Below are 229,541 nucleotides of genomic sequence, written 5' to 3'. Positions count from 1 at the left end.
CCCGCTGGGTCAGACCCTCAAAGTGGCCGAGCGCATCGCTGCCGGCGACCTGACTCACAACCTGACCTCCAAACGCCAGGACGAATTGGGCCAGTTGCAACGCGCCATGCAGAGCATGACCCAAGGCCTGCGCGAACTGATCGGCGGCATCAGCGATGGCGTGACGCAAATCGCCAGCGCCGCCGAAGAGCTGTCCGCCGTCACCGAGCAGACCAGCGCCGGGGTCAATAGCCAGAAGGTCGAGACCGATCAGGTGGCGACCGCCATGAATGAAATGACCGCCACGGTGCAGGAAGTCGCGCGCAACGCCGAAGAAGCCTCCGAGGCCGCCGTTGCCGCCGACCAGCAGGCCCGTGAAGGCGACAAGGTGGTGGCTGAAGCGATCGCACAGATCGAGCGCCTGGCCCTGGAAGTGGGTCATTCCACCGAGGCCATGGGCGAGCTCAAGCGTGAAAGCGACAAGATCGGCAGTGTGCTCGACGTAATCAAATCCGTAGCCCAGCAAACCAACCTGCTGGCGCTCAACGCGGCGATCGAAGCGGCGCGCGCGGGTGAGGCCGGACGAGGTTTTGCCGTGGTCGCCGACGAAGTCCGCAGCCTGGCGCAGCGCACCCAGAAGTCCACCGAAGAGATCGAAGAGCTGATCGTCGGCCTGCAAAACGGCACCCAACAAGTATCGACCATCATGGACAACAGCCGCAGCCTGACCGACAGCAGCGTCGAACTGACCCGCCGCGCCGGTGGCTCACTGGAAAGCATCACCCGCACCGTGTCGGCGATCCAGGCGATGAACCAGCAGATTGCCGCCGCTGCCGAGCAACAAAGCGCCGTGGCGGAAGAGATCAACCGCAGCGTGCTGAACGTGAGGGATGTGTCGGATCAGACGTCAGCGGCGAGCGAAGAAACGGCGGCGTCCAGCGCTGAGCTGGCGCGGCTGGGGACTCATCTGCAGATGCTGGTGGGGCGGTTCAGGGTTTGAGGTGATTCATTTGCCTCGGCTCGCTTAGAACCGAGGTGATGCAATCGCCAGCAGGCTGGCTCCCACAGTGGATTTTTGGTGTCCACACCAAACCCTGTGGGAGCTAGCCTGCTAGCGATTAGCGGCCCCCCAGGCCGTTGCTTTTAAAGGACCTGCCGCAAAAACGCCTGCGCCCGCGGATCCTTCGGTGCATCGAAGAACTCCGCCGGTGAGGCGTCTTCCAGCAATTTGCCGTGATCGAAGAACAGCACCCGGTCCGCCACTTCCCGGGCGAAACCCATTTCGTGGGTGACGCAAACCATGGTCATGCCTTCCACGGCCAGGTTTTTCATCACGTCCAGCACTTCACCGACCATCTCCGGGTCCAGCGCCGACGTCGGCTCGTCGAACAGCATGACCTTCGGCTCCATCGCCAGCGCCCGGGCAATCGCCACGCGCTGCTGCTGGCCGCCGGACAGGCGCGAGGGGAACTCATTGGCCTTCTGCGCAATACCGACCTTTTCCAGCAATGCCATGGCCTTGGCCTCGCGCTCTTTCTTGCCACGCTTGCGCACGACCTTCTGCGCCAGACAGAGGTTTTCCAGCACGGTCATGTGTGGGAACAGGTTGAAATGCTGAAACACCATGCCGACTTCGCGACGATAGGCATTCACATCGGTTTTCGGGTCGGCCAGTTGCAAACCGTCAATGCTCACCGAACCCGAATCGAATTCTTCCAGGCCATTGAGGCAGCGCAGAAAGGTCGACTTGCCGGAACCGGAGGGGCCGATCACCACTAACACTTCGCCCTTGGCGACGGTTGTGCTGACGTTATCCACCGCGCGCACCACCTGGCCACGGGTGTCGAAGACTTTTACCAGATCGCGGACTTCAATCACTTTGCGCGAGCCTCCGCTCAAGCCGGCTGGCGATTTTCGACAGCGGCAGGTTGATCAACAGGTACAGGCCGGCGACGCAGAACAGGATTTCGAACGGCGAAAACGAGGTGGTGATGACTTCGCGACCGCTTTTCAGCAGCTCGGTAATCGCGATCACCGAGACCAGCGAAGTGTCCTTGACCAGGCTGATGAACTGCCCGGCCAGGGGTGGCAGCACGCGTTTGAACGCTTGCGGCAACACCACGTGACGCATCGACTGGCCGGCACTCAAGCCCAGCGAACGCGCGGCTTCGTTCTGGCCACGGGCGATCGACTGCACGCCGGAACGGATGATTTCCGCCACATAGGCACCCGTGAACAGCGACAGCGCGGCGATCCCGGCGAACTCCCGGGACAGGTTCATCACCGTACCGATGAAGAAGTAGAAAATGAAAATCTGTACCAGCAACGGCGTACCGCGCACCAGTTCGACGTAAAGGGTCGAGAGGTCGCGCAGGGTCGGGTTGTTCGACAGCCGGCACAGACCGGTGGCGAGACCGATCAGCAAACCGAGCACGCCGGACACCACCGACAGCCACAAGGTGGTCCAGAGGCCCCACAGCAACGGTCCTGCGGCCCAATGACGGGTCACGCCGATGACATCGCCTTCGGCCACATCATCGCCCTGGGCGACTTGCAGGCTGCTGTCATCGACGATCAGGCGTTGCTCGTCGCCCGCATCGTTGCGCAGGGTCACTTCAGCCTTGTCGCCCTTGCGCACCAGTTCGCTGACGGTGGAGAGGTCGGCGGCGCGCTGGGACTCTTCGGCGTGGTAGGCAAAGTATTGCGGAACGCGGTTCCAGCGCCATTCGTAGGACATCAGCGAGGTGGCGTAATACAACGCACCAGCCAGGCCGATCAGCACCAGCACGGTCAATGCGTGCCAGGGCCATTGGGCTTTTTTCTGTTTCATCTATTTTGCAAGTTCCGAATTCTGTATCGCATGGCAGGCCGCAATCGCGAGCAAGCTCGCTCCCACAGGGGCTGTGCCGGGCACAAAACCTGGGCTCAACCGGATCAACCGAGGGAGCGAGCTTGCTCGCGATTGCAGCGACGCGGTCTACGTGACCGAGTGTTACTCCATGTCCTTGAGCCACTCGGTGCTCTTGAACCACTTGTCATGGATACGATCGTAGGTGCCGTCTTCGTGGATCTGGTGCAGGAAGTTGTTGATGAAGTTGATGCTGTCGTAGTCACCCTTCTTCAGACCAAACGCCAGGGGCTCGTAGGTGAACGGCTTGTCGAGGAACACCAGTTTGCCGTTGCCGACCTTGTTCACCGCGACCACGTTGTAAGGCGCGTCGTAGATGAAGGCATCCGCCTTGCCGTTGACCACGTCGAGCACGGCTTCCTGCTCGTTGTCGTAGCCATGGTATTTGGCTTTGGCGATCAACTTTTTGGCGACCAACTCGCCCGTCGTGCCGAGTTTGGAAGTGATGCGGTAGTCGGCGGCGTTCAGGTCTTTGTAGGACTTGATGGTGCCCTCCAGCTCCTTGCGGATCAGCAACGTCTGGCCGACCACGATGAAGGGTTCGCTGAAGTTCAGGCGCAGGTTACGTTCCTGGGTCAGGGTCATGCCGCTGCCGATCATGTCGAACTTGTCGGTAAGCAGGGCCGGGATGATGCCGTCGTAACCGGTGGACACCAGCTCCAGCTTGACGCCCATCGCCTTGGACATGGCTTTGAGGAGGTCGACTTCAAAACCGATGATCTCGCCACGCTTGTTGGTCATTTCGAATGGCATGTAGGTCGGGTCCATGCCGACTTTCAAGGTGCCGCGTTTGACCGCGTCATCGATGGCACCGGCCTGTGCCGCGTTGACTGCAACCAATGCCGTGACGCCGACCAGCAGCATCGACAGATACTTCTTCATCTTCAAGCCCCCAAAACCATTGCATTTGCGGCGCCAAATCGACAGTTTTCTAATAAAAACAGACAGATACGGACACAAAACGGTCCGGGCGCACCCATTCGGGGACGGATGCTAACGCACTCACTCGATTGCACAAGGGTTTAGGCAGGATTTGTTGCCTGATGCTGGTGGCCCCATCACTGGCGAACGATCATAAAAAAACCCGCTTTCGCGGGTTTTTTCATCAGGCCAACTGTGGCTGAACGCTCACGGGCTTGAGCGGCAGCAGCGGTGCATGGGGGTCGGCCATGACCGACTTGCGCCACGCGCCCAGCCACTCCTGGTGACCTTCGCTCCAGACCTGCTCATGCAGGCGAGCCAATGCCACCGGGTCGCTCAACAGTTGCACGCGCTCATTGTTGGTCAGCCCTTCAGGCCCGACTTTCATCGCATGCCGTACGCGCTCGACGCGCAGCCACTCGATCGGTTCCGCCTCACGGTGACGGGAGGTCGCCAGCGAGCACGCCAGGGCGTTCTGCTGAGGATCGACCACCGCACGGATGAAGCCGTCGTTCAGTGCATGCCAGCGGTTTTCGTGGGTGTACTGGTCAGTGGCCAGCAACGCCTGCGGCGGATTGTATTCCTCGGGGATCAGGAACAGGCTCTCGTCACGGGACTTGAGGCCCAGGCCGACACGGCTGGAAATCACCGATACCGGGATCGACAGCATCAACGAACCGACAATCGGCACCAGCCACCAGAGGAAGCTCGGGTTCAGCCAGATCACCAGCAAGGCCCAGAAGAAGCCGAGCACGGTTTGCGGACCGTGGCGTTTTACCGCTTCGCTCCATGGCGTGGAGTCGTCGTCACGCTGCGGCGAGTTCCAGGTCGCGGCCCAGCCGAGGAACGCGGCTAGGACGAAACGGGTGTGGAAAATCATCCGCACCGGCGCCAGCAGCATGGAGAACAGCATCTCCAGCAACATGGACAGGGTCACCTTGAACTTGCCACCGAACTCTTTCGCGCCCTTGGCCCAGATCAGGATGATGCTCAACAGTTTCGGCAGGAACAGCAGCACGATGGTGGTCGAGAACAGCGCAATGGCCTTGTCCGGGTGCCATTGTGGCCACAGCGGATAGAGCTGGCGCGGTTCGAGGAAGTACTGCGGCTCCATCAACGTGTTGACCGCCAGCAGCGCGGTCGACAGCACGAGGAAGAAGAACCACAACGGCGCCGACAGGTAAGACATCACACCGGTGAGGAACACCGCGCGGTGTACCGGGTGCATGCCTTTTACCAGGAACAGGCGGAAGTTCATCAGGTTGCCGTGGCACCAGCGACGGTCACGCTTGAGTTCGTCCAGCAGGTTCGGCGGCAATTCTTCGTAGCTGCCCGGCAGGTCGTAGGCAATCCACACGCCCCAGCCGGCACGGCGCATCAGCGCGGCTTCAACGAAGTCGTGGGACAGAATCGCACCGGAAAACGCGCCTTTACCGGGCAACGGCGCCAAGGCGCAGTGGTCGATAAACGGCTTCATGCGAATGATCGCGTTGTGGCCCCAGTAGTGGGATTCGCCCAACTGCCAGAAGTGCAAGCCGGCGGTGAACAGCGGGCCGTACACACGGGTGGCGAACTGCTGCATGCGCGCATACAGGGTGTCCATGCCCGACGCACGCGGCGCGGTCTGGATGATCCCGGCGTCCGGCGTGGCTTCCATCAAGCGCACCAGACTGGTCAGGCACTCACCGCTCATCACCGAGTCGGCGTCGAGTACGACCATGTATTTGTAGTCACCGCCCCAACGACGGCAGAAGTCGTCGAGGTTACCGCTCTTGCGCTTGACGCGACGACGACGGCGGCGATAGAAGATCTTGCCGAAGCCACCGGCCTCACGGCAGACGTCCAGCCAGGCCTGTTGCTCGGCAACGCAGATGTCGGCGTCGTTACTGTCGCTCAGGACGAAGAAGTCGAAGCGATCCAGGTCACCCGTGGCCGCGACCGACTCGAAGGTCGCGCGCAGACCGGCAAATACCCGAGGCACGTCTTCGTTGCAGATCGGCATCACCAGTGCAGTGCGCGCGTCTTTCGGAATCGGCTCATTGCCGGCGCTGGCGCCGGAAATGCGGTACTTGTCGTGACCGGTGAGCAACTCCAGGAAGCCCATCAGTGCCGTCCAGAAACCGGCGGAAACCCAGCAGAACAGAATCCCGAACAGGATCAGGATGCTGGTCTGCAACGCATACGGCAGCACTTGCGTGGCGGTTTGCAGCAGCGGTTGGTGCAGGACTTCTTCGAGGTCGACGAACGACCAGCCCTGGTACGGCATGATGCCTTTCATGTACCAGCCAGCCACGATGGTCTGGCCCAGCATCAGCAGCAACAGAATGTAGCGACGGATCGAACCCACGGTGCGCCAGCGCGCAGCCGGCAGCACACGCTCATCTTTTGGCGGCGCTGGTGGATTGGTGCGGCCGGTCAACCGGCGCCAGCCACGCACCAGGATATTGGTGCGCCATGGCTCCGGCACGACTTTGGTCCGACGGATCGGCGGGGTCGCCTTGAGGCAGACCCGACCGTTGGCGTCGAGCACCAGCATTTCGGCGTCCTGCAACTCTTCGGCGGTACTCAGGGTCAGGCGCTTGCCGACCGAGGCCTGGGCGGCATCGGTCGGGGCGTCGAAAGTCGAGGACGACAGACGTTCGTGCAGTTCGCTGAAGGACTGGCAGCCCGCGAGTTCCGCGCGCTGCTGGTCGGTCATCGGCAGGTGCGCCAGGTACTCGGACAGAGTCTCTGGCTGTACGTGTGAATTACTCATCGGCAGGCAACTGATAGCTCCAGGTCTCGGTCAGGACTTCTTCAGTCGATGCCGATTCCGGTGTGGCTGGGGCCGCATCGGCAGCGACAGGCTGCTTGGCGTCTTTATTGGCCTTGTCCTTGGCTTCTGCAACCGGCTTGGCGTCACCCTGTTTGGCCTCGGTCTGCTTGGCTTCCTTGTCCGCTTTCTCCTGTTGTTTGGCGGCGACCTTGTCGGCCTTGGCCACGGAGGAGCTGGAGGCCGGAATCGAAGTCTTGGCCAGGTCGGCAGGCGTGACGTTCTGAACCAGCGCCGCACGCATCTCGGTGGACTTGCTCGGGTCCTTGATCTTCATGCGCAGGGTCAGGCGCCAGCCCTTGGTTTCAGGGTTGTAGCGCACGCTGTTTTCCACCAGCTCGGCGTTGTCGCCAACGCTCACCTGGCTGCGAACGTCCGTATTCTCTGGCAGTGCCGCCAGGGACGGGCCTTCGAAGTCCACCAGATAGGCGACGCTACCGTCCGGCTGACGAATCAGGTTGGACTGTTTCACGTCACCGGTGGAGCGCAGGGTCTGCTTGACCCAGGCGCTGTCCGGAGCGTGGATGGACGCTTCGTCCATGGTCCAGTGCATACGATAGGCGACATCGAGCGGCTGGCCTGGTTCCGGCAGTTTTTCCGGGCTCCAGAAAGCCACGATATTGTCGTTGGTTTCGTCGGCGGTCGGAATCTCTACCAGATCGACGGAGCCCTTGCCCCAATCGCCTTTCGGTTCGATCCAGGCACTTGGGCGCTTGTCGTAGCGGTCGTCGAGATCTTCATAGTGGCTGAAGTCACGACCACGTTGCAGCAGCCCGAAACCGCGCGGGTTTTCGACCGAGAAGTTGCTCACGGCCAGGTGTTTAGGGTTGTTCAGCGGACGCCAGATCCACTCGCCGTTACCGGCGTGGATCGACAGACCGCTGGAATCATGCAGTTCGCGACGATAGTTCAGCACTTTCGACGGCTGGTTGGCCCCGAACAGGTACATGCTGGTCAGCGGCGCAACGCCAAGCTTGGTGACTTTGTCACGCAGGAACATCTGCGCCTTGACGTCGACGATGGTGTCGCTGCCCGGACGCAGGATCAGGCGATAGGCACCGGTCGCCCGTGGCGAGTCCAGCAACGCGAAGATCACCAGGTGCTTGTCGCCCGGTTTGGGCTGTTGAATCCAGAATTCGCGAAAACGCGGGAATTCTTCACCGGACGGCAGCGCGGTATCGATCGCCATGCCGCGAGCGGACAAGCCATAGACGTGGCCCTTGCCGACAACGCGGAAATAACTCGCGCCGAGCATGGTCATGATTTCGTCTTGCTTGTCAGCCTTGTTGACCGGGTACAGCACACGGAATCCGGCGTAGCCCAGTTGTTCGGTGGCCTTTGGATCGAATTTCACGTCGCCGAAGTCGAAGCGACTTGGGTCGTATTTGATCTCTTCGACGTTGTTCGCCGTGATTTCGTTGATTTTCACCGGCGTATCGAAGTGCATGCCCTGGTGATAGAACGACAGCTTGAACGGGGTTTTCTGGTCCGCCCATTCGGCTTTTTCCGTCAGAAAACGAATTTTCTGATAGTCCGCGAATTTCATCTCGCGGAATTCGTTCGGCAGGTTACTGCGCGGCGCTTCGTATTTTTGCCCGGCCAGTTCTTTTGCCTTGGCCGAGACATCATCCAGATTGAAAGCCCAAAGCTGGCCGGCGCTGAGCAAGGTGAGCAGAGCAGAGCCCGCTACCAGAGCGCTACGAAACCGTTTGGCAGACAATTTTGGTGCGTTACAGGGACTAACAATCACGAGCAACCCTCGCCGAAAACAGATCAAAAAACCAACGGCCAGTTAAAGGGTATGTACGGAATCCGGTACGAAAAAACCGGCCTTACAGACCACTCTTGCCAAGTTGGCGAGCATTGTTCCGACTCCGATGGGGCTAAATGATTCCCCAAACGGTTCAGGACAAGTCTCTACCTAAGTCAAAATGGACCAACGAACGCTGATCCCCGTAGCGCGCGATTATCTAGTAGCCCGCGTTACAACGCATCAGGGGTAACAAAGTATTTATCGGGAAAAACCCCTGTTTTCAGTCGAAAACGGCGCGAAACAGGGTTTCGAGCGGTTTTACGTCTGTAACAGGAAGGTTACCGGGCCATCATTGACCAGGTGCACCTGCATATCCGCGCCGAATCTACCTGATGCCACAGTGCCATGCACCTGTTTCGCTTTGCCTAATAGATAGTCGAAAAGCTCCTCGCCCAGGGCCGGAGGGGCTGCGGTCGAGAAACTCGGGCGCAACCCGCTCTTGGTGTCGGCGGCCAGGGTGAACTGCGAGACCAGCAGCAACCCGCCGCCCACGTCCGCCAGGGACAGATTCATCTTGCCCTCGGCGTCACTGAACACTCGATAGTTAAGCAGCTTATTGAGAAGTTTGTCGGCGCTGGCCCGAGTGTCCTCGGGCTCGACGGCTACCAGCACCAGCAAACCCTGGTCGATTGCTCCGACCACCTCGCCCGTCACCTCGACCCGCGCGCCACGCACGCGCTGCAGCAGCCCCTTCATGCTTCTTCAGGCGCCAGGTCGAGCAGGCGCCGTGCCATCTGATCAGCGGCACGTACCAAGGCGTCGGTAATCCCCGGTTCAGCGGCGGCATGACCGGCGTCACGGATAATTTGCAGCTCGCTGTTCGGCCAGGCCTGGTGCAGTTCCCAGGCGTTATCCAGCGGGCAAATCACGTCATAACGACCGTGGACGATCACGCCGGGCAAATGGGCGATTTTGCCCATGTCGCGAATCAACTGGTTCGGCTCGAGGAAGGCGTTGTTGGTGAAGTAGTGGCACTCGATACGGGCGATCGACAGTGCACGCTGCGGTTCGGAGAAACGATCGACCAACAGCGGATTGGGACGCAGGGTCGCGGTCCGGCCTTCCCAGGTGGACCAGGCCTTGGCCGCATGCATCTGAGCGATTTGATCGTTGCCGGTCAGACGCTTGTGGAAGGCCGTGAGCAAGTCGTGGCGCTCGTCCAGCGGGATCGGCGCAATGTAGTCCTGCCAGTAATCGGGGAACAGACGACTGGCACCGGCCTGGTAGAACCACTCGATTTCCTGCGGCCGGCAGAGAAAAATCCCGCGCACGATCAGACCGTGCACACGTTCCGGGTGGGTTTGCGCGTAGGCCAGCGCCAGGGTCGACCCCCAGGAGCCACCGAACAGCACCCATTTTTCAATGCCCAGGTGTTTGCGAATCCGCTCAAGGTCGGCGACCAGATCCCAGGTGGTGTTGTTTTCCAGGCTGGCGTGGGGCGTGGAACGGCCGCAGCCGCGCTGGTCGAAGGTAACAATGCGATACAGATTTGGATCGAAGTAGCAGCGACTCTGGGCGTCACACCCGGCGCCGGGGCCGCCGTGGATGAACACGACCGGCAACCCTTCCGGTGAACCGCTTTCGTCGACGTAGAGCGTATGGGTTTCATCGACAGCCAGATCATGCCGGGCGTAGGGTTTGATCTGCGGGTACAAAGTCTGCATTGCGCGCTCCGTAAGGGGTCTGGGTCATCCCTGGGGGGACTTCAATTATTCTGCCGTTGGGCATCATAAACCCGAATTACGCCAATGAGCATGCCCTTGCAGAGTCAGAGTCTGGGCGCCAGATAACCGAGCAGGTTTTCATAGAGCCTGTCGACCTCGGCTACCTGCCCCCGCGCCCGGAGACAACCGTGTACCAGGCCCTCGCCGTAATACAACGTCGCAGCTACGCCGGCAGCGTTCAGTCGCTCGGCATACAGCACACCGTCATCGCGCAGCGGATCGAATTGCGCCACCGCGATGAAGGCCGGCGGCAATCGGCGAAGATCCGCGGCGAGCAACGGCATCGCATAGGGCCCAGGCTGCGGGGTGCCTCGCAGGTACAAGGCGTGGTAACAATCCACATCACTGCCGCTCAACAACGGCGCATCAATGCATTCACTGCGCGACGCCAGATGTTGATCGCCACCCAGCCCCGGATAGATCAGCACTTGCGCGGCCGGCACGGGCTCACCCGCGTCACGCAATGCCAGGCACAGTGCAGCGGCCAGATTGCCGCCGGCGCTGTCACCGGCCACCAGCGTGCGTTGGGGGTCGAGACGGAAAGGCCCGCTTCGCAACCCGCGCCAGACCTTCAGACAGTCATCGAACGCCGCCGGAAACGGATGCTCCGGCGCGAGCCGGTAATCGACCGCGATCACCAGCACGCCCAGGGTCGACGCCAGTTCGGCACAGATGAAGTCGTGGGAGTCCAGGCCCCCTACGACCCACCCGCCGCCATGCAGATAAACAATGCACGGCGCACCACCGGTCGGCGGCGAAACCGGCGGTTGATAGGACCGCACCGGGACACCGGACAATTCAAAGTCCACCACGTAGAGGCCAGCGGGACGTGGCGGGGTGAACGCCCTGCACATCTCGCTGTAGGCCTGGCGCAATCCGGCGAGGCTGCTGTCAGTGCTGTTGAAACTGACGGTTTTCTCGACGAAAGCCGTCATCTGTTCGCAAAGCGGATAAGGCGCCATGAGACTGCTGCCCGTTCAGGGAGGAGGAATGTATACCCCTGTAGGAGCGAGCCTGCTCGCGATAATGGCCAACGATAACGCGGTAAGCCTGATACCCCGCGGTGTTCTCGGGTTTATCGCGAGCGAGCTCCTACAGGGTTTGGGTGTCAGTTTTTCAGACTGGCCTGCACCGCTGCCACGCCATCCTTGCCGTCAAAACTGCTGACACCCGCCAGCCAGCGCTGAAGGTCCTCCGGGTGTTCACGCAGCCATTTTCTGGCAACGTCCTGCGCCGTCTGGCGTTCCATGATCGGCACCATCAACTGACTTTCCTGGGCGGCGGTGAAGGTCAGGTTCTCAAGCAGCCGATTGACGTTCGGGCAGCGCTCGGCGTAATCCGGGGCGGTCACGGTGGAAACGGTCGCCGCCCCTTCGTTCGGCCCGTAGACGTCTTCGCTGCCGGTCAGGTAAGCGATTTTCATGTTGATGTTCATCGGGTGCGGGGTCCAGCCGACGAACACCACGAACTCCTTGCGGTTCACCGCCCGTTGCACGGCAGCGAGCATGCCGGCTTCTCCGGACTCGATCAGCTTGAAGTCCTTGAGGCCGAAGTGATTGGTCTCGATCATGGTTTTGATGGTGGTGTTGGCGCCACTGCCCGGTTCGATGCCATAGATCTTGCCCCCGAGCTGATCCTTGAACCTGGCGATATCGGCAAAGGTTTTCAAACCGGCGGCGGCGACATAATCAGGCACGGCGAGCGTCGCCTGGGCGTCGGCCAGGCTGGGTTTGTCCAGGACCTTCACTTGATTGGCGGCCAGGAACGGCGCGATGTTTTTGTCCATCGCCGGCTTCCAGTAACCGAGGAAAATATCGAGGCGCTTGTCGCGGATGCCGGCGAAGATGATTTGCTGCACGGCGCTGGTTTGCTTGCTTTCATAGCCCAGGCCGTTGAGCAATACATCAGCCATGCCGCTGGTGGCGATCACGTCGGTCCAGTTGACCACGCCCATGCGCACGGCTTTGCAGGAAGCGTCATCAGCCGCCAGGGCGCTGGTGCTCAGCAGAGCGGTGCCGCAGAGGATTGAGAGACAGCGGGTGAACAGTCTTTTCATCAGAATGATCTCGTGCGGCAGCGGATTATTGTCGAGGCCGGTGTCTTTGTGCACCGTGGCCAGAACATTACGCAGCAGACGAGAGGCAAAAGCGAACTGAGGCGACCGTGTTTTGCACGGTGGCGACTTGTAGGAGCGAGCTCGCTCCTACAGAGACCGTACCAAGCCTTAATGCCCGTACTGTTTTTCACCCCAGGCGAGCAGGCCTTGCAACAACTACTTCAACACCACCCGCGTCGGCTACCTCGACACAAAAACCTGTTCCGATGCTTGGGATGTTCATGCAGCAAAGGAGCGGAAAAAGCGGACTGTGCTGACCGTGTTTTTTTGCATTGCAATGACGGTCAATCAGCTGCCTGGAATACGTCATTCAACGACCGCAAAAACGCATCCACCCTGCTGCTTGTTTTTGCACACGTAAGTAACTAATCCGGTTGAAGTCGCGGGCTGAAGTTTCCAGTGTTTCAGGTCAAGCAATTTGACCGCGAGATCGGGTCGTACGTCCGGGCGATAGTACAAGTCCAAGTGTTCTCTACTGTCATTCAAGTACATGCAGCGACTCAAAACCCCGCGGCTCGTACCATTTTGCTCTGTCGTATAAAACACCGCACCCTGGAAAGCCGACACCGCTGCTGTTGAATAACGGTCATCTGCCGCTGTGCGAGAAGCGGACGCGGTCCCGATCCATTGCCCCTTGCGGCTCACAGTCGGTGCCGTATAGATACCCAGTGTGTTTTTTATATGCTGGGGCAAAGGGCAATGATCAATGTCCAATGCCTGAGCTTCCAATGCGCACGCGCTTAATATCGCAGCTGTTATTGCTTTAAATTTCATTGATACACCTTCCAAAAATAATGACTTGAGTAACGAGTTCCCTCTCGTTCAAACAGTAATTACTTTCAGACAGGAAAAGCTCGGCATACGGCAACAGGACTTGTAGGCATCTTCTTGAATATCCCGAAGAGGAATCGCCCAACCACCCGACTGTTACGATGAAAGGGCACTTGCTCCCGCCGGACTGCGCAGCTGTCCCCCTATCATTCAACTGCGTTTCGCCAGAAAAACGCGACTTTACGGTTTTACGACGGCTTCGCCGCCGAGGCGCAAGCAAGCTCCCTCACCGCAAGCGTCACACCAGGGCCTCAAGCTCTGTAATGCTTTTCACCCCACGCCAGCAGACCTTGCAACAACTCCTTCAACACCACCTGCGTGGGCTCCGCCAGATCTGCCCGATAGCGGAACGGCTCGAACTCTTCCATGTACGTGCACTGCCCCAACTCCAGTTGCACGGCATGGATGTTCTGCGCCGGGTTGCCGTAATGCCGGGTGATGTGGCCGCCCTTGAAGCGTCCGTTCAGCACATGGCTGTAGTCCGGGTGTGCGGCGCAGATCGCTTCCAATTGAGTCGCAAGCTGTGGATCGCAACTGGCGCCATTGAAGGTGCCGAGGTTGAAGTCCGGCAGTTTGCCGTCGAACAGGTGCGGGATGATCGAGCGAATCGAGTGGGCATCGAACAACAGCGCATAGCCGAATTCGGCTTTGAGGCGCGCCAGCTCCTGCTGCAAGGTGCCGTGGTAGGGCGTCCAGATCTGCTCCAGATAAGTCGCACGCTCTTCTTTCGAAGGCTCCAGCCCTTCGCGGAACAGTGGCACACCGTCAAACAGCGTCGCCGGGTACAGGCCGGTGGTCGCACCCACGTACAACGGTTTGTCGTCGGACGGCCGGTTCAGGTCGATGACGAACCGCGAATACTCGGCGGCCAGGGTACTGGCGCCCAGTTCGGCGGCGAAATCGTAAAGCAGCGGGATGTGCCAGTCGGTGTCCGGCAGGCTTTTCGCGGCCGGGATCAACCCGGCCTCGACCGCCGGGGTCAGGCGCACACCGGCGTGGGGCATGCTGATCAGCAGTGGCACGCGGCCTTGTTTGAAGTTCAGAACCTTATCCACAACTGCTCTCCTACAGACTCGTTTCGACGCCGTGACGTACGACGCGTTTTTCCAGATCACCGCCCAGCCAGTAAGACAGGTCAGCGGGACGATCGATTTGCCAGGCGACGAAATCCGCGACCTTGCCCACCTCCAGCGAGCCGTGGGTGTCGGCCATGCCCAGGGCAGTGGCGGCGTGAATCGTGGCGCCGGCCAGGGCTTCTTCCGGGGTCATACGGAAACAGGTGCACGCCATGTTCAGCATCAGGCGCAACGACAATGCCGGTGAAGTGCCGGGGTTGAGGTCACTGGCGATGGCGATTTTCACCCCGTGCTTGCGCAGGGCGTCCATCGGCGGCAATTGGGTTTCGCGCAGGAAGTAAAAAGCGCCGGGCAGCAGCACCGCGACCGTGCCGGACTTGGCCATGGCGATGGCGTCGTCCTCGGTCATGAATTCCAGATGATCGGCGGACAGTGCGTGGTAACGCGCCGCCAGGGTCGAACCGTGCAACGACGACAACTGCTCGGCGTGCAGTTTCACCGGCAACCCCAGTTCCTGGGCGGTGATGAACACCCGCTCGACCTGCGCCGGGGAAAACGCCAGGTATTCGCAAAACGCATCCACCGCATCCACCAGCCCTTCGGCGGCCAGGGCCGGGAGCATCTCGGCGCAGATGTGATCGATGTAGTCGTCGGCGCGATCCACATACTCCGGCGGCAACGCATGGGCGGCCAGGCAAGTGCTGCGCACGCTGATCGGCAGCTCGGCGCCGAGGCGACGGGCCACCCGCAGCATCTTGCGTTCGTTGGCCAGGTCGAGGCCGTAACCGGATTTGATTTCGATACTGGTGACGCCATCACGCATCAGGCTTTTCAGACGCCTGGCGGCGCTGGCGAACAGCTCATCTTCGCTGGCCGCGCGGGTGGCGCGTACGGTGCTGGCGATGCCACCACCGCTTGCTGCGATTTCCGCGTAGCTGACGCCTTGCAGGCGCTTCTCGAACTCACCGCTGCGGTTCCCGCCGAACACCGTGTGGGTGTGGCAGTCGATCAGGCCCGGCGTCACCCAGGCCCCGTTCAAATCAGTGACCGTCGAGTACTCGCCCGTCGGCAGTTCAGCGCGCGGGCCAACCCATTCAATGTGCGCACCGGACGTCACGATGGCCGCATCCTCGATGATCGAGTAGACGCCTTGCGCCATGGTTGCGACGTGGCAGTGTTGCCAGAGGGTTTTCATCCCAAGTCCTCGTCTTGTTCAAAATCGATTCGCTGGCAAGCCAGCTCCCACAGGAATCGGGGTTGCCTGCAATGCTGCGTTCACAGCAAATCCCTGTGGGAGCGGGCTTGCCCGCGATTGGCCATTACAGGCTCGGCAGCAACTTCGCCGGCACCAGGTCGTTCAGGCAACGCGACGCCAGCAACTCGGTGGCCGCGTTGATGTCCGGCGCGAAGAAACGGTCTTTCTCATAAAACGGCACTTCTTTACGCAGAATCGCCCGGGCCTGTTCCAGTTTCGGCGAGGTCTTCAGACCGTTGCGCAGGTCCAGGCCTTGAACCGCTGCCAGCCATTCAACGGCGAGAATCCCGCGGGTGTTCTCGGCCATTTCCCACAGACGCTTGCCCGCCGCCGGGGCCATGGACACATGGTCTTCCTGGTTGGCGGACGTCGGCAGGCTGTCCACCGAATGCGGATGGGACAGGGCCTTGTTCTCGCTGGCCAGTGCCGCCGCGGTCACCTGGGCGATCATGAAACCGGAGTTCACGCCGCCATTGGCCACCAGGAACGGCGGCAGTTGCGACATGTGCTTGTCCATCATCAACGAGATGCGGCGCTCGCTCAGGGAGCCGATTTCCGCGATGGCCAGCGCCATGTTGTCGGCGGCCATGGCCACCGGTTCGGCGTGGAAGTTACCGCCGGAGATCACATCGCCTTCAGCGGCGAACACCAACGGGTTGTCCGAGACGGCGTTGGCTTCGATGGCCAGCACTTCGGCCGCCTGGCGGAACTGGGTCAGGCAAGCGCCCATGACTTGCGGCTGGCAACGCAGGGAGTACGGGTCCTGGACCTTTTCGCAATTCTCGTGGGAGTCGGAGACTTCGCTGCGCTCGCCCAGCAGATCGCGATAGGCGGCAGCGGCGTCGATCTGGCCTTTCTGGCCACGGGCAGCGTGGATGCGCGCATCGAACGGCGAGCGCGAGCCCAGTACCGCTTCAACGGTCAGGCCACCCAGGGCCAGGGCGCCAGCGAACAGGTCTTCACCTTCGAACAGGCCGCGCAGGGCAAACGCGGTGGACACCTGGGTGCCATTGAGCAGCGCCAGGCCTTCTTTCGCAGCCAGGGTCAGCGGGGTCAGGCCGGCGACTTTCAGCGCTTCGGTCGCTTCCATCCACTCGCCTTTGTAACGTGCCTTGCCTTCGCCCAGCAGCACCAGCGACATGTGCGCCAACGGTGCGAGGTCACCGGAGGCACCGACCGAGCCTTTCAGCGGAATGTGCGGGTAAACCTCGGCGTTGATCAGGGCAATCAGCGCGTCGATCACCACCCGGCGAATGCCGGAGAAACCACGGCTCAGGCTGTTGACCTTGAGCACCATGATCAAGCGCACCAGGTCGTCGCTGATCGGTTGGCCGACACCGGCCGCGTGGGACAGCACCAGCGAGCGCTGAAGGTTTTCCAGGTCTTCGCTGGCAATGCGGGTCGAGGCCAGCAGGCCGAAGCCGGTGTTGATGCCGTACGCGGTACGGTTCTCGGCGAGGATCTGTTCCACGCAAGCGACGCTGGCTTCGATCTGGGCCGAAGCGCTGTGGTCGAGGGTCAGTGTCACCGGCTGCTGATAGACATCACGCAGTTGGGCCAGGCTCAGTTGGCCGGGGATCAGGTTTAGCGCAGTCATTTTGTGCTCCTTTTGAGAGTTTTTTACTAACTAACCAGACGCTCCGGAGATGTCCGTTGTCCGTCGCGTCTCCCTTTTGGGGAGCCGCGCCTTGGCACGCTGGTTTTCAGGGAAATCAGTTCAAATTCGGTAAGGCTTTCTGCAGCAAAGCAGGGTCTTTCAGAACGCTGGCGGCAGCGGCGATATCCGGTGCCAACCAACGGTCCTGATCGTAGGCCGGAACCCGCTCACGCAGCAGGCGCCACGCCGCATCGGTGCCCGCACCGAAGCGCTGCTCTTTCAAAAACTCAAACGCCTGGGCCGCCAGCAAGTACTCGATGGCGAGGATCTGCGTGCAGTTCTCCAGGGCGCGGTGCAGTTTCAGCGCGGCGTTGGTGCCCAGGCTCAGGTGATCTTCCTGCAGGCCCGAGGTGACGTAGTTGTCGAGCACCGCCGGTTGCGCCAATTGGCGGTTTTCCGCGCACAAGGAAGCGGCGACGTATTGCACGATCATCATCCCGGAGTTCACCCCCGGGTTGGCCACCAGGAAGGCCGGCAGGCCGCTGACATGCGGGTTGATCAAACGGTCCAGGCGACGCTCGGCAATGGAGCCGATTTCCGCCATGGCGATGGCCAGCAGGTCCGCCGCCAGTGCCACGGACTGGCCGTGCGGGTTGGCCTGGGACACCACGCGGTAATTGTCTGCGGTGCCCAGCACCAGCGGGTTGTCGGTGGCGCTGTTGAGTTCGGTTTCGATCTGTCGGGTCGCGTGCACCAATTGGTCACGGGCCGCGCCATGCACCTGCGGGATCGAGCGAATGCTCAGCGCGTCCTGGGTGCGAATACCCTTGCTCCGGGCAATCACTTCGCTGCCGTCGAGCAAGGCCCGCAGGTTGATCCCGACCTGCTGCATGCCCGGATGCGGCTTGAGCGCGATGATCTCGGCATCGAAGGCGTCGATCTGGCCGCGCTGGGCTTCGAAACTCATGGCGCCGACCACGTCCGCCCAATGCAGCAGGCGCGTGGCATCGGCAATCGCCAGGCAGCTCAGGCCGGTCATGCAGGGCGTGCCGTTGACCAGGCACAACCCATCCTTGGCACCCAGCTTGACCGGTTGCAGCCCTTCTTCTGCCAGGGCCTGCTGCGCGGAAACGATCTGCCCGCGATAGCTCACATTACCGACGCCCAGCAGGGCGATGCCGATATGAGCCATGTGGGTCAGGTAGCCCACCGAGCCCTGGGATGGCACTTGCGGGGTGATGCCACGGTTGAGCAGCGCCAGCAGCGCTTCAACCACTTGGCGATGCAGCCCGGATTTACCGTGGCTGTAGTTGACGATAGCGGCGCACATGATTGAGCGAGTCTGCTCATCGCTCAGCGGGGCGCCGACGCCGCAGGCGTGGCTCAGCAGGGTGTTACGCGACAACTGACTGAGTTGTTCGTCCTGCAGCGAAACGTTGCACAACGCGCCCAGGCCGGTGTTGATGCCGTAGGCGCGCTCGCCGCTGGTGACGATGCGCTGGACGATGGCCTGCGCGTTTTCAATCCGTGCCCAGACCGGCGCCGACAGCTCCAGCTGTGCGCCATGACGGGCGACGGCGACCACGTCCTGCCAACCTACCTGCGCCTCGGTGATAACGATTTTTTCAGCCTGGGACATCTTCAACCTCATACCTGAATATTGATGCAGCATCGCCGACGCCATCGCTGGCAAGCCAGCTCCCACAGTGTTCAGGGGTGTGCACACCCTCTGTGCAACACAACCTATTGCTGTGGGAGCTGGCCTGCCAGCGAAGTGGCCAGCTCACTCACCGCAAAATCTCTTAAACCACCGCCGCCCGACGCTGCACGAAGCGGTCGACATACTCATCGGCTGGCGAATGCAGGATCTCTTTCGGCGTGCCGACCTGGATCAGGCGGCCGTCCTTGAGGATCGCGATGCGGTTGCCGATGCGCACGGCCTCGTCGAGGTCGTGGGTGATGAAGACGATGGTCTTGTGCAGGGTCTTTTGCAGTTCCAGCAACTGGTCCTGCATTTCGGCGCGAATCAGCGGGTCAAGCGCACTGAAGGCTTCGTCCATCAAAATGATGTTGGTGTCCGCCGCTAATGCACGGGCCAGGCCCACGCGCTGACGCATGCCGCCCGAGAGCTGGTGCGGGTATTTGTTCTCGTAGCCCTTGAGGCCCACGGTGTTGATCCAGTGCAGCGCGCGCTCGGCACACATCTGCTTGCTCTCGCCACGGATCTTCAGGCCGTAGGCGACGTTGTCCAGCACGGTCTTGTGCGGCAACAGGCCGAAGCTCTGGAACACCATGCTGATCTTGCGACGGCGAAATTCGCGCAAGGCTTCCATGTCGTATTGCAGGATGTCCACGCCGTCCACCAGGATCGCGCCGCTGGTCGGGTCGATCAGGCGGTTGAAGTGGCGTACCAGGGTGGATTTTCCGGAACCCGACAGGCCCATGATCACGAAGATCTCGCCGCTGCCGATGCTCAGCGACAGGTCGTTCACACCGACCACACAACCGGTTTCAGCCAGTACCTGATCCTTGGTCTTGCCCTGGCCAACCATGGCCAGCGCGTCCTTGGCACGGTTGCCGAAAATCTTGAAGACGTTTTTGACTTCAATCTTGCTCACGGTTGCCTTGTTCATTTGCTCACCTCATGCCGTGCGCGACCGTACGCTTGTGTAATGCGGTCGATCACCACTGCCAGAATCACGATCGCCAGACCGGCTTCCAGGCCACGTCCGACGTTGAGGGTCTGAATCCCCACCAGCACGTCTTCACCCAGGCCACGGGCGCCGATCATCGAGGCGATCACCACCATCGACAGGGCCATCATGGTGGTCTGGTTGATACCCGCCATGATGCTCGGCAGGGCCAGCGGCAGCTGCACGCCGAACAGTTGCTGCCAGCGGTTGGCGCCGAAGGCGTTGATCGCTTCCATCACTTCGCCGTCGACCTGGCGAATGCCCAGGTCGGTCAGACGGATCAGCGGTGGTGCGGCGTAGATCACCGTGGCGAAAATCGCCGGGACCTTGCCCAGGCCAAACAGCATCAGCACCGGGATCAGGTACACGAAGCTCGGCATGGTCTGCATGATGTCCAGCAACGGCATCAGCACCGAACGCAGGCGATTGCTGCGCGCCGAGAGAATGCCCAGCGGAATGCCGATCAGCACCGAGATGATCGTTGCCACCATCATCAGCGCCAGGGTTTGCATCAGCTTGTCCCAGAGGCCGACCGCACCTACCAGGAACAACAAGCCGACGATCACGGCGGTGGTCACGACCTTACGGGTCGCGTGCCAGGCCACGCCCGCCACGATGGCCAGCATCAGCCACCAGGGCGCCGCGCGCAGCAGGCTTTCGAGATTGACGATGGCCCACAACAGGGTGTCGGAGATGTGCCGGAACACGTCGCCGTAGTTGGTGACCAGTGAATCGACCCAACCGTTGACCCAGTCGGCGATGGAAAAGGTAAAGCTTTCGGGAAACATAAGAAGCTCTCAATCAAGGGCTTTTCAGCACCGCTTGCGGTGCTGAAAAGCTTGCCCTTATAAACAAGCTGTTTGAAAACGTAGCGAGCGAAGGCAAGACAAGGCGAAAGCAGGCGAGAAAGCGGAGTTGACTTTAGTCAATGAGCATTTTGAGCCTGCTTTCAACGCAGTATTGCCTCGCGTAGAGCCGTAGGCTCCCAGCACGAAGTAGTTTTCAAAGCGCAGCGTCGATCTTTTTGGCTGCGTCTTCGCTCACCCATGCATGCCAGACTTCAGGATGTTCCTTCAGGAAGATCTTGGCCAGTTTCGGCGACTCGATCCGCTCCTTGGTCATGCGACCCAGGTTCTGGTTCAGCAGGTCGATCGGCAGGTTGACCTTTTCCAGCACGGCCACCAGTTCCGGCGCTTCGTCATGGAACGTCTTGGACAGGCCGACCTTGATGCTCACGGTCTTGTCGACGCCTGGTTTTTCTTCCAGTTTGACCACGTCGACCTGGCCCATCAGCGGCGTTGGCGACCAGTAGTAGAACAGGATCGGCTCGCCACGCTTGTAGCTCGACAATACGGCAGCATCCAGCGCCGGGCCGGTGCCTGGGCGGAAGTTGGTGTAGCTGCTTTCCAGGCCGTAGCTTTTCAGCATTTCACTGTTGTCGAGTTCGCAGGTCCACCCGGCCGGGCAGTTGTAGAAACGGCCCTTGGACGGTTCTTCGGCGTCCTTGAAAATCGCCGAGTATTTACCCAGGTCGGCAATGGCTTTCAGATCCGGCGCCTTGGCTTCCAGCTTGCGCTTGGCATCGCCTTCGATCACGTAGCGCGGCACGTACCAGCCTTCGACAGCGCCCACGACCGGAGCACCCACACCGATGACTTTGCCGGCCTTATCAGCCTTGTTCCAGACCTCGCTGCGGCCAACCCACTCTTCGGCAAACACTTGGATGTCATTACTGCTCAGGGCGTTTTCCATGGTGATGGAGTTGCCCGGCAGACTGTCGGTCTTACAGTCGTAGCCTTTCTCCAACACGACTTGCAGCACGTCGGTCAGGAGCATGGCGCTTTCCCAGTTCAGGCCGGCAAATTTCACCGGTTTACCCGACTCGCACCAACCCGCCGCCTGAGTGGCGCCGGCGCTGGCCAGCAGGCCCATGGAAAGCAAAGTGGTCAGCAGGGTCTTGTTCGATTTCATTGTTGTGACGCTCCTAATCATGAATTGGCTTACGGCAGTCAAGAGGCATCCAGCCCTGGCAACGTCCAATCAGGCCTGCGCCGCAGCGCGGCCGGCCCCACGTGTTTCAGGTTGTACAAGGCTGTTCTGCTCGACCGGCAGAATCAGGTGGTCGGGTACTGTGCCGTGCCATTTTTTCGCACACACGTAGTACAGGGCTGCCGGCAGCACCAGACCGATGATCCAGGAAATATCCACATCACCCAGGGCGGCGACCAGCGAACCGGTGTAGAACTTGGTGGAAATGAACGGCAACTGCACCAGCACACCGAAAACATAGACGCTGATGCCGAGGACGTTCCAACGACCGTAGCGACCCTTCGGGTCGGCCAGCGCCGGCACGTCGTAACGCTCGCGGGTGATGCAGTAGTAGTCCACCAGGTTGATCGCGCTCCATGGCGTAAAGAACGCCAGCAGGAACAGGATGAAGGACTTGAACGCACCGAGGAACGAGTGCTGACCGAGCAACGCCATCAGGGTCGCGGCACCGACAATGACCAGCACGAAGACCAGACGCTGCAAGCGCGTGACCTTCAGATCACCCCGGAAACCGCTGATGATGGTCGCAATGCACATGAAGCTGCCGTAGGAGTTCAGCGTGGAAATGGTGACCTTGCCGAACGCGATGCTGAAGTACAGCAGCGCAGCGGTGGCACCGGTACCGCCCAGACCCACGATGTAGGCCACTTCATGGCCGGCGAATTGCCCGTTGGCCGACGCGGCGGCGAACACGCCAAGGACCATCGCCACCTGTGCGCCAATGACCGAACCCGCGCCTGCGGCAAAGAAGGTCTTTACCGAGGAAATCTTGCTCGGCAAGTAGCGGGAATAGTCAGCCACGTAAGGGCCGAAAGCGATCTGCCAGGACGCCGCGAGCGACACCGCCAACAGGAAGCTGCTCCAGCTGAAGTGGCGGATTTGCAACAGCGCGCCAACATCAACCTGGCTCATCAAACGGCTGAACAGATAAACAAAGGCAATCACGCCAATGACACTGGCAACACGGCCGATCCAGTGGATCACTCGATAACCAAGTACCGTGACCAGCACGATGACACTGGCGAAAAGAAGGATGCCGACGCTGTCGCTGACGCCAAACAACTGGCCCAGCGCCTGGCCGGAAAGCACGGTTCCCGTTGCCGTGAAACCGAGGTACATCAAACAGACCAGCACGATCGGGATGGCCGCGCCATAAACGCCGAACTGCACACGGCTGGAGATCATCTGCGGCAGGCCAAGCTTGGGCCCTTGCGCGGCATGCAGGGCCATGACGGCGCCGCCGAGCAGTTGACCGATCAACAGCCCGATCAACGACCAGAACACGTCACCGCCCAACACCACGGCCAGGGCCCCGGTGACAATCGCGGTGATTTGCAGGTTGGCACCCATCCACAGGGTGAACTGGCTCAACAGACGACCGTGTCTTTCCGCCTCCGGGATGTAGTCAATCGAACGCTTTTCGATCAACGGTTTGTTACCAGCACGTTCGCTGCTGACAGCCATGGTTCAACCTCTGTGGATTGTTATTGTGGGTGGGTGGGCTCCCCTGTGGGAGCGAGCCCGCTCCTACAGGGGCAAGCATTACTTGCCGGTGATCATCGGCAGGTTCAGGCCCTGTTCCTTGGCGCAATCAATGGCGATCTGGTAACCGGCATCGGCGTGACGCATGACACCGGTGGCCGGGTCGTTATGCAGCACGCGAGCGATACGCTCGGCCGCTTCGTCGGTACCGTCGCAGACAATCACCATGCCCGAGTGCTGGGAGAAGCCCATGCCGACGCCGCCGCCGTGGTGCAGGGACACCCAGGTCGCGCCGCTCGCGGTGTTCAGCAGGGCGTTGAGCAGTGGCCAGTCGGACACGGCATCGGAACCATCCTGCATCGATTCGGTTTCACGGTTCGGGCTGGCAACCGAGCCGGAATCGAGGTGGTCGCGACCGATCACGATCGGCGCCGACAGCTCGCCGCTGCGTACCATTTCGTTGAACGCCAGGCCGAGTTTGGCGCGCAAGCCCAGGCCGACCCAGCAGATACGTGCCGGCAGGCCCTGGAAGCTGATGCGCTCGCGGGCCATGTCCAGCCAGTTGTGCAGGTGCGCGTCGTCCGGGATCAGTTCCTTGACCTTGGCGTCGGTCTTGTAGATGTCTTGCGGATCGCCCGACAGTGCCGCCCAACGGAACGGGCCGATGCCACGGCAGAACAGCGGACGGATGTACGCCGGTACGAAACCCGGGAAGTCGAAGGCGTTTTCAACGCCTTCTTCCTGGGCCATCTGACGGATGTTGTTGCCGTAGTCGAAGGTCGGGATGCCTTGCTTCTGGAAGTCGAGCATCGCTTTGACGTGCACCGCCATCGATTGCTTGGCGGCCTTGATCACAGCGGCAGGTTCGGTCTTGGCGCGAGCGCGGTATTGCTCCCAGGTCCAGCCGGCCGGCAGATAACCGTTGAGCGGGTCGTGGGCGCTGGTCTGGTCGGTGACCATGTCCGGGCGCACACCGCGACGGACCAGTTCCGGGAGGATTTCAGCGGCGTTGCCCAGCAGCGCGATGGAGATGGCCTTGCCTTCGGCGGTGTACTTGGCGATACGGGCCAGTGCGTCGTCGAGGTCTTTGGCTTGCTCGTCGACGTAACGGCTCTTCAGGCGGAAATCGATGCTCACCTGTTGGCATTCGATGTTCAGCGAGCAAGCGCCAGCCAGAGTTGCAGCCAGAGGTTGAGCGCCACCCATGCCACCCAGACCTGCAGTCAGGACCCAACGGCCTTTCAGATCATCGTTGTAGTGCTGGCGACCGGCTTCGACGAAGGTTTCGTAGGTGCCCTGGACGATGCCCTGGCTGCCGATGTAGATCCAGCTGCCGGCGGTCATCTGGCCGTACATGGCCAGGCCTTTGGCGTCCAGTTCGTTGAAGTGTTCCCAGTTCGCCCAGTGCGGCACCAGGTTGGAGTTGGCGATCAATACGCGCGGGGCGTTGGTGTGGGTCTTGAACACGCCGACCGGCTTGCCGGATTGCACCAGCAGGGTCTCGTCGTCGTTCAGGTGGGTCAGGCTCTCGACGATTTTGTCGTAGCACTCCCAGTTACGCGCCGCACGACCGATGCCACCGTAGACCACCAGTTCCTTCGGGTTCTCGGCCACTTCCGGGTCGAGGTTGTTCATCAGCATGCGCAGCGGCGCTTCGGTCAGCCAGCTTTTGGCGGTCAGCTTGTTGCCGCGGGCAGCGCGGATTTCGACGTCACGGTATTTCGTAGGTTTCTGGGTATTGTCAGTCACGAAAAAGACTCCTCAGCGATCAATTCAAACCAACCCTGGCAGGGGGCAAGCCAGCCTGTGCGCATCGTTGCGCGACAAGCGAATCAGTGGACGCTGCGGAGAGTCTCGATCGACTCATACGCATACGTCTTTACTTGTACATACAAGCATATGCAATCAAGCGGCCAACTTTCTGGACAGGCATTCAAGAAAAACGCTGAAACGACTGGAGAGCGCCTGAATCGCGGGTTCTGGCGTGGATAAAATTTTTCGCGGGGATTTTTTGCGGGGGTGACGGCGGTTACTGCAACGTGGTTTTGCGCCACGTTGGGGCGTTCGGTAACACGTGATGCCCAATTAAGCGCATTCCAGAAACACCCTACAACCTCATCAGAAGCGTCCGACTCCACCTCCACTGATCCTCGCCGACTTCACAAGCAAGCCCCCCCCCTGAAGTCACTCCTGCGAGGAACGCGCAATGAAACAATGGAAAGTCAAAACCCATCTCCTGTTGCTGGCCGGCATCCTGCTGAGCAGCATGACCGGCATCGGCGCACTCGGCCTGTACGGCATGCGCGCTACGGTCCAGGGACTGGAAACGGTTTACCTGGACCGGGTCATCCCGCAACAGGACCTGAAGAAAATTTCCGAGCTGTATTCCGTCCAGATCGTCGATGCCATCCACAAGGCCCGCGATGGCATCCACAGTGGCGTCGAGGCGGCGCAACAGATACGCCAGGCAATGCTTGAGATCGATCCGCTCTGGCGCACCTACCTATCGACCCGACTGATCGATGAGGAGGTGCGACTGATCAACGAAATCACGCCACTGATGCAGGCCACCGAAGCGCCACTCCAGCAATTGCAGGCGGTCTTGAACCGCGACGACGGCTCCAGTCAGCCTCTGGAGGATTTCGCCGCACACCAGCTCTACCCCTTGATCGACCCGCTGACCTCACTGTTTTCGCAACTGACGGATGCTCAACTGAAAGAAGCTCGCCAACAGTTCGAACTCAGCGAGGCACGCTACGAGGACAATAAAATTCTGATGGCTGTGGTCCTGGCTTTCGCGCTGTTGTCTGGCGGCCTTTATGCGCTGCTGTTCGGTGCCAGACTGGCGCGATACCTGGGTGCCGAGCCCCACGAACTGGCCAATATCAGCACACGGATTGCCCAGGGCATGCTCGGCGATCCGGCGATCGGCAACGCGAGCCCCACAGGTGTCATGCAATCGGTCGAGGCCATGCGGCGCAGCCTGGCCAGCATGATCGGCAAGGTACGCGAGGCCTCGCGGCACATCGAGTCCTCGACCCTGAACCTGAGCATTTCGGCCGAGCAAGGCCTGAAGCAGGCCGCCGAGCAAAATGGCGCGACCTCTTCCATTGCCGCCGCGGCAGAGCAGATGTCAGCCAACATTACGCACATCGCCGAAAACGCCGCCCAGGCCCACGACACCACACAAAAGGCCGAGCAGATCACCGCCCTGGGCATTGCCAGCATGGACCGCTCTATCATCGAGATGCAGCAGATCGCCCAACTGGTGACCCAGACGTCGAGTGAAATCGACCAATTGACCCAGCACTCCAACGCCATCGGGAACATTGTCGACGTGATCCACAGCATTGCCGAACAGACCAACCTGCTCGCCCTCAATGCCGCCATCGAAGCGGCGCGGGCCGGCGAGCAAGGTCGCGGGTTTGCCGTGGTGGCCGACGAGGTGCGGGAGCTGGCGACCCGCACGACCCGTTCCACCGCCGAGATTGTGGTGCTGGTGAGCACCATTCAAAGCGGCATGCGAAAAGCCAGCAGCAGCATGAACACTGGCCGCGAGCGGGTGCTTCAGGGTCAGCAATTGATCGACAGCGCCGGCGCGTCGATGAATGACGTCAAGGCCGTGCTCGACGCGTCACTCAACGCCGTCAGCCAGATTTCCCATGCCTTGCAGGAACAGCGCGAAGCCAGCGAAGACGTGGCACGCAATGTGGAAACCGTGGCGCAGCGGGTCGAGGAGAATGTCGCGGCGCAACAGGACGTGGTGAAAACCATCCAGGCGCTGAAACGGATGTCGAGTGAACTGGAGGCAACCGTTCGAGGCTTTACCCTCGAACGGGAGTAATCGGGATCAGCCGCGCGAGGTGAGTTCGATCACGCAGCACAAACCCTTGATGGTGACGTCCAGCAACCCGTCATTGGCCTCCAGCTGCAGGCAATCATGGAGCCCCAATGGCTGGACGCGGTGATCGACCGATACGTCGGATTGCTCGCTCACGCTGAACACCAGCAACGTGTTGGCCTCGCTGAAAAACCGCTGCTCGCCGGCCAGCCACTGCAACCGTGCACGGTAGCGCTGCGGCGCATAGATCAGGTTGAAATCGCGGATTGCTCCTCCGAGCAGCGTGCAGGTCACTTTGCTCTCGCCACTGAAGGCAAACGGGTCGAGCGGTAACAGCGGTCGCGTGTTCTGGCCGTCCACCGACAACGTCATGCCGTCGCCCTGCAACACGGTGATGATCCGCTCGTAACCGGCGAAGGTGGAAAAACCGCCCGACTCACCGATGTCGGCAATCGACAGGCGCCAGCCGAAGCCGTCCAGGCCGGTGCCGGCATCGCGGCTGATTTCTTCAGTGCTGCCGCCGCCGTTTTTCCACGGCATGCGCGGGTAATCCTTGGCGCGTAAAACTTTCAACTCGTTCATTTATGAAACCGGCCTTCCAGACGATGACGGGAACCAGGGTGGATCAAACGGGCGGCGGTCACCGGCTGACGGCCGGACCAGGTGCGGCGACGAATCAGCAGGCACGGCTCGCCTTTTTCGATCTGCAGCAATTTGCATTCGGACGGCTCGGCCAGAATGGCCTCGACCACGTGCTCGCCTTCGGTCAGCGGCGCGACCTGGTTGAGGTAGGCGTAAGGCGTTTGCAGGGTGAAGTCCTGCTTGAGGTAATCCGGCGCCACCAGCGCATTGACGAAGCGGTCTTCGATTTGCACCGGAATATCGTTCTCGAAATGCACGATCAACGAATGGAAGACTTTCTGCCCTTCGCGCATGTCGAGGGCCAGGGCGCGTTCCGAGCCGGCGGCCTCTTCTTCCAGGGTGATGACCTTGCACGTGTGGCGATGGCCTCGGGAAGCGATTTCATCGGCAATGTTGTGCACTTCAAACAGCGCGGACTGGCTTTTCGGCTCGGCGACGAACGTGCCGACGCCTTGCATGCGCACCAACAGACCGTCAGCGGTCATCTCGCGCAGGGCGCGGTTGATGGTCATGCGGCTGAAGCCCAACTGATTGACCAGCTCGCTTTCCGACGGAACGCGGTAGTGCGGCGGCCAGTTTCCACTGTCGATTTGCTGGGTAATCATTTGTTTGACGCGGGCGTACAAGGGCGCCGGACTGTCGCCCATGTTCGCGGCCAACGGAGAGACTGGAGGCGGAGTCGGCACGGTTAATCCTTGTTCGTTTGAATAGGGTTGCTAGCTTGCCGGAGTTTACCGGGCAGGCAAACGTCTGTATATGTATATACAAATAACACACGATGGGGTGCTGAACCATGTCCGCCTTCTTTGCCGAACGCGCGCTGCTGCCTAGTGGATGGGCCAACAATGTACGTCTTGAGGTCAGCGCCGATGGCGTCTTGAGCCATATCCAGGCCGATTCCCACGCAGAAGGCGCCGAACGGCTGAGCGGTCCGCTCTTGCCCGGCATGCCGAACCTGCACTCTCACGCCTTCCAGCGGGCCATGGCGGGACTTGCGGAAGTGGCGGGGAATCCGAACGACAGCTTCTGGACCTGGCGCGACTTGATGTATCGCCTCGTCGGAAAAATCAGCCCGGAACAACTCGGCGTCATCGCCCGTCAGCTGTACATCGAAATGCTCAAGGCCGGTTACACCTCGGTGGCGGAATTTCATTACGTCCACCACGACAACAACGGCCAGCCTTACGCCGACCCGGCCGAACTGGCCCTGCGTATCAGCCAGGCCGCCGGTTCCGCCGGTATCGGTTTGACCCTGCTGCCGGTGCTCTACAGCCACTCCGGTTTCGGTGGCCAGACGCCGAACGAGGGCCAGCGCCGCTTCATCAACAGCACCGACAGCTACCTCAAGCTGCAATCGCGCCTGCAGCCGGTTCTGGCGCAGCAACCGGCCCAGTCGCTGGGCCTGTGTTTCCACTCGCTGCGCGCGGTGACACCGCAGCAGATCAGCGAAGTGTTGGGCGCCAGCGACAAGCAGTGCCCGGTGCACATCCACATCGCCGAACAGCAAAAAGAAGTCGACGACTGCCTGACCTGGAGCGGTCGCCGCCCGCTGCAATGGCTGTACGAAAATACCGAAGTCGATCAGCGCTGGTGCCTGGTCCACGCCACCCACGCCAACCCGGAAGAAGTCACGCTGATGGCCAAGAGTCGCGCCATTGCCGGCCTGTGCCTGACCACCGAAGCCAACCTGGGCGACGGGATTTTCCCGGCGGTGGACTTCCTCGCACAAGGCGGACGCCTGGGCATCGGTTCCGACAGCCATGTGTCATTGAGCGTGGTGGAAGAATTGCGTTGGCTGGAATACGGCCAGCGTCTGCGCGATCAACGGCGCAATCGCTTGTATGGCGCGGATCAGCCCATGGTCGGGCGCACCCTGTATGACGCGGCGCTGGATGGCGGTGCCCAGGCGCTGGGACAACCGATCGGTGCGCTGGAAGTGGGCAAGCGTGCGGATTGGCTGGTGCTGGACGGCAACGATCCGTACCTGGCAACGGCCAGTGGCGACGGGATTCTGAACCGATGGTTGTTTGCCGGTGGCGACCGTCAGGTGCGGGACGTGCTGGTGAACGGTCAGTGGGTCGTGCGCGACGGGCGTCATGCCGGGGAAGAGGAAAGCAACCGCGCCTTCATCCAGGTGCTGCGCGAGCTTCTGAACTGACTCAAAAACCTGTGGGAGCTTGCTCGTGATGGTGTGTCAGTCGACATCTTGTGTCTGATATTCCATCGCGAGCAGGCTCGCTCCTACAGGGTCATGTGCTATCAGTTCGAGGTCTTGGCCATCTGCGTGTCCGACGCTCGCCAGATCAGCCGCGTGGTGTCGTATCCCTGCTGACGCGCCTTGCTCAGCAGCTCTTCACGCACCACACCATTGACGGTCGGCGTGCGCGACAGCAGCCACAGGTAACGTCGGCTCGGGTCGCCGACGATCGCGGTCTTGTAGTCATCGCTGACGTACAACACCCAGTACTCGCCCTTCGCCACACCCGGAATCAGCCTCGAAAACCAGGTATCGAACTCGACCCACAATTTGTCGGTCTTGCCCGGCACCTGTGGATAAGCCGTGCCCTTGACCTCTTCCCATTGCCACTGCGCTGTCAGACAGCGGTTCAGCACCGCCACGTTGCCATCCGGCTTGAGCGTGTAGTGGGCTTCGGATTGCGCACAGTCGCGCTGGAAATACATCGGCAGACGTGCCAACTCGTACCAGGTGCCCTGGTAACGCTTGAGGTTGACGCTGTTGGCGGTCTTGGGCGCCAACGGATCCTGGCCAGAAGTGGCACAGCCGGCCAATACCAGGCCGGCAAAAAGCATTATCAACAACCGCTTCATTGTTTTTCTCCCGTGGGCACGTAGCCCCGGTTTACTTCAGGCCTTGGCCGGAAAACATCAGCACTTTGTCACCGGCATACTGCACGCTGATAAAGCTGTTCTTGTCACCCCAGGTGCAACTGGACATGCCCAGCGCGCCAGAGCAGTCGGCCGGCTTGCCCAACAAGGTTTCTACGTCGGCCTTGGACATGCCGGCCGAAAGCTTCGAGTAGTTTTCCTGATTGACCTTGCTGCACGCAGCCAACAGCACGCAGAACGAAAGCAAGGCAATGGATCGCAGCGACATGGTGTAACTCCAGGGGTGAAGGGGATTGGCATGGCAGCCAAGCTGAACCTTAGAAGAGAAAACCTCTGTCTGGTTCCCTGGCCGATCGCCTATTTATCGGGCCGCTCGTCCGCCTATAGCCGAAGATTCAGCCACTTCGCCTGGCTCTTGAGCATTTCGTCGGGTTTCGCAAAAAAGCGTCTAATCTTTGGCGCCACTCTGTCGACATAACAGGCAGCGCAAAGCCCACACCGTGGCGCTTGCCCCCACCTTTGTTGTCCTGTCTTTCCGCGGTAGCTCATTTAATGTCCAGAAACATGAAGTTCAGCCACAAAATTTTGTTGGCTGCTGCCCTCGTGGTGGTCGTTGCATTCGCCTGTTTCATCCTGTTCAACGATTATCGCCAGCGTCAAACGCTGCATAACAGCACCGAAGCCTCGATGCAGGAACTCGGCAGCCTGACCACCCGTAATATTCAGACCTGGCTGGAAAGCCGCATACAGTTGCTGCAATCGATGGCCCAACAGGTCAGCGCCGATGGCAGCGCCCCCGCCAGCCTGAAACGCATCATCGACTTGCCCGCCTACACCGGCAACTTCCAGCTGAGCTACTTCGGCGGTGCCGACGGCGTCATGTTCTCGGTCCCGACCGGTAACCGTGCGGCGGACTACGATCCGCGCGCCCGTGGCTGGTACAAGGCGGCCACCGGCGCGCAGCAGACCATCGTCACCGAACCGTACATCGCCGCCTCGTCGGGCAAACTGGTGATCACCGTCGCGACCCCGGTACAACGCCAGGGCCAGATGATCGGCGTTGCCGGCGCCGACATCGACTTGTCCAGCGTCAGTGCAATCATCAACTCGCTGAACTTCGGCGGTCACGGTCATGCCTTCATTGTCAGCGCCGACGGCAAGATCCTGATCCACCCGGACAGCAAACTGGTGCTCAAAAACCTGGCAGACGCCTACCCCAATGGTGCGCCGAAGGTCAGCCCGGGCCTGAAAGAAGTCGAGATCGACGGTAAAAGCCAGTTCATCTCCTTCACCCACGTCAACGGCGTGCCTTCGGCCGATTGGTATGTAGCATTGGTGCTCGACCAGGACACCGCGTTCTCGATGCTCAGCGAGTTCCGCACCTCGGCGCTCATCGCCATGGTGATTGCCGTGGTGATCATCATCGCGTTGCTGGGCATGCTGATCAGTTTCCTGATGCAGCCGTTGCTGGCCATGGGTCGCGCCATGCATGACATCGCCGAAGGCGAAGGGGATCTGACCAAACGCCTGACCATTCACGGTCACGACGAATTCGGCGCGCTGGGGCTGTCATTCAACCGCTTTGTCGAACGCATTCACACCTCGATCATCGAAGTGTCCTCGGCCACCGGCCAGGTCAACGAAGTGGCGCTGCGTGTGGTGGCCGCCTCGAACTCGTCGATGTTCAACTCCGACCAGCAGGCCTCGCGCACCAGCAGTGTCGCCGCGGCGATCAACCAGCTCGGCGCCGCCGCCCAGGAAATCGCCCAGAACGCTGCCCTCGCCTCCCAGCATTCGAGCGATGCCCGTAGCCTGGCCGAAGACGGCCAGCAGGTGGTGGACAAAACCATCAGCGCGATGCAGCAGCTCTCGGCGAAGATCAGCGATTCGTGCGGCAACATCGAGACGCTCAACAGCAACACCGTCAACATCGGGCAGATTCTGGACGTGATCACCAGCATCTCCCAGCAGACCAACCTGCTGGCGCTGAACGCTGCCATTGAAGCGGCGCGTGCCGGTGAAGCCGGACGCGGGTTTGCGGTGGTGGCCGATGAGGTGCGCAACCTCGCCCACCGCACTCAGGATTCGGCGCAGCAAGTGCAGAAGATGATCGAAGAACTGCAGGTCGGCGCCCGGGAAGCGGTCACCATCATGACCGACAGTCAGCGCCAGAGCGAAAGCAGTGTCGGCATCGCCAACCAGGCCGGAGAACGCCTGGGCAGCGTGACCCAGCGCATCGGCGAAATCGACGGCATGAACCAGTCGGTCGCCACGGCAACCGAAGAACAGACAGCCGTGGTGGAATCGATCAACGTCGACATCACCGAGATCAACACGCTGAACCAGGAAGGTGTGGAGAACCTGCAGGCGACTTTGCGCGCGTGTTCAGACCTGGAGCAGCAGGCGGCACGATTGAAGCATCTTGTAGGTAGTTTCAGAATCTGAGGTGCTGCTACCGGCACAATCGCTAGCAGGCTAGCTCCCACAGGGGATTTGTGAGCGCCACAGATCAAATGTGGGAGCCAGCCTGCTGGCGATGGCAGCAGCCGCCCCAAAAAGCTAGAACCGTGACCCCGGCTTCGACAGAAACGCCAACTCCTCAGCCGTAGACTCGCGACCCAACACCGCATTGCGATGGGGAAACCGTCCAAACTGCGCAATCACTTTCTGATGCTTTTCGGCGTAATCCAGATAGTCGGCAAACAGCGCCCGATCGACGTCCGGCTGTTGCGCCACCAGCTCGATGTAACGCGAGACACCTTCGTTCTGTACCGCCAGATGTTCGCTGTGTTCGAACACCAGATAGATGAACACCCGCTGAATGGGCCGCAACTGGCGATCGAAGTCCGCAGCCATGCCTTGTGCTACCAGCGCCTGAGCCCTGATGTCACCGGAAAAAGCCTTGGGGGAGTCGCGAAAGATCATTCGCGGGAGTTGATCGAGTAGCAGCACCAGAGCCAGCCAACCTTCGGGGCATTGCGCCCAATCGGTCAAACCGCCGGTCAGTGCCTGCTCGACCTGGTCCCCGAAACGCGTGCACGCTTCGAGGTCCTGGCTGTCACGCTTGCCGAACCATAACCTGCCCTTGTCAGCCGCGACTTCCCTGGAAGATTCGGCTTTACCGAACCACCATTCGAGCAGCGGCTGCCAGGGCGCGTTCATGGTTTATTCCTTGTGGTAACCCGTGACGCGTGCAACTTCTTCTTTCGAGCCGAGGAACACCGCAACACGCTGGTGCAGACCGTCAGGCTTGATGTCGAGGATGCGCTGGTGGCCGTCGGTGGACGCGCCGCCCGCCTGTTCCACCAGGAACGACATCGGGTTGGCTTCGTACATCAGGCGCAGTTTGCCCGGCTTCGATGGCTCGCGGCTGTCGCGTGGGTACATGAACAGACCGCCACGGGTCAGGATGCGGTGCACGTCAGCCACCATCGCGGCGACCCAGCGCATGTTGTAGTTCTTTTTCAGCGGGCCTTCTTCGCCCGCCAGCAATTCGCTGACGTAGCGTTGCACAGGGGCTTCCCAGTGGCGCTGGTTGGACATGTTGATGGCGAATTCCTGGGTGGATTCAGGAATGGTGATGTCTTCGTGGGTCAGTACGAAGCTGCCCATTTCGCGGTCCAGGGTGAAGCCTTTGACGCCGTCGCCCAGGGTCAGCACCAGCATGGTCTGCGGACCGTAGATGGCATAACCGGCGGCGACCTGCTGGGTGCCTGGCTGCAGGAAGGCCTTTTCGTTCAGGGCTTCGTTCTGGCTCAGGTATTCGCTCGGGCAACGCAGCACGGAGAAGATCGTACCGACCGGCGCGTTGATGTCGATGTTCGACGAACCGTCCAGCGGGTCGAAAACCAGCAGGTAGGCGCCTTTCGGGTATTTGCCTGGGATCTGGTAGGCGTTGTCCATTTCTTCGGACGCCATGCCAGCCAGGTGACCGCCCCATTCGTTGGCTTCCAGCAGGATCTCGTTGGACAGAACGTCGAGCTTCTTCTGAACTTCGCCCTGGACGTTTTCAGTGCCCATGCTGCCCAGAACGCCGCCCAGGGCGCCTTTGGAAACGGCGTGGCTGATCTCCTTGCAGGCACGCGCCACCACTTCGATCAGAAAGCGCAGATCGGCAGGAGTGTTGTTGCTACGGGTCTGCTCAATCAAATAGCGACTCAAGGTAACGCGGGACATGGAAGGCTCCGGAGGAATGGGGGGCTAAAAACCCGCGCAGTTTAACGCGAGTCGGGGCGCATTTCCTCCTATCAGACGTGATCGACCGAAGAGAGTTCATGCGCGGGGTTCAGCGTAGTTGGAAATGGTCCGGGTGTGAGCCGAAAAGTGGCGGTCATTTCAGCCTTTCCATTGACTGATCGACCGCTATCGCGGGCAAGCCCGCTCCCACGGGTATTGCGCTTTCTTGTGGGAGCGAGCCTGCTCGCGATGGGGGTGCAAAGCACCCGGCTTCAGGATTTGGCGGGCGGTTTGCGCAGCAGACTGAACGCCATCGCCGCCAGGAACAGCACGCTCAGCAACAAAACGGCCCACAGGCCGAATTTCTTCCAGTCAGTGCCTGTGGACGCCTGCACCGGCGAGGCAACCGGCGTAACCACACCCCCACCCTCGACCGAAGCCTTGCCCAGCGTCGCCAGTTTCGCAGCGCTGTAATCCGGAATCAGCGTCGACAACGGCAGGTTAGCGGCCTTCACCGTGGAACTTCCCAGCGCCAGGGTATAAGGCCCCGGCCCGCGAGCCAGGAACACCAATTGCGTGGCGCGCACGGCGTACTTGACCATCGGAGCCTGAGCACCCAGACCGCCGCCGCGCTCGTCCACGGTCAGTTTCAACTGCTGGAGCGTTTGCCCCGGCAGCTGTAGCTCGTTCTGCACCACATCCTGGCCGTTCTGCGTCAGGCGATAGAGCAAAGCGCTGCTCATCGGTTGCCATGGCAGGCTGCTGTCCCGACGCCCGTACAAGGTCACTGGCGCCAGGCTGTTGGGCTGGCTCAACTCGACCTGCACCCGCTCGACGTTCAGCCCCATCGGCAATTGCCAGGTGTATTCACCGGCCTTCACGCTGCTGCCGGCCAACGTTGGCGACCAGACCAACGGCAGCGGCAGGCGGCGGGAGCTGGCGCTTTCCAATTGCGCCGACGTGAGGGTCGGTGCCGAGTACGGGGTGTCCCACAGCAAGCGCAGATAGCGCGCCGACTGTCCTGGCAGACCGACCTCGTGTTGTTCGACCCGCTCATCGGCAAAGGTCAGCCGCGCCACCTGTCCTTCGCCCCAGGACTGCCAATGCTGCAAATCGTCGCTGGCCTCGATACTGAAACGTTGAAAACCATCGCGCTCACTGGTCCAGTCGAGAATCAGCTGCTGCAACGGCGCCTTGATGGCACTGGCGTCGAGCAACCAGCCACGCAACGCTTCTTCGCCGGCCTCCAGCTGACTGGAGGGCTGCACCTCGACCAGGGTGCCATTGGCGCTCGATTGCACCCGCACGCTTGGCGCGTGCTCGGTGGCGTCCATCGAGTTGTACAGCGGGAACCATTTCACGTCGGTCAGCCTGCGGCTGTCAGCGGTTTGCGCGGTTTCCCGGGCCAGGGCGTAGGCCTGTGCATCACCCGCCGCGTCGAACACACGTACATCGCTCAGGTCGGTCTGCCGTGCATTCAGTTGCACGACCAAGGGCAGATCGAGGCGATACCACGGGCCTTCGCCACTGACGGACAACGGCACCTGCGTGGCGAAGTCCGCCGGTTTGTCCTGGGCAACAGCGGCCATGGCCATTCCCATTGCAACTGCGCCCAACCAGCCCAGGTTCAGCTTCTGACTCAAGACGACACTCCTTCGGATTCCGGGGCCGGTTTTTCAGCTTCCGGCACAGGCTCGGCGCGCTTGGGCGGCAACGGGGCGAAATAGCCCACCACCAGCAGCAATACACCAACGCCGATAAACGAAACGATCCGCGCCAGACCGCCGCGGTTACTCAACTCAACAAAGAACAGCTTGGCCACCACCACGCCGATCAGCGCCGCACCGATCAACCAGACTTCGCGCCGGTGGCGCAAATGGCCACCAATCATCAGCCCCAGGGCCATCAAGGTCCAGACGATCGACAGGCCGGCCTGCACCAACATGGATTCGAGCAACGCATCCAGCTCGAACGCTACACCGCCCCAATGGTGCGCGGCACGCATCACCAGCGCAGTGAAGAACGCGAACAGCGAAACGCCGGCGACAATTTGTGAAACGCGGGCCGTGTAGCCCCCGCGGATCGCCAGCTGTGCCACCGCGCTGCGCGACCAGACGTAGACGCCGAACAGCGCAAACAACAACCCCAGCTCCAGTGGATTGATCAACGGCACGTACGGCAGCGGTTCGGCGGTGCCGTCACTGACGATATTGGCCAGCCAGAACCAGCCCAGCATCAGCAACGCCAACGGCGCGGCGGCATACACGCGGTACTCGCGAGGGTAAGCCGATACCGGCCACGGCCAGGCCCGCGGGGACGCCATCAAGACCAGATACAGGCTCGGCAGGATCGCCCAACCCAACCAGCGCCAAGCGTTGTACTGCTCGGACAACAGCAACAGGCCATAACGCAGTTCCAGGGCCAGCACACCGATCAACAGCCAGCAGCCGAGCACGTGGGCGGCACTCAGCGCCCGCCCCGGCAGCATCGGAGCCAAACGTCGCAACGCGATGAAGTGCACGACAAACACGCCCACCCACGCCAGCCATCCGACATTGGCCGCCGGGTGATAACGCCCATGCCAGGCGCCGAGCAACACCAGGCCGGCCGCCGGAATCAGCAACGTGCAGAGTAAACCCAGCGACGGCCATTTCAGGCGCAGCGTCAGCCACCCCCATGGCGCAACGCTTAGCGCGGCAACGGCGAGCAGCAAAGTCGCTTGCAGATTCAGCGGGGCAAAGCGCAGTACTTCACTGATCCACGCCAGCGCCCACCAGCCCGCACCCCATAACAGCAACACATCGGACAAACGCTGCAAGTTCAGCACATCGAACGCCGTGTCATGGTTGCCGAGCTGCAAACGCCAGGCCCCGACCAGTGCAGCCAAGCCCAAGACCAGCGGCGTCCAGAAACCGCCATGGGCCAACGGGCGCAAACCTTCACTGGCCAACGGCCCGAGCAACTCCGGCCCGGCCATCAGGAAGGCCGCGCCGCCAATCACCTGCAACACCAGGCCAAAGGCAAAACTCACTCGCTGCTTCAGGTACAGGCTCAGCCAGATGATCAACAAACCACTGGCCGCCCACACCGCACTCGCCGTTTGCCACGGCAGGACAAACAACACCGCGAGATTGATCAGCATCAGACCGGCCAACAACACCACCGACAATCCGCGCAGCAGTCGCACATCGCTGCGCACTCCCTCATCACGCACCGCCCACAGCATGCCGACGATCAACGCCAAGCCGATCAAGGATGCACTGAGCAATCCGTTCCAACCGGCGCTCAACACCGCGCCAGACTCGTCGCCGGCGCCTTGCAGGCGCAACAGGAACAGCGCGCCGCCCAGCAACTGCACGGCAAACGCAGTGAACAGGAAGGTACGCGATTGCAGGCGCAAGCCGACGAACAGGGTCGCCAGCCCCGCCAGCGCCCAACTGATTGCCGTGCCATGGGTGAAGAAGAACAGCGGCGCCAGCAGATAGAGAAACGTCAGGCCGAGGCAAGCCAGCACCGGCAGGCCTTGGCGCTCCCAATTCGAGACCTGTTCAGGCAAGGCTTTGTGTAGTTGATAAAAACTGAACAGCAGCGCGGCACCGAGCATCAATGCCCCCAGCGGCGCGCCGTCCAGCAAGCTGCTCTCGCCGCCGCGCAACTCGCTCAGAAACGCCAGCGCCGCCCCCAATTGCAGGAACAACGCAAACGCGCGGGCCAGCGGTCGTTGCTGACGCAAGCCAAGCCAGAAAATACCCGCCCCCTCCACCGCCCACGCCGCGGATGTCCACCGCGCATCGAGCCCCAGTGGAATCGCCAGACTGGCGAAGATCACGCCCAGCGCCAGGCAGGTTTCCGCCAGCAGCAGCGCCCGGCCCCCCATCAATGCCCGCGCCAGCCCCATGTAGATCATGCCCAATGCCAAGGCACTGAACGCAGCGGCGAACTCCAGGTGCTGCACCAGGGCGAACTGCAATCCGAAACCCACCAATGGCGGGCCGAACAGCATCGTGCCATCGACGTAATCGCCTTTGCGCGCCGACCAGTGCAGCAGCGCTTCACGGCTGTCATCCTCCGGCGCGTCGCTCACCTCCAGCAGCTTTCGTCGGGCAAACAACAGGCCGATGGCCAGGTACATCAGGAAGAACAGAATCAGAAACGGCTGGGTGCTCCACAGCAACTCTGGCGTATAAGAACGCAGCCCCCAGGCGAAGCCGATACCGAAGGTGCCGACAAAGCCGATCAGGTTCAGCAGGCGCCAGGCCTTGAACCACGCGATGGCGAGGATGCCGGCATTGAGTAGCGCGAAGTAACTGAACAAAGCGACGTGATTGCCGGCACCGGTAGAGGTCAGGATCGGCGCGGCGAACCCACCCAGTGCGGCGGCAGCGGCCAGCCCCAAGGCATCCTGGGTAATGGCCAGAATCGCTGAAAACACCGTCACCGCCACCAGCAACCCCAGCGCCGCCGAGGGATCGAGCAGCGGGTGCAGACGCATCGCCGCAAACACCGTCAAGTACAACACCGCGATACCGGTGCCTTGCAGCATTAACGCGTAGTGGTTGTTGCGTGTTCGCAGCCACCAACCCAGCCCAAGCAGACCGAGTGCCACCGCCGCGACTGCGGCGTAACGCAACTCGATCGGCACCACCATGCCTTCAGTGGCGTAACGCAGCAGGAAGGCCAGACCGAGGAATAACAACACGACGCCGACCCGCAGCACGGTGTTGCCGCCGAACAGCCACGCACGGGCACCGCTGATGGCGCGCTCGATGAAATTGGGGCCGCGAGGAATGGCAGGGGATTGTGCCTCGCGGGCAACCGGCTCCGGTTTCCAGGCATCGACCGGTGACGGACGACTGGCTTCGGTGGCCGCAGCAGCGACGGGTTCGAGTTCGGGCGGCAGCTCCCAGATCAATTCCGGGGTTTCGGCCGGGGCTTGCGCGACAACGAGGTCCGGGACGGGAACGGTTGCACCCATGACCGGTTCGCGGGTTTCAGACGCTGCAACGCCGGTGACTTCCAGCACCGCGAGCCGTTGCTCGATCGCATGCAGCGCGACCTGCGCCTGCTCCAGCAAGCGACGCTGCTCGTTGGCCTGGGAACCCAATCGAGCGATGCGAATGGCCTGGCCGATGCCCAACCCGAGTAACGCGCCGAGCAGCGCATCGCTGAACGACTCATCGAGTATCCAGCCCAGCACCAGGCCAATCAGCATGAACATCCATTGCATGGTCGATATCCTTGAGCACAATCCCTGAAAGACTAGCCTGGCCAGCCCCAAAAGATCGCAGCCTTCGGCAGCGCCTACAGGACGATGCGTTCACCTGTAGGCGCCACCGAAGGCTGCGATCTTTTCCCGGGCGCCAGTATATCGGGCCGGGCGAATAGTTACTCCAGTGCCTTCCAGATATCGGTCGCGTACTCACGAATGGTCCGGTCGGACGAAAACCAGCCCATCCGCGCCGTGTTCAGCACCGCAGAGCGCCACCATTCGTTCGAGTCATGCCAATGGGCTTCGACGCGCATTTGCGCATTCCAGTAGGAGTCGAAATCGGCGCAGACCAGGAAGCGGTCGTAATCCACCAGTGAATCGATCAGCCCGGTGTAACGGGACGGATCATCCGGCGAGAACACCCCGCTACGAATGGCTTGCAACACGTCGCTGAGCCGATGGGATGCGGCGATGTCCGGCACTGCGCTGAACTCCTGGTTCAGCTTGCGCGCTTCGACTTGCTGGGCGCTGAGACCGAAGATGAACATGTGTTCGGCGCCGATGCGTTCGCACATTTCCACGTTGGCGCCGTCCAGTGTGCCAATGGTCAACGCGCCGTTCAGGCCGAATTTCATGTTACTGGTGCCCGAGGCTTCGTAGCCGGCGGTAGAGATCTGCTCGGACAAGTCCGCCGCCGGAATGATGCTTTCCGCCAGGCTGACGTTGTAGTTGGGCAGGAACACCACTTTCAGCAACCCACGCACGGTCGGGTCGTTGTTCACCACCCGGGCGATGTCGTTGGTCAGTTTGATGATCAGCTTGGCCTGGTGATAACTCGCCGCCGCCTTGCCGGCAAAGATTTTCACCCGCGGCACCCAATCGACCTCCGGCTCGGCACGAATCGCCTGATAGAGCGCCACGGTGTGCATCAGGTTGAGCAGTTGCCGTTTGTATTCGTGGATGCGCTTGACCTGCACGTCGAACATGGCCGCCGGGTTGACCGCCACCCCCAGCCGTTCGTGAATGATGTAGGCCAGGGCTCTTTTGCTGTGCAGCCGTTGCTCGGCAAACGCCTTGCGGAATGCGCTCTTGTCGGCGAACGGTTCCAGACCGAGCAAGCGATCTTCAGGGTTGTCCAGCAGCTGCGGGCCAAGGGCATCGACCAGCATCGACGTCAGTTCGGAGTTGGCCTGATAGAGCCAACGGCGGAAGGTGATGCCGTTGGTTTTGTTATTGATCCGGTCCGGATAGAGCTTGTGCAGTTCGGAGAACACGGTTTTGCGCATCAGCTGCGTGTGCAGCCCGGACACGCCGTTGACGCTGTGGGAACCGAGGAATGCCAGGTTGCCCATGCGCACGCGGCGGCCGTTGTCTTCTTCGATCAGTGATACCGCGCGCAACACGTCGAAGTCGTGAATGCCTTTGGCCCGCAACGAGTCGATGTGCTGGGCGTTGATCAGGTAAATGATCTGCATGTGCCGCGGCAGCATGCGTTCCATCAAGCCGACCGGCCAGGTTTCCAGCGCTTCGGGCAGCAGCGTGTGGTTGGTGTAGGACAACGTGTCGACCGTAACCTGCCAGGCGGCGTCCCACGCCACATCGTAGACGTCGACCAATTGACGCATCAGCTCGGCCACGGCAATCGACGGGTGGGTGTCATTGAGCTGGATCGCCGCGTGATCGCCCAGCGTCAGTACCGAGGTGTGCATGTTGCGATGGCGGCGCAGCAAATCCTGCAGGGACGCGGCGACGAAGAAGTATTCCTGGCGCAGGCGCAGTTCCTGGCCGGCTTCGGTACTGTCGGCCGGGTAGAGCACGCGGGAAATACTTTCGGCCCGGGCCACTTCGGCGACCGCTCCCAGGTGGTCACCGGCGTTGAAACGTTCCAGGTGCAGATCTTCCATGGCCCGCGCACGCCACAGTCGAAGCGTATTCACACTCGCCCCGCGCCAGCCGACCACCGGCGTGTCGTAGGCAATGGCCCGCACGGTTTCCGCCGGGTGCCAGACCTGTTTGGATTTGCCGGTTTCATCGGTGACCGTTTCGACGCTGCCGCCGAAGCCAATCGGATACACCACTTCCGGCCGCTCGAACTCCCAGGGGTTGCCGAAATCCAGCCAGTGTTCGGTCTGCTCCTGCTGCCAGCCGTCGACAATAGCCTGACGGAACAAGCCATGCTCGTACCGGATGCCATAGCCATGACCGGCGATGCCCAGGGTCGACATGCTTTCCATGAAGCACGCCGCCAGACGACCGAGGCCGCCATTGCCGAGCGCCGCGTCGGGCTCCAGCAAGCGGATACGTTCAAGGTCGACGCCCAGTTCGGTCAGTGCTTCCCGCGCCACGTCCAGCAAACCGAGGTTGCTCAGGCTGTCGTAGAGCAAGCGGCCGATGAGGAATTCCAGGGACAGGTAGTAAACGCGCTTCTGACCCTTGCGATAGATCTGGCGCGTATGGTCCATCCAGTGCTCGACCATGTGATCACGCGCGGCCAGCGCAATGGCTTCGAACCAGTCATGGTCGAAGGCGTGATCCGGGTCTTTGCCCACCGCGTAGGTGAGTTTGGTCAAGACGGCGTCGCGGAATGCGGCCACCTCTGCTTCGCGAACAAGTGGTTCTTGAGTCATCGATAAGACCTCGAGCGAGCGTTGGGTTGTCTGAGCCTAGACGGTCTGACAGGCGGTAGAGGCTCTGGTTCGGCAGTTTTTCCTGTTAGTGCGACTTAGGTCGTTAATACATTGTCGTGTAGTGGAATCAATGCAGGGGCCGTGCCGAATTTATGGCTAATCGGGTACCCAACGCAAAAAATCTGGCGAAAGGTTGTTCAAAAATCCACCAGTCCCGGTATGATCGCGCGCCCTGATGCATGCTGGTAACAACCGATGATGAAGCCGAACCTGATCGCCGCCGCGGAGATCGACCGACTCGATACCTGGGCCAAGTACTCTGCTCCGATGTGCGGCTCCTGCATATCCAGCTGCTGCACGCTGCCTGTCGAGGTCAAGATCAAGGATCTGATCCGTATCGGCATCGTCGACGAGTTCGAGCGCGGCGATCCGCCGAAGAACATCGCCAAGCGCCTGCAGAAGGAAGGGATCGTCGAGCGCTACAACCAGAAGTCCGAGATCTTCACCCTGCAACGCATGAGCAACAACGATTGCCTGTACCTGGATCGTAAGAGCCGTCTGTGCACTATTTATGAAAAGCGCCCTGACACCTGCCGCAATCACCCGAAAATCGGCCCGCGGCCGGGGTATTGCGCGTACAAGCCCAAGGAAGTGGAGCGCGAGAAAAATTCGCGGCATATCGAGCGGTTCTGATTCCGCCTGACATTGGCGGTGGCTGATCGGCCGCCTTCGCTGGCAAGCCAGCTCCCACAATGATTGTTGTCGTACAAAAATTTCATGTACGACTCAAAACCCTGTGGGAGCTGGCTTGCCAGCGAAGAGGGCAGCACCGACACCTCACGAACTCCAGACAAATCGCAGACAAACAAAAACGCCCCCGGCCTTTCGACCGGGGGCGTTTTCGTTGAGCCAGGCTAAAGGTTACGCCTTGGCTTTCTTGGCAGCGCGGGTACGCTCGCTTTCGTCCAGGATCTTCTTGCGAAGACGGATGGACTTAGGCGTGACTTCACACAGCTCGTCGTCCTGGATGAATTCCAGAGCCTGTTCCAGGGTGAAGCGAACAGGTGGAACCAGAGCGATGGTTTCGTCTTTACCCGAAGCACGCATGTTGTCGAGCTTCTTGCCCTTGGTAGGGTTAACGCCCAGGTCGTTGTCACGGCTGTTCAGACCAACGATCTGACCGTTGTAGATTTCCTGACCGTGTTCAACGAACAGCTTGCCACGCGCCTGCAGGGTTTCCAGGGAGTAGGTCAGCGCTTTGCCGGTTTCAACCGAAACCAGAACGCCGTTCTGACGGCCGGACATGTCGCCGGACTTCATCACGTCGTAACGGTCGAAGATCGAGGTCAGGATGCCAGCACCGTTGGTCAGGGTCAGGAACTGGTTACGGAAACCGATCAGACCACGAGCAGGGATGTTGTATTCCAGACGTACACGGCCCTTGCCATCCGGCACCATGTTGGTCAGGTCGCCCTTACGCAGGCCCATCTCTTCCATCACCTTGCCTTGGGATTCTTCCGGCAGGTCGATGGTCACGTTTTCGTACGGTTCGTGTTTCACGCCGTCAACCAGACGGATGATCACTTCCGGACGGCCTACAGCCATTTCGAAGCCTTCGCGACGCATGGTTTCGATCAGTACCGAGAGGTGCAGCTCACCACGGCCGGAAACCTTGAACTTGTCAGCCGAGTCGCCTTCTTCAACGCGCAGTGCAACGTTGTACAGCAGCTCTTTGTCCAGACGTTCCTTGATGTTACGGGAAGTCACGAACTTGCCTTCTTTACCGCAGAAAGGCGAGTCGTTTACCTGGAAGGTCATGGAAACGGTTGGCTCGTCAACGGTCAGAGGTTTCATCGCTTCCGGGGTGTCGAGCTGGCACAGGGTGTCGGAGATGAACAACTCGTCCATACCGCTGATGCACACGATGTCGCCGGCAGCTGCTTCTTCAACGTCGACACGGTGCAAACCGTGGTGACCCATCAGCTTCAGGATACGACCGTTACGCTTTTTGCCGTCGGCGCTGATCGCCACAACCGGAGTGTTCGGCTTGACGCGACCACGAGCGATACGGCCAACGCCGATAACACCCAGGAAGCTGTTGTAGTCCAGTGCGGAGATTTGCATCTGGAACGGACCGTCACGGTCAACAGCCGGCGCAGGTACGTTGTCGACGATCGACTGGTACAGCGGGGTCATGTCTTCAGCCATTTCGTTGTGGTCCAGACCGGCAATACCGTTCAGGGCCGAGGCGTAGACGACTTTGAAGTCCAGCTGTTCTTCGGTGGCACCCAGGTTGTCGAACAGGTCGAAGATCTGGTCCAGAACCCAGTCCGGACGCGCGCCTGGACGGTCAACCTTGTTGATGCACACGATTGGACGCAGGCCGGCTTCGAAAGCCTTCTTGGTCACGAAACGGGTTTGCGGCATAGGGCCGTCTTGAGCGTCAACCAGCAGCAGAACGGAGTCGACCATCGACATTACGCGTTCAACTTCGCCGCCGAAGTCGGCGTGGCCCGGGGTGTCCACGATGTTGATGTGGTAGCCGTTCCAGTTGATGGCGGTGTTTTTCGCCAGAATGGTAATACCGCGCTCTTTTTCCTGGTCGTTGGAGTCCATCACGCGCTCGTCGTTGAGCTCGTTGCGCTCCAGGGTGCCGGATTGACGCAGGAGTTTGTCTACCAGGGTGGTTTTACCATGGTCAACGTGGGCAATGATGGCGATGTTGCGTAGATTTTCGATCACTTGTGTATCTCGATCAGAGGATTCGGTGTGCTGACAGGTCGTGGCAGCGATTAACAGTAGCGTCCGTGAAAGCCGTTACAGCTTGACGGCGGCGTCGGGGGGCCGGTGACGCAAGCCACAGGCAAACAGCCCCGGGCACTTAGCTCGGTCGATAAACGCGCACATTGGCATGCCCCTCACTGAGCAAATGGTGGGCATGCAGGCGACTCATCACGCCTTTGTCGCAATACAACAGGTACTGGCGAGTAGGGTCCAGTTCCTTGAAACGAGCGTTCAGAGCATAAAACGGCATCGTTTGTACCTCGATACCAGCGAGTTCCAGCGGGTCATCCTCGGCGGCATCCGGGTGGCGGATGTCGATCACGATCTGACCGGCCAGCGCTTCGCTGACTTCTTCAATCTGAACGTCCTGGCCCAATTCATCGATCACGCGATCGATCGGCACCAGTTTGGCGTTCTCGAGCGCACGCTCAAGCACCGCCATGTCGAATTCTTTCTCTTCGTGCTCCACCCGATGGCGCTTGGCCGCCGTCTTGGGATTCACCGAAATGACCCCGCAGTACTCCGGCATGTGCCGGGCGAAGTCGGCGGTGCCGATTTCGTTGGCCAGGTCGATGATGTCCTGCTTGTGGCTGGCGATCAGTGGGCGCAGCACCAGCTTGTCGGTCACGCAGTCGATCACGGACAGGTTCGGCAGTGTCTGGCTCGAAACCTGGGAAATCGCTTCACCGGTAACCAATGCATCAATGTGCAGGCGATCGGCGATTTGGGACGCAGCGCGCAACATCATACGCTTCAATACTACGCCCATATGACTGTTATCGACTTTACCGAGAATTTCTCCCAGCACTTCCTCGAACGGCACACTGACAAATAACACGCGTTGGGAGCTGCCGTACTTCTTCCAGATGAAATGCGCGACTTCCATAACGCCCAATTCATGGGCCCTGCCGCCCAGGTTGAAGAAGCAGAAATGGGCCATCAGGCCACGGCGCATGATCTGGTAGGCAGCGACGGTCGAGTCGAAACCGCCGGACATCAAGACCAGCGTCTGCTCCAGCGCACCCAGCGGATAACCGCCGATGCCGTTGTGCTGGCTGTGGATCACGAACAACCGTTGGTCGCGAACTTCGATGCGGACTTCGACTTCCGGCTTTTTCAGGTCGATCCCGGCGGCACCGCACTGACGGCGCAACTGGCTGCCGACATATTTCTCGATGTCGATCGAGCTGAATGGGTGCTTGCCGGCGCGCTTGCAGCGCACCGAAAAAATCTTCCCGGCCAGTGCATCACCGTAGTGCTGCTTGCACTTTTCGACGATGTCGTCGAAATCGCCCAGCGGGTATTCGTCGATCTGCAGGAAGTGCGCGATGCCCGGCATGCAGCTCAGGCGCTCGCCCATCTCTTTCAGGGCCTTGGGGTCGCTGACACGGGTTTCCAGCTCGAGGTTGTCCCACACACCGTTCACCACCACAGCCGGGTCCAGATCGCGGAGCACGGCACGGATGTTCTTGGCCAATTGGCGGATGAAACGCATCCGTACCGGGCGGCTCTTGATGGTGATCTCGGGAAAGACTTTTACGATTAGTTTCATGAAAACAGCGCGCGCTGGGCCAGCCGAAAAAGGGGGGCGCGGATTATAGCGGAAATTGCTCAAGGTTTAACCAGTTAATGTGCAGAAGGTTTTGCACGCACCAAAACAGGTCACTTTGAGGTCTGAGCGCCACATTAAGGGGCGCAAATTCAAGCATTTATAGGCCTCGCACCTCTATAAGCGTGAAATTGGGGCAAAAAACCCATGCTGGGGCACTGGCATGCAATTTGCTCCCTTGTGAGGCAGGTTGCCTTGGCAGAGTATTCGCGCCGGCATCACAAACATTTAAGGGCATCCACTACCAGCCCTAAGCCACCCGGAGGACACTATGTCGAAGTCGGTTCAACTCATCAAAGATCATGACGTCAAGTGGATTGATCTGCGGTTCACGGACACCAAAGGCACTCAGCACCACGTGACCATGCCGGCTCGCGACGCGCTGGATGAAGACTTCTTCGAAGTCGGCAAGATGTTCGACGGTTCTTCCATCGCTGGCTGGAAAGGCATCGAAGCCTCCGACATGATCCTGATGCCGGACGATTCCACCGCCGTTCTCGACCCGTTCACCGAAGAGCCGACCCTGATCCTGGTCTGCGACATCATCGAACCTTCGAGCATGCAAGGCTACGATCGCGACCCGCGTGCGATCGCCAAGCGCGCCGAAGAGCACCTGAAAGCCACCGGTATCGGTGACACCGTGTTCGCCGGTCCAGAGCCAGAGTTCTTCATCTTCGACCAGGTCAAGTTCAAGTCCGACATTTCCGGTTCCATGTTCAAGATCTACTCCGAACAAGGTTCCTGGATGTCCGACCAGGACATCGAAGGCGGCAACAAGGGCCACCGTCCAGGCGTCAAAGGCGGCTACTTCCCGGTTCCACCGTTCGACCACGACCACGAAATCCGTACCTCCATGTGCAACGCACTGGAAGAAATGGGCCTGACCGTCGAAGTTCACCACCACGAAGTGGCAACTGCCGGCCAGAACGAAATCGGCGTCAAGTTCAACACCCTGGTGAAGAAAGCCGACGAAACCCAAACCCTGAAGTACGTCGTGCACAACGTTGCCGATGCCTACGGCCGTACCGCTACCTTCATGCCTAAGCCTCTGTACGGCGACAACGGTTCGGGTATGCACGTACACATGTCCATCTGGAAAGATGGCAAGAACACCTTCGCAGGCGAAGGCTATGCCGGCCTGTCCGATACCGCCCTGTACTTCATCGGCGGCATCATCAAGCACGGTAAGGCCCTGAACGGCTTCACCAACCCGGCCACCAACTCCTACAAGCGTCTGGTTCCAGGTTTCGAAGCGCCAGTAATGCTGGCCTACTCGGCTCGCAACCGTTCTGCTTCGATCCGTATTCCTTACGTGTCGAGCCCGAAAGCCCGCCGTATCGAAGCGCGCTTCCCGGATCCGGCTGCCAACCCGTACCTGGCGTTCGCCGCACTGCTGATGGCTGGCCTGGACGGCATCCAGAACAAGATCCACCCTGGCGACGCCGCTGACAAAAACCTGTACGACCTGCCGCCTGAAGAGGCGAAAGAGATCCCACAAGTTTGCGGCAGCCTGAAAGAAGCCCTGGAAGAGCTGGACAAAGGTCGTGCGTTCCTGACCAAAGGCGGCGTTTTCAGCGACGACTTCATCGACGCTTACATCGCCCTGAAAAGCGAAGAAGAAATCAAGGTTCGTACCTTCGTACACCCACTGGAATACGAGCTGTACTACAGCTGCTAATCCGGTAGCGCCTGCGCAAGCGGCGTGACAAAAAAGAGGCCTTCTTCGGAAGGCCTTTTTTGTGGGCAGTTTCCGACAACTGCTTGCTCATTCTCCTCGGACATTCACAGCATCGTCCGGCATCAATCCATTCGAGTAGCTCGTAGCCTATATCGACTTGCTTGAATTCAATGGATGGAAGAATGAAGACCTGCCTGCTCACACCCCTGATCGCCACTTTGACCACTGCGTTGCTGGGCTGCAGCCCCGCCTCACCTCCGGCGGGTATCGAACGTAAAATCCTGCTGCAAACCAGCACATCCTGGGACAGCACGCCTTACATTCGCTACCCCGACGCCGCACCCGAACTGTCAATACTCAAACTCAAGATACCTGCCAACACCGAACTCGACTGGCATACCCACCCGATCCCCAACGCGGCATACATTCTTGCGGGCGAATTGACGGTGGAAAGCAGGGACAACGGCAAGATCCAGCACTTCAAACAGGGCGACGCGCTGGCTGAAATGGTCAATATCACGCATCGTGGAAAGACCGGTAACAAGCCGGTAGAACTTATTGTGTTCTATGCTGGCAGCCAAGGTATTCCATTGTCGGAGTAATCCTCGCGGCCCACCTGGAGTCTGAATGCGGCTGTTATCAATGTTTTTGCTGCTGTCTTTGGCTTTTCCCGTGATGGCGCAGATTTACAAATACACCGACGCCGATGGCAACACCGGATACAGCAATCAACCACCAGATGGCGTTAAAGCTCAACCCGTCGAGTTGCCACCGCTCAACAGTGTCGAAAGTCAGCCGCCGAGAAAACCGGAACCGCCAGCCAAAGCCGGCAACCGCGAACAACCTCACGTCACGTATGAGGTACTGGAACTCACTGGCCTGCCCGTCACCGAAGCCCTGCGCGCCAACGACGGCACCTTCACCGTCAACGTACTCATCAAGCCCCGCCTGCAAGGAACGCATCTGCTCAGACTGTGGCTGGACGATCAACCGTATGGCCAGCCCGGCAACGTACCGATCCTGCAACTGGTGAATATCGATCGCGGCCAGCATCGTCTCGCCGTGCAAGTGATCGACGGCGATACGGTCGTACAGCAAAGCCCAACCGTGACGTTTACCCTGCAACGGATGCATAAGCGTTGAACGCCTGGCGCTGATCGCTTGCCGGTACACGCTGCCGGAATCGGGACTTCAGCGGCCAACCCGCCACAAAAAAGTCGAGGCCTGCGCTTCTCCCCATCTCGTTCAGGTTTGCGCACTATATTGGTGCGATTGGTTGCACTCACGTCGAAATCCAACCCATTTTGGTTCGAAAGTACCCGCAAAAGCTGGCAGAGCGCCACGCAATCGAGCGTCAAACGCCTGTTTCAGGGGGGCGACGCTTCTTTTCGGAGCCTTGGTTTGGTTTTTGCAGTTTCCTCGCATCAGCTCTTAATTCATGCGCCAAAAGAGGTCCTGAATGACCATCAGTGACGCACTACACCGTTTGCTACTCGACAACCTGACCACCGCGACCATCCTGCTCGATGCCGAATTGCGCCTTGAGTACATGAACCCGGCTGCGGAAATGCTCTTGGCCATCAGCGGCCAGCGTAGCCATGGGCAGTTCATCAGCGAGTTGTTCACCGAGTCCACCGAGGCCCTGAATTCCTTGCGCCAGGCGGTGCAGCAGGCGCATCCGTTCACCAAGCGCGAAGCGATGCTCACCGCCCTCACCGGCCAGACCCTGACGGTCGATTACGCGGTCACGCCGATCCTGAGCAATGGCGACACCCTGCTGTTGCTCGAAGTCCATCCCCGTGACCGCTTGCTGCGGATCACCAAGGAAGAAGCGCAGCTGTCGAAACAGGAAACCAGCAAGATGCTGGTGCGTGGCCTGGCGCACGAAATCAAGAACCCGCTGGGCGGGATTCGTGGCGCTGCACAATTGCTGGCCCGCGAACTGCCGGAAGAAAGCCTGCGCGATTACACCAACGTGATCATTGAAGAAGCCGATCGCCTGCGTAATCTGGTGGATCGCATGCTCGGCTCCAACAAACTGCCGTCGCTGGCCATGTGCAATATCCATGAAGTGCTGGAGCGCGTCTGTCACTTGGTCGAGGCCGAAAGTCAGGGCTGCATCACATTGGTGCGCGATTACGACCCAAGCATTCCGGACGTCCTGATCGACCGCGAACAAATGATTCAGGCCGTGCTGAACATTGTGCGTAACGCAATGCAAGCGATCAGCAGCCAGAACGAACTGCGCCTGGGCCGCATCACGCTGCGCACCCGTGCCATGCGCCAATTCACCATCGGCCACGTACGCCATCGCCTGGTGACCAAGATCGAAATCATCGACAACGGCCCGGGCATTCCTGCGGAACTACAGGAAACCATTTTCTTTCCCATGGTCAGCGGCCGTCCGGACGGTACCGGGCTGGGCCTGTCCATTACCCAGAACATCATCAGCCAGCACCAGGGCCTGATCGAGTGTGACAGCCACCCGGGCCACACCACTTTCTCGATCTTTCTGCCACTGGAACAAGGAGCCACATCGACATGAGCCGTAGTGAAACCGTGTGGATCGTCGATGACGACCGTTCTATCCGTTGGGTCCTGGAAAAAGCCTTGCAACAAGAAGGCATGACCACGCAAAGCTTCGACAGCGCCGACGGCGTGATGAGCCGCCTGGCTCGCCAGCAGCCGGACGTGATCATCTCCGACATCCGCATGCCAGGCGCCAGCGGCCTGGACCTTCTGGCACGGATTCGCGAACAACACCCACGGCTGCCGGTGATCATCATGACCGCGCACTCCGATCTGGACAGCGCTGTCGCGTCCTACCAGGGCGGTGCGTTCGAATACCTGCCCAAGCCGTTCGATGTCGACGAGGCGGTGTCCCTGGTCAAGCGCGCCAACCAGCACGCCCAGGAACAGCAAGGACTCGAAGTCGCCCCGACCCTGACCCGCACCCCCGAAATCATCGGCGAAGCGCCGGCGATGCAGGAAGTGTTTCGCGCCATCGGGCGCTTGAGCCACTCCAACATCACTGTGCTGATCAATGGCGAATCGGGTACCGGTAAAGAACTGGTGGCCCACGCCCTGCACCGTCACAGTCCGCGCGCGGCGTCGCCGTTCATTGCGCTGAACATGGCGGCGATCCCCAAAGACCTGATGGAATCCGAGCTGTTCGGCCACGAGAAAGGCGCCTTCACCGGCGCGGCCAACCTGCGGCGCGGGCGTTTCGAGCAGGCGGACGGCGGCACGCTGTTCCTCGATGAAATCGGCGACATGCCGGCCGATACCCAGACTCGGCTGCTGCGGGTCTTGGCCGATGGCGAGTTCTATCGCGTCGGTGGTCACGTGCCGGTGAAGGTTGATGTGCGAATCATCGCCGCAACGCACCAGAATCTGGAGACCCTGGTGCACGCCGGGAAATTCCGTGAGGACTTGTTCCACCGCCTCAACGTGATCCGCATCCACATTCCGCGCCTGTCGGATCGTCGCGAAGACATCCCGACCCTGGCCAAGCACTTCCTCAGCCGTGCCGCGCAGGAGCTGGCCGTCGAGCCGAAGCTGCTGAAAAACGAAACCGAGGAATACCTGAAAAACCTGCCATGGCCGGGTAACGTGCGTCAGCTGGAGAACACCTGTCGCTGGATCACCGTGATGGCGTCCGGTCGCGAAGTGCACATCGGCGACTTGCCGCCAGAGCTGCTGAGCCTGCCTCAGGATTCGGCACCAGTGACCAATTGGGAGCAGGCGCTGCGCCAATGGGCTGATCAGGCCCTGGCGCGTGGCCAGTCGAGCCTGCTCGACAGCGCGGTGCCGGCGTTCGAACGGATCATGATCGAAACCGCCCTCAAGCACACCGCAGGCCGTCGTCGCGATGCCGCCGTGTTGCTGGGCTGGGGTCGCAACACCCTGACTCGCAAGATCAAGGAGCTGGGGATGAAGGTCGATGGCGGGGATGACGATGAGGGGGATGAAGGTTAAGCAACCTTCAGTTCTTCACTCACCACCGCATCCAATCGCGAGCAGGCTCGCTCCCACCGTGGGTCCTGAGTGTTTTCGCAATCGCGTGAACACCACCCCCCTGTAGGAGCGAGCCTGCTCGCGATGGGGCCGGCACATTCAACATCATTGCTGCCGGCCAACATTTAGCGCCCTGTGCACCGCCGCAACGCACCGTGACCTGCAATCGGGCACTACTTCTGATCCGACCTCTCGCCTGAATTCGCAATCGAACTCCGATCCAAAAAACACGAAAGCCCCGAATTACGGGGCTTTCAGCGTTATCCGGCTGATATCTGTTTCATATTGTTAAAACCTGGCACGCCCCCTGCAATAGTCCCATCAGTGATTCAGTTCACTACCCAGTTTCGGGGACCTTGGTACAGGCAGGCCGGGGATTCCCCTCTTTACACCGGGCTCACACCGCACTAGCGACGAGCCGCCGTTTTGGGGTCCTTGGTACAGGCAGGCCGGGGATTCCTTCTTTACACCGGGTTCACGATGCAATGCGCGAACCCTCCCGTTTTGGGAACCTTGGTACAGGCAGGCCGGGGATTCCCCCTTTACATCGGGTTCACGACGCAAGGCGCGAACCCTCCCGTTTTGGGAACCTTGGTACAGGCAGGCCGGGGATTCCCTCTTTTATTACTCTCGGAGATGGATCTCCAGCCGCCAGCGGTCATCGACCTCGCTTCCGGTCCAGTCGCCCTGCAGGGGCCGGGCCGCCACCAGCGTCAGCAACAACCCCCCATCACTCAAACGCGTTCGCCAGTTGACGTCCTTGCCGTTGAGCTTGAGCTGACCCTTTTGCACCTTGCCTTCGGCTTCGAACAACAACGCGACACTGCCATCGACAATCTCGCCATGGACCTTGGGTTCATTGTTGAACCAGACCACCAGCCCGTTATCCATCACTTCGACCTGCTGCAGTTCGCTGGGGTCGGGCGTGGTCAGGCGTCCGATCATCATCCCGACCATCACCCCGACAATCGCCAGCGAACCCATCACGCGCGGGAATAGTTTCGAACGAGAGTCGGGTTGCGGCGTAGAATGCCGCTCATCTTTACCTTCGGAGCCGTGCATGTTTCACGTCATCCTCTTCCAACCGGAAATTCCGCCGAATACCGGCAACGTTATCAGGCTGTGCGCCAACAGCGGCTGCCACCTGCATTTGATCGAACCGCTGGGCTTCGAGATGGACGACAAGCGACTGCGCCGGGCCGGCCTCGATTATCACGAGTATGCCACCCTGCAACGCCACGCAGACCTCGCGAGCTGCCTGGAAAGCCTCGGCCATCCACGGGTGTTCGCCTTCACCACCAAGGGTTCACGGCCGTTCCACGATGCCAGCTTCGTCGAAGGCGATGCGTTCCTGTTCGGCCCCGAAAGCCGTGGCCTGCCCGCCGAAGTGCTGGACGCCCTGCCCGGCGAACAACGCCTGCGCCTGCCGATGCGCGAAGGCTGCCGCAGCCTGAACCTGTCCAACACCGTAGCCGTGGCCGTGTACGAGGCTTGGCGGCAGAACGGCTTCAAATAACACCGCAAAAAAATGTGGGAGCGAACTTGCTCGCGATGACGGTGTTTCAGTCAACATCAATGTTGAAGCTGATGACCTCATCGCGAGCAAGCTCGCTCCCACATTTGGACCCGCTTATTGAACGGTTGGAGTCTCGCCAGCCGCCTGCATGCGTTGCAGCTCTTGCGCGTACAGCGCGTCGAAGTTAACCGGAGCCAGCATCAGCGCCGGGAACGAACCACGGGTCACCAGGCTGTCCAGGGTTTCGCGAGCGTACGGGAACAGGATGTTCGGGCAGAACGCGCCGAGGGTGTGGCTCATCGAAGCGTCATCCAGGTTCTTGATCAGGAAGATCCCGGCCTGTTGCACTTCAGCGATGAACGCCACTTCGTCACCGTTCTTCACCGTGACCGACAGGGTCAGCACGACTTCATGGAAATCGTTTTCCAGAGCCTTTTGACGGGTGTTCAGGTCCAGACCGACGCTCGGCTCCCACTGCTGGCGGAAGATCGCCGGGCTTTTCGGGGCTTCGAAGGACAGGTCACGGACATAAATGCGCTGCAAGGAGAATTGCGGTGCAGTTTCTTCTTCGTTCGCAGCAGTGTTCTGTTGGTCAGTCATCGCAGATCCTTCTTGATCCAGGGGTCTTTTAGGTTTGCTTGTTTTGAATACAGCAGTCAGGCCTTGAGCATCGCGTCGAGCTTGCCGGCGCGCTCCAGGGCAAACAAATCATCACAACCGCCAACATGGGTGCTGCCGATCCAGATCTGCGGCACGGACGTACGTCCGGCTTTTTGAGCCATTGCGGCGCGCACCTGCGGCTTGCCATCGACCTTGATCTCTTCGAAGGCCACGCCTTTGTTCTCGAGCAGGTATTTGGCTCGCGAGCAATAAGGGCAGTAATCGCTGGAGTAGACGACGACGTTGCTCATATCACTTCACCAGCGGCAGGTTGTCGGCTTTCCAGCTGGAAACGCCACCGGACAACTTGGCGGCGGTGAAGCCGGATTTCATCAGCTCGCGAGCGTGAGTGCCGGCGGTCTGGCCCAGGGCATCGACCAGAATGATGGTCTTGGCCTTGTGTTTTTCCAGCTCGCCGATGCGGGCGGCCAGTTTGTCCTGGGGAATGTTCACCGCGCCGACGATGTGACCGGCGGCGAAATCCTTGCTCGGACGGATGTCGACCACTACCCCGGCGTCCTTGTTGACCAGTGCGGTCAGTTCGCCGGTGCTCAGGCTACGGCCGCCGCCCTGCATTTGATAGGCAATCAGCAACGCCAGCAGTACGACGAAGATACCGACGAGAATGTAGTGGTTAGTGGCAAATTCAATCAGGTGAGCAACCATCGAAGGAGGTTCCAGGGCGTTAAAATGTCGGCCAGTATACACAGCCACCAAGGTGGGCCAAACCCCGTCCGGCGGTGACGCCGCAGGAACTTCGCTTTAAACTGCCACTCCCTTTTCCATCACCCCTTTTTATCTCAGCCACGAGTGGATTCCATGACTACCACGCCTAAACCTTTGGTCCTGATGATTCTCGACGGCTTCGGTCACAGTGAAAGCCAGGAAGGCAACGCCATCTATGCCGCCAGGAAGCCCGTGCTCGACCGCCTGTGGGCCACCGCGCCGAATGGCCTGATCTCGGGCAGCGGCATGGACGTCGGCCTGCCGGATGGCCAGATGGGTAACTCCGAAGTTGGCCACATGAACCTCGGCGCTGGCCGCGTGGTGTACCAGGACTTCACTCGCGTGACCAAATCGATCCGCGACGGTGAGTTCTTCGAGAACCCGACCATCTGCGCCGTCGTGGACAAAGCTGTTGCCGCCGGTAAAGCCGTGCATTTCATGGGCCTGCTGTCCGATGGCGGGGTGCACAGCCACCAGGATCACCTGGTCGCCATGGCTGAACTGGCCGCCAAGCGCGGTGCGGAAAAAATCTACCTGCACGCCTTCCTCGATGGCCGCGATACCCCACCGAAAAGCGCGCAATCGTCGATCGAACTGCTGGACGCCGCTTTCCAAGCGCTGGGTAAGGGCCGCATCGCCAGCCTCATCGGTCGTTATTTCGCCATGGACCGCGACAACCGCTGGGACCGCGTAGCCCAGGCCTACAACCTGATTGTCGACGGCCAGGGCGAATTCAACGCCGCCACCGCCCAGGAAGGCCTGCAAGCGGCCTATGAACGTGGCGAGAGCGACGAGTTCGTCAAGGCCACCTCCATCGGTGAACCGGTGAAAGTCGAAGACGGCGACGCCGTTGTCTTCATGAACTTCCGCGCCGACCGCGCCCGCGAGCTGACCCGGGTTTTCGTTGAAGACGACTTCAAGGAGTTCGAGCGCGCGCGCCAGCCAAAACTGGCCGGCTTCGTGATGCTGACCCAATACGCCGCCAGCATTCCCGCGCCTGCCGCCTTCGCCGCCGGCAGCCTGGAAAACGTGCTGGGCGATTACCTGGCGAAAAACGGCAAGACTCAGCTGCGCATCGCTGAAACCGAGAAATACGCCCACGTGACCTTCTTCTTTTCCGGTGGTCGCGAAGAACCGTTCCCGGGCGAAGAGCGCATCCTGATCCCGTCGCCGAAAGTCGCCACCTACGACTTGCAGCCAGAGATGAGCGCGCCGGAAGTGACCGACCGCATTGTCGATGCCATCGAACACCAGCGTTATGACGTGATCGTCGTCAATTACGCCAACGGCGACATGGTTGGCCACAGTGGCGTGTTCGAGGCGGCGGTAAAAGCCGTCGAATGCCTGGACCAGTGCGTCGGCCGTATCGTCGAAGCCCTGGAAAAAGTCGGTGGCGAAGCCCTGATCACCGCCGACCACGGCAATGTCGAGCAGATGTCCGATGAATCCACCGGCCAGGCGCACACCGCGCACACCACCGAGCCGGTGCCGTTCATTTATGTTGGCAAGCGCGACCTGAAGGTTCGCGAAGGCGGCGTGCTGGCGGATGTGGCCCCGACCATGCTGAAACTGCTGGGCCTGGAAAAACCGGCGGAAATGACCGGGACTTCCATTTTGGTGTAATCACCGTTAATCCCTGTGGGAGCTGGCTTGCCAGCGATAGCAATCTGCCAGCCAACTTCCATGTTGAATGTCAGGCCGCCATCGCGGGCAAGCCCGCTCCCACAGTGGTTTTTGGCGGTTTGGAAGCCTAATTCCCCCAGCATTCCCCTCCAGTTATCACACAGCCCCAATTGGGCGTTTTTTTTGCAGCGTGGGGCGGGCATACTAGGCCGTCCCTTTCCCTGGTGTCGCCCGCCTCTATGCTTCGCGTCCTGATAGCCCTCGCTCTGACTTGCCTGCTCCAACCGGCCTTTGCTGACGAGCGCGCGCAAACCCAACAGCAGCTGGACGCTACGCGCCAGGACATTGCCGAGCTGAAAAAACTGCTGGGCAAATTGCAGGAAGAAAAATCCGGTATCCAGAAGGATCTGAAAGGCACCGAGACCGAAATGGGCAAGCTCGAGAAGCAGGTCGAAGCCCTGCAAAAAGAGCTGAAGAAGAGCGAATCCGAGCTGCAGCGGCTCGATGCAGAGAAAAAAAAACTCCAGAGCGCACGCACTGAACAGCAACGACTGATCGCCATCCAGGCCCGCGCGGCCTACCAGAATGGCCGTCAGGAGTATCTCAAACTGCTGCTCAATCAGCAGAACCCCGAGAAATTCGCCCGCACCCTCACCTATTACGACTACCTGAGCCAGGCCCGCCTGGAACAGCTGAAGAACTTCAACGAAACCCTGCGCCAGCTGGCTAATGTCGAAAAAGACATCGCCGCCCAGCAAGCGCAATTGCTGGTGCAGCAAAGCAGCCTGGAAACCCAGCGCGGCGAACTCGAGAAAGTTCGCCAGGAGCGCCAGCAAGTCCTGGCCAAGCTCAATGACGACGTCAAGGCGCGCGACCAGAAACTGGCCGCCCGCGAGCAGGATCAGGCAGACCTGTCTAAAGTCCTTAAAACCATCGAAGAAACCCTGGCCCGCCAGGCTCGTGAGGCTGAAGAAGCGCGGCAAAAAGCGCTGATAGCCCAGCAGGAAGCCGAAAAAAAGCGTTTACGTGAGGCCCAGGCACAGGCAGAAGCCACCGACGATGCCCCACGCAAACCCGTTAAATCGACACCTGGCGCACTGGTCTCCAGTTCAGGCGAGACGTTTGGCGGTCCATTTGCGTCAACCCGAGGCAAACTTCCCTGGCCTGTCGACGGTCGACTGTTGGCGCGCTTCGGTGAAAGCCGGGGCGACGATGCCCGGACCAAGTGGGACGGCGTGATGATCGGCGCCTCCGCGGGCAGCGCGGTGCATGCGGTTCACGGCGGTCGCGTCGTGTTCGCCGACTGGTTGCGCGGTGCCGGGTTGCTGGTGATTCTCGACCACGGCAACGGTTTTTTGAGTCTTTACGGTCACAACCAGACGCTGCTCAAGTCTGCGGGTGACGTGGTAAAAGCCGGTGAGTCCATCTCCACTGTCGGTAACAGTGGCGGGCAGGACACACCAGCGCTGTATTTTGCTATTCGTCAGCAGGGTCACCCGAGTGACCCGGCGCAATGGTGCCGCGCGCAAGGATAAGCGTGCCGCCTAATTCAGGAGTTCGTTCGACATGCTGCATTTGTCCCGCCTTACCTCGCTGGCCCTGACGATCGCTCTGGTGATCGGCGCGCCGTTGGCGTTTGCCGCTCAACCGGCCCCGGCCGTCGCGCCTGCTGGCACTGCTGCGACCACCAAGGCGCCATTGCCCCTGGAAGAGTTGCGCACCTTTGCCGAGGTCATGGATCGGATCAAAGCCGCTTATGTCGAGCCGGTAGACGACAAGACCCTGTTGGAAAACGCCATCAAGGGCATGCTCAGCAACCTTGATCCGCACTCCGCCTATCTGGGCCCGGAAGACTTCGCCGAACTGCAGGAAAGCACCAGCGGCGAATTCGGCGGCCTGGGCATCGAAGTCGGCGCCGAAGACGGCTTCATCAAGGTGGTATCGCCCATCGATGACACCCCGGCCTCCAAGGCTGGCATCCAGGCCGGCGACTTCATCGTCAAGATCAATGGCCAGCCGACTCGCGGCCAGAGCATGACCGAAGCCGTGGACAAGATGCGCGGCAAGATCGGCCAGAAAATCACCCTGACCCTGGTGCGCGATGGCGGTACGCCGTTCGACGTGACCCTGGCCCGCGCCATCATCCAAGTGAAGAGCGTGAAGAGCCAGCTGCTGGAGTCCGGCTACGGCTACATCCGCATCACCCAATTCCAGGTCAAGACCGGCGAAGAAGTCTCCAAGGCCCTGGCCAAGCTGCGCAAGGAAAACGGCAAGAAGCTCAACGGCATCATTCTCGACCTGCGCAACAACCCGGGCGGCGTGCTGCAAGCGGCGGTGGAAGTGGTCGACCACTTCATCACCAAAGGCCTGATCGTCTACACCAAGGGACGTATCGCCAACTCCGAACTGCGCTTCTCGGCCACCGGCAAGGACGAAAGCGAAGCCGTGCCAATGGTCGTGCTGATCAACGGCGGCAGCGCCTCGGCGTCGGAAATCGTCGCCGGTGCCCTGCAGGATCAGAAACGCGCCGTGCTGATGGGCACCACCAGTTTCGGCAAAGGCTCGGTCCAAACCGTGCTGCCGCTGAACAACGACCGCGCGCTGAAGATCACCACGGCGCTGTACTACACGCCGAACGGCCGCTCGATCCAGGCGCAGGGCATCGTGCCGGACATCGAGGTGCGCAAGGCCAAGATCACCAACGAGCAGGACGGCGAGTACTTCAAGGAAGCCGACCTGCAAGGCCACCTGGGCAATGGCAACGGCGGCGCCGACAAACCAACCGGTTCCAGCGGCAAGGCCAAGCCAATGCCGCAGGACGATGATTACCAACTGGCCCAGGCCCTGAGCCTGCTCAAAGGGCTGAGCATTACGTCCGGCCGTTGAGGATGACGTTGCGCTTCATCCTCGTGCTGTTGTGCTGTCTGGCGGGTACTGCTCACGCGGAGCCCGCCAGGCAGAAGCCTCACAAAGCCTATCTGAGCCTGATCATCGATGACCTGGGGCAAAATTTGCCCCGGGATCGTCGTGTGCTGGCGCTGCCCGGCCCGGTGACCACGGCGATCATGCCCGACACGCCCCACGCCGGCGAATTCGCTCGCGAGGCCCATCGCGCCGGCAAAATCGTCATCCTGCACATGCCCATGGACCCGGCCACCGGTCCGTTCGCCTGGCACCCTGACCTGCCCATCGAAGAACTTGAGAAACGCCTCGACGCCGCGTTCAAAGCCGTGCCCTTCACCGCCGGAATCAACAACCACATGGGCAGTCGCATGACCGCTCAGCAACCAGCGATGGCGTGGTTGATGGCGAACTTGCAGGGGAGACACAAATTCTTCGTCGATAGCCGCACCAGCGCGCAAACCGTGGCGGCTGCCGAAGCGCAGAAGATCGGCCTGGCGAGTGTTTCTCGGGATGTGTTCCTGGACGATGAGCGCACCGAGGCGGCGATCCTCACGCAGCTTCAGACGGCGATCAGCCTGGCGCAAAAACAGGGTTCGGCGGTGATGATCGGGCATCCGTATCCGCAGACGCTGGCGGTCCTGGAGCGCGAGCTGCCCAAGCTCAAGGCTCAGGGCATCAACTGGATCGATATCAAGCAGATGATCAGTGTACGCAGCAATCGGGCGACAGCTGCTCATGGAAAGGACGGGGTGTATCGCTAGTAAGCGGCAGCACGCCCCCCCCACAGGGGAATGCAAAGAACTCCGCAGAGCAGCTTTAGAGATACCGCGCCATGATCTCTTCGACCTTGCCTTCCTTGCGCAATTGATCCAGCGCCGCCTGAAGCCTGGCCACCATCTCGTCCGGCACGTCCTTGTTCAACGCCAGGTACAACTCGGCACTGTTGAACCGCAATACGGTCTTGAGCCCGTTTACGCCTTCCTGACGCGCCAGGTAGCGCCCGGCCGGATCTCCCGTCGCCCACAGATCGATCTGGCCGTTGACCAGCTTGCTGGCGTTATCCTGATCGCGCAGCACCACGATGGGATTGAGCCCCTGCTTGGCCAGTGTCTCGGCGATCGCGTCGCCTTTGTAGGCGCCAATCTTGTATTGACGGGCGTCGTCCAGGGTTTCGAGGGTGATTTTGCTGTCAGCTTTGGCCAACATGATCCAGTCGTCCGGACCGATAGGGCCAACCCATTTGAAGAGCTTTTCGCGGTCGGGCAGCCGTGCCATGACGAACACGCCGTAGCCGGGCTTTTCCAGGGTGAGTTTGTAGATTCGTTCCCATGGGAAACGCAGCGTCAGGCTGTAGGTAATCTCGGCGCGCTTGAAAATTTCGCGGACGATATCGGTGGCGATGCCATTGATGTTTTCGTCCTGCGCGAAGTTCTTGCCATTCTTCGCCATGTTGTACGGAGGGAAGTTTTCCGTCAGCAACACTATGTCGGTGGCGGGATTGTCTGCCGCCTGCACTCCACTGAGGAACAACAGGCAGGCGCTGGCGAGGACAAGCAGAAGGCGTTTAAACATTGTCTGGCTACCGAAATCCATGGCGTACCCAAGAGTGCCTTGAGCCCGCCATGATGTCCACTGGCCTGCATCGGTTTGTTTAGCGCATCACAATTCCGCGATGAGCCATATAAGCCTTGGCTTCCTGCACGGTGTATTCACCGAAGTGGAAGATACTCGCTGCCAAGACCGCGCTGGCGTGGCCTTCCAGGATACCGTCGGCCAGGTGTTGCAGGTTGCCGACGCCACCGGAGGCGATCACCGGAATGCCCAGTGCATCGCTGATGGCGCGGGTGACGCCCAGGTCGAAACCGTTTTTCATGCCGTCCTGGTCCATGCTGGTCAGCAGGATCTCGCCAGCACCCAGGCCTTCCATTTTCTTTGCCCACTCAACCGCGTCGAGGCCGGTCGGCTTGCGCCCGCCGTGGGTAAAGATTTCCCAGCGCGGGGTTTCGCCCGGGCCGGAAACCTTCTTCGCGTCGATCGCGACCACGATGCATTGCGAACCGAAATGCTGCGCCGCTTCGCCGACGAACTCCGGGTTGAACACTGCTGCAGTGTTGATCGAGACCTTGTCCGCACCGGCATTGAGCAGGTTGCGAATGTCTTGCACGGTGCGCACGCCACCGCCCACGGTCAGCGGGATGAACACCTGGCTGGCCATGCGCTCGACGGTATGCAACGTGGTGTCGCGACCATCGACGCTGGCGGTGATGTCGAGAAAGGTAATCTCGTCCGCGCCCTGCTCGTCGTAGCGACGGGCGATTTCTACCGGGTCACCGGCGTCGCGGATGTTTTCGAATTTCACACCCTTGACCACCCGGCCGTTGTCCACGTCCAGGCAAGGGATGATGCGTTTGGCCAGGGCCATGCTTAATCTCCGATTAAGAGTTGCAAGCTTCAAGCTTCAAGCTGCAAGAAAGAGCGGACCGCAGTCACGCTTCTAACTTGCAGCTTGTAGCTTACAGCTTGGAGCTGGTCGCGTAGCTATCGCAGAAAGCCTGGGCTTCTGCCACATCCAGCGTGCCCTCGTAGATCGCCCGGCCGGTGATGGCACCGATGATGCCTGGCGCCTTGGCGTCGAGCAGCGTCTTGATGTCGCCCAGGTTGTGGATGCCACCGGACGCGATCACCGGGATCCTGGTGGCAGCGGCCAGCGCGGCGGTGAACGGTACGTTGCAGCCCTGCATCATGCCGTCTTTGGCGATGTCGGTATAAACGATGGCAGACACGCCGTCGGCTTCAAACTGCTTGGCCAGGTCGATGACTTGAATGGTGCTGATTTCAGCCCAGCCGTCGGTGGCGACGAAACCATCCTTGGCATCCAGGCCGACGATCACCTTGCCGGGGAACGCGCGGCAGGCTTCGGCAACGAACGCTGGATCCTTCACGGCCTTGGTGCCGATGATCACGTAGCTCACGCCCGCTTTGACGTAGTGCTCGATGGTTTCCAGGGAACGGATACCGCCGCCGATCTGGATCGGCAGGTTCGGGTAGCGCTTGGCAATCGCGGTCACCACTTCACCGTTGACCGGCTGGCCTTCGAAGGCACCGTTCAGGTCGACCAGATGCAGACGACGGCAACCACCCTCGACCCACTTGGCAGCCATGCTCACCGGATCATCGGAGAACACTGTGGAATCTTCCATGCGGCCCTGGCGCAGACGAACACAGGCACCGTCTTTTAGATCGATAGCGGGAATAATGAGCATGCTTTTTCCTTCGTCAAAAGAGCTGCAAGCTGCAAGCTATAAGCTGCGAGCAAGCACGCGTACTAATTCTTGCAGCTTGAAGCTTGAAGCTTTCAACTGCTTTTTTCGAGCGCCCACAGGTCGCTTTCGATGCTTTCGAACCTCTCTTTGAGGTGCGTCTGCACATCGAAAATCGCCCTGTTGTAATAGTGCGGAGCAATTTCACGGGTAAACAGCTCAAGAATCTCAGCCGCCTCGAATGTGCCGAGGTCGAGTTCGAAGCGGTCTTCCATGAAGCGCTTGATCTTGCTGTTGGCCTCGTTCTCCTGCTCGGGGGTGAGCGTGAGGATCGGCGGCCTGGATTTCTTGACGGCCATTTACCAGCGACCGTCCCACGCAGCGAAGTTCTGCAGCAACTGCAGGCCATGGGTATGGCTCTTCTCCGGGTGGAACTGCACGGCGAAACGCGAGCCATCGGCCAGCGCCGCGGCGAAGTCGACACCGTAGTGACCGCCACCGACCACCTGCCGCGCATTGGCGGCGGCGATGTAGTAGCTGTGTACGAAGTAGAAGCGCGCCAGGTCCGGAATGTCGTGCCACAGCGGGTGACTCACCTTCTGCTTCACTTCGTTCCAGCCCATGTGCGGGACTTTCAGGTGCTCGCCGTCTTCGACGAGATCCTTGCCAAAGAACTTCACCTGGCCCGGGAACAGGCCGATGCAATCGACGCCGTCGTTCTCTTCACTGGTGTCGAGCAAGGCTTGCATGCCGACACAGATGCCGAGGAACGGACGGTCCTGGCTGACTTCACGCACCAGCGAGTCAAAGCCCAGGCGACGGATCTCTGCCATGCAATCGCGAATCGCGCCAACGCCGGGGAAAACCACCCGGTCGGCTTCGCGGATCACATTCGCATCGCTGGTGATCAGGACCTTGCCGGCACCGACGTGCTCGAGGGCCTTGGCCACCGAGTGCAGGTTGCCCATGCCGTAATCGATAACCGCAACTGTCTGCATTACAGGACGCCCTTGGTCGATGGCATTTGCCCGGCCATGCGGTCATCGAGCTCGACGGCCATGCGCAGGGCGCGGCCGAAAGCCTTGAACACGGTTTCGATCTGGTGGTGGGTGTTGTGGCCACGCAGGTTGTCGATGTGCAGGGTGACGTTGGCGTGGTTGACGAAGCCCTGGAAGAATTCCTGGAACAGGTCAACGTCGAAGCCGCCGACGGTAGCGCGGGTATAGGGAACATGCATCTGCAGGCCGGGACGGCCAGAGAAGTCGATCACCACGCGCGACAGCGCTTCATCGAGCGGCACGTAGGCGTGACCGTAGCGACGGATGCCTTTCTTGTCGCCGATGGCTTTGGTGAATGCCTGACCCAGGGTGATACCGACATCTTCCACGGTGTGGTGGTCATCGATATGCAGGTCGCCTTTACTGACGATATCCAGGTCGATCAGCCCGTGACGGGCGATCTGGTCGAGCATGTGCTCAAGAAAAGGGACACCGATCTCAAATCGGGCCTTTCCGGTGCCATCCAGGTTGATCGAGGCTTTGATCTGGGTTTCCAGAGTGTCGCGCTCGACAGACGCCTTACGTTCGGCCATCACCAGCTCCGCAAAATCATTGGGCGAAAAAGGCAACCATTATAGGGGCGCGGGCCGGAAACAGAAACACGGGAGGTGATATCGCTGACGGAGTGAATCCGGGGGTGTCGGCGATGTACATGTCCATACAAGCCATTCTAGAGCCACATAAAACCAATGTGGGAACGAGCCTGCTCGCTCCCACAAGGGCAATACGCTGACTTAGTGGAACAACACCGCCGTTTTTTGCAGGGTCACCCAAACACCCCACGCCAACGGAATACCCACTACCAGCCACGCCGCCACCGCCAGCGGCTTGGAGCCCGCATCAGCTTTCCATTCCAGCACGGTGCTGCTGTCAGCGCCCTTGTCGTGGCCCAGCGCCTGTTCGGCGGCCAGTTCGGCGTCGGTCATGAAGTACTTGTCGGCCACCGGGCGCACCAGCAGGTTGCACAGGAAGCCCAGCACCAGCAGGCCGGCGAGGATGTACAAGGTGATGTCGTAGGCAGCCGCGCGCTCAACGCCGATGCTCAGCTGATACTCGCGCAGGTAGTTCACCAACACCGGCCCCAACACACCCGCCGCCGCCCACGCGGTCAGCAGACGACCGTGAATCGCACCGACCATTTGCGTACCGAACAGGTCAGCCAGATAAGCCGGCACCGTTGCAAAGCCACCGCCGTACATCGACAGAATGATGCAGAACGCCGCCACGAACAGCGAGATGTTGCCCAAATGACCGAGGTTCGGGATCAGCGCATACAGGGCAAAGCCCAGGGCGAAGAACACGAAGTAGGTGTTTTTGCGCCCCAGATAGTCCGAGAACGAAGCCCAGAAGAAGCGGCCACCGATGTTGAACAGGCTCAGCAGACCGGTGAAGCCCGCAGCGATCGCGGCAATCGAAGCCAGTTGCGCAGCGTCCAGCTGACCAAACGTCAGCCCATTACCCAGCAACTTGCCGGCGAACACTTCCTGCAACAATGGCGAAGCCATGCCCAGGATGCCGATACCGGCGGACACGTTCAGGCACAGCACCAGCCACACCAGACGGAATTGCGGGGTCTTCCACGCCACATTCACGTGGACGTGGCGATGCGTGATCATCGCGTTCGAAGCTTTCTTCACCGGCGCGGTCCAGCCTTCAGGCTTCCAGCCAGTAGGCGGCACGCGGTAAGACAAGGCGCCACCGATCATGAACACGAAATAGATCGCGGCCATCACCAGGAAGCTCTGCCACACGCCGACGCTGGTGGGCGAGGCGAAATGCCCCATCAACGCCGCAGCCAATGGTGCACCGACCATCGCGCCACCGCCGAAGCCCATGATCGCCATGCCGGTGGCCATGCCACGCTTGTCCGGGAACCACTTGATCAGGGTCGACACCGGCGAGATATAACCCAGGCCCAGGCCGATACCACCAATCACACCGGAGCCGATCCACATCAGCCAGATCTGGTGCGTGTACACACCCAGCGCCGAAATCAGCAGACCACCGCACCAGCACAGTGCCGACACAACGCCAGCCTTGCGTGGCCCGGCATGTTCCAGCCAGCCCCCCCAGATCGCTGCCGAGCAACCCAGGAAGATGAAGAACAGGGTGTAGATCCAGCCGAGCATCGAGATCGGCCAGTCGCATTGCGAAGAAAAGACTTGAGCGATGAAGCTCATGTCCGGCGCGCACGCCACCGGAGCGGTAATGCCCAGCGCCTTGGACAGTGGCAGCCAGAACACCGAGAAACCGTAGGCCATGCCGATGCACAAGTGGATGGCCAGCGCGGCCGGTGGCACCAGCCAACGGTTGAAACCGGGCTTGGCGATGATGCGCTCCTTGGACAGGAACGCGGGCTGATCGGCTTTCAAGCCGTCCGCCGCTATGCTCGTGGTCATTGTGTATCCCCCAATTATTAGTATGGTGCGTCAGTCACTCCTCACCCTCAGCCTTGATTGCACGCAGGCACGACCGTTTTTTCAGGCTAAAGCTGCATTTTGCCGCGACAACTTGCCGCAGAAGGACCGACGAACGGACGAAGGTTACCATTTGCACGTGACAGTAAAACCAAACTGACATCATGTTTTGTACGTTATCCGATCTCTTCTCCTGTGGGCGCTGCCGAACGGCCCGAGCCGCCGGCATCTGCGACAGGGAGCAATCCGTTTACAACTGACAGGAAACGATATGCCGATCATTGTCGAGCCGCTGAACGAAGCCACCTACCAGGATCAGCAAGACCTGCAGAAAATTTACCGCGATGCCCCGGACTGGCTGTTCACACCGTTTGCCACAGATACACAGCTGATTGAAAGCTGCCTGCAGGAAGGTTCGCTGATTGCAGGGCGCTTCAATGACCGGCTCTTGGGCGCTGCCCGCCTGCAACGGCACCCCGGCGTTTGGTATTTGTCTCAATTGTGCGTACGAAAAATCACCCGTCGTCGTGGGGTAGCAGAACGCCTGGTGTGCGAAGCGCAGAAAATGGCTGCGCAATCGGGCGCCTCATTGCGTCTTCTGGCCCCCGCCGGACATCTGGAAGCCCAAGCACTGGCTGCCAAGTTGCACGTACCGCTGGATGCTCTGGCGGAATGATCGCTGACCGGTCGTCCGTTTTGGGGCGCTATACTCCTCGGCTAAATTACGAATTCGACTAATTAAAAGGACTCGCCCATGAAAGCGTTCGGCAAAATCCTGGGTCTGGTGCTTCTCGGGCTGTTGCTGATCATTGTGGCGCTGGGCTTTGCCCTGACCCACCTCTTCGATCCCAACGACTACAAAGACAAGATTCGCCAGATAGCCCGCGACAAGGCCCACATCGAGCTGACGCTCAATGGCGATATCGGCTGGAGCCTGTTCCCATGGCTGGGCCTGGAGTTGCACGATGCCGGTGTTGCGACCCTGGCCAAGCCCACCGAACCGTTTGCCGACTTGCAGATGCTCGGCCTGTCGGTCCGCGTGCTGCCGCTGCTGCGCCGTGAAGTGCAAATGAGCGATGTGCGCGTCGAAGGCCTGAATCTGCGCCTGACCCGCGATAAGGATGGCCACGGCAATTGGCAAGACATCGGCAAGGTCCCGGCGCCGACCACTGCTGGCGCGCCTGCCGCTACCGCCAATGAACCGGCACCCCAAACCACGGCCCAGGTTGAAAAACCGTCCCAGCCGATCCGCCTCGACATCGACAGCCTGACCATCAATAACGCCCGCGTTGAATACAACGACGAGCAGACCGGCAAGCAGTTCAGCGCCGAAAGCATTCAGCTCAGTACCGGCCCGGTGCATGACTCGACCAGCATCCCGGTCAAACTCACCGCTTTCCTGGGTACCAACCAGCCGGTTCTGCGGGTGCGTACCGAACTCAACGGCGAGCTGCGTTTCGAACGCGCATTGCAGCGCTACAAACTCGAAGACATGCGACTGTCCGGCGAAGTGGCCGGCGATCCGCTGCAAGGCAAGACCATGACCTTCGCCGCCCAGGGCCAGTTGTTACTGGACAAGGCGGCCAACGTCGCCGAGTGGACCGGCATCAAAATCTCCGCTAACCAACTGCGTGCGCTGGGTGAACTGAAGGTCAATGACCTCGACAAGACGCCGCAGGTCAGTGGTGGCCTCTCGATCGCCCAGTTTGATCTGGCGAAGTTCGTCGACAGCATCGGTCAGACCCTTCCGGCCATGGCCGAGGGCAGCCTGAGCAAGGTCGAACTGGTCAGTCGCCTGTCGGGCACGCCGAGCAGCCTTGTACTGGACGACATCAACCTCAAAGTCGACGACAGCACCTTCAGTGGCCGCATCGCCGTCGAGGACTTCGCCAAGCAATCGCTGCGGGCGGTGCTCAAGGCCGACACCTTCAATGTCGACCGTTACCTGCGGCCAAAATCGGCGGAGGCCAACAGCGCGACGCAAGTGCGTCAGGCCGAAGTCGCCAGCACCGAAGCGGATGCCCTGGCCGGCGCGGGCAGCACACCACTGCCACAGGCACCGACCAAGGGCGCGTGGAGCAACGAACGCCTGTTGCCGGTGGAGCGCCTGAGCAAACTTGATGTGGATGCCGATCTGACCTTCGGCCAGTTGACCCTGGACAAACTGCCGATCCAGAACGCCGCGCTCAAGGCCAACGGCCAGGGCGGACTGCTGACCCTGACAAACCTGCGTGGCGATCTGTACGGGGGCAATTTCGAAGCCACCGGCAACCTGGATGTACGCCAGCAGGTACCCGCGCTGAACCTGCAGACGAAAATCAACCGGGTCCCGGTGGAGAAAATCCTCGAAAGCCAGGGCAAGAATCCACCGGTCAAAGGTCTGGTCACACTCAACAGCAACCTGACCGGCAACGGCAACAGCCAGAAAGCGCTGATCGAAACCCTCAATGGCAACACCGGTTTCGTCATCAACAATGGCGTGCTGCTCAACGCCAACCTTGAACAACAACTGTGCAAGGGCATCGCCACGCTCAATCGCAAAAGCCTCAGCGGCGAGCCACGGGGCAAGGACACACCGTTCCAGGAGCTCAAGGGCAACCTGACCTTCCACAACGGCGTGGCCAGCAACCCGGACCTGAAAGTGCGCATCCCAGGCATGACCGTCAAAGGTGACGGTGATGTCGACCTGCGGGTGCTGGGCATGGATTACCGCGTGGGCATCATCGTCGAAGGCGATACCAGCGCCATGCCGGACCCCGCCTGCCAGGTAGGCGACAAGTTTGTCGGCATCGAGTGGCCACTGCGTTGCCGTGGTCCGCTGGAACTGGGCGCCAAGGCATGCCGTCTCGACAACGAGCGCATGGGGCAGGTCGCAAGCAAACTGGCAGGCGACAAGATCAGCGAAAAAATCGACGAGAAGCTGGGCGACAAAGTCAGCCCTGAACTCAAAGATGCACTCAAGGGGCTGTTCAAGCGATGAAAGCCGAGCAGTTTTCAACGGCGGTGCTGGACTGGTACGACCGCCACGGCCGTCACGACCTGCCCTGGCAGCAGGACATCAACCCGTATCGGGTGTGGGTTTCGGAAATCATGCTGCAGCAAACCCAGGTCAGCACCGTGCTCAATTACTTCGACCGCTTCATGGCCTCACTGCCGACGGTCGAAGCCCTGGCCGCTGCGCCGGAAGACGAAGTGCTGCACCTGTGGACAGGCCTGGGCTACTACACCCGTGCGCGCAATCTGCAGAAGACTGCGAAGATCGTCGTCGAACAGTACGGCGGCGAATTTCCGCGGGACGTGGAAAAACTCACCGACCTTCCGGGCATCGGCCTGTCGACAGCCGGGGCCATTGCCAGCATCAGCATGGGCCTGCGCGCGCCGATCCTCGACGGCAACGTCAAACGCGTGCTGGCGCGGTTTACGGCGCAAGAGGGTTATCCGGGCGAGCCCAAGGTCGCCAAACAGCTCTGGGCCAATGCTGAACGCTTTACGCCCCATGACCGGGTCAACGCCTACACCCAGGCGATGATGGATCTGGGTGCCACGCTCTGCACCCGCAGCAAGCCGAGTTGCCTGCTCTGCCCGCTGCAAAAGGGCTGTGAAGCACACATGCTCGGCCTGGAGACGCGCTACCCGATCCCCAAACCACGCAAGGCCGTGCCACAGAAGCGCACGCTGATGCCGCTGCTCGCCAATGGCGACGGCGCGATTCTGCTCTACCGTCGCCCTTCCACGGGCCTGTGGGGCGGTTTGTGGAGCCTGCCGGAACTCGATGACCTCGACGACCTGCAGCACCTGGCGTCGCAGCACTCTCTGGCGCTGGGCAACCAACAGGCCCTGCCGAACCTGGTGCACACCTTCAGCCATTTTCAGTTATCCATCGAACCCTGGCTGGTACAGGTCCAGGAGGACGGCCACCACGTGGCCGAGGCCGACTGGCTCTGGTATAACCTCGCCACCCCGCCGCGCCTGGGCCTTGCCGCCCCGGTCAAAACCTTGCTCGAACGCGCGGCCGCCGTATTGAACGCAGGAGAGTCGTCATGACCCGCACCATCATGTGCCGCAAGTACAAAGAAGAATTGCCAGCCCTGGAGCGCGCTCCATTCCCGGGCGCCAAGGGCCAGGACATTTTTGACCACGTTTCGGCCAAGGCCTGGGCCGACTGGCAAAAGCACCAGACCCTGCTGATCAACGAAAAACGCCTGAACATGATGAACGCCGAAGACCGCAAATATTTGCAGGGCGAGATGGACAAGTACTTCTCCGGCGAGGATTACGCCAAGGCTGAAGGCTACGTTCCGCCTGCAGAGTAACCCTGCAAAATCGGGGGGCGGATCGTAAGCGACGGAATTAATTTAAGAAATTTTAAAAAAGTCGTTGACGTAAATCCGAAAAACCCTTTTAATGCGCCCCGTTGCCCAGATAGCTCAGTCGGTAGAGCAGGGGATTGAAAATCCCCGTGTCGGCGGTTCGATTCCGTCTCTGGGCACCAAATACCGAAAACCCTGAATCGCAAGATTCAGGGTTTTTTTATGCCCGTGATTTGTCCAGCCCTGACGCCACCGAAAATTCCTACGCCGGCTACGCCCTTTTCCCTCGAACCGCATCCCCCTCCTCACACATCACCTTGGGATACGTCTCATTGAGCGCACCCCCCTTACAAAGTGAAACTTTTGCAGCAGCAAATCTGCCTGCACTCAACGTTTCAAAGTAAGGAAGCATTTCTTGAATACGCTTTTGAAGTTCCTCGCCCTGTCGACAATCATTGCGACAGCAAGCGGCTGCGTCAGCTACAACAACAGCCAACCTTCTTCGCCGATCGACAGCACCGTCAAAGCAGACCTGAAAGCAGACATCGCCGTCGGTGACGCCATCTCCGGCCAATCTTCGGTCAACGTCCTGTTCGGCGTCCTCAAGTTTGGTGGCGACTCCCAGTTTGCGGATGGCGTCAGCTACGGCGGTGAGAGCGGTGGCCTGAGCGGTCTGGGTCTGGATCCCGTCAGCGCCGTCAAATCGGCTGCGGCCTACAAAGCGGTCAAATCCTCCGGAGCCGACCTGATCGTCGCCCCTCGCTATGAAGTGAACGAAGAAAACTACTTCATCTTCAAAAAAGTTTCCGTCACGGTAAAAGGCAACAAAGGCAACATCCGCAGCATCCGCTAACACATCCCCCCCAGGTGTTTGTTCGGCAATCCATCCATTGCGCTTTGGCAAACCGAAAACCCTAGCGCAATGCATTCCGCAAGCAGCCAGTGAAAAACGGCTGTTTGCGGACTTGAGAACGGCCTGGATGATGGACTCATCAGAATCAATGACGAGCCGCAAATCAAAGAACCGATCTCCCGCGCCATCTCGCGCTTACTCCTCCGCACACTGGTGCCTTACCGGTGCCTCTACTGCGCCTTGGCCATCAAGCTGCTAAGCGTAGAAACCAATCCCTTGCGCATTGCGGTGATCCAATCGCTGGCTTGGTTATGAGTATTTCAATCAACCAGCGCTCCCAACCAATCACCGCCCACAGATACGAAAAACCCTGAATCACAAGATTCAGGGTTTCATTTTCCTCCCCGGTTTTTGGCCATTCGCTAACTTTTACTGTTCCAGTGAAAGACCATGTTGCGGGCCGCTCCGCTGCCGATATCCGCCGTGTCACGCCGTTCCTCGCCGTTACGCGAGGCGACGATGGTGTATTTGCCAGCGGGTAATTGCACATAAACCAGCGGGCCGGCGTCGCTCAAAGTCAGCACGGTTTGTCCGTGGTTTTTCTGTATGACCACGCTCACGTCAGGGATGTACTCGTTCAGGGGGCCAACGGAGAAGGTCATGTGCAGGTTGTAGCCTGTGGTCTGCTGGATGGCGTGCGCTTCATCCTCGCCGATGCCGCCAGACAGATAGGCAATTCCGTTTTCCTCTTGTCGCTGAATCTGCACGCCCGAACCGTCAACGGGCTCCAGGCTGGCGGCAGGCGATATGGCTGAAAACATGAATACGCCGACGGTGGCGATGGGCAACAGCAGTGAATGGAAGGTTTTCATGATGATGACTCCCGGGCTCTTCAGAACCCATTCGTTACCCTTCTTTTGATCTGCGCGCGAAGGCAGGAGTTTTAGATTGATTCAGTCTTGGGGCGAGCACGAAACGACCCCGGACTGCTAAGCGCCGCTGAGTCAGAACCGACGATAACCCCGATGGATTGTTCATCTGCGGCGTGAAGACTATCGTTGGCAACTATCCGCAAAGGACGGGCACCGATGAATTTGCAGGAAACCCCACCCCTCGCCGCCACTCAGATCGAGCTGCCGCTGGCGAGTGACGCACTCGGTGAGCCCTTCAAGGAGCCCGCCGCAGATGGCTTTTTACTCGGAGGTTTCACCTGGCGGCACGCTGCCAGGGACACTCAGCGCCCGGTCGTCATCATCAACGCCGCCACCTCGGTGCGCTGCCGTCACTACTCGCGATTCGCCGACTACCTGTTTGCCAATGACTTCGACGTGATCACCTATGACTACCGCGGCATCGGTGAATCGCGCCCCGCGTCGCTGAAAGGATTGAAGGCGTCATGGTCCGACTGGGGCGCCCTGGATTTCGAGGCGATGCTCAAGCGCGCACAGCGTGAGTTTCCCGATCAGCCGATCGATGTGGTCGGACACAGCTTTGGAGGCTGTGCAGCGGGCCTGGGAGCGTCGGGACGGCTTATCCGCCGCCTGGTGACCGTTGGCGCGCAATTCGCGTACTGGCGCGACTATGCGCCCGCTCATCGCTGGCGGATGCTGGGCAAGTGGCATGTGGTGATGCCGTTGATCACGATGATGTACGGTTACTTTCCCGGCAAGCGCCTCGGCTGGCTGGAAGACACGCCCGCCGGCGTGGTCCGCGACTGGTGTACGCCCACCGCTCGTTACGAAAGGCGCCCCAGCGGCCAGGATCTCCATATCAGAAATTTTGCCGCTGTCACCGCGAAAGCCCTGGCCATCAGCGTCAGCGACGACCCCTATGGCACGATCCCGGCCATCGAACGCCTGCTCGGCTACTTCACCCACGCCAGCAACACCCACCTGCGCATTGCGCCCCAAGACATCGGCGAAAAAGAAGTTGGGCATTTCGCCTTTTTTCGCAGCGCATACCAAGCCACACTATGGCCCATTGCATTGTCCTGGCTGCAAAACGGTGAGCTGGCCCCCGGCACACCCGGGCGGACGGTGCCCCGCAGCTGAATAAGCCGCCCTTTCAACGAATTACGGAACGACGCCCATGGCCTCCGCCAACAAGCAGCAAAAACGCGCCTCCCGCGCCAAGGCCAAGGCCAAGCAGAACCGCACGCAACGGGCCGCCGCGCCGGTTGAGCTGGACCCTAACGACGACCGCATCGACTTCGAGTCGGTGGACCTGACCGAACTGTTCAAGAAAATGATCGACGCGCAAAAGATCAGCCAGCAAGCCATGTGCACGGCCTTCCTCGAAGACCCGCTGCTGGAACTGGTCTACGAGCAGGAAGGCGAAGAAGGCGCGATGGATTTCATCCTCGCCGCGCTGATCGAGTATCGCCAATGGTCCGCCGACACCGATGAAGCCGGCGCCCTGGCGTGGATCGAGTCCCCGGCCTTCCAGGCTGATTACGTGGCGGCGTCCGACGCCATCGCGACCCAAACCCAACAGAAACCGAACTGAGTTCCCATGGCCTCCCTGAACAAGCAACAGAAACGCGCCAAACGTGCAAAAGCCAAAGCCAGGCAAATCAACATCCACGGCAGAAAACCCGCCGCGCTGGATGATGACCTGGGCGAAATCGGTGAGCCGATCCCGGAATACACCCTGGCGATGTTCAGCAAGATGCGTGACGCGGAAGCCATCGGTCGCAATGACATGCTGCTGACCCTGCTGACCGATCTCGCCGGGATCATCAACGACCATCCCGAACTGCTGGACATGGAAAACGCCGACAACGAAGCCATGGCCGCCACCCACCTGGCTGCCGACATGCTGATCGACTATCGCATGTGGGCCGACGGCATGGACCGCGATACCGCCCAGGCCTGGCTGACCGACCCGCAGTTCATCACCGACTTCGGCGATGCACTCGACAGCTATCGCCAGACGCTGGATGCCCAGGAAGCGAAAGGCGAGTAAAGATTTCGAGGCAAAAAAAAACGGCCGCTTGTCATCGCTGACAGCGGCCGTTTTTCATTTCAACAACGTTTGGCGTGAGTCAGGGACTCAGCGCGCAACCGCTCCAATCATCTTCTCGCTACGACGACGGCGAGCAACCAGCAGGCCGGCCGCAACCACCATGACGGCGAGCAGGCCGGTCGCGAGGATTTCCACACGATGGGCCTCCTGGAACAGCATGATGGTCAAGGCGCCGACGATGAACGCGATCACCGCGTAGGTCAGGCCCGGGAACAGCCACATGCTGAAGACGATTTTCTCGCCGCGAGCCATACGCTGTTTGCGCATGCGCAGTTGCGAGATCGCAATCACCAGGTACACCAGCAGTGCGATGGCACCGGAGCTGGCCAGCAGGAATTCGAACACTGCCGCCGGGGCCACGTAGTTGGCGAATGTCGCCAGGAACGCAGCACCTGTGGACAACATCACCGCCCAGTATGGCGTGCCGCTGTTGTTGGTGCGGGTGGACATGGCCGGCGCATCACCGCGCTTGCCCAGGGAGAACAACATGCGCGACGAGGTGTAGAGCGCCGAGTTCAGGCAGCTGGTCACCGCGACCAATACCACGATGTCGACGATCATTTTGGCATTCGGAATGCCCATGCGCTCAAGCACGGTCTGGTAGGAACCCAGGCTGGCCAGTAGCGGATCGTTCCACGGCACCAGGGCCACGACGATGAAGATCGATACGAGGTAGAACAAGCCGATCCGCCAGATCACCGAGTTGGTGGCCTTGGAGATTTGCTTGCCAGGGTTCTTCGATTCGGCGGCCGCGATGGTCACGATCTCGGTCCCCATGAAGGAGAACATGGTGGTCAGGATCGCGCCCAACACCGCGCCCATGCCGTTTGGCAGGAAGCCCTGAGTATCGAACAGGTGCGAAACGCCGCTGACCTGGCTGCCTGGCAGGAAGCCGAAGATCGCCAGCACGCCGAGCACAATGAAACCGATGATCGCCAGGACCTTGACCAGGGCAAACCAGAATTCGAACTCGCCATAGTTCTTCACGCTGAACAGGTTGGTCACTGTCAGCAACATCGTGATCACCAAGGCAAAGGCCCAGATAGCCACGTTAGGGAACCAGGCATGCAGGATGGTCGCGGCGGCGTTGGCCTCCAGCGGGATGACGAGCACCCAGAACCACCAGTACAACCAGCCGATGGTGAAACCGGCCCAATGACCGATCGCGCGATCGGCGTAGGTCGAGAAGGAGCCTGTGTCCGGCGAGGCGACTGCCATTTCGCCGAGCATGCGCATAACCAACACCACCAGCATACCGGCGGCGGCGTAGGCCAACAGGACGGCCGGGCCTGCGGCGGCGATTGCGTGACCCGAGCCGACGAACAGGCCGGCACCGATTACCCCGGCAATCGACAGCATGGTCACATGACGCGGTTTGAGCCCCTGTTCGAGGCCATTAGAGCTATGGGTACTGCTCATTGAAACTACCTTTGTAAGGAGAAGCGAATGCGTTCACCCCCTCGGCGCCTTCTGTGTAAAAAGAAACAAACGGAGGTGTTCCGGAATCTGCACGCAATAATTGCGCCAAAATGTTTCAAAGCCGCCTATTCCGGCGCTTTCCACCTGACCGGACGGTCATCGCAAGCCATTGATATTAATGGCACTTTGCCAGAACGTTACCCTGCGACTCACTTGAAGTGACAATCCCGCGCACCGGAAACACACACAAAAATAGCTCGACGCACGATAAAAGGGCAGATCGGCAACCTTTGGCCTGTTAGCGCTTCCAACCCCCCGCCAAAGCTGGCAACATCGCGCCTTTTTTTAGAACAGCAGCCTGGCTTTCTCTCCAGAAGCAGGGTTCAAACGACTGTTCGGTTGTTGATGGGGCGACAGTCTGCTGTGCCGATGCGACAACCTGCCCCATGCCACCCGTTTACTGCCCGTAGCGCTGTTGGCTGCCTTTGAAACGCTATGCTAGCTTGGCCGCCTCGCCAGGAAGGCCACCAACAGCAGGAGCGCAAAACACAATGAGGAACGCACATGGCTGAGGCCACGCCCGCGCTTGAAATCCGCAACCTGCACAAACGCTACGGCTCGCTGGAGGTGCTCAAAGGCATCTCGCTGACAGCCCGCGATGGCGATGTGATCTCGATCCTGGGTTCTTCCGGTTCCGGCAAGTCCACGTTCCTGCGCTGCATCAACCTGCTGGAAAACCCGCACCAGGGCCAGATCCTGGTAGCCGGCGAAGAACTCAAGCTCAAAGCCGCCAAGAATGGCGAACTGGTCGCTGCCGACGGCAAGCAGATCAACCGTCTGCGCAGTGAAATTGGTTTTGTATTTCAAAACTTTAATCTGTGGCCGCACATGAGCGTGCTCGACAACATCATCGAGGCCCCGCGCCGCGTGCTCGGCCAGAGTAAAGCCGAAGCCATCGAGGTCGCCGAAGCCTTGCTGGCCAAGGTCGGCATCGCCGACAAGCGCCACGCTTACCCGGCGCAACTGTCCGGCGGCCAGCAACAGCGTGCGGCCATCGCCCGCACCCTGGCCATGCAGCCCAAGGTCATCCTGTTCGACGAGCCCACCTCCGCCCTTGACCCGGAAATGGTCCAGGAAGTACTTAATGTCATCCGCGCACTGGCCGAAGAAGGCCGCACCATGCTGCTGGTCACCCATGAAATGGGCTTCGCCCGTCAGGTCTCCAGCGAAGTGGTGTTTCTCCACCAGGGCCTGGTCGAAGAGCAAGGATCGCCACAGCAGGTGTTTGAAAACCCGCTTTCGGCACGCTGCAAACAATTCATGTCCAGCAACCGCTAACGGAGCTACCCGCATGCAGAACTACAAAAAGATCTTCCTGGCTGCCGCCGTCACCCTGGCCTTCAGCGCCGGTGCCATGGCCGAAACCCTGAAGATGGGCATCGAAGCGGCCTACCCGCCGTTCAACAATAAAGATGCCAGTGGCAACGTTGTCGGCTTCGACAAGGAAATCGGCGACGCCCTGTGCGCCAAGATGAAAGTCGAATGCACCGTTGTGACGTCCGACTGGGACGGCATCATCCCGGCCCTGAACGCCAAGAAGTTCGACTTCCTGATCTCGTCGATGTCGATCACCGACGAGCGCAAGCAAGCGGTGGACTTCACCAACCCGTACTACTCCAACAAGCTGCAATTCATCGCGCCGAAAGATAAAGAGTTCAAGACCGACAAGGCTTCCCTGCAAGGCAAAGTGATCGGCGCACAACGTGCGACCCTCGCCGGCACCTGGATGGAAGACAACATGGAAGGCGTTGAAGTCAAACTCTACGACACTCAGGAAAACGCCTACCTCGACCTGACTTCCGGTCGCCTGGACGGCATCCTGGCGGACAAGTACGTCAACTACGAGTGGCTCAAAAGCGACGCCGGCCGCGCCTACGAATTCAAGGGCGACCCGGTGGAAGAAAGCGACAAGATCGGCATCGCCGTTCGCAAGAACGACCCGATCCGCGAAAAGCTGAACGCCGCGCTGAAAGAAATCGTTGCTGACGGTACCTACAAGAAAATCAACGACAAGTACTTCCCGTTCAGCATCTATTGATACTGACCTGCCGGACCGGTGCCGCCTGCTGGCAGCGCCGGTCCCCGGCCTTGCCTGCCGCGATTTGAAAAGAAATCCATGATTATCGACCTCTACGGATTCGGCCCGGCGCTCGCCGCCGGCGCGCTGATGACTGTGAAACTGGCGCTCTCGGCCTTGTGCCTGGGGCTGGTACTCGGTCTGCTCGGCGCCTTGGCCAAGACTTCACCGTACAAGCCGCTGCAATGGCTTGGCGGCACGTATTCGACCCTGGTTCGCGGCATCCCGGAATTGCTCTGGGTCCTGCTGATCTACTTCGGCACCGTCAACCTGATGCGCGCCCTGGGCGAGTTCTTCGGCAACCCCGATCTGGAACTCAACGCCTTCGCCGCCGGCGTCATCGCCCTGGGCCTGTGCTTCGGCGCCTACGCCACGGAAGTGTTTCGCGGTGCGATCCTCGCCATTCCCAAAGGCCATCGTGAAGCCGGTGTAGCCCTGGGTCTGTCGAAATGGCGCATCTTCACCAAATTGATCATGCCGCAGATGTGGCGCATCGCCCTGCCCGGCCTGGGCAACCTGTTCATGATCCTGATGAAGGACACCGCACTGGTGTCAGTGATCGGCCTGGAAGAAATCATGCGTCACGCGCAAATCGGCGTGACCGTGTCCAAGCAACCGTTCACCTTCTATATGGTCGCCGCATTCATGTACCTGAGCCTGACGATCCTGGCCATGACCGGCATGCACTTCCTGGAAAAACGCGCCGCTCGCGGCTTCGCGAGGAGCGCCCAATGAACTGGGAAATCATCATCAAGTGGCTGCCGAAGCTGGCCCAAGGCGCAACCCTGACCCTGGAACTGGTGGCCATCGCCGTGATCGCCGGCCTGCTGCTGGCGATTCCGCTGGGCATCGCTCGTTCATCGCGCCTGTGGTGGGTGCGGGCCTTTCCCTACGGCTACATCTTCTTTTTCCGTGGCACGCCGTTGCTGGTTCAACTGTTCCTCGTCTATTACGGCCTGGCGCAGTTCGATGTGATCCGCAACAGCTCGATGTGGCCCTACCTGCGCGATCCGTTCTGGTGCGCCACGGCTACCATGACCCTGCACACCGCGGCCTACATCGCCGAGATCCTGCGCGGCGCGATCCAGGCGATTCCGCCGGGCGAAATCGAAGCGGCGCGAGCCCTGGGCATGTCCAAGGCCAAGGCGCTGATCTTCATCATCCTGCCCCGTGCCGCGCGCATCGGCTTGCCGGCCTATAGCAACGAAGTGATCCTGATGCTCAAGGCCAGCGCCCTGGCCAGCACCGTGACCCTGCTGGAGCTGACCGGCATGGCCCGCACCATCATTGCCCGGACCTACCTGCCGGTGGAGATCTTCTTCGCCGCCGGCATGTTCTACCTGCTGATGGCTTACGTGCTGGTGCGTGGCTTCAAGCTGCTGGAGCGCTGGTTGCGCGTCGATGCCTGCCAAGGGCGTTGATTCCCGGGTGTTGACGGGCGAAGCCCTGCTCGCCCGCTTCTCCGCGCTGGATGCGTTTCTGACACAGCATCAGGCGCTATGGAAGCCTCGGCCGTTCACCCATCTGCAGCTTCCCTGGGAAACGGCCTACCCCGAATTGGCCACCTGGCTACGCGGCCGATCACTGGAAGACGCAGAAAACGCCCACAACCAACCCGCCCAGTTGAACGCGCCAGAGCCTTTTGCTTCATTGGCGGCGATGTCCCATGAATTGGCTGCAGTGGATGAGTTGCCGGCACATGCACTGGAGGCTGCGGGTCATCGACTGAACGTGGATGTACCGGGACGCAAGTGGCAACAGATCGAAGCCTTCGCCAGTCGATTGCAGTTTGCAAAGGCACCAAGGCACTGGCTGGACTGGTGCTCGGGCAAAGGGCACCTGGGCCGACGGTTGCTGCAAACCGGTCAACAACTGACCTGCCTCGAATACGACCCGGCGCTGGTAACCAGCGGCCAGGCACTGAGCCAACGCCATCAACTGCATGCGCTGCATGTCGAGCAGGATGTGCTCGCGGCGGATACCGCTACGTTACTGAGCGTTGACCACACACCGGTAGCCCTGCATGCCTGTGGTGATCTGCACGTGCAACTGATCCATCTGGCCAGCGCAGCGGGCTGCAAACAAATCGCCATCGCGCCTTGCTGCTATAACCGAATCAATCTTCCCCAGTACTCACCGATATCTTCGGCCGCCAGGCACTCCGATCTACAGCTCTCTATCGACGATCTCGCACTGCCAATGAGCGAAACCGTTACCGCGGGTGCGCGTGTCCGCCGTCAGCGCGACACCTCCATGGCCCGGCGACTGGCCTTCGACCTGCTGCAACGCCAGGTGCGTGGCGTGGATGAGTACCTGCCAACGCCTTCCCTGCCCAGCGCCTGGCTGGACAGCCCCTTCGCCGAGTACTGCCAGCATCTGGCCCGACTCAAAGACTTATCCACAGTCGACCAGCAAAATTGGGGGTTACTGGAAGCCAGCGGTTGGCAGCGCCTGGCGCAAGTGCGCAATCTGGAGCTATTGCGTGGCCTTTTCCGACGCCCACTGGAGCTTTGGCTGGTACTCGATCGAGCACTTTTCCTGCTCGATCAGGGCTACACCGTACGCCTCGGCACCTTCTGCGAAACCCCGCTGACGCCGCGTAATTTCCTGCTGTTGGCAGAACGCCCCTAAGGCTGTGCAGCCTGTGGATAACTCTGTTGATGAAAATATCGTGGATCCAACATTTACAGCTGTTTCAGGGGTGAAACGCTACTGTTCAGATTTCGTACACCCGGATAAAAAACCTGAAAAACAGTGATTTGCGGACCAGATGAGAACGAGTCCACAAATTCACGCACGATTGCGTGCGCCGACAACGACGTTGTGCATAAGCGTTAAATCAAAAGAACATAAACGACGCTGAAAACCTCAACTATCTTTGCCCAGCGTCAGAATTGTCTGGCGATCAGTCAGCAAGGAGCTGAGAAACCATGAGCACACTGAACAATGCGCAGGAAGCCGTCGACGCCGTTGCCAACCAAGCCATTGAAGCTGCATTGCAGCAAACCTTCGCGGTGGGCGGCGCCATCATCAACAACGCAACAGGGCAAGTGATTGCTGCGCTGCACAACAACGTATTAATGCCGTTTCCCGGCGGTGGCACGACTTACTTCCTGCCCCACGACCCTACTGCCCACGGCGAACGGCAACTGGTGGACTGGTATTACGAAAACGCCTCGCCACTGCAACTGCCCCCTCCCGAGCAACTGACCATCGTCACTACGCTGGACCCCTGCGCCATGTGCGCCGGCTCACTCCTGACCGCAGGATTCAATGTTGCCGTCAGTGCAATCGATGACTACGCGGGCATCAACTACAACAGCCAATTCACTTTTCCGTCGCTACCACCGCACATTCGCCAGCAAGCGCAGAACACCTGGGGCTACTACGCGATTGCAGCGCCGGTCAGCCGGGCCTATCAGGGGTCAACCAGCCCCGTGTTCGGTGGCCAGTCCATCGACTCGGCCGCGTACTTCCTCACCAGCTCGATCTTCTCCGCCAGCGTCAACACGGTGCGCGAAGCCAGCAACAACAGCGGTTTGCCGCCAGACCAGCTGAAAAATCCATCCACGCTCCCGGCCAACAGCAAAGTGCGCCAGGCACTCACTGCACTCAGTCCATTTGCGCTGACCGTGCAATCGGCGAACCCGCGCGACCCCGGCGCAGAACTTGCCCCTGCACTGGTCAAAACCGCGCAGCAAAGTCCGGTATTCAATTCGGTGGCACTCATCGACCCGTTCGGCAATTTGCTGGTGTGCCTGGGAGGCCTTGAGAATCAGTCACCGATTCGTACAGCGTTCATGGAAACGACCCGCAACTACGCGGTCATGCGCTGGACCCTGATGAATGACCCCGATCCGGCCGTTCGCGCACAGGCCGAGCAATACCTGACCCATCCGAAGTACGGCACCTTCGTCTTTCTGTATGCCCCCGACCCCACCACCCCGCAGGCAGTGATGACCTTCGGCGCATACGGCTCGACCATGGAAGGCCCCGTGCCGCAGAGCTATCCCTCCAACCTGCAATACGTGCTATTGCCAGGCAACACCACGGCTCAAGCGTTGTCGACACTGGCCCAGAACCTGCCGCCGTTCTACACCCAAAGCGTGCAAGTAGCGCCCGCGCAAGTGCTGAGCCAAGACCTGATCAACGCCGTCAAAAACAGCGTTTGACCCCTCCAGGCAATCCCGCCGCCCGGCTCTGCGGAAGACTCCGCAGGGCCGGACTGACACAAAAGCAAAAATAGTCTGAATTCAGGGGTTTACATAACCAATCCAATCGCTATAATCGTCGCCCTGACACGCCGGTATAGCTCAGATGGTAGAGCAACTGACTTGTAATCAGTAGGTCCCGGGTTCGATTCCTGGTGCCGGCACCATATAGAACAACGACTTAGGCTCACTTCGCGGTGGGCCTTTTTCGTTTTAGGCTTCCGCAAGAAGAAATTTTCCCCGTTCGTTCCCCGTTTCGCGTTCGCACCCTCGCTCACGACATCAAAAACCACAGCTTTGACTCAGCCCAAATACTGTGGAGCCATTACTGCTTTTTTGAAAAAAAGCTGCCAAGCAAAACACCTACTTTTACTGCTCACCGCCACTACTGGATTGTGAACTCGTAACCACAAGAAAGTGGCGATGCCTGGGGGGGTGTATAGCCGGGGCCGGAGACTCTCGGCGCCATCCCTGAACTGCTCCGGAAGTAGCGTCGACTCCAGGCGTTGAACATGGCACTCTGCCGGCCACAGCAGAACAACTGATTACTGGATAGTCCTTCGTTCAAGGATGGAGCTTCATGACTGAACCGCTTGTCGCGCGACGCTATACTATTGATTTCTTCCAGCTAGCTCATGTGGCTACCACGGAAGTACCAACCATTGAGGATGGCTTCAAAATCATCCTCGATGAGGAAATTGAGCCAATTTTGGTCTCAAACGGGTACACGAGGGACTTGTGGACGCTTCAAGTCAGAAGTAGGCCAAAGTCCTATGCTGGTCAATTTCGAAAATTCAGAACCAACGACCTCCCCGAAATTGGTACGGCTGGAGGTTCCGCGGCTCAATTAGCCCTTTCTGACAAAGAAGGGGTGGTCGAGAAGAACTTCTTCGTCTACTACAAAGAACACCAGATCTTGGGCTGGCACAGGAATGGGCACGCCAGCAGCGCAAAGCAGCTGGCCACGTTCCTTTCGAGCCTTTGGGGGACAAAGGTGACGATCGATCCCGTATTACAACCAGATGCCGTCAAGCGGTTGTTGCGCGGTGACATTGATCTAAAGAAAGTGGAGCTCACGATACCTCGTCCAACCAGCCGAGACCTTTATCCCGACGACGACTATGGGAAAGGGATTTTGGAGCTGCTCAATCGGTCGGGAGCAGATAGTTTGCATTTGACGCTTGGCATAGATACGCGCCGCAAAGACACCGAAGGCAAGCTAACCTCGCAATGGAAACGAGCCTTGAGTGAGTTCACGTCGATGGGTGCGACCACAGCGAGAGCTATCGTTTATGATGATGGAGTTGAGCATCCTATCGACCTGATCGCTGATCGTGTGGTCTCTTACCAGGACATTGAAACCAATGCTCTCTTTCCACCTAGCGGCACCATGTACGCGGCTATCGATAAAGCCAGGGAAGAGTGCAAAGGAGCCATAAATGAGTATTTTGGGGCAGTGGAAGCAGCTCTTACCTAGGGTTGTGATTTCTGCAGCAATCGCACTAACTTTTGTCTGTCGTTCGGACAGTCATAAAGTAGAGGATCTCCATAGTATTGCTGGGGTGATTGCTGGAGTCTCCGGCACCTTACTGGGGTTTCTGATCACATCGATGGCATTAATTACAGCAATTATGGATAGAACGCTGATCGCAAACATGCGGAAAACGGGGCACTACCAGCGATTAATTGGAGGCGCCTTCACCACCTGCGCCGTGCTACTCGGCGCAGTGGTGTCCTGCATCACAAGTCTTTTTTTCTCAAACCCAATACACGTTTGGGTTTTTGCGAGCGTGCTGTTCTTCCTGGCGCTAAGCGTGCTTTATGTGATTGAGTCGGGCCGTAGGTTCTCCAACATCATCAGCACCTTGAGCTAGCACCGTCGACGAGAACAGGGCTCCGCCAATCCTAAACTGTTGTTCCACATCGCACTATCCCGAATTGGGGTAGTGCCACGTGTATCTCGAGTTCTCCGGCGCTTTGCTCTGATTCCACCAAAGCATGATCAAAGTAGTACGCGCCTGAGCAGGCTTGCCTCTTACCTTGCGTACTCGATACAACGTGTTGATTCCTACACAGAATGTAGATTTCAACACTCAATGGAGGTAACGGTCAGCCTGGCGCAGCGAGCGGCCATGGTTACCATGGTTAATGGATACCAAGCTGGCCGGCCGGGCACTAGGTCGCGGCATTGAAACCTTAGCGCAGCCTCGATGCAGGTGTCGGCCGAGGCGATGGGAGGACTACACCGGTTTTCTTCGTGGATGACGTTTTGACCACTCAAGGGAAAACTGTCAGCTTGATCCCCCCTCCTGGGCGAAACAGAGGCAACTGGAGATGGATCAAGATCGCGTCCACAGAGATACCCTGTACTCCGAGGTTTGGATCACACCTATGGTCTCCCTCGCTCCAAAGTACGGAGTTTCCGCGGTGTTCCTGAAGCGGGTTTGTGCTCGCCTGAACGTACCTTGTCCACCACGAGGCTATTGGGCAAGGAAGCAATCTGGACAGCGACTAAAGACTCCACCTCTGCCCAAGTCCAGTCCTGGTGATCCTACCGAGTGGAGGAAGGGTGACCTATTGCCATCTAAAACGGGAACTGAACTGGCTGAAGCCGCTCCGAAAAAAACTGGTGCCAGGCGTGCGATGGTGATTGGCTCACTGGATTCATTCACGAGCGGCAGAGTCGCTGGCGACGGCTACCTCAAACCCGCGAAGCGTAACCTCCCCGACTTTGTAGTCACTGAGCCCGCGCTTCAGAGGGCAGCGTCAGTTCTGCTGAAGCTCGCGAACTGTTTCCGTGAAACGAACTTTCGAATCTCAATCGCATGCGCCGAAATCGGTTTCACACGTAAGGCGCTTGGAGATGAGGAAGGACGGCTGAAGCGATCGGTTTTTGAGACCCATATTTGGGCGCCAGCTCGGCCAACAGTCGTATTCATCGGTGAGGTAGCGATAGGGCTGACGGTCTACGAGGCTACGGTTGAAAAGGAGATGGTCTATCTCGATGGCCAGTATTTGCCCGTCAATGAGGCTAAAGCGCTCAAGCCTGGGCTATGGGACCGAAAGACGAAGACATTTTACCGGCGGAGTGCTCAGCGTGTTGCTTCCAAACGACTGTGCCTTAGGGCTTACAGCCCCTACGGACGGGTTGACTGGGCTCATACCTGGACCGAGGAAAAAGTTAGTCTCCTGAAACAACTCGACGACATCGTATTGGCATTGGTGGATAGGGCGAAAATTTTAGGTCCTCAGATTGCTGAGGCTGACCGGCAGGCGGCAGAAGAGCGAAAGAGGTGGGACGCTGAGCGCGCAATAGCAACAGCGCGCTACGAGCGTTCTCTGATTATCCAGGCCCGAGAAGACTCGCTGCGTAACCTCCTGAAGGTCATCGACAAGTGGAGCTCCGATAGGAAACTCCAGGATTTTTTCGACGACATCGCCACCCGCTCAGTTGGTATGGATGGCGATGCTCTAGCAGAGCTTTTAGCAAAGGTTCAGGAGGCAAAGAGTTTGCTCACCAGCTCTGACAGCGTTGAAGCACTGATGTCATGGGCACCGCCTCCACCGAAACCGCCCGAGTAAATAAGGCTACTGCCCGCCTGGGCTCCCATTCCAGTAGGTCAGGTGCTGGAAACTGCTACGCGAATAGCAATTTGATGGGCCTGACTACAGACACATTTCCCGGATGAGCTTCCGTGGGTCTGTGCCCTGCTTGAGTGCTCGTCGGGCGTCCTTGGTCAGTTGGTCGAGCGCCTGCTCCTCGAATGTAGCCGCCATGGCGCTGGCCTTTCTGATGATCAGCAGCGCCAGCTCGGCGGGGATCTTCACCTTTTCGGTTGGCAGGTAATCGCAGTCGATAATGGACATGGGGTAGCCCTCGCGTTCGGGTCATGCTCAACGTTCGTTGAACGGGCGTTCGATTATCTGATAACTACCGTGATCCCGGTAGTTTGGCGCGCACGACATGGCCGAGACTGCCAATATCAGTCGAGACTACCGGAACTGGTAATTTGGGGCCTATGGCCTCCCTAGCAAGACTGTGGCTTTTCCCAAGCCAGCCTGCGGGTTTTCCAAATACTGGCGCCAGCCACCATCGATAAATCATCCCTTGACGAGCACCCGACAATTTTTGACGAGCCTCGATCACTGCTACCCCGATAAATCCTCGCCAGCCCCCACAGATCAAGGTGTCCAGCCAAGCGACGGCGCATGGTCGTCTCGCGATCCGTCAAGCCCTGTCAAAAAATTCGTCAAGGCTGGTCAAGGTTTTAGCCATTCTGGACGGGGTGCGGCACACGGATGCGGGGCGATCCTCCGCGCATCAGTTGTGGTATTTCTTTCCGGGTGGTCGGGCTATTCGGCAGGGGCACAATCCGTCTAGAGCCTGTCTAGAATTTGTCTGGGGTCTGTCGGGGTGTGAGACGACTATGGCGGCTTGTTTGACTGCCCTCGCGTGGAATAAGCCTCAGACGCACACCCTGCGTGGGTTTCGTCTCATGCCTGTCTCACATCCCGTCAAAGTATGGTCAAAGTAGAATGCGCTCGACACCGTGTTGATACCTACACAGAGTGTCGTTTTCTACACGCTGGAACCTGATAAAACCTGACATTGGAGCGGCTGGCGCTGATCATCCATGGGGTGTTTCCGCAATGGGGGCATTCGACCTCGATCAGCCTCATTCATGGGGTTCGGTTTTCGCAGAGCCGGTTTCATTCATGGGGTTGTTTTGCAAATCAGCTTTCGGCCAGTGAAAAGCACTGCGATACCGTGGAAACCACAGTGGAAACCAGTGGCTGGCAACCATAGCTTTTGATAACAGGCAGCCTGCCCAGGTTCGCGCCTTGGTGGTTGCGAACCAGAAGTGCGAACTTATCGTGCGAACTAGGGTGCGAACTTGTTGCAGGTACGCGGTGGCGAGTGCGTACCGATGGTGCGTACCAGCCTGCGTACTAATCCCGGACCGCCTTATTGCTGAGACAGTTTCGCGCACTACAGGTGCGTGACGATCGTGCGTGACGACTGCGCGAAAACACGCCGATAGGCACCTGACGTGGCTCATTCATGGGGTTGATTTCACAAATGGGGTTTTGATGGTTTTATAACCATCGAAAAGTGGTCACTGATGCTGGTCATTCGCCTGGTCACCATCATGGGTATCCACGTCGGATCTGCCCATGCGCAAGGCCGTCAGGTGGGGGCGGCGTGCTTGGTGGTCTAGCTATTCGTGCTTTTCACCGCTGGAAAACGCTTTCTGAACATCGTTGAGCGCTGGCCACGGCTGGATGCCTAGCTTCGCCTTCAAGCAGCCTGGAGCATGGATAAAAACGTGTTCCTGGTCGGTTTCTAACTGCTCGGCAAGGCATGTTTTACAACTGATGGTTGCCTGGGTGATCCTCCAGTTTACGTGCCATTCCGTCAGTTTCTCCATCGGTGTCATGGCTTAGCTCTCCCAGTGATTTAGTGGTTCTGCAGATCCTTTGGGTTCCACGCGGTTGTCGAGGACCGATCTCAATCAGTCACTCGCTATTGTTCGACTGTACGCCCTTTAAAACCCCAAGGCGTACCTACCTTTTCAGCGCCAGCGACTTGTCAAAACTTGACATTTTTTCAGGGCGAAACCTGTCATCGAGCACGCACCAGAACCTAACAAAACCTAACGTTTTGATCGGATGCGTCGACCTGGCTGGATGTTGACAAATGTTGACATCAGATCGGCCCATCACGGCCTGGCGGGGCGTTATTGGCCCATGACAAAGGTGTCAGCCTGTTAACAATTGTTAAGGTTGGAAGGCGCTGGGCGGCGCCATCTGTCGGTAAGCGTGAGCGTGTGAAGGCAGAGTGCTATGCCGGTGCTAGTTTTGAAGCTATTGCAACCGATAGAGAGGCCTAGGAAATGGCGACTCGACTCCAAGAGACTAATCGCTTTGAGGCAGTGGGAAATTCCGGTCAGCGCTACATAATCGTTGAGTCAACGCAGCAGATCTCATTGGATGCAACGAAGGATGGCAGGACGCTTTGGGCGGACGAATCAAGATTTCTCAGAGCGGTGAATTTTGGCCCGGTCGGCCAACTCAGTGATTCAGAGTTCGTAGTTTTTCTCAGTGGCGAAAGGTTGAAACGGGTTTGATGCGAACTGGCAACCACTTAGAACTGGTTACCAGACGTGGTTACCGCCTTGCGACGCCGGTCAGCGAGATAGACGATATGGTCTCAGTTGGATCAGATCGTCTGTCTCCGCTCAGAACGCGGTGGGAGAGAGATCCATGCTCATGCTTGTGTCGATCGAGATTCGGTACTTTTTTGTATTGTCCGCACTCATCACTAACGATCGCTCTTTCAGCCCGCCACCACACATTGCTGTGGAGTTCACGCCAATGATCACCTCACCCACAGGGAGGTAGAATTTAGCGGTTTCCCCTTGGGCTATCTCTGCCGATTTTTTCCCATCGATATACACGATCGTGTTGCACGCAGAACCTACGAAGCCGCTATCACGGGTGACTATCAACGTACCGTATTGGCCGGATGGCTTACTCTGAAATGCTGCAAGCCTACTTTGCGGAACTGGGGTTGCCTGGTCGGATGGAATAGGTGTGGTCGAGCAGCCCACCAAAAGTAACGAAGTGATCGCCAGCAGTCCAAGTAAGCGCATAGTCCCATTATCCATTCACAACTCAAAGGAGCGTGGAAATTACCACGCCCCTGCGTGAGTTTTAAATCCTTGGCTTGCCTAAGGCGCCCTTACCCTCATTACCAGCGTGTTCATGCGGGGATCGCCTCCGACCAGGTGCCAACCGCAATGACGCTGGAGCCGACCAGCATCTCGCCATAAACCACGGGCACGGGGAGGCCCTGCTGCGTCGAGTTGAAGGCGCCGTTGAAGAGATAGCTGGGCTTGTTTTCCGAGGCGGCTTGATCCTGTTGATTGCCTGTTTTTGGCACGGGCGAAAGCATCTGGGCAACGCCGCCTGAGACCATGCCAATACCGATCCCGACCGCCCATGGCTGTTCAAAAATCGCACCAACAACAATTAGCGCGACGCCTGCGATTGTCTGAAACAGGCCGCCTCTCTTACTGCCCGCGATGATTGGAACGATGCGGATCTCGGTCGTTCCGCTCAGAGTTAATTCGTCCTTTCCGACATTCACACGGTTACGGAAGATGGCGAAGCGTATACCCGCTCTCGACATGCGCATGATCTCGTCCGCAAAGCCGTCAACGGTGTTCCTTAGCGCGCTGAACACCTCGTTGGTGGTGCCGCTTTCGAGCAGATAGTCTCTCTTGCGGAAAAACTTCATAGCCAGTGAGCCGGAGAGGCGGACGGATGTTTTGGGAGGGCGGACGATATCGCTCATTTCAGCACCTCCGACGCATCGACTCCAAGCTGGCGAGCAAGCGCGACTCGGGACAAGCTGGCTCGCTCCCTGATTGCCTTTTCGCGGAGTGGATCGGGGTTCCAGGCAGAGCAATGGCCTCCTTCGTAAGCTCTGGCTCCACGAAATGTTCCACGCAATAGATCGGCAGAAATACGAGCCTCGTCCTCTGTAAAGAACGGCCCGTCAATGGTCACCCTGACGCCGTTGCGAAGATGTTGCACATCCCAAACGGTATAGCCGCCAATAGTCGTTTCATCGACGGCAAAGTCTGTGGCCTTGCAGGCCTCGGCGAAGCGTTCCTGATGGGTGGGCGGCTGCTGGGCCGCATTGCTGTGTTGGTTCGTCATGTGTACCTCTGGTGCGCCGCTGGCGCTGGTCATGGGCTGATGCCCGGTGGTGTTGCTCAATGCCACGACACGTTTTTGTTATCTGCAAAACGTGTCGCGTAGGAGTCATTGGTGCGCCTCCATAGGTGTTCCGTCGTAGCTGGCGCGCAGGTCGGCGCCAACCAGGCAGTAACGGGCTGTTGGCGCATAGCAGGAACGGCAAACCATGATGTGGCTGAGGTATTGGTCGCGGGCCTGTCGCCACTCTGGCGTGGCTGTGGCCGCGTTGGTGTAGGTGCTAGCCGGTAACTGGGCGGGGCGCTCGACCAGCACCAAGCGTGGACGATCCGTGGTGCGATTCGCCCTGGTCGGTTTGTCGGCGCCAGCGATGGTCGGCGGGATTTGATCGAGCAGGCCGGAAAGGAGGCTCATTGCGCCACCTCGCCCGGATTACTCGTAATCCAATGTTCCTGTGATTCCAAAAACACCGGCAACAGCGGCAATACTGGCAACAGTCCCGTAAACCGTGGTCTCCAGGCGTGGCTGATGATGCCAAACCGTTGCCACCGGTTTTTTACTGGCAACAGTGATAACCAAATGAAAGGAGTGAGCCGACCTCTTATATTGAAACTGATGTGTGTGTTGCCAGTTGTTGCCACTTTTTTTATAGGGTGGCAACGGCTGCAAGCCACGTCCCACAAGGCTGTTGCCGGTGTTGCCACCGTTGCCAGTGATTCTAGGTTCCTGTGAACTCGGGCAAGCCGGATAAGCAGCGCTTTGATGGTGATCATGCGTTGGTCACCTCAGTGTCTAAGGCCTCTGGATCGAGCACATAAAGTCGAGCCTGCCCGCCACCGGGGAGACGGTAGTTTTTGGTTTTGCGTTCGTTGTTGCGGTCTGCCAGAGCATTCGCCCCCTCCAGCGCTTTGATGATGCGAGTCAGGCCGTACCCGTGGGCCGCCTCGATCAGTGCCGACTTGTTGAACAAGTACAGCCGTTTGCCCGCTGACAGCGCCCAGTAGCCAGCGCGGTTGAATACCTTGGTATCTACGTCTGGCGCATCCACGTCTGAAAAGCGGCTGCTACCGTGCTTGTCGATGAAGTCGAGGATGCCAGCCAGGATCTGGCGGTCTTCGGCATTGCCGCTGCCGACACGGCTCAGCCACTCGCCGTACAACAACTGGCAATCGGCAAGCGCGCTGCCTTGCACCCAGGGCAACAGGCCGAAGGCAATGGCCATTTCCCCAGCCAGGGCAATGACGGCGAAGCGATCCGCTACACGTCCGGCTTGGGCGTTGTCCTCGGTGAACTTGGCGCGGATACCGGCGAAGTCTTCCAGTAGGCCGGGTTGGTCATCACGGGCGAGCAGTTTTTCCACGAAGGCCGGCCCGATATGTCCATGGTTGGCGCCGACAGCAACGGTCAGCAGGCGGTGGAAGTCCGCTCCCGCCAGGCCATGCAATTCATCGAATGCGCGGTGAGTGCGAGTACCGGCGTTCACATCCACCATGCGCAGCTCAGCGCCTGCATGGGCGGCATTGCCGGAAATGGCGGCGTGCTCGGAGAGTGAGCGCTCACCGCTGGAGAGCGTCAGCAGGCGCCAGCTCAATTTGGCGCGGCCTTCGCGTTCGCGGGTCATGGTGCCTTTGCCCTGACCGTTGGCGAGGGAATAGGCCATTTCCTGTACCCGCTTGGGGTCTGCGCGCTTGATCTCGTCCAGCGGGAGAATGGTGTCGTTACGGCTGGACGCCTCAATCTCAAGGCCGCCCTTGGTCATATCCCAGCTAGCGGCAAACACGCCCGGGTCGCCCCATACCGACGAACCGATGAGCTGTGCCAACGACTTGCCGCTCGAGCTGTCACCCACCAGGTGAACCCCGCCTCCCAATACGCCGACCAGACTCAGCAGCGGGCCAGCCAGCGCGCAGCCAATCGCCAATGTCAGTACCGGGTTACCCTCGCACTTGGCCGCGACTTCGGTTTTCCAGCCCTCCAGGTCGCCGCGCAGGCTGAATAGGTTCTGACCTTTGCCGCTGGCCTGATAACGCACTTTGTCGCTGCCGATGGTGCGGCCTGGCAGGACAAAGGCGCCCGACTCATGCCAGCCCGGCCGGCAAGTGGTGGCGAACACCTCGGCGGGGTGCTGCTCCAACAAGTACTCCATGAACGCGCCACGTTTCTTGAGCGCAATGATTACGCCCATACCGAAGAGCTGGCGCCTGGCGTCCTCGCCACTGCCGCCGAACACCTCCATGGGGATAATCCATTCTTTGATGCCGCTCTCTGTCACCAGGCGCAGGAAACGCCCCTCGCTGCCGTCGTCGCTGTTGGTGGTGCGGGCGGCGACGGTCACAGGCGTGGCGATCCACTCATCCGTGATAGGGCGGTCTGCCTTGTCGTCGTCGCTGTCTTCGTCGGCGGCGGTGCGTTTGAAGCCGTGCCAGTACACGCCGGGGCGCAGCCTTCGGCCTTTCTCATTCGTCACCCAGTGATCGTAAACACCCCAGCACGGGCGTTCAGGCTCGACCATGGGCGCTTCTGGGCGCAGGTTGATTACGTTGTTCTCAGGCGTGCGCATGGTGGCGACTCCAGGCTGCTAGATCGTTGTAGTCGCTGAGCGTGTCCGGCGCGTCGACGGGCCACTCGGGAAACGTCACCAGCCCACCTACGGCTGCGGCGGCGGCATTGGCGGCGGCGCGGCCGGGATTGCCCTTGCCCTCGGCTGCGGTGAGGCGATCGTCATCGCCCGCGATGATGATTTCGGTGGTGTGGTATTCAGCCCGAAGCGCCAGCGCTACCGGTTTAAGGTTTCCGGCATTCATTGCGCAGGCGACGGTGTAGCCGCTTTCGTGAAGCGTTGCGCCCGTCGCCCAGCCTTCACAGATACAAAGCGGTTTCCCCGGCGTGATGCGCCCCAGCGGCGAGTAGGCGCCTTTGATCCGCCCCCCAAAAAGGAAACGCTTGCTGCCGTCCGGAGCGATCCGTTGCAGATTGACCAGCACGCCACCCGAGTACAGCGGCACCAACAATTCGTCACGGCGCTGGCGCAGGCTGTGGGAGCGAACACCTTTGGCAATTAGGTATGGGTGATCGGGATCGGCGCGACGCGCATCACGCCACCATCGTTGAGCAAGGTTCGCGGCCTTGAGCTGGCGCCGGTGCTGCTCGGCTTCGCGTTGGCGTCGGGTCTGCTCGACGCGCTGGCGCACTTGCTCGGCTTCGCGGGCGTCCACCGGTTCACGACTACACCAAGTGCTGGCACCACCGGATTTCCAGCTGCCGAACGCACCCGAGGCGATGTTGTCCAGGTACAAGACATACCATCCGGCTAGCGTGCCGGGCTTGTCGCCGGGGACGTGGAAGCGGTGAATGGCGCCATCGGGCACGGGTATCCAGTCGAGCGCCCCATAGACCGACTGGAGCGCGTCACGGAAAAGGATCGCCGGATCAGTCATGCGGCGCCCTCCGGTTCGTACCGCGACAGCACGCGACCGATCTGCTTAACGATCGCATCGGCCTGCTTGCGGCTGTGCTCGTTCGTCGCGCTGTCACGCAGTTTCACCAGATCGCTGAACGCGCCGATCAGCAGCCCGCGCCCGAAGTCGTCCATGTGTGGCGGCACGTCGTCGCGCACAATGCTGGTGAATGGGTCGAACTGGATAACGTCACCCATGGTTCACCCCCAGCCGATCAGCGCCAGCGAAGGCACGACAGACGCGTCCATTGTTCTCTGCATGCGAATGCGTGATGTCATCGATTGAATCGACCAAGGAGGCCGTCACCACGGCATTAGCACTGCGCATCACGATGCGACCAGTTTCGGCATCAGCCTCAGTCAGGAACGGCCCCAGCAGCGCCTTGGGCACCTTTGGATGGGTCACGAACCAGAGTTCTGTGGCTTTCTTCAGGGTGAGCGAACCCACCAGCGCATCGCAGCGCTGTTGAAAATCAGTCATGGTTAAGCCTCCTCGGAGTCTTTAGGTTCGAACCGCTGGGTGCCGTTACGCATTGCTCGCAAGCCAATTACTGCGGCGCGTGCCACACGATCGATAAAGCCGCTTTCAAGACAGGTGGAGCTCCCGCCCATATCCATAATTGCGGCCTGGATGGCCAAAAACGCTTCGGTTTCATCGTGAGCGGCCAGTTCGGCAACTTCGCCATCGAAGCAAGCGATGCCCTTTTGCCAGTCCGCCGGCACCCCTTTGTTGTACCGAGGCCAGTTAATGAGTCGGCCTTCGTCATCGCGCTTTGTGAAGCTCAGGTCGTCACGGCAAAGGATGGGGCGCTTGATTGCTGCGTTCATAGTTCACCCCCTTGCTCAGCGATAACGCCATCCAGCAACTCGGCCCAGGCCATAGCGGTGTGCTGCGCCATTACGGCGGCGACGCGGGCAAGGATGATTGGCGTGGTGGGCGAGGCGATGACGGCAAGCGCTAGGCTCAGTAATACAAGGATGCCTTGCACGTCGCGCAAGTCATCGAGAGTGCAATGGGCCGGTGCTGCGATGGGCTGGATAGGGAAGGTCATACTGCGTCCTCCACAGCATCCAGCGTTTTTTGCATCGACTCGACTTCGCTGTCGATGTAGTTCGCCCAGTCGTAACCGAGGAAGCCGCCGAGGTTGGCCAACTCCTCGATGTCGCTCGACTTGCCGTGCTTCAGATCCTTGATGATGGAGTTGAACAACACCCGCATATGGTTGATGCGTTCGTGTGTGGCGCGGAGGAGTTCGAGAGCATCGTTGGTGATGGTGGTGGCCTGGCTCATTTTTCACCTCCGACCGATTCCAGTGTGCGGACGATGGTCATGTGGTGACTCCAGCGACGCAGGCGAACAGCCAACGACGAGTCGGCATGCAAAGCGGCCAGGGCGCAGGCACGATGAAAAGCAGTGCGGGCTTTGGGCAGATTTAGAGTGAGGATATGTCGCGTGGTCATGATGGTTTGCCTTGGAGTGCGGTCTAAAACTCCGCTCCCATGACGCCAATCATGGTGAGCAGAACCGTGCAGGTTGGCGTGGCAGTCCAAGGGCTGCTGAGCACGAATGCTCCCCACACGGCCCGCCCATAAAGGCATTACCGTGTTGCGGACACAAAAAAACCGCGCAAGAGGCGGGGTATCCGCCTTGGAGTTCAGGACGCCAATCCCGTTCGCTGAATTTGCAGCGACGGGCAAACCATACCGCCGGGATTGCATCTGCGCAAGAAGAACAACTAACTGCTGTTCGCTGGACATGAGCATAGTCGTCATGCGGCATCACTCCGAAGATGCTTGGCGCGCAGGCTCTGGATGTAGCGCAGCAGCGAGGATTTTCGGGCTGCGAAGTCTTTGCCTTGGCCAATCAGCAGCACGTCGCGGATCTCGATCAGTGACACCAACACCAGTTCATGCGCGGTGAGTTGATCGCGGTTGCGGCCGGCGAATTGCCCAGTGATTACCTGGTTGATCAGCTTGGCTTCGTTGATGAAGTGGTGGCGCTGGGGAGTCTTGCCGTTCTCCTCGTAGGCGATTGCTAGGGCATCACACAGACCGCGGTAGCCGACGGCGGATTGTTGGCGAGCTTGCTGCCAAGTGCTTTGATCGCCGCGGAGTAGGGCATCGATCTGATCGTCACACCAGACGGCGAAGTCCACGGAAAGCCACCGGGCAAAGGCTACTGCCAGCTTGGGATGGAGCCAGGTGCCGCCGTTGCGGCCACGCTGGGTGCGGACTAATTGCGGGATTTTCCCGCATTTAACCAGGGCCTCCAGGTAGGCAACTGTTTCTGGAAGGCGCAGCCATTCGTGCGGGAGCTTGCCGAAGCGTGCGGCTGCTTCAGTGGCATTGATCCAGCCTTCAGCGTTGAAGCGCACGGCATGGCCTTCGTATTCGAACGGAATGATCTTAGCTGTCATGCCGCCACCTTCACGCCAGGCTTGGCGATCAGGGTGTACACGGCCACGCCGCGGTGGATACGACCCCATTCATCAGTCAGGGTGATGCGATTGGTAAGGATCTTGTAGCCGGCTGCCCTCAGATCGCAGATACGCGCACTAGGGCGACAGATGTTGAGTTCACGCATGATGGCGAACGTATCAATGGAACCTTGCTCCATACGACCGGCAAGCCGATTGTTCTGTGCGCTGTTGCTGGTATCGCCAATGTCTTTGCCGCGAGATGTTTCGTGGCTGGCGTCGTGGGCTTGGCAAATTTTTTTGTCCATTAATTAGCCCCCCCTTGCCGTGCAGCTTTATGACTTAGGGGTACACGAAGAGATACAGCCGTTTTTTTGAGGCAAGCCAAGCCCGTTCCCACATCAAGGCAGGTTTGATTAGTCATCATGGGTTAAGCCTCCTGGCAGGTCAGGAAGGCCTCAACAGACTCCGGTTCCCAGCGAACGGAGCGACCAAAGCGGATTGGCTTAGGGAAACCGGGAGTATTAGACCAGCGCCACCAGGTGGCGCGACTGACTTGGTACTTGGCGCAGAGCTGGGCGGCGGTAGCGCGCGCGCCAGGGATCGGCAGATTGGGTGCTTCGGTACTGCGGGTGGCCGATTGTGCCATTGCGGTATCTCCGAACATGGATTTACCGAGGTGGTCGAACCATAGGCCACCAGATCCAGCAAAAGGATCAAGGTAGCTGGCCGTCGGATAGGCACCACTGTATGGATAACAGGGGTTGTGCCGTATTCCTTCCGGTACTACAGTTCGCCGCGAAGCCGTTCCAAATGCTTCTCCCCTCGGGGTTGTGTGCTGGCCTAGCTGGTATGCAGAGGACGTTACTAGCGTCCTTCCCGACTGAGCCCCAGTGTTACTAGCGCTGGGGCTTTTCTTTGTCTGCGATTCCAACTGTCAGCGATCCTAACAGCAAAGTCCAACCAAGTGTTTCATTTGGTTCAGGCACGTTGCTGGCTGATGCAGGAGATTCTAATCGGCGCATAAAGAAAAAACCAAGCGGAATTTTTATAACTTCCGTTCGTTATTCCTATCCCCGGACATTTTCTGGGAGAAAGTTACTGTACCACTGCGCCCCACCAGCACTCATGAGAACCCATGAGCGCTCATGAGAAGGCAAACCCGCACCATCATACCGTTCGTCTGATAAACCGAAAGCCCCGTATTACGGTGGCCGCAGAGGAACTGAGCAGGCCCTCAACAGGGCTTAGCACGAATCATGCGCCACTCGCTTCAGAGAATTTTCAGACATAGTTTCGCTAATGTTAAACCGTGTCGCGACACGTTTTGCGAATTGCGAAAACGTGTCGCGGATTTGATTAGCGTGACGCGGGAGCGTGACGGATGGACTTCCACTCAAAGTGTAAATCCATCCACTTAAAGTGTTGTTAAACACCGTTAAGCACTGTTATTCACAGTTATTCTGTTTATTTACGCTTATTCGCTGTTATTTCAACTTATTCGTAGTTTTAGCGTGTTTTCAGCAGGGTTTGTGGAACGAAAAACGCTGCAAGCCGCGCATTCTGGGGATTCAGCGACGGACTGCCGGTGGTGCTCTATGTGCATCCACGCACGGCAGATTGGGACTTCTGGGACATTGAGTCGGTTTCTTTCTTTCTCAGATTCAGATCAGCGGCACGACACTCACGACATCGAATCGGAGTTTTTCTTTTTCCGGCGCGGCAGCGTGATCACCTTCCCAGCCTCCTTACCCTCCCCAAGCGCGTTACCCAGCGCCCGGTCGAATAGCTCGATAGCTCGACGTTTCTCTGGCAGCGCCGCTTCGGGATTATTTCGGTAATGCTTGGAGACAACGCCCGTCTGGCCGTGCGCTTGCAGCAGATCAGATAGACGATCATCAACACCATGTTTCTGCATTAATTGCGTGCATGTGCGGCGCAAGTCTCGCGGCGAAAAGGCCGGCACCTCCTGCCCTTCGAAAATAGCGTGCACGGAATCAAGCCAATCCGCGACGGCATGAGTTGGACTGGTGATAACAAATGGTTGCTTGCCGTGAGTAGTCCAGGGCCACAAATGATCGCCGTTGATCTTCTGTACCCGCCTCATAAGCTCAATGGCGCGCTCGGTCAGCGGGACCAGATGAGGACGGCTCATTGTTTGCCCACCTCTGCCCTTTCGATGGGCCAGCAGAACCGTACCGGCCTCAAGGTCGTAGTCTGCCCAGGTGGTTTCAATGATGTTCTTGATACGCTGGCCACCGGTTGCGATCACGAACTTGAACAGCAGCGCCATGACAGGACCAACGCCCTCAGTGCGTTGGATGGTTTCCCAGAACTGGCGGAGCTCGGCATCCGACAACGCGCGCTCGACCGGGGCGGATACCTTCTCGACTTTCACCATGGCTGCCGGGTTCACCTCCAGGCTATACACCTTCGAGTTAAAGCGACCAACCACACTCTCGACTGTTAGGCCGTGATTGAACGCCGCCACCAGGAAAGAGCGCATGCGATCAGCTTGAACCCTTGAGCCGCGCTCCCAGATCGGGTTAAGGATGGCGAGGATATGATCAGAACGGATGTCACGCGCTTTCATCTGCACGATCAGTGGGTGCGGTTCTTTCATGTTCGTCTTGAATAGCCGTTCTAGCTCCTTCACGACACCGGACGTAGCCTTTCCCTTGCGATCTTCGATGTAGTCAAGGAACAGATCCCCAAGGGTACCGCGTGATGCTTCAATCTCAGCCAGACGCTGGCGCTCGATACGCGCAACTTCTAGTGATTCGGCTGCGGCGATCTTCTCAGCTTCAGCCGTCGCTTTCTTTTCGACTTGGCACTCCAGGTACTTGACCAGTCCGCCAGTAGCAGCGGCGTCATTCGCCACTCGTAGCGCCTCTGCACGCATCTCATCGAGCGAGCGTTCATCAGTGCCGGCCTTCGGTTTTTTGGTAAGCGTCCCCAGCGATAAACGCTTGTCACTTTCCGGCGTCCGCTCCCGGTAGTAGGCCAGAATTGCCCCAGATGCTTTGCGCTCCAGCAGCAAAGTACCCTTGCCGCGAGAACCAACCGGCTCCGATTGCCGGGTCTTCACCGCATAGGCTTCCATCTCGGTCATTCGCACGCGCTTAGCCATTTCTTCCCCGTTTCTCCCGTTCGTTCCCCGTTTCTCATGCAAAGGTACGCTAACGATTGAAACATAGAAAGACAACAAATCGACCAAAGCTCAGCAAACACTGCCTTTAGCAAAAATAGGTGATACGCCATGACATGGGGTAAAACATCAAAGCAAGCCGCTTGTAATCAGTAGTTCCCGGGTTCGATTCCTGGTGCCGCACCATACAAAACAAAGCCCCTGCAGAAATGCAGGGGCTTTGTTGTTTCTGTCCCCCCCTCTCCTCCCAGCTTCCCCCCTCGCTTCTGCCCACAACCTCATTGGCTTTTCTGCATATCAGAGTGCCACCACGTAGCAAAACAGCAGTATCATTGCCACGGTGGTTCCCCTGCACTCCTTCTCGCGAGTACAGCGGCATACGGACATGGATGTGTCGGCCCTCAGGGCTTGCACTTATACGGATATTTTTCCCATGAGCTTCTGCCTCAACCCAGGCATCACGCATTTTCTTGCGGCTGCGCCCCATGCGCGCGGCTTTAGTGCTGTTCGTCTGCAATACCACGCAAGACCCCAGACAAGCGTAAAGCCACACCGACCCTGGATCAGGACGGTGAAGGCATTCCTTCACATCAAAAAATCCAACGGGCATGCCGCCCGGCCTTGACGTTCTGTTTTCGAACATTGCTGCGCAGGTACGAGAGATCGGGCCTTTGGAAAGCGTTTTTTCGAACAATCAAAAGACACCCAGGGGGTCTTGATCCCCTCGGGCCTGGAGCATTCGGTCATTGGCCGAAGGAAATCCGTCAGCTTGACGGACTATGGAATGGGGAGATGGCATTCGGATGTTTTTAAATCATGTTTTGAGACCGACAGCGCTCGCCATCGCGATTGCCGTTGGCCTTAGTGGTTGCGCCCACGTCGATCAGTACATGGGGCAGTCTTCCGGGACAAGCGCCTGCGTTGCCGGTGGCGCGGTGGGTGCGGTCCTGGGGGTTGCAGTCGTCGCGTTAACCAAAGGCGACGCCAATGCCTACAAGAAAGGTGCATTGATCGGCGCAGGCGCCGGGTGTGGCGTCGCGCTGCTGTACCGCGAGCGGGTGCAGAAGCTTCAGGCTGTCGCAAAAGAAGAAGGCCTGGTGATGCAGGTCAGCGAGCTGAATGCCAACGTCGCCCAGCCTGCGGCCACACCGAACGTGCAGTCCGTGGGTGTTGAAGCTCAACTGCAGTCATCCGAAATGTTCGCTGTTGGTTCTGCGGAGCTGACCACTGAAGGCAGGCGGAAACTGACGCGCCTGGCCGCAGCATTGGCCGACAAGCAACCAGCCCCCCAACAAACCCCTCAGACGCTCAAGAAGATTCTGGTCGTTGGCCACACCGATGCGACCGGTGCGGCTGAATTCAACCAGAAACTGTCCGAGCAACGCGCTCGTGCCGTGGGCCAGATCCTGGCGGATGCCGGTATCGCTCGCCAGGACATTTACTATCAGGGCGCCGGGGCGTCTCGACCTCTCGCCAGTAACGACACAGAGCAAGGTCGTACCGAGAACCGTCGCGTCGAATTCGTCGAGATCGACAACGAGAAATTGCTGGTTGAACGCGTCCGTAGCGAGCGCAGTAACGCCAAGTACCTGGCACATGGCACCGCGCCTGCGGCCAAGGCCAAACCGGCCGTGGCTAAATCGACCCCGGCCAAACCTGTCGTGACGGCGAGTCAACAGCCTGCGGTGCAAGTGCCACAACCGGTTGCCCAGGCGCCTGCCTCCACGACGGTTTCCCCTGCCAAATCAGCCATTGTTCCGCTGGGCGGTGACGGAGGTGTCGACTTCGGCGGTAATGCTGTCACCGACACTCGCTCGATCCTGGCCATGGGCATCACACCCAAAAGCTCGCCCTTCTCCTTGATTGGCACCGCCAATGCGACTGCACCCTTGAGTTCATGTGTTGCCGACCTTCCCCGTATCGAAGGCCAAGTCAAGAACCTGGCCGATGACAAGCCGCTGAACGAGTTCGCGACCAACGAATTCTTCCCCGGCCTGACTGGCAAGCCCTGGGCAACTGCGGTCAACGGTCACTCCGTCACCGTTGGCCCGATCGCGGTTTTGCGTGACGACGCCAAGGTCGCTCAAGCGCCGAAAATGCAGTTCATTACCGACTACGCAACCCCGCAAAAGCATCAGAGTCAGCCATACCTCTCCGTCGCTAATACCTATGAAGGGGAGAACAAGATTCTTTATCGGGTGTTTGCCGTCGACCAGTCCAAGTCCCCAGTGACTTGCATGGACATCGTTTTCGACAAGCGTGCTGGCAGCGCCATCGCTGGCGAAATCTATTACCCGAAACAGGGTGACGCTTACGTCGCTCAGTTCACACCGAAGCGCCGATAAGTCTAGAGGGACACGCAATGCTCGAAATTTTCCGTTCGTTTTTCACCGCGTACTGGTACGTGATCATTCCGGTGGTCTTTACCGTCCTGCTTTCAATCCCGGTGATTGTCTACTGGTCGTCATTCAAGTACTGGCTGATGAAAGTCCGTATTCGCCTGCCCGGACTTGGCCGCATCAGCCACTGGGTCAAACATCCCGGCGAAAAGGAAAAGCCAAGCGATACCAACACCAAGCCCATCGGTTTTCTTTCATCCGAGCTGGAGCTGTGCTCGTTCTACGATAAGTACTACCGGGAACATCAGCCCTCGGAAGCCAATTTCCGTCGCAGCCAGGACTACCTTGGCAAGATCCAGGAGGACGGCCGGCGGGAGAAAGGCCTTGGCCTGTGGACGCTGATCATCGTCCTGATGCTGATCGAGGCCACGGCCTTCGGTTTCGCGCTGGCGCCTTTTGCCCTGACACTGGCCACACCCAACACCGCACTGGCCGGCGCTTTCGCCATCGGCCTGGTGATCTCGATCATCGGTTTGTTCCTTTCCGAGTTTGCCGGCCGCGCGCTCTACAAGAACCGCGTCGTCGACAACATCATGTCTTATGAAAACCTGCGCCGCACAGGCGCGGGCGGCGACATGATCAGTACTCACATCATCACCATCGACAACACCAACGACGACGATAGCTGCGCGCCCTATCAACAAATGTTGAACCGCGTAAAAGTGGACAAAGATGGCGACATGCCAGCCAAGCGTTTCACCATGCTGATCGGTTATGGCGTATTCATCATTGGTCTGGCGGTGGCCGCGTTTTGGGTCCGTACCGAGACGCTCAACGCTCAAGAATCCGACTTGATCGCCAATCCGCCTGCAGTGATGCAGTCCGCAGATGACTTCCCGGCGGCAGACAACGTGCCGATTCCGGATGACATGAAAGCCCTGTCCGACAGTGCCACCCACAAATCGGCTCAAGATCAGATCGATTCGTTGCACCGTGCATCGCTGGTCACCTTTGCCGTACTGAGCGGTCTGTTTATCTTTATCCAGGCGAGCTCGACGTACCTGGCCTTCATCTTCGGTTTTGCCGGCACACACTCACGCAAGGCCTGGGAACGGACGCACAAATTCTCCAGCGCCGATGACTTCATGCGTTACCACGCCAACAAAGCCCGTGGGGTTGCCAACGATGCCCAAGCCTCGCTGGGCACGTTGCAAGGTTTGCAAATGAAGGTGTTCCGCGTCGGCGGCAAAGAACTGGAAGCGCTGCGTTCGGACCTGTTGAACCGCACGTTCGAGTCCTATATCGCCCAGGAAGACGAAAAGAACGCAGCCAAGGCGCGCAAGAATGTCACCGACAACCTCGGCAAAGAAAGCCGCAAGGTCATTGAAAACTACTTCAAGAAGGTCGTGGCAGATCTGTCCGCCGCGATTGAAGCCGGTGACAACGCAAGGATCAACGACCTGATCTCGGTGGCCGGCCCTCGTTTCGAGCAAATCGCCGACAATGATCCGACGCTGGCAGATTTCAAAAAGCAGTTTGCCGGACTGAGCATTTTTAACGCCAAACCCAACGCGGCACCAACGACCGCCGCCGTTGTTGCACCGGTCGAGCCCCCCGTGGCCGAAGTCGCCCAAGCCGTTGAAGCAGCCCCGACGCCGACACCGACTGCCGCACCTGCGCAGACAACCTTTGATCACAACGCCTTCGGCGACCTGACCGGCTACGAGGAAGACGACATCGACTACGTGGCCACCAAAAAAGGCGTGGACGCCGCCGTCATCCGCCGCGCCCGCAAACTCCAGCTACTCGACAAGTCGGAGGCTTAATGAAGTTCAAGAGCCTGATCCTGGCTCTGGCATTTGCCCCCGCTGCCCTCGTGGCAGCGGAGCGCAATGATGTCCCGAGCTGCTACGCCCAAGCGAAAATCGAGAACTTTCGCAGCGCACCTTCCGGCCGCCTGCTGACCGTCGTTGTCGATCAGACAACGCCATTGACGCCTGACTTGCAAAAAACCGCCTGGGGCCACATCAAGCGCTTCATCCAGCCCGGTGACAAGCTGCGGCTTTACTCGTTCAGCGCCTACCTGGAAGGTCACTACACCCGTCTGCAATTCGCCGGCGAGCTTGAAAAACCGATCGATCCGGCCGTACTCGGCGATGTACCGATGATGGCCAGCCGAAAGTTCGATGCCTGCCTGAAGGGTCAGTCTGCTGCGTTGTACCAACGTTTCGGAAAGGCTTTTTCCAACGCAATGGGCAAATCCAGCTCGGACATTCCGCGCAGCGAAATCCTGTTCAGCCTGAAGTCCATCGGCGATGACATCAAAAACGCCGAAGGCGTGAACGAGCGGGTCATCCTGCTGATGTCCGACATGCTCGAATACAGTGACTTCGGCAGCTTCTACACCAACAACGGCATCCGCGAGATAAACCCTGCCGTGGAATTGGCGAAGGTCGAAAAACAGCAATTGCTGGCAGATTTTTCCGGGGCCAGGGTCTACGTTCACGGCGCGGCATTCGTGCCTACGCAAATCAAGAACGGCTATCGCAGCGGCAAGATGATCCAGAATCTCGAAGGTTTCTGGCGCCGTTATTTCGAGAAATCGAACGCAGAACTCAAAGGCTTCGGCAACCCGGAATTGACGATCGCAGTCGAGTGACTATAGGGCCACCAGCGCAACTGCCTCAATGACAGGATAGGTTCCACGACAAAGCCCTCGCAGCAATACGAGGGCTTTGTTGTTTCTACCGCTTTAAAACCCGGGTCTTAGTGACCCGCGCTCTGACCACCGTCGACGTGCAGGATTTCGCCAGTGACAAACTTGGCGCCGTCCAGGTACACGACCGCGTTAGCAATGTCATCGATCTCGCCCATGTGCCCGACCGGGTGCAGAGCGCCCAGTGCGGCGTGGGTTTCTTCGCCGTGCATCGGGGTTTTGATGATGCCTGGCGATACCGCATTCACCCGGATACCGCGCTTGGCGTACTCGATGGCCAGGGATTTGGTTGCCGCGTTCAGGCCGCCTTTGGTCAGCGAGGCCAGTACCGATGGCACGCCGTCGATGGCGTGGTCCACCAGGCTGGTGGTGATGTTGACGACGTGGCCGCTGCCGTTTTTCTCCATCTCGGCGATGGCCAGCTGGGTGATGTAGAAGAAGCCGTTGAGGTTCACCGACAGCACGTTGGCGTAGTCTTCAGCGGTGTACGCGGTGAACGGCTTGGCGATGAAGATCCCGGCATTGTTGACCAGCGTATCGATACGGCCAAAACGTGCGATCGCTTCGCGGATAACACGCTGTGCGGTGGCGGGTTCGCCGATGTCGCCGGCCACGGTGAGGATGTCCGGATCGGTCGACGGCTTGATCGAACGCGAAGTGGCGACGATCCGGTAACCGATTTCACGGAAGGCCTTGACCATGCCGTCGCCGAGACCTTGGGATGCGCCAGTGATGACAACGACTTTTTTCGAATTGCTCATGATGAACCTCTACTGATAAATGATGATTTGAAAAAGTAAGTAATCAGGCTTCGGCGGAGGCCGATGCCATTTGTCTCAACATCTGCTCGTAGTACTCGACCGATTGCGAACCGGACACCAGATGACGGTCGTTCAACACCAGGGCCGGGACCGAATTGATGCCGCGCTGCTGGTAAAAAGCCTCAAGTTCACGCACCTCGGCGGCGTACGCGCCAGACGCCAACACCTCGCTCGCCTGTTCCTGGTCCAACCCGGCTTCTGCCGCCAACCGCGCCAGCGTCTGCTGATCACTCGGGTTCTGGCCTTCGCTGAAGTAAGCGCGAAGCAGGATCTTCTTCAGCACCACCTGACGCCCTTGCTCCAACGCCCAAAGCAGCAAGCGGTGAGCGTCGAAGGTGTTGTAGAAGTGGGTGCGCTTCTCCAGGTCGAACTTGAAGCCGATGGCATTGCCGCGTTCGATCTGCATCGCTTTGCCATTGGCGACGTCCTGGGCGGTACGACCGTATTTGCGCATCAGGTGCTCGACGGCTTTTTCGCCTTCGGCCGGCATGTTCGGGTTCAGTTCGAAAGGCTTGTAGGTCAGCTCGACCGAAACCTCACCCGCCACGTTCTCGATGGCCTGCTCCAGCGCCGTCGCCCCCAGAGCGCACCATGGGCACACCACGTCGGAGACGAAATCGATGGTCACCGACGGCGTCATGACTGCCCCTCTTGCGCCAGTTGCTGGCGGTACTGAGTGGTGGTGATCCCGGCGTAACCCCAGTTATCGGTGTCGACTTCTTCGATCACGATGTGGGTCAGGTCTGGACGCTTGTTGAGGACACGTTCCAGTGTTTCAGTGATTTGCGCGATCACCTGAGCTTTCTGCTCAGTGGTCACGCCATCGCGGGTGATGCGCACGCTTACGAAAGGCATTGAGGAATCTCCAGTGACCTTCCCGTCGGGATGATGGGAGAGGCGTTGGAGCTCAATGTATGGCGTTCGCTGGAGGGGATAAAGGTGGGGATGGGAACTTCATTAGTTACGCTGTGTAATTAGTAATTCGGTTCATAGACAGTGCTCTATGTGAAAAGGATTCCCGTCTGTTTTCCCCCGCTTCCAGGTTTCGCTCCGAAATCTCAAGGAAGGCCCCGCAGTAATGTGAGGCGTTCTTTTTCTGGAAGAGCCAAACGAAAAATCCCACTCAACAAAAGCACATTTCCCACACAAAAAACCGAGCTGCCCTGCATTAATCCCGTATTCACTCATCCACAGTCCCGCCCTTACTAAACCAGCACAAGGGATGTGTGATGTTCAGCCCTGCCGACCCAGCCTCTTTTATCCAGGACAAACAGGGATTCAATCAGGATCTGCAAGTCCTTGAGTCCACCGGCAAGGAAGCCACCCGCCGACCTTTGCGCCTTGATCTGAAACGCAGCACCCACTGCACGCAGGTCCAATCATGAAGCGCCTGGGAAGATTGTCCGCCGGCCCTTGCTGCGAGCCCGACAGACTGATCGTCCAGGTGATCGGCACGGACCATTCCAAAGACCAGCGCCTGGTGCTCTTCGACCGGTCCGGCGTTGAACCGCTGCCGGCCCTGACCGATGAGGTGGAGCGCGAAACGGAGCGTTTATTCAGCGTCCACTGCGAGCTGTTCGTGTGGAACTGGTACGCCCGGTACGAGCATCAGTTGTGGCTGGAAATTGCCACGACCCATGGGGCGCCCATTCGCCTGCCGTTGCTGGAGGACGTACGGATTACCCCGCGTCAACTGGACGCGCAGTGGAACCAGATCGTCCCCGTCGTGCCTTTCGTCGCGCTGCCCGGTACGCGCAGCCGTCACGACCTCGGCACGCCGGTCCTGTGCCGCAGCGGCTTTGTCTATGTGTTTTACCGCGGGCGCCTGTGGCGTGAACTGGAAGTGCGGCAGGACGGCGAGCGCACGACTTACCACGACATTGACGTGTCGATGTTTCGCGAAGGCCAGGATCTGTGCGACGACTACCGCCTGGCCAAGGGTGTCGCACTCAGCGACATCTGGCTGCCCGCCACCTGGAACCGGCAACCTGCCGAAACGGTGCAACTGTGCTTCAGCGAGATCCAGCTCAGTGCTGCCCGCGTCAAGCGCCTGGAGGAGGACCCGGAGTTACGCGCCCGGCGTTGCCAGAGCCCCGCGTTGCCGTGCGACAGTCAGACGTTCGAACGGCTTTTCGACCCGCAGCCCGATGGGCAGGCGATGCTCGAGGCCTTCGGGCGCTTCAATGCGTGGGATGCCCAGGCGTCCGACAGCGCGACGAAAGCCAGCGTCACCTGGCACAACCTGGCCGAACGCGCTTTTCCGCTCAGCCTGATCGCCCCGCAACGGGCACGCCAGAGCGGGTTCGAATATGGGCTGGAGCATCCGGGGCGTTACGTATGCGACCTGTCGGGGCAATTTGCCGCACAACGCAAATTCGAAGCCAGGCGCTGCCTGGCTCAGTGGGAGCAGGGCGCCACGCCTGATGTGCCTGCCACGTTCGAAAGCAGCGCCTGGGCCGACTGCCTCGCCACGCTGTTGCAGCGCTTGCAAGGAAAGACCCCGCCAGACGATGAAGCGGATCTGTGGCAACCCCAGCCCAGCGTCGTCGACGTGCTGGAGACCGCCCGCCAACGGCGCGTGTGCGGCGTGCTGCTGGAGGACCCGCGCTACCGTTTGCGGCACCTGCTGTCGCAGATCCGGCAGCAACAGCAATTGCTGGCGCTGTATGCCGAGCGCGCCAGCCTTTATCCCCACCACGCCAGCGCGGTGATGGTCCAGCAACTGATCGTGCCGGCGACCCTCGGCGGCCAGAAGAACCCGCTGCACGCCTGTTTCGACAAAGTGAAGGAGGCCGGGCGCCGCGACATCAACCGTTTCACCGCCAGCGCCGAGCGCGCCCTGATCTGGCAACAACTGAACATGGCGCAGGCGCTGCTTGCCGAGTGCCTGCAGCAACCGGTCACGCAGCAAACCCTGGCCGATCATTTGAGCCAGGACGGCTTTGACTATCTCGCCGCGCTGTTTGCCGTGAGCCAGACGTTCGCGGCCCTGGCCACGGTGCCCGCGCAACTCGATCCGCTGGCCAGCAACGGCGACGTCACCAACGCGCTGACCGGTGTGAGCCTCTACAGTCCACGGGCCAGCGTCGGCCAGACCCTGCTCAACGACATCGCCCACGACCCGGCGCACCCGCTGCACCCGATGCTCTGGCCGGCCGTCGATGAAGCGAAGCTGGCCGCGCCCTATGTGCCACCCGCCCAGACAACCCTCAACGAGGGCGATGGTCATTTACGCGCCGATGACCTCGCCGCATTCGAAAGTCACCCGGGGCCCTATTACCCGCAGGTCGACCACCTCGACGGCCACTTGCTCAAAGACCTGCTGGCCAGCGGCAGCCTGAACAGCACCCTCACCGGGCAATCGAAAGCGGCCGCCGGTAGCCTGATCGGCATCTACGAAAACCTCGCGGGCGCCCTGGAAACCGCCAGCAGCGCGGTGAACAAACGGCCCGGGCCACACACCGGCCAGGCCATGCCCGCCAGCACCTATCTGCACGGCCTCGGCGTGGGGCTGTTGCGCAGCCTGATGCCCAAGACCTTTGGCGACGCGCACTTCATCCAGCGGCGTGACGCCGACCCGCAGCATTACTACGTTTTTGGCCTGACCGATGTGCCGTCCGGCGATCAGCGGCCACACCGGGTGATGGGTCAGTACCTGGATGCCCAGGGCCGACCGCTGAAGGTGCGCGACGACGTACTCGACACCCCGTACGCCCTTCGCGAAACCCATCACACACTGCTGGCGATCCCGCTCAAGCATCCGACGGCGAACAATCTCAGCGTGCTGAATCAGCGGATCAACGCGGTTTACAAAGCCGATGTGGAGGCGCGGGCGACGGGTGATGCGTACGTGAAAAGTCCGTTGCAGCGGGGCGTGGATGAGCATGTCGAGTCGGCTAACAGCCGGGTTCATCGCGTGCTGGGCTCGTTGCCGTTTGCGGCGGGGGTTTTGATGTTGGAGGTTTGGAATGTGAGAGTGGAGTGGAAGGCGGCGGAGCAGGTGACGCGGGAAAAAGGGTCGTTACGTATCAGTTTGGGCTTTTCTGGCGCAGTTTTTGACTTGGCTATTGCGCTGGAAATGCTAGCGGTCAAGCTTTCCGGCACCCAGTCTGTTTTAGCGGCTGGCCGAAAGATTTTATTCAAAATTTCAGATGAGACTGCAAAAGCTTTGGGTTCTCTAGGCGAACGCTTAGTTAAGGAATTCACTGGACGGCTTATCGCACAGATTGCCACCGGCCTGGTGTTCACGGGAGTTAGTCTGATGGACGCCTGGCAGGCTAGGAAATGGGGCGATGATGCCAGTTGGGCATATTTGATGATGGCCATGGGTGGCGCTATCAGCACTCTTAGTAATCTGGTCATTAGTACCGTCACCTTTCTCGGTCTGGGCCCAGGTGGCTGGGCAGCGCTGATATTGATCGTGATCGGTGCCGGTTTGGCCTGGTGGCTGAGCAACAAGCCCATCGAAGAATGGCTGGTCAATGGCCCGTTCGGCACGCAAGTTCATTCAGATAATGCGCACCTGCTGGATCCGCAGCGTGGTTTTTATTACCTGATCAGTTTGTTTGCCGACATTCGCATCAACATAGCCCCCAACCCTCAATTCGTCCCCAATGCCAAACTCGACTTTCGCGCCAGGACACCTTTTCAAGTGATCTCGTCCAATACCTGCATTCGCATTGAAAGTAACTTGCCGGGCTTAATTGCAAACCTCGGCACCCTGAACATCAATGCCCACTGTCGACTTAATACCTTCGAACTCAAAGGTGGTCGCCTCAAAAGTGAAACGGTGCCGTTCACAAAACTGATCGATAGCCGCCTCGTTCCACCCAATGCCCAACGGCTGCTACCGCAGGGGCTGGAACTGTTTTTCAAAACCCCAGCGAGCTACGCGTTCGACGCGGTAACAGGTTCCTCCGGTATCGCCCATCAATGGCAAGTCCGGGCTCAGTGTGTACTGGAACAACACAACCAACGCTGGCATTTTCCTGCGCCACCACCGAAGGACGGGACGCCATTTGATGCCACTCATATAAAACCCAACTTCGGCAGCGAGGGTGAACTGTTCTGGGCTGATGAAGTGACAAATAAAATCACGAGCGCTAAAAAATGAACCAAGAATCGTATTATGCCACGACTGCTTATGGGGCGACCGAGGTGCCCCCGCAAGAACAATCCACTGAGCGACCATGGATCATGCGCTATGCCAAGGTTAGATTACCTTGGGGTAATACGGATGAAATAGTTCCTTCAGGCGATCTCGAAAAAAATTCGCCAAAAAAGCTTCGCTTGCATGAAAAATTCAAAAAGGAACGTGAAGAGAAAATAGCTGCAGGAATCCATATTCCGAGCCCATTCGAATATATCGATTTCCATATTAGGGACGATCATGAACGCCTTAGACACGCACTTCTTCCTGCAAGCTCCCACTTCTGGCTCTATATGGAAGGATTCGGAAAGTATATATTTTTCCTGTTTTTTATTGTCAGCATTCCGAGCCACTTCGTAATGACCTCGGCTACTACTGAACCATTTTGGGATCTAACAAAACGCTCAATATTCGAGTATTACTCCTGGTTTCTCGGCCTCCCGCTTCTCTGCTGGGCCATCGGTTCATTCGTCATCAAGCACTTCCCCAACCTCTGGATAAAACCCTCCCGAGGCCCCATCTGGGAACTCAATCGCCGTACCGGCCTGGTCACGGTATTCGACTACAAAAACAACGGTGAATACAAAAAGAACGGCACCATTGGTGAACTCACTGCGCCGTTCTACGAGTTTGATGCCTACATCGCCACGTCCCCGGACAGTCAAGGCATGCCGTTAAACGTGCTTTACCTCGCCCATCGCTACCGCAACATCATGATCAACTTTGGCGCGCTGCTGTGCCCCGGTCCCGACTTCCAACCGCCTTGCGCCCTGTGGGATTTCATCCAGAACTACATGGACGTCAGCCGCCCGTTGCCGGACCTGCCGCAATACGAGGAATACCGCCACCTGGACCCCACCACCGCCGAGTACGACCGCCTCACCGGCCGCAACCCGCGTTACTGGATCGACATGGATGATGCAACGTTCAAGCAAATCGTGAATGACATGCACCAACGCGTCGAGGATATCGATACGTTCGAGCGGCCGAACTTGATGGCCGGATACGTGACCTATGTCGATTGAGCGACAAAAAATGTGCGTGTGCTGGGGGAGGCCCCCAACCCTCAACTCATCCCCAACGCCAAACATGACTTCCGCGCCAGGACGCCTTTTACGCTGCCATTTTCCCGCGCCACCACCGAAGAACGTTACGCCGTTTGATGCCGCCTATATAAAACCCGATTTCGGCAGCGAGGGTGCACTGTTCTGGGCAGACGACGTAACAAACAGATTGCGGAATACTGATTCATGAGCAATACATCGTATTACGCCAAGACTGCTTATGGAGCGACGGAGGTTCCCCAACAAGAACGTTCTGCTGAGCGTCCATGGATCATGCGGTTTGCCAAGGTCAGACTGCCTTGGGGTAATGCCGATGAAGTAACACCCGTCAGTTTTGTGGAGGATTACTCGCCACGAGACCTTCGAAATCAAGAGCAACTGAAGAGAGAGCGTGAAGAGCAAATAGCCAAGGGCGTCTATGCTCCGAGCCCATTTGAGGATGTTGATTTTCACATGAGGGATAACCACGAAAGGTTTAGGTATGCACTCTTTCCTGCGAGCTCACATTTTTGGATATACATGCTAGGAGTAGGGCGTGTTTTGTTTTTAATATTTTTTACGCTTTCATTTTTTATATTGGCAGCCGAGCTTATAGATACACAAAAAAAATTGATCAATATCATTGCTGATTACAGCGTAACTCTTATTGTTTTACTCGGGCTTCCTTTAATGTGTTGGATGGCTGGGGCTGTGGTAATTAAATTTTTCCACAAGCTCTGGATAAAACCCTCCCGAGGCCCCATCTGGGAAATCAACCGCCGTACCGGCCTGGTCACGGTCTTCGACTACAAAAACAACGGTGAATACAAAAAGAACGGCACCATCGGTGAACTCACCGCGCCGTTCTACGAGTTTGACGCCTACATCGCCACATCCCCGGACAGTCAGGGCATGCCGTTAAACGTGCTTTACCTCGCCCATCGCTACCGCAACATCATGATCAACTTCGGCGCGCTGCTGTGCCCCGGTCCCGACTTCCAACCGCCCTGCGCCCTGTGGGATTTCATCCAGAACTACATGAACGTCAGCCGCCCGTTGCCGGACCTGCCGCAATACGAGGAATACCGCCACCTCGACCCCACCACCGCCGAATACGACCGCCTCACCGGCCGCAATCCGCGTTACTGGATCGACATGGATGATGCGACGTTCAAGCAGATCGTCAGCGAAATGCATCAGCGCGTCGAGGATATCGATACGTTCGAGCGGCCGAACTTGATGGCGGGATACGTGACCTATGTCGACTGAGCGACAAAAAATGTGCGGTGTACTGGAGGGAGCGCACCTCACTCCGGCAACAACTGAACATGGCGCCCCCGCTGCACCTGCACTTTTTTGTGTCTGCGATATCGCGTAATGGTGGCTGTACGAGCCTCCACAAAAAAGCCCCGAACCAGTCGTAATGCTGTTCACTTAAGCATTTGAGTCCAAACCGGGCTTCATCGAAAATCCGATGCCAGACCTCTGGCATCGGATTTTTTATGTCTGTTCAACAGGACCTGCTCGACCTCGGCGACCTTTTCAACTTCTGCGACCTGAGCACTTTTACTCAAAACATTCCCCTTGAATGGGTAGCGTCTGCACTGGATTTGTCGAGTCAGGCGACCATTCGCCGGCGTCGTCTGCCCGCTGATCAAGTGCTTTGGTTGGTCTTGGGGATGGCGCTATTTCGAGATGAGCCCGTTCACGAAGTGGCCAGACGCCTGAATATCTGCGCCCAAGGTCTGGCTTCTGACCACTTGTTGGCCCGCAGCGGTGTGACCGAGGCGCGAAAGCGGCTCGGTGCCGATCCTGTTGAGTGGCTGTTTCGCAAGACCGGTACTCAATGGGGGGCAGAGCGCTACGACGATGATGCCTGGCACGACCTGCAGGTATTCGCGGTGGACGGTGCACTTTTACGCACCCCGGATACGCCCGAGCTTCGGGACCACTTCGGGTCGGGAAATACTCCGAGTGAGCGCCAGACACCATTTCCCATGCTGCGCCTGGTGGCGCTGATGAATGTGCGTTCGCATGTGATCCTGGATGCGCAATTGAGCCCTTACCGACGCAGTGAAATGCGCTTGGCCGACGAGTTTTTGCAGCAGATTCCCGACCACTCGGTGACGCTGTTCGACAAAGGGTTCTGGGGCGCCGAGCTGCTGTCGAGTCTGAGCAGCGCGGGTAGCAACCGTCACTGGTTGATCCCGGCAAAAAAAGGACTGGTCTGCGAAGAAGTGAGCCGCTACAGCCAGCATGATCGTTTGGTGCGCATGAAAGTCTCGCCGCAGGCCAGAAAGCGAAATCCGGCCCTTCCATCGCACTGGGAGGTACGTGAAGTCAGCTATGAAATTCAAGGCAAGGTGAAGACCGTCATGACGTCCTTGCCGGTTGACACCTACAACGCCAAAGCCGTGGCCAAGCTTTATCAGGAACGCTGGGAGATCGAGCTGGGCTTCAGAGACATCAAGAGTTCGATGCAACAGAACGCCATGACCTTGCGCAGCAAAAAAGTCGAGCTGATTTATCAGGAGGTGTGGGGACTTTTGCTGGCTTACAACGTAATTCGTCGGGAAGCCAGTCAGGCAGCGGTGGCGTTTGGCCGAGCGCCCTCGGACATCCGTTTCAAACCGGCTTGTCAGTACATCGCGGTGCAATTGATTGTGATGGCAGCGGCCAACCCGATTTCAGCCACAGGGAGACGCTTGGCAGAGTTAAGGGCAGGTATTGGAGGATTGTTTCTGGATCACCGTCCAAGGCCTTCGAGGCCAAGGACGGTGAAGATCTCAAAAACCCGATTTCCAGTAGACCGTAAGGCTGCTCCACTTAAGTGAACAGCATTACGAACCAGTCGGGGCTTCTCTTTGCGCTCAGCCTTGCATCAGGCTTCGATACCGCAATCGATCATCAGAAAATGTTGATCGGGTAATCCACGAACACGCGCACTTCGTTACCGCTGACGTTGTACTCGCTCGACTTCTGCGAAACGCGCAGGACAGAGCTGCGCAGTTTCACGCTCAGGTCTTTGGCCGGGCCGCTTTGGACGACGTACTTGAACTGGTTGAAGATTTCGCGCTCGGTGCCGTCTGTGCTGGTGGAGGTGGTGATGTTGTCACCACGCACGTAGGCGAAGTTGTAGCTCAGGCCAGGAACACCGAAGGCGCCGAAGTCCAGGCCGTAGCCCAGTTGCCAGCTGCGTTCGTCTTCGGCGTTGAAGTCGGACCAGTAGGAGTTGGACAGGTAGATGGTGTTGCCACCGTCACCGACGCGACCCTGATCCTTCTGGTAGCCGCCGTAGGCGTAGCCCAGGTTGCTGTCGCCGGTGCTGCGCTGGTAGCCAAGGATGAACGAGTGTGGGCCGGTGGCGTATGTCGCCGCCAGGCTCCAGATCTTGTTGTCGTCGCCGGTGAGGTTGTTGTCGCGTACGTAAGAATCGTCCAGCTTGGTGCGGTAGCCGTTGAAGTCCAGGGTCAGGGACTGATCCTTGTCGATCGGGAACAGGTAGTTGGCGTTCACGTATTGTTTCTTCAGTACGTCTTCGACGTCGGAAGCGTACAGCGCTGCCTTGAATTGCTCGGTGAACTGGTAGCTGCCGCCCAACACGTTGATCGACTTCAAGCCACCGCTGTCACGGCCTTCAGCGCTTTTGCGCGATTCGGCGGTGAAGCGACCGGCGTTCAGTTCCAGGCCTTTGATCTCCTTGGAGGTGATCAGGGTGCCGGTGTAGCTTTCCGGCAGCAGACGCACGTTGTCGTAGCTCAATACCGGCAGGGCCGGCATCTGGTCGCCGTAGGTCAGCGTGGTGCTGGAGAGACGGAATTTGACGGCGGCGCCGCCCTTGGACAGGTCGTTAGCCGGTTGGCCGCTGTCACCTTTTTTGAAAAAGTCGATGCCTTGGGCGCCGCTGCGGCTTTCACTGCGCTCCAGGTTGAGTGCGTACAGGCCGAACGCATCCACGCCCACGCCCACGGTGCCCTGGGTGAAGCCGGACGAGAACGTACCGATGGCCGCTTGGCCCCACTCGGATTTATCCGGGTTGCCGTCTTTGTAGTCACGGTTCATGTAGGCGTTGCGCAGCAGTACTTTGAGGCTGCTGTCCTCAACAAAACCCTTGGATTCGGCCTGGTCGTTAGCCATGGCCTGTGAAGTGCTCAAAATCCCCAGAGCGATCAGGCTGATTCGCTTGTTCAACATATTATTTTCCTTATTACGGGTAGGTACGCGCTGTGTCGAACGGCTGAAATGGCACTTTCGCGCTCTTTTTTCATTTCGCAAACAAAAAAGCCCGCCCACGATGAATCGCGGCGGGCCTTTTTATTATTTTGGATTATGGCAGTCAGCCACAGGCGTTGGGCCGAATCGTAGCTGCGGCCTCAAGGGTGTGTCAATTTGATGAATCGTCTGGAATTAGGCAAAAATCGTCTAAGAAATGACTTTACTTGGCAGAAAACATCAAATGGTACAGCCATCGATTCCACGGAAGGCACTTTTGCCGACAGTGCCTGACGCAAGCGAGGTGAATGCCCTGCGGCTCGCTTTCCAAGCGATGGGCCGAGGTCGATGAGGGTGCTTCGGACATAAAAAAACGCTGCCATACCGGCAGCGTTCTTCGTTGATCAATCCGTTGTTTTTCTACTTATCCTTCCATCACATCCCACAACGCATCCAGCTCAGCCTCGCTGAACAAGCCAGCGGGGTAACGCTCGATTATCATCCGGCGCGGATCACTGTCTGCGATCTGACGCGTCCCATTGGACTTGAACCAGTGCGCCAGGATCTGGAGCGATTCGCTGGTTACTGCCAGGGGATGCAACGCCCGCTCGCTCACCACATTCACTTCGGCGTTCATTTCTGCGCTCTCTCCTGGTTTGTGAGCGGCCTGACTTTATCCAAGGTTTATGACAGAACAACTAAGTTCTCCCCCTCCCTGCATTGCACCATCACAGATACAAGAGCTATGCCAATGTGTGCAGACAGCCGACAAGCGGATACAAAAAAGCCCGCAGTCCTGAAGGGCTGCGGGCTTGCCGTGAAGCTGGGCGCGAAAACGTTTGCCAGAACGAATTTGCAATCAACTCAAGCTGTTACAACTGCACTCACTCTTTGTGCGGCGCTGGCTGTTGTTGGGTAAGGCAGTGGATGTTACCGCCACCCAGTAACAGTTCGCGGCCTGGCACCATCACCACTTCGTGTTGCGGGAACAGGCTCTGCAAGATCTCTTTTGCCGGAGCATCCAGCGGGTCGTCGAAGCTCGGAGCGATGATGCCGCCGTTGACGATCAGGAAGTTCACATAGGAACCGGCCAGACGAACAGTCGGGTTACGCTCCTGGGTGCCGTCCACCGGATCGACACCCGCGCATTCTTCCTCGGTCGCATACAGCGGTCCCGGAATCGGCATTTTGTGCACTGTAAAGGGGCGTCCCTTGGCGTCGGTGCTACTTTGCAGCACGTTCATCGCAGCCTGGCAACGCGGGTAGTTCGGATCCTGCGGATCATCGGTCCAGGCCAACAGTACTTCGCCCGGACGCACGTAACAGCAGAAGTTATCCACATGACCGTCGGTTTCGTCGTTGAACAGACCGTCCGGCAGCCAGATGATTTTATCCACAGCCAGATGTGCGCTGAGCACCGCTTCGATCTCTGCACGGTTCAGGTGCGGATTTCGATTGCGGTTGAGCAGGCATTCCTCGGTGGTGATCAGCGTACCTTCGCCATCGACGTGGATCGAACCGCCTTCAAGCACAAAGCCTTCAGTGCGATAGCGCGGGCTGCGCTCGATCTCGAGGATTTTGCCACCCACCTGCGAGTCGCGGTTCCACGGCGAATACAGGCCACCGTCAAAGCCGCCCCACGCATTGAAATCCCAGTTCACGCCACGGACTTCGCCGCTGTTATTGATGACGAAAGTCGGCCCGGTATCCCGGACCCAGGCGTCGTCGCTGGACATCTCCACTACGCGGATATTCGGCGCGTCCAGACGGGCACGGGCGTTTTCATACTGGCCGGCGGAAACGGCCACGGTGACCGGTTCAAAACGGGCGATGGCCTTGGCCACCGCCACGTGCGCGGCTTGCGCCGGTTTGCCGCCCAGGCGCCAGTTGTCCGGGCGCTCGGGCCAGATCATCCAGGTCTGGGTTTGTGGTGCCCACTCGGCCGGCATGTAGAAGCCGTCTGCGCGAGGGGTGCTGTTCATAGTCGTCATGGCAGTCAGGACTCCAGGGATCCGTCGAGGGTTTTGATAGCACCATACAGGTTAGGGCGGCGGTCGCGGAAGGAGCCCCACGCGCTGCGTGTGTGTTCGAGTTTTTCGAGGTCGAAGGTGTGAACCAGAATGCCTTCTTCGGTTTCATTGAGTTCCTGCACCTTCTCGCCGAACTGGTTGGCGATGAACGACGAACCATAAAAGGTAATGTCGTAACCGTCCTGTTCTTCGTTGCCGATGCGGTTACTGGCGATCAGCGGCATCAGGTTTGCGCCGGCGTGCCCCTGTTGTACGCGTTGCCAGTGATCGCGGGACGAAATGGTCTTGTCGTGGGGCTCGCTGCCGATGGCGGTCGGGTAGAACAGAATTTCCGCGCCTTGCAACGCCATGCTGCGCGCAGCCTCGGGGAACCACTGGTCCCAGCAGATGCCCACGCCGATTTTCGCGTAACGGGTATTCCAGACCTTGAAGCCGGTATCGCCCGGGTTGAAGTAGTACTTCTCGTGGTAACCAGGACCGTCCGGGATGTGGCTTTTACGATAAATCCCGAGGTTGCTGCCGTCAGCGTCGATGATCGCGATGCTGTTGAAACGAGCGCGGCCGGCCAATTCGTAGAAGCTGATTGGCAGCACCACTTGCAGTTCCCTGGCGACTTTCTGGAAATGCTTGATGGCGACGTTGTCTTCGACCGTCGTGGCCAGCTGCAGGTAATCCGGGTTCGGCTTCTGGCAGAAGTACGGCGCCTCGAACAGCTCCTGGATCAGGATGATCTGCGCGCCTTTGGCGGCGGCTTCACGGACCAGCCGTTCAGCGACTTCGATATTGCCTTCAAGGTCCCAGGAACAGGCCATCTGAGTGGCGGCGACGGTAACGTTACGGCTCATGAATCATCTCCGGGCAAGTGCGTGACGGTCGGGCATGGTTTATCCACGCCCTGGCATTGGCGACTTTATAGCCGATAAAAATCGGCTTTAAAAGCGACAAATATGCCTTACGTCTAAAAATACACATTTAAACCCGATAACAATCGAACTTATGCCACCATTCCTGTGGAAACGAGCTTGCTCGCGATAGCGGTCTTTCAATCAAAACATCCGTGACTGACACGACCTCATCGCGAGCAGGCTCGCGCCTACAGGGGCGGTGTTTACAGGTCTTCCGAGAGCACCTTCGAGAGCATGTCCACAAAGAAATCCACGCTGCGGCGCGAAGTGACCATCGGCGGTTTGATTTTGAGGACGTTCAGGAAATCGCCCGTCGGTTGCATGAAGATGCCCAATTCGCGTAAGCGATCGCACAGCGCGGTGGTTTCCTCGGTCGCCGGTTCCAGGGTTTCGCGGTTGCGGATCAATTCCACGCCCAGGTAGAACCCGGAACCGTGCACCGCGCCCACCAGCGGATGAATATCGATCAGCGCTTCCAGGCGCTCCTTGAAATAGCCGCCAACGACCTGAGCGTTTTCCCAGAGTTTTTCCTCTTCCATCACATCCAGCACCGCCATGCCGACCTGGCAACTCACCGGGCTGCCGCCGGCGGACGAGAAGAAATACCCCTCGGCTTCCAGTGCTTCGGCGATTTCCCGGCGAGTGATCACCGCCCCCAGAGGCTGGCCGTTACCCATGCCTTTGGCCATGGTGATGATGTCCGGCACCACGCCCTGTTCTTCGAAACCCCAGAAGAAATGGCCCATGCGCCCGTAACCGACTTGCACTTCGTCGGCGATGCAAACGCCACCCCGGGCACGCACCATGGCATAGACCTGCTTCAGGTACCCCGGCGGCAGCGAGATGCCACCGGCATTGCCATAAACCGGCTCGCAGATGAAGCCGGCCAACTGGCGTTTTTGTTCGGCGATTTTCGCCAGATTGTGTTCGACGCTGCGCACATAGTCCGGCGCACTGTCCGGGCCACGGAACTCGCCGCGATACGTGTTCGGTGCCGTCACCGGGTGCACCCAGTCCGGACGACTGCTCAAGGCTTTCGGGTTGTCGGCAATCGAGGTCGAGACCGCATCGGCGCCCACCGTCCAGCCGTGATAGGCCTCCAGCACGCTGAGCATGTCGCGGCCGCCGCTGTAGGCCCACGCCAGGCGGATCGCCAGGTCATTGGCCTCGCTGCCGCTGTTGACCAGGAAAACGCGGTCCATGGAGTCCGGTGCCAGCTTCAACAAGCGCTCGGAAAACTCGGCGACTGCCGCGTAGTTGAACCGCGAGTTGGTGTTGAGCAACGACCACTGGCGACTGGCGACCGCTGCCATGCGCGGATGGCCGTGCCCCAGCACCGCGACGTTGTTGAGCATGTCGAGGTAGGAGCGGCCCTGCATGTCGATCAGGTGGTTGCGCCAGCCGCGTTCAATGCGCGGCGGGTCGACGTAATAGTGTTTTTGCGTGCGGGCGAAACTGGCGTCGCGACGGGCCAACAGGGTGGGTGCGTCGAGTTCGGCTTCAGCATCGCAGGCCAGCCCCAGCAGCGCCGCCGGTGACGGGCACAACGCTTGCCAGGCGGCCGCACGTGAAGGCGTGCAGAACAACGGTGCCGTCAACGAGCCTCCACGAGTCAGTTGCACGATCAGCGGCCCGCTGACCGTACCCAGCACCTGCCCTTTAACCAGCGCCGCCCCGGTATGCAGCGACGGCGTGACGCCCTGGAGCCGCACGCTCAGTTGCGGGCCGTCGAGTTGCAACACGCCGGGCGACGGTTGATGGATCATGCCGGCAAATGGCGATTCGACCGCCGTGCCGTGGGGTACGCGCAGTTCGACATGCAACGGGCAGGTGTCCGGTTCGATGGCGCTGTCCGGTCGGGTGCGGGACAAGCGGTATTGCCCGTAACGACTGGCCGCCAGGCCGTGTGCGGCGGCGGCTTCGTTCAATAGCCGCTGATCCACGCCCTCCTGCTCCCAGTTACCGGCGTCGAAATGCGGGCTGAGTACACCCAGATCGATCAAGGCAAACTCGCGACCGACCAGGCTTGGCAGCAGCGGCGCGAAGCCTTCGCTGCCAATTTCCGGCAGGTTCTGGCCCACCGACGTCAGGATCGCCGCTTCCATCAAGGCCAAGGGCACCGACGTGGCGACTCGGAAAATTTCCCACTCGTGAGTCAGGTTGTCACGACTGTAATCATTGCCCGGATCGATGCTGACTTGCTGCTCACCACTGAGCACCAACACCGCCGCACGAGCGACGATCAGCGGCCACAACGCCAGCAGTTCTTCATGGGTCAGCGGATTGACCGCGTGATAAGCCTGCACCGCCGGCAAAATGCAGAACGGGTCGCCGTCGGCGTGATGCAGCAACGCCGCGCAGGTGACCGACAGGTCGGTGATGCGCCAGGTGCGGATCAAATCACCGAAATCGATCACACCCTGCAGCTGCCAGTGGCGTTGCGAGTCCCGTTGCCACACCACGTTATCGTCGGTGATGTCCATATGGATGGCCTGCACCGGCAGCTTGTCCACCAGTGGCTGCAAATGGCGTTCAGCCTGCTCCGCCGCTTCGGCGATCAACTGGCGCTGAGTGTCGTCCTGGATCACCGGCAACAAATGCGCGATCAACGCCTGAGCATGGCGAGCGTCCCACTGCAGGGTGCGCTCCAGCCCCGGATGATCGAAAGCCGCCAGCGCCAAGTCCATCTCGCCGCACAAGCGACCGAAACCGGCCACCACCGTGCGATTGAAATGGTCCAGATGGGTCAGGGACTGGCCTTCGATGTAGTCCAGCAAACGCACGTGTACCGCTTGGCCACCGACTTCCAGCGTCAGCAGGTCCGCGCCACTCTTCGCGGGAATCACCCGCGGCACGTGCACATCCGGGTGTTCGCCCAGATGTTTGAGTCCGGCGTGCTGGGCTTGCAGTTCCAGCGCCGAATAGTCGCCCCGGCAGATTTTCAGGACGAAACGGCCCTGGTCGCTGTCAACGCGGTAATTCAGATCCTGCTGGCTGCCAAGGGCCTGCAACCTTCCGCCGAGCCCGTAATGCTCCTGCAACAGCTCAAGCGCTTGCTCCGCAGAGACTTGCGGACTGGGCAAACTGGCGCGATGAATCAACGTGGCGAGCGGCATACAACGACCCCTGAAATATTATTAGGCGCCTATATCGCCACTGCTTGGGGCGATACGCAACCCCCTTCACCCGTCTGACGACGGGCCGGCCGGGTAAACGGAAAAAGAAAAATGACGCGCCACTCGTCTTGAACAAGACTCTACGCAAGAATGTCGACCATCTACGCCTAGCACTGGAGAAGCACCATGAATGTAGTCACCACCGACCTGCCCGGTGTTCTGATCATCGAACCCAAGGTGTTTGGTGACGAGCGGGGGTTCTTTTACGAAAGCTTCAACGCAAAGGCTTTCGAAGAAGCGACCGGCCTGAACACCCCGTTCGTTCAGGACAATCACTCGCGCTCGCAAAAAGGCGTGCTTCGTGGCCTGCATTACCAACTGCAAAACACGCAGGGCAAGCTGGTTCGAGTCACGGCCGGTGAAGTGCTCGACGTCGCCGTGGACATCCGCCGCAGCTCGCCGCATTTCGGAAAATGGGTCGCGGTGCGTCTGTCCGCCGCCAATAATCGCCAGCTCTGGATTCCTGAAGGCTTTGCCCATGGCTTCGTGGTGTTGAGCGACAACGCCGAATTCCTCTACAAGACCACCGACTACTACAACCCATCGGCCGAGCGCTGCATTCGTTGGGATGACCCGGACCTGGCCATCGACTGGCAACTGGACGCCGCACCGCAACTGTCGGCCAAGGATAAGGTCGGGGCATTGCTCAAGGACGCCGAAGTATTTGCCTGAAACCCGACCTGAAGCTTCACCGCGCAGGCGCACCGCCCCCCAGGTGCGCAGACTGCGCCCGCAAGCCTAGGCATAATGCGCCTGTACCCACAGGCGCTCGATGCTTATGACCCCGACCCTCCCCCGCAGACCTCGCTGGCGCAGCCTGGCGCTGCTCGCCTTGTGCCTGGCGCCGTTGTTGTGGCCGCTGGAGCATCTGGCCGAGCGCTATTACCGCAGCGAGCTGGCCAGCCAGAACCGGCAGACCCTCGATCTCTATGTCGCCAACCTGCTGGGCACCCTGCATCGCTATGAGGTACTGCCGCAGATCCTCGGCGATCTGCCGGCCCTGCGCGCCGTGCTCGGTGCGCCGGACGACGGCGTCACCCAAGGCAACGCCAACCGCCTGCTGAAGAACATCAGCGCCCAGACCGGGGCCGAAGTCATGTACCTGATGGACACCACAGGCAAGACCCTGGCCGCGTCCAACTGGGACAAGCACGACAGTTTCGTCGGCCGTAACTTTGCCTTCCGTCCGTACTTCAGCGAAGCCATGGCCGGCCGGCTCGGGCGCTTTTTCGGGCTGGGCACCACGTCCGCCAAACGCGGCTACTTCTTCGCCGCAGCAGTGCGTGAGGGCGAGAAAATCATTGGCGTACTGGTGGTCAAGGTTGATCTCGACCACACCGAAAGCCTGTGGGGCAAAACCCCGGAACAACTGCTGCTGACCGACCATAACGGCGTCGTCATCATCACCTCGCGACCGGAATGGCGCTTTCGCGCGACCCGGCCGCTGAACGATGAAGAGAGCAAGGCGATCACCGCAATCCAGCCTTACCCGACGCGCGAGCCAAAGCCCTTGAATCTCAACCCCAACGCCTGGCTGACCCAGACCCAGTCGATCGCGGAAACCGGCTGGGACGTCAGCATTCTCGCGCCGCGCACCCTGATAGACCGCCCGGTGCGAACGGTCGTCGCCATCGGTGGCGCGACGCTGTTGGTGCTGATGCTGTTGCTCGGCCTGATGATGCAGCGCCGCCGTCATTACCTCGACCGAATCGCATTCGAGGCCAAGGCCCGACGCGAACTGGAAGCCCGGGTCGCCGAGCGCACCAGCGATCTGGAAGGCCTCAACCGTCGACTCAAACAGGAAGTGCTGGAGCGCGAACAGGCCCAGCAGGAGCTGGTGCGCGCCCAGGACGATCTGGTGCAGGCCGGCAAACTGTCGGCGCTGGGCACGATGTCGGCGAGCATCAGCCACGAACTCAACCAACCGCTGGCCGCGATTCGCAGCTACGCGGAAAACGCTGAAGTACTGCTCGATCACCAGCGCACCGACGACGCCCGGAGCAATCTCAAATTGATCAGCGAATTGACCGGGCGCATGGCCTCGATCATCGCCCATCTGCGCGCCTTTGCCCGCCGTGATCGCCACGCCCCGGAAAGCGTCGCCCTGCAACCGGCGCTGGACGACGCCCTGGCGTTGCTGGCCAAGCGCCGGCGCAGCATGGAGGTCGAACTGATCCGCGATTTGCCCGCCGCCACCCTGTGGGTCGAGGCCGGGGAAACCCGTCTGCGCCAGGTGCTCGGCAATCTGCTGGCCAACGCCCTGGACGCCCTGACGGAAAAAGGCCCGCCGCGCAAACTCTGGCTAAGTGCCCAATCCACCGCTGACGGCGTCCACCTGTACATTCGCGACAACGGCCCCGGCTTTTGCATGGAAGCCCTTGGCCGCGCCAGCGAACCCTTCTACACCACCAAGACCCGCACCCAGGGCCTGGGGTTGGGGCTGGCGATCTGCGAAACCCTGATGCGCGCCTTCGGTGGTGAACTGTCGTTCGCCAACCACAAGGAAGGTGGCGCATTGATTACCCTGAAGCTGCGCGCAGGCGCACCGGGTGTGAGCCTGCAACCGTCCGAGGACCGAAGTGCATGACCATCGACAACCGCATCCAGGTCGTGTTGATCGACGACGATCCCCACCTGCGCCAGGCCTTGAGCCAGACGCTGGATCTGGCCGGCCTGAAAATCCTGCCGCTGGCCGAAGCCAAGGGCCTGGCTGCACAGCTGGAACGCGACTGGCCAGGCGTTGTGGTCAGCGATATCCGCATGCCGGGCATGGACGGCCTGGAACTGCTGACTGAACTCCACGCCCAGGACCCGGAGTTGCCGGTGCTGCTGATTACCGGTCACGGTGACGTGCCACTGGCGGTGCAAGCCATGCGCGCCGGCGCCTACGACTTCCTGGAAAAACCTTTCGCCAGCGACGCCCTGCTCGACAGTGTGCGCCGCGCCCTGGCCTTGCGCCGACTGGTGCTGGACAACCGCAGCCTGCGTCTGGCCCTGAGCGATCGCAATGAATTGACCACCCGTCTGGTGGGGCAATCGCCCTCGATGCTGCGCCTGCGCGAACAGATCGGCGCCTTGGCGGCCACCAAGGCCGACGTGCTGATCCTTGGCGAAACCGGGGCCGGTAAAGAAGTGGTCGCGCGGGCGCTGCATGACCTGTCGAATCGGCGCAACGGCCCGTTCGTGGCGATCAACGCCGGCGCACTGGCCGAATCGGTGGTCGAAAGCGAGCTGTTCGGTCACGAGCCGGGCGCCTTCACGGGGGCGCAGAAGCGTCGCATCGGCAAGTTCGAATTCGCCAACGGCGGCACGCTGTTCCTCGATGAAATCGAAAGCATGAGCCTGGATGTACAGGTGAAGTTGCTGCGTTTGCTGCAAGAACGGGTGGTCGAACGCCTGGGTGGCAATCAACTGATCCCGCTGGACATCCGTATCATCGCCGCCACCAAGGAAGACCTGCGCCAGTCCGCCGATCAAGGACGTTTTCGCGCCGACTTGTATTACCGACTGAACGTCGCACCGCTGCGTATTCCGCCCCTGCGCGAGCGCGGCGAAGATGCCTTGATGCTGTTCCAGCATTTTGCCGATGAAGCCAGTGCCCGCCATGGCTTGCCGACCCACGAGCTGCAACCCGGGCAACGCGCGCAGCTGTTGCGTCACACCTGGCCCGGCAACGTGCGCGAACTGCAAAACGCCGCCGAACGCTTCGCCCTCGGCCTGGAGCTGGCCCTGGACAACTCAGAGCCGCAAGAGACGGCCGGGGCGCCGCTGGCGGTGGTCAGCGGTGGCCTGAGCGAACAAGTGGAAAACTTCGAAAAGACCCTGATCGCCGCCGAACTGGCGCGCTCGCACAGTTCGCTGCGCAGCGTCGCCGAAGCCTTGGGCATTCCACGCAAGACCTTGCACGACAAGCTGCGCAAGCACGGCCTGAGCTTCGCCGACAGCGGCGTCTCCAGCCACACCGACGAACTCGATTGACCCACTGTCTAATCATCCACTTCAAACATGAGGCCCCGAATGAACCGCGACAGTCGTTACCTGGAAACCGTCCTCCATCACGACATCCCCCTCACGCGGGACATGGGCCTCAAAGTGCTCGACTGGCACGATCAGCAGCTGCGCTTGTATTTGCCGCTGGACGCCAACGTCAACCACAAGAGCACCATGTTCGGCGGCAGCCTGTATTGCGGCGCGGTACTGGCCGGCTGGGGCTGGCTGCATTTGCGACTGAAGGAAGAAGGGATTGAAGACGGGCACATCGTGATTCAGGAAGGGCAGATCAGCTACCCGCTCCCTGTGACCGGCGATGCGAACGCCATTTGCCAGGCGCCGAGTGCAGCGGTGTGGAAGAAATTCCTGACCATGTACCAGCGTTACGGCCGGGCGCGTTTGACACTGCATACCCGGGTCGTGAATGCGGGAAGCGAGGAAGATGCCGTGACGTTCACCGGGCAGTACGTGCTGCACCGCTGAACGTGAGGACGATGCAAAACCCTGTGGCGAGCGAGCTTGCTCCCTCGCCTCAGATCTAAGAAAACGTCAGGAACGGGCCAGCTCGAGCAATTTCTCCCGCCACGCCGCCTTCGCCGGCAGCGCCAAAAAGAACTCATTCAACAACGATTCCCGGGCCGGATAGCTGAAAGGCGCACCGCTCAGCTCCAGCACCTCGCCACCCGCCCCTTCCAGCACGCCTTGCGCTGCGGCCGTGTCCCACTGGGAAGTGGGGGCCAGGCGCGGATAACAATCCGCCGCCCCTTCGGCCAACAGGCAAAATTTCAATGAACTGCCGATATTGGCCAGTTCCAACTCACCCAGACTGGCGCTCAACCCGGCCAGCAAACGTTCTTGCTCAGGGCTGGAATGGCGGCGGCTGGCGACCACTGTGAACGGGGCACCCGCCGGCGGCACTTCGCGAACCTGAATCGGCAGCGGCGCTTCGCCCCTGTCACCACGCCAAGCACCCCATCCGGCACCGCCCACGTAAAAGCGCCCATTGGTCGGCATCGACACCACGCCAAACACCACACGGCCCTGCTCGATCAGGGCGATGTTGACCGTGAACTCTTCACTGCCGGAAATAAACTCTTTGGTTCCATCCAATGGGTCTACCAACCACCAGCGCTGCCACCCGGCGCGCACGCTCCGGGGGATGTTGGCGTCCTCTTCGGACAGCACCGGGATGCTCGGATCGAGTGCCGTCAGGCCGGCCAGGATCAAGTGATGGGCAGCCAGGTCGGCGGCGGTCACCGGAGAGTCGTCGGCCTTGGTCGTCACCGCCGTGCCTGTGCGCCAGAACGGCAGGATCGCTTCGCCCGCCTGCAACGCCAGTTCGACCACCGGCGCCATCAATGGATGAGGGAAATTCATGGCAGGAACACTCCGCGTTGAGTCAGCAAGTCACGGGCCAGGTACAGCGCCGCCAAGGCTCGCCCCTCAGTGAACTGTGGGTTTTGCACCAGAGTGGACAGCTCGCGCAGATTGACCTTGCTCTGGCCCATCGGCTCCGGCTCGTCACCCTCCAGACGCTCCTCATAGAGATCGGTGGCCAGCACCACCTGGATTTTCTGGCTCATGTAGCCGGGCGACAACGACAACTCGGTCAGATGCTCCAATTGCCGGGCACCAAAACCCGCCTCTTCCTTGAGCTCCCGTTCGGCCGCCGCCAGCACGTCTTCACCCGGCTCGATCAAGCCTTTGGGCAGTGACAGTTCGTAGGCATCGGTGCCGCCGCAATACTCTTCGACCAGCACCGCATGCTCGGCGTCGAGCATCGCCACGACCATCACCGCGCCATACCCGGCGCCCTTGCCGACCAATCGCTCATAAGTGCGCTCCACGCCGTTGGAAAAGCGCAGCTTCAGTTCTTCAACACAGAACAAACGGCTGGTGGCGACGATCTCGCGGGCGAGGACGGTGGGTTTCTGGCGCATGAGCGGCTCCTGGGCAATAGCGGGTTACTATACCCGGCCTATCCTGATTGTTGTCTTCGGATACCTTTTTTACCGCTGGAGAAGTTTTTTATGCCCCTGCTGCCCTGGCACGACATCGACACCGTTCTGCTGGACATGGACGGCACGCTGCTGGATCTGCACTTCGACAACCATTTCTGGCTGGAGCACCTGCCCCAGCGTTATGCCGACTTGCACGGGGTCAGCCGGGCCATGGCCGAGCTGGAACTGCAACCGCTGTTCGAACGCAATGCCGGGCTGTTGCAGTGGTACTGCCTGGATTTCTGGAGTGCCGAACTCAAGCTGCCAGTGCGCGAATTGAAACTGGAAACCGCGCACCTGATCGCCCTGCGCCCGGATGCGGACACCTTCCTGGCGGCGATCAAACGGGCGGGTAAACGCGTGGTACTGATCACCAATGCCCACCGCGACTCCCTGTCATTGAAACTCGAAAGAATCGAACTGGCGCCCTACTTCGAACGCTTGATCAGCTCCCACGACTACGGTTTCCCCAAGGAAAACCCGCAGTTCTGGGAGGCGTTGCAGGCAGACATCGACTTCGACCCGGCACGCAGCCTGTTTATCGACGACACCCTGCCGATCCTGCGCAGTGCCCGGGAATTCGGCGTGGCGCATTTGCTGGCGGTGAAAGAGCCGGACAGCAGAAAGGGGCCGAAGGACACGGCAGAGTTTGCGGCGGTGGAGGATTATCGGGTGCTTATCGAAGGCCTCTGAGACCGAGGCACCGGCATCGCGGGCAAGCCACGCTCCCACAGGATTGCGTATAACCTGTGGGAGCGTGGCTTGCCCGCGATGGTCATCACACTGGCTAAAGCCTTACTCGGGAATCCGCAACGACTGCCCCGGATAGATCTTGTTCACATCCTTGAGCATCGGCTTGTTGGCTTCGAAGATTTTGTTGTACAGGTTGGCGTTGCCATACACGCGCAGGGAAATGGCGCTCAGCGTGTCACCCTTCTCGACCACGACAAACTTGGCGGCCACGACGACGGGGCCGGTCACGGTGATCTGGTCTTCAACGCCGCTGACACCCGCCACGTTGCCCAGCGCCAGGAGGATTTTTTCCTTCTCTTCCTGCGTATTCGCTTTGCCGCTGGCAATGACTTTATCGCCCTCGACCTTCACCTGAATCTTCGACGTGTCGATCCCCGTCAGCGCACTTTGCACGTGCCTGGTCAACGCTTCACTGTTGGCCTCAGCCTTGTCCGGCGTCAGCGCATAGAGGATTTTTTCACCGGCTTCTTTTAGAAAACTGAACAGGCTCATCGGGTGCTCTCCATGGGAATTAAGTGTTCAGACGCAAAAGCCTAGACCACCCCTGTGGCTTGTGGATCCAACCCGACCAATGACGCCGCCTTCCCCCGGCGATAGAATCCGTACTTGCTCAACCCCCTGGAGCCGCCCTGGAGCGAAGATGGACATCAAGCAGCTGAAATTCCTCATCGCTCTCGACGAAACACGCCACTTCGGCCAGGCCGCCGCGCGCTGTCACATCACCCAGCCAACCCTGTCCATGCGCCTGCGCAACCTCGAAGAAGAACTCGACTTGCCGCTGGTCAATCGCGGTCAGCGCTTCGAAGGCTTCACCGCGCCCGGCGAGCGGGTGCTGGCCTGGGCGCGCACGGTTCTGGCCGCCTACGACGGCTTGTACGCCGAGGCCGCCGCCTGTCGCGGCAACCTGGTCGGTACGTTGCGCCTGGGCGTGGTGCCATTGTCGAGTTTCGATCCACTGCCGCTGCTGCAACGCCTGCACGCGCAACACCCGAACCTGCGCTTTGAGCTGTCGGCGTTGAGCTCCGAGCAGATCCTCGAACAACTGGCGAATAATCGACTGGATATCGGCGTCTCTTACCTGGAACGCCTGGACAGCGAACGCTTCGAGTCGCTGACGTTCAGCGAAGCACGCATGGGCCTGCTTTACGATCAGCGCTTCTTCAACTTCGGCGAGTCGCCACTGACCTGGGAATCGTTGATCGAACTGCCGCTGGGCATGCTCACCAGTGGCATGCACTTTCGCCAGTCCATCGACCACAACTTCCACATCCGAGGCCTGACGCCGCAACCGTTGCTGCAAACCGACGCAGTGCATCAATTGTTACAGGCAGTGCACGGGGGTCTGTGCTGTGCCGTGATGCCGCTGGATGGCGGTTTTGAACAACTCACCGACCATCTGCGCCTGCACCCCATCGACGATGCACAGACCCTGGCCCGACTGGGGTTGATCATGCGGCGCAGCGCCCCACGATCGGCGCTGGCGGAAGCGTGTTTTGCGATCCTGCAACAATCGCTGGTGAAGGCTTGATCGACGCCATCTATCGGTGGATCAGTAATAGCAATTAGACGTGACATGTTGTCGCGCCTAGTCTTAAAGCTGATCAAACCGTCGGTGATGCCATGAACGCCAAGCGCCCTGACTGCTCGGCGCCCGCCTCCAAAACGCCCGAGCCCGCTGCCAGCCAGACTTACAGCTATAGCAACCTTCAATACTCTGAATCGGCCAGCACAGCGTTGGCTGAGGAAGTCGCGCTGGCGATTGCCTACAACGGCATCAGCCAGGCGGTCATGCTGGTGACACCGACCGATCTTGAAGACTTCGTCGTCGGCTTCAGTCTTGGCAGCGGCATCATCCAGGACGCTGGCGAGATTTATGACCTGCAACTCAGCGGCTCGGGTTCGGCGCAATACGCGCAAGTGACCATTGCCAACCGCGCGTTCTGGAACCTCAAGCAACAGCGCCGGCAACTGGCAGGCACCAGCGGTTGCGGGCTCTGCGGCGTGGAAGCGGTCGAACAGGCCTTGCCGGACCTTCAGGTGCTGCCCGGCGCACCGTTGCCGCCCGCCGAATGGCTCGACGGCCTGCGCCAGCGCATCAGTGAGTTCCAGCCGCTGGGCCAGTATTGCGGTGCGGTACACGCTGCGGTGTTCATGAACGATCAGGGCCAATTGTTGCTGGGTCGCGAAGACATCGGCCGGCACAACGCCCTCGACAAACTGATTGGCGGCCTGATCCGTCGCAATATCCCGATCAGCGGCGGACTGGCGATTGTCACCAGCCGTTGCAGCCTCGAATTGATCCAGAAAGTGCTGCGCGCCGGCATCCAGACCCTGGTCAGCCTGTCCTCGCCCACAGGCCTTGCCGTGCAATGGGCCCGTCGCCACAACCTCAACCTCATCCATTTGCCACAAAAGAATGCGCCACGGGTCTACAGCCCGGCTTTGGAGAATCAAGCGTGAGTCAACACCGTCAAGCCGACCAGACACCCGTTCCTCGCTACAAACCCTACAAAGGCCCCGCCGGTGGCTGGGGCGCCCTGATCAGCGTCGCCCAAGCCTGGTTGACCAGCGACAACGCGCTGAAAAACCTGCGCATGATGCTCAAGACCAACAAGAACGGCGGCTTCGATTGCCCCGGTTGCGCCTGGGGCGATTCGCTGGAAGGCGGCATGGTGGCGTTCTGCGAGAACGGCGCCAAAGCGGTGAACTGGGAAGCGACCAAACGGCGTGTCGACGGCAAATTCTTCGCCAGACACAGCGTCACCTCGTTGCTGGAGCAGAGTGACTACTGGCTTGAATACCAGGGCCGCCTGACCGAGCCGTTGCGCTACAACGCCGAAACCGATCGCTACCAACCCATCAGCTGGGACGATGCCTTTGCCCTGATCGCCAAGCATCTGCGCGGCTTGTCGAGCCCGGATCAAGCCGAGTTCTACACCTCGGGACGTGCCAGCAACGAAGCGGCTTTTCTCTATCAGTTGTTCGTGCGTGCCTACGGCACCAACAACTTCCCCGATTGCTCGAACATGTGCCACGAGGCCAGTGGTGTCGCGTTGGCGCAGAGCGTTGGCGTCGGCAAGGGCACCGTGACCTTCGATGACTTTGAGCACGCCGATGCCATTTTCGTCTGGGGCCAGAACCCCGGCACCAACCATCCACGGATGCTCGAACCGCTGCGCGATGCGGTGAAACGTGGCGCTCAAGTGGTGTGTATCAACCCGCTCAAAGAACGGGGCCTGGAACGCTTCCAGCACCCGCAACACCCGATCGAAATGCTCACCAACGGCGACAAGCCGACCAACACCGCGTACTTCCGCCCGGCACTGGGCGGCGACATGGCGATCATGCGGGGCATGGCCAAGTTCCTGTTGCAGTGGGAGCGCGACGCGCAGAAGGCGGGTGAGCCTGCCGTGTTCGATCACGATTTCCTCAACGAACACAGCGTCAACGTGCTGGATTACCTGGCCGTCATTGACGACACCCCGTGGGAGCAGATCGTCGAGCAGTCCGGCCTGCCCCTGGTGGAAATCGAGCAGGCCGCGCGCATGTACGCCAAAGGCAAGAACGTCATCATGTGCTGGGCCATGGGCATCACCCAGCATCGCCATTCGGTGGCGACCATCCAGGAAATCGCCAACCTGATGCTGCTGCGTGGCAACATCGGGCGTCCGGGTGCGGGCCTGTGCCCGGTGCGTGGCCACAGTAACGTGCAGGGCGATCGGACCATGGGCATCAACGAGCGCCCGCCGGTGGCGTTCCTCGATGCGCTGGAGCGTCGTTTCCCATTCAAAGTGCCACGTGAAAACGGTCACAACGTGGTCGAGGCGATTCACGCCATGGCCGAAGGCCGCGCCAAAGTTTTCATGGCCCTGGGCGGCAACTTCGCCCAAGCCACGCCCGACAGCCCAAGGACCTTCCAGGCCCTGAGCAATTGCGACCTGACCGTACAAATCAGCACCAAGCTCAATCGCAGCCATCTGGCCCACGGTAAAGATGCGCTGATCTTGCCGTGCCTGGGCCGGACCGATATCGACCGACAAACCGAAGGCCCCCAAGCGGTGACCGTCGAAGACTCGTTCAGCATGGTCCACGCCTCCAACGGCCAATTGGAGCCGCTGTCGAACCAGATGCGTTCGGAGCCGGCGATTTTGGCCGGCATCGCGGCAGCCACACTGGGCAACTACCCGGTGGGCTGGAACTGGCTGGTGGCCGACTACAGGCGCATCCGCGACCTGATTGCCGACACCATCCCCGGCTTCAAGGACTTCAACGAGAAAATCAAGAATCCAGGGGGGTTCTACCTCGGCAACAGCGCCGGTGCGCGCAAGTGGAACACCCCGTCAGGCCGGGCCAACTTCCGCCCGAACGTTTTGCCCAAGGACCTGGTGCACGAACGCACCCGCGCCACCGGCGTACGGCCGGACCTGATCCTGCAATCGATGCGCTCCCACGATCAGTACAACACCACGATCTATGGGCTCAATGACCGCTATCGCGGGGTGAAAGGCCAGCGTGACGTGTTGTTCGTCAACGAAGCCGACATCATTCGCCTGGGCTTCAAGCCAGGGCAGAAGGCGGACATCGTATCGATCTGGGATGACGGCCTGGAGCGTCGGGTGAAAGGCTTCACGCTGCTGGCGTTTGATATCCCGGCCGGGCAGGCGGCGGCCTACTATCCGGAAGTAAACCCGTTGGTGCCGCTGGAAAGCACCGGGGATGGCAGCCATACGCCAACGTCGAAGTTCGTCGCCATCCGCCTGGAAGCGGCGAGCGAGACCGGGTTGATCATGGCCAGGTCGGCTTAAGCGGCGGCAGGTCGAGCCCCATCGCGGGCAAGCCACGCTCCCACAGGGTTTGAGGTGCATGCATTTCCCATGTACGACTTAAATACTGTGGGAGCGTGGCTTGCCCGCGATGGCGTCCGACATGGCAACACATGATGAGATGATTCGACACTTTCCAATCGCCCACAAAAAAGGCCGTTTTTGCGTAAAAACGGCCTTTGCCAAGTAGCAACAGACCGGCCAAAAACCGTTAAGTTCCGCCGAAAAAACAGCAACTTATAGAAATGTGCGCAAGTCGTGTTACTCGTCGGATTTCGATTGTCACACTTATGACACAGCCTCAGGATCGCGCCGTCATCCCCTTGAGGTTCCTCTATGAAGTTCTCCTCGATTCTCTTGTTGTCCCTTGGCCTGGTCAGTGGCTTCGCCTCCGCTGGCGGCACCACCGAAGCAGGTGTGGGCGGCGCATTGGGCGGGGTTCTGGGCTCAGTCGTCGGTCAGTCGTTAGGCGGCAATACGGGTTCCACCATTGGCGCGGCCCTGGGTGGCGCGGGTGGTAGCGCAGTCGGCGCAAACAAACACAGCCGCGGTGAAGCCGCCATTGGTGGTGCGCTGGGCGCAGCAGGCGGTAACGTGGTCGGCCGCAGCATGGGCGGCACCACCGGCAGCCTGATCGGCTCCGCAGCAGGCGGCGGCGCGGGTGGCGCGCTGGGTAACTACATGGGCAACAAGAGCAACGAGGAAGACGATCGTCGCTCCTATCGTGGCCATGATGATCGTCGTTACTACCGTGACGGCCACCCTGGTCGCGGCCATGCCTACGGTCATCGCAAGCACCACAGGTACTATCGCGACTGAGGCCTGGATCGCCTCGTCAGCCGGTACTTCAAAAAATCGCAGCCCACGGGCTGCGATTTTTTTTGCCCGTCTAAACCACCAGGCGCTCCAATGCTGCGCGCAACTGCCCGGGAATAGCGACCGGCTGATTTGACGCACGATCCACAAACACATGCACAAAGCGCCCCGACGCACAGGCTTCATCCTCCCCGGCCTTGAACACTGCCAGCTCATACTGCACCGAACTGTTGCCCAACTTGCCTACCCGCAAACCGATCTCGATGCGGTCCGGGAAAGCGACGGAAGCAAAGTAATCACAGGCCGAGCTCACCACGAAGCCCACCACCTCGCCATCGTGGATGTCCAGCCCCCCGACCTCAATCAGGTAGGTGTTCACCGCCGTATCGAAGAAGCTGTAGTAGGTCACGTTGTTCACGTGCCCGTAGGCATCGTTGTCGTGCCAGCGCGTGGTGATGGGTTGGAAGTGCGGGTAATCGGAACGTTGAGGCATCAGCGTGGGTTCCTGGAGTCGGGCTGCCAGTCTACGTCGAAAACCGTGTCACGAAGCATCGTCGGGGGACACCGCGCTTGCCAGGTGCTGTTCAGCCCACCCTCGTACCTCGGCGTAGGGATAATCCTCAAGCACCGCAAACCCCGAAATCGCCCGCGCCTTGAGTTTGGTGAACAGCGGCACGCTGATCCCGCACAGAAACCGCGTCACCCGCTCCGCCGATGGCACGCCGCCCGTGTGCTGTTGATGCCTGTGGATAAAGTCCCCACACAAGGCCTCGAAGTTTTTATCCACAAGCGCCGGCAATGGCGGTGGCTCCGGCAATCGCGCCACCTGCCCGTGACACACCGAGCAATGTCCGCATTGCGTGGGGGCGTTGGTGTCGCCGAAATACTCGGCCAGGCGATAGCCCAGGCAATGCTCGGTAGCGAACAGGTCCAGCATGGCGTGAATCCGCGCGATTTCGGTTTGTTCATGCCGGGTGAAATACCCGTGCAGCTCTTCACTCAACACGACGCTATCGAAACCGGTTTGCAGCAGGCTGTAGACCTCGGTCATCTGCTTGCTTTCCAGCTCGACCCAACCCTTCTCCTGGAAGTAATCGAGCGCCTTGACCACCCGGCTGCGCTCGGCCTGATGCTGCTGATACAACGCCTCGAAATTCACCGTGGCCCAGGTCCGTGCGCGGCTGGAGGTCTGGATGATCGCCGCGACAAAATCCCTGCGCTCGCCCTCGAAACGCGCCAGCAACGCCTCAGGCTCCAGCAAGTACTTGAAACGGTACTCGGCGTAGTAGGCGTAACGCGGGGCGATCAGGCCACGCAGTTCCAGTTGCACCAGCAAGGTTTTGAGCGGCAGCTGGCGAATGTTGCTCTGATCCGCCAAAGGCCCGAGCAAAAACTCCCATTGCCCCTCGGGCGCGGCAGCCTGCATTTCGTCGAGCACGCAGCGGATGCCATACAGCTCCGGGGTGTCGCCATAGACGAAGTTTTCCAGCACGTTAAGGCTGTCGCGGTTGGCCAGGACCAGACAGTCGGATGGCTGTCCGTCACGCCCGGCACGGCCGATTTCCTGGCTGTAGTTTTCGATGGATTTGGGCAGATCGAAATGCACCACGTTGCGGATGTCACTCTTGTCGATGCCCATGCCGAACGCGATGGTGGCGACGATGCAATTGGACTGCCCGCCCATGAAACGCTTCTGGATCGCTTCGCGTTGCTCATGGGGCAACCCGGCGTGATAGGCCTCGGCCTGAATGCCGTTGCGGCTCAGGTGCTCGGCGATCTGTTCGGCGGTTTTCTGCAGGGTGACGTAGACGATGCTCGGCTGGTCGGGACGCTGGCTCATCCACTCGACAAGGCGTCGGCGCTTGTCCTGCCCGCGCACCGGTTCCACCAACAGATTGAGGTTGGGCCGATAGAAACCGGTGGTCACCACATCCTCGGGGGCGATGGCGAATTTGGCCTGCATGTCGGCGATCACCTTGGGCGTCGCGGTGGCCGTCAGCAGCAATACCTGAGGAATGTTGAACTGGCGCTGATAGTCGGGAAGCTTGAGGTAATCGGGGCGGAAGTTGTGGCCCCACTCCGAGATGCAATGCGCCTCGTCCACCACCAGCAGCGAGATCGGCACCTGCTGCAAGAAGTTGCGAAAGCGCTCGTTTTTCAGGCGCTCCACCGAGATCATCAAAATCTTTAATTCGCCGGACTTGGCCCGGGCCATCACATCGCTGGCGTCATCGCGGCTCTGGGCCGAATCGATACTGCCCGCGGCAATGCCGTGGCGCTGCAGGAACGCCAGTTGATCCTGCATCAATGCCAGCAACGGCGAAACCACCAGCGTCAGGTGCGGCAATAAAACTGCCGGAAGCTGATAGCACAAGGACTTGCCGGAGCCCGTGGGGAAAATCGCCGCCGCCGAGCGTCCCGCCAGCACTGCGCTGACCGCCGCCTCTTGGCCGGGTCGAAACTGTGGATAACCGAAAACCTGTTCCAGGGTGTTGTGCATAAGCTGTCACTCCGTTGACCGCTGCGAAGTGCAAAGCCTAGTCGGCGATGGCAGCGAGTCGAGAAAAGGTCGGGGGCGCAAAACGATTCGGGATGATACAGCGGATGGTTCGGCAGAATCGCAAGGCTTATGGAATGGAGCGACTGTCAGGGCGCCATCGCGAGCAAGCTCGCTCCCACAAGGATCCCCGCCGTTCACAAAATTGAGGACGATGCTAAACCTGTGGGAGCGGGCTTGCCCGCGAAGAGGCGGCCCATTCACTACAAAACTCGAAACACCCTACCGTTTCTGAAGCACCCTTTACCGAGCATTTCGACGCGTCGACTGATAAAGCCGTAGGTATTTTTACCACTGCCAGTTTCAGGGTAAAAAACCGCCATCAACTCGTAGGCTTCTTCCTCAAAAGCCAGTAAAGACCCTACAAAACCTGTCCATCTCAGCCGTCTTGTGGCACCGCCTCACGCCCTTCTATAGTTTGCGGCGCGGCTGAAAACAGTGTCTCGGCCTGCCGGGCACACTTGCCGACTTCGTACAGGACTGACCTTGATGAACAACCCCGAATCACTCAACGACCGCTATCGCCCGCTCAAAACCCGCTACAGCGATACTCCGGTACTGGTGATCGACACCGAAGCCGATCCGGTCGAGATCCTCGACGCCGCCCACCAACGCATCCGCGCCGCCAGCAACCTGTTGGAAACCCTGTACTGCCTGTGCTTCAAAGAGGCCGACACCAGCGACATCCCCAATATCGTCAGCGCGCTGTACCTGCTGACCCAGGACGGCAACGACCTGCTCGACATCGCCCGGCAACGCCTGCCGAAACTCACTGGCTAAGTCCCACCCGACCTCTCTGTAGGTGCTGGCTTAGCAGATAACGCCGTCAGCAACGCCCTATGAAAGCTTCGGCACGGTCCTACAAAAGAAAACAACTTGTCGGCTATCGCGGGCCGGGGACTCATTCATATAGTTCAACTGCCGCGGTAATCAGCGGCTCGGGCTTGGTCACCCGAGAACAATGAGATCCACATTCCCATCTAAAAATAGAGGTGTTCTTCAGTGACCACGTTAAATCCATTTCCCAATCGCTACCGCCCGCTCCACACCAATCTCACCGACACCCCGCCCCTGATCATCGACACCGAAGCCAACCCCCAGGACATCCTCGAAGCCGCCCTCCAGCGCATCCGGGCCTCCAGCGACCTGCTCCGCACCCTGCACTGCCAAAACTTCCACGACGGCGATGTCGAAGACATCCCCCACATCACCCACGCGCTCTACCTCCTGACCCAGGACGGCTGTGACCTGCTCAAGGTCGCACAGCAACGCATGCTCAACTGGAAAGCGCCAGCCTGAGATCACTGCTAAAACTGGCATTATTCTGGCTGTTTACCGTAATTTCAGCTGGAATAATGGCAGTACAAAGGAGGTCCCCCAGAAAATTTGACGCAGTGAGGCGCCTTCAAGGCAAGGCGATGCTTCTTAACTTAAGTGCTATTATTCTGGCAGTTAAGGCTAAAAAATGAAGGAATATTGGTACATGGCCAAGAAGACCGCGCCACTCCTGCCCGCCGCTTCCCGATTGCTTGCCGAGTTCGGGGAGCGACTGAAACTGGCACGACTGCGCCGCAAGCTCACCGCCAAGCAAGTCGCCGAGAGATCAGGCATGTCACTGACAACCTTGCGCTCTCTGGAATCCGGTGGTTCAGGCGTGACCATCGGTGCCTACCTGTCCGTCATGCAGGTGCTGGGCCTTGAAAAAGACCTGAGCAAACTCGCGGCAACCGATGAGGTGGGGCGGCAACTGCAGGACGCACAACTGAAACCCAGGGCCGCTTCATCCAACGACTCGAACCGACTGGCACGTAAAGTCAGCGTGGCTAAAAAAGCCCCTCCCAAAACCGGAAAAGAGACTGAAGTCATTGAAAGCGCCAGCCCCGCAGAAGATCTGCTGGCTGACTACCCCTTCAACACCCACTCTCTTTCCAGTCTGTTGACCCAGAAAAAAACCAAGTCCACGACAGGTGAACAATGACGCAGATTGCGGTGTATGCCGATTGGGAGTCCTTGAATGGGCCCAGGCGTCTCGGTTTCCTGCATGCCCGAAAGACCCGGTCCACAGAAGTCTTCGAGTTTGAGTACGACAGGGTTGCGCAGGCCGATCCCGAGTTGAATTTCACAGCGCTGGACCCTCGTATCAGCCTCTATGAAGGCCGGCAGTTTCCCGGACAACATCAAAGCCGATTTGGCGTGTTCGCTGACTCAAGCCCGGATCGATGGGGCCAACTGTTGATGAAACGGCGGCTGGAACGGGATATCCGCGACGGCTTGATTGCCAAGGGCAGCAAGCTCCACGAATCAGATTTCCTGCTGGGTGTACATGACCTCTATCGGGTCGGTGCGATCCGCTACAAGCTTAATGACCAAGGCAACTTTCTCGATGATCGCGATGGCGTGGCCGCCCCGCCCTTCATTGAGTTGCGGGCGCTGGAGCAAGCCAGTCGAGCCTTGGAAAACGATCCGGACAACACCTCACTCGATGGCCGTGAGTGGCTGAGAATGTTGATCGCACCGGGCGGCTCACTCGGTGGTGCCCGCCCCAAGGCCAGCGTTGCAGACGAGCACGGTCACTTGTGGATCGCCAAGTTCCCCAGTACCCGCGATGACTATGACGTTGGCGCCTGGGAACTGGTGGTCAATGCCCTGGCCAATCACTGCGGCCTGCGCGTCGCAACCGGTATCGCCCGACGCTATGCCAGTGATCATCACTGCTTCATGGTCAAGCGCTTCGATCGCACCGAACGGGGTGGCCGACTGCACTTTGCCTCAGCCATGACCCTGACTGATCGCGTTGACGGGGACGATGCTTCAGTCGGCGCAAGCTACCTTGAGTTGGCCGAAGTGCTCATGGAACACGGCTCGCAAACCAACGCGGACCTACGGGAGTTATGGTCTCGCATTGTGTTCAACATTCTGGTTTCCAATACCGACGATCACCTGCGCAATCATGGCTTCATCCTCGACCCAGGTCGGGGATGGCGCTTGTCTGCCGCCTATGACATGAACCCGGTGGCCCATGCCGACGGTTTGAAACTCAACATCACCGATGCCGACAACGCACTGGATCTGGAGTTGGCGCGAGAAGTGGCGGAATATTTTCGGGTCAGTCATGCGGATGCAGAAAATATCATCGACCGCTTCAAAGACGTTGTCAGCCAATGGCCAACGCTGGCGCAGGCATTGGGGCTCTCAAAACGTGAGCAGGACAATATGGCGCCTGCATTTCGATTGGCGGAGCCTACGCAATGAACCTCGCCCCCCACTTTCCCGACACCCCCGCCATGCACCTGCTCATGCAGCTGCTGCACGAAGAAATCGGCCTGCCCGAACGAAAAACCATCAGCCTCGACACCTCGATCAATGTCGACCTTGGCTGCAACGGCGCGGATGCCCAGCACTTGATCGAAAGCCTGGAAGAGCAGTTCGCCATCGATTTCGTGGACTACGACAGTTATCGCTATTTCCAGCCCGACGGCTACGATGTATTCCTCAAGCGCAAAGCCAAGGGTCGCGGCGACAAGATTCCGCTGACCATCGGCATGCTCTACCGCGCCATCAAGGCGCAACGCTGGGACACCGAGGAGCTTGAAGGACGGTAACGTCCCCAGCCCATGACGATAAGGACATTATGGGGCGGCTGGGTCGCTGCAGGTGCTTGTCAGGCATTGTGCTGCACCTGAAAACCTGAATCACGCCCACAAAAAAACCGCCCCGAGAGGCGGTTTTTTCATTGCATCAAACCAACGCTTACAACTGAGGACCGGCAGCCTTGATCGCGTCGCTCACGTCGAACTTCTTGAAGTTCTCGGTGAACAGGCCAGCCAGTGCTTTGGCGGCTTCGTCGTAGGCGGCTTTGTCAGCCCAGGTGTTGCGTGGGTTCAGCAGGCCAGTCTCAACGCCCGGTACGGCCAGTGGCACGTCGAGGTTGATGGTGTCCAGGTGCTCGGTCTGGGTACCGATCAGCGCGCCGCTCTGGATCGCTGCGATCACCGCACGGGTGGTCGGGATGTTGAAGCGCTTGCCGACGCCGTAGCCGCCACCGGTCCAGCCGGTGTTGACCAGGTAGACCTTGGAGCCGAAGCCGCGGATGCGCTTGATCAGCAGTTCTGCGTATTCGCCAGCCGGACGCGGGAAGAACGGTGCGCCGAAGCAGGTGGAGAAGGTCGACTTGATGCCGCTGCCCGAACCCATTTCAGTCGAACCCACCAGCGCGGTGTAGCCGGACAGGAAGTGGTAGGCCGCTTGCTCTTCGTTGAGGATCGACACTGGCGGCAGCACGCCGGTCAGGTCGCAGGTCAGGAAGATGACAGCGTTCGGCTCGCCACCGAGGTTTTTCTCGGAGCGCTTGGCAACGTGCTCCAGCGGATAAGCGGCGCGGCTGTTCTGGGTCAGGCTGACATCGGCGTAGTCGGCGTGCTTGGCGTCATCGATGACGACGTTTTCCAGCACTGCGCCGTGCTTGATGGCTTTCCAGATGACCGGCTCGTTCTTCTCGGACAGGTCGATGCACTTGGCATAGCAACCGCCTTCGATGTTGAACACCACGCCCTCGCCCCAACCGTGCTCGTCGTCACCGATCAGGTAACGGCTTTCGTCGGCGGACAGGGTGGTTTTACCGGTGCCGGACAGACCGAAGAACAGGGTCACGTCGCCCTCTTCGCCGATGTTGGCGGCGCAGTGCATTGGCAGCACGTCTGCGGCCGGCAGCAGGAAGTTCTGCACCGAGAACATGGCTTTCTTCATTTCACCGGCGTAGCGCATGCCAGCGATCAGCACTTTCTTCTGTGCGAAGTTGAGAATCACGCAACCATCGGAGTTGGTGCCGTCACGCTCTGGAACGCATTCGAAGTTGGCAACGTTGAGCACTTGCCACTCATCACGGCCAGCCGGGTTGTACTGGGCCGGGTTGATGAACAGGCAGCGGCCGAACAGGTTCTGCCAGGCAGTCTGGGTGGTCATCTTCACGGCCAGGTAGTGGTCGGAAGCCGCACCTACATGCACGTGGGAAACGAAATGCTCTTGCGCGTTGTTGAACGCCTCTACGCGATCCCACAGGGCGTCGAACTTGTCGGCCGGGAACTTGCGGTTGATCGGGCCCCAGGCAATGGCGCCTGTGGTGGTCGGCTCATCAACGATGAAACGATCGACTGGCGAACGGCCGGTACGGTGACCGGTACGAACAACCAGTGCGCCGGTATCGGCAAGCTCGCCTTCACCGCGGTTGAGGGCTTCTTTTACCAGATCATCAACACTCAGATCGGTGTACACGGCGTTATTGGCTTGCGTCATGAGGTTCCCCGTCGGCCAGTGGCCGAGTGCTCCAAACGTTTTGTAGTAGAAAGTCGCGCACTACTACCGCGAAAAAAGTGGGCCGGATTATGCCAGAAAAGCCCAAAAATAGTAGGGCCCTCCCGTCGTAACGGCGTTATTCCGGCACAAACCAGTGAATTTACCTGCGCTGAACCGTTTTAGTGACGGGTATCTGACGGCGTCTCGACACCTGCTCCAGCAAACAATTGAGTGACATCGGCGGCATCAAACAGGTACTGCTGGTTGCAGAACTGGCAGTCGATCTCGATTTTTCCACCGTGTTCAATCACCAGGTTCTGCGCGTCTTCCATACCCAGACTGACCAGGGCATTGGCCGAACGTTCGCGCGAACAGCTGCAACGGAAGCGCAGTCTCTGCACATCGAACAGACGCACCTGCTCTTCATGGTAGAGGCGATGCAGCACGGTTTCGTTGTCCAGACTCAGCAGTTCATCGGCGGTCAGGGTGGTGGCCAGCGCGGTGAGGTGCTGCCAGCTGGCGGCGCGTTCTTCTTCGTCCTTCAAACGGTCGGCGGGCAGTTGTTGCAGCAACAGGCCACGCGCGTGGCGGCCATCGGCGCACAGCTTGATGCGGGTGCCAATCTGTTGCGACATGACGAAGTAGTTGGTGAAGCAGTCGGACAACGTTTCGCCATCCAGATCGACGACGCCCTGATAGCGCTGGCCCTGGTTAGGGTCAATGGTCAGGGTCAGCGAGCCATCCGGCATCAAGTCGGCCAGGGTTGCGTCGGGGGCAATCCGGTCCGCCTCGTAACGCGCCAGGCCACGAATGTCGCGCTCACTGGAGCACTCGATCATCAGCAGCGGGATCGGACCTTCGGAACGGGCTTGAAGGATCAGCAACCCATCGAACTTCAATGTGCCGACCAGCAACGCCGCAGCCGCCATCAGCTCGCCGAGCAGTTGCGCGACCGGCTCCGGATAGGCGTGTTTGGCCAAGACTTCAGCGTAGCTGAGCTCTAGCGAAACCATCTCGCCACGGGTGTCGCTGTCATCGAAGATGAAGCGTTGGGTGAAGTCGTTATCCGGTAAGTCGGTCATAAGTCTGGTATCTGAAGTGGTGACAAAAAAGTAGTGGCAGAATTCGAAGTTACGCCCTGGCTATAGCGTATTGCAGCCTGGTATTGGGTTAGAGGGCGCTGTGCGCTTTACGACCAATGGCTCATGTACGGTAGGCCAATTACCTCATATGGCTACACGCAGGCGCAAATACAAGTCTTGACCTGATTGATGTGATCGGTGGCTTCGGTCAATCAATCGTTGCTGCTGCCACGAAACTTGAACAGATCACGCCGTTGTTTCTTGCTCGGCTTGCCATCAGTACTCACCCCCAAAGCCCCCGCCTTGCGCTGCGCCGCCGCGTTTTCGCGCTTGGCGATACTGGCCTCGGTTTCGGCGTACAGCGTCTGTGCCTCCGGCGCGCCACGGCGCACGATCGACAGCGCCTGGACCACCACGGTGCGCTCCTCGAAACCGGTACGAATCACAAATTCATCGCCAATGCGCGGTTCCTTGCCCGGTTTGCAACGCTCCCCCCGGCAATGCACCTTGCCGCTTTCAATTGCTGCCTTGGCCAAGGCACGCGTCTTGTAAAAACGCGCGGCCCATAACCATTTATCGAGGCGGACTTTGTCGTCCTCTTCGTTTTTTTGTGCCATGGGATTTCCTCATACTGAAATATTGGTGAACTGTACTACCGTTTCTGTCGTACCAAGAATTACCTCGTCTCGGATTACAATGCAGGCATTCCAGAACCTCCCTGAAGGGCTGGAAATCCGGGCCGTAGATATCTGTCGCCTTTTAATCATTATTCTGCGTGAATACCGCGAATCGGGCCGCGTGCGGCCCAGCGGTTACTACCGGTTGAGCACCTTTGAAGACATTTGACCATTTGACCGTCGTCGGTCTGCGCGAGTGGGTGGCGCTCCCGGATTTGGGAGTCGCGGGCCTTCGGGCAAAAATCGACACCGGCGCCAGCACCTCCAGCCTGCATGCCACCGACATCGAGACCTTCGAGCGCGACGGTGAGCAGTGGGTGCGTTTCACGGCGCACCTGGGCACGGTGGTGCAATTGCGTCACCGTCGTTGCGAAGCGCCGCTGGTGACGATGAAAACCATTAAAAGCTCTAACGGTCACGCGCAGGTGCGATACGTGATCAGCACCACCCTGGCGCTCGGTGATCGGGTCTGGCGAGTCCAGTTCACGCTCGCTTGTCGCAAATCCATGCGTTATCGCCTGTTACTCGGTTCCAAAGCCCTGATCGATGGCCAGTTGGTGGTCAATCCGGGCATTAAATATGTACAAGACAAGCCGGTGTTCCCGGTATCTACCTCCTCCACAGGTGTTGCATGAAGATCGCTGTGCTGTCGCGGAACCCGCGTCTGTATTCCACCCGCCGCCTGGTCGAAGCCGGTACCGAACGCGGCCATGAAATGGTGGTAGTCGACACCCTGCGCGCCTACATGAACATTGCCAGCCACAAACCGCAGATCCACTACCGTGGCAAACCGCTGGAAGGTTTCGATGCCGTGATCCCTCGCATTGGTGCGTCGGTCACGTTTTATGGTTGCGCAGTGTTGCGCCAGTTCGAAATGATGGGGGTTTTTCCGCTTAACGAATCGGTGGCCATCGCCCGCTCGCGGGACAAACTGCGCTCTCTGCAATTGCTGTCGCGCCGGGGCATCGGTTTGCCGGTGACCGGGTTTGCCCACTCGCCGGACGATATTCCCGACCTGATAGCGATGGTCAACGGCGCGCCGCTGGTGATCAAGGTACTGGAAGGCACCCAGGGCATCGGCGTGGTGTTGTGCGAAACCGCCACGGCGGCAGAGTCGGTGATCGAGGCGTTCATGGGCCTCAAGCAAAACATCATGGTTCAGGAATACATCAAGGAGGCCGGCGGCGCCGACATTCGCTGCTTCGTGGTGGGCGACAAGGTGATTGCCGCCATGAAGCGCCAGGCCAAGCCGGGTGAGTTTCGCTCCAACCTGCATCGCGGCGGCAGCGCCAGCCTGATCAAGATCACGCCGGAAGAACGCATGACGGCGTTGCGGGCGGCCAAGGTCATGGGACTGGCGGTGGCGGGTGTGGATATCCTGCGCTCCAATCACGGGCCGCTGGTGATGGAAGTGAACTCATCGCCGGGCCTGGAAGGGATCGAGACCACCACCGGCAAGAACGTGGCGGGGATCATCATCGAGCATCTGGAGAAGAATGGCGGGCCGAATATGACGCGGACCAAAGGGAAAGGCTGATCCTGGAGGCTTGTGGCGGCTGGCAGGCCGCCCTAAGCCCCACCGAAGAAATCAGCGCTTAAACCGCATCCCGCGGCAGCATCAACCCCAGCGGCAAGCGCACCCGCGCTTCCAGCCCTCCGCCGGAACGGTTGCGCAATTCAACATTGCCACCATGCATCGAAGCAATCCGCTTCACGATCGCCAATCCCAAACCGGTACCCTTCCCGCCCCGTGCACGATCGCCACGGGTGAACGGGTTGAAGATCGCTTCCAGTTCCGCAGGATCGATTCCAGCACCACGATCCATCACGCTCAGCACCACATAAGGCGCGGCGGTGTCCCCGGATACGTATGCCGCCACTTCCACGCCGCTGCCAGCGTGATGCAGCGCGTTGCCAATCAGGTTGTTCAGCAGTCGCTTCATTGACACCCGACGCAGCGGGAATGGCTGGATCGGTTCCAGACGCAAGCGCACTTTTTCCTCGGTCTGGTTGTACGGCGCGGCGACTTCGCGGACCAGGTCGCTCAGGTCCACCTCTTCCACCGACTCATCGCGACCATCACGAATGAACGCCAGGAACTGGTCGAGAATCGCGTCCATGTCTTCGATGTCGCGAACCATGTCGTCGGTCAGGTCGCTGCGGTCGCCCATCAGCTCCAGGGACAAGCGCAAACGGGTCAGTGGCGTACGCAGGTCGTGGGACACCCCGGCCAGCATCAGTTCGCGCTCGCGACCGGCCTGCTCGACATCTTCGGCCATCTGGTTGAAGGCGCGATACACCTCGGTCATTTCACTGGGCGTATCGCTGATCGGCAGACGCACGCTGCGACCCTGGCCAAGCTGGCGTGCGGCATAGACGAGGCGCTTCAGAGGCTGATTGAGCTGGCTGACAAAAATCCACGCCGCTGCAGTGGACAGCAAGCCAATGGCGAGAAACCAGCCCAGGACGTTCCAGATTTTCTGGCCGCGCAGCGGATGCGGGTACAGCGGTACTTTCAACCAGCCTTCGCCCAGGCTTGGCGCCCGGACCCACAACGCCGGCGGTGAATGCATGCGCAATCGCACCTCGGTGTCCGCCCCCAGTTCGGCCTGCATCTGCCGCTGGTAGATCTCGCTGTAGGGCCAGTGTTGCTCACCTTCCGGCACGCCGGCACCAACCACCCGTATCAGGGGCACGGCATCGGCGATCTTGTCGCGGTTGTTTTCATCGGCGGCCCAATAGGCGCGCAGTGTCAGGGCGACACCGTGGCTGTACTGACGGTCCACCAGCACGTCTTCGTTCATCAACAGATAAACCAGGGTCAGCGCCTTGGAAAACAGGACGACGATGAGCACCAGCCAAAGGGTGCGGGAGAAGAAGCTCTGGGGGAACCAAACCGGGGTTTTCATGGATAACCGCTACATACTTGCAGGAGCGAGCCATGCTCGCATATTGCGGATCGCGAGTCTGCGGGCGGGATCATATGATCCATCGCCCGTACGACCCGCTCCTACAAATCACCGATCACTTGGTGGCGGTGCCATCCGGAACGAACACGTAGCCTACTCCCCAGACCGTCTGGATATAACGCGGCTTGGATGGATCCGGCTCGATCATCCGGCGCAGACGGGAGATCTGCACGTCGATGGAACGCTCCAGGGCATCCCATTCGCGGCCACGGGCCAGGTTCATCAGCTTGTCACGGGTCAGCGGCTGACGGGCATTCATCACCAGGGCCTTGAGCACCGCAAACTCACCGGTGGTGAGCATGTGCACTTCTTCACCACGCTTGAGCTCGCGGGTGGCCAGGGACAGTTCGTAGTCGCCGAAGGTCACGCTTTCGTCTTCGCTGCCCGGTGCGCCCGGCACCGGGGCCGATTGACGACGCAATACAGCCTTGACGCGCGCCATCAGCTCGTCCGGGTTGAACGGCTTGGCCAGGTAATCGTCGGCGCCCAGTTCCAGGCCCTTGATACGGCTCAGCTCATCGCCCTTGGCGGTCAGCATGATGATCGGAATCTGATTGTTCGCGCCGCGCAGGCGGCGGCAGGCGGTCAGGCCGTCTTCGCCGGGCAGCATCAGGTCGAGGACGACCAGGTTGAACACTTCGCGCGCCAGCAGGCGATCCATTTGCTCGGTGTTCGGGACGGCACGGGCGCGGTAGCCCTTGCTGACGAAAAAACGCTCCAGCAGGCTGCTGAGGCCCGGATCGTCGTCAACAATAAGAATTTTCTCGCCTTCAGCAATGTTTGCAGTGCTGCTCATTGGATGCTCCTTTGATCTCGGCGCGCATTATGGCGTAGCTGCCGTTATACGCACCGTGTGCATTGTTAGCAGATTTTTCCTCTACCGCCAGAAAACCGGCCGTTACACCTGCACCCCGCGATGCCCCCTAACGGCAGAACGCTGGTTATAATGCGCGGCCATTTGTGTCAGGCAACATCGGACCGGTACTACAGACAGACGCTATTTATTTTCGTAGCGTTGGCAGTATTTGTTCGATTTCACGGGTCAACGGAGTGCCTGTTGACTCAGGTAGCGGCGCAGGCCAGGCCGCTCAACCAGACTCGCCAAGCCCCTATTTCTGCGCCTGCGAGCCTGCTTTCACAATTTGTCAGGTGGTTTTATGGACAGCATCAACAGCCGCATCGCCGAGGAACTCGGCGTACGCCCACAACAGGTCGAAGCGGCCGTCGCGCTACTCGATGAAGGCTCTACGGTTCCCTTCATCGCCCGTTACCGGAAAGAAGTGACCGGCAGCCTCGATGACACCCAGTTGCGTCATCTGGAAGAGCGTCTGCGCTACCTGCGAGAACTCGACGAACGGCGCATCAGCATCCTGGCCAGTATCCAGGAGCAAGGCAAGCTGACCCCGCAACTCGAGCGTGACATCAAGCTCGCCGACACCAAGACCCGCCTCGAAGACTTGTACCTGCCGTACAAGCAGAAGCGCCGCACCAAGGGCCAGATCGCCCTCGAAGCCGGCCTCGGCGACCTGGCCGACGGCCTGTTCAACGACCCGACCCTGACGCCGGATGCCGAAGCCGCCCGCTTCGTCGATGCCGAAAAAGGCGTAGCCGACGTGAAGGCTGCCCTCGAAGGCGCCAAATACATCCTCATGGAGCGCTTCGCCGAGGACGCCGGCCTGCTGGACAAGCTGCGCAATTACCTCAAGCAGGAAGCCACCCTCAGTGCCCGCGTGATCGCCGGCAAGGAAGAGGAAGGCGCCAAGTTCCGCGACTACTTCGAACACGACGAACCGCTCAAAAGCATGCCATCGCACCGCGCGCTGGCGATTTTCCGTGGTCGCAACGAAGGCATTCTCAGCTCCGCGCTGAAAGTCGGCGACGAATTGCCCGGCACCATGCACCCGTGCGAAGGCATGATCGGCCAGCACGTCGGCATCCAGAACCAGAACCGCGCCGCCGACAAATGGCTGGGCGAAGTGGTGCGCTGGACCTGGAAGGTCAAGCTCTACACCCACCTGGAAACCGACCTGCTGGGCGAACTGCGCGATAGCGCGGAAACCGAAGCGATCAACGTGTTCGCCCACAACCTGCACGACCTTCTGCTGTCGGCCCCGGCCGGCCCGCGCGCCACCCTGGGCCTCGACCCGGGCCTGCGCACCGGTTGCAAGGTCGCCGTGGTCGATTCCACCGGCAAGCTGCTGGATCACGCCACGGTTTATCCGCACGTGCCGCACAACAAATGGGACCAGACCATCGCCGTGCTGGCCGCCCTGTGCGCCAAGCATTCTGTCGATCTGATCGCCATCGGCAACGGCACCGCCAGCCGTGAAACCGACAAGCTGGCCGCTGAACTGATCAAAAAATACCCGGCCATGAAGATGACCAAAGTCATGGTCTCCGAAGCCGGTGCATCGGTTTACTCGGCGTCGGAACTGGCGTCCAAGGAATTTCCGGACCTGGACGTGTCGATCCGTGGCGCCGTGTCGATTGCCCGCCGCCTGCAAGACCCGCTGGCCGAGCTGGTGAAGATCGATCCGAAATCCATCGGTGTCGGTCAGTACCAGCACGACGTGTCGCAGCTGAAACTGGCGCGCGGCCTGGATGCGGTGGTCGAGGACTGCGTGAACGCCGTGGGCGTGGACGTGAACACCGCTTCCGTGGCGCTGCTGGCGCGCATTTCCGGCCTCAACGCGACCCTGGCGCAGAATATCGTCAGCCACCGCGACGAGCACGGTGCTTTCAAAACCCGCGCCGCACTGAAGAAAGTCGCGCGCCTGGGCGAAAAAACCTTCGAACAGGCCGCCGGTTTCCTGCGCGTCATGAACGGCGAGAACCCGCTGGATTCGTCCGCCGTGCACCCGGAAGCCTATCCGCTGGTGCAGCGTATCGCGGCTGAAACCGACCGCGACATTCGCTCGTTGATTGGCGATGCCGCGTTCCTCAAGCGCCTCGACCCAAAGAAATACACCGACGAAACCTTCGGCCTGCCAACCGTGACCGACATTCTCCAGGAGCTGGAAAAACCGGGGCGCGATCCACGTCCGGAGTTCAAGACCGCCGAATTCCAGGAAGGCGTCGAAGACCTCAAGGACTTGCAACTGGGCATGATCCTCGAAGGCGTGGTGACCAACGTGACCAACTTCGGCGCATTCGTCGACATCGGCGTGCATCAGGACGGTTTGGTGCATATCTCCGCACTATCGGAGAAGTTCATCAAAGATCCGCGGGAAGCGGTGAAAGCCGGTGATGTGGTGAAAGTGAAGGTCATGGAAGTCGACATCCCGCGTAAACGCGTGGGCCTGTCGATGCGCATGAGCGACACCCCGGGCGAGAAAATCGACGGTGCCCGTGGTGCACGTCCGGGATCGGCCCCGCGCCAATCCCAGAACACCGCGCCACGCAAGGAAACCACGGCGGCGGCTCCGGCCAACAACGCCATGGCTTCGCTGTTCGCCAACGCCAAGCAGTTGAAGAAACGCTGATGGACATCCCGGCCGGGCTGACCGAAAGCGCGTTTTTCAAGCTGCTGGGCTGTCGCTTGCACAGCCTGGAAACCGGGGTGGCGCAAGTCGCCCTGGCGCTGGAACCACAGTTGCGCAATCGCGGTGGCAAGCTGCACGGTGGGGCCTTGTTCAGTCTGGTGGACATTGCCATGGGGCTGGCCTGTTCCAGCACCCACGGCTTTGACCAGCAGAGCGCGACCATCGAATGCAAGATCAACTACATCCGCGCCGTCGCTGACGGTGAGGTGATGTGCACGGCGCGGGTGATCCACCCGGGCCGGCGCACGCTGGTGGTCGAGGCCGATGTGATGCAAGGCGACAAACTCGTCGCAAAAGCACAAGGCACGTTCGCAGTCCTGTAGCTACGCATCACCGATTTGAGTTAATTTCGGCGCAATGAAACCTGTGGGAGCGAGCAACCTCGCTCCCACAGGAATTGTGCGGTTATTGACTGACCGGCATATGGCCTGAGCGGCTCCAAAAACCAGGCGAAAACGCCAGTTTTAACTTCACCCTTGTAGACCGTCTTGCCCACCCCCATATTGGGGCGACTGACGCGTGAAGGAATCCAACTTGAGCGAACTTCTCAACCGCCGCCTGGCCCTGCTCGGCGAGCGCGCTAACCTCTCTCTGCTCGAACAGTGTCTTCACGGCATCGAACGTGAATGCCTGCGCGTGACCGATGAAGGTCGCCTGGCGCAAACGCCGCACCCGGAAGCATTGGGTTCCGCGCTGACCAACGAACAGATCACCACCGATTATTCCGAATCGCTGCTGGAGTTCATCACACCAGCCCTGCCCGACCCGGCGGACACGCTGGCGAGCCTGGACAAGATTCACCGCTTTGCCTACAGCAAGCTCGGCAACGAGTACCTGTGGAGTCCATCGATGCCGTGCCCGCTGCCGGCCGAGGAAGATATCCCGATCGCCTATTACGGCACGTCCAACATCGGTCAGCTCAAGTACGTCTACCGCAAGGGCCTGGCCCTGCGTTACGGCAAGACCATGCAGTGCATCGCCGGGATTCACTACAACTTTTCCCTGCCGGAGAAACTCTGGCCCCTGCTCAAGCAGGCCGAAGGTTTCGTCGGCACCGACCGCGACTATCAGTCGTCGGCCTACATCGCCCTGATCCGCAACTTCCGCCGCTACAGCTGGCTGCTGATGTACCTGTTCGGCGCATCGCCGGCACTGGACGCCGGCTTCCTGCGCGGTCGCTCGCATCAGTTGGAACAGCTGGATCCGGACACCCTGTACCTGCCTTATGCCACTAGCCTGCGCATGAGTGACCTGGGTTACCAGAGCAACGCCCAGGCCGGCCTGACGCCGTGCTACAACGACCTGAGCAGCTACATCGACAGCCTGCGCAAAGCGGTGGCCACACCCTATGCGCCGTACGTCGAAGTCGGCACCCACAAGGACGGTGAGTGGGTTCAACTCAACACCAACATCCTGCAGATCGAAAACGAGTACTACTCCAACATCCGCCCCAAACGCGTGACCTACACCGGCGAACGGCCGATCCAGGCGCTGATGGCCCGCGGCATCCAGTACGTTGAAGTTCGCTGCCTGGACATCAACCCGTTCCTGCCGACGGGTATCGATCTCACCGAATCGCGCTTCCTCGACGCTTTCCTGCTGTACTGCGCCCTGAACGACAGCCCGCTGCTGACCAACACCAGTTGCGGCAATGCGACCTCGAACTTCCTCAGTGTGGTCAAGGAAGGTCGCCGTCCGGGCCTGCAACTGCAACGCGACGGTCACCCCGTTGACCTGAAAGAGTGGGCCGCACAATTGCTGGAAAACATCGCGCCACTGGCGGCGATGCTCGATCAGAGCCACGGCGGCGATGCTCACAGCAAGGCGCTGGATGCGCAGTTGGCCAAGGTTCAGGACCCCTCCCTGACGCCATCGGCCCAGGTCCTGGCGACCATGGCCGAGCACAAGGAAAGCTTTGCCCAGTTCTCCCTGCGCCAGAGCCGCGCCCACGCCGAGTTTTTCCGCAGCGAACCATTGCCGGCTGAAGAACAGGCCCGGTTTGAAGAACTGGCGCGTACGTCGCTGGCTCAACAGGCGGAGCTGGAACAGAACGAAGTCGGCGATTTCGACGTGTTTGTCGGGTCGTATCAGGCGAGCATCCTGGCGATCAGCAACTGACATCAGAAGGTTCTTCGGACCTTATCGCGAGCAGGCTCGCTCCCACAGTGGACTTTCAGTGTTGCCACAACTGTGTGCACACCTGTTAGCACTGTGTGAGCGAGCCTGCTCGCGATTGAGCACGCAGCGGCCACGTTTAGGTTTTTCCGCTAATAAGCTAATTCGAAAAAGTTATTTATTTTTGAATTCTTATATCATTTAGTCTCCTTTTCACGCCGACTCTCGGTCGCCTGACAAGGAGCTTCTCGATGAAACTGCATTTCCCTCTTCGCCTGCTGGCGGCCGCTTCTTTGGCGGCAGCGAGCTTCTTTGCCCAGGCGGCTGACGTGACTGTCGCCTACCAGACCACCGTTGACCCGGCGAAAGTCGCCCAGGCCGACGGCGCCTATGAAAAAGCCACCAAGGCCGACATCAGCTGGCGCAAATTCGATAACGGTGCCGACATCATCGCCGCCATCGCCTCCGGCGACGTGCAGATCGGCTACCTCGGCTCCAGCCCCCTGACGGCGGCCATTACCCGCAAAGTCCCGGTGGAAACCTTCCTCATCGCCACCCAGATCGGCGCCGCCGAAGCGCTGGTGGCCCGTGATGGTTCCGGGATCAAGACCCCACAAGACCTGATCGGCAAAAAAATTGCCGTGCCATTCGTTTCCACCGGCCACTACAGCCTGCTGGCCGCGCTGAAGCACTGGAACATCGATCCGTCGAAAGTCACCGTCCTCAACCTCGCGCCGCCAGCCATCATCGCCGCATGGAAACGCGGTGACATCGATGCCACCTACGTGTGGGACCCGGCCCTGGGCGTCGCCAAGGAAAACGGCAAAGTGCTGATCACCTCCGGCGAACTGGCCAAGTTCGGCGCGCCGACCTTCGATGCCTGGATCGTGCGTAAAGACTTCGCCGAGAAGCACCCGGAAATCGTCACCGCATTCGCCAAGGTGACCCTGGACGCCTACGCCGACTACCGCAAAGACCCGAAAGCCTGGCTGGCCAATCAAGGCAACGTCGACAAGCTTGTAAAACTGTCTGGCGCCAAGGCCAGCGATATTCCGCTGCTGCTGCAAGGCAACGTTTATCCGCTGGCGGCTGATCAGGTCATCACCCTCGGCGCACCGACCACCAAGGCCATCACCGACACCGCCGCGTTCCTCAAGGAACAAGGCAAGGTCGAGGCTGTGCTGCCTGACTACGCGCCGTACGTCAGCGCCAAGTTCATTACCCACTGATCGGGAGTTCATCGCCATGGCCTTGCTACAGCTGGAGCGTATCAGCGCACAGTACCCAGGCAGCCCGGAACCGGTGCTGTCGGATATTTCCCTGACCCTGGGGCCCCAGCAATTGCTGGTCGCCCTCGGCCCGTCCGGCAGTGGCAAGACCTCGCTGTTGAACCTGATTGCCGGTTTCGTCGAACCCAGCGCCGGGCGCATCACCCTCGATGGCGTCCCGGTCAAGGGCCCGAGCGCCGAACGCGGCGTGGTGTTCCAGGATGACGCCCTGCTGCCCTGGCAGGACGTGCTGGCCAACGTCGGTTTCGGTCTGGAACTGGCCGGCATCTCTCGGGACAAACGCGAAATCCGCGCCCGGGAAATGCTGGCGCTGGTGGACCTTTCCGGCTTTGAAAACCGCCGCATCTGGCAACTGTCCGGTGGGCAGAAGCAGCGCGTCGGCCTGGCCCGCGCCCTCGCTGCCGACCCACGCGTTCTATTGATGGACGAACCCTTCGGCGCGCTCGATGCGTTCACCCGCGAACAGATGCAGGAACTGCTGCTGCAAGTCTGGCGGCGCACGGCCAAACCGGTGTTCCTGATTACCCATGACATCGAGGAAGCGGTGTTCCTCGCCACCGACCTGATTCTGCTGGCGCCCAATCCGGGGCAAATCGTCGAGCGCCTGAGCCTGGACTTCGGTCAGCGTTACGCGGCCGGCGAGTCGGCACGGGCGATCAAATCCGACCCGCGCTTCATCGAAACCCGCGAACACGTGCTCGCCAGAGTCTTCTCCCAACGCAGCGCCGCCCAGCGGCAGGAGCGCGCATGAGCAGCTATGAAATCCCGGCCGTAGCGGTGAAACCTGGCGCTTCGGTGATTCCGGTTCGTCGCACTTTGAGCACTCGCTGGATCAGCGTGCTGACGCTGATTGCCCTGGTGGTGATCTGGTGGGCCGTGACGGCGACCGGTTTGATTGAACCCTTGTTCCTGCCGCCACCGTCCGCTGTCCTTCAAAAAGGCTGGTTGCTGGCCACCAGCGGCTACATGGATTCGACCTTGTGGCAGCACCTGGGCGCGAGCCTCAGCCGCATCGGCCTGGGCCTGGGCTTCGCGGTGCTGACCGCCGTACCCGTTGGCATCGCCATCGGCCACAACCGCATTGCTCGCGGCGTTCTCGATCCGCTGATCGAGTTCTACCGCCCGATTCCACCGCTGGCCTATCTGCCGCTGATCGTGATCTGGTGCGGCATCGGCGAGCTGTCGAAAGTGCTGCTGATCTACCTGGCCATTTTCGCCCCGATCGCCATCGCCACCGCCACTGGCGTGCGCACCGTCGATCCGGCGAAATTGCGCGCCGCGCAGTCGTTGGGCGCGACCCGTGCGCAGTTGATTCGCCATGTGATTCTGCCCAGCGCGTTGCCGGACATTTTGACCGGCGTGCGCATTGGCCTGGGTGTGGGCTGGTCGACACTGGTCGCCGCCGAATTGATCGCCGCCACCAGTGGCCTGGGCTTCATGGTGCAGTCGGCCGCGCAGTTCCTGGTCACCGATGTGGTGGTCCTGGGGATTCTGGTGATCGCGCTGATTGCCTTTGCCATGGAGATGGGCCTGCGCGCCCTGCAACGCAAACTCGTGCCATGGCACGGCCAGGCTCACTAAAAATTGCCCTGTGAAAAACCTGTGGAGCGAGCTTGCTCGCCCCCACAGGAGTCAACACTCAGAATTGAAGAGAACCCACATGAGCCACCTGACCATCGTCCCCTTAAGCTCCGCCCTTGGCGCGCAGATCAGCGGCGTCGACATCAGCCAGCCGCTGAACCTGGAACAGCGTGACGCCATCGAGCAAGCGCTGCTCAAGCATCAGGTGCTGTTCTTCCGCGACCAACCGATCACGCCACAGCAGCAAGCGCGTTTCGCGGCCAATTTCGGTGACCTGCACATTCACCCGATCTACCCGAACGTGCCGGAACAACCAGAAGTTCTGATCCTCGACACCGCCGTCACCGACGTTCGGGATAACGCGATCTGGCACACCGACGTGACCTTCCTGCCCACCCCGGCGATGGGCGCGGTGCTCAGCGCCAAACTGTTGCCGGAGTTCGGCGGCGACACCCTGTGGGCCAGCGGCATCGCAGCGTACGAGGCCTTGTCCGTGCCGATGAAAACCTTGCTCGAAGGGCTGACCGCCACCCACGACTTCACCCGTTCGTTCCCGATGGAACGCTATGGCAACACACCGCAGACGCTGGTCCAGTGGGAAGAAGCACGACGCAAGAATCCGCCGCTGTCGCATCCGGTGATCCGTACCCATCCGGTGAGCGGACGCCGCTCGCTGTTCGTCAATGAAGGCTTCACGTCGAAGATCAACGAGCTGTCGGAAACCGAAAGCGAGGCGATTTTGAAGTTCCTGTTCGCCCACGCCACCCGGCCGGAATTCACCATTCGCTGGCGCTGGCAGAAAGACGACATCGCGTTCTGGGATAACCGCGTGACACAACATTACGCGGTGGACGATTACCGGCCGGCGCGGCGGGTGATGCAGCGCGCGACGGTGTTGGGGGATGTGCCGTTCTTTAGGTGAGCCCTGATTTTTTCACTGATGTTAATGGCCTCATCGCGGGCAAGCCCGCTCCCACAGGTTTCTGTGTTGGATAAAAAACACTCTTCCAACGCAGAACCTTGTGGGAGCGGGCTTGCCCGCGATAAGGCCAGGACAGGCGCCGAAAAACCTGGCGCCCGAACACTTACTCAGCCGTCGAAGGCTTCTCCCAAAGATTGATCCCACCCTCCTGAGCAAAGCGGTCGATCTCTGCCAGTTCCTGCTCACTGAAACTCAGGTTCTTCAAGGCCCCGACGTTCTCGATAATCTGCTCCGGCCGGCTCGCACCGATCAGCGCCGAGGTCACGCGCGGGTCGCGCAGGGTCCAGGCCAGGGCCAGTTGCGCCAGACTTTGACCGCGACGCTTGGCGATCTCGTTGAGCGCACGCACATGGGCAATGTTGGCTTCCGACAAGTGCGAAGCCTGCAACGAACCACCGCCCGGACGGTTGACCCGCGCATCCTCCGGTACGCCGTTGAGGTACTTGTCGGTCAGCAAACCCTGGGCCAGAGGTGTGAACGCAATCACCCCCGTGCCGAGTTCGTCGGTGGTATCGAGCAGGTCTTTTTCCACCCAGCGATTGAGCAGGTTGTACGCCGGCTGATGGATCAGCAGCGGCACTTTCCACTCTTTGAGCAGGGCCGCCATTTCGCGGGTCTTCACCCCGGAATAGGACGAGATGCCTATGTACAGCGCCTTGCCCTGTTGAACGGCGGTAGCGAGCGCACTGGCGGTTTCTTCCAGCGGGGTGTCCGGGTCGAAACGGTGGGAATAGAAAATGTCCACGTAGTCCACGCCCAGGCGTTGCAGGCTCTGGTCGAGGCTGGCCAGCACGTACTTGCGCGAACCGCCGCCCTGGCCGTAAGGCCCCGGCCACATGTCCCAACCGGCCTTGCTGGAGATGATCAACTCATCGCGGTATTGCTTGAAGTCTTCACGCAGCAAACGCCCGAAGTTGATCTCGGCGCTGCCGTAGGGCGGGCCATAGTTGTTGGCCAGGTCGAAATGGTTAATGCCCAGGTCGAACGCGGTGCGCAACAACGCACGCTGGGTATCGATCGGCGTGCTGTCGCCGAAGTTGTGCCACAGGCCCAGGGACAGCGCCGGCAGCACCAGCCCGCTGCGGCCCACGCGGCGGTAAGGAATGGAGTCGTAGCGGTTTTCGGCAGCGGTGTAAGTCATCGAATCCTCTCTTGTCTGTCTTGAATCTGGTATCGACTGCTTCGCCAGTCGCCCAGCATACGCTCAGACAAACGCCAAAAAACTCAAGATTCGATTAACTGCTGAAACGTTTCAAATTTCTTTCGTCGAACCTTATGCCGACAATTCGCGCAATGCTGCCGCCGCCAAAAAACCGGAACGCGAACTGTAGCGTTGGTCGCGCCTGACAGTCTGATCAATACGCTCAAGCAATTGCTCGGGCAGCGTTGCATTGAAACGCACCGACTTTCCGAAATAAGGCGTGATATCGAACTCCACCACCGCCCACACCCCACCGGCGTACTCTGGGTTATCAAGGTGAGCGTCGATCTCGCGAACCTGCGGCAATGGATCACCATCGGCAACCAGTCCTTCGTAATGCAGAGAAAGCGCCTCTTTCACGCTCTCGAGCGCTTGCGCCACCGTGCTACCGGCCGAGAAACAACCCGGCACATCCGGGACAATCACTCCGTAGTCCGAGTCGGCATCCTTGTGCAGAACAACCGGGAATTTCATCTTGATGAGTCCTTCATATGATGTGTCCCAGCAGGGACTTTCGTATCCAGTGACGGGCATCATTTCAGCCCCGCCTGTTTCAATATGCTGTTGATCGTTCCTTTCGGAAGATCCGAATCAGGATGTTTGACCGTCACTCTTCCGGCCTTGCAGGGATGCTTGTACTGATGATGGCTGCCCCTTACCGCAACCAGATACCAACCATCGCCCTCGATCATCCTGATCATTTCCCGACTTCGCATTTCCTTCGCCTTTTTCGACAGCAATCGCTGCGTACTTTAGGCAGAGTGAAACGATAACAATACACACAATACACACTCTGAAAGATAATAGTCAGTCCGACGGAGTCGACTTTGCTCTCGGACCGGCGGCTATCCCGCCCCCGCAAACACCTCCCCCAACCAATCCACAAACACACGAACCCGTGGCGACATGTGGCGGTTGTGGGGATAAAGCACTGACACCGGCATCGGCGGCGGTGGTGTCTCGGTGAGGACTTCCTTCACCAGGCCCTGGGCGATTTGCGTTTCCATCCGGTAGTGCGGGCACTGGATAAGCCCCAGCCCCGCAATCGCCGAGGCGGCGTAGATTTCTGCGCCAAACACCGAAATGGCGCCCTCGATGGCCACTTCCTTGAGCTCGCCCTCGACCATGAATTCGAACGGGAACAACTTGGCGGTGCTGCGGGAAACGTAGTTCACCGCCCGGTGGTTTTTCAGGTCATCGAGACTTTGCGGTTCGCCATATTGGCGCAGGTAGGCCGGGCTGGCGCAGGTGATCTGGCGCAGGCTGGCGACGCGTTTGCCGATCAGGGTCGAGTCGCTCAGCGTGCCGGCGCGCAGCACGCAGTCGACGCCTTCGGCGATCAGGTCGACAAAACGGTCGGCCTCGCTGATCGACAGTTCGATGTCCGGGTATCGCGCCATGAATGGCGGCAGGGCCGGGATCACGAAGTGCCTGGCCAAAGTGCCGTGCAGGTCGACCCGCAAGCGGCCTTTCGGCGCCACGCCACGAAACGCCAGCTCAGCCTCTTCCAGCTCCGCCAGCAACTGCACGCAACGCGGGTAGTAGGCCTCGCCATCCAGCGTCGGCCGCACCTTGCGCGTGCTGCGCTCCAGCAAACGCGTGCCCAGCCAGGCTTCGAATTGGTTCAGCGTGTGGGTCAGGGTCGCGCGCGGCAGGTTCAGGTCATCCGCCGCCAGGGTGAAGCTGCTGCGCTCATAAATACGCACGAACACCTTCATCGCTTTGACTTGATCCACACTGAACTCCTGACGCTCGATTGTTGGCGATTATTGAACAGTCAAGGCAACTCTCGTGCATTTATCGGCCTGAGTAAACATGTGAAATTGGCGCCACTCCCCCATCAACAGGAACCCTCGCCATGACTACCCAGACTTCGAAAGTTGCCATCGTGACCGGCGCCTCCCGCGGCATCGGCGCGGTCATCGCCAAACAGCTGGCCGGTGAAGGTTTTGCCGTCGCCATCAACTACGCCAACAGCGCCACCGAAGCGTCAAAACGGGTGGTGGAATTGCGTCAGGCCGGCCATCAGGCCATCGCGATCAAGGCGGATGTCGCCAACGCCGAGGACGTGCGCCGGATGTTCGATGAAACCGAAGCACAACTGGGCAAGGTTGATGTGCTGGTCAACAACGCCGGCATTCTCAAGGTCATGCCGTTGGCGCAACACAGTGATGAACTGTTCGAGCAGACCTTCAACATCCACGCGCGCGGCACCTTCAACACCCTGCGTGAGGCGGCCACGCGCCTGAACGACGGCGGGCGGATCATCAACTTCTCCAGCAGTACCGTCGGCCTGAACCTGCCGGGTTACGCCGTGTACATCGCCAGCAAAGCGGCGGTGGAATCCCTGACCCAGGTGTTCGCCAAGGAAATGCGCGGTCGCAACATCACCGTCAATGCGGTGGCACCGGGCCCGGTGGCGACTGACCTGTTCCTGCACGGCAAGAGCGAAGAGCAGATCCAGACCTTCGCCAAAATGGCGCCACTGGAGCGCCTGGGTCAGCCGGAAGACATTGCCCGAGTGGTGTCGTTTCTGGTCGGGCCGGATTCGTCTTGGGTCAATGGGCAGATACTGCGGGTCAATGGTGGGTTGGTTTAAGCTGCTGTGGAGGCAGGCTAGACGCCTTCGCTGGCAAGCCAGCGAAGGCGGCCTCAAAAGCAGCACACCACTGGAGGAAACACCCGATGCACACCACCATCATCATCACCTTCGGCCTGATCCTCCTGGCGCTGATGCTGTTCATCGGCGAGAAAATCGGCTTCACCCGCCAGACCCTGGCCTACGGCTTTGTCGCGCTGTGGCTGGCGCTCACACTGATCAATTCCGCGGTCGGCATGGTTCACGCCGGCCAGCCATTGAGCACCGAAGTGGTGGTCGGCACCGTGGTGTTCAGCGTCCCGGTGGCGGCGCTGGTGTTGTTCATGGTGCTGAGCAGCGAACCCTGAGCCCCCGATCAACGCACCAGATGCAGGAACTGCATATGCCGTTCGTACTGATCAAGGATGTCGTTGATGATCTGCTCCTTGGTGTAGCCCACCAGATCGTAGTTCTGACTGCCCTCGCTCAAATGCACTTCGGCCCGGTAATAACGACGGTTGTTGAGCTCCTTGGAGCCCATGCCGCCCCGGGCAAATGACGGCGTGAAGTAGCCACGCATCTGCACCTGATAGATAAAGGGATGCTCGTCACCGTGACCGATTTCCAGGCTGACGTTGTCATTGGCCGGGTCCGGCTGCGTGACGACCTTCAGGCCCTTTTCGACGAACACCGCCGAGACTTCTTCAATGGCCGGGCGCACCGTCGAATCGAGGAAGCGATAGACCTCGTCCCGCGACGGGAAATGCACCGCCTGGCTCAAGCGCTGACGCCAGCCGCCACGCCGCGAGCCGGACACCGGCGCCAGGGAATGCAACTGTGCGATCTGCTTTTGCGATTCGAGATAAAACGCTTTGTGCAGCCCCCACATCATCAACAGCAAAATCAGCGAGAACGGCAGCGAAGTCAGCACCACCGCCGACTTCAGCGCATCGATGCTGCCGGAGAACAGCAGCGCACTGGTCACCAGCGCGGTCATCGCGCCCCAGAACACCCGCAGCCATTTCGGCCCGTCTTCGTCCGGGTTACCGCCCTTGGCGGAGAGCGTCGACAACACCACCGTGCCGGAGTCAGCGGAAGTCACGAAGAACACGAAGCTGATGAACACCGTGACCGCAATCACGGTTTTGCTCCACGGGTAGGTTTCCAGCAGCAGGTAAAGGGTCATCGACGGGTTATCGATGGCTGACATGCCCAGCGCACTCATGCCGTGGTTGAGCACCTGATCGATGGCGCTGTTGCCGAAGATCGACATCCACGCCAGGGTGAAACCGAGCGGGATCAACAGTACACCGAAGACGAATTCGCGGATGGTGCGGCCACGGGAAATCCGCGCGATAAACAAGCCCACGAACGGCGACCACGCAATCCACCAGGCCCAGTAGAACACCGTCCAGCCGCCGAGCCAGTCGCTGGGTTTGTCGTAGGCGTACAGGTCGAAACTCTTCATCGGCAACGCGCCGAGGTAATCACCGAGGTTCTGGATCAGGGTATTGAGCAGGTGCTGGGTCGGGCCGGCGAACAACACGAACAGCAGCAACGCGCAGGCCAGCAGCATGTTGATGTCGGACATGACCCGCACGCCCTTGTCGACGCCGGAGACGGCAACGATGATCGCCGCCCCCATCATCAGGGTGATCAGGCCGACCTGAATCCACTGGGTGTGGGCGATGCCGAACAGGTAGTCCAGGCCCGAGTTGAGGTGCAGTACCCCAAAGCCCATGTCCGCACCGAGACCGAACACCGTGGCGATGATGCCGAAGCCATCCACCGCGTAGCCGATCGGCCCGTTGATGCGCTTGCCAATCAGCGGATACAGCGCCGAACGCAGGGCCAGCGGCAGGTTATGGCGGTAGGCGAAATAGGCCAGCGCCATGCCGACGAAAGCGAACACACCCCAACCGTGCAGCCCCCAGTGCAGAAACAGAATCTGCATCGCCTGACGCGCCGCCTCCGCCGTGCCGGCCTCGCCCTGGGGTGGCTGCAGCATGTGGGTCAGCGGTTCGGACACACAGAAGAAAAACAGGGTGATGCTGATGCCGGCGGCGAACAACATGCCGGCCCAGGACAGGTAGCTGAACTCGGGCTCGTCATGGTCGGCACCGAGCTTGATCTTGCCGTAGCCGGACAAGGCGGTGACCACCACGAAGACCAGATACAGCGTCATCGCCAGCATGTAGTACCAGCCGACCGTATTGGCCGCCCAGTTTTGCGCCGCCAGCAACCAGGCACCGGCCTGTTCAGGCAGGGCAATGACCACGACGCCGAACAGCAGAATGAAACTCGCCGCGAAGTAGAACACCGGCGGATTCATGCGGACCAGGCCGCTTGGAGGGAGGGACGATGCACTCATGAACGGTGCACCTCGAAGGGGTAAAACGTGGCTGTAGAAATCGGACTCAGCAAAGGCAAGCCTCCTGTTGTGAGCGGGCGGCGAACCACCGGTTTAACTTGAATGAACGTTCAATTTAAACATGGATAGGGTGCTAAGGACTAATCGCAGGGCTCGGCGGTCGTTTTCCTGTGCCCGTTCAAGGAAGGGTATGAGGCAGGATTAAATCAAAGCCGTTAGCTCGATTCGGCATGAAATCCAATCGCGAACCAGCTCGCTTCCACCGTGGTTCTTCAGTGAACACCATGACGGTGAACACCCGAGAATCCTGTGGGAGCGAGCTGGCTCGCGATGAGGGCCTGTCAGTCAGCCAGGCTTTCGGGAATTACTTCTGCGCCCCATCGTCATGCTGCAGATTCGCCTGAGTCACGTTGCTGCCCGCCGGCACGCTACGGGTCAGCCAGACGTTGCCGCCAATGGTCGACCCCTTGCCGATGGTGATCCGCCCCAGAATCGTCGCGCCGGCATAGATCACCACGTCATCCTCGACAATCGGGTGACGCGGCTGGCCCTTCTGCAGCTGACCGTCTTCGTCCGCCGGGAAGCGCTTGGCGCCCAAGGTCACGGCCTGATAAATCCGCACGCGCTCGCCAATGATGGCGGTCTCGCCGATGACTACGCCTGTCCCGTGGTCGATGAAGAAACTGCGACCGATTTGCGCGCCGGGGTGAATGTCGATGCCGGTGGCCGAGTGGGCGATTTCCGCACTGATCCGCGCCAGCAACGGCAATCCGGCGCGATACAAATGGTGGGCCAGGCGATGGTGAATCACCGCCAGAATCCCCGGGTAGCACAGCAATACTTCATCGACGCTGCGCGCCGCCGGGTCACCGTGATAGGCGGCCAGAACGTCGGTGTCCAGCAGGCTGCGCAACCCCGGCAATGCGAGGGCGAAGTCCTGGATGATCTGGAGGGTCCTGGCCTCGACCTCGGTGTCGACCTGGGCACTGTGGCGCGCGGCATAGCGCAATTCGAGCCGTGCCTGAGCCAGCAAGGCGTTCAAGGCGACGTCGAGGGTATGGCCGACGTAGAAGTCTTCACTTTCCTCGCGCAGGTCCACCGGCCCCAGGCGCATCGGAAACAGCGCGCCGCACAGGGCTTCGAGAATCTCCGCCATGGCGGCGCGGGACGGCAACTCGCGCCCTCCCTGCTCGGTGCTGGCACGGCCGTTTTGCGCGCGCCACTGGTCACGTGCCGTGCGCAGCTGGCTGACGATGCTCTGCAATTGCCAATGGCTGGAACGCTCACTCACGGTAAAAACTCCTCTCGGGCGGCCGGACAGTCTGGCCGCGTCACCGGCAATTACTGTACGGCAAGGTCTGCGAGCCAAATTAAGAACCAATTGTGCTGTGTTAAGCACTGTTGGCTATAAGCGATTGGAGGCTGGCGGTTGCCCCTTCAAATAGGCGTGCCTATAGTCCACACATCTCCCACCGCCAGTACGGAACCATGTTCAATCAAGAGCCGTTCAATCAAGCGCCGATCAAACAACAGCTTGCTCGCTTTAACCGTCTCGACCTGCTCGGTCAGCCCACCGCCCTGGAAAAACTCGAACGCCTGTCGACCTGGCTAGGGCGCGACGTCTATGTCAAACGCGATGACCTGACACCCCTGGCCATGGGCGGCAACAAGCTGCGCAAACTCGAGTACCTGGCCGCCGATGCCCTGGCGCAAGGTGCCGACACCTTGATCACCGCAGGCGCGATTCAGTCCAACCATGTGCGCCAGACCGCCGCCATTGCCGCCAAACTGGGCCTGGGCTGTGTAGCGCTGTTGGAAAATCCCCTCGGCACCGACGACGCCAACTACCTCGGCAATGGCAATCGGCTGTTGCTGGACCTGTTCGATGCCAAGGTCGAGCTGGTGGAAAACCTCGACAATGCCGACGAGCAATTGCACGCCCTGGCCGCTCGCTTGCGCAGCAATGGCAAAAAACCGTATCTGGTGCCGATTGGCGGCTCCAATGCGCTGGGTGCCCTGGGTTATGTGCGTGCCGGGTTGGAACTGGCGGAACAGATCAAGGACACCGGCCTGAATTTCGCCGCCGTCGTCCTGGCCTCCGGCAGCGCCGGAACCCACAGCGGCCTGGCATTGGCCCTGAGTGAAGCACTGCCGGATTTGCCAGTTATTGGCGTCACGGTCTCCCGCAGCGATGAGGACCAGCGGCCGAAGGTACAGGGCCTGGCCGAGCGCACCGCCGAGTTGCTCGGCGTGAGCCTGCCGAAGAGCTTCAAGGTCGAGTTGTGGGACGAGTATTTCGCGCCGCGCTACGGCGAACCGAATGCCGGGACACTGGCGGCAGTGAAGCTGGTGGCGAGTCAGGAAGGCCTGCTGCTCGACCCGGTCTATACCGGCAAAGCCATGGCCGGGTTACTGGATGGCATCGGTCGTCAACGCTTCGATGAAGGCCCGATCATCTTCCTGCACACCGGTGGGGCGCCGGCGTTGTTTGCCTATAAGGACTTTCTGTAACCGTGAAGAGCAAAAGATTGCAGCCGCAGGCTGTGATCTTTTTCACGACGCGCCAATATTCCTTTAGGGAATAACAAAAATATTATTGATTATTTTCTAATCTAATAACGCCATCATATAGTCATACCCCAGGCGAATTTGCAGCAAGACGCATACGCTGCTTTAGGGCAGGATATCGCAGTCGCTCAAATCCCGAATTCGCCAACTTTCCTGAAGCGTCTTCCATAAGAAACCATAGGGGCTTGTCATGAATTTTTCCGTACTACGTCGAAATCTGCTGGTGGGTTCACTGGGCCTGGCGCTGGGCGTCGGCCTGCTGGGACAAGCGGTTGCCGGTGAGCAACTGCAAAAAATCAAGGACGCTGGCGTGATCAACGTCGGTCTGGAAGGCACCTACCCGCCGTTCAGTTTCGTCGACGCCGACGGCAAATTGACCGGCTTCGAAGTCGAGTTCTCCGAAGCCCTGGCCAAAGAGCTGGGCGTGAAGGTCAAACTGCAACCGACCAAATGGGACGGCATCCTCGCGGCGCTGGAATCCAAGCGTCTGGACGCCGTGATCAACCAGGTGACCATCTCCGAAGAGCGCAAGAAGAAGTATGACTTCTCCGAGCCTTACACCGTTTCCGGGATTCAGGCGCTGACCCTGACCAAGAACAAGGACACCATCAAGACCGCCGCCGACCTGGCCGGCAAGAAAGTCGGCGTAGGCCTGGGCACCAACTACGAAGCGTGGGTGAAAGAGAATGTGCCCAAGGCTGACGTCCGGACCTACGAAGATGACCCGACCAAGTTCCAGGACCTGCGTGTCGGCCGTATCGACGCCATCCTGATCGACCGCCTCGCCGCGCTGGAATACGCCAAGAAAGCCAAGGACACTTCTGCCGCCGGCGAAGCCTTCTCCCGCCAGGAAGCCGGCATTGCCCTGCGCAAAGGCGAGCCTGAGCTGTTGGCCGCCGTGAACAAAGCCATCGACAAGCTGCGCGCAGACGGCACGCTGAAAAAGCTTTCGGAAAAATACTTCAGCGCTGACGTCACTCAATAATGGAAGAAGCTTTTCAACTCGCACTGGACTCCCTGCCCTTCCTGCTCAAGGGGGCCTACTACACGGTCGTCTTGAGCCTGGGCGGGATGTTCTTCGGCCTGATGATGGGCTTCGGCCTGGCACTGATGCGCCTGTCGCGCTTCAAACTGGTGAGCTGGCTCGCCCGCATCTACGTGTCGTTCTTTCGCGGCACGCCGTTGCTGGTGCAACTGTTCGTGATCTATTACGGCTTGCCGCAATTGGGCATGGAACTCGATCCGCTGCCGGCGGCCATGATCGGCTTCTCGCTGAACATGGCCGCCTACGCCTGTGAAATCCTGCGTGCCGCGATCAGCTCCATCGAGCGCGGCCAGTGGGAAGCGGCGGCCAGTATCGGCATGACCCGTGCGCAGACCCTGCGCCGGGCCATCCTGCCGCAGGCGATGCGCACCGCATTGCCGCCGCTGGGCAACAGTTTCATTTCGCTGGTCAAGGACACGGCGTTGGCCGCCACCATTCAGGTGCCGGAGCTGTTCCGTCAGGCGCAACTGATCACCGCCCGTACCTTCGAAGTGTTCACCATGTATCTGGCCGCCGCGCTGATCTACTGGATTCTGGCCACGGTGCTGTCGCACCTGCAGAACCAGCTGGAAGCCCGGGTCAATCGGCACGACCAGGAGTCCTGACCCCATGATTGTCGTGGAAAAACTGACAAAGCAGTTCAAGGGTCAAGTCGTGCTCAACGGCATCGATTTGCAAGTGAAGGAAGGTGAGGTCGTGGCGATCATCGGGCCGAGCGGCTCGGGCAAGACCACGTTCCTGCGTTGCCTGAACTTCCTGGAAGAACCCACCAGCGGCCGGATCAAGGTCGGCGATATCGAGATCGATACCAGCCGTCCGTTGAACCAGCAACAAGGCCTGGTGCGCCGTCTGCGCCAGCACGTGGGCTTCGTGTTCCAGAACTTCAACCTGTTCCCCCATCGCACCGCCCTGGAAAACGTCATCGAAGGCCCGATCATCGTCAAGAAGGTCCCGCACGCCGACGCCGTGGCCCTGGGTAAAAAGCTGTTGGCCAGGGTCGGCCTGGCGGGCAAGGAAGACGCCTACCCGCGCCGCCTTTCGGGCGGTCAGCAACAGCGCGTGGCGATTGCCCGTGCGCTGGCGATGGAACCTGAAGTGATCCTGTTCGACGAACCGACCTCGGCGCTCGACCCGGAGCTGGTAGGCGAAGTGCTCTCGACCATTCGCAGCCTGGCCGAGGAAAAACGCACCATGGTCATCGTCACCCACGAAATGGGCTTCGCCCGCGACGTGGCCAATCGCGTGGTGTTTTTCGACAAGGGCGTGATCGTCGAACAAGGCGAAGCAAAGGCGCTGTTTGCCAACCCGAAGGAAGAGCGCACGAAACAGTTCCTCAGTAAGTTCCTGAATAACGCTCACAACTAAAACCCCTCGCAACAAATACAAACTTCCATGGACGGAAGTTTCGCACCCCTGACAAAAATCCAACTCACACACAATTAAGCAACACAGACAATAGACAACTTTTTGTCAGCGCACGCGGTACATATTTATATTCTGCAACAAACACACAACTTCATTTACCCACTCGCCACCTCCCCCACACTACTGACCCAACCCCAAGCACTGCGGGCCTTCATGGTCAATGTCGACACACCAATAGAGTTTATTAACTTCATGATGTAGGAACTTTCTGAATAACAGCTAATTTTGCACACAAGCAACTAACTCTATTGACACTTATTCAATCCAACTCGTATCTAGTCTCCCACCAGCGTCAATCATCACGCGCACTCATTATTTCAACTCAAAGTAATGAACGGTCTTGCTGTGCGAAATTAAAGTTTCCGATTTTTCAGAAACGGACTTCGATGCAAGACTTCAAGGAGACTCTCATGACAAGTACCTCGAACAAAACCAAACTGGCGGCCCCGACCCTGGCGCAATCCCACAAAACCTGCATCAACATCACTTGCGCCGCACACTTGCTGATCGAGGTACCCGCCTATGCCGCGATGGACGAAGGCGACCTGATCGAACTGTTCTGGAACCACTGCTACGTCGCCTCCCGCGTGCTGACCGCCACCGATGTCGGCCGCCCCGTACAACTGCGCGTGCCCGAGAGCTTCATCGACAACGGCACCTCGCACATCCACTACCGGGTCATGCAGGTGGGCCAGGGCGCAGCAATATCGGCCTCCAGATCCGTGCAGATCAAACTCGATTGCCCCGGTGGCCAGCCCTCGGCGCTGTGTGGCGACGAAAACCAGCGCCTGGCACCGGTCACCATCCCCGAGACGATCCGCCGCCAGGGGGTCAATCCGAACCAGGTCAAACGGGGTGTGCCGTTAACCATCGAGCCGTACCTGAACATGGCCGCCGACGATGAAATCACCCTGCGCTGGGGTGACGTGCGCATGGACCTGCCCCGGCTCAAGACCAGCGATGTCGGTCAGCCGATCCAGGTCTGGGTGCCGCCGGCGATCATCCTCGAAGGCGGCGAAGACCTGCGCCTGGAAGTGACCTACTGCATCCTTGACCGCGTGGGCAACAACTCGCGCTGGGCGCCGGCGCGAACGCTGAAGATTGGTTGCGCCAACCCTTACCTCAAAGTCCCGAAGAACGACCCCCTCAAAGCCGCCGAATCCCGCAGGCGATGAGAAATTGCTCCTTGCGCGGCGCTTTTCTGTAGAAGCAAGGCTTGCCCGCGATAGCGATCTGGCGGGCGCTATCGCGGGCAAGCCTTGCGCCTGGAAAAAGCCAAATTCAGCCTTGAACTGTTGCCCCAGAAACAACTGTTGCCCCATGAACAGTGCGTGATGACACACTTCTATCCATATTCCTAAAAGTTAGTTCAAAACTTATTTATAAACGCTTAGGGTATATACACCGGACCACCGGACATTCTTGTTTTCGTTCGCCGCACACCGCGGCGTTTCCATGAGATGCGAGGTAGGTATGGTCCGGAACACAATCACCCCAGTGCAGATCGCCAGGGCATTGCGTGCAGCCAAGGAGTGGCGCTGATGTCCAGTCTGGCAGATGCAATTGTCCAGAGTGATCTGGACGTCGCCCCCCGTTTGTTGCCCGCGCAGGTGTTGCACAACGACGCACAAGCCATCGAGGCCGCCCACGAGTTGGCGCAAGTCGCCCGCCTGCAGGCTGCCAAACGCGACCAGCAGCGCAAGCTGCCATGGTCGGAAATCGAACAGTTCACCCGCAGCGGCCTGGGCAGCATTGCCATCCCGCGCGAGTACGGTGGCCCGCAGGTTTCGTTCGTCACATTAGCCAAGGTGTTCGCGATCATTTCCGCGGCAGACCCGGCCCTCGGACAGATTCCGCAGAACCAGTTCGGCATCCTCAACCTGGTGTTGGGCAGCGCCACCGAAGCGCAGAAAAAACAGATCTTCAAAAGCGTGCTCGACGGCTCGCGCATCGGCAATGCCGGCCCTGAACGCGGCAGCAAAAACACCCTGGAACTCAAGGCGCGCATCACCGCCGACGGCGATGGTCATGTCCTCAACGGGCAGAAGTTTTACTCCACCGGCGCGCTGTTCGCGCATTGGGTCGCGGTCAAGGCGCTCAATGACGACGGCAAGCAAGTACTGGCCTTCGTGCCTCGCGGCACACCGGGGCTGCGCATCGTCGATGACTGGTCCGGTTTCGGCCAACGCACCACCGCCAGCGGCACCATTTTGCTCAACAACGTGCGGGTCGATGCCGAGCAGGTGGTGGACAACTGGAAGATCAATGAAAAGCCCAATACCCAGGGCGCCGTCTCGCAGCTGATTCAAGCCGCCATCGACGCCGGTATTGCCCGTGGCGCCCTCGACGACGCCATCGAATTCGTGAAAACCCGTGCCCGGCCATGGATCGACGCCCAGGTCGACCGGGCCAGCGATGACCTGTACGTGATCGCCGACATCGGCAAACTGAAAATCGAACTGCACGCCGCCGAAGCCCTGCTGCGCAAGGCCGGGCAGGTGCTCGATCAGGTCAGCGCCGCGCCGCTCACCGCCGAGTCCGCCGCCCGCGCCTCGATCGCCGTGGCCGAAGCCAAAGTGCTGACCACCGAAATTTCGCTGCAGGCCAGCGAAAAGCTGTTCGAGCTGGCCGGCAGCCGCGCCACCCTCGCCGAGTTCAACCTCGACCGCCACTGGCGCAACGCCCGGGTGCACACGCTGCATGACCCGGTGCGCTGGAAATACCACGCCGTTGGCAGCTACCACCTGAACGGCACCTTGCCGGCTCGCCATTCCTGGATTTAACGACCAGACATCTGGAGAAACACATGACCCTTTCTCAACACGTCGCGGTCATCACCAGCGATGAGCAAGCCCTGATTGTCGCCAGCGACCTGGCCGAAGACTTCAAACGCGACAGCGCCCTGCGTGATCGTGAACGCCGTTTGCCACACCCGGAACTGGAAGTATTTTCCCGCTCGGGCCTGTGGGGCATCAGCGTGCCCAAAGAATACGGCGGCGCCGGGGTTTCCAACGTCACCCTGGCCAAAGTCATCGCCCTGATCGCCCAAGCGGACAGCTCGCTGGGGCAGATCCCGCAGAACCATTTCTACGCCCTCGAAGTGCTGCGTGTGAACGGCAGCCCCGAGCAGAAAAAACGCCTGTACGCCGAAGTGCTGGCCGGTCAGCGCTTCGGCAATGCCCTCGCCGAACTGGGCACCAAAACCGCCCACGACCGCGTCACCCGCCTGACCCCTGATTTACAGGGAGAGCGCGACGGCTATCGCATCAACGGCCGCAAGTTCTACGCCACCGGGGCCATCTACGCCCAACGCATTCCGACGTCCGTTGTGGATGAAAACGGCGTGCAACAACTGGCGTTCGTCCCGCGCAACAGCAAAGGCCTGACCGTGATCGACGACTGGAGCGGCTTCGGTCAGCGCACCACCGGCAGCGGCTCGGTGGTGTTCGAAGACGTGTTTGTCGCCGCCGAAGACGTGATCCCGTTCCAGAGCGCTTTCGAGCGCCCGACCCCGGTCGGCCCGCTGGCGCAGATTCTCCACGCCGCCATCGACACGGGCATCGCCCGCGCGGCCTATGAAGATGCGCTGCACTTCGTGCGCACCAAAACCCGGCCGTGGATCGACGCCACCCACGAAAAAGCCACCGACGACCCGCTGACGATCAAAAGCTTCGGCCACTTGAGCATTCGCCTGCACGCCGCCGAAGCCCTGCTGGAACGCGCCGGTGAATTTCTCGACCAGGCCCAGGCCGACACCCACGCCGAGACCGTGGCCGCCGCGTCGATTGCCGTCGCCGAAGCCCGCGCCCTCAGCACCGAAATTTCCCTGGCCGCCGGCAGCACCCTGTTCGAACTGGCCGGCAGCCAGGCAACCCTGGCCGAACACGGTCTGGATCGCCACTGGCGCAACGCGCGCGTGCACACCCTGCACGACCCGGTGCGCTGGAAGTACCACGCCGTCGGCAACTACTACCTCAACGATGAAAACCCGCCGCTACGGGGGACCATCTGATGGCCAGGAAAAAGATCCTGCTCAACGCGTTCAACATGAATTGCATCGGGCACATCAACCACGGTTTGTGGACCCATCCGCGGGACACCTCGACCCAATACAAAACCATCGAATACTGGACTGAACTGGCGCAGTTGCTGGAACGCGGGCTCTTCGACGGCTTGTTCATCGCCGACATCGTCGGCGTCTACGACGTCTACCAGCAGTCAGTGGACGTCACGCTCAAAGAGTCGATCCAGTTGCCGGTCAACGACCCGTTGCTGCTCGTCTCGGCCATGGCCGCCGTGACCAGAAACCTCGGTTTCGGCCTCACCGCCAACCTCACTTACGAACCGCCGTACCTGTTCGCCCGGCGCATGTCGACCCTGGATCACCTGAGCCGTGGCCGGGTGGGCTGGAACATCGTCACCGGCTACCTCGACAGCGCCGCCAAGGCCATGGGCCTGAGCGAACAGGTCGAACATGACCGGCGCTACGACCAGGCCGACGAATACCTGGAGGTGCTCTACAAACTCTGGGAAGGCAGCTGGGAAAACGGCGCCGTACTCAACGATCCCCGGCAACGGATCTACGCGCAGCCCGAGAAAGTGCACAAGGTCGAGCACAAGAGCGAGTTCTATCAGGTCGAGGGTTACCACCTCTGCGAGCCTTCGCCACAACGCACGCCGGTGCTGTTCCAGGCGGGCAGTTCCGATCGCGGCTTGCTGTTCGCCGGGCGCCATGCCGAGTGCGTGTTCATCAGCGGCCAGAACAAACCGTCGACCAAAGTGCAGGTGGACAAAGTCCGCGCCAGCGCCGTCGAAGCCGGGCGCAACCCTGAGGACATCAAGGTGTTCATGGGGTTGAACGTGATCGTCGGCGAAACCGAAGAACTGGCCTGGAACAAGCACGCCGAGTACCTGAGCTACGCCAGCGCCGAAGCGGGCGTGGCGCATTTTTCCGCGTCCACCGGGATCGATTTTTCCGAGTACGCCATCGACGAACCGATCCAGTACGTGAAAAGCAACGCGATCCAGTCGGCCACCAAAAACCTGCAAAACAACGACTGGACCCGACGCAAATTGCTCGAACAACACGCCCTCGGCGGCCGCTACATCACCGTGGTCGGTTCACCGCAGCAAGTGGCCGATGAGCTGGAATCGTGGATCGCCGAAACCGGGCTGGACGGCTTCAACCTGACGCGGATCGTCACGCCGGAAAGCTACGTGGACTTCATCGATCTGGTGATCCCCGAGCTGCAACGCCGAGGCTCGTACAAGACCGCCTACGACAACGGCAGCCTGCGCGAAAAGCTGTTTCACGCAGAGGCGCATTTGCCTGAGCAGCATACGGGCTCAGCCTACCGACGCTAAAAGCATCGCTGGCAAGCCAGCTCCCACAGGGTTTTGTGAACGCCACAGACCCACTGTGGGAGCTGGCTTGCCAGCGATGAGGCCCGACCCAACACCAAAAATTCTATGCACTGACTGGAAAAACCATCATGACCAAGAACCACCTCTCTAACCCAGTCAAAGCACTGGCCCTGGCCCTCGGCCTGTTCAGCTCTGCGGTGTTCGCCGCCGACGCACCGCTGAAAATCGGCACCACCGCCGCCTTCGCCATTCCCCTGGAAGCCGCCGTGGAAGAAGCCGGCAAACAAGGCCTGAAAGTCGAGCTGGTGGAATTCACCGACTGGATCGCCCCCAACGTCAGCCTCGCCGCCGGCGACATCGACGTGAACTACTTCCAGCACATCCCGTTCCTGGAAAACGCCAAGGCCGCCTCCGGTTTTGACCTGGTGCCTTTCGCGCCGGGAATCATCAACAACGTCGGCCTGTACTCGAAAAAATACAAAAGCTTCGATGAGCTGCCCGAAGGCGCCAGCGTGGCCATCGCCAACGACCCGATCAACAGCGGTCGTGGCTTGCAGCTGCTGGCCAAGGCCGGTTTGATCACCCTCAAGCCGGGCGTCGGCTACAAGGCCACCGAAGAAGACATCATCGCCAACCCGAAGAAAATCAAGATTCTGCAAGTCGAAGCCGTGCAACTGGTGCGCGCCTATGACGACGCCGATCTGGTCCAGGGCTACCCGGCCTACATTCGCCTGGCGAAGACCTTCGATGCCGGCTCTGCCCTGCTGTTCGACGGCCTCGATCACAAGGAATACGTGATCCAGTTCGTGATCCAGCCGAAAAGCAAAACCGATCCACGCCTGATCAAGTTCGTCGACATTTACCAGCACTCGCCGGCCGTGCGCGCCGCCCTGGATAAAGCCCACGGCAAGCTCTACCAAGCCGGTTGGGAGAGCTGAGCATGACGGCAGCGACCCAACGGCGACTGGAGATTCCAGAGCCCCGCTCTCTACAAGAACAGGCAGAACAAACCGAGCTACACCCGCAGCTCAATCGTGCCCACGTGCGCTTTGTCGGCCTGGGCAAAACCTATGAAGGCAAGCAAGGCCCGGTGGCCGCCCTGCAAGGCATCGACCTGGCGATCCAGCGCGGTGAAGTGTTCGGCATCATCGGCCGCAGCGGCGCCGGCAAGTCGTCGCTGATCCGCACCATCAACCGCCTCGAACAACCGACGTCGGGGCGTGTATTGATCGATCAAGTGGACATCGGCGAGTTCGATGAAGACCGCCTGGTGGCCCTGCGTCGGCGCATCGGCATGATCTTCCAGCACTTCAACCTGATGTCGGCCAAGACCGTCTGGCAGAACGTCGAGCTGCCGTTGAAAGTTGCCGGGGTGCCCAAGGAACAACGCGATCAAAAGGTCCGCGAACTGCTGGAACTGGTGGGCCTGCAAGCCAAACACAAGGCGTACCCGGCGCAGTTGTCCGGTGGCCAGAAACAGCGCGTCGGCATCGCCCGCGCCCTGGTGCACGACCCGGCCATTCTGCTCTGCGACGAAGCCACCTCGGCGCTCGACCCGGAGACCACCCAATCGATCCTCGGCCTGCTGCGCGAGATCAATCAGCGCCTGGGCCTGACCATCATTTTGATCACCCACGAAATGGCGGTGATCCGCGAAATCTGCGATCGCGTGGTCGTGCTCGAACACGGGCGCATTGTTGAGCAGGGGCCGGTGTGGGAAGTGTTTGGCAACCCGCAGCACGAGGTCAGCAAGACCTTGCTCGCGCCGTTGCAACATGCGCTGCCGGCAGAACTGCAAAGCCGTTTGCAGGCGCAACCGCAGGCTTCGGATGACGCGGTCGTTCTGCGTCTGCAATTCACCGGCACGGCCCAGGACGAACCGGACATCGCCGCCCTGTTCGCGGCCCTCGGCGGTCGCGTGCGCTTGCTGCAAGGTGGCGTGGAGCGGATTCAGGGCCATGCCCTGGGGCAATTGCTGCTGGCCGTGACCGGTTCGGCATTCGGTGCCGAGGAACTGCGCCAGCGTGCGAGCCAGTGGGCGCAACAGGTTGAGGTATTGGGCTATGTGGTTTGATCGATTGCTGCAAGGCTTCATCGACACGTTCCTGATGGTCGGCGTGTCGTCCTTGATCGCCCTGCTGGCGGGCATTCCGCTGGCGGTGATCCTGGTCACCAGTTCCAAGGGCGGCATCTACGAGGCACCGGGCATCAACCGTGCGCTGGGCGCGTTCGTGAACCTGTTCCGCTCAATTCCGTTCCTGATTTTGATGGTCGCGCTGATCCCGTTCACCCGCTTGATCGTCGGCACCACCTACGGCGTATGGGCGGCCGTGGTGCCGTTGACCATCGCCGCGACGCCGTTCTTTGCGCGCATCGCCGAGGTCAGCCTGCGCGAGGTCGATCACGGTTTGATCGAAGCGGCGCAAGCCATGGGCTGCCGGCGCGGGCACATCGTTTGGCATGTGCTGTTGCCCGAGGCACTGCCGGGCATCGTCGGGGGCTTCACCATTACGTTGGTGACCATGATCAACTCCTCGGCCATGGCCGGCGCGATTGGCGCAGGTGGCTTGGGGGACATCGCCTATCGATACGGGTATCAGCGCTTTGACAGCCAGATCATGCTGACGGTGATTGTGTTGCTGGTGGCTTTGGTGGCGGTGATTCAGTTGGGCGGGGATCGCTTGGCGCGGGGTCTCAACAAACGCTGAAGGGGCCCGGCTGACGCTCGGCCTCAACACACATTAAAGGAGCCCTTTGTAGGAGCGAGCCTGCTCGCGATGAGCGCAAGAGCGCCGCGTTCATCCAGGCAGCCCTCGTTATCGTTGACGTCCATCGCGAGCAGGCTCGCTCCTACAAAAAGCGGATTTTTCCTACAGGAATAACAGGCTTCCTACAGCCCTGCTCCCTTTCCTTTGCAGGACATTTCCTAGATTATTCCGCTCGCTTGCGCCTGCCAATTTGGGTGACTAGTCTCGGCCCGTCACTGCTCATCAGTGATCGGGTTTAGTCGCCCGGATATCGTCGGGCGCACAGCGTCACCTTCTCAGGTGTTTTTTATTGCCTGAAATTTATGGTGGCTGTGCGCAGGGCACCCTCGGGTGCGCCGGTATTGCCTGGCGACCGGTCGACTAACCTGTGCGCAGCCGCCACCCCTGTTCGTTTAGTCGCGATATCGGTTGGCTCCCACTAACAGTCAGGAGTTTTACCAATGGACAAATCCGTTCCCGATCCACCCCCCGAAACACCCTCCAACGAAGCCATCACCGACGACCTGCTCAGAGATCGCTCGGCGCTCTATCGCGCCATCGATTTCTACCTCACCGGCGATCAACCCTCACCCCCCGACGAACTGCGTTTCTACAACGTCAGCAAAGACGTGAGCTTCGAAGACACCCAGCTCTACATCGCCGATCTGCTGCGCTGTGCTTCGGTGACTGCCTATCAGTGCGGCGACCACCTCAAGGGCGCCGACCGGGCCATGGTGTTCTCGGTCTGGCATTTGCTGGAGATCGCCAAGGCGATGGTTGATCGATCGATTGAGTGTTTGGGGATGAAACACGGTTGAGCCATTAAAACCGCCATCGCGAGCAGGCTCGCTCCCACAGGGAAACGCGATCCAAATGTGGGAGCGAGCCTGCTCGCGATGGGCTGCGCAGCAGCCCCCTACCTGATGGCGTATATTCGACCCATTCCAATTACCTGCGCAGCCCACCATGAAGCAGACTCCCGACGACCTCCAGCAAATCACCGCCACCACCCTGGGCCATTACAACTCGGTGGCCGAAGGTTTTCGTGAAGGCACCCGCGATCACGATGTCAGCCAGAACATTGATGCCCTGCTGCGGCATATCCAGGGCGAGGCGCCGTTCGACATTCTGGACTTTGGTTGCGGGCCGGGTCGTGATTTGCAGACGTTCACCCGCATGGGGCACAAGGCGATCGGCCTCGACGGTTCAGAAAAATTCGCCCAGATGGCGCGCGAGGACAGCGGTTGCGAGGTCTGGCAGCAGGACTTTTTAAAACTCGATCTGCCGGCCGAACGCTTCGACGGGATCTTCGCCAACGCCGTGCTGTTTCATATCCCGCGCCAGGAATTGCCCCGGGTGTTGAAGCAATTGCGCGAAACCCTGAAACCCGGCGGCGTGCTGTTCAGCTCCAACCCCCGTGGCGAGAACCAGGAAGGCTGGAACGGCCCACGCTATGGCGCCTACCACGATCTACAGGCCTGGCAGCAATTGCTGACCGAAGCAGGGTTCGTGGAGCTGGAGCATTACTACCGGCCCGCAGGGCTGCCACGGGAGCAACAGCCTTGGTTGGCGAGTGTCTGGCGTAAACCTGTTTAGTCATGACGGACGCCTTCGCTGGCAAGCCAGCTCCTACAGTTGACCGCGTACGCCTGTGGGAGCCAGCCTGCTGGCGATGAGCTCGCAGCGCTCGCCTTATTGCGCCTCTTTCTGCGGCTCGCGAATCTTGTACCAAGCCACGTACAGCGCCGGCAAAAACAGCAGCGTCGGCAAGGTCGCGACAATGATCCCGCCGATCATCGCGTAGGCCATCGGCCCCTGGGCCTTGCCGCTTTCCTCCACCGTACCGCCGGGGTGATTGCGCGCACGGTGCCGGTGGTTTTGATCGCCGGGTTGTCCAGCAGGCTGACCACCACTTTTTTGTCCGAAGGCGACCCGGCCAGCAGTGACTCGTAGACGTTGAACACTGCATCGCGCTCACCGTCCCGGGCCAGGCTGAAAATCGGCACCGTGGCCTGCACCACCTGACCGACTTCGGCCTGGCGCGCTGTAATCACGCCCGGTGCCTCGGCGATCAGCGCGGTGTAGCTCAGTTGTTCACGGGCATTGGCCAATTGCGCCTGGGCCGCCGCCAGCGAGCTTTGGCTGCTGCGCAATGCGGCGTGGGCGTAATCGTATTCGCTTTGGCTGGTATAGCCCTTGGGCAAGAGTTTTTGCTGACTCACGAACGCGGCGGCGTTTTGCTTGACCTTGGCCTGTTCGGCGACGACCTGGGCCTGGGCCGAGTCGACGTTGGTTTGCAGGTCCTTGGGGTCAAGCCCAGCGCCATTTCATTCCGGAACCAGCCATGCAGACTCCTTTGCGTTTAACGGGCGCAATTCGTCTGTCAGCTTAGAACAGCGTTACAAAGCTGCGCCCGGGAAAGTCAAAAAATTCTGGGCCTTAGCGTTCTCCCTGCGAGTTGCGGGGCTACGCGTAAGGACGGCGGCGGATATTGTTGGCCGTCGCTGTTGCGTCAGAGTGACGACGAAACAGTCCTTCTCGGACAATCCGAGCTTGTCTGTCGATTTGTTCATTCAAGAAATTAATAGTTCGGTTCCGATCCGGATAATGGAACCTAGTCGCATCGGCAGGACCACCGGTCAGGGGAGGAGCGTTTGCCCCCGCAAAAGGGTCTGGAGTTTGAGGTGGCGCAGAGAGTATATCCTTATTGGGGACCCGCCCCTTGTCAGCGACAAAATCCTTCAACATGGGAACGGTGCGGGAATCTTTCGCAGCCCAGCCTGATCCCAACCTTGCGGCAACCGTCAGCCCGGCCAGCCCCAACGCAATGTACCCCAGGGTTTTTGCAGCCTCAGAATCCCCGGTGATGCCCGCGACCGCACTGCCCACCGCGGTCACCGCCGACACCATCGTCGTGATCCCGGCTACGGTCGAGCCGACAGCACCGAGTGTTGGCTTGAATGGCAACCGCCCTACCGCACCCCATTGCACGGCATCTTTTCCCAGTTTGTAGGGGATGGCAGGGGACATGACAATGCGCGCGTTAACCACGCTGAACAGGCTGGTGACCAGCCTGCCAATCTGACCTGTGGGATCAGTGAAATTCACCGGATCCCCCAGGCAATACGCATAAGGATTCAACCCACCCCGACCAAACGGGCTCAAGTTGTCCGGGCTGTTGAAACGCATCAACACCGGGTTGAACGCGCGGTGCCCATTACCCAGCAAATAATGCCCGGTGACCGGGTCGACCGCTTCGCCGGTAAACCCCAGGAGGCTGCCTGGACCACTGTCTACCCGACGAGGGCCGTAGGGTGCATAAGCCTGGCGCGCAGGCCCGTCCGGCCCTGCCACCTGCAACACAGAACGCTGCTGATCAATGGCCAGCAGATCGCTGCTGAAGGCATCACCCTGGCGCGATTGCAGCGCCAGCAGTTGTTTGTCGTACTGGAAAACATGCTGACTGGACGCACCCTGAAGTACGGTGGCCAGCTGTCCTCGGCAGTAAAACCGTTGTAGCGCCTGGGCCTCGGCAGGTTCGATCCCGACCAGCAGATCCAGCGCGTCATACCGATACCCGCTTTTTTTAAACGTGTTCATGATTTGAACCTCGTAAAGACATCAGTGTGCCCTAACGAGACAGCTCAAAAATACCTATCAGAACTGATAGTCGTGCATGGCCAACAGGCGCATTGAGGGAGTTTGCCGAGGCATCGGAAGACGTCTATTTTCCCTTGCACCGTAGGAAGGATCTTTTTTTCAAATTGCCCCTCCAAGGACGGACCACTATTGGCCAGACTCCCCGGCCCACTACTCACAAGGAAGAGAAAATGGCAGACGCAAAAGTGCTCAAGCCGATGAATCCCCAGGACATCGTGAAATTATTGGTGGCGCTGCGCAGGGCTTTGAAGGCCAGAGCAGCCTGAGGGATCCTGGGTTCGTTCCCACATGAAATGTTCGCAGGCAAAAAAAACGCCGACGCAGTATCAGCCGTCGGCGTTTTCAAACCTAGAAGGGGTTTACTGCGTCGATCAGAACGCCGGCAGTACCGCGCCGTTGTACTTCTTCTCGATGAACGCTTTCACTTCAGGGCTGGTCAGGGCTTTGGCCAGTTTCTGGATGGCTACGCTGTCCTTGTTGTCCGGACGAGCCACCAGGAAGTTCACGTAAGGCGAATCGGAGCCTTCGATCACTAGGGCGTCTTTAGCCGGGTTCAGGCCCGCTTCCAGCGCGTAGTTGGTGTTGATCATGTCCAGGTCGACCTGATCCAGCACGCGCGGCAACATCGCGGACTCAAGTTCCTTGAACTTGAAGTTGTGCGGGTTCTTGGCGATGTCCTTCGGGGTAGCCACGGCGTTTTTCGGGTCTTTCAACTCGATCAGACCTGCCTTCTGCAGCAGGATCAGGGCGCGGCCGCTGTTGCTGCCTTCGTTCGGGATGGCAATGGTCGCGCCGTCCTTCAGTTCAGCCAGGGTTTTGACTTTCTTCGAGTAGCCACCGAACGGTTCGACGTGAACGCCGATCACGGTTTCCAGGTGAGTCCCTTTACCTTCGTTGAAGTTCTTCAGGTACGGCAGGGTCTGGAAGTAGTTGGCGTCCAGACGCTTCTGGTCGACCTGCACGTTCGGCTGAACGTAGTCGGTGAAGACTTTGATTTCCAGGTCCACGCCTTCTTTGGCGAGGGTGGGTTTGATCAGTTCCAGAATCTCGGCGTGTGGAACCGGGGTCGCCGCGACCACCAGTTTCTCGCCCGCCTGGGCCAGGCCGGCAGTCAGGGCAGCCGCCAATGCGGTGAACAACAGAACCTTTTTCATGCAGTGTCCTTATCGACAATCACAGTCGCTTGTGGCGACGGCTAACTATTGAGGTGCCAGTGAAGTGCTATCGCTGGCGTGAAGCGGACAATACCGATATTTTTTATTCCCGAACAATATCTTTTATTCACTTTCATATTCCATTTTGTTCATACAGCTCTAGCTCGCACCTTCCCTTGTAGGAGCGAGCCGGCTCGCGATGGTCGTCATCGATAATGTTGGGCACCTGACACCCCTGCGGCGCTCTCAGGTTCATCGCGAGCAGGCTCGCTCCTACAGGAGGCCGGCTTGCTTAAGTATTTGTTTCAGAGCGTCTTTTTCGGTGGCCGAACCCTCGGCGAGAATCTGCTTGAGTTGCAGCTCGATCTGCTGCAACGACGCCGGCACCTCCGGCAAATTCAGATGCTCGGGCAAAATCTCGTCGCCGGTACTCACCAACAGCGCAAAGTGGATGACGTTTTCCAGCTCTCGGGTATTGCCGGGCCAGGAATGGCGTTCCAGCACCGCTTGCGCGGCCTCGCTGATCAGCGGCACGGGCAGCTCCAGGCGTTGGCTGTAGATGCCGAGGAAGTATTCGGCCAGCGACAGAATATCGCCCACCCGCTCGCGCAAGGCCGGCAGTTCGAGCTGGCCTTCGCTGAGGTAGTGATAGAGCCGTTCATGGAATTTGCCGGCGGCGACCGCCTGGGCCAAATCGATGCTGGTGGCGGCCACCAGGCGCACGTCCACCGGGCTCGGCTGGTGCGCGCCGACACGGGTCACTTCGTGGTTTTCCAGGGCAGCGAGCAATTTGATCTGAATCGGCAGCGGCAGATCGCCAATCTCGTCCAGGTACAGGGTGCCGCCATTGGCCGAGCCAAACCAGCCGGCGCGACTGCTGGCCGAGCCGCTGTAACTGCCTGCGGCGTAGCCGAACAATTCGGCGTCAGCGTAGGTCGGGCTGATGGCGCCGCAGTTGACCGAAACAAACAACCCGCCGCGATCGCTGGCGCGATGGATGTGCCGCGCCAGCAATTCCTTGCCGCTGCCGGTTTCACCACGGATCAGCACCGAGATCGAACGCGGCGCCAGTTGTTCGAGATCCTGACGCAGTTGCCGGGAACGCGGATCGACGAACACCAACGCTTTGGCGCGGATGCTCAGGGGACTTTTTTCAGCATCGGGAAAGGTCAGCAGTGGCTGACCGAAGGTTTCAAAGCTCATGGCAGACTCCCGCCCAAAACCGCCGGGAGACGGGGGCGCTATTTAAAAACGAAAAAATAAAGGCTCAGGCGCGACGCAGGGCGTGATGTTCCATGCGGTTTTGCAGACGGTAGAGATAGGCAAACCCCTGCTCCCACCGCTGGTGACCCGACTTCACATTGATGTGCCCGGCACCCGCCAGAATCCCCGCTTCAGCGCCCCAGTTGCGTGCCAGCTCCAGCGCCCGTGGCGCACTGACGGCGGCGTCGTTGTCGGAGCTGACGACCTGGCTGGGAAACGGCAGAAGATCGCCAGGAATCGGCGCGAAATTACGCAGGGCCGGCGCGCAGGCCGGACGTTCGACATCCGCCGGCGCGACCAGCAAGGCGCCGCGAACCTGACGCAGAAACTGCACGGGCGCGGTCGCTGCCCAATGCGCGACGGTGATGCAACCCAGGCTGTGGGCGATCAGGATCACCGGCGTGCTGTCGGCGGCAATCGCCTCGGCCAGCGCCGCGACCCAGTCTTCACGACGTGGCGTCAGCCAGTCGGCCTGCTCCACCCTTGCGCTGTTCGGCAAACTGTTCTGCCAGTGGCTTTGCCAATGATCTTCTGGCGATCCTTGCCAGCCCGGCACAATCAGATAGCGAATGGATTCGTTGCGCATGGGGGAGCCCTCCTGCTGCGTGTCTGTTCCTGATCGAGTATAGGGACGGGATTTATATTCGTTAAGGAATAAGAAGCTATTTATTAAGACCTATATCGAATATGCAAGCGCTCCCACAGGGACTTGTGTGTTTTTGCGGAATAAAAAAGGGGCCGCACCCTGCCAAGGAGACGGCCCCGGAAAATCGTAAATCTGTCAGCGCGCGGTGATCACCGACAACGTGGTGATGCCTGCCCGCTCAATGGACGCCAACATCGGCCTGGAACTGCACCCGCACCTCCGGGTCCTTGGCCTTGGCTGCCTGAAGCTGGAATGCAGAGGAGATGCCAATGACGTCATGGTGTACGCCTCGTGTAACCATTTCGCGCGAAACAGGTTTCGGTTTCATGAATCTCGATGTCAGCCGTCCCGGGAGACGTCACCCCTCGGCGCTTCGCGGCGCCCAGGGCGCCTCCGGAATGCCCATTGATTAACTCCCTGCGGTCTCTTTGCGAATCACCCGATACGCCGAGCCAAACGCCCCCGAACGACGTATCGGTGGGTGAATCATTGACCTTGACGCTTATTTCTTAAAGTAATTTTTAACGCTAAAACCAGATCAAAATCGCATATGTGGTGACAAGGACAGCAAAGCACGAACCCAAACTTCTCGGTGATTCAGGCCGATGACTTTGGCCTGATCATCTGAGGTCATCCGTTACGCCGATGAATCAAGCGTTGCAGCCAGGATGGCGTGACAGCGAAAACGTCATGCAATTGACTGGCAGTGATCGTTCGATCAGCCACGTCGAAAGCCAACGCTGCCCGCAAGGCTGGCCAGCAGTGTTTCGGCAGGTGCTCAGGCATTCGCAGCTCGCGCTCCAGATGCTCATTGCGAGCCTGGGTCGAGGGCAACCGGCGAAACGGGTGCCTACCTCCGGCCAGCTCATAGATCACACAGGCCACTGCGTAGACGTCGGCACTGGCCAAAAGCGGCTGGCCTTCCAGTAACTCCGGAGGGGCGTAGCCGGTAGTCCAGCCGTTGAAGCGTTCGCGACTCAAGCACGGCAGACCCGGCAGAACACCTTTCTCCGCCTGGCCAAGACCGAAGTCAAACAAGCGCACACCGTCTTCGCTGAGCATCACATTGCTCGGTTTCATATCACCATGCAGCACACCGCGAGCATGGGCATACGCCAGTGCATCGAGCAGCGGCAGCGCGATGTCGCGCAGTTCTTTCCACGGCAGACCCAAGGGCCGCTCGCAAAGGAGTTTGTCCAGGGTCAACCCGCGCATGAGCTCCATGGTGATGAAGGCACGCTGACAATCGGTGTCCACTTCAAAGCTGTGCAAACGCAGGACGTTGTGGTGACGCAGGTGCCGGGTCAAGGCGAACTCGCTGTAAAGCAAGGCGCTGGCGTCCGGCGACTCGGCAAATTCTTCGCTGAGGATTTTCAATGCGACGTAAGGGGACGGATCGCCGAACTGTTCGCCCAGCAAGTCCCGTGCTCGGTAAACCAGGCCCATGCCTCCGGCACCAAGCAGGCGCTCGATGCGGTAACGGCCCGCCAGCACATCGGGTAGTTCACCGATACAGCCCCTGGTTGGCGCCGGCGCCGCTTCAGCCTTGTGCGATTTGGCGAACGCAAAGTAGGTCAGGTTGCTGTCCTGCTCTTCGCCGACCGGCACGTCGTCGATCGGCCGAATGAGCTCACTCATTGCCGGATCACCACAGCGGTCAGGTTGTCCCGGGCCGAGCCACGAAGAGCGCTATCGAACAGACGCGCCAAGGCAACATGTGGCGCCGTCAGGCTCAAGGCGCTGCCCAAGGCGTCGATACTCAGCCCGTTGTACAAACCATCGCTGCAGAGCAAAAACGCATCGCCGGGATGCACCTCAAGTTCCAGCACATCCAGGGTCAATTGCTCGGCCGCGCCGACCGCGCGGGTCAGGGCATGTGCTGCGGGATGGTCCTTGGCCTGTTCCGCGCTCATGTGTTGTTCGTCGATCAGTTGTTGCTGCAGTGAATGGTCCTTGGACAGCTGATATAAACGCTGGTCACGCCAAAGGTAGCAGCGGCTATCGCCAGCCCAGACGCAGGCCGCGCGATTGCCCTCAACCAGCAGCGCCACCACGGTGCTACCCATGATGCTGTCGTGGCGCCCTGCAACAACCGTCAACTCTTGACCCATACGGCGGTTGAGCCAGTGCAGGCACTGGCGAATGCCTTTGAGGCGTTCGTCGAAATCATCCCGCACGGGTAATTCCGCCAGGCTGGCGACAATCAACTGGCTGGCGATATCTCCTCCCTGATGACCGCCCATACCGTCCGCGACCACCCACAGCCCCTGCTGGGGGGCGTCCAGGAAAGCGTCTTCGTTGCGCGCCCGAACCTTGCCAGCGTCGGTGCGCGCAGCACTGCGCCAGGGGCCGGGCACCTGCATCAAAGCTGCGCCGGCATGCGGAAGGTTCGCAACACGCCCATGTCGAACGGGTTGGGCGTGCGCTGGCTGGTCAGCAAGTAGTTGGCGCGCAGGCCGCCCACATCAGCCTTGAGCACCAGCACGTCGCGACCGCTCAGGTATTCGGTCTGCATCAAATCGAACAGACGGAACAGCGACCAGGGGCCAGTGTTCTTCTCGATACCCAGTGGGCGGCCGACCATTTTGTCGAGCACCAGACTGGTACGACCGTCTTCAGAGTCGCTCGGCCACTTGAACGACACCGGCACGATCGGTCCATGACGGTATTCGATGGTCTTGTCGCCAAACTTGAACTCGGAACGGCTGACCGCCGGATCGAGGGTGTAAGGCTCCAGTTTGAACGTCACCTGAGGCTCGGCCGGGCTGTTGGCAAAAAAGCTCTGGCGAATGACCAGCGCGGCGCCCATCTGATCAAGGTAGACCTTGGAAATCGGCAAACTCTGACCATCGAGGCTACGCAGGCGGTAGTGACCCGCATCACCGCTGACAAACGGACGCAGATAGCTGTCGAAGAAGCGGTCGGCAATCCCCTGCGCCTTGAAGAACTCGCTGAAGTCGTTGATTGCCACGTCGCTGGCGCTGTGGGCGTTGAACGGATAGCGCTTGCTGATCGCCTTGCCGTAGAAACTGTACAGCTCATTCTGATAGCGGTGATTCAGGTACCGATAGGAGTCGCCGAGAATGAGGCGCCAGGTGTCTTCAGCCAATACGTTGAACCACACGCCCACCGGACGCGGCAGGCGGCCGGACGCATGGCGCAAGCTGCTCAGTGCATCACGCTGGCCGCCCATGCGGGTCTTCGCCATTTCGAACGCCGCTTGCTCTGGCAGACTGGCACGGGATAGGCTGGCACGGGATAGGCTGGCCATCTGCATCTGCAGGTCGTTGAGGGCGGACAGTACCGGGGTCAGTTCAGCGGTTGGGCCGTTGTTGTCATCGAGCAGGCGGTGCAGCGACTCAAAACGATTTTGCAGGGACTTCTTCGCGGTATCCGGCAGTTTTTTCACCAGGGTTTCAGACGCCTTGCCTGCCGCAGCGACCGCCAGTTTTCCGAGCTTGCCGCCCTTGTCCGCCAGTTTCCCTGCCGTATCGGCGGCGTCATCCGCCAGATCGGCGATCACCGGAAAACGGGTGTTTTCACGCACTTCAACCAGCAGTTTCAGGACCGGTGAATCAGCCGACGTCAGGCCCGCCAACAGCTCCGCGCCTTCACCGAAATCGCTGATTACCGGCAGCGCGACCCGGCCCACCGCCTCCCCCCAGTAATTGGCGTAGTCGCGGAAGTACAGCTGTTCCAGCTCAACCATCAGGCGACGCAAGTCCATATCGCTGATGCCGGGGCCTTCACCCAGAACCCAGTTGTCACGCAGGATATCGGTAACCAGTATCGAGCCCTGCACCGAAAAATACTGTTGATAACCCTGCCGGGTGTAGAACCCCGGGATCACAAAATCGGTACCCACAAGCTTCGGCCCCTGGGGACCCAGGTGTTGGCCCAAGCGGTATTCCGGCAGATTGCGAGCCTGCTCGCGCAGCATCCGGTACACCACGTTGACCAGGGACTCGCTGCGCATAACCTGACGCGCCTGAGCCACCAACTGATCGTTAAGCGGATAAATGAATGGCCGCTTGAGCAAACGCTCGAAGTGGTTGTTCAAGCCGTTTTGCAAGGTGCTATTGCCTGAGTAATGTCGGGACCATTCGCTGGCTACCCAGTCCTTGAGCCACGGCGCGTCGCGACGATCCGTCATATTCAGCATCAGGTACGCACGCAGGCTGTTGAGCAGGCGCTCGCGATCCTTCATGTTGGCGCGAATCTGTCCTTCCAGCAGGATCGCGACCCTCGGCAACAGTTGCTCTTCAAGATCATGTTCGTAGGCGGCCTTGACCACGGGGTTAACGTCTTGGCCTTGGTACAGCCCCCCGCGTTCGTGGTAACCCGCGTCGCCTCTCTTCGGGAACACTTGAGTTGCCGCATAGCGAGTGTCGAGCGCCTTGAGCACCGCCACCGAGTCATCGCCGGAGGGCAGCGTCGAGCGCTGTTGGGTCCAGGTTTGTGCCAGGTTGCGCAGCTTTTCCAGGCGCTCGTAGTTGGCAGAGAAACCACTGGCCCATAGCATCCCGAATAGCACCAGTACAGCCAATGCACCCAGGTACAGCGCACGTTGTCCCCAGTGGATTCGGTTGCGTTCGCGTTTGTCCAGGCCAGCAAGATCGGCCTCGGGAAAAATGACTCGGCTGAACAAATGGTGGGCGAAGCGCGAGCGGCCACTGCGCAGGGTCGGCAACACACCGGTCTTGACGGCCAGTTTGGCGCCAATACTGGCCGCGGTTGCGTCCATTTCCTCAGTCAGATAAGGCGAGCTGGTCAGGTAAAAGCCGCGCAACTGGCTGCCACGCTGGTAGCGGTTACCGGTGAAGGCCATATCCACGAACAGGCACAGACGCTCGCCGATTCGCCCCAGTTGATGCGGGAAGTCGAGGATGCGGCCACGACGTCGGGGGTCACGTTCCTGGTGCATGCGCATGATCAACTGGCTGTTGAGGCGATGCAGCAACGCTTCGAACTCACTGCGCAGCACGACCACATCAGCGCCGCTCTGGTCCTTGCGGAAACTGGCACCGAGCACCTGGTCGCTTTCTTCACGCGTGAGCTGATCAAAGAACTCTTCAAAACCGGGCAGGTCATCGGCCTTGCTCAACACCAGGTAAACCGGCACATCGACGTGCAATGTCTGATGTACGTCTTGCAGGCGCGCACGCACCGATTGGGCCACGGATTCAATGTCCTGTTCATCGTCGCTGAGCAGGATTTTCGTCGGAATGGTCACCAGCACGCCGTTCAATGGACGGTTGCGGCGACGCTTGCGTAGCAGGTCGAGCAATGTGTCCCAGGCGTGGCCATCGACGGTATCTGTCTGGGTCATGTAACGGCCAGCGGTGTCGATCAGCACGCCATGGTCGGCGAAATACCAGTCGCAGTGGCGCGTGCCTTGGGTGTCACGGGTCAGTTTGCGGTCGATCTTGTTGATCGGAAACTCGAGGCCCGAGAAGTCCAGCAAACTGGTCTTGCCGCTGCCCTCCGGTCCGATCAGCAAGTACCAGGGCAAATCACTGCGCCAGCGTTCGCTGCGACCGCGATACAGGCTCGAGGTCCTCAGCGTCTTGAGCGCATCCTTGAAACGCGCTTTCAACACCTTCTGCGCTTCGTCGATCAGCTCTTCACGGCGGATTCGATCCTGGCCACTGTCAGTGTCTTCGATGGCTTTCTTGCGCACACCCGCGCGCCAGCCAACGAAGACCATCGTCAGCCCCCAGATCAGCGACAGCGCACTAATGGTCAGCAGGCGGGAGGTCGAGGCTTCCCAGAACTTGTAGTCATCCACTGCCAGCAGCGGCCCGACGAACCACACCAGCAGCGCGACGAACAATACCAGCAGCAGGGTCCAGACCCAGGTCTTGCGCAAGAACGCGCCGACTTTCTTGAAAATCTTTTTCATCACTCGTCCCTGTTTACGGCTGCGACTGCGGCTGGACCGCGGCCGGATCGAACTGCTGATAAGGTTGCAGAACGGTTTCGCGTTGCTCGCCCAATACCCAGGCAAACCCCGAATACATCACCACCAGGCACACCACCGTGAACAGCACGATCATCCACGCCGGAACGATGCGCACCAGGCTGCGGCGCTGATCGTTCAAGCCTTCCCAATGGGGCGACAGTTCGCGTGGCACATCGCCGCGCAGTTGACGAATCTGGCGATACAGGGCGTCCCGGATGCCTTCGAGCTCGAGCATGCCGCGGGCTTGTACCCGGTACTTGCCTTCAAAGCCCAGGGACAGGCACAGGTACATGAGCTCCAGCATCGGCAGGTGCTTGACCGGGTTTTTCGACAGCCGATCAAGCAGTACGAAAAATTTCTCGCCGCCGAACGTTTCGTTGTGAAAACTGCTGAGCAAGCTCATCTGCGACCACTCGCTTTCGTTTCCCCATGACGTGGTGACGACCGCTTCGTCAGCGACGGTGCAGAGCACGTAACGGGCGCTCGACACCTGGTCGGCTTCGGTGCCGTTGTGCAAAGCGCTGCCTTCAAACAGTTTCAGCCCGTTGGTCAGTCGCACGTTGAGCTCGTGCAGATTTTCAGGGGCATTGCTGTGCTTGAGGCGCACCAATTCCGATAACAGCTCGGAGGCGGCGGCCACCAGCGAGTTGAGGCTGACGTTGAACGTTTCTGCCGGGCGCAGTCGCGCGGCGTAAATCATCCGTTCTTCGAGCTGCTCGAATCGCGGCGGCGCGGCGAAGTCCGTCAGCGGACCCGATGCCGGGCCGTGGCCCTGACGGTCGAGAAGAACGGTTTGGTCGTCCTGGCTGTATTCCGTGTCCTTGTTCATGTCGGTCAGTTCCTGATGGCCCAGAATTTCAGTTCAAGCTCGGCAAATTCGCCGGACACGTGGAACGCGAAGCCGCCTGAGCGCTCGAGTTGCGCCTGGTCTTCGGAACTGAGTTCGAGGATGAAATAGGTTTTGTTGGAGTGGAACGCAATCTGCCGTGGAGCCACGGGCAACGGTTTGACCTTGATGCCTGGCAGATGCAGGTTGACCAGTTGGCGGATGTGTTCCACCGGGCCGACCTTGAGGTGCGCCGGCAAGCGATGGCGCAGTTCTTCGGAGTCGCAGTTGGCACTGGCCGCCAGTACGAACGAGGCCGAGCCCAGCAGCTTGTGGTCGTGCAACGGCGAGACAATGATTCCGTACTGACGCGCTTGCAGCACCAGTTCGATGGCGTGCTGTTCCAGCACCATCGACAACACCTGCCGGATCGCGTCCATCAATCTGCCAAAGCTCGCCCCTTGGTCGCTGTGCTGATAACGGCTGTCCAGTCGCGGGCGCTTACTGTCGCTGGAGAAGGTCGCCAGATCGCCGAGCATGGTCAGCAGCGTGCGGTACAACTCTTCCGGGTGTACCTGTTCCAGGCTGAGGTAGTGGCGCAGAAGTAATTCGGTACGGTTGATCAGTTGAAGCATCATAAAGTCGCCGACTTCTGCGCCACCCACCTTGCCGTTGGAACGGATCCGCTCGGCGATGGTGTCACCCCGGTGACCGAGCATGCTGATCACTTCCTTGAGACACGACAGCAGATAGCTGGAGGCGTGCGCCTGGATGTAGGTCGGTACGAACTCCGGGTCAAGTCTGATCACTCCATCCGGCGTGGTGTCGAGCACTGCGCAGATTTTCAGCTTTACATACGCCTGATCGTTCTGCTGCTCGCCGAGCAAGAGTTTGAAGTCCGGAAGAGCGCAACAGATTTGACTGGCACAGTCGTCGCCAGCGTTGGAGTCGGCCACCTGCGCTTCGTACGTGGTATAGCGCGCCAACACGTCCGACTGCTCCGGGCGACGGGCCTCGATGTGATTGCCGGTGACCAGTGGCAGCGCCAGATAGACAGGCGTATTGCCCGTGTTTGGTGGCACGTCCAAGGCCAGCGGCTCGGTGTTGCCGCCCAGCTCGAACAAGCTACCGTCCGGCAGAATCCCGGAGGCCTGGCTGATCACCAGCTTGCCCATGTTGAGAAACTGCGAGTCGATGTCCAGGTTGAGGAAGCCCCAGATGTAGCTGCCCAGCAATTGGGTGCGGGTCTTCATCTGGTGGTCGTAGTAGCGATCGTTGTGCTGGAAGTGCTGCGGACGCAGCAACATGCCTTCCTGCCAAATGACTTTATGGGCGTTCATGGTCAGTCATCCACTTTGGCAAGCGATTCATGGGTGTTGCGGATGCCGCTCTGGTCGAGAGACAGGTCGGCGTCCGTGACTTGCTCCGGGGTGACTCGCAGGGTGTAGCGCCATTTGCTGTCCGGAAGATCACGGTAGGCGGCGAGGACACCGACGTAGCGACTGCCCTCCTTCACTCTCAGCTTGAGTTCGATCGTTTCGCCCGGCCGCATTTCCAGCTCCTCGCTGGCAACCATGTCCGGAGCCAGGGAGTCCCTGGCGCGCTCGTACAGGCTGAAGAAGTCTGCGCTCTCGAAAGCCACCGGGTGTTTGAGTTCGATCAGGCGTATGACAATCGGCGACGGACGACCATTGAGGTCCGGGTTCAACTGATCGCTGGCCGTCAGCTTCAGATTGAGTTTGGTGACGTGGGAGTACGGCGAAAGCGTCGAGCAACCCGCCAACAGTGCCAGGGTGGTCAGCGCAGTCAGCGCCTTGGAAAAAACAGTCGAGCGGCGAGACATGCGCATCATCCTTGGTGGTCGGTGTGGAGAGTGGAGATCAGTCGGACCTGTTCTTCGTAGGCCTGGGCGAAGTCACGGGCCATCAGGCGATCACCCCAGTCATCGTCCTGGCACAAAGCATGGTGATAACGCCCATAGGCTCTCCAGCGACTGCCAGCGGTGGCGAGCAACGGTTTGTTGTCACGCTCGAAACGCAGGGTGAGTTGCTGAGGCGAGAAGTACTCCAAGGTGCTGCGAACGGCGGCGCGACTCGCCGTGAGCAAGGCCACCTGATGCGCCTGTAAATCGCGGAACGCACGGGATATGGCCTGTTCAGCCGGAAGCTGCCCCGGCTTGCCCGGCTGCAGCAGAATGCCCAGCGCTTCACCGGCATCAAGTGCGTACTTCAAGGGGTTCTTTTGAGAGCCTTGCATCGTGGTTTGCGCAAGCCGCAACTCGTTTTTCAGCTCGCTTCGAGTACGCAGGCTCTGCTGTAATCCGCCGACACTCTGCTTGAGCAAACGCGCGGATCTCAAAGCCAGGGCTTCTTTGGCATCATGATCAAGGCCATCAAGATCCACGCCCAAGGCCTCAGCAAACTTTTCCCAGAAACCGTCGGCCTGACGCTCGACCACTATCGATGCTGACTCGGGTGCAGGCGCTGCCGGGACATCAATCAGCTCAGGTACCCTCAGGCTTTCCAAGTCGATGCGGGCATAGTCGGCTCGCCGACAGGGCTCTGCGGTGGCGTTGCCCGGCGAGATCAGCTTGTCGATGGCCGAATACGCACGTTCCTCCCGATCGAGAGCGTTCAACGGGTCGAGGTCGAGAAATACATTGTCAGGAATGACGCTGCCAGCGGCTTGCGGACGACCGACTTCCTCCTCGTAATTCGCCGGATCACGAACCAGCCGCGCACGGATCTCGACATCCCCCAGCACATACACGCTGCCATGCTCGATACGTACAGCCTCGCCCTTGGGCAGCAGCGCGCCGCTGCCGCTGTACGAAGTACCGTTGCTACTGGTATCGGTCAGGAAAAACGCGCCTTCGCGGTAGCTGATCAAGGCGTGGCGTTTAGACAAGTGTCGATTGACGTCCGGAATGGCCCAGTCGCAGTCCTCGTTGCGCCCAATCACGCCGCCGGCCTGCTTGAAAGTCTTGCGCCACAACTCCGTCGGTACGAACTGCTTGGTGCTCAGCATTTCGAAAATCAGTTCCATGATGATGCTCCTTGCGGTCACTTGCCGCGATTGACCGACTGCGGATCACCCAATGGGCGATAGGTGTCGTCGTTGTATTTGTAATTGCCGCTGCAGGCGCCGAGGCCACATAGAACGACAACGGCCAGCAGGACGGCTTGCCAGTGACGAATAGACATCAGAGGGTCTCCAGGGGCAGCGCAAAGCACTGGCCCTTACGGTTGAGGCTGTTAAAAGCGGATAAATTGAAATCGAGCGCGTCTGGCCTACCCATCGACGTTTCCCGCATTGATGTTCAGGCGCCCGAGGCGGTAGAGAAATGTGCGCCGCGGCAGGCCAAGCTCGCGGGCCGAGAGGGTTTGATTACCGTCGTTCTTGCGCAGGCAATCGATCAGCAGGCTGCGCTCGATCTGCTCCAGGCGTTCGCGCAGGTTCAGCCTTCCGACTTCGGGCAGGGTGTCCATACGCAGGGAGAAGTGCTCCACCAACAACTCGCTGCCTTCGCAGAGCAGTACTGCACGTTCGACCAGCCCCTTGAGTTCACGCACGTTGCCGGGGAAGGCGTAACTGGCCAGAAGATCCAGCGCTGCGTTGGACCAGCTCACCTCGTCACGCTGCAGGAACGCACAGGCCTTGTCGGCGAAGTACCGGGCCAATTCGAGGATGTCGTCTTCGCGTTGACGCAGGGCCGGCAGTTCAATAGGGAACTGCGCGAGACGGTAGTACAAGTCCTCGCGAAACTTTCCCTGGCTGACCAGCACCGATAAATCCCGATGTGTCGCGGCGATGATGCGCACGTCAATCTTGTGGGTGTCGTTGGAGCCCAGCGGACGAATCTCACCCTCTTGGAGCACCCGCAGCAGCTTGGCTTGCAGCGACAGCGGCATGTCACCGACCTCATCAAGCAACAAGGTCCCGCCATTGGCGGCGTCGAACAGGCCGGCTCGGTCTCTGTCGGCACCCGTGAAGGCGCCTTTACGATAACCAAACAGCTCGCTTTCGAGCAGGTTTTCCGGGAAGGCGGCGCAGTTCTGCACGATGAACGCGTGGGAGCGACGCGGTCCGCAGTCGTGGATCGCCCGGGCCACCACCTCCTTGCCGGTGCCCGTTTCCCCCCCCAGCAGCACGGTATAGGGGCTGTGCAACACTTTACTGATCAGGGAATAGACACGGCGCATGGCTGTGCTTTGACCCGTCAGGCCATAGTCGCTGGTGCTCGCAACAGTGACCGTTGCCGGTACAACGCTGCCGCTCGGCCGCCGTAACCGCTGCAGCAAATGCAAATGGCCCAGCACGAACGAACCCAGTCGACCAAGCGAGTCGGCGAAGCCTTGCAGTTCAACGTGCTGGTGGCTGGCGCACAGCAATAACCCTTCCACTGACTTCTGCGGGTTGACCAGCGGCACGCACAGCAGCGATTGCCATGGCCTCGCCTGGGCCGGCAGAAAACCGGTCTCGTGCAGACTGCCGCTCAATTCACTCAGGCACACAACACGGTTCTGGCACAGCGCAAATTGCAGCAGTTGCTCACCGTTGTAATCCACCGGCAAGCTGGCGGTTTCCCGGGGTTGAAGGTTGCCGTTGAGGCACTCGGCGCTCATCTCCAGGGAGGTGTGGGTGGCGTCCAGCAAGTACAGCTGGGTCAATTCGCACTGGCTGAGTTCAGCCAACCCGCGTACAAACGCCTTGAGCAACACAGCGCCATCCATCGCTCGCGACAGACTGGAAAATTGCGCTAACAACGCTTCGGCATAGGCCAGGGGTTGCGGCACTGAAGTGAACATCACTCCCACCTCAGGCGAACTCGCATGTCACGCCGCCGCTGCCGAGCGTCGCGTGCACACGCTGGAGGTTTTCCCCGATGGTCATGGCATCCAGCAGACGGTCGGCAATCAGCGGCAGTACGTGCAAGTCCAGCAAATGGTCGATCAGGCGCGCACCGCTGTCGCTTTGGGTACAGCGTTCGGCCAAGTGATCGACGAGGCCCTGTGAGTAACTGAAATCCAGCTGGCGACGGCTCAGGCGCTCGCCCAGACGACCGAGTTTGATCTCGATAAGCTCGCGCAGCACCGGACCACCGACCGAGTAGTAAGGCACCACGCGCATCCGCGCCAGCAGTGCCGGTTTGAAGTGCTTGCTGAGCACTGGACGAATGGTTTCCTCAAGTACCTCGGCAGTTGGCCGCGCACCGTTTTCGCAGAGTTCGCTGATACGGTCGCTCCCCAGGTTAGAGGTCATCAGAATGAGGGTGTTGCGGAAGTTGATCTCACGCCCCTCACCGTCATTGACCACGCCCTTGTCGAAGATTTGATAGAACAGATTGAGCACGTCCGGGTCGGCCTTTTCGACTTCATCGAGCAGTACGACCGAATACGGCTTCTGCCGCACGGCTTCGGTGAGCATGCCGCCCTCGCCATAACCGACGTAGCCTGGCGGTGCACCGATGAGGCGCGAAACGGTATGTTTCTCCTGGAATTCGGACATGTTGATGGTGGTGATGAAACGATCACCTCCGTACAACAAATCTGCGAGGGCCAGTGCGGTTTCGGTCTTGCCGACGCCGCTGGGTCCAACCAGCAGAAACACACCCTCGGGCGCATTGGGATTGTTCAGACCGGCGGCGGTAGCGCGCATCGAGCGATCAAGGGCGTGAATGGCTTGCTCCTGACCTCGAATGCGGGTACGCAGGTCATCAGCGAAGCTGGCAACCTTGGCATTGTGCTCACGGGCCAGCTGCGCCAGCGGCACGCCGGTCCAGGCACTGATCACTTCAGCCACAAGCCGTGGGCAGACCTCGAAGCTCACCAGTCGCTCTTTGACTTGCATCTCGGTCAGCGCCTGGTGAGTTGCGTTGAGCGTCGCTTCCAGTGTTTCGACGCTTTGCGCTTCGTCTACCGAGAGGGTTTCGATCACGGAGCCTTCAGCGTCTTCGACCGTCACAGGCGCCGCCGCGTCGGCGGCTTCGCGGGCCTTGGCCAGTTGCCGGCGCAGTTCCAGCAGATGCTCAGCCAATGTTTTCTGTTCGGTCCAGAGGGCATCCAGCGCGGCCATTTCGGATTCGGCTTCGCCCAGGCGCGCTTCCAGCGTAACCAGCGCTTCACGGTCGATCGGCAGACCGGCCTCGGCATCGCGGCGCAAGGCCTGACGTTGTCGGCCACCCTCAGCCAGTTCGCCGCGCAGCCGCTCCAGGCTTTGCGGAGCAGCAGCGAGGCTGATGCGCACTCGGGCGCAGGCGGTGTCCAGTACGTCGACAGCTTTATCCGGCAGTTGACGACCTGCCAGGTAACGAGCGGACAGCTCGGCAGCGGCGACCACCGCGTCATCACGCAAATAAATACCGTGGCTTTTCTCGTATACCTGAGCCAGGCCACGGAGGATGGTCACCGCCTCGCTGACGGTTGGCTCGTGCAATTGCACCGGCTGGAATCGACGGGCCAGCGCCGGGTCTTTTTCGAAGTACTTTTTGTACTCCGCCCAGGTGGTCGCGGCGATGGTACGTAACTCTCCTCGGGCCAACGCCGGTTTCAGCAGGTTGGCGGCGTCGGAGCCGCCGGCATTGCCGCCCGCGCCGATCAGGGTATGGGCTTCGTCGATGAACAGGATGATCGGCCTGGGCGAAGCCTTGACTTCGTCAATCACACCTTTGAGGCGACGCTCGAATTCGCCTTTGACACTGGCACCGGCCTGCAACAAGCCCATGTCCAGAGACAGTAACTCGACGCCTTTCAACACCTGCGGCACTTCACCGGCAGCAATGCGCGAGGCCAGGCCTTCGACAATCGCGGTTTTCCCGACGCCCGCTTCACCGACAACAATCGGGTTGTTCTTGCGGCGTCGGGCCAGGATGTCGATCATCTGCCGGATCGAGTCGTCGCGGCACAGTACTGGATCGAGCTTGCCGTCGCGGGCTTGTTGGGTCAGGTTGTGGGTAAAGCGCTGCAGCAGAAGCTCACTCGACCCGGTCGGTTTACCGGCGTCCGATGACTCCTTGCGGGATAAGGCGAACTCTTTCAGACGGTCGACATTCAATTTCGCCAGCAGTGGCTGGTAGCGACTGCCGGCATAGCGCATCGGGTTACGCAGCAACGCGAGAATCAGTGCAGCCTGTTCGACCTGGGTCTGGCCCAGTTCGAGGTTGGCAACCAGCAAAGCGTCTTGCAACCACTGCACCAGTTCAGGGGCGAACACCGGGTTGCGCGAAGCGCTGTGCTCGACCCGGCTTTGCAGCACAGCACTGAACTCACCAGCGTCTACCTCAGCATCCTGCAAAGCGCGGGCAAGCAAGCCTTGCGGATGTTCCAGCAAACCGAGCAGCAGGTCTTCGATAAGGATCTTGCTGCCGCCACGAGCCACGCAGCGTTCGGCGGAGCTTTCCAGGTCACGACGGGTTTCGGCGTCCAGCGCCTGGATGAGCTTTTGCAGGTCTACGTTAATCATTTTTCAACTGTCCTTAATGAATTTTGCTGCCCAGAGTCACCACGCCGTCCGCTTTTTCGCGACCGAGCCAACTGGTCCATCCCAGGCGACAAGCGTTTTGCTCGCCAATGCGCAGTTCGCGAATTTCATCCCGGCGCAGCATCAGGCGAATGTCGTAATCGAGCGGGTCACGCAAGGTGAATCGCACCAGCGCGCACAGCGGCTGGTAGCCGAAACCAATCGGCAGGAACTCATGAAAGCGCTGCCAGTCCAGTTCGCGGATGTGGATCCGGAACTTGCCGCTGCGATCACGAACGCTCTCCCCCAACACCACGTTTTCACCCAGCGCGCTATTGAGTCGTCCCAGGCGACTGCGCTGTTCGTCGAGAATGTCCACATGGCGTTCAATGCACTGTTCAATGGTCAGGTCGGCGTGCTTGAAGTAGTAACGCAGCACCGCTTCGATCAGCGCAGCCGAGTGCGCACGCAAACTGAGCAAGCCCAGATACGGCAGCAGGCGCTTCCAGTTCAGCTCCCGGGCTTGGCGAATCTCTTCACCACCGAGGCCAATCAGGGCAAACAGCCGGGAGGAAAAAGGGTCGAGGGCACCGCTCTCGAAACTGGCGCGATAGCGATACTTCTTCCAGATCGGCAACATCAGCCGTTGCAGGCGATGGTGGAACAGGTCGAGGAAGTTGCGGGTCGGGTTACCGTCCTCGCTGTCGCCCAGGGCCTGTTCTGCGTAAAACGCCGGCAGTGGCGACCCTGAACCAACCAACCCGATCAAATTGAAACGCAAGCGCGCGCGCATCAGCCCGTGTTCATGAAAGAACTCAACACGATCAACATCACTGCCTGGAAACCCCAGGCTGGGATTGGCCTGGAACTCCAGTTGGTCGTACAAATCGTCCTGGCTGAGATGAGGGTGCGCTTCACGTAGTCGGTCAACGACCAACAGCACAGCCTGAAACAGCGAGTACTCGCGTATGCCTCGGGTCAGCCCACTTAAAGAAGCGGTTGCAGGCCCATACGTGGTGTCCATTGATACACCTCTCCCTGTGTGCTTTTTACCCGCAGCTCGTGGTACGAATTGAGACTGGCGTAAAGCGCGAAAAACTCGTTAAGCACCGAAGCGAAAACGAACAGGTCACCCTCGCCGATGTACCCTTGGGGGTCGATGATCAGCTCGGTACGCAGTCCACGAACCGGTAACCCTCGGTGCAATCGATCGACATATTGATGTTTGATCGACTTGAGCCCGCTTAGCAGGCGTTCACTGACTTTGGCCGCGTGTTGGTCGTAATAGCGCGGCAGGTCATACGTTTCGAGAATGACCTTCAGTGCGTTGACGTCCGCCAGCGACAGATAGTTAAGCGACATATTGCTGATCAGCTTCCAGAGGAAGTCACGATTCAGCGGCGGCGCGAAGCTCGAAGTGGCAGGGGTAATGTTGCGGAAGCTCAGGAACTCCGGCGTCTGTTCACAGGCCAGTTTGATGTCGCCAGGCTTGAGCTTGCGCGGCAGGTTCTGGTTGGTGCACATCAGCTCGACCGACAGGGTTTCGTGGGCCTGGGTATGGCGAACACCGAAGCTCAGGTAGGTGTCGAGGCCGTCGTGCAACGAAGAAGCGCGCTGGAGAACGCTGTAATGGGGACGGCTGGTGGGCACGTCAAAACTTGGGTCGTGCTCGAAGGATTCGAACGCAACATATGCCTGATAACCGAGTCCGCCAGGTTTCCAGCCCGTGACACTTTCCACGGAAAATACACCGCAGCTTTCCTGGTCGAACTTGGCGGGTAGCAGCAGGTACTCATCCTGCTTGCCATCTAGACGGATCGGCAATGCATCGTGCCTGAACAGGTTAACGATGGGCGTACAGTGAAGCTTCACGTTGTCCAGGGTCGGACGCATGCGCAGGATTCCACTCTTGCGGATGTCGAAGCGCAACTCCAGGCCACGCACCTCTTTGAGAATGTCCGCCGGCAAAGCCTTGAGCAGGTCCAGGCCGTTGATATCGACAAACAGGAATTTGTCCTGGAAGGCAAAATACTCTTGCAGGAAGCGATAACCGCGGAAGGTGTTCAGCGGATAGGGAATCAACGCTTCCTCTTCCGCAAAACCCACCGGCTGCACACGATCGCCGGGCATCTTGAATGCCATTGGCACGCCGTTGGCGCCATCAATGGGGTTGCCGACGCCGTCCAGTGGAATCAGTTCGATGCTTTCCAGGTTACGCAGCAGACTCAGGTACAACATCTGACTGATGTAGCGCTCGCCGGTAAAGTGCAGTCGCAAGCGGCTTAATTCCAGCTCACCGAGGTGACCGTCGGCGCTCATTTCCAGACGCAGGCTCAACAGCGAGCCGTCGCCCTTCACCGAGTAATTCAGAGCAACCAGGTCCAACGGCAGGACTTCAGTCGGATAACAGGTGCGAAAGCGGCAGCGCACGTCATCAACCGGCTCGCTTTCCACCGGTGTATCGCGCTCGACCCTCAATGCCGGACCGGAACGTTTCAACGGATCGAACTGCAAAATGCTAAACGCCGGCAGCGGCCGCATATAGTTGGGCCATAGCAGTTGCATCAGCGAATGGCTGAGCTCCGGCAACTCGTCATCGAGCTTCTGGCGCAGACGCCCGGTCAAGAACGCAAACCCCTCCAGCAACCGCTCCACATCCGGATCCCGCCCGGTCTGCCCGAGGAAAGGCGCCAGTGCCGGACTACGTTCGGCGAAACGACGACCTAACTGACGAAGTGCAGTGAGTTCGCTTTGGTAGTAGTGGTTAAAGGACACGGAGGACCTGCCTGGTTTTGGATCTCATGAAAAAAAAGGCTTGAATGCCAGACTGTCGAACAAATCACCCACGGCCACAGGGTCCAGGTAACACTCCGATTCAACGGTGTTCATGGCTATTCGATTCCTGCCTTTTTGGACGTCAGGACATACGCGTTTCATTAGCTGACCTTGACTTGACCGCTGCCATCCAGGCACGCGGTAAAACTGACCTGGCGCTTGAAACCATCCACTTCCAGCAAGCCTTCGATGTTGAAGGCCAGCCGAAGCTGATCGTGTTCACGCGGCAGGGAGATGACATGCACTGCGCTCAGGCGCGGCTCGTAGGCTTCGATGAACTTTTCGATGGCCTGACGGGCCTGGCTCAGCGAGTCGTGCAGGCTCAGACGCATATCATTGAGATCGGGGAGCCCGTAATCGGACAGCGTTTGCACGCTGCCCGCACGGGTGCTGAGCATCTTGGCCAGATGAGCAGCCACGGACGCCATGGCGGAGACCTCGCGACTCCAGCCGACGCGGCCGTCCGCGTCTCCCCCCAGGCGTTCGAAAAGGCTGCCGTATCCAGTCATGAGTCAGGCTCCGTTTACTCTTTGTCCAGCTTGCCAACCAGCGACAAGGTGAAATCGGCACCCATGTATTTGAAATGCGGGCGCACGTTCAGGCTGACGCGGTACCAGCCAGGCTCGCCTTCGACATCACTGACGATGATCTCGGCTGCGCGCAGTGGACGACGGCCACGCACTTCGGCACCGGGGTTTTCCTGATCAGCGATGTACTGGCTGATCCATTTGTTGAGTTCACGCTCCAGGTCAGTGCGCTCCTTCCACGAACCCAGTTGCTCGCGCTGCAGCACTTTCAGGTAATGAGCCAGGCGGTTGACGATCATCATGTACGGCAGTTGGGTGCCGAGCTTGTAGTTCAACTCCGCCCTCTTGCCTTCGGAACTGATGCCAAAGAACTTGGGTTTTTGCACCGAACTGGCGGAGAAGAACGCGGCGTTGTCGCTGCCTTTGCGCATGGTCAGGGAAATGAAACCCTCCTCGGCCAGTTCGTATTCACGACGGTCGCTCACCAGAACCTCGGTAGGAATCTTGGTTTCGATCTCGCCCATGCTTTCGAAGTGATGCAACGGCAGGTCTTCAACTGCCCCACCGCTTTGCGGGCCAATAATGTTCGGACACCAGCGGAACTTGGCGAAACTGTCGGCCAGCCTGGTAGCGAATGCATAAGCGGTGTTGCCCCACAGGTAGTGCTCGTGGCTGTTGGCGACGGTCTCTTTGTAGACGAACGATTTGACCGGGTTTTCTTCCGGGTCGTACGGGTTACGCAGCAGGAATCGCGGCACCGTCAGGCCAACGTAACGGGCGTCTTCCGACTGGCGGAAGCTCTGCCATTTGGCGAATTGCGGGCCTTCGAAGTGATCCTTCAGATCCTTCAGGTCCGGCAGACCGGTGAAACTGTCCAGACCGAAGAATTTCGGGCCGGCCGCAGCGATGAACGGCGCGTGGGACATGCAGGCCACGCTGGACACGTACTGCATCAGTTTCACGTCCGGCGAGCTTGGGGACATGAAGTAGTTGGCGATGATCGCGCCCACCGGCTGACCACCGAACTGACCGTACTCAGCGGTGTAGACGTGCTTGTAAAGACCCGATTGCATCACTTCCGGCGAATCTTCGAAGTCGTCCAGCAGGTCGTCCTTGGAGACGTTGAGGATTTCGATCTTGATGTTTTCGCGGAAATTGGTTCGCTCGACCAGTAACTGCAGGCCACGCCACGACGATTCCAGAGACTGGAAGTCCGGGTGGTGGAGGATTTCGTCCATCTGGCGGCTGAGCTTGGCATCGATCTCGGCGATCATGCGGTCAACCATGGCTTTCTTGACCGGCTCACCATTGTTCTGCGGTTTGAGCAATTCCTCGATGAAGGCCGACACACCGCGTTTGGCGATGTCGTAGGCTTCGTCAGCCGGAGTCAGGCGGGTTTCGGCGATGATGCTGTCGAGAATGCTGTATTCGCCGTTCTCGTTGCTGTTCTGCTGCGCTGCACTAGTGCTCATTGTCTTGGCTTCCTTGGCTGATGGGGACTCAGGCGTTCCGGGCTGCGGCGTTCAAACCCAGCTCACCCAGTACGCGACCGCGGGACTCGTCGTCGGCGAGCACGCCTTCGATGGCTTTACGGAACGCAGGCGCGTTACCCAGCGGGCCTTTGAGGGCCACCAGCGCGTCGCGCAGTTCCATCAGTTTTTTCAGTTCGGGCACCTGCTCGACCAGCGAGGCAGGGTTGAAGTCCTTCATCGAGTTGACGCGCAGTTTCACCGCCAGTTCTTCAGTATCGCTGTCTACCTGAAGACGGTTCGGCACGCTCAAGGTCAGCTCCAACTCTTGCTTTGCCAGCACTTCGTCGAAGGTCATTTTGTCGATGTTGATCGGCTTGCGATCTTCGACTTTGCGTTCGTCCCTGCGGTGGGTGTAGTCACCGATTGACAGTATTTTCAACGGCAGTTCGATCTCTTCCTGTGCACCACCGGTGGCAGGTTTGAAAGTGACGTTGATGCGTTCCTTGGGGGCTACCGAGCCTTCTTTGGCCATGGCTTTTCTCCTTGCGGTTGAGGCCCTGGGGCCTATTGGAGTACCACTTCAAGATCGAGGTGGCACAACCTGCGATAAACCTCTTCCTTGCACTCACGCACAGCATGGTTCTGCGGTAACAACTCGCAGCAGCTATGCAGCAAATGCAGCACTTCGAGCACAAGATCAGGCTCCCAGGCGCTGACTCCCGAGTCCTGTAATGTTTGGTCGAGGGTTTCGAGTTGGGTCTTGGCCAGTTCGTATTTCTTGGCCATGAAACACAGCCGCGCGAGGGCGAACTGCCAGAAGAATCGAAAGCGCCCGCCCTGGGCACTTTGCAGGCCCTGCTTGAGGATCTGCACGGCAGCCTTGAGGCCGTCCTTGCGCAGGATCGGCAGGGCTTCTTCCAGGGCCAGTTCCCAGGCCGGCTGGGCGTCGGTTGATTCAACCTTGCGCGGCGTACTGGCGGTTTGCAGATGCGGCATGACATGGGTACCGATCCAGGCGCGGGTGGCGGGATCGGCAAATGGAGTACCGTCGTGAAAACGCAGTTCGATGATGCCGGGCAGACGCCGCATCAAAAGCGCGAAGTGCACTTCCACCTCGCGCATGGCCAATTCCGCGTTCAGTCCTTGCAAGCATTCCCAGACCATTCGCTGGCCATCGAACCAGAAGGGCGCGTTCGCCAGACTTGCCTCCAGGTCCACCAGCAGGTCTGCGTATTTGCCCTGATCATAGCGATCCTGATAATTCCTGAGCTTGTCCACCAGCGGCCCGCGCATCACGGTAATCTGCTCGGCGTCGCGCTCGGGAATCGTGTCGATGGGCAGCCACAACAACGTGCGATTGAGGCGCAAGGCGCGCACATCGGTGGCTTTTTGCTTGAGCCACCAGGCACACAAGGGACGGGCGCTTTCCAGCTGAGCACGCAAGGCTTTTTGAGCCTCTCTCTCATTCTCGATGGGTGCGCCAGGCGCGAACAACTGCGTAGCAACCTGTTTAACCTGCGCAACCGCAGCCCCCACCAGGCCGGTCTCCGACGGGCTGTCGGCGGCGCGTTGGACCCTGTTTTTCAGGCGGCGGGAAATCGGCAACAGCAGTGGCGCGTCATCGCCCAAATGCTCGGTACATGCAGCATCAAGACCCTCGAGGTGTTCGACCAGGCGACGAAACAACGGCAGCTGTTCTTTGATCGCGATATTTTCACCAAACACCTGTTCAAGGCGCGTTACCAACCAGGTGAGAGCCGCTGTGCGTGTTCGAGACTTGCCCGGATGGATCTCACTCCAATGGTTTTCACACAGATAGCGCAGGAATCCTAGGCCAGCCAACAGCCCGGGGAAGGACTCGCAGCGGTACAAGCCCCAGGTCAGCCAAGCCCCGACGCGTAAATCCTTGGACTGGGTGCGCAGCAGGGTTTCACTGTTTTCACAGACTTTTCGCCAATCAGTCTGGCCGCTCTCGTGAATGGATTGCGCTTTACCCAGCTCACCCTCCAACGCTTCATACTCGCTGGAAAAACGAACGTCCTCGCCCGCAAAAGCCTCTTTGGAAACAGAGGCTTTCGCGAGTTCAAGATAGTAAGAAGAAAGTTCACTGGAGTAGGACATCCATACCCTTTGATCAAAATTGCTGCGCTTTAACGCCGTCATTGCGAGCGAGCTATATTCATGGGCACGCCTGCGAATTTATCTCGCACTCATACCCCAACGAATTTATTTATAAAGCAGTAAAAATCGCGCCTTTCATCAATACACAAGAAAACACCAGCTGGCATACAAGCAATAAAAAAACGCGATATTTTCTATTTTTTCATCTCATCAGGCAGCTCAAAAGCGTGCCGGACCGAGTGAAATTGATGAAGCGAGTCATTCAGGAGATATTACGATCTTTGCGACAATTTAAGGTGTAGGACTATTCCGAGAACACATTAGGAAAATTCCTTAAGGCTCTATATATTTGGCGGCGAACAAATTGATAGCGAATTGCGCAGAGTGCGCAAAAAATTGCACGTTAAATTGTGGACAACCTTGTAGATGAGCTTCTGCAGAGCCTGTATCTCATCACGCACAGACAAATGCGCAAAAAGTTGCGCAGACCTGCGTAACTTCTTGCGCACTTTTTACCGATGCCGCCTATATAAGTCAGCAACTAAAACTTCGTTTTTCTCCGCATAATCCTGATAAATAAGGAGTTTGGTTTAACTGGCATAAACCTTGATCGTGGTTTTGGAGCCCACGACGCAATAAAGCCTGTGGGAACCCCTTTTTTCAGCAAAGAGAGCATCCATGGCTACGCCAGCATATATGTCCATCACGGGTACCAAGCAGAGTCTGATCACTGCAGGTGCTTTCACTCCAGACTCCGTAGGCAACATCTACCAGGAAGGCCATGAAGACGAGATCATGGTCCAGAGTTTCAGCCACGAAGTGATCATTCCCCGCGATCCGCAATCGGGTCAACCGACCGGCCAACGTGTTCACAAGCCAGTCAAAATCACGAAGGTGTTCGACAAGTCCTCGCCACTGCTGCTGGCTGCACTGACTTCTGGCGAGCTCCTGACTGAGGTTATCATCAAGTGGTACCGCACTTCGGCAGCAGCCACTCAAGAACACTACTTCACCACCAAACTTGAAGACGCGATCATCGTCAACATCAAGGACTACATGTATAACTGCCAGGATCCGTCTAATGCGCACTTCACGCACCTGGAAGACGTTGAATTCAGCTATCGCAAAATCACTTGGACACACGAAGTATGTGGTACCTCCGGCTCTGATGACTGGCGCAGTCCAGTCGCAGGCTGAAACTAGCTGAGTGCTTCACGGCATCGACCTTTTTAGTGGTTGATGCCGTTTTTATCCGAGCTTGCTCGCAAAAGCGTCCTCTCAATCAACCATCAAGCCTGAGCCGTACACACCTTCTCTGAGTTCACCTCTTCCTTGCGCACAAACCGGTTCGCCCGCGCAAACGTGCCGAAATCATTGAAGCGCACACCCATTTCCCGCATCACCTTATGCCCCACCGGCACGGTCAGCTGGCGAATGTAGAAGGGTTCCTTCACCACGAAGTGATGGATGCCGTGACTGCTGCCGAAGTTGAAGCAGAACGCCTGCAACGGCCACAGCCACCAGGCGTTCAGTACCTGGCATTGCTGCATCACGTTCCCGGGCTCGATGTCGCCGTAGTAGTGCATGTTCGAGCTGATGAAGTGCAGGCAGAACGTGCGCAGCACGTTCGGGCCGATGATGACGACGGCCGCGATGTCGATCACGTTCATCACCGACAGCGTGGTCGCGGACCATTCAATCGGGGCGCCCAGCAGGTGCGCGATGCCGTTCGCGGCGTGGAAGCCGAGAAACACATACCACGCACCCCAATGCACCAGCGCCAGCGGCGCATAGACCTTCAGCGAGCGTTTGATGATGCTGAACTTGTGAGCGCGGGTCTTGGCTCGCAGCATGCGAATAAACGCCGACATGACGTTGTCGCCAACCATCAGCAACCGCGCCAAACCCCAAGGCTCGCCATTGGTGATCGCACGTTCTTCCATGTCGCTCTCGGAACCGGAGACCTTGTGGTGGTTAAGGTGCAGGTGACGGCGAATCCATGGATTGATCGTACTCGGACGCGCCAGCCAGACCAGGCCCATCATCAGGTTGTGCGGTACCCGCTGTTTGCGGAAGTACATGCTGTGGATCAGGTCATGCTCAAGTTCGTGGGTCAACGAGGCGAAGAACGCATTGAGCAGCAGGCACGCCCACCAGGCCATGTGCCCGCTGATGTAGAGCGCTGCGCAGCCGAGCATCCCGGCCAGTGCGAAGGCCAGGATACCCGCGCCCAGTGCGTCCTGATGCTTGAGTATCGGGTAGCGCTGACGCAGCTCGACGCCCTTGGCCAGCACCACTTCACGAATATGCGCTGATCGCTGCGCTGCATTCAGTCGCTGGGGACTTGCAGAAGTACCGTGCATGCTTCCATCCTCTGGTTATTGATGTTCGCATGCTGCCTTGTGATCCTGCACAACGCGGTAGCCGTGAACGCCAACCTGTTGACCGGAAGCGCCAATCAGCATGACTGAACCGACCTCCCTCGCCAGCTGGACCCGCGCCCTGCGCAAGCAACTCGACGCCTTGGGCCTCGACAGCACCACCCTGTGCCACCAGGCCGGGCTCGATCCGCAGTTGATGGACGACCCGAACGCCCGATACCCGTTGTCCGGCACCACGCGACTGTGGGAGCTGGCGGTGCAGGCCAGCGGCGACTCGGCGATTGGCCTGCGCGTCTCACGCTTCGTCAGCCCCACCACCTTTCACGCGCTCGGTTATGCGCTGGTGGCCAGCGGCAGTTTGCGCGAAGTGTTCGAGCGCATCGTGCGTTATCACCAGGTGGTCAGTGACGCCCTGGAACTGGAACTGACACGCACCGAGGATCGCTACCGCTTCCGCCTGAAAATTCCTACAGGTAATCCGGCCCCGGCCTACGAGGCCATCGATGCGTTCATGGCGATTTACGTGCGTACCTGCCGCAATCGCCTGGGCCGCGACTATGCCCCGCTGGCGGTTTACCTGCGTCGGCCGGAACCTGAAGACTCGCATCAATGGCACAAAGTCTTCCGCTCGCCCGTGCACTTCGGCGCCGACGAAGACCGACTGGAATTCGCCCTGGTTGACTTCGACAGTCACCTGGACGACGCCAACCCGGAGCTGGCCGAACACAATGAAACCGTACTCAAACGCACCCTGGCGCAACTCAAGCCGTTGACCTGGGAGCGCAAGGTCCGCGATGCCATAGAAGAGCAATTGCCGGAAGGTGAACCCAGCGCCGAACACATCGCCAAGGCCCTGCACCTGAGCTTGCGCAGCCTGCAACGGCATCTGGCGGATGAAGGTTGTCGGTTCGACACGCTGCTCAATGAAAGCCGCGAGAATCTGGCGTTGTTGCACCTGCGTGATCCCCAGGTTTCGCTGAGCGAGATCAGTTATTTACTTGGGTTTGCCGATACCAGCAGTTTCAGCCGCGCATTCAAGCGCTGGACAGGGATGACACCGGGGCAGTTTCGGGATGGGTTGCGGTAGGTTTTTCACCGGACATACCGGCCTCTTCGCTGGCAAGCCAGCTCTCACAGGGTATTCGGTTGACCAGCCATTCAGGATTCACACAAGCCACTGTAGGAGCTGGCTTGCCAGCGAATTCGATTGTTCAGGCAACACAGAAACCACTACCGCCCCTGCCCCCGCCGCAACAACTTGCGCACCCGCGCCACCAGCTCACTCACCGCGAACGGCTTGAGCAGGTAGTCATCTTCATGCAGTTCCAGCCCGCGCAGGCGATCCTCGATGCCATCCCTGGTGGTGAGGAGCAGCACCGGCGTTTCACCGAGCTTGCGGATCTGTTGCAGCAACTGCCAGCCATTGAGCCCCGGCAGCATGACGTCAAGGATGATCAGCTCGTATTCGCCGGACTCGATGAAGCGCCGGCCGTCCATCCCGTTGACCGCCACATCCACCGCATAGCTGGCCTCGCTCAGGCCATTGGCCAGGAGCTTGGCGGTCTCGGGTTCGTCTTCCACTAACAGCACACGCATGGCACACCTCGATTGTCGTCCTCACAGGCTAGGCGTGTTCGGGGATAAAGCCCACCTTTAAAAGATCGCCAACGCCCGCAACCGTTCGACATCGAGGATTTCGATCTCGCCGTAGCCCAGACTCAAAATCCCCTGCCCCTGCAGATCCTTGAGCAGTTGATTGGTGGTCTGGCGCGACAACGACAACATTGACGCAAGCTGCTCCTGCGGCAGTTGCAGGAGCCGGCGCGGCGGGTCGATCTCGCCATAGCCGTGGGCGATCATCAGCAAGCGATGGGCCAGCCGTGTCGGGGCCGGCATCAGGCTCAGCTGTTCGAGGTGGATGAAGGTCAGTCGCAGTTTCTGGCTCATGAGCAAGGCCAGTTGCCGCCAGTACGCCGGTTGTTCGTCGAGCAAGCTCAGTAGCGCCGTTTGCGGGATGTGCAACAGGGTGCAGTTGCCCAGGCCGTACGCATCGTGGGTGCGCGCCTGGCCATCGAACAGACAGATCTCGCCGAACCAGTGCGGCGCCTCCACCAGACTGAGCAACGCTTCCTTGCCTTGCTCGCTGACCGCGCCAATGCGCACGGCACCTTCGAGCACCGCGTACAGACCACAGGGCGGATCACCCCGCTTGAACAAGCGCTGGCCCGGCGTCAGGCGCCGAACCCTGACGGCGGCCAGCAGACTATCCTGCAAGGAAACAGGCAGATGGCTGAACCACTGGCCGTGCATCAAGCGCGGACGCCAGACCTGCATATCCATGAAAACTCCTAAAGATTGTCGCCTGGCTGACAGAGTGAGAAATGGCCCCGGGGCAAGATCAATCACCCTACAGGAGGAATAACAATGAAAAGCCTCGTTGACCATCTCAGTCAATACGCCACCTACCACCGTGACCCGCGAAACATCGCTACACACTTCATTGGCATTCCGCTGATTGTGGTGGCGGTGGCGGTCCTGCTGTCTCGTCCGCAATGGGCCGGGGGCTGGCTTTCTCCGGCGATACTGGTGTCGTTGGCTTCGGCGTGGTTTTACCTGCGCCTGGAATTGCGCCTTGGCGCGCTGATGACGGTGTTGCTGGGGCTGTGTGCCTGGGCCGGTCATGCGCTGGCACAGCAAAGCACAGGGGTCTGGCTCGTCGCCGGCATCGGAATGTTTGTGGTGGGTTGGGCGATTCAGTTTGTTGGCCATCACTACGAAGGGCGCAAACCGGCGTTCGTCGATGACGTCACGGGGTTGATTGTCGGGCCGTTGTTTGTGGTGGCGGAACTGGCGTTCCTGCTGGGGATGCGCCATGAGCTGAAAGAGCAGATCGAAGTGCGGGCGGGGGGTGTGCGGCTGAATCCGAATCGCGCGGCAGTCTAGGCCGCAATCGCCAGCAGGCTGGCTCCCACAAGGGATTTGTGTCGATCACAGATCCAGAGTGGGCGCCAGCCTGCTCGCGATGCTCTAGCTTTAGAGGTTGGCAACCTTCTGCCAGACCTTCGGCTTGAAGAACAACGTCTCGCCCTTCGCCAGCCCAATCAGGCTGTCGTGATCCTTCACCACTTCGGCTTCGATCAAATCGCTCTGCCCTTCAACCTTCAACGTCACCCGCGTCGTCGCGCCCAATGGGCGGATATCGCGCACCTCGGCCGCATGGTGATCTTCCAGTTCATGCCGTGACAGCGACACTTCATGCGGACGGAACAGCACGTGATTGTCTTCACCCAGATGCAGGCGGTTCGAATCGCCGAGGAAGTGATAAACGAAATCGCTGGCCGGGTTTTCGTAGACGTCGCCCGGTGAGCCGATCTGTTCGATCACGCCTTTGTTCATCACCACGATACGGTCGGCGACTTCCATCGCTTCTTCCTGGTCGTGGGTCACGAACACCGAGGTCAGGTTGATGTCTTCGTGCAGCCGCGCCAGCCAGCGGCGCAGCTCTTTGCGGACCTTGGCGTCGAGGGCACCGAACGGCTCGTCGAGCAGCAGTACTTTCGGCTCTACCGCCAGGGCGCGGGCCAGGGCGATCCGCTGGCGCTGGCCACCGGACAGTTGTTCCGGGTAGCGATCCGCCAGCCAATCCAGCTGCACCATGTTCAACAGTTCGTGGACCTTGGTCGCGATCTGGCTTTCGCTCGGGCGCTGGTTCTTGGGCTTCATGCGCAGGCCGAACGCGACGTTGTCGAACACCGTCATGTGGCGGAACAAGGCGTAGTGCTGGAACACGAAACCGACGTTGCGATCACGCACGTCGTGGCCGGAAACGTCCTCACCGTGGAACACGATGCTGCCCTGGTCCGGGGTTTCCAGGCCGGCGATGATCCGCAGCAGCGTGGTCTTGCCGCAGCCGGACGGGCCGAGCAGCGCCACCAGTTCACCGCTGTGGATGTCCAGGCTGATGTTGTCCAGCGCCTTGAACGCATTGAAATTCTTGCTGACGTTACGCACTTCGATCGACATGAATTATTCCTCCGCGGCGCTGGCGCGCAGGCGGTTAATACGGTTTTCGCTCCACTGCTTGAGCAGCAGGATGAAGAGCGCCAGGATCAGCAACAGGCTCGCCACGGCGAACGCGGCCACGTGGTTGTATTCGTTGTAGAGGATCTCGACGTGCAGCGGCAACGTGTTGGTCACCCCGCGAATGTGCCCGGAAACCACCGACACCGCACCGAATTCACCCATGGCCCGCGCCGTACACAACACCACGCCGTAGATCAGGCCCCATTTGATGTTGGGCACCGTGACGTGCCAGAACATCTGCCAGCCATTGGCCCCGAGCAAACGTGCGGCCTCTTCTTCCTGGGTGCCCTGCTCCTGCATCAGCGGGATCAGCTCGCGCGCCACGAACGGCACGGTGACGAAAATCGTCGCCAGCACGATGCCCGGCAAGGCGAAGACAATCTGGATGTCGTGATCCTGCAACCACGGGCCGAACAGCCCTTGGGCGCCGAACATCAGTACGTAGACCAGACCGGCGATCACCGGCGACACCGAGAACGGCAGGTCGATCAGCGTGACCAGCATGCTTTTGCCACGGAACGAGTACTTGCTCACGCACCAGGCCGCGCTCACACCGAACACCAGGTTCAGCGGCACCGAAATCAGCACGGCGATCACCGTGAGTTTCAGCGCGGACAGCGCGTCCGGTTCAAAAATCGCGGTGAAGAACGCACCCAGGCCATTCTTCAGGCCCTGGGACACCACGATGAACAGCGGCAGTAGCAGGAACAGCGTAAAAACCAGCCAGCCAAGGCCGATCAGGATTCGCCGCGAAGTCGCACTGCCACGACGGGCTGCATTCGAGGAAGCGGCAGCAATGGACGATTGGGACATGTGTGCGCCTCCTTATGGGGTTTCGATGCGGCGCTGCAGCAAGTTGATCAGCAGCAACAGGACGAAGGAAACCACCAGCATCAATACGCCAATGGAGGTAGCGCCGGTGTAATCGTACTGGTCAAGCTTGACCATGATCAGCAGCGGCAGGATTTCGGTTTTCATCGGCATGTTGCCGGCGATGAAAATCACCGAACCGTACTCGCCGACCCCACGGGCAAAGGCCAGGGCAAAACCGGTGAGCCAGGCAGGAAGCAGTGCCGGCAACAGGATATGGCGGAAAACCTGTAACGGTTTTGCTCCCAGGCACGCCGCCGCTTCTTCCACTTCGCGAGGGATATCAGCCAGTACAGGTTGTACGGTACGTACTACGAATGGAAGTGTCACAAAAGTGAGGGCAAGGGTGATGCCGAGGGGGGTGTAGGCGATCTTGAACCCCAGATCCGCTGCGAACTGACCCACCAGACCGGTGGGGGTGTACAACGCGGTCAACGCAATACCGGCCACGGCCGTGGGCAATGCAAACGGCAAGTCGATCATTGCATCGATGACTTTGCGCCCGGGGAAGGTATAGCGCACCAGCACCCAGGCCAGCAGCGTGCCGATGATGCCGTTGATAATCGCGGCGTACAGCGCGGTGCCGAAGCTGAGCTTCAACGCCGACAGCACCCGTGGCGCCGAGATGATTGCCCAGAACTGATCCCAGGTGAGTTGAGCGGCGTGTACGAACATCGCCGCCAGTGGTATGAGCACAATCAGGCTGAGGTACACCAAGGTGTAGCCCAGCGTCAGCCCGAAGCCGGGTATGACGGGGGAGATACGACGCGACATAAAAGTCCTTGGTTAAAAACGCATCAATGTGGGAGCGAGCCTGCTCGCGAAGAGGCCATATCAGTCAACATCCAAATCGCCTGATACACCGCCTTCGCGAGCGAGCTCGCCCTCACATGTTTCGTGCCCAGACATCAGGCTCGTTGTCAGTCAGATTACTGCGCCTGGTAAATCTGGTCGAACACGCCACCGTCGTTGAAGAATTTCGGTTGCGCGGTTTTCCAGCCGCCAAAATCTTTATCGATGGTGACCAGCTCCAGTTTCGGGAACTGATTGGCGTACTTGGCGGCGACATCCTTGTCCCGTGGACGATAGAAGTTTTTCGCCGCGATTTCCTGGCCGGCCGGGCTGTACAGGTGCTTGAGGTAGGCTTCGGCGATCTGCTCGTTGCCCTTTTTCTCGGCGTTCTTGTCGACTACGGCGACCGGAGGCTCGGCGAGGATCGACAGCGAAGGCACGACGATGTCGAATTTGTCGGCGCCGCCATCTTCTTTCAGCGCCAGGAAGGCTTCGTTTTCCCAGGCCAGCAACACGTCACCCTGACCGTTGTTGACGAAGGTGATGGTCGAACCGCGAGCACCGGTGTCCAGCACAGGCACGTGCTTGAACAGGGTTTGCACGTATTCCTTGGCTTTGGCTTCGTCGCCGCCGTTGGCTTTCAGGCCGTAGGCCCAGGCCGCGAGGAAGTTCCAGCGTGCACCGCCGGAGGTTTTCGGGTTCGGTGTGATCACCGATACGTCGTTCTTGACCAGGTCGCCCCAGTCCTTGATGCCTTTAGGGTTGCCCTTGCGCACCAGGAACACGATGGTCGAGGTGTAAGGCGTGCTCGCCTCCGGCAGGCGTTTTTGCCAGTCGACGGGCAGTGTCTTGCCAAGCTTGGCGATTTCATCGATATCACCGGCCAGGGCCAGGGTCACGACGTCGGCGCGCAAACCGTCGATCACCGCCCGACCCTGCTTGCCCGAACCACCGTGGGACTGCTGGATCTTCACGGTGTCGCCAGCATGGTCCTTCTGCCAGAACTTGATGAACTCGGCGTTGTAGTCCTGATACAGCTCACGGGTCGGGTCGTACGACACGTTGAGCAACTCGTAATCCTTGGCAACCGCAGAACCCGCAAAAAGGGCACTGGCCAGGGCGGCCAAAGCGAACTGACGAATCGACGACATGGTGAAAGCTCCTGGAATTCTTGGATATTGGCTTTTTTTATGATCTGGAATCGGATGCTTGCTCAAAGATCGCAGCCTGCGGCAGCTCCCGCACAATCCCCCGCTAGAACTGCCGCAGGCTGTGATCTTTTGATTTTTCGCTTCAGCCCGGTTTGTTTCCCGGGTTCTGCAGGCGGAATTTTTCTTTGCGTTCGATCTGAACCACCTGGGCGTTGTGGACGGTGATTTCCACTGCGCCAAAACGCAGATCGCGCAGGGCGCTCTGGATTTCACGCAGGATGGTTGCTTCGTCCTGGCCGTCAACGCTACGTAGAGATGCGCTCATGGTGCTGCTCCTTCGACTGAGAGGTTGCCTGGCAGTGGCGGCACTGCTTGCGGCGTGAGACCAATAGTAGAGAGGCGCAGATATTCTTAAAAAGACTATTTAAGAATGTTTATATAACCAAAAGACATTATTTGATGCGGCAAGGACTTGCGGGGGAAGGGAATTCCGTAGGAGCGAGCTTGCTCGCGATGGACGCGAATGAAAACCAGGACGGCCTGGATGAACGCGGCGCTCCTGCCACCATCGCGAGCAAGCTCGCTCCTACAGGTTTTGCGCAACAGACGCTTAACCGATTGCCGGTGCATGCGCCCAATTCAGTTGTCCGGGAGGCACCGGCCGCCCGAACCAATACCCCTGGCCCAGATGGCTGCCAAGCTCAAGCAGGAGCGCCGCCTGTTCGACCTGCTCGATCCCCTCGGCCTGCACCTGCATTCCCATGCTGTGCGCCAGGGCAATGATCACCCGCACAATGGCTCCGTCGTCTTCGTCCCCCGGCAGCCCGGCGACAAAACCCTGATCGATCTTGAGCTTCTGCACCGGCAGGCGCTTGAGTCGCAGCAGCGACGAATAACCGGTGCCGAAGTCATCGATGGCCAGGCGCACCCCCAATTCGCGCAATCGGTGCATTTGCTCAAGCGCGACCTCCGGGTCTTCCATCACCGCGCTCTCGGTGACCTCCAGTTCCAGATAGGCCGGGTCCAGCCCGGTGTCGCGCAACACCTGAGCCACTTGCTGATACAGCTCACGGCGGGCGAACAGGCGCGATGAGACATTAACCGCGACGAACGACAAGGCCACGCCAGCTTGTTGCCACTGGCACATTTGCTGACATGCTTGCCGCATGACCCAGGCGTCGATTTCGGCAATCAGCCCGGTGCGCTCGGCGACGGGAATGAACTCTGCCGGCGACACTAATCCGCGCTCCGGATGCTCCCAACGCACCAGCGCCTCGACACCGATCATACGGCTGGTTGGCATGTCATGGACCGGCTGGTAGTAAACCCGCAATTGCTGCTGCTCCAGCGCGCGGCGCAGCTCGAATGCAAGCTCGACCCGTTGTTGCGCGTGGGCGGTCAGCTCTTCGGTGTAGAGGGCATAGCCATTGCGGCCGGCGCTCTTGGCCTTGAACAGCGCCGAGTCAGCGTTGCGCAACAATTGCTCAGCGCTCAAGGCATCGCCGGGAAACAGGCTGATACCGATGCTGGTGTTGATGAACAGCTGGTGCTCGTCGATAAGGAACGGCTCTTTGAGGCCATCGATGATCCGCTGCGCCAGCGCCGCAGCCTGGACCAATTGCGGACAGCTCTCGGCCAGCACCGCAAACTCATCGCCCCCCAGCCGTGCCAGCGTAATGCCCGGCCCGAACATCGCCGCAAGACGCTCCGCCACCGCTTTGAGCATGTGATCGCCGATGGTGTGCCCGAGGCTGTCGTTGATCATCTTGAAGTGATCCAGATCGACCATCAGCAGTGCACAGCCGCGCTTTTGAGCCTGCGCCGAAGTCAATGCCTGCTGGGTGCGATCGGTGAACAGCAAGCGGTTGGGCAGATCGGTCAATGGATCGTGGTGCGCCAGGCGAATCAGTTCGTGTTCAGAGTTCTTGATCGCGCTGATGTCGGAAAACACTGCCACGAAATGGCTTAGCCGCCCCTGATCATCATGAATGAGACGAATCGTCTGCCATTGCGGATAGATTTCGCCGCTTTTGCGACGGTTCCAGATTTCCCCGCTCCACTCGCCTTTGCTCTGGAGTGTCGCGAACATCGCCTGGTAGAAAGCGGCCGGATGGCGCCCGGACTTGAACAGGCTGGGCCTTTGCCCCAGCACTTCCTCACTCTGATAACCGGTGATTTGGATGAAAGCCCGGTTCACATGGACAATCAATCCATCGTGATTGGTGACCAACACCCCTTCGCGGGTGCAATCGAATACGGCGGCGGCTTGACGCAATCGCTCCCGATCTTCGCTGCGCTCACGCAATTTGGCGCCGATGCCGAGACAACGAAGCAATCGCGCCCGGGCAATGAAGATAAACCCGGCGCTGATCACCACCCAAACATAACCGTTGATCAGTTGCCATCGCGAAAGCTCGGCAGAACTATCGAAGAAGCTGTTCAATAAATGGCTACTGAACTGCAGCCAGATCATAGAAAGCAAGAGGTAAAGCAGCGCTGCACGCACGGCATAGCGATAGCTGGCAGACATTAGGCTTTCCATATCCCTGCAAAAAACCGGGATTATAGGGCAAAGTCACATCCAGCCACTCATATCCGAAAGAGCGACTGGTTTTCTCTGCGGGCTTAGTGATAATGCAACGGCTGTTTTTTCTATATCGAGGGCCCTATAGCCTATGTGGTACGAAGGTTTTCTCGGCTTGTCGCCCTGGTCATTGGTGGCAGTCACCCTGCTGATGACCCACGTGACAATCGTCGGCGTCACGGTCTATCTGCACCGTTACTCAGCCCATCGCTCGCTTGAGCTGAATGCCGGCCTGAAACATTTTTTCCGTTTCTGGCTGTGGTTGACCACGGCGCAGAACACCCGCGAGTGGACCGCTATCCACCGCAAGCATCACGCTAAATGCGAAACCGTCGATGACCCGCACAGCCCGGTCATCAAGGGTCTGTCCACTGTTCTGCGCAAAGGCGCCGAGTTGTACCGCGCCGAAGCGGAAAACCCCGAGACCCTGCGCATCTACGGCAAGAACTGCCCCGAAGACTGGATCGAGCGCAATCTCTACACCCCCTTCCCGCTGCTGGGCGTGGCGATCATGGCCGTCATCGACCTGCTGCTGTTCGGCACCATCGGCATCACCATCTGGGCCATCCAGATGATGTGGATCCCGGTATGGGCCGCCGGCGTGGTCAATGGCCTGGGCCATGCCATCGGCTACCGTAACTTCGAATGCCGTGACGCGGCGACCAATCTGGTGCCCTGGGGCATCCTGATCGGCGGTGAAGAACTGCATAACAACCATCACACCTACCCCAACTCGGCAAAACTGTCGGTGAAGAAGTGGGAGTTCGATCTGGGCTGGGCCTGGATTCAAGTGTTCAGCTTCCTGCGTCTGGCCAAGGTCCAGCGGGTCGCGCCGATTGCCCATCGTGTCGAAGGCAAAGGCCACCTGGACATGGACACCGCCATGGCGATCCTCAACAACCGCTTCCAGATCATGGCCCAGTACCGCAAACTGGTGATCGGGCCGCTGGTCAAGCAGGAGCTGGAAAAGGTCGATCACTCGGTCCGCCACCAGTTCCACCGCGCCAAGCGCTTGCTTTCGCGCGAAACCAGCCTGCTGGACGACAAACACCATGTCCGCATCCAGAACATGCTCGAGCACAGCCAGGCGCTGAAGGTCATTTACGAAAAACGCCTGGCCTTGCAGCAGATCTGGGTCAAGACCAGCTCCAATGGTCACGACATGCTGGCCGCCATCAAGGATTGGGTACACGAAGCCGAAGCCAGCGGGATTCAATCCCTGCGTGACTTCGCCGGCCAACTCAAAACCTACTCCCTGCGCCCGACCGCTGCCTGACGCCATTGATCGGTGCGCCCCCTAACCAGGGCGCACCTTTCGGAACTTCGCTTCAAATCCTCCCTCTCAAAGACACTTCGCCACCCAGGCAGGCTTCGTTGTGGCCGCTTTCGAATCCAAAGCGGCGCACGCCCTTTGAGATGTGTACCCATGGTCATTACAAACCAAGAAGACCCATCCCCTTCGCAATGGCCCGAGGCCGCGCAAACCCTGCTGGCGCTGATGCATGCCCAAGGTGAAGTGGCGCGACTGAGCGAACGCGAACAGCTGTTCAGCACCCTGCTGGTGAGTGTCAATGCCGTGCTCTGGGCATTCAACTGGGAAACCCGCCAGGTGCTGTATGTCAGCCCGGCCTATGAGCGGATTTTCGGGCGCTCCGCCGACCTGCTGCTGTCCGACTACAACCACTGGCGTGACAGCATCTACCCCGACGATCTGGAATATGCCGAGCGCAGCCTGGCGGACGTGCTGGAAAAAGGCGCGATCGAAGACCGCGAATACCGGATCATTGCCGCCGACGGCCAAGTGCGCTGGCTCAGCGACAAATGCTTCATGAACCGCCAGGCCGAGCCAGGGCAGCCGGTCATCATCGTTGGCATCGCTGAAGACATCACCGACAAGAAGCAAATGGAAACCGAGCTGCAACGCCTGGCCACCACCGACGCCCTGACCCAGAGCAGCAATCGTCGCCACTTCTTCGAAGGCGCTCATCAGGAATTCGAAATCGCACGTCAACAAGGGACACCGTTGTCCTTCCTGATGCTGGACATCGATGACTTCAAAATCATCAACGACACTTATGGTCACCAGGAAGGCGATAACGTCCTGCAGCGTATCGCGGAGAGCGGTCGAGCAGCGTTGCGCCGTGGCGATCTGTTCGGGCGCATTGGCGGTGAGGAGTTCGCGGCGGTGTTCCCGGGCTGCACGCCGGACATGGCCCTGCAAGTGGCTGAACGACTGCAGAGGGAGATCCAGCGTTTGAGCTTCAAGCATGACGGCCAGACGTTTGGCATCACCGTCAGTCAGGGGCTGACCAGCCTTGTCGCCGGGGACGAAAGTGTGGATAGCCTGTTTGCCCGCGCGGATGCAGCGATGTATCAGGCCAAGCGTGAGGGCAAGAACCGGATAGTGACGGCCTGAATACCCTTCCAGGAACTGCCTTGCCAGCTCCTGCAGGGCTTGGGTGAAGCCTTATTTTTTGCGCAGGCGTACCAACTCCGGCAAACCGATCTTGAGCAGGCGCGCCGTACGGCTCTTGGCCAGGTCCTCAAGCCCCTCATGCTCACTCAGGCGCGCCAGCTGCGCCGCCATGTTCATCACCAGCGCTTCGCGGGAATAGACACCGCCACCGAGCTGGTAGGTCGCGGCAATCAGCTCTCGTAGCTCCAGCGGCAATCGCCAGCGGGTACGCAGCGCCGAACCGTAGGCCGCGCTGAATTCGGCCAACGCCTCGCCAACCGCCTCTTGCTCGTCCAGTTCGCCACCGGCCTGCTTCCATTCCTGCAAACAACGCAACAACGCCAGATCGCCGAGCCGATGCAACATGCCCGCGCAATAGCATCGCGCCTGATCCAGATCGAGCAAGCGCGCCAGCGTTCGTGCGTATTCGGCGGTGTGCAACGACAAGTCCCAATAACGCTCGGCGTAGTCCGACAGGGACGGATCACTGAGCCGTGCACTGCGCTTGAGGGCCAGGCCGAGAATCAGGTTCATGCTTTGCCCGGTACCCAGTCGGTGCAGCGCCTGCGACAGGGTTTGTACAGGTGCGCCGTGATGCTGGGCCGCGCTGTTGGCGGCTGCGATCAGAACCGCCGTGACCTGCGGGTCTGTGCGGATCTCGTCTTCCAGCACCGCCAAGTCCAGACCGTCAGGATTGAGGCTCCGCTTGACCGCCAACTGCACGTCGGTCATCAGCGGCGCGCCCTCGGACAATTCACGACGACGCTCCAGGAATACAGACAGGGTTATGCCCGGCGCCAGCGCCGGCACTTCGCACGACACCTCTTCCCCCGCATCGAGCAGCAATCCGTGCAAGCGCTGAGTCAGGCTTTCCATGTTCAACGGCTTGGTCAGGTAGGCGGCAGGCGCCAGCGGCAAGACCTCGCGTACGCTGGCGCTGTCGTTGCGACTGCTCATCAGGATGAATGGCAACGGCGGGTTGCGTTTGCGCTGGCGAACACTGCGCAACACATTCAGGCCATCGACACCGGGCAATTCCCAGTCGACGATCACCAGATCGTAAGGGTGGGCCGCCAGCAGCTCCAGCGCCTGCTGGCCGTCGGCGCACAGATCCAGTCGTGCGTCACAGCGAACGTTCAACAACACTTCCTTGAGCAGATCACGGGACCAAGGGTCGGCCTCAGCGATCAGTACTCTCGGAACCGCGGGTAAAATGACAGCTGTCATACAGCGCTCCCTGACAATGCTCGAACCTTATCCAATGCCGCTCCTTCGAATAGTATCAATACGTGGTATCTGTTCTGGCAGATATGAAAAAACCCGCCGAAGCGGGTTTTTTGTCGATCAAGTCACACTTGGCGATCAGAGCTCAGCGAAGCATTCTTCGATGATCGCCAGACCTTTGTCCAGTTGTTCGTCCGGAGCAGTCAGCGGTACCAGGACGCGCAGAACGTTGCCGTAAGTGCCGCAGGACAGCAGGATCAGGCCTTTGTCGCGAGCCTTGGCCACAACGGATGCCACAGCGGCAGCGTTCGGCTTGTGGCTGTCGCCGTTTTCGAACAGTTCAACAGCGATCATTGCGCCCAGGGCACGGACTTCGCCGATCACCGAAGGGTATTTGGCCTGGATGGCCTTGAGGCCAGTGACCAGACGCTCGCCGACGGCCTTGCAGCGGTCCAGCAGGTGCTCTTCTTCGAACACTTCCATCACGGCCAGGGCAGCGGCGCAAGCGATCGGGCTACCGGCGTAGGTGCCGCCCAGGCCGCCCGGAGCGATGGCGTCCATGTATTCGGCCTTGCCGCACACACCGGCCAGCGGGAAGCCGCCAGCGATGGATTTGGCGAAAGTGGTCAGGTCGGCAGCGACGCCCATCTGTTCCATGGCGAAGAACGTACCGGTACGGCCAGCGCCCGTCTGAACTTCGTCAGCGATCAGCAGGATGCCGTGCTGGTCGCACAGGGCACGCAGACGCTTCATGAATTCTTTCGGCGCGACGTAGAAACCACCTTCACCCTGTACAGGCTCGATGATGATCGCGGCGATGTCTTTCGGCTCGGCGTCGTTCTTGAAGATGCGCTCGATGGAAGCGATCGAATCGTCGATGCTCACGCCATGCAGTTCGTTCGGGTACAGCGCGCGGAAGATACCGCCTGGCATCAGACCCATGCCGGCCGAGTAAGGCACGACTTTACCGGTCAGGCCCAGGGTCATCATGGTGCGACCGTGGTAGGCGCCGGTGAAGGCGATCACGCCGGCACGGCCAGTGGCGGCACGAGCGATTTTCACGGCGTTTTCCACGGCTTCGGAACCGGTGGTGACCAGCAGGGTTTTCTTGGCGAAATCACCTGGCACCTTGGCGTTGATTTTTTCGCACAGTTCCACGTACGGCTCGTAGGCCAGTACCTGGAAGCAGGTGTGGGTCAGCTTGTTCAGTTGCTCGGTCACGGCGGCGATGACTTTCGGGTGCACGTGACCGGTGTTCAGTACGGCGATACCGCCGGCGAAGTCGATGAACTCGCGACCTTCAACGTCGGTCACGGTAGCGTTCTTCGCGGACTCGGCGAAGATCGGGTGAATCTGGCCTACGCCACGTGGAACAGCAGCGGTACGGCGGGCCATCAAAGAAGCGTTAGTCTTGCTCATACATTCCTCATTCGCCGCTCATCGGTCGGCGTGGTTCAAGGATCAGGCAGCGAGGAGGCAACTTCGGCAGCATGCGATGATCGACTGCCACAGCTTTCCCCGCCACAGAGAAAATTCCGTTTGAAGCACGCAAAGGAACAGCGCTCTCGTGCCCTTTGCGTTTGAAGCAATGCCTTGCCGGGCTTATGCCCTCGAGCTTAGATGCCCAGGCAGAGGTATTTGATTTCCAGGTAATCTTCGATGCCGTACTTGGAGCCTTCACGGCCCAGGCCCGAGGCCTTGATGCCGCCAAATGGCGCGACTTCGTTGGAGATCAGCCCGGTGTTGACGCCGACCATGCCGTATTCCAGGGCTTCAGCCACACGGAACACACGACCCAGGTCACGCGCATAGAAGTACGAGGCCAGACCGAACTCGGTGTCGTTGGACATCGCGATCACGTCGGCTTCGTCTTTGAAACGGAACAGCGGCGCCAATGGACCGAAGGTTTCTTCCTTGGCCACGGCCGCGTTGTTCGGCACGTTGGTCAGGATGGTCGGCTCGAAGAAGTTGCCTTCCATCGGCTTGCCGCCGGACAGCACGGTGGCGCCTTTGGCAACGGCGTCAGCGATGTGCTCTTGCACCTTGGCCACGGCTTTTTCATCGATCAGCGGGCCAGTGGTGGTGCCGGCTTCCAGACCGTTGCCGATCTTCAGCTTGGCCACGGCCACTTTCAGCTTCTCGGCGAAAGCGTCGTAAACACCTTCCTGGATGTACAGGCGGTTGGCACAGACGCAGGTCTGACCGTTGTTACGGTACTTGGAAATGATCGCGCCTTCGACGGCCTTATCCAGGTCCGCGTCGTCGAACACGATGAACGGAGCGTTGCCGCCCAGTTCCAGAGAAACCTTCTTGATGTCCTTGGCGCATTCGGCCATCAGTTGACGACCGATTTCGGTCGAGCCGGTGAAGGACAGTTTGCGCACGATCGGGTTGCTGGTCAGCTCGGTACCGATGTCGCCGGCGCTGCCGGAAACCACGCTGAACACACCAGCCGGGATGCCGGCACGCTGGGCCAATTCAGCCAGGGCGAACGCGGAGAACGGCGTTTGCGAAGCAGGCTTGAGCACCATGGTGCAACCGGCGGCCAGGGCCGGGCCGGCTTTACGGGTGATCATTGCGGCCGGGAAGTTCCACGGGGTGATGGCAGCGGTCACGCCGATTGGCTGCTTGATCACGATCAAGCGCTTGTCTGGCTGGTGGCCCGGAATCACATCACCGTAGATGCGCTTGGCTTCTTCGGCGAACCACTCGATAAAGGAAGCGGCGTAAACGATTTCGCCCTTGGCTTCGGCCAGTGGCTTGCCTTGTTCCAGGGTCATCAGGCGAGCCAGGTCGTCCTGGTTCTCGATGATCAGTTCGAACCAACGACGCAGCTTGTTCGCACGCTCTTTGGCGGTCAGTGCACGCCAGGCCGGCAGCGCTTTGTCAGCAGCTTCGATTGCACGGCGGGTTTCGGCAGCGCCCATTTTCGGCACAGTACCCAGAATTTCGCCCGTTGCCGGGTTGTTGACCTTGATCGTCTGACCATTGTCCGCATCAACCCAAGCGCCATCGATGAAGGCTTGCTGGCGGAACAACTGGGTGTCTTTAAGCTGCATGTCGGCTTTCCTTAACAGCACCGCGCGATACGCGGAGCAAATTATGATTGTAGAAAGGCGCCTCAGTAGGCTGCCGTCAGGGAAATCATTCACCGGGCTGAAGCACATAAATAGCGCACGTATTGAATTCGTGCGGTTCAGCACCCAGACAAGAGCGTTTGAAATCTCAAACGAATCCTAGGATCAAAGGGGTTAAAGGACAATAGGGCGTTCGAAAAAAAGAACGAAAACGTCTTTTTTGCTGCGATTTTCTGATCAACGTAACAAAGGCAGGTTACGCTTTGGAAAAACGCAGGCGATTCAGCAGCATGGACGCCCGCAGTGCATATGAGTATCATGGCGCCCGCGCTGCACCAGTAGCTCAGCTGGATAGAGTACTGCCCTCCGAAGGCAGGGGTCGTGGGTTCGAATCCCGCCTGGTGCACCATCTATAGAAACGAGAAAGCCTCAGGCCGTAAGGTCTGGGGCTTTTTTGTGGGTGCGGTAAGCCAGATCAATTCACTAGTTCTCTTGGTAGCTTCGCTCAATCAACACTTTGGCCCTTTCCAGATCGGCCTGAGTACGCAGGCTCAACTCCAAATCGCCAGTACCCCAGTGGCCGATAGTGCGCACATCACTACTGAAATCCTCGACCAGCTCGACGGAATCGGGATTGAGCTTGAGATAAAGCTGTAAGCGTTTGGATTGGACGACCAAGCTGGCGAAATTTTTCAGACGACGGAATGCGACGTAGACCTTCAGCGGTTTTTCCTGCACGTCATCCCCGAGAGAATGCAGGTAGCTGGTGGTCTGCTCGAAGAGCACCGAAATGTCCGAAGTCGCCTGAGAAAGTTGCTCCTGCCATGTCTTGTCTTTGCCTGCAGGTGTCGGCTTATCCGCTTCAATCCCGATGGACTTGGGCGCAGCGGAGGTAGCCACCACACTCACCGCATTGACCAATTCAAGCAGCAACAGGTCATCGGCGAATAGCTTGTAGCGGATCAGCTCGATGTTGCGCTGAATCTGTTGCACCGCATGCTGATCGTAACGGGTGAAATCGGCGGCTATGCAGAGCAGCCGCGTACCACTCCACTCGATTTGCTCGGCGGCTTCTTTACCCAGGTTTTCCATCACCAACCAGCGAAACTCGGCTTGATGATCCAGCAGCCAGTCGAGATAGAACAGGCCTTGATTAATCACATTTTCGTTGCTGTGACGCTTGTATTCGATGATGACCGGGCAGCCATTTTCGTCGAGCCCCAGCGAGTCGATGCGCCCTTTGTGGGTCTTCCCCGTGGCGTACTCGGTCGCGAGAAAGCGCACGCCGAGGAACGTTTGCATCTGAGCCTCGATCAAGCTCTGTAGCTGTTTTTCAACCGCCGCAGCGCGACCGGGTAATTCACAGGCACCGTTGCCGGCATTCAAACGAAAGAGCTGGATATCGCTCATACATGTCCCTTTGTTAACCGTCAGCACCTGCCGTAATCGGCCAGATCCATACAAAAAAGCCCCAACGCTATGATTCGGGGCTTTCTTTTGAAGCTTTCATCTAGCAAAAGCAAAACTCCATAGAGCTTCTATTGGGAAATAACCATTGACGACAGAATATTTCGGAGCGATATTGAGTCGCCACCAATCAAGTAGAAGCTCTACAGAGAAAAATTGGGGGTGCGGCAGGTTGCAGCCTGCCGCGATTGCCATAACTGACCCGTTAGGAAAGCTAAAGCCATGAAACTTTACCAAATCAGCTACGACCTGCGTAAACAACGTGACTATCCGTCCCTGTATGAGCGGATCAAGGCCTACGGCACGTGGTGCCATGCCTTGGAGTCCAGCTGGATCATTGTCACCGATCAGACCTCCGTTCAGGTCCGGGACAATCTTCAGACGGCTCTGGATTGGGACGATGGGCTGCTGATCACGCGCCTTCAGGGAGAAGGCGCGTGGGTGGGATTGTCCGATGAGATTACCCAGTGGCTGAAAAACCAGGCCCCACGCTGTACGGTCTGAGCACCTTGCGCCAAGGATGGCGCTACTAATTTGAGAGAATTATGCCAACCCGATTATGCCTATTGAGCGAACTGGCTGATGTCCGATCCGGCTACACATTCCGGGGAGCGCTTGAGAATGATCCAGCCGGGGACGTTAAAGTCCTGCAGATCAAAGACGTTCGCCAGCGCGCCGTGATCGTACCTGACTCACTCATTTCTGTTCGTTGGGAGGGCAGCAAAGCCCCGCCTTCGCTGGCACCGGGTGAAATCGCAGTGGTAGCTCGGGGCGATACCAACAACGCGGCCTTATATAAAGAAGGGCAACGGGTTGTAGCGAGCAGTCAATTTTTCATTCTCAGCCCGAAAACATCGAAAGTATTGCCGGAGTACCTGTGCTGGATGATCAACCTTCCCCAGAGTCAACGGAGCCTTGAACGCAGCGGCAGCAGCATCCAGGCCATCAGTAAGCATTCGCTGATGAACCTGCAGATTCCGCTGCCCTCGCTGGAGACCCAAACCCGGCTGGCCCATTTGCAGCGCCTCTGGGATGAAGAAGATCAACTGATCGCCCAGCTCCACACCAATCGTGAACAAATGCTCCAGGGCATTTATCAGCAACTGACCAAGGAAAAACCATGAGCGGCAAAGTAAAACAGGACGACATCAACAAGGCGCTATGGGCGGCTTGCGATATCTTCCGCGGCACGATCAGCGCCGACACCTACAAAGACTTCATCCTGACCATGCTGTTCCTCAAGTACATCAGCGACGTCTGGCAGGATCACTACGACAACTACCGCAAAGAGTACGGCGACGAGCCTGAGCTGATCGAAGAGATGCTCAAGAACGAGCGCTTCGTATTGCCGCGCAACGCCAGCTACTACGCGCTGTACGACCAGCGTCACGAACCGGGCAACGGTGAGCGTATTGACCAGGCGCTGCATGCGATCGAAGAAGCCAACGGCACCAAGCTCAAGGACGCCGGCAAAAGCGTGTTCCAGGACATCTCCTTCAACACCGATCGCCTCGGTGAAGAGAAGCAGAAGAACACCATCCTGCGTGACCTGCTGGAGGAGTTCTCCAAGGCCGAACTCAACCTCAAACCGTCCCGCGTCGGCAGTCTGGACGTGATCGGCAACGCCTACGAATACCTGATCAAAAACTTCGCGGCCAGCGGCGGGCAGAAAGCGGGTGAGTTCTATACCCCGCCAGAAGTTTCTGAACTGATTGCTGAGCTGCTCGACCCGCAGCCGGGCGATACCATTTGCGACCCGGCCTGTGGTTCGGCCTCGCTGTTGATGAAATGCGGACGCAAAGTGCGCGAGCACCATGGCAGCAAGCAGTACGCCTTGTATGGTCAGGAAGCCATTGGCTCTACCTGGTCGCTGGCCAAGATGAACATGTTTCTGCATGGCGAGGACAACCATAAGATTGAGTGGGGCGACACGCTGCGTAACCCTAAATTGCTCGATTCAAATGGTCAGTTGCTGAAGTTTGATATCGTGACTGCTAATCCGCCGTTTTCGCTGGATAAGTGGGGTCATGACACTGCGGAGCATGATCCGTTCGGTCGGTTTAATCGGGGTATTCCGCCGAAGACTAAGGGTGATTACGCGTTTATTTCGCATATGATCGAAACCATGAAACCCAAGACGGGTCGCATGGCGGTAGTGGTGCCTCACGGCGTACTATTCCGAGGCGCAAGTGAAGCCAAGATCCGCGAGAAGCTGATAGAGGAAAACCTCCTGGATACAGTGATTGGTTTGCCGGAAAAGCTCTTCTACGGTACCGGTATTCCTGCTGTAATCCTCGTATTCAACAAGGCTAAAACCAACGGAGACGTGTTGTTCATCGACGCGAGCCGCGAGTTTAAGTCCGGTAAGAACCAGAATTTACTGGGTGATGAACACATCCAGAATATTTTGCTGACTTACCGCCACCGTATCAATTCGGACAAGTACAGTCATCGGGCGAACCTCGAAGAAATTCGTGAGAATGACTACAACCTGAACATCCAACGCTATGTAGATACCTACGAAGAGGAAGTGGATATTGATCTTTTAGCTGTACGTGCCGAGCGCGAGCAGCTTAAGGCGAAGCTAATGGAACTGGAAGCAGAGATGGATGGCTATCTGAAGGAGCTGGGCTATGGTGCCTGATGGCTGGAGCGAGAAGCCCTTGGCGCGGCTTTTAGAAAAAGTTATTGATTACCGCGGTGTCTCAGTACCAAAAGCTGAGAACGGAATTCCTTTAATTACGGCAAGGAATATTAAGCTCGGCTTTTTGGATTTTTCAGAGCAAGAATTTATTAAAGAGGACTTATACGATAACTGGGTCAGTCGTGGGATCCCTAATGGTAATGACATTCTTTTTACCACCGAGGCACCGTTAGGTAACGCCTGCAGATTCCCCGCGATTGGAAAATATGCAATTGGGCAACGGACTGTCTGCTTGCGGGCCAATTATTATCTTCACCCTGAATTCCTTCTCCAATTCTTACTTTCAGCGAAGGGCCGAAAATTAATTGAGCTCAGATCCTCTGGATCTACGGCAAAAGGGATCAAGTCCAGCGAGCTAAAAAAAGTTCAACTTCTGCATCCCACATCAGTTCCTGAACAAAAAAAGATTGCCAAAATTCTCTCCTCCTGGGACCAGGCAATCACCACTACCGAGCAATTACTTAGTAACTGTCAGAGGCAGAAAAAAGCACTGGCGCAACAACTACTTGTCGGAAAACTTCGCCTTTCAGAGTTTGGTAAAAATACCGAGCGTCAAAAAACCAAATATGGTGAAATCCCAGCTGAATGGAAATTTGTTTCTCTGGGGTCAGTTGCGAATCAGATCAGTACCAAAAATACTGAGGCCAGGGACCTTCCTGTATTGTCTTGCTCCAAACATGATGGATTTGTTGACTCGCTAAAGTACTTCAAAAAGAAGATATACAGCGATGACACTTCGACCTATAAAATAATTGAAAAAGGCTGTTTTGGATTCCCATCCAACCACATTGAAGAGGGTTCTATCGGCTACCAGAACCTTTATGACACAGCAATAGTTAGCCCAATCTATATAATTTTCAAAGCTAATTGCGACTTGGTAAATGATCTATTTTTATATGCCTTATTAAAAACAGAGCATTACAGGCAAATATTTTCCGCAGCCACAAATTCATCTGTGGATAGACGTGGCAGCTTGCGGTGGGATGAGTTTTCTAAAATAAAGATTCAGCTGCCGTCATTAGAGGAGCAAAAAGCTATTGTGAATACTCTCTCCACAGCCGAGCACGAAATCGAAGTACTACAACAAAAGCTCACCTGCCTAAAACAAGAGAAAAAATCCCTAATGCAAAAACTGTTAACTGGCAGGAGTCGAGTCAAGGTCGAGGTCGCGTAATGACTAACACCGACCTGATCCTCTACAGCACAGAAGACGGCCAAGCCCATTTCGTACTGCACGAAATGGGTGGCCAAGCATGGCTGACGCAACTTGAACTGGCTGACCTGTATCAGACCACCAAGCAGAACATCAGCCTGCACGTTCAAAACATTCTGGCTGAAGGCGAGCTTTCGGAGGAGGCAACCGTCAAGGAAAACTTGACAGTTCAAACCGAAGGCTCGCGTCAGGTCAGCCGTAAGCTGGCTCATTACTCGCTGCCCATGATCATCGCCGTAGGCTACCGAGTCCGCTCAACCCGCGGCTCCCAATTCCGTCAGTGGGCCACTCGCACCCTGAGCGAGTACATGCTCAAAGGCTTCGTGATGGACGACGCCCGGTTGAAGGAGCCTCGCTGGGATTACTTCGATGATCTGCTCGAACGCATCCGCGATATACGATCGTCGGAGAAGCGTTTCTATCAGAAAGTCCGTGATCTGTTCTCCCTGGCCGAGGACTATCGCGCCAACGAGCAGGACACCGCGCGGTTATTTGCCGAGGTACAGAACAAACTGTTTTTCGCCGTGACCGGGCATACCGCCGCCGAGTTGATCGTGCGCCGCGCCGATGCCAGCGTGCCGAACATGAACCTGCTCAGTTTCAAAGGCGACCGCGTGCGCAAAGCAGATGTGGTGGTGGCCAAAAACTATTTGAATGGCGAGGAACTGGATCAGCTCAACCGCTTGGTCAGCATGTTCCTGGATTTCGCTGAACTACGTGCCAAACAGCGCCAGCATTTAACACTTGAAGACTGGCGCCGATACATCGACAGCTTCATGGCTTTCAACGAGCAGCCGTTGTTGCGCACGGCGGGCAGTGTCAGCCACGAGCAAATGAAAAACGTTGCCCACGAACGTTATGAAGCGTTCGACCAACAACGCAGAAGCACCGAAGCACGAGATGCAGACGCCCAGGAACTGGCAGAACTGGAGCGCCTGGAAAAGCGCCTCAGTCGCCACAAGAAGCCAAACTAATACCGGCGATAAACAAGGAATTTGCACCATGATCAGCGGCCCGAAGTTCCAGGAAGAATACAGCGCAAAATTGCCAGCGCTGGCCTTGCTCAGCAATCTTGGCTGGGACTTCTTGTCGCCTGAGCAAGCGCTGCGCGCGCGGTCTGGCAAAACCGACGAAGTCGTATTGCGTGATGTACTGCGTGAGCAACTGGGCAAACGACGGTTCATGTTTGCAGGCAACGAATGTTCGCTGTCCTCCAAAACCATCGACAACCTGATCAGCGAAGTCTGCAGCCCTGCCCTGAACGAAGGGTTGCAAGCGGCCAATGAGCGGCTCTACAACCATCTGTTGTATGGCATTTCGGTAACCGAATTTATCGACGGTAAACGGGCCAACCCGACCATTGCATTGATTGACTGGCAGGATTTGAGCAACAACAGTTTTGTCTTCACCGAAGAATTCCGCGTGCTTCGCAGCGGTGGAGTGGAGACGCGACGTCCGGATATCGTCTGCTTCGTCAACGGTATCCCTTTGGTCGTGATTGAAGCCAAGCGCCCGGATGGCAATGCCCAGAAAGGCCCGACCATTGATGCCGGTATTTCACAGAGCTTGCGCAATCAACGCCACGATGAAATCCCTCGGTTGTTCGCCTACAGCCAACTCTTGCTGTCGATCAATGGCAGCGATGGACGCTATGGAGCTTGCGGCACCCCAACAAAATTTTGGGCGGCCTGGCGCGAAGAAGATTTCGGCACTGCAGAACAGCATGCGATAAAAAATCGCCCCCTCAGCACTGAGCAGAAAAACAAACTCTTTGCTCATCGGCCTGTCGGGGACCTGCCCTGGTACGAAGGTTTGTTGGCCGGCGGCGAGCTGGCCGTCACCGGTCAGGATGAACTTTTGATCGGCCTGCTATCCCGCACACGCTTGCTGGATATGATTCGTTATTTCAC

Annotated in this window: 208 protein-coding genes, 3 tRNA genes and 7 pseudogenes (2 of these 218 only partly in view); 96 read left to right on the top strand and 122 right to left on the bottom strand. The window is 59.4% G+C overall.

Features of this window, described 5'->3' with window-relative positions:
• Both ACX3YD_RS17845 and ACX3YD_RS17840 read left to right on the top strand, forming a co-directional pair.
• A pseudogene (locus tag ACX3YD_RS17845) lies at positions 1-124 on the top strand (methyl-accepting chemotaxis protein) (its annotated part extends 938 nt beyond the left edge of the window); the annotation flags it as partial.
• On the top strand, positions 107-979 hold the full coding sequence (locus ACX3YD_RS17840) for a methyl-accepting chemotaxis protein (protein ID WP_458962057.1): 873 nt from the start codon (positions 107-109) through the stop codon (positions 977-979). The pseudogene ACX3YD_RS17845 and the gene ACX3YD_RS17840, both read left to right, overlap by 18 nt.
• Before the next feature lie 143 nt (positions 980-1,122).
• On the opposite strand, the gene ACX3YD_RS17835 is transcribed toward ACX3YD_RS17840, so the two are convergent.
• The 19 genes from ACX3YD_RS17835 to hutU all read right to left on the bottom strand — a co-directional run bounded on the left by ACX3YD_RS17835 (position 1,123) and on the right by hutU (position 25,005).
• Positions 1,123-1,857, bottom strand: coding sequence for an amino acid ABC transporter ATP-binding protein (locus ACX3YD_RS17835; protein ID WP_103404456.1), 735 nt, complete (start codon positions 1,855-1,857; stop codon positions 1,123-1,125).
• Positions 1,850-2,809 carry an amino acid ABC transporter permease gene (locus ACX3YD_RS17830; RefSeq protein WP_458960638.1) on the bottom strand — a complete coding sequence of 320 codons (960 nt, stop codon included), beginning with the start codon at positions 2,807-2,809 and terminating at the stop codon, positions 1,850-1,852. Before ACX3YD_RS17830 ends, ACX3YD_RS17835 begins: the two co-directional genes overlap by 8 nt.
• Before the next feature lie 162 nt (positions 2,810-2,971).
• Complete coding sequence (locus tag ACX3YD_RS17825; RefSeq protein ID WP_103404454.1) at positions 2,972-3,769, bottom strand: transporter substrate-binding domain-containing protein; 798 nt, start codon at positions 3,767-3,769, stop codon at positions 2,972-2,974.
• A gap of 223 nt (positions 3,770-3,992) precedes the next feature.
• Positions 3,993-6,563, bottom strand: coding sequence for a glucans biosynthesis glucosyltransferase MdoH (mdoH, locus tag ACX3YD_RS17820; RefSeq protein WP_458960637.1), 2,571 nt, complete (start codon positions 6,561-6,563; stop codon positions 3,993-3,995).
• Positions 6,556-8,370: a glucan biosynthesis protein G gene (locus ACX3YD_RS17815; RefSeq protein WP_103404524.1), complete on the bottom strand. Its 1,815-nt coding sequence runs from the start codon at positions 8,368-8,370 to the stop codon at positions 6,556-6,558. The genes mdoH and ACX3YD_RS17815 overlap by 8 nt, the downstream gene beginning before the upstream one ends.
• 321 nt (positions 8,371-8,691) lie before the next feature.
• Complete coding sequence (gene dtd, locus ACX3YD_RS17810) at positions 8,692-9,129, bottom strand: D-aminoacyl-tRNA deacylase (RefSeq protein WP_047536408.1); 438 nt, start codon at positions 9,127-9,129, stop codon at positions 8,692-8,694.
• Entirely contained in the window at positions 9,126-10,097 is a 972-nt protein-coding gene (gene pip, locus ACX3YD_RS17805) for a prolyl aminopeptidase (RefSeq protein WP_047536406.1), read from the bottom strand. Before pip ends, dtd begins: the two co-directional genes overlap by 4 nt.
• Before the next feature lie 104 nt (positions 10,098-10,201).
• A complete protein-coding gene (locus ACX3YD_RS17800; protein ID WP_458960636.1) occupies positions 10,202-11,119 on the bottom strand; it encodes an alpha/beta hydrolase in 918 nt (305 codons plus the stop codon).
• 146 nt (positions 11,120-11,265) lie between these two features.
• Positions 11,266-12,213: a choline ABC transporter substrate-binding protein gene (locus ACX3YD_RS17795; RefSeq protein ID WP_047536402.1), complete on the bottom strand. Its 948-nt coding sequence runs from the start codon at positions 12,211-12,213 to the stop codon at positions 11,266-11,268.
• 366 nt (positions 12,214-12,579) lie between these two features.
• Positions 12,580-13,047: a DUF3757 domain-containing protein gene (locus ACX3YD_RS17790; RefSeq protein ID WP_458960635.1), complete on the bottom strand. Its 468-nt coding sequence runs from the start codon at positions 13,045-13,047 to the stop codon at positions 12,580-12,582.
• 308 nt (positions 13,048-13,355) lie between these two features.
• A complete protein-coding gene (gene hutG / locus ACX3YD_RS17785) occupies positions 13,356-14,159 on the bottom strand; it encodes an N-formylglutamate deformylase (protein WP_458960634.1) in 804 nt (267 codons plus the stop codon).
• 10 nt (positions 14,160-14,169) lie between these two features.
• Positions 14,170-15,375 carry an imidazolonepropionase gene (gene hutI, locus ACX3YD_RS17780; protein WP_458960633.1) on the bottom strand — a complete coding sequence of 402 codons (1,206 nt, stop codon included), beginning with the start codon at positions 15,373-15,375 and terminating at the stop codon, positions 14,170-14,172.
• 124 nt (positions 15,376-15,499) lie between these two features.
• Complete coding sequence (hutH, locus tag ACX3YD_RS17775; protein WP_458960632.1) at positions 15,500-17,032, bottom strand: histidine ammonia-lyase; 1,533 nt, start codon at positions 17,030-17,032, stop codon at positions 15,500-15,502.
• Between the two features lie 115 nt (positions 17,033-17,147).
• Positions 17,148-18,671 carry a histidine ammonia-lyase gene (gene hutH, locus ACX3YD_RS17770; protein ID WP_458960631.1) on the bottom strand — a complete coding sequence of 508 codons (1,524 nt, stop codon included), beginning with the start codon at positions 18,669-18,671 and terminating at the stop codon, positions 17,148-17,150.
• A gap of 163 nt (positions 18,672-18,834) precedes the next feature.
• On the bottom strand, positions 18,835-19,665 hold the full coding sequence (locus tag ACX3YD_RS17765; protein ID WP_458960630.1) for a quaternary amine ABC transporter ATP-binding protein: 831 nt from the start codon (positions 19,663-19,665) through the stop codon (positions 18,835-18,837).
• Complete coding sequence (locus tag ACX3YD_RS17760; RefSeq protein WP_103396924.1) at positions 19,662-20,513, bottom strand: ABC transporter permease; 852 nt, start codon at positions 20,511-20,513, stop codon at positions 19,662-19,664. The genes ACX3YD_RS17765 and ACX3YD_RS17760 overlap by 4 nt, the downstream gene beginning before the upstream one ends.
• Before the next feature lie 214 nt (positions 20,514-20,727).
• Positions 20,728-21,696, bottom strand: a complete 969-nt coding sequence (locus tag ACX3YD_RS17755) for an ABC transporter substrate-binding protein (protein ID WP_458960629.1) — start codon at positions 21,694-21,696, stop codon at positions 20,728-20,730.
• 69 nt (positions 21,697-21,765) lie between these two features.
• Positions 21,766-23,238: a purine-cytosine permease family protein gene (locus tag ACX3YD_RS17750; protein ID WP_458960628.1), complete on the bottom strand. Its 1,473-nt coding sequence runs from the start codon at positions 23,236-23,238 to the stop codon at positions 21,766-21,768.
• 78 nt (positions 23,239-23,316) lie between these two features.
• On the bottom strand, positions 23,317-25,005 hold the full coding sequence (gene hutU, locus ACX3YD_RS17745) for a urocanate hydratase (RefSeq protein ID WP_103404444.1): 1,689 nt from the start codon (positions 25,003-25,005) through the stop codon (positions 23,317-23,319).
• 457 nt (positions 25,006-25,462) lie between these two features.
• On the opposite strand from hutU, the pseudogene ACX3YD_RS17740 reads away from it, so the two are divergent.
• A pseudogene (locus tag ACX3YD_RS17740) lies at positions 25,463-25,990 on the top strand (Tar ligand binding domain-containing protein); the annotation flags it as partial.
• A 42-nt stretch (positions 25,991-26,032) separates the two neighbouring features.
• Positions 26,033-27,100 carry a methyl-accepting chemotaxis protein gene (locus tag ACX3YD_RS17735; RefSeq protein ID WP_458962056.1) on the top strand — a complete coding sequence of 356 codons (1,068 nt, stop codon included), beginning with the start codon at positions 26,033-26,035 and terminating at the stop codon, positions 27,098-27,100.
• Between the two features lie 6 nt (positions 27,101-27,106).
• On the opposite strand, the gene ACX3YD_RS17730 is transcribed toward ACX3YD_RS17735, so the two are convergent.
• The gene (locus tag ACX3YD_RS17730) at positions 27,107-27,679 is read right to left on the bottom strand and encodes a HutD/Ves family protein (RefSeq protein WP_458960627.1); all 573 of its coding nucleotides are present in this window, start codon (positions 27,677-27,679) and stop codon (positions 27,107-27,109) included.
• A complete protein-coding gene (gene hutC, locus ACX3YD_RS17725) occupies positions 27,676-28,386 on the bottom strand; it encodes a histidine utilization repressor (RefSeq protein WP_161793960.1) in 711 nt (236 codons plus the stop codon). The genes ACX3YD_RS17730 and hutC overlap by 4 nt, the downstream gene beginning before the upstream one ends.
• Positions 28,387-28,532: 146 nt before the next feature.
• Between hutC and ACX3YD_RS17720 the strand changes: the two genes are divergently transcribed.
• Complete coding sequence (locus tag ACX3YD_RS17720) at positions 28,533-29,897, top strand: formimidoylglutamate deiminase (RefSeq protein ID WP_458960626.1); 1,365 nt, start codon at positions 28,533-28,535, stop codon at positions 29,895-29,897.
• Between the two features lie 101 nt (positions 29,898-29,998).
• On the opposite strand, the gene ACX3YD_RS17715 is transcribed toward ACX3YD_RS17720, so the two are convergent.
• Entirely contained in the window at positions 29,999-30,568 is a 570-nt protein-coding gene (locus ACX3YD_RS17715) for a lipocalin family protein (protein ID WP_090465714.1), read from the bottom strand.
• A 31-nt stretch (positions 30,569-30,599) separates the two neighbouring features.
• Positions 30,600-30,854 carry a hypothetical protein gene (locus ACX3YD_RS17710; RefSeq protein WP_103404440.1) on the bottom strand — a complete coding sequence of 85 codons (255 nt, stop codon included), beginning with the start codon at positions 30,852-30,854 and terminating at the stop codon, positions 30,600-30,602.
• A 284-nt stretch (positions 30,855-31,138) separates the two neighbouring features.
• Between ACX3YD_RS17710 and ACX3YD_RS17705 the strand changes: the two are divergent.
• Together ACX3YD_RS17705 and ACX3YD_RS17700 are read left to right on the top strand one after the other, a co-directional pair.
• A pseudogene (locus ACX3YD_RS17705) lies at positions 31,139-32,173 on the top strand (HAMP domain-containing protein); the annotation flags it as partial.
• Positions 32,174-32,266: 93 nt separating this feature from the next.
• Positions 32,267-33,031, top strand: coding sequence for a methyl-accepting chemotaxis protein (locus ACX3YD_RS17700; RefSeq protein WP_422625966.1), 765 nt, complete (start codon positions 32,267-32,269; stop codon positions 33,029-33,031).
• A 114-nt stretch (positions 33,032-33,145) separates the two neighbouring features.
• On the opposite strand, the gene ACX3YD_RS17695 is transcribed toward ACX3YD_RS17700, so the two are convergent.
• The 5 genes from ACX3YD_RS17695 to ACX3YD_RS17675 form a co-directional block, all read right to left on the bottom strand.
• A complete protein-coding gene (locus ACX3YD_RS17695) occupies positions 33,146-33,748 on the bottom strand; it encodes a DUF924 family protein (protein WP_458960625.1) in 603 nt (200 codons plus the stop codon).
• A 3-nt stretch (positions 33,749-33,751) separates the two neighbouring features.
• Entirely contained in the window at positions 33,752-34,762 is a 1,011-nt protein-coding gene (locus ACX3YD_RS17690; RefSeq protein ID WP_103405919.1) for a class 1 fructose-bisphosphatase, read from the bottom strand.
• A 272-nt stretch (positions 34,763-35,034) separates the two neighbouring features.
• Entirely contained in the window at positions 35,035-36,405 is a 1,371-nt protein-coding gene (locus ACX3YD_RS17685) for a DUF3999 domain-containing protein (protein WP_458960624.1), read from the bottom strand.
• Positions 36,402-39,989 carry a DUF2339 domain-containing protein gene (locus ACX3YD_RS17680; RefSeq protein WP_458960623.1) on the bottom strand — a complete coding sequence of 1,196 codons (3,588 nt, stop codon included), beginning with the start codon at positions 39,987-39,989 and terminating at the stop codon, positions 36,402-36,404. Before ACX3YD_RS17680 ends, ACX3YD_RS17685 begins: the two co-directional genes overlap by 4 nt.
• Before the next feature lie 158 nt (positions 39,990-40,147).
• A complete protein-coding gene (locus ACX3YD_RS17675) occupies positions 40,148-42,598 on the bottom strand; it encodes a glycogen/starch/alpha-glucan phosphorylase (protein WP_103405916.1) in 2,451 nt (816 codons plus the stop codon).
• Between the two features lie 255 nt (positions 42,599-42,853).
• On the opposite strand from ACX3YD_RS17675, the gene ACX3YD_RS17670 reads away from it, so the two are divergent.
• Positions 42,854-43,291: a YkgJ family cysteine cluster protein gene (locus ACX3YD_RS17670; protein WP_047536361.1), complete on the top strand. Its 438-nt coding sequence runs from the start codon at positions 42,854-42,856 to the stop codon at positions 43,289-43,291.
• 228 nt (positions 43,292-43,519) lie between these two features.
• On the opposite strand, the gene typA is transcribed toward ACX3YD_RS17670, so the two are convergent.
• Positions 43,520-45,340: a translational GTPase TypA gene (gene typA, locus ACX3YD_RS17665; protein WP_090465730.1), complete on the bottom strand. Its 1,821-nt coding sequence runs from the start codon at positions 45,338-45,340 to the stop codon at positions 43,520-43,522.
• Between the two features lie 139 nt (positions 45,341-45,479).
• On the bottom strand, positions 45,480-46,934 hold the full coding sequence (gene thiI / locus ACX3YD_RS17660) for a tRNA uracil 4-sulfurtransferase ThiI (RefSeq protein ID WP_047536356.1): 1,455 nt from the start codon (positions 46,932-46,934) through the stop codon (positions 45,480-45,482).
• 328 nt (positions 46,935-47,262) lie between these two features.
• On the opposite strand from thiI, the gene glnA reads away from it, so the two are divergent.
• The 5 genes from glnA (at position 47,263) to ntrC (ending at position 52,647) form a co-directional block, all read left to right on the top strand.
• A complete protein-coding gene (glnA, locus tag ACX3YD_RS17655; protein ID WP_047536354.1) occupies positions 47,263-48,669 on the top strand; it encodes a type I glutamate--ammonia ligase in 1,407 nt (468 codons plus the stop codon).
• 182 nt (positions 48,670-48,851) lie between these two features.
• Positions 48,852-49,271, top strand: coding sequence for a cupin domain-containing protein (locus ACX3YD_RS17650; protein ID WP_458960622.1), 420 nt, complete (start codon positions 48,852-48,854; stop codon positions 49,269-49,271).
• Positions 49,272-49,296: 25 nt separating this feature from the next.
• Positions 49,297-49,812 (top strand): DUF4124 domain-containing protein, encoded by a 516-nt coding sequence (locus ACX3YD_RS17645; RefSeq protein ID WP_458960621.1) that lies wholly within the window; start codon positions 49,297-49,299, stop codon positions 49,810-49,812.
• A gap of 316 nt (positions 49,813-50,128) precedes the next feature.
• The gene (glnL, locus tag ACX3YD_RS17640; protein WP_047536351.1) at positions 50,129-51,214 is read left to right on the top strand and encodes a nitrogen regulation protein NR(II); all 1,086 of its coding nucleotides are present in this window, start codon (positions 50,129-50,131) and stop codon (positions 51,212-51,214) included.
• Positions 51,211-52,647 carry a nitrogen regulation protein NR(I) gene (gene ntrC, locus ACX3YD_RS17635; RefSeq protein ID WP_047536349.1) on the top strand — a complete coding sequence of 479 codons (1,437 nt, stop codon included), beginning with the start codon at positions 51,211-51,213 and terminating at the stop codon, positions 52,645-52,647. Before glnL ends, ntrC begins: the two co-directional genes overlap by 4 nt.
• 663 nt (positions 52,648-53,310) lie before the next feature.
• Here the strand turns inward: ntrC and ACX3YD_RS17630 are convergent.
• Positions 53,311-53,748: a hypothetical protein gene (locus ACX3YD_RS17630; RefSeq protein WP_458960620.1), complete on the bottom strand. Its 438-nt coding sequence runs from the start codon at positions 53,746-53,748 to the stop codon at positions 53,311-53,313.
• Here ACX3YD_RS17630 and ACX3YD_RS17625 point away from each other — a divergent pair.
• Positions 53,747-54,202 (top strand): tRNA (cytidine(34)-2'-O)-methyltransferase, encoded by a 456-nt coding sequence (locus tag ACX3YD_RS17625; protein WP_103405912.1) that lies wholly within the window; start codon positions 53,747-53,749, stop codon positions 54,200-54,202. The genes ACX3YD_RS17630 and ACX3YD_RS17625 overlap by 2 nt on opposite strands.
• A gap of 114 nt (positions 54,203-54,316) precedes the next feature.
• On the opposite strand, the gene secB is transcribed toward ACX3YD_RS17625, so the two are convergent.
• From secB to ACX3YD_RS17610, 3 genes are read right to left on the bottom strand one after another with little or no spacing between them, the layout of a single operon-like run.
• On the bottom strand, positions 54,317-54,802 hold the full coding sequence (secB, locus tag ACX3YD_RS17620) for a protein-export chaperone SecB (RefSeq protein ID WP_047536344.1): 486 nt from the start codon (positions 54,800-54,802) through the stop codon (positions 54,317-54,319).
• 56 nt (positions 54,803-54,858) lie between these two features.
• Entirely contained in the window at positions 54,859-55,113 is a 255-nt protein-coding gene (gene grxC / locus ACX3YD_RS17615) for a glutaredoxin 3 (protein ID WP_008149430.1), read from the bottom strand.
• Between the two features lies 1 nt (position 55,114).
• Positions 55,115-55,528: a rhodanese-like domain-containing protein gene (locus ACX3YD_RS17610; protein WP_047536339.1), complete on the bottom strand. Its 414-nt coding sequence runs from the start codon at positions 55,526-55,528 to the stop codon at positions 55,115-55,117.
• Between the two features lie 153 nt (positions 55,529-55,681).
• On the opposite strand from ACX3YD_RS17610, the gene gpmI reads away from it, so the two are divergent.
• The 4 genes from gpmI (at position 55,682) to ACX3YD_RS17590 (ending at position 60,876) form a co-directional block, all read left to right on the top strand.
• On the top strand, positions 55,682-57,211 hold the full coding sequence (gene gpmI / locus ACX3YD_RS17605; protein WP_458960619.1) for a 2,3-bisphosphoglycerate-independent phosphoglycerate mutase: 1,530 nt from the start codon (positions 55,682-55,684) through the stop codon (positions 57,209-57,211).
• Positions 57,212-57,450: 239 nt separating this feature from the next.
• Positions 57,451-58,746 (top strand): murein hydrolase activator EnvC family protein, encoded by a 1,296-nt coding sequence (locus ACX3YD_RS17600; RefSeq protein ID WP_047536335.1) that lies wholly within the window; start codon positions 57,451-57,453, stop codon positions 58,744-58,746.
• A 31-nt stretch (positions 58,747-58,777) separates the two neighbouring features.
• Positions 58,778-60,097, top strand: a complete 1,320-nt coding sequence (locus ACX3YD_RS17595) for a S41 family peptidase (protein ID WP_047536333.1) — start codon at positions 58,778-58,780, stop codon at positions 60,095-60,097.
• A gap of 2 nt (positions 60,098-60,099) precedes the next feature.
• The gene (locus ACX3YD_RS17590) at positions 60,100-60,876 is read left to right on the top strand and encodes a divergent polysaccharide deacetylase family protein (protein WP_047536331.1); all 777 of its coding nucleotides are present in this window, start codon (positions 60,100-60,102) and stop codon (positions 60,874-60,876) included.
• A 55-nt stretch (positions 60,877-60,931) separates the two neighbouring features.
• On the opposite strand, the gene ACX3YD_RS17585 is transcribed toward ACX3YD_RS17590, so the two are convergent.
• The 7 genes from ACX3YD_RS17585 to ACX3YD_RS17555 all read right to left on the bottom strand — a co-directional run bounded on the left by ACX3YD_RS17585 (position 60,932) and on the right by ACX3YD_RS17555 (position 66,832).
• On the bottom strand, positions 60,932-61,687 hold the full coding sequence (locus tag ACX3YD_RS17585; RefSeq protein WP_103405910.1) for a substrate-binding periplasmic protein: 756 nt from the start codon (positions 61,685-61,687) through the stop codon (positions 60,932-60,934).
• A 79-nt stretch (positions 61,688-61,766) separates the two neighbouring features.
• Positions 61,767-62,537, bottom strand: coding sequence for an imidazole glycerol phosphate synthase subunit HisF (hisF, locus tag ACX3YD_RS17580; protein WP_007897430.1), 771 nt, complete (start codon positions 62,535-62,537; stop codon positions 61,767-61,769).
• 91 nt (positions 62,538-62,628) lie between these two features.
• A complete protein-coding gene (gene hisA / locus ACX3YD_RS17575) occupies positions 62,629-63,378 on the bottom strand; it encodes a 1-(5-phosphoribosyl)-5-[(5-phosphoribosylamino)methylideneamino]imidazole-4-carboxamide isomerase (RefSeq protein WP_090465755.1) in 750 nt (249 codons plus the stop codon).
• Positions 63,379-63,470: 92 nt separating this feature from the next.
• The gene (locus ACX3YD_RS17570) at positions 63,471-63,734 is read right to left on the bottom strand and encodes a DUF2164 domain-containing protein (RefSeq protein ID WP_458960618.1); all 264 of its coding nucleotides are present in this window, start codon (positions 63,732-63,734) and stop codon (positions 63,471-63,473) included.
• The gene (gene hisH, locus ACX3YD_RS17565) at positions 63,735-64,373 is read right to left on the bottom strand and encodes an imidazole glycerol phosphate synthase subunit HisH (protein ID WP_103405908.1); all 639 of its coding nucleotides are present in this window, start codon (positions 64,371-64,373) and stop codon (positions 63,735-63,737) included.
• Complete coding sequence (gene hisB / locus ACX3YD_RS17560; RefSeq protein ID WP_047536319.1) at positions 64,373-64,966, bottom strand: imidazoleglycerol-phosphate dehydratase HisB; 594 nt, start codon at positions 64,964-64,966, stop codon at positions 64,373-64,375. Before hisB ends, hisH begins: the two co-directional genes overlap by 1 nt.
• A gap of 201 nt (positions 64,967-65,167) precedes the next feature.
• The gene (locus ACX3YD_RS17555; RefSeq protein ID WP_458960617.1) at positions 65,168-66,832 is read right to left on the bottom strand and encodes an OFA family MFS transporter; all 1,665 of its coding nucleotides are present in this window, start codon (positions 66,830-66,832) and stop codon (positions 65,168-65,170) included.
• Positions 66,833-67,121: 289 nt separating this feature from the next.
• On the opposite strand from ACX3YD_RS17555, the gene ACX3YD_RS17550 reads away from it, so the two are divergent.
• The 7 genes and pseudogenes from ACX3YD_RS17550 to ACX3YD_RS17520 all read left to right on the top strand — a co-directional run.
• A complete protein-coding gene (locus ACX3YD_RS17550; protein ID WP_103405906.1) occupies positions 67,122-67,526 on the top strand; it encodes an acetyl-CoA sensor PanZ family protein in 405 nt (134 codons plus the stop codon).
• 78 nt (positions 67,527-67,604) lie between these two features.
• Complete coding sequence (locus ACX3YD_RS17545) at positions 67,605-69,830, top strand: AsmA family protein (protein WP_458960616.1); 2,226 nt, start codon at positions 67,605-67,607, stop codon at positions 69,828-69,830.
• Positions 69,827-70,894: an A/G-specific adenine glycosylase gene (gene mutY, locus ACX3YD_RS17540; RefSeq protein WP_090328021.1), complete on the top strand. Its 1,068-nt coding sequence runs from the start codon at positions 69,827-69,829 to the stop codon at positions 70,892-70,894. Before ACX3YD_RS17545 ends, mutY begins: the two co-directional genes overlap by 4 nt.
• A complete protein-coding gene (locus ACX3YD_RS17535; protein ID WP_003220737.1) occupies positions 70,891-71,163 on the top strand; it encodes an oxidative damage protection protein in 273 nt (90 codons plus the stop codon). The genes mutY and ACX3YD_RS17535 overlap by 4 nt, the downstream gene beginning before the upstream one ends.
• A gap of 103 nt (positions 71,164-71,266) precedes the next feature.
• Positions 71,267-71,342, top strand: a tRNA-Phe gene (locus ACX3YD_RS17530).
• Positions 71,343-71,575: 233 nt separating this feature from the next.
• Entirely contained in the window at positions 71,576-72,013 is a 438-nt protein-coding gene (locus ACX3YD_RS17525) for a hypothetical protein (RefSeq protein ID WP_047536308.1), read from the top strand.
• Positions 72,014-72,247: 234 nt separating this feature from the next.
• Positions 72,248-72,328, top strand: a pseudogene (locus ACX3YD_RS17520) (TSUP family transporter); the annotation flags it as partial.
• A 107-nt stretch (positions 72,329-72,435) separates the two neighbouring features.
• Here the strand turns inward: ACX3YD_RS17520 and ACX3YD_RS17515 are convergent.
• Positions 72,436-72,885: a carboxypeptidase regulatory-like domain-containing protein gene (locus tag ACX3YD_RS17515; protein WP_458960615.1), complete on the bottom strand. Its 450-nt coding sequence runs from the start codon at positions 72,883-72,885 to the stop codon at positions 72,436-72,438.
• A gap of 216 nt (positions 72,886-73,101) precedes the next feature.
• Here ACX3YD_RS17515 and ACX3YD_RS17510 point away from each other — a divergent pair, with 216 nt between their 5' ends.
• Genes ACX3YD_RS17510 through ACX3YD_RS17500 form a run of 3 tightly spaced genes read left to right on the top strand, consistent with a single transcriptional unit; the run spans position 73,102 to position 74,977 of the window.
• Positions 73,102-74,064, top strand: a complete 963-nt coding sequence (locus ACX3YD_RS17510) for an alpha/beta hydrolase family protein (protein WP_458960614.1) — start codon at positions 73,102-73,104, stop codon at positions 74,062-74,064.
• Between the two features lie 37 nt (positions 74,065-74,101).
• Positions 74,102-74,518, top strand: coding sequence for a hypothetical protein (locus ACX3YD_RS17505; protein WP_047536298.1), 417 nt, complete (start codon positions 74,102-74,104; stop codon positions 74,516-74,518).
• 6 nt (positions 74,519-74,524) lie between these two features.
• Positions 74,525-74,977 carry a hypothetical protein gene (locus ACX3YD_RS17500; RefSeq protein WP_047536296.1) on the top strand — a complete coding sequence of 151 codons (453 nt, stop codon included), beginning with the start codon at positions 74,525-74,527 and terminating at the stop codon, positions 74,975-74,977.
• 87 nt (positions 74,978-75,064) lie between these two features.
• Here the strand turns inward: ACX3YD_RS17500 and gabP are convergent, their stop codons facing one another.
• On the bottom strand, positions 75,065-76,456 hold the full coding sequence (gene gabP / locus ACX3YD_RS17495) for a GABA permease (protein ID WP_103405899.1): 1,392 nt from the start codon (positions 76,454-76,456) through the stop codon (positions 75,065-75,067).
• Between the two features lie 564 nt (positions 76,457-77,020).
• Between gabP and ACX3YD_RS17490 the strand changes: the two genes are divergently transcribed.
• From ACX3YD_RS17490 to ACX3YD_RS17445, 10 genes are all read left to right on the top strand, one after another.
• Entirely contained in the window at positions 77,021-77,794 is a 774-nt protein-coding gene (locus ACX3YD_RS17490) for an ABC transporter ATP-binding protein (RefSeq protein ID WP_007972784.1), read from the top strand.
• Between the two features lie 13 nt (positions 77,795-77,807).
• Positions 77,808-78,554 carry an ABC transporter substrate-binding protein gene (locus ACX3YD_RS17485; protein ID WP_047536290.1) on the top strand — a complete coding sequence of 249 codons (747 nt, stop codon included), beginning with the start codon at positions 77,808-77,810 and terminating at the stop codon, positions 78,552-78,554.
• A 78-nt stretch (positions 78,555-78,632) separates the two neighbouring features.
• Positions 78,633-79,328, top strand: coding sequence for an ABC transporter permease (locus ACX3YD_RS17480; protein ID WP_047536288.1), 696 nt, complete (start codon positions 78,633-78,635; stop codon positions 79,326-79,328).
• Entirely contained in the window at positions 79,325-80,014 is a 690-nt protein-coding gene (locus ACX3YD_RS17475; RefSeq protein ID WP_458960613.1) for an ABC transporter permease, read from the top strand. The genes ACX3YD_RS17480 and ACX3YD_RS17475 overlap by 4 nt, the downstream gene beginning before the upstream one ends.
• Positions 79,995-81,224 (top strand): methyltransferase, encoded by a 1,230-nt coding sequence (locus ACX3YD_RS17470; RefSeq protein WP_458960612.1) that lies wholly within the window; start codon positions 79,995-79,997, stop codon positions 81,222-81,224. The genes ACX3YD_RS17475 and ACX3YD_RS17470 overlap by 20 nt, the downstream gene beginning before the upstream one ends.
• 299 nt (positions 81,225-81,523) lie before the next feature.
• Entirely contained in the window at positions 81,524-82,765 is a 1,242-nt protein-coding gene (locus ACX3YD_RS17465) for a nucleoside deaminase (protein ID WP_458960611.1), read from the top strand.
• A 130-nt stretch (positions 82,766-82,895) separates the two neighbouring features.
• Positions 82,896-82,971: transfer RNA gene (locus tag ACX3YD_RS17460), tRNA-Thr, on the top strand.
• A 413-nt stretch (positions 82,972-83,384) separates the two neighbouring features.
• Entirely contained in the window at positions 83,385-84,281 is an 897-nt protein-coding gene (locus ACX3YD_RS17455) for a DUF6731 family protein (protein WP_458960610.1), read from the top strand.
• Positions 84,244-84,678 (top strand): hypothetical protein, encoded by a 435-nt coding sequence (locus ACX3YD_RS17450; RefSeq protein ID WP_458960609.1) that lies wholly within the window; start codon positions 84,244-84,246, stop codon positions 84,676-84,678. Before ACX3YD_RS17455 ends, ACX3YD_RS17450 begins: the two co-directional genes overlap by 38 nt.
• Before the next feature lie 703 nt (positions 84,679-85,381).
• The gene (locus ACX3YD_RS17445) at positions 85,382-86,386 is read left to right on the top strand and encodes a hypothetical protein (protein ID WP_458960608.1); all 1,005 of its coding nucleotides are present in this window, start codon (positions 85,382-85,384) and stop codon (positions 86,384-86,386) included.
• An 84-nt stretch (positions 86,387-86,470) separates the two neighbouring features.
• Here the strand turns inward: ACX3YD_RS17445 and ACX3YD_RS17440 are convergent, their stop codons facing one another.
• The 19 genes from ACX3YD_RS17440 to ACX3YD_RS17350 form a co-directional block, all read right to left on the bottom strand.
• Positions 86,471-86,671, bottom strand: a complete 201-nt coding sequence (locus tag ACX3YD_RS17440; protein WP_458960607.1) for a hypothetical protein — start codon at positions 86,669-86,671, stop codon at positions 86,471-86,473.
• Positions 86,672-88,023: 1,352 nt separating this feature from the next.
• Positions 88,024-88,242, bottom strand: a complete 219-nt coding sequence (locus tag ACX3YD_RS17435; RefSeq protein WP_458960606.1) for a hypothetical protein — start codon at positions 88,240-88,242, stop codon at positions 88,024-88,026.
• Positions 88,243-89,043: 801 nt separating this feature from the next.
• Positions 89,044-89,457: a hypothetical protein gene (locus ACX3YD_RS17430; RefSeq protein WP_204149714.1), complete on the bottom strand. Its 414-nt coding sequence runs from the start codon at positions 89,455-89,457 to the stop codon at positions 89,044-89,046.
• A 110-nt stretch (positions 89,458-89,567) separates the two neighbouring features.
• Positions 89,568-90,161, bottom strand: a complete 594-nt coding sequence (locus ACX3YD_RS17425) for a tail assembly protein (RefSeq protein ID WP_458960605.1) — start codon at positions 90,159-90,161, stop codon at positions 89,568-89,570.
• Entirely contained in the window at positions 90,158-90,589 is a 432-nt protein-coding gene (locus ACX3YD_RS17420; protein ID WP_458960604.1) for a hypothetical protein, read from the bottom strand. The genes ACX3YD_RS17425 and ACX3YD_RS17420 overlap by 4 nt, the downstream gene beginning before the upstream one ends.
• Before the next feature lie 45 nt (positions 90,590-90,634).
• Entirely contained in the window at positions 90,635-90,940 is a 306-nt protein-coding gene (locus ACX3YD_RS17415; protein ID WP_458960603.1) for a hypothetical protein, read from the bottom strand.
• Complete coding sequence (locus ACX3YD_RS17410; protein WP_458960602.1) at positions 90,937-91,299, bottom strand: hypothetical protein; 363 nt, start codon at positions 91,297-91,299, stop codon at positions 90,937-90,939. The genes ACX3YD_RS17415 and ACX3YD_RS17410 overlap by 4 nt, the downstream gene beginning before the upstream one ends.
• Positions 91,296-93,086, bottom strand: coding sequence for a DUF927 domain-containing protein (locus tag ACX3YD_RS17405; protein WP_458960601.1), 1,791 nt, complete (start codon positions 93,084-93,086; stop codon positions 91,296-91,298). Before ACX3YD_RS17405 ends, ACX3YD_RS17410 begins: the two co-directional genes overlap by 4 nt.
• Positions 93,073-93,963 (bottom strand): toprim domain-containing protein, encoded by an 891-nt coding sequence (locus tag ACX3YD_RS17400; RefSeq protein ID WP_458960600.1) that lies wholly within the window; start codon positions 93,961-93,963, stop codon positions 93,073-93,075. The genes ACX3YD_RS17405 and ACX3YD_RS17400 overlap by 14 nt, the downstream gene beginning before the upstream one ends.
• A complete protein-coding gene (locus ACX3YD_RS17395) occupies positions 93,960-94,181 on the bottom strand; it encodes a hypothetical protein (protein WP_204149709.1) in 222 nt (73 codons plus the stop codon). Before ACX3YD_RS17395 ends, ACX3YD_RS17400 begins: the two co-directional genes overlap by 4 nt.
• Positions 94,174-94,464 carry a hypothetical protein gene (locus ACX3YD_RS17390; RefSeq protein ID WP_458960599.1) on the bottom strand — a complete coding sequence of 97 codons (291 nt, stop codon included), beginning with the start codon at positions 94,462-94,464 and terminating at the stop codon, positions 94,174-94,176. Before ACX3YD_RS17390 ends, ACX3YD_RS17395 begins: the two co-directional genes overlap by 8 nt.
• A 2-nt stretch (positions 94,465-94,466) precedes the next feature.
• Positions 94,467-94,811: a hypothetical protein gene (locus ACX3YD_RS17385; RefSeq protein ID WP_458960598.1), complete on the bottom strand. Its 345-nt coding sequence runs from the start codon at positions 94,809-94,811 to the stop codon at positions 94,467-94,469.
• On the bottom strand, positions 94,808-95,035 hold the full coding sequence (locus ACX3YD_RS17380) for a hypothetical protein (RefSeq protein ID WP_204149705.1): 228 nt from the start codon (positions 95,033-95,035) through the stop codon (positions 94,808-94,810). Before ACX3YD_RS17380 ends, ACX3YD_RS17385 begins: the two co-directional genes overlap by 4 nt.
• On the bottom strand, positions 95,032-95,274 hold the full coding sequence (locus ACX3YD_RS17375; protein ID WP_204149704.1) for a hypothetical protein: 243 nt from the start codon (positions 95,272-95,274) through the stop codon (positions 95,032-95,034). The genes ACX3YD_RS17380 and ACX3YD_RS17375 overlap by 4 nt, the downstream gene beginning before the upstream one ends.
• Positions 95,271-95,741, bottom strand: coding sequence for a hypothetical protein (locus ACX3YD_RS17370; RefSeq protein WP_458962113.1), 471 nt, complete (start codon positions 95,739-95,741; stop codon positions 95,271-95,273). Before ACX3YD_RS17370 ends, ACX3YD_RS17375 begins: the two co-directional genes overlap by 4 nt.
• Positions 95,742-95,752: 11 nt before the next feature.
• Positions 95,753-96,400, bottom strand: coding sequence for a KilA-N domain-containing protein (locus ACX3YD_RS17365; RefSeq protein ID WP_458960597.1), 648 nt, complete (start codon positions 96,398-96,400; stop codon positions 95,753-95,755).
• Complete coding sequence (locus tag ACX3YD_RS17360) at positions 96,397-96,708, bottom strand: helix-turn-helix domain-containing protein (RefSeq protein WP_458960596.1); 312 nt, start codon at positions 96,706-96,708, stop codon at positions 96,397-96,399. The genes ACX3YD_RS17365 and ACX3YD_RS17360 overlap by 4 nt, the downstream gene beginning before the upstream one ends.
• A gap of 122 nt (positions 96,709-96,830) precedes the next feature.
• The gene (locus tag ACX3YD_RS17355; RefSeq protein ID WP_458960595.1) at positions 96,831-97,049 is read right to left on the bottom strand and encodes a helix-turn-helix transcriptional regulator; all 219 of its coding nucleotides are present in this window, start codon (positions 97,047-97,049) and stop codon (positions 96,831-96,833) included.
• Positions 97,050-98,084: 1,035 nt separating this feature from the next.
• Complete coding sequence (locus ACX3YD_RS17350; RefSeq protein ID WP_458960594.1) at positions 98,085-99,512, bottom strand: tyrosine-type recombinase/integrase; 1,428 nt, start codon at positions 99,510-99,512, stop codon at positions 98,085-98,087.
• Positions 99,513-100,351: 839 nt separating this feature from the next.
• Here ACX3YD_RS17350 and ACX3YD_RS17345 point away from each other — a divergent pair.
• From ACX3YD_RS17345 to ACX3YD_RS17335, 3 genes are read left to right on the top strand one after another with little or no spacing between them, the layout of a single operon-like run.
• Entirely contained in the window at positions 100,352-101,893 is a 1,542-nt protein-coding gene (locus ACX3YD_RS17345) for an OmpA family protein (RefSeq protein WP_458960593.1), read from the top strand.
• A 17-nt stretch (positions 101,894-101,910) separates the two neighbouring features.
• Positions 101,911-103,713, top strand: coding sequence for a hypothetical protein (locus ACX3YD_RS17340; protein ID WP_458960592.1), 1,803 nt, complete (start codon positions 101,911-101,913; stop codon positions 103,711-103,713).
• Positions 103,713-104,546, top strand: coding sequence for a hypothetical protein (locus ACX3YD_RS17335; protein WP_047536280.1), 834 nt, complete (start codon positions 103,713-103,715; stop codon positions 104,544-104,546). Before ACX3YD_RS17340 ends, ACX3YD_RS17335 begins: the two co-directional genes overlap by 1 nt.
• A 107-nt stretch (positions 104,547-104,653) precedes the next feature.
• On the opposite strand, the gene ACX3YD_RS17330 is transcribed toward ACX3YD_RS17335, so the two are convergent.
• Genes ACX3YD_RS17330 through ACX3YD_RS17320 form a run of 3 tightly spaced genes read right to left on the bottom strand, consistent with a single transcriptional unit; the run spans position 104,654 to position 106,279 of the window.
• Positions 104,654-105,364 carry an SDR family NAD(P)-dependent oxidoreductase gene (locus tag ACX3YD_RS17330; protein WP_458960591.1) on the bottom strand — a complete coding sequence of 237 codons (711 nt, stop codon included), beginning with the start codon at positions 105,362-105,364 and terminating at the stop codon, positions 104,654-104,656.
• 43 nt (positions 105,365-105,407) lie between these two features.
• Positions 105,408-106,064, bottom strand: a complete 657-nt coding sequence (locus ACX3YD_RS17325; protein ID WP_103405884.1) for a DsbA family oxidoreductase — start codon at positions 106,062-106,064, stop codon at positions 105,408-105,410.
• On the bottom strand, positions 106,061-106,279 hold the full coding sequence (locus tag ACX3YD_RS17320; protein ID WP_103405883.1) for a tautomerase family protein: 219 nt from the start codon (positions 106,277-106,279) through the stop codon (positions 106,061-106,063). The genes ACX3YD_RS17325 and ACX3YD_RS17320 overlap by 4 nt, the downstream gene beginning before the upstream one ends.
• Before the next feature lie 374 nt (positions 106,280-106,653).
• Between ACX3YD_RS17320 and ACX3YD_RS17315 the strand changes: the two genes are divergently transcribed.
• From ACX3YD_RS17315 to ACX3YD_RS17295, 5 genes are all read left to right on the top strand, one after another.
• Positions 106,654-106,809 carry a hypothetical protein gene (locus tag ACX3YD_RS17315; RefSeq protein WP_158249410.1) on the top strand — a complete coding sequence of 52 codons (156 nt, stop codon included), beginning with the start codon at positions 106,654-106,656 and terminating at the stop codon, positions 106,807-106,809.
• Complete coding sequence (locus ACX3YD_RS17310; protein WP_458960590.1) at positions 106,806-110,537, top strand: toxin VasX; 3,732 nt, start codon at positions 106,806-106,808, stop codon at positions 110,535-110,537. The genes ACX3YD_RS17315 and ACX3YD_RS17310 overlap by 4 nt, the downstream gene beginning before the upstream one ends.
• Positions 110,534-111,598, top strand: coding sequence for a hypothetical protein (locus ACX3YD_RS17305; RefSeq protein WP_458960589.1), 1,065 nt, complete (start codon positions 110,534-110,536; stop codon positions 111,596-111,598). The genes ACX3YD_RS17310 and ACX3YD_RS17305 overlap by 4 nt, the downstream gene beginning before the upstream one ends.
• Before the next feature lie 225 nt (positions 111,599-111,823).
• Positions 111,824-112,885, top strand: a complete 1,062-nt coding sequence (locus ACX3YD_RS17300; protein WP_458960588.1) for a hypothetical protein — start codon at positions 111,824-111,826, stop codon at positions 112,883-112,885.
• Positions 112,886-113,118: 233 nt separating this feature from the next.
• Complete coding sequence (locus ACX3YD_RS17295) at positions 113,119-114,450, top strand: IS4 family transposase (RefSeq protein ID WP_090462439.1); 1,332 nt, start codon at positions 113,119-113,121, stop codon at positions 114,448-114,450.
• 73 nt (positions 114,451-114,523) lie between these two features.
• On the opposite strand, the gene ACX3YD_RS17290 is transcribed toward ACX3YD_RS17295, so the two are convergent.
• The 5 genes from ACX3YD_RS17290 to ACX3YD_RS17270 form a co-directional block, all read right to left on the bottom strand.
• Positions 114,524-115,810 carry an OprD family porin gene (locus tag ACX3YD_RS17290; protein WP_103406022.1) on the bottom strand — a complete coding sequence of 429 codons (1,287 nt, stop codon included), beginning with the start codon at positions 115,808-115,810 and terminating at the stop codon, positions 114,524-114,526.
• Between the two features lie 442 nt (positions 115,811-116,252).
• Entirely contained in the window at positions 116,253-116,465 is a 213-nt protein-coding gene (locus tag ACX3YD_RS17285; protein ID WP_047536271.1) for a hypothetical protein, read from the bottom strand.
• Between the two features lie 247 nt (positions 116,466-116,712).
• Complete coding sequence (aguA, locus tag ACX3YD_RS17280) at positions 116,713-117,819, bottom strand: agmatine deiminase (protein ID WP_458960587.1); 1,107 nt, start codon at positions 117,817-117,819, stop codon at positions 116,713-116,715.
• Between the two features lie 5 nt (positions 117,820-117,824).
• Positions 117,825-118,703: an N-carbamoylputrescine amidase gene (gene aguB, locus ACX3YD_RS17275; protein WP_090465808.1), complete on the bottom strand. Its 879-nt coding sequence runs from the start codon at positions 118,701-118,703 to the stop codon at positions 117,825-117,827.
• 263 nt (positions 118,704-118,966) lie between these two features.
• Positions 118,967-121,879, bottom strand: a complete 2,913-nt coding sequence (locus ACX3YD_RS17270; protein WP_458960586.1) for an aminotransferase — start codon at positions 121,877-121,879, stop codon at positions 118,967-118,969.
• Positions 121,880-122,065: 186 nt separating this feature from the next.
• Here ACX3YD_RS17270 and rfbC point away from each other — a divergent pair, with 186 nt between their 5' ends.
• The 4 genes from rfbC (at position 122,066) to ACX3YD_RS17250 (ending at position 126,412) form a co-directional block, all read left to right on the top strand.
• Entirely contained in the window at positions 122,066-122,611 is a 546-nt protein-coding gene (gene rfbC, locus ACX3YD_RS17265) for a dTDP-4-dehydrorhamnose 3,5-epimerase (protein ID WP_103406025.1), read from the top strand.
• A gap of 106 nt (positions 122,612-122,717) precedes the next feature.
• Positions 122,718-124,526, top strand: a complete 1,809-nt coding sequence (locus tag ACX3YD_RS17260; RefSeq protein ID WP_103406026.1) for a sensor histidine kinase — start codon at positions 122,718-122,720, stop codon at positions 124,524-124,526.
• Positions 124,523-125,917 (top strand): sigma-54-dependent transcriptional regulator, encoded by a 1,395-nt coding sequence (locus ACX3YD_RS17255; protein WP_103406027.1) that lies wholly within the window; start codon positions 124,523-124,525, stop codon positions 125,915-125,917. The genes ACX3YD_RS17260 and ACX3YD_RS17255 overlap by 4 nt, the downstream gene beginning before the upstream one ends.
• 39 nt (positions 125,918-125,956) lie before the next feature.
• A complete protein-coding gene (locus ACX3YD_RS17250; RefSeq protein ID WP_047536259.1) occupies positions 125,957-126,412 on the top strand; it encodes a YiiD C-terminal domain-containing protein in 456 nt (151 codons plus the stop codon).
• Positions 126,413-126,478: 66 nt separating this feature from the next.
• Here the strand turns inward: ACX3YD_RS17250 and cysQ are convergent, their stop codons facing one another.
• Both cysQ and nudE read right to left on the bottom strand, forming a co-directional pair.
• Positions 126,479-127,306 carry a 3'(2'),5'-bisphosphate nucleotidase CysQ gene (gene cysQ / locus ACX3YD_RS17245; protein WP_047536258.1) on the bottom strand — a complete coding sequence of 276 codons (828 nt, stop codon included), beginning with the start codon at positions 127,304-127,306 and terminating at the stop codon, positions 126,479-126,481.
• Positions 127,303-127,869 carry an ADP compounds hydrolase NudE gene (nudE, locus tag ACX3YD_RS17240; protein ID WP_090465821.1) on the bottom strand — a complete coding sequence of 189 codons (567 nt, stop codon included), beginning with the start codon at positions 127,867-127,869 and terminating at the stop codon, positions 127,303-127,305. The genes cysQ and nudE overlap by 4 nt, the downstream gene beginning before the upstream one ends.
• A gap of 90 nt (positions 127,870-127,959) precedes the next feature.
• Here nudE and yrfG point away from each other — a divergent pair, with 90 nt between their 5' ends.
• Positions 127,960-128,622, top strand: a complete 663-nt coding sequence (gene yrfG, locus ACX3YD_RS17235) for a GMP/IMP nucleotidase (protein WP_047536254.1) — start codon at positions 127,960-127,962, stop codon at positions 128,620-128,622.
• A gap of 102 nt (positions 128,623-128,724) precedes the next feature.
• Here yrfG and lysM read toward each other — a convergent pair whose 3' ends face one another.
• Positions 128,725-129,174, bottom strand: coding sequence for a peptidoglycan-binding protein LysM (gene lysM, locus ACX3YD_RS17230; RefSeq protein WP_458960585.1), 450 nt, complete (start codon positions 129,172-129,174; stop codon positions 128,725-128,727).
• A 148-nt stretch (positions 129,175-129,322) separates the two neighbouring features.
• Here lysM and ACX3YD_RS17225 point away from each other — a divergent pair, with 148 nt between their 5' ends.
• From ACX3YD_RS17225 to ACX3YD_RS17210, 4 genes are all read left to right on the top strand, one after another.
• Entirely contained in the window at positions 129,323-130,210 is an 888-nt protein-coding gene (locus tag ACX3YD_RS17225) for a LysR family transcriptional regulator (protein WP_458960584.1), read from the top strand.
• Positions 130,211-130,302: 92 nt separating this feature from the next.
• Positions 130,303-131,142 (top strand): formate dehydrogenase accessory sulfurtransferase FdhD, encoded by an 840-nt coding sequence (fdhD, locus tag ACX3YD_RS17220; protein WP_103406032.1) that lies wholly within the window; start codon positions 130,303-130,305, stop codon positions 131,140-131,142.
• Entirely contained in the window at positions 131,139-133,487 is a 2,349-nt protein-coding gene (locus ACX3YD_RS17215) for an FdhF/YdeP family oxidoreductase (RefSeq protein WP_047536249.1), read from the top strand. Before fdhD ends, ACX3YD_RS17215 begins: the two co-directional genes overlap by 4 nt.
• A gap of 354 nt (positions 133,488-133,841) precedes the next feature.
• Complete coding sequence (locus ACX3YD_RS17210) at positions 133,842-134,324, top strand: glycine zipper domain-containing protein (protein ID WP_047536248.1); 483 nt, start codon at positions 133,842-133,844, stop codon at positions 134,322-134,324.
• 70 nt (positions 134,325-134,394) lie between these two features.
• On the opposite strand, the gene ACX3YD_RS17205 is transcribed toward ACX3YD_RS17210, so the two are convergent.
• Together ACX3YD_RS17205 and ACX3YD_RS17200 are read right to left on the bottom strand one after the other, a co-directional pair.
• On the bottom strand, positions 134,395-134,814 hold the full coding sequence (locus ACX3YD_RS17205) for an acyl-CoA thioesterase (RefSeq protein WP_458960583.1): 420 nt from the start codon (positions 134,812-134,814) through the stop codon (positions 134,395-134,397).
• Positions 134,815-134,862: 48 nt separating this feature from the next.
• The gene (locus ACX3YD_RS17200) at positions 134,863-136,821 is read right to left on the bottom strand and encodes a RecQ family ATP-dependent DNA helicase (protein WP_458960582.1); all 1,959 of its coding nucleotides are present in this window, start codon (positions 136,819-136,821) and stop codon (positions 134,863-134,865) included.
• 546 nt (positions 136,822-137,367) lie between these two features.
• Here ACX3YD_RS17200 and ACX3YD_RS17195 point away from each other — a divergent pair.
• The 5 genes from ACX3YD_RS17195 to ACX3YD_RS17175 all read left to right on the top strand — a co-directional run bounded on the left by ACX3YD_RS17195 (position 137,368) and on the right by ACX3YD_RS17175 (position 140,480).
• Positions 137,368-137,658 carry a hypothetical protein gene (locus ACX3YD_RS17195; protein WP_103406036.1) on the top strand — a complete coding sequence of 97 codons (291 nt, stop codon included), beginning with the start codon at positions 137,368-137,370 and terminating at the stop codon, positions 137,656-137,658.
• A 222-nt stretch (positions 137,659-137,880) separates the two neighbouring features.
• Positions 137,881-138,177, top strand: a complete 297-nt coding sequence (locus ACX3YD_RS17190; RefSeq protein ID WP_458960581.1) for a hypothetical protein — start codon at positions 137,881-137,883, stop codon at positions 138,175-138,177.
• Between the two features lie 184 nt (positions 138,178-138,361).
• Positions 138,362-138,856, top strand: coding sequence for a helix-turn-helix domain-containing protein (locus tag ACX3YD_RS17185; RefSeq protein ID WP_103406038.1), 495 nt, complete (start codon positions 138,362-138,364; stop codon positions 138,854-138,856).
• The gene (locus ACX3YD_RS17180) at positions 138,853-140,130 is read left to right on the top strand and encodes a type II toxin-antitoxin system HipA family toxin (RefSeq protein WP_458960580.1); all 1,278 of its coding nucleotides are present in this window, start codon (positions 138,853-138,855) and stop codon (positions 140,128-140,130) included. Before ACX3YD_RS17185 ends, ACX3YD_RS17180 begins: the two co-directional genes overlap by 4 nt.
• The gene (locus ACX3YD_RS17175; protein ID WP_103406040.1) at positions 140,127-140,480 is read left to right on the top strand and encodes a DUF1493 family protein; all 354 of its coding nucleotides are present in this window, start codon (positions 140,127-140,129) and stop codon (positions 140,478-140,480) included. Before ACX3YD_RS17180 ends, ACX3YD_RS17175 begins: the two co-directional genes overlap by 4 nt.
• A 148-nt stretch (positions 140,481-140,628) precedes the next feature.
• On the opposite strand, the gene ACX3YD_RS17170 is transcribed toward ACX3YD_RS17175, so the two are convergent.
• From ACX3YD_RS17170 to ACX3YD_RS17160, 3 genes are all read right to left on the bottom strand, one after another.
• Positions 140,629-142,170: a phosphoenolpyruvate carboxykinase gene (locus ACX3YD_RS17170; protein ID WP_458960579.1), complete on the bottom strand. Its 1,542-nt coding sequence runs from the start codon at positions 142,168-142,170 to the stop codon at positions 140,629-140,631.
• Positions 142,171-142,349: 179 nt separating this feature from the next.
• A complete protein-coding gene (gene hslO, locus ACX3YD_RS17165) occupies positions 142,350-143,252 on the bottom strand; it encodes an Hsp33 family molecular chaperone HslO (RefSeq protein ID WP_047536240.1) in 903 nt (300 codons plus the stop codon).
• Between the two features lie 212 nt (positions 143,253-143,464).
• Positions 143,465-143,869, bottom strand: coding sequence for an RNA-binding S4 domain-containing protein (locus tag ACX3YD_RS17160; RefSeq protein ID WP_047536239.1), 405 nt, complete (start codon positions 143,867-143,869; stop codon positions 143,465-143,467).
• A gap of 215 nt (positions 143,870-144,084) precedes the next feature.
• Here ACX3YD_RS17160 and rimB point away from each other — a divergent pair, with 215 nt between their 5' ends.
• Complete coding sequence (gene rimB, locus ACX3YD_RS17155) at positions 144,085-144,564, top strand: retropepsin-like aspartic endopeptidase RimB (RefSeq protein ID WP_047536237.1); 480 nt, start codon at positions 144,085-144,087, stop codon at positions 144,562-144,564.
• Positions 144,561-145,466: a 30S ribosomal protein S6--L-glutamate ligase gene (rimK, locus tag ACX3YD_RS17150; protein ID WP_034148478.1), complete on the top strand. Its 906-nt coding sequence runs from the start codon at positions 144,561-144,563 to the stop codon at positions 145,464-145,466. The genes rimB and rimK overlap by 4 nt, the downstream gene beginning before the upstream one ends.
• Positions 145,467-145,524: 58 nt before the next feature.
• On the opposite strand, the gene ACX3YD_RS17145 is transcribed toward rimK, so the two are convergent.
• Both ACX3YD_RS17145 and ompR read right to left on the bottom strand, forming a co-directional pair.
• On the bottom strand, positions 145,525-146,838 hold the full coding sequence (locus ACX3YD_RS17145; protein ID WP_103406042.1) for an ATP-binding protein: 1,314 nt from the start codon (positions 146,836-146,838) through the stop codon (positions 145,525-145,527).
• A 115-nt stretch (positions 146,839-146,953) separates the two neighbouring features.
• Positions 146,954-147,694, bottom strand: a complete 741-nt coding sequence (ompR, locus tag ACX3YD_RS17140; protein ID WP_047536233.1) for an osmolarity response regulator transcription factor OmpR — start codon at positions 147,692-147,694, stop codon at positions 146,954-146,956.
• Positions 147,695-148,055: 361 nt separating this feature from the next.
• Here ompR and ACX3YD_RS17135 point away from each other — a divergent pair, with 361 nt between their 5' ends.
• The 7 genes from ACX3YD_RS17135 (at position 148,056) to tauD (ending at position 156,347) form a co-directional block, all read left to right on the top strand.
• Positions 148,056-150,380: a Tex family protein gene (locus tag ACX3YD_RS17135; RefSeq protein WP_103406043.1), complete on the top strand. Its 2,325-nt coding sequence runs from the start codon at positions 148,056-148,058 to the stop codon at positions 150,378-150,380.
• A complete protein-coding gene (locus tag ACX3YD_RS17130) occupies positions 150,380-150,763 on the top strand; it encodes a PaaI family thioesterase (RefSeq protein WP_052193636.1) in 384 nt (127 codons plus the stop codon). Before ACX3YD_RS17135 ends, ACX3YD_RS17130 begins: the two co-directional genes overlap by 1 nt.
• A gap of 211 nt (positions 150,764-150,974) precedes the next feature.
• The gene (gene gshA, locus ACX3YD_RS17125; RefSeq protein WP_103406044.1) at positions 150,975-152,558 is read left to right on the top strand and encodes a glutamate--cysteine ligase; all 1,584 of its coding nucleotides are present in this window, start codon (positions 150,975-150,977) and stop codon (positions 152,556-152,558) included.
• Between the two features lie 248 nt (positions 152,559-152,806).
• On the top strand, positions 152,807-153,784 hold the full coding sequence (gene tauA / locus ACX3YD_RS17120) for a taurine ABC transporter substrate-binding protein (RefSeq protein WP_103406045.1): 978 nt from the start codon (positions 152,807-152,809) through the stop codon (positions 153,782-153,784).
• Between the two features lie 16 nt (positions 153,785-153,800).
• The gene (gene tauB / locus ACX3YD_RS17115; RefSeq protein ID WP_103406046.1) at positions 153,801-154,595 is read left to right on the top strand and encodes a taurine ABC transporter ATP-binding subunit; all 795 of its coding nucleotides are present in this window, start codon (positions 153,801-153,803) and stop codon (positions 154,593-154,595) included.
• Complete coding sequence (tauC, locus tag ACX3YD_RS17110) at positions 154,592-155,425, top strand: taurine ABC transporter permease TauC (RefSeq protein WP_103406047.1); 834 nt, start codon at positions 154,592-154,594, stop codon at positions 155,423-155,425. The genes tauB and tauC overlap by 4 nt, the downstream gene beginning before the upstream one ends.
• A 79-nt stretch (positions 155,426-155,504) precedes the next feature.
• Entirely contained in the window at positions 155,505-156,347 is an 843-nt protein-coding gene (gene tauD, locus ACX3YD_RS17105) for a taurine dioxygenase (RefSeq protein WP_458960578.1), read from the top strand.
• Positions 156,348-156,510: 163 nt separating this feature from the next.
• On the opposite strand, the gene mgrA is transcribed toward tauD, so the two are convergent.
• The 4 genes from mgrA to ACX3YD_RS17085 all read right to left on the bottom strand — a co-directional run bounded on the left by mgrA (position 156,511) and on the right by ACX3YD_RS17085 (position 159,344).
• Positions 156,511-157,548 carry an L-glyceraldehyde 3-phosphate reductase gene (gene mgrA / locus ACX3YD_RS17100; protein WP_103406049.1) on the bottom strand — a complete coding sequence of 346 codons (1,038 nt, stop codon included), beginning with the start codon at positions 157,546-157,548 and terminating at the stop codon, positions 156,511-156,513.
• 132 nt (positions 157,549-157,680) lie between these two features.
• Complete coding sequence (locus tag ACX3YD_RS17095) at positions 157,681-158,145, bottom strand: type II toxin-antitoxin system HicB family antitoxin (protein ID WP_371919935.1); 465 nt, start codon at positions 158,143-158,145, stop codon at positions 157,681-157,683.
• On the bottom strand, positions 158,142-158,324 hold the full coding sequence (locus ACX3YD_RS17090) for a type II toxin-antitoxin system HicA family toxin (protein WP_103406051.1): 183 nt from the start codon (positions 158,322-158,324) through the stop codon (positions 158,142-158,144). The genes ACX3YD_RS17095 and ACX3YD_RS17090 overlap by 4 nt, the downstream gene beginning before the upstream one ends.
• 129 nt (positions 158,325-158,453) lie before the next feature.
• A complete protein-coding gene (locus tag ACX3YD_RS17085) occupies positions 158,454-159,344 on the bottom strand; it encodes a LysR family transcriptional regulator (RefSeq protein ID WP_458960577.1) in 891 nt (296 codons plus the stop codon).
• A 122-nt stretch (positions 159,345-159,466) separates the two neighbouring features.
• Here ACX3YD_RS17085 and ACX3YD_RS17080 point away from each other — a divergent pair, with 122 nt between their 5' ends.
• Positions 159,467-160,207 (top strand): SDR family oxidoreductase, encoded by a 741-nt coding sequence (locus tag ACX3YD_RS17080; RefSeq protein ID WP_103406053.1) that lies wholly within the window; start codon positions 159,467-159,469, stop codon positions 160,205-160,207.
• A gap of 86 nt (positions 160,208-160,293) precedes the next feature.
• Positions 160,294-160,554 carry a hypothetical protein gene (locus ACX3YD_RS17075; protein ID WP_047536197.1) on the top strand — a complete coding sequence of 87 codons (261 nt, stop codon included), beginning with the start codon at positions 160,294-160,296 and terminating at the stop codon, positions 160,552-160,554.
• A gap of 8 nt (positions 160,555-160,562) precedes the next feature.
• Here ACX3YD_RS17075 and betT read toward each other — a convergent pair whose 3' ends face one another.
• Both betT and epsC read right to left on the bottom strand, forming a co-directional pair.
• Positions 160,563-162,518 carry a choline transporter BetT gene (betT, locus tag ACX3YD_RS17070; RefSeq protein WP_458962055.1) on the bottom strand — a complete coding sequence of 652 codons (1,956 nt, stop codon included), beginning with the start codon at positions 162,516-162,518 and terminating at the stop codon, positions 160,563-160,565.
• Between the two features lie 403 nt (positions 162,519-162,921).
• Positions 162,922-163,848 carry a serine O-acetyltransferase EpsC gene (gene epsC, locus ACX3YD_RS17065; protein ID WP_047536188.1) on the bottom strand — a complete coding sequence of 309 codons (927 nt, stop codon included), beginning with the start codon at positions 163,846-163,848 and terminating at the stop codon, positions 162,922-162,924.
• A gap of 197 nt (positions 163,849-164,045) precedes the next feature.
• Between epsC and ACX3YD_RS17060 the strand changes: the two genes are divergently transcribed.
• The 13 genes from ACX3YD_RS17060 to ACX3YD_RS17000 all read left to right on the top strand — a co-directional run bounded on the left by ACX3YD_RS17060 (position 164,046) and on the right by ACX3YD_RS17000 (position 177,302).
• Positions 164,046-165,068: a D-cysteine desulfhydrase gene (locus ACX3YD_RS17060; protein WP_103406055.1), complete on the top strand. Its 1,023-nt coding sequence runs from the start codon at positions 164,046-164,048 to the stop codon at positions 165,066-165,068.
• A 247-nt stretch (positions 165,069-165,315) separates the two neighbouring features.
• Positions 165,316-166,110, top strand: a complete 795-nt coding sequence (gene tcyJ / locus ACX3YD_RS17055) for a cystine ABC transporter substrate-binding protein (protein WP_047536184.1) — start codon at positions 165,316-165,318, stop codon at positions 166,108-166,110.
• Entirely contained in the window at positions 166,110-166,775 is a 666-nt protein-coding gene (gene tcyL / locus ACX3YD_RS17050) for a cystine ABC transporter permease (RefSeq protein WP_458960576.1), read from the top strand. The genes tcyJ and tcyL overlap by 1 nt, the downstream gene beginning before the upstream one ends.
• Before the next feature lie 4 nt (positions 166,776-166,779).
• A complete protein-coding gene (gene tcyN / locus ACX3YD_RS17045) occupies positions 166,780-167,535 on the top strand; it encodes an L-cystine ABC transporter ATP-binding protein TcyN (RefSeq protein WP_458960575.1) in 756 nt (251 codons plus the stop codon).
• 470 nt (positions 167,536-168,005) lie between these two features.
• Positions 168,006-168,770: a hypothetical protein gene (locus ACX3YD_RS17040; RefSeq protein ID WP_458960574.1), complete on the top strand. Its 765-nt coding sequence runs from the start codon at positions 168,006-168,008 to the stop codon at positions 168,768-168,770.
• A 366-nt stretch (positions 168,771-169,136) separates the two neighbouring features.
• Positions 169,137-170,378, top strand: a complete 1,242-nt coding sequence (locus ACX3YD_RS17035) for an SfnB family sulfur acquisition oxidoreductase (protein WP_458960573.1) — start codon at positions 169,137-169,139, stop codon at positions 170,376-170,378.
• Between the two features lie 23 nt (positions 170,379-170,401).
• Complete coding sequence (locus ACX3YD_RS17030; RefSeq protein WP_047536172.1) at positions 170,402-171,607, top strand: SfnB family sulfur acquisition oxidoreductase; 1,206 nt, start codon at positions 170,402-170,404, stop codon at positions 171,605-171,607.
• Positions 171,607-172,959: an LLM class flavin-dependent oxidoreductase gene (locus tag ACX3YD_RS17025; RefSeq protein ID WP_458960572.1), complete on the top strand. Its 1,353-nt coding sequence runs from the start codon at positions 171,607-171,609 to the stop codon at positions 172,957-172,959. Before ACX3YD_RS17030 ends, ACX3YD_RS17025 begins: the two co-directional genes overlap by 1 nt.
• A 128-nt stretch (positions 172,960-173,087) precedes the next feature.
• Positions 173,088-173,897 (top strand): MetQ/NlpA family ABC transporter substrate-binding protein, encoded by an 810-nt coding sequence (locus ACX3YD_RS17020; protein WP_047536168.1) that lies wholly within the window; start codon positions 173,088-173,090, stop codon positions 173,895-173,897.
• A gap of 2 nt (positions 173,898-173,899) precedes the next feature.
• Entirely contained in the window at positions 173,900-175,033 is a 1,134-nt protein-coding gene (locus ACX3YD_RS17015) for a methionine ABC transporter ATP-binding protein (protein ID WP_458960571.1), read from the top strand.
• Positions 175,023-175,667 (top strand): methionine ABC transporter permease, encoded by a 645-nt coding sequence (locus ACX3YD_RS17010; RefSeq protein WP_047536163.1) that lies wholly within the window; start codon positions 175,023-175,025, stop codon positions 175,665-175,667. The genes ACX3YD_RS17015 and ACX3YD_RS17010 overlap by 11 nt, the downstream gene beginning before the upstream one ends.
• 500 nt (positions 175,668-176,167) lie before the next feature.
• Positions 176,168-176,524, top strand: a complete 357-nt coding sequence (locus ACX3YD_RS17005) for a DUF6124 family protein (protein WP_458960570.1) — start codon at positions 176,168-176,170, stop codon at positions 176,522-176,524.
• 148 nt (positions 176,525-176,672) lie between these two features.
• On the top strand, positions 176,673-177,302 hold the full coding sequence (locus ACX3YD_RS17000; RefSeq protein WP_458960569.1) for a class I SAM-dependent methyltransferase: 630 nt from the start codon (positions 176,673-176,675) through the stop codon (positions 177,300-177,302).
• A gap of 96 nt (positions 177,303-177,398) precedes the next feature.
• On the opposite strand, the pseudogene ACX3YD_RS16995 reads toward ACX3YD_RS17000, so the two are convergent.
• The 23 genes and pseudogenes from ACX3YD_RS16995 to tssA form a co-directional block, all read right to left on the bottom strand.
• Positions 177,399-177,521 (bottom strand): annotated as a pseudogene (locus ACX3YD_RS16995) (hypothetical protein); the annotation flags it as partial.
• 26 nt (positions 177,522-177,547) lie between these two features.
• A pseudogene (locus tag ACX3YD_RS16990) lies at positions 177,548-178,027 on the bottom strand (efflux RND transporter periplasmic adaptor subunit); the annotation flags it as partial.
• A 145-nt stretch (positions 178,028-178,172) separates the two neighbouring features.
• Complete coding sequence (locus ACX3YD_RS16985; RefSeq protein ID WP_458960568.1) at positions 178,173-179,306, bottom strand: RHS repeat-associated core domain-containing protein; 1,134 nt, start codon at positions 179,304-179,306, stop codon at positions 178,173-178,175.
• A 431-nt stretch (positions 179,307-179,737) separates the two neighbouring features.
• Positions 179,738-180,520 (bottom strand): MetQ/NlpA family ABC transporter substrate-binding protein, encoded by a 783-nt coding sequence (locus ACX3YD_RS16980; protein ID WP_103406065.1) that lies wholly within the window; start codon positions 180,518-180,520, stop codon positions 179,738-179,740.
• Between the two features lie 273 nt (positions 180,521-180,793).
• Entirely contained in the window at positions 180,794-181,723 is a 930-nt protein-coding gene (locus ACX3YD_RS16975; RefSeq protein WP_047536148.1) for a sigma 54-interacting transcriptional regulator, read from the bottom strand.
• A gap of 64 nt (positions 181,724-181,787) precedes the next feature.
• Positions 181,788-182,369 (bottom strand): alpha/beta hydrolase, encoded by a 582-nt coding sequence (locus ACX3YD_RS16970; protein WP_047536146.1) that lies wholly within the window; start codon positions 182,367-182,369, stop codon positions 181,788-181,790.
• Positions 182,370-182,564: 195 nt separating this feature from the next.
• Positions 182,565-182,676 (bottom strand): annotated as a pseudogene (locus ACX3YD_RS16965) (ExbD/TolR family protein); the annotation flags it as partial.
• Positions 182,677-183,059: 383 nt separating this feature from the next.
• A complete protein-coding gene (locus ACX3YD_RS16960; RefSeq protein WP_458960567.1) occupies positions 183,060-184,067 on the bottom strand; it encodes a serine/threonine-protein kinase in 1,008 nt (335 codons plus the stop codon).
• The gene (locus ACX3YD_RS16955; RefSeq protein WP_458960566.1) at positions 184,064-184,792 is read right to left on the bottom strand and encodes a PP2C family protein-serine/threonine phosphatase; all 729 of its coding nucleotides are present in this window, start codon (positions 184,790-184,792) and stop codon (positions 184,064-184,066) included. The genes ACX3YD_RS16960 and ACX3YD_RS16955 overlap by 4 nt, the downstream gene beginning before the upstream one ends.
• Positions 184,792-188,331, bottom strand: coding sequence for a type VI secretion system membrane subunit TssM (gene tssM / locus ACX3YD_RS16950; protein ID WP_458960565.1), 3,540 nt, complete (start codon positions 188,329-188,331; stop codon positions 184,792-184,794). The genes ACX3YD_RS16955 and tssM overlap by 1 nt, the downstream gene beginning before the upstream one ends.
• A 13-nt stretch (positions 188,332-188,344) precedes the next feature.
• Positions 188,345-189,220 (bottom strand): type IVB secretion system protein IcmH/DotU, encoded by an 876-nt coding sequence (gene icmH, locus ACX3YD_RS16945; RefSeq protein WP_458960564.1) that lies wholly within the window; start codon positions 189,218-189,220, stop codon positions 188,345-188,347.
• Positions 189,221-189,225: 5 nt separating this feature from the next.
• Positions 189,226-190,557, bottom strand: coding sequence for a type VI secretion system baseplate subunit TssK (gene tssK / locus ACX3YD_RS16940; protein ID WP_458960563.1), 1,332 nt, complete (start codon positions 190,555-190,557; stop codon positions 189,226-189,228).
• A 2-nt stretch (positions 190,558-190,559) separates the two neighbouring features.
• Positions 190,560-191,060, bottom strand: a complete 501-nt coding sequence (gene tssJ, locus ACX3YD_RS16935; RefSeq protein ID WP_458960562.1) for a type VI secretion system lipoprotein TssJ — start codon at positions 191,058-191,060, stop codon at positions 190,560-190,562.
• 5 nt (positions 191,061-191,065) lie between these two features.
• Entirely contained in the window at positions 191,066-192,262 is a 1,197-nt protein-coding gene (gene tagH, locus ACX3YD_RS16930) for a type VI secretion system-associated FHA domain protein TagH (RefSeq protein ID WP_458960561.1), read from the bottom strand.
• Positions 192,263-192,279: 17 nt separating this feature from the next.
• Positions 192,280-192,420, bottom strand: a complete 141-nt coding sequence (locus ACX3YD_RS16925; RefSeq protein ID WP_458960560.1) for a type VI secretion protein — start codon at positions 192,418-192,420, stop codon at positions 192,280-192,282.
• Positions 192,421-192,507: 87 nt separating this feature from the next.
• On the bottom strand, positions 192,508-194,025 hold the full coding sequence (locus ACX3YD_RS16920) for a sigma-54 interaction domain-containing protein (protein ID WP_458960559.1): 1,518 nt from the start codon (positions 194,023-194,025) through the stop codon (positions 192,508-192,510).
• Between the two features lie 10 nt (positions 194,026-194,035).
• Positions 194,036-196,678 carry a type VI secretion system ATPase TssH gene (gene tssH, locus ACX3YD_RS16915; protein ID WP_458960558.1) on the bottom strand — a complete coding sequence of 881 codons (2,643 nt, stop codon included), beginning with the start codon at positions 196,676-196,678 and terminating at the stop codon, positions 194,036-194,038.
• A gap of 13 nt (positions 196,679-196,691) precedes the next feature.
• Positions 196,692-197,699 (bottom strand): type VI secretion system baseplate subunit TssG, encoded by a 1,008-nt coding sequence (gene tssG, locus ACX3YD_RS16910; RefSeq protein WP_458960557.1) that lies wholly within the window; start codon positions 197,697-197,699, stop codon positions 196,692-196,694.
• On the bottom strand, positions 197,663-199,450 hold the full coding sequence (tssF, locus tag ACX3YD_RS16905) for a type VI secretion system baseplate subunit TssF (protein WP_458960556.1): 1,788 nt from the start codon (positions 199,448-199,450) through the stop codon (positions 197,663-197,665). The genes tssG and tssF overlap by 37 nt, the downstream gene beginning before the upstream one ends.
• A gap of 161 nt (positions 199,451-199,611) precedes the next feature.
• A complete protein-coding gene (tssE, locus tag ACX3YD_RS16900; RefSeq protein WP_458960555.1) occupies positions 199,612-200,019 on the bottom strand; it encodes a type VI secretion system baseplate subunit TssE in 408 nt (135 codons plus the stop codon).
• Between the two features lie 14 nt (positions 200,020-200,033).
• The gene (gene tssC, locus ACX3YD_RS16895; protein ID WP_198132616.1) at positions 200,034-201,509 is read right to left on the bottom strand and encodes a type VI secretion system contractile sheath large subunit; all 1,476 of its coding nucleotides are present in this window, start codon (positions 201,507-201,509) and stop codon (positions 200,034-200,036) included.
• Positions 201,510-201,537: 28 nt separating this feature from the next.
• Positions 201,538-202,041 (bottom strand): type VI secretion system contractile sheath small subunit, encoded by a 504-nt coding sequence (tssB, locus tag ACX3YD_RS16890; protein ID WP_458960554.1) that lies wholly within the window; start codon positions 202,039-202,041, stop codon positions 201,538-201,540.
• A gap of 32 nt (positions 202,042-202,073) precedes the next feature.
• Positions 202,074-203,630: a type VI secretion system protein TssA gene (gene tssA, locus ACX3YD_RS16885; protein ID WP_458960553.1), complete on the bottom strand. Its 1,557-nt coding sequence runs from the start codon at positions 203,628-203,630 to the stop codon at positions 202,074-202,076.
• A 678-nt stretch (positions 203,631-204,308) separates the two neighbouring features.
• Between tssA and ACX3YD_RS16880 the strand changes: the two genes are divergently transcribed.
• Complete coding sequence (locus ACX3YD_RS16880; protein WP_458960552.1) at positions 204,309-204,827, top strand: Hcp family type VI secretion system effector; 519 nt, start codon at positions 204,309-204,311, stop codon at positions 204,825-204,827.
• A 92-nt stretch (positions 204,828-204,919) separates the two neighbouring features.
• Here the strand turns inward: ACX3YD_RS16880 and ACX3YD_RS16875 are convergent, their stop codons facing one another.
• A complete protein-coding gene (locus tag ACX3YD_RS16875) occupies positions 204,920-205,993 on the bottom strand; it encodes a fatty acid desaturase (RefSeq protein WP_458960551.1) in 1,074 nt (357 codons plus the stop codon).
• 100 nt (positions 205,994-206,093) lie between these two features.
• On the opposite strand from ACX3YD_RS16875, the gene ACX3YD_RS16870 reads away from it, so the two are divergent.
• Entirely contained in the window at positions 206,094-207,098 is a 1,005-nt protein-coding gene (locus ACX3YD_RS16870; RefSeq protein WP_047536096.1) for an AraC family transcriptional regulator, read from the top strand.
• A gap of 143 nt (positions 207,099-207,241) precedes the next feature.
• Here ACX3YD_RS16870 and ACX3YD_RS16865 read toward each other — a convergent pair whose 3' ends face one another.
• Both ACX3YD_RS16865 and ACX3YD_RS16860 read right to left on the bottom strand, forming a co-directional pair.
• The gene (locus tag ACX3YD_RS16865; protein WP_103406552.1) at positions 207,242-207,607 is read right to left on the bottom strand and encodes a response regulator; all 366 of its coding nucleotides are present in this window, start codon (positions 207,605-207,607) and stop codon (positions 207,242-207,244) included.
• Between the two features lie 57 nt (positions 207,608-207,664).
• Complete coding sequence (locus tag ACX3YD_RS16860) at positions 207,665-208,351, bottom strand: Crp/Fnr family transcriptional regulator (protein WP_458960550.1); 687 nt, start codon at positions 208,349-208,351, stop codon at positions 207,665-207,667.
• An 84-nt stretch (positions 208,352-208,435) separates the two neighbouring features.
• On the opposite strand from ACX3YD_RS16860, the gene ACX3YD_RS16855 reads away from it, so the two are divergent.
• Positions 208,436-208,954 (top strand): Mpo1 family 2-hydroxy fatty acid dioxygenase, encoded by a 519-nt coding sequence (locus ACX3YD_RS16855; RefSeq protein WP_103406554.1) that lies wholly within the window; start codon positions 208,436-208,438, stop codon positions 208,952-208,954.
• A 90-nt stretch (positions 208,955-209,044) separates the two neighbouring features.
• Here ACX3YD_RS16855 and ACX3YD_RS16850 read toward each other — a convergent pair whose 3' ends face one another.
• The 6 genes from ACX3YD_RS16850 to dibA all read right to left on the bottom strand — a co-directional run bounded on the left by ACX3YD_RS16850 (position 209,045) and on the right by dibA (position 215,437).
• Entirely contained in the window at positions 209,045-210,034 is a 990-nt protein-coding gene (locus ACX3YD_RS16850) for a sulfate/molybdate ABC transporter ATP-binding protein (RefSeq protein ID WP_458960549.1), read from the bottom strand.
• A 3-nt stretch (positions 210,035-210,037) separates the two neighbouring features.
• Positions 210,038-210,907: a sulfate ABC transporter permease subunit CysW gene (cysW, locus tag ACX3YD_RS16845; protein WP_047536084.1), complete on the bottom strand. Its 870-nt coding sequence runs from the start codon at positions 210,905-210,907 to the stop codon at positions 210,038-210,040.
• Between the two features lie 12 nt (positions 210,908-210,919).
• Positions 210,920-211,738: a sulfate ABC transporter permease subunit CysT gene (gene cysT / locus ACX3YD_RS16840; protein WP_198132605.1), complete on the bottom strand. Its 819-nt coding sequence runs from the start codon at positions 211,736-211,738 to the stop codon at positions 210,920-210,922.
• Positions 211,739-211,893: 155 nt separating this feature from the next.
• Positions 211,894-212,907, bottom strand: a complete 1,014-nt coding sequence (locus ACX3YD_RS16835; protein WP_103406557.1) for a sulfate ABC transporter substrate-binding protein — start codon at positions 212,905-212,907, stop codon at positions 211,894-211,896.
• 142 nt (positions 212,908-213,049) lie between these two features.
• Positions 213,050-213,232, bottom strand: coding sequence for a sulfur starvation response protein OscA (oscA, locus tag ACX3YD_RS16830; protein ID WP_028943833.1), 183 nt, complete (start codon positions 213,230-213,232; stop codon positions 213,050-213,052).
• 285 nt (positions 213,233-213,517) lie between these two features.
• Positions 213,518-215,437 (bottom strand): phosphodiesterase DibA, encoded by a 1,920-nt coding sequence (gene dibA, locus ACX3YD_RS16825; protein WP_458960548.1) that lies wholly within the window; start codon positions 215,435-215,437, stop codon positions 213,518-213,520.
• A 145-nt stretch (positions 215,438-215,582) separates the two neighbouring features.
• On the opposite strand from dibA, the gene desA reads away from it, so the two are divergent.
• Complete coding sequence (gene desA, locus ACX3YD_RS16820) at positions 215,583-216,767, top strand: delta-9 fatty acid desaturase DesA (RefSeq protein WP_103406559.1); 1,185 nt, start codon at positions 215,583-215,585, stop codon at positions 216,765-216,767.
• A 150-nt stretch (positions 216,768-216,917) separates the two neighbouring features.
• Positions 216,918-217,907: a GGDEF domain-containing protein gene (locus tag ACX3YD_RS16815; protein WP_458960547.1), complete on the top strand. Its 990-nt coding sequence runs from the start codon at positions 216,918-216,920 to the stop codon at positions 217,905-217,907.
• 51 nt (positions 217,908-217,958) lie between these two features.
• Here the strand turns inward: ACX3YD_RS16815 and ACX3YD_RS16810 are convergent, their stop codons facing one another.
• The 3 genes from ACX3YD_RS16810 to gabD form a co-directional block, all read right to left on the bottom strand.
• A complete protein-coding gene (locus ACX3YD_RS16810; protein ID WP_458960546.1) occupies positions 217,959-219,173 on the bottom strand; it encodes an HDOD domain-containing protein in 1,215 nt (404 codons plus the stop codon).
• A gap of 135 nt (positions 219,174-219,308) precedes the next feature.
• Positions 219,309-220,589, bottom strand: coding sequence for a 4-aminobutyrate--2-oxoglutarate transaminase (gene gabT, locus ACX3YD_RS16805; protein WP_103406562.1), 1,281 nt, complete (start codon positions 220,587-220,589; stop codon positions 219,309-219,311).
• Between the two features lie 197 nt (positions 220,590-220,786).
• A complete protein-coding gene (gabD, locus tag ACX3YD_RS16800; RefSeq protein ID WP_103406563.1) occupies positions 220,787-222,229 on the bottom strand; it encodes an NADP-dependent succinate-semialdehyde dehydrogenase in 1,443 nt (480 codons plus the stop codon).
• Between the two features lie 350 nt (positions 222,230-222,579).
• Here gabD and ACX3YD_RS16795 point away from each other — a divergent pair.
• A tRNA-Arg gene (locus ACX3YD_RS16795) sits at positions 222,580-222,656 on the top strand.
• Positions 222,657-222,730: 74 nt separating this feature from the next.
• Here the strand turns inward: ACX3YD_RS16795 and ACX3YD_RS16790 are convergent.
• A complete protein-coding gene (locus ACX3YD_RS16790) occupies positions 222,731-223,684 on the bottom strand; it encodes a DUF5655 domain-containing protein (protein WP_458960545.1) in 954 nt (317 codons plus the stop codon).
• A 252-nt stretch (positions 223,685-223,936) separates the two neighbouring features.
• Here ACX3YD_RS16790 and ACX3YD_RS16785 point away from each other — a divergent pair, with 252 nt between their 5' ends.
• The 6 genes from ACX3YD_RS16785 to ACX3YD_RS16760 all read left to right on the top strand — a co-directional run.
• Positions 223,937-224,218, top strand: coding sequence for a hypothetical protein (locus ACX3YD_RS16785; RefSeq protein ID WP_458960544.1), 282 nt, complete (start codon positions 223,937-223,939; stop codon positions 224,216-224,218).
• Positions 224,219-224,280: 62 nt separating this feature from the next.
• Positions 224,281-224,838 carry a restriction endonuclease subunit S gene (locus ACX3YD_RS16780; protein WP_458960543.1) on the top strand — a complete coding sequence of 186 codons (558 nt, stop codon included), beginning with the start codon at positions 224,281-224,283 and terminating at the stop codon, positions 224,836-224,838.
• Complete coding sequence (locus tag ACX3YD_RS16775; RefSeq protein ID WP_458960542.1) at positions 224,835-226,358, top strand: type I restriction-modification system subunit M; 1,524 nt, start codon at positions 224,835-224,837, stop codon at positions 226,356-226,358. Before ACX3YD_RS16780 ends, ACX3YD_RS16775 begins: the two co-directional genes overlap by 4 nt.
• A complete protein-coding gene (locus ACX3YD_RS16770) occupies positions 226,348-227,592 on the top strand; it encodes a restriction endonuclease subunit S (RefSeq protein ID WP_458960541.1) in 1,245 nt (414 codons plus the stop codon). The genes ACX3YD_RS16775 and ACX3YD_RS16770 overlap by 11 nt, the downstream gene beginning before the upstream one ends.
• On the top strand, positions 227,592-228,605 hold the full coding sequence (locus tag ACX3YD_RS16765) for a virulence RhuM family protein (RefSeq protein ID WP_458960540.1): 1,014 nt from the start codon (positions 227,592-227,594) through the stop codon (positions 228,603-228,605). Before ACX3YD_RS16770 ends, ACX3YD_RS16765 begins: the two co-directional genes overlap by 1 nt.
• Before the next feature lie 28 nt (positions 228,606-228,633).
• Positions 228,634-229,541, top strand: the beginning of a protein-coding gene (locus ACX3YD_RS16760; RefSeq protein ID WP_458960539.1) for a type I restriction endonuclease subunit R. The gene runs 2,368 nt beyond the window's last position; only the first 908 of its 3,276 coding nucleotides appear in the window; its start codon is at positions 228,634-228,636; its stop codon lies off the right edge, out of view.

This window comes from Pseudomonas fluorescens group sp. PF-1 (assembly GCF_054481335.1).
The sequence above is the reverse complement of the archived record's forward strand: the minus strand, read 5'-3'. Positions and strand labels throughout refer to the sequence as shown.

Bases quoted from the DNA above. Each gene is read 5' to 3' on its own strand.
- ACX3YD_RS17840 (WP_458962057.1), top strand. From the start codon at position 107: ATGCAGAGCATGACCCAAGGCCTGCGCGAACTGATCGGCGGCATCAGC.
- ACX3YD_RS17830 (WP_458960638.1), bottom strand. From the start codon at position 2,809: ATGAAACAGAAAAAAGCCCAATGGCCCTGGCACGCATTGACCGTGCTG.
- ACX3YD_RS17825 (WP_103404454.1), bottom strand. From the start codon at position 3,769: ATGAAGAAGTATCTGTCGATGCTGCTGGTCGGCGTCACGGCATTGGTT.
- mdoH (WP_458960637.1), bottom strand. From the start codon at position 6,563: ATGAGTAATTCACACGTACAGCCAGAGACTCTGTCCGAGTACCTGGCG.
- dtd (WP_047536408.1), bottom strand. From the start codon at position 9,129: ATGAAGGGGCTGCTGCAGCGCGTGCGTGGCGCGCGGGTCGAGGTGACG.
- pip (WP_047536406.1), bottom strand. From the start codon at position 10,097: ATGCAGACTTTGTACCCGCAGATCAAACCCTACGCCCGGCATGATCTG.
- ACX3YD_RS17800 (WP_458960636.1), bottom strand. From the start codon at position 11,119: ATGGCGCCTTATCCGCTTTGCGAACAGATGACGGCTTTCGTCGAGAAA.
- ACX3YD_RS17795 (WP_047536402.1), bottom strand. From the start codon at position 12,213: ATGAAAAGACTGTTCACCCGCTGTCTCTCAATCCTCTGCGGCACCGCT.
- ACX3YD_RS17790 (WP_458960635.1), bottom strand. From the start codon at position 13,047: ATGAAATTTAAAGCAATAACAGCTGCGATATTAAGCGCGTGCGCATTG.
- hutI (WP_458960633.1), bottom strand. From the start codon at position 15,375: ATGAAAACCCTCTGGCAACACTGCCACGTCGCAACCATGGCGCAAGGC.
- hutH (WP_458960632.1), bottom strand. From the start codon at position 17,032: ATGACTGCGCTAAACCTGATCCCCGGCCAACTGAGCCTGGCCCAACTG.
- hutH (WP_458960631.1), bottom strand. From the start codon at position 18,671: ATGTCCCAGGCTGAAAAAATCGTTATCACCGAGGCGCAGGTAGGTTGG.
- ACX3YD_RS17765 (WP_458960630.1), bottom strand. From the start codon at position 19,665: ATGAACAAGGCAACCGTGAGCAAGATTGAAGTCAAAAACGTCTTCAAG.
- ACX3YD_RS17760 (WP_103396924.1), bottom strand. From the start codon at position 20,513: ATGTTTCCCGAAAGCTTTACCTTTTCCATCGCCGACTGGGTCAACGGT.
- ACX3YD_RS17755 (WP_458960629.1), bottom strand. From the start codon at position 21,696: ATGAAATCGAACAAGACCCTGCTGACCACTTTGCTTTCCATGGGCCTG.
- ACX3YD_RS17750 (WP_458960628.1), bottom strand. From the start codon at position 23,238: ATGGCTGTCAGCAGCGAACGTGCTGGTAACAAACCGTTGATCGAAAAG.
- ACX3YD_RS17735 (WP_458962056.1), top strand. From the start codon at position 26,033: ATGGCTGTGGTCCTGGCTTTCGCGCTGTTGTCTGGCGGCCTTTATGCG.
- ACX3YD_RS17730 (WP_458960627.1), bottom strand. From the start codon at position 27,679: ATGAACGAGTTGAAAGTTTTACGCGCCAAGGATTACCCGCGCATGCCG.
- hutC (WP_161793960.1), bottom strand. From the start codon at position 28,386: ATGGGCGACAGTCCGGCGCCCTTGTACGCCCGCGTCAAACAAATGATT.
- ACX3YD_RS17720 (WP_458960626.1), top strand. From the start codon at position 28,533: ATGTCCGCCTTCTTTGCCGAACGCGCGCTGCTGCCTAGTGGATGGGCC.
- ACX3YD_RS17715 (WP_090465714.1), bottom strand. From the start codon at position 30,568: ATGAAGCGGTTGTTGATAATGCTTTTTGCCGGCCTGGTATTGGCCGGC.
- ACX3YD_RS17710 (WP_103404440.1), bottom strand. From the start codon at position 30,854: ATGTCGCTGCGATCCATTGCCTTGCTTTCGTTCTGCGTGCTGTTGGCT.
- ACX3YD_RS17700 (WP_422625966.1), top strand. From the start codon at position 32,267: ATGTTCAACTCCGACCAGCAGGCCTCGCGCACCAGCAGTGTCGCCGCG.
- ACX3YD_RS17695 (WP_458960625.1), bottom strand. From the start codon at position 33,748: ATGAACGCGCCCTGGCAGCCGCTGCTCGAATGGTGGTTCGGTAAAGCC.
- ACX3YD_RS17690 (WP_103405919.1), bottom strand. From the start codon at position 34,762: ATGTCCCGCGTTACCTTGAGTCGCTATTTGATTGAGCAGACCCGTAGC.
- ACX3YD_RS17680 (WP_458960623.1), bottom strand. From the start codon at position 39,989: ATGCAATGGATGTTCATGCTGATTGGCCTGGTGCTGGGCTGGATACTC.
- ACX3YD_RS17675 (WP_103405916.1), bottom strand. From the start codon at position 42,598: ATGACTCAAGAACCACTTGTTCGCGAAGCAGAGGTGGCCGCATTCCGC.
- ACX3YD_RS17670 (WP_047536361.1), top strand. From the start codon at position 42,854: ATGATGAAGCCGAACCTGATCGCCGCCGCGGAGATCGACCGACTCGAT.
- thiI (WP_047536356.1), bottom strand. From the start codon at position 46,934: ATGAAACTAATCGTAAAAGTCTTTCCCGAGATCACCATCAAGAGCCGC.
- glnA (WP_047536354.1), top strand. From the start codon at position 47,263: ATGTCGAAGTCGGTTCAACTCATCAAAGATCATGACGTCAAGTGGATT.
- ACX3YD_RS17650 (WP_458960622.1), top strand. From the start codon at position 48,852: ATGAAGACCTGCCTGCTCACACCCCTGATCGCCACTTTGACCACTGCG.
- ACX3YD_RS17645 (WP_458960621.1), top strand. From the start codon at position 49,297: ATGCGGCTGTTATCAATGTTTTTGCTGCTGTCTTTGGCTTTTCCCGTG.
- glnL (WP_047536351.1), top strand. From the start codon at position 50,129: ATGACCATCAGTGACGCACTACACCGTTTGCTACTCGACAACCTGACC.
- ntrC (WP_047536349.1), top strand. From the start codon at position 51,211: ATGAGCCGTAGTGAAACCGTGTGGATCGTCGATGACGACCGTTCTATC.
- ACX3YD_RS17625 (WP_103405912.1), top strand. From the start codon at position 53,747: ATGTTTCACGTCATCCTCTTCCAACCGGAAATTCCGCCGAATACCGGC.
- ACX3YD_RS17630 (WP_458960620.1), bottom strand. From the start codon at position 53,748: ATGCACGGCTCCGAAGGTAAAGATGAGCGGCATTCTACGCCGCAACCC.
- secB (WP_047536344.1), bottom strand. From the start codon at position 54,802: ATGACTGACCAACAGAACACTGCTGCGAACGAAGAAGAAACTGCACCG.
- grxC (WP_008149430.1), bottom strand. From the start codon at position 55,113: ATGAGCAACGTCGTCGTCTACTCCAGCGATTACTGCCCTTATTGCTCG.
- ACX3YD_RS17610 (WP_047536339.1), bottom strand. From the start codon at position 55,528: ATGGTTGCTCACCTGATTGAATTTGCCACTAACCACTACATTCTCGTC.
- gpmI (WP_458960619.1), top strand. From the start codon at position 55,682: ATGACTACCACGCCTAAACCTTTGGTCCTGATGATTCTCGACGGCTTC.
- ACX3YD_RS17600 (WP_047536335.1), top strand. From the start codon at position 57,451: ATGCTTCGCGTCCTGATAGCCCTCGCTCTGACTTGCCTGCTCCAACCG.
- ACX3YD_RS17595 (WP_047536333.1), top strand. From the start codon at position 58,778: ATGCTGCATTTGTCCCGCCTTACCTCGCTGGCCCTGACGATCGCTCTG.
- ACX3YD_RS17590 (WP_047536331.1), top strand. From the start codon at position 60,100: ATGACGTTGCGCTTCATCCTCGTGCTGTTGTGCTGTCTGGCGGGTACT.
- ACX3YD_RS17585 (WP_103405910.1), bottom strand. From the start codon at position 61,687: ATGTTTAAACGCCTTCTGCTTGTCCTCGCCAGCGCCTGCCTGTTGTTC.
- hisF (WP_007897430.1), bottom strand. From the start codon at position 62,537: ATGGCCCTGGCCAAACGCATCATCCCTTGCCTGGACGTGGACAACGGC.
- hisA (WP_090465755.1), bottom strand. From the start codon at position 63,378: ATGCTCATTATTCCCGCTATCGATCTAAAAGACGGTGCCTGTGTTCGT.
- ACX3YD_RS17570 (WP_458960618.1), bottom strand. From the start codon at position 63,734: ATGGCCGTCAAGAAATCCAGGCCGCCGATCCTCACGCTCACCCCCGAG.
- hisH (WP_103405908.1), bottom strand. From the start codon at position 64,373: ATGCAGACAGTTGCGGTTATCGATTACGGCATGGGCAACCTGCACTCG.
- hisB (WP_047536319.1), bottom strand. From the start codon at position 64,966: ATGGCCGAACGTAAGGCGTCTGTCGAGCGCGACACTCTGGAAACCCAG.
- ACX3YD_RS17555 (WP_458960617.1), bottom strand. From the start codon at position 66,832: ATGACCACGAGCATAGCGGCGGACGGCTTGAAAGCCGATCAGCCCGCG.
- ACX3YD_RS17550 (WP_103405906.1), top strand. From the start codon at position 67,122: ATGCCGATCATTGTCGAGCCGCTGAACGAAGCCACCTACCAGGATCAG.
- ACX3YD_RS17545 (WP_458960616.1), top strand. From the start codon at position 67,605: ATGAAAGCGTTCGGCAAAATCCTGGGTCTGGTGCTTCTCGGGCTGTTG.
- mutY (WP_090328021.1), top strand. From the start codon at position 69,827: ATGAAAGCCGAGCAGTTTTCAACGGCGGTGCTGGACTGGTACGACCGC.
- ACX3YD_RS17535 (WP_003220737.1), top strand. From the start codon at position 70,891: ATGACCCGCACCATCATGTGCCGCAAGTACAAAGAAGAATTGCCAGCC.
- ACX3YD_RS17515 (WP_458960615.1), bottom strand. From the start codon at position 72,885: ATGAAAACCTTCCATTCACTGCTGTTGCCCATCGCCACCGTCGGCGTA.
- ACX3YD_RS17510 (WP_458960614.1), top strand. From the start codon at position 73,102: ATGAATTTGCAGGAAACCCCACCCCTCGCCGCCACTCAGATCGAGCTG.
- ACX3YD_RS17505 (WP_047536298.1), top strand. From the start codon at position 74,102: ATGGCCTCCGCCAACAAGCAGCAAAAACGCGCCTCCCGCGCCAAGGCC.
- ACX3YD_RS17500 (WP_047536296.1), top strand. From the start codon at position 74,525: ATGGCCTCCCTGAACAAGCAACAGAAACGCGCCAAACGTGCAAAAGCC.
- gabP (WP_103405899.1), bottom strand. From the start codon at position 76,456: ATGAGCAGTACCCATAGCTCTAATGGCCTCGAACAGGGGCTCAAACCG.
- ACX3YD_RS17490 (WP_007972784.1), top strand. From the start codon at position 77,021: ATGGCTGAGGCCACGCCCGCGCTTGAAATCCGCAACCTGCACAAACGC.
- ACX3YD_RS17485 (WP_047536290.1), top strand. From the start codon at position 77,808: ATGCAGAACTACAAAAAGATCTTCCTGGCTGCCGCCGTCACCCTGGCC.
- ACX3YD_RS17480 (WP_047536288.1), top strand. From the start codon at position 78,633: ATGATTATCGACCTCTACGGATTCGGCCCGGCGCTCGCCGCCGGCGCG.
- ACX3YD_RS17475 (WP_458960613.1), top strand. From the start codon at position 79,325: ATGAACTGGGAAATCATCATCAAGTGGCTGCCGAAGCTGGCCCAAGGC.
- ACX3YD_RS17470 (WP_458960612.1), top strand. From the start codon at position 79,995: ATGCCTGCCAAGGGCGTTGATTCCCGGGTGTTGACGGGCGAAGCCCTG.
- ACX3YD_RS17465 (WP_458960611.1), top strand. From the start codon at position 81,524: ATGAGCACACTGAACAATGCGCAGGAAGCCGTCGACGCCGTTGCCAAC.
- ACX3YD_RS17455 (WP_458960610.1), top strand. From the start codon at position 83,385: ATGACTGAACCGCTTGTCGCGCGACGCTATACTATTGATTTCTTCCAG.
- ACX3YD_RS17450 (WP_458960609.1), top strand. From the start codon at position 84,244: ATGAGTATTTTGGGGCAGTGGAAGCAGCTCTTACCTAGGGTTGTGATT.
- ACX3YD_RS17440 (WP_458960607.1), bottom strand. From the start codon at position 86,671: ATGTCCATTATCGACTGCGATTACCTGCCAACCGAAAAGGTGAAGATC.
- ACX3YD_RS17435 (WP_458960606.1), bottom strand. From the start codon at position 88,242: ATGACACCGATGGAGAAACTGACGGAATGGCACGTAAACTGGAGGATC.
- ACX3YD_RS17430 (WP_204149714.1), bottom strand. From the start codon at position 89,457: ATGCGCTTACTTGGACTGCTGGCGATCACTTCGTTACTTTTGGTGGGC.
- ACX3YD_RS17425 (WP_458960605.1), bottom strand. From the start codon at position 90,161: ATGAGCGATATCGTCCGCCCTCCCAAAACATCCGTCCGCCTCTCCGGC.
- ACX3YD_RS17415 (WP_458960603.1), bottom strand. From the start codon at position 90,940: ATGAGCCTCCTTTCCGGCCTGCTCGATCAAATCCCGCCGACCATCGCT.
- ACX3YD_RS17410 (WP_458960602.1), bottom strand. From the start codon at position 91,299: ATGATCACCATCAAAGCGCTGCTTATCCGGCTTGCCCGAGTTCACAGG.
- ACX3YD_RS17405 (WP_458960601.1), bottom strand. From the start codon at position 93,086: ATGCGCACGCCTGAGAACAACGTAATCAACCTGCGCCCAGAAGCGCCC.
- ACX3YD_RS17400 (WP_458960600.1), bottom strand. From the start codon at position 93,963: ATGACTGATCCGGCGATCCTTTTCCGTGACGCGCTCCAGTCGGTCTAT.
- ACX3YD_RS17395 (WP_204149709.1), bottom strand. From the start codon at position 94,181: ATGGGTGACGTTATCCAGTTCGACCCATTCACCAGCATTGTGCGCGAC.
- ACX3YD_RS17390 (WP_458960599.1), bottom strand. From the start codon at position 94,464: ATGACTGATTTTCAACAGCGCTGCGATGCGCTGGTGGGTTCGCTCACC.
- ACX3YD_RS17385 (WP_458960598.1), bottom strand. From the start codon at position 94,811: ATGAACGCAGCAATCAAGCGCCCCATCCTTTGCCGTGACGACCTGAGC.
- ACX3YD_RS17380 (WP_204149705.1), bottom strand. From the start codon at position 95,035: ATGACCTTCCCTATCCAGCCCATCGCAGCACCGGCCCATTGCACTCTC.
- ACX3YD_RS17375 (WP_204149704.1), bottom strand. From the start codon at position 95,274: ATGAGCCAGGCCACCACCATCACCAACGATGCTCTCGAACTCCTCCGC.
- ACX3YD_RS17370 (WP_458962113.1), bottom strand. From the start codon at position 95,741: ATGTCCAGCGAACAGCAGTTAGTTGTTCTTCTTGCGCAGATGCAATCC.
- ACX3YD_RS17365 (WP_458960597.1), bottom strand. From the start codon at position 96,400: ATGACAGCTAAGATCATTCCGTTCGAATACGAAGGCCATGCCGTGCGC.
- ACX3YD_RS17360 (WP_458960596.1), bottom strand. From the start codon at position 96,708: ATGGACAAAAAAATTTGCCAAGCCCACGACGCCAGCCACGAAACATCT.
- ACX3YD_RS17355 (WP_458960595.1), bottom strand. From the start codon at position 97,049: ATGGCACAATCGGCCACCCGCAGTACCGAAGCACCCAATCTGCCGATC.
- ACX3YD_RS17350 (WP_458960594.1), bottom strand. From the start codon at position 99,512: ATGACCGAGATGGAAGCCTATGCGGTGAAGACCCGGCAATCGGAGCCG.
- ACX3YD_RS17345 (WP_458960593.1), top strand. From the start codon at position 100,352: ATGTTTTTAAATCATGTTTTGAGACCGACAGCGCTCGCCATCGCGATT.
- ACX3YD_RS17340 (WP_458960592.1), top strand. From the start codon at position 101,911: ATGCTCGAAATTTTCCGTTCGTTTTTCACCGCGTACTGGTACGTGATC.
- ACX3YD_RS17335 (WP_047536280.1), top strand. From the start codon at position 103,713: ATGAAGTTCAAGAGCCTGATCCTGGCTCTGGCATTTGCCCCCGCTGCC.
- ACX3YD_RS17330 (WP_458960591.1), bottom strand. From the start codon at position 105,364: ATGAGCAATTCGAAAAAAGTCGTTGTCATCACTGGCGCATCCCAAGGT.
- ACX3YD_RS17325 (WP_103405884.1), bottom strand. From the start codon at position 106,064: ATGACGCCGTCGGTGACCATCGATTTCGTCTCCGACGTGGTGTGCCCA.
- ACX3YD_RS17320 (WP_103405883.1), bottom strand. From the start codon at position 106,279: ATGCCTTTCGTAAGCGTGCGCATCACCCGCGATGGCGTGACCACTGAG.
- ACX3YD_RS17315 (WP_158249410.1), top strand. From the start codon at position 106,654: ATGTTCAGCCCTGCCGACCCAGCCTCTTTTATCCAGGACAAACAGGGA.
- ACX3YD_RS17310 (WP_458960590.1), top strand. From the start codon at position 106,806: ATGAAGCGCCTGGGAAGATTGTCCGCCGGCCCTTGCTGCGAGCCCGAC.
- ACX3YD_RS17305 (WP_458960589.1), top strand. From the start codon at position 110,534: ATGAACCAAGAATCGTATTATGCCACGACTGCTTATGGGGCGACCGAG.
- ACX3YD_RS17300 (WP_458960588.1), top strand. From the start codon at position 111,824: ATGAGCAATACATCGTATTACGCCAAGACTGCTTATGGAGCGACGGAG.
- ACX3YD_RS17295 (WP_090462439.1), top strand. From the start codon at position 113,119: ATGTCTGTTCAACAGGACCTGCTCGACCTCGGCGACCTTTTCAACTTC.
- ACX3YD_RS17290 (WP_103406022.1), bottom strand. From the start codon at position 115,810: ATGTTGAACAAGCGAATCAGCCTGATCGCTCTGGGGATTTTGAGCACT.
- ACX3YD_RS17285 (WP_047536271.1), bottom strand. From the start codon at position 116,465: ATGAACGCCGAAGTGAATGTGGTGAGCGAGCGGGCGTTGCATCCCCTG.
- aguA (WP_458960587.1), bottom strand. From the start codon at position 117,819: ATGACGACTATGAACAGCACCCCTCGCGCAGACGGCTTCTACATGCCG.
- aguB (WP_090465808.1), bottom strand. From the start codon at position 118,703: ATGAGCCGTAACGTTACCGTCGCCGCCACTCAGATGGCCTGTTCCTGG.
- ACX3YD_RS17270 (WP_458960586.1), bottom strand. From the start codon at position 121,879: ATGCCGCTCGCCACGTTGATTCATCGCGCCAGTTTGCCCAGTCCGCAA.
- rfbC (WP_103406025.1), top strand. From the start codon at position 122,066: ATGAATGTAGTCACCACCGACCTGCCCGGTGTTCTGATCATCGAACCC.
- ACX3YD_RS17260 (WP_103406026.1), top strand. From the start codon at position 122,718: ATGACCCCGACCCTCCCCCGCAGACCTCGCTGGCGCAGCCTGGCGCTG.
- ACX3YD_RS17255 (WP_103406027.1), top strand. From the start codon at position 124,523: ATGACCATCGACAACCGCATCCAGGTCGTGTTGATCGACGACGATCCC.
- ACX3YD_RS17250 (WP_047536259.1), top strand. From the start codon at position 125,957: ATGAACCGCGACAGTCGTTACCTGGAAACCGTCCTCCATCACGACATC.
- cysQ (WP_047536258.1), bottom strand. From the start codon at position 127,306: ATGAATTTCCCTCATCCATTGATGGCGCCGGTGGTCGAACTGGCGTTG.
- nudE (WP_090465821.1), bottom strand. From the start codon at position 127,869: ATGCGCCAGAAACCCACCGTCCTCGCCCGCGAGATCGTCGCCACCAGC.
- yrfG (WP_047536254.1), top strand. From the start codon at position 127,960: ATGCCCCTGCTGCCCTGGCACGACATCGACACCGTTCTGCTGGACATG.
- lysM (WP_458960585.1), bottom strand. From the start codon at position 129,174: ATGAGCCTGTTCAGTTTTCTAAAAGAAGCCGGTGAAAAAATCCTCTAT.
- ACX3YD_RS17225 (WP_458960584.1), top strand. From the start codon at position 129,323: ATGGACATCAAGCAGCTGAAATTCCTCATCGCTCTCGACGAAACACGC.
- fdhD (WP_103406032.1), top strand. From the start codon at position 130,303: ATGAACGCCAAGCGCCCTGACTGCTCGGCGCCCGCCTCCAAAACGCCC.
- ACX3YD_RS17210 (WP_047536248.1), top strand. From the start codon at position 133,842: ATGAAGTTCTCCTCGATTCTCTTGTTGTCCCTTGGCCTGGTCAGTGGC.
- ACX3YD_RS17205 (WP_458960583.1), bottom strand. From the start codon at position 134,814: ATGCCTCAACGTTCCGATTACCCGCACTTCCAACCCATCACCACGCGC.
- ACX3YD_RS17200 (WP_458960582.1), bottom strand. From the start codon at position 136,821: ATGCACAACACCCTGGAACAGGTTTTCGGTTATCCACAGTTTCGACCC.
- ACX3YD_RS17195 (WP_103406036.1), top strand. From the start codon at position 137,368: ATGAACAACCCCGAATCACTCAACGACCGCTATCGCCCGCTCAAAACC.
- ACX3YD_RS17185 (WP_103406038.1), top strand. From the start codon at position 138,362: ATGGCCAAGAAGACCGCGCCACTCCTGCCCGCCGCTTCCCGATTGCTT.
- ACX3YD_RS17180 (WP_458960580.1), top strand. From the start codon at position 138,853: ATGACGCAGATTGCGGTGTATGCCGATTGGGAGTCCTTGAATGGGCCC.
- ACX3YD_RS17175 (WP_103406040.1), top strand. From the start codon at position 140,127: ATGAACCTCGCCCCCCACTTTCCCGACACCCCCGCCATGCACCTGCTC.
- ACX3YD_RS17170 (WP_458960579.1), bottom strand. From the start codon at position 142,170: ATGACGCAAGCCAATAACGCCGTGTACACCGATCTGAGTGTTGATGAT.
- hslO (WP_047536240.1), bottom strand. From the start codon at position 143,252: ATGACCGACTTACCGGATAACGACTTCACCCAACGCTTCATCTTCGAT.
- ACX3YD_RS17160 (WP_047536239.1), bottom strand. From the start codon at position 143,869: ATGGCACAAAAAAACGAAGAGGACGACAAAGTCCGCCTCGATAAATGG.
- rimK (WP_034148478.1), top strand. From the start codon at position 144,561: ATGAAGATCGCTGTGCTGTCGCGGAACCCGCGTCTGTATTCCACCCGC.
- ACX3YD_RS17145 (WP_103406042.1), bottom strand. From the start codon at position 146,838: ATGAAAACCCCGGTTTGGTTCCCCCAGAGCTTCTTCTCCCGCACCCTT.
- ompR (WP_047536233.1), bottom strand. From the start codon at position 147,694: ATGAGCAGCACTGCAAACATTGCTGAAGGCGAGAAAATTCTTATTGTT.
- ACX3YD_RS17135 (WP_103406043.1), top strand. From the start codon at position 148,056: ATGGACAGCATCAACAGCCGCATCGCCGAGGAACTCGGCGTACGCCCA.
- ACX3YD_RS17130 (WP_052193636.1), top strand. From the start codon at position 150,380: ATGGACATCCCGGCCGGGCTGACCGAAAGCGCGTTTTTCAAGCTGCTG.
- tauA (WP_103406045.1), top strand. From the start codon at position 152,807: ATGAAACTGCATTTCCCTCTTCGCCTGCTGGCGGCCGCTTCTTTGGCG.
- tauB (WP_103406046.1), top strand. From the start codon at position 153,801: ATGGCCTTGCTACAGCTGGAGCGTATCAGCGCACAGTACCCAGGCAGC.
- tauC (WP_103406047.1), top strand. From the start codon at position 154,592: ATGAGCAGCTATGAAATCCCGGCCGTAGCGGTGAAACCTGGCGCTTCG.
- tauD (WP_458960578.1), top strand. From the start codon at position 155,505: ATGAGCCACCTGACCATCGTCCCCTTAAGCTCCGCCCTTGGCGCGCAG.
- mgrA (WP_103406049.1), bottom strand. From the start codon at position 157,548: ATGACTTACACCGCTGCCGAAAACCGCTACGACTCCATTCCTTACCGC.
- ACX3YD_RS17095 (WP_371919935.1), bottom strand. From the start codon at position 158,145: ATGATGCCCGTCACTGGATACGAAAGTCCCTGCTGGGACACATCATAT.
- ACX3YD_RS17090 (WP_103406051.1), bottom strand. From the start codon at position 158,324: ATGCGAAGTCGGGAAATGATCAGGATGATCGAGGGCGATGGTTGGTAT.
- ACX3YD_RS17080 (WP_103406053.1), top strand. From the start codon at position 159,467: ATGACTACCCAGACTTCGAAAGTTGCCATCGTGACCGGCGCCTCCCGC.
- ACX3YD_RS17075 (WP_047536197.1), top strand. From the start codon at position 160,294: ATGCACACCACCATCATCATCACCTTCGGCCTGATCCTCCTGGCGCTG.
- betT (WP_458962055.1), bottom strand. From the start codon at position 162,518: ATGAATCCGCCGGTGTTCTACTTCGCGGCGAGTTTCATTCTGCTGTTC.
- ACX3YD_RS17060 (WP_103406055.1), top strand. From the start codon at position 164,046: ATGTTCAATCAAGAGCCGTTCAATCAAGCGCCGATCAAACAACAGCTT.
- tcyJ (WP_047536184.1), top strand. From the start codon at position 165,316: ATGAATTTTTCCGTACTACGTCGAAATCTGCTGGTGGGTTCACTGGGC.
- tcyL (WP_458960576.1), top strand. From the start codon at position 166,110: ATGGAAGAAGCTTTTCAACTCGCACTGGACTCCCTGCCCTTCCTGCTC.
- tcyN (WP_458960575.1), top strand. From the start codon at position 166,780: ATGATTGTCGTGGAAAAACTGACAAAGCAGTTCAAGGGTCAAGTCGTG.
- ACX3YD_RS17040 (WP_458960574.1), top strand. From the start codon at position 168,006: ATGACAAGTACCTCGAACAAAACCAAACTGGCGGCCCCGACCCTGGCG.
- ACX3YD_RS17035 (WP_458960573.1), top strand. From the start codon at position 169,137: ATGTCCAGTCTGGCAGATGCAATTGTCCAGAGTGATCTGGACGTCGCC.
- ACX3YD_RS17030 (WP_047536172.1), top strand. From the start codon at position 170,402: ATGACCCTTTCTCAACACGTCGCGGTCATCACCAGCGATGAGCAAGCC.
- ACX3YD_RS17025 (WP_458960572.1), top strand. From the start codon at position 171,607: ATGGCCAGGAAAAAGATCCTGCTCAACGCGTTCAACATGAATTGCATC.
- ACX3YD_RS17020 (WP_047536168.1), top strand. From the start codon at position 173,088: ATGACCAAGAACCACCTCTCTAACCCAGTCAAAGCACTGGCCCTGGCC.
- ACX3YD_RS17015 (WP_458960571.1), top strand. From the start codon at position 173,900: ATGACGGCAGCGACCCAACGGCGACTGGAGATTCCAGAGCCCCGCTCT.
- ACX3YD_RS17010 (WP_047536163.1), top strand. From the start codon at position 175,023: ATGTGGTTTGATCGATTGCTGCAAGGCTTCATCGACACGTTCCTGATG.
- ACX3YD_RS17005 (WP_458960570.1), top strand. From the start codon at position 176,168: ATGGACAAATCCGTTCCCGATCCACCCCCCGAAACACCCTCCAACGAA.
- ACX3YD_RS17000 (WP_458960569.1), top strand. From the start codon at position 176,673: ATGAAGCAGACTCCCGACGACCTCCAGCAAATCACCGCCACCACCCTG.
- ACX3YD_RS16985 (WP_458960568.1), bottom strand. From the start codon at position 179,306: ATGAACACGTTTAAAAAAAGCGGGTATCGGTATGACGCGCTGGATCTG.
- ACX3YD_RS16980 (WP_103406065.1), bottom strand. From the start codon at position 180,520: ATGAAAAAGGTTCTGTTGTTCACCGCATTGGCGGCTGCCCTGACTGCC.
- ACX3YD_RS16975 (WP_047536148.1), bottom strand. From the start codon at position 181,723: ATGAGCTTTGAAACCTTCGGTCAGCCACTGCTGACCTTTCCCGATGCT.
- ACX3YD_RS16970 (WP_047536146.1), bottom strand. From the start codon at position 182,369: ATGCGCAACGAATCCATTCGCTATCTGATTGTGCCGGGCTGGCAAGGA.
- ACX3YD_RS16960 (WP_458960567.1), bottom strand. From the start codon at position 184,067: ATGAGTGAGCTCATTCGGCCGATCGACGACGTGCCGGTCGGCGAAGAG.
- ACX3YD_RS16955 (WP_458960566.1), bottom strand. From the start codon at position 184,792: ATGCAGGTGCCCGGCCCCTGGCGCAGTGCTGCGCGCACCGACGCTGGC.
- tssM (WP_458960565.1), bottom strand. From the start codon at position 188,331: ATGAAAAAGATTTTCAAGAAAGTCGGCGCGTTCTTGCGCAAGACCTGG.
- icmH (WP_458960564.1), bottom strand. From the start codon at position 189,220: ATGAACAAGGACACGGAATACAGCCAGGACGACCAAACCGTTCTTCTC.
- tssK (WP_458960563.1), bottom strand. From the start codon at position 190,557: ATGAACGCCCATAAAGTCATTTGGCAGGAAGGCATGTTGCTGCGTCCG.
- tssJ (WP_458960562.1), bottom strand. From the start codon at position 191,060: ATGTCTCGCCGCTCGACTGTTTTTTCCAAGGCGCTGACTGCGCTGACC.
- tagH (WP_458960561.1), bottom strand. From the start codon at position 192,262: ATGGAACTGATTTTCGAAATGCTGAGCACCAAGCAGTTCGTACCGACG.
- ACX3YD_RS16925 (WP_458960560.1), bottom strand. From the start codon at position 192,420: ATGTCTATTCGTCACTGGCAAGCCGTCCTGCTGGCCGTTGTCGTTCTA.
- ACX3YD_RS16920 (WP_458960559.1), bottom strand. From the start codon at position 194,025: ATGTTCACTTCAGTGCCGCAACCCCTGGCCTATGCCGAAGCGTTGTTA.
- tssH (WP_458960558.1), bottom strand. From the start codon at position 196,678: ATGATTAACGTAGACCTGCAAAAGCTCATCCAGGCGCTGGACGCCGAA.
- tssG (WP_458960557.1), bottom strand. From the start codon at position 197,699: ATGGACACCACGTATGGGCCTGCAACCGCTTCTTTAAGTGGGCTGACC.
- tssE (WP_458960555.1), bottom strand. From the start codon at position 200,019: ATGACTGGATACGGCAGCCTTTTCGAACGCCTGGGGGGAGACGCGGAC.
- tssC (WP_198132616.1), bottom strand. From the start codon at position 201,509: ATGAGCACTAGTGCAGCGCAGCAGAACAGCAACGAGAACGGCGAATAC.
- tssB (WP_458960554.1), bottom strand. From the start codon at position 202,041: ATGGCCAAAGAAGGCTCGGTAGCCCCCAAGGAACGCATCAACGTCACT.
- tssA (WP_458960553.1), bottom strand. From the start codon at position 203,630: ATGTCCTACTCCAGTGAACTTTCTTCTTACTATCTTGAACTCGCGAAA.
- ACX3YD_RS16880 (WP_458960552.1), top strand. From the start codon at position 204,309: ATGGCTACGCCAGCATATATGTCCATCACGGGTACCAAGCAGAGTCTG.
- ACX3YD_RS16875 (WP_458960551.1), bottom strand. From the start codon at position 205,993: ATGCACGGTACTTCTGCAAGTCCCCAGCGACTGAATGCAGCGCAGCGA.
- ACX3YD_RS16870 (WP_047536096.1), top strand. From the start codon at position 206,094: ATGACTGAACCGACCTCCCTCGCCAGCTGGACCCGCGCCCTGCGCAAG.
- ACX3YD_RS16865 (WP_103406552.1), bottom strand. From the start codon at position 207,607: ATGCGTGTGCTGTTAGTGGAAGACGAACCCGAGACCGCCAAGCTCCTG.
- ACX3YD_RS16860 (WP_458960550.1), bottom strand. From the start codon at position 208,351: ATGGATATGCAGGTCTGGCGTCCGCGCTTGATGCACGGCCAGTGGTTC.
- ACX3YD_RS16855 (WP_103406554.1), top strand. From the start codon at position 208,436: ATGAAAAGCCTCGTTGACCATCTCAGTCAATACGCCACCTACCACCGT.
- ACX3YD_RS16850 (WP_458960549.1), bottom strand. From the start codon at position 210,034: ATGTCGATCGAAGTGCGTAACGTCAGCAAGAATTTCAATGCGTTCAAG.
- cysW (WP_047536084.1), bottom strand. From the start codon at position 210,907: ATGTCCCAATCGTCCATTGCTGCCGCTTCCTCGAATGCAGCCCGTCGT.
- cysT (WP_198132605.1), bottom strand. From the start codon at position 211,738: ATGTCGCGTCGTATCTCCCCCGTCATACCCGGCTTCGGGCTGACGCTG.
- ACX3YD_RS16835 (WP_103406557.1), bottom strand. From the start codon at position 212,907: ATGTCGTCGATTCGTCAGTTCGCTTTGGCCGCCCTGGCCAGTGCCCTT.
- oscA (WP_028943833.1), bottom strand. From the start codon at position 213,232: ATGAGCGCATCTCTACGTAGCGTTGACGGCCAGGACGAAGCAACCATC.
- dibA (WP_458960548.1), bottom strand. From the start codon at position 215,437: ATGTCTGCCAGCTATCGCTATGCCGTGCGTGCAGCGCTGCTTTACCTC.
- desA (WP_103406559.1), top strand. From the start codon at position 215,583: ATGTGGTACGAAGGTTTTCTCGGCTTGTCGCCCTGGTCATTGGTGGCA.
- ACX3YD_RS16815 (WP_458960547.1), top strand. From the start codon at position 216,918: ATGGTCATTACAAACCAAGAAGACCCATCCCCTTCGCAATGGCCCGAG.
- ACX3YD_RS16810 (WP_458960546.1), bottom strand. From the start codon at position 219,173: ATGACAGCTGTCATTTTACCCGCGGTTCCGAGAGTACTGATCGCTGAG.
- gabT (WP_103406562.1), bottom strand. From the start codon at position 220,589: ATGAGCAAGACTAACGCTTCTTTGATGGCCCGCCGTACCGCTGCTGTT.
- gabD (WP_103406563.1), bottom strand. From the start codon at position 222,229: ATGCAGCTTAAAGACACCCAGTTGTTCCGCCAGCAAGCCTTCATCGAT.
- ACX3YD_RS16785 (WP_458960544.1), top strand. From the start codon at position 223,937: ATGAAACTTTACCAAATCAGCTACGACCTGCGTAAACAACGTGACTAT.
- ACX3YD_RS16775 (WP_458960542.1), top strand. From the start codon at position 224,835: ATGAGCGGCAAAGTAAAACAGGACGACATCAACAAGGCGCTATGGGCG.
- ACX3YD_RS16770 (WP_458960541.1), top strand. From the start codon at position 226,348: ATGGTGCCTGATGGCTGGAGCGAGAAGCCCTTGGCGCGGCTTTTAGAA.
- ACX3YD_RS16765 (WP_458960540.1), top strand. From the start codon at position 227,592: ATGACTAACACCGACCTGATCCTCTACAGCACAGAAGACGGCCAAGCC.